The following is a 223,211-nucleotide window of genomic DNA, read 5'->3' as shown; positions in this document are numbered from 1 at the left end:
CGAGGTGAGCCGCTCGGCGATGTGGCACAGCGGCAGGTAGGACAGCACCTCGTCGTCCGGGCCGCCGCCGAGCGCGTCGATGAACGTGCGCCCGGCCGCGACCAGGTTGGCGTGCGAGATCATCGCGCCCTTGGGCGGTCCGGTGGTGCCGGAGGTGTAGACGAGGATCGCGGTGGCGTCCGGGTCGAGCCGCGACACCGCGTCCTGGTAGTCGCGCAAGGCGTTGTCCCGCGGGCGTTCCAGCTGCTCGAACGTCATCAGGTCGGGCAGCGCCTCCACGCGCACCCCGCGCGGGTCCATCACCACCAGGCTCCGCAGGTCGGGCAGCCTGCCGCGCACCGCGAGCGCCTTGTCCAGCTGCTCCTCGTCCTCGGCGATCAGCACCTTCGCGCCGGAGTGCGACAGCAGATATTCGACCTCGGCCTCCGGCGAGGTCGGGTAGACGCCCATGCTGATCGCACCGATGCCCTGCACGGCCAGGTCGGCGACCACCCACTCCGGCCGGTTCTCGGCGTGGATCGCCACCCGATCGCCCGGCTCCACACCGAGTTCCCGCAGGCCGGCGGCCACATTGGCGACCCGTTCGGCGTAGGCGGACCAGGTCCACTCGCGCCAGCGGCCGCGGTGCTTCTCCCGCATCGCGGTGCGGTCGCCCAGCGTCCGGGCGTGTTCGAGCAGGCGCGCGGGCAGGGTCCGCACGTCCGGGGGAGCGGCCAGTGCCGTGCTCATCGCGCACCGCCCAGGTAGGCCTCGATCACAGCGGGGTGGTTCTGGATCTCCGACGGCTTGCCGGTGGCGATCGCGACGCCGAAGTCCAGCGCGAGCACCCGGTCGGCGAGGTCCATGACCAGGCGCATGTCGTGCTCGACGAGGATCATCGCCAGGCCCAGCTCGCGCCGGACCTCGACCAGGTAACGCGCGGTGTCCTCGGTCTCCTCCAGGTTCATGCCGGCGACCGGCTCGTCCAGCAGCAGCAGCGACGGCTCCATCGCCAGCGCCCGGCCCAGTTCGGCGCGTTTCGCGACGCCGTAGGGGAGCAGCCCGGCCGGCATCCGGCGGTACGGCTCGAGTTCGAGCAGTTCGACGATCTCCTCGACGGCCGCGCGGTGCCGGACCTCCTCGCGCTTCGCGCGGCCCCACCAGAGCATCCCGGTGCCGAAACCGGTGCGCATCAGGTGGTGGCGGCCGAGCATCAGGTTCTCGATGAGCGTGAGGTGCTCGAACAGGCCGAGGTTCTGGAACGTGCGGGCCACGCCCATCGCGGCGATCGCGGCGGGCGCGCGGCCGACCAGCCGTTCGCCGTCGAGCGTGATGGTGCCCTCCTGCGGGCGGTAGACGCCGTTGAGGCAGTTGAAGATCGAGGTCTTTCCCGCGCCGTTCGGGCCGATCACGGCGAACAGCTCGCCGCGGCCGACCTCGAAGCTGACGCCGTCCAGTGCCGTGACCCCGCCGAAGCGCAGGGTCAGGTCGCGGACTTCGAGGATCGGGCGATCGGTGCCGGCTTCGTCCTCCCGGGCGGGTGCGGGGTCGCTGGTGGTCACGCGCTCCATCGCTTCTTCCTCCGGTAGCTCTTGACTTCGGCGAAGCTGCGCCGCTCCTCGTGCTGGGCGGCGCCGAGGTAGAACTCGCGGATGTCCTCGTCGGCGAGGAGGTCGGCGGCGGGGCCGTCCTTGACGACCTTCCCGGTCTCGACGACGTAGCCGGACCCGGCGATCGACAGCGCCATCACGGCGTTCTGCTCGACCAGCAGGACGCTGGTGCCCTGGCCGTTGATCTCGACGATGATGTCCCGCACCTGCTCGACGAGCTTGGGCGCGAGACCGAGCGACGGCTCGTCGAGCAGCAGGAGCTTCGGCGACGCCATGAGCGCGCGGCCGATCGCGAGCATCTGCTGCTCGCCGCCGGAGAGGTAACCGGCGATCGAGCGGCGGCGGTCCTTCAGGACCGGGAACAGGTCCATCACCCTGGCGTAGGACTCGCGGACCTCGGTGCGGGAGCGGCGGGTGTAGGCGCCGGTGCGCAGGTTCTCGTCGACCGTGATCTCGGCGAAGATCCGCCTGCCCTCCATCACCTGCGCGATGCCCTTGCGCACCACGTCGGCGGGGTCGGCGCCGGTGATGTCCTCGTCGCGGAAGCGGACCGTGCCCTTGGTGATCTTGCCGCGGTGTGGCATGAGGAGGCCGGTGATCGCCCGCAGCAGGGTCGTCTTGCCCGCTCCGTTCGCGCCCAGCAGGGTGACGATCGCGCCGTCGGGGACCTCCAGGCTGAGTCCCCGGAGGACCAGCACCACGTCGTCGTACACCACTTCGAGGTTGTTCACCGCCAGCACGGGTGGTGACAAGGCGTGCCCTCCGTTCCTCGTCGAACCGGGCTTTTTGTCCCCAATGTGGGTGATTGAGATCACATTGAATACGGAAGGTGGCTAGCGGTCACGGGTGGCGGCCAATGCGGAGCCGAACTGTGACCTGGCGACGGCTGGCAGAATGGCCCGGGTGGAGCAGACGACCGTGCGTGAAACCGTGCAGCGCCTCTGGGACAGCGAGGTGCTGCCGAGCCTGTCCGGCCTGGTGGAGATCCCCGCCCTGTCGCAGGCCTTCGACCCCGACTGGGCCGCCAACGGGCACCTCGACGCCGCCGTGCGGCACGTGCAGAACTGGATCGCCGGGCGCGGCCTGCCCGGCGCGACGCTCGACGTGGTGCGGCTCGACGGCCGCAGCCCGGTGCTGCTGGTCGACGTCCCGGCGACGCCCGGCGCGGAGGACCGCGGCACCGTCCTGCTCTACGGCCACCTCGACAAGCAGCCCCCGGTCGGCGGCTGGGCGGAGGGGCTCGGCCCGTGGACCCCGGTGGTCCGCGACGGCAGGCTGTACGGCCGCGGCTCGGCCGACGACGGGTACGCCGGCTACGCGGCGACGGCGGCGCTGGAGGCCGTGCACGCGGCCGGCGGCGCCCACGCGCGATCGGTGATCCTGCTGGAGACCGGCGAGGAGTCGGGCAGCCCCGACCTGCCGCGGTACCTGGAGCACCTGTCCGAGCGGCTGGGGCGCGTGAGTTTCGTGGTGTGCCTGGACTCCGGCGGCAACGACTACGAGCGGCTGTGGCTGACGACGAGCCTGCGCGGGATGACCCAGGTGCACGTCACGGTGCGGGTGCTCCAGGCGGCGGCGCACTCGGGGCTGGCCAGCGGCGTGGTGCCGAGCTCGTTCCGCGTGCTGCGGCAGCTGCTGGACCGCATCGAGGACGCCGAGACGGGCGAGATCAAGCTGGCGGAGCTGAACGTCGACATCCCGTCGAACCGCCGCGACGAGGCGGCCGCGACGGTCGCGGTGGCCCCCGGCGCGATCAGCGGTTCGTTCCCGCTGATGCCGGGGATGCGCCCGGTGTCGGACGACGAGCTGGAGCTGCTGCTGAACCAGTCGTGGCGGCCCACGCTGTCGGTGATCGGCGCCGAGGGCTTCCCGGAGCCGGCGAACGCGGGCAACGTCCTGCGCGACCACACGACGCTGGCGCTGAGCTTCCGCCTCCCGCCGACGGCCGACGCGGCGGCGGCGCTGAACGCGGTGGAGAAGGCGCTGACCACGGACGTGCCCTACGGCGCGGTGGTCGAACTGTCCGGAATGGAGGCCGCGAACGGCTGGAACGCGCCCGACCCGTCGCCGTGGCTGGCTTCGGCGCTGGAGCGGGTGAGCGACGAGGTCTTCGGGGCCCCGTGGCGCAGCGTCGGGCTCGGCGGGTCGATCCCGTTCATGGGCCTGCTCGGCGAGAAGTACCCGGAGGCCCAGTTCCTGGTCACGGGCGCGCTGGGCCCCGACTCGAACGCCCACGTCCCCGACGAGTGGCTGCACCTGGCACAGGCGAAGCGGCTCACCGAGGCGGTGGCGCACATGCTGGACGCCCACGCCCGGGGCTGAGCCCGCGGCGCCCTTTTCATTTCCCCCACGGAAATCCCTCCGCGCGTGGTTCGAGTGGCCTTGATGACAGATCACCAAGACGTGACCCCGCCGATGCTGCACATACTCCTTTCGGATGGCAGGATGCGAGAACTCATCGGTACGACCTACTAAGAGTGACTAGGAGTAGCTCCGTGGCACGTGCAACACACTTCAAGGCGCTTGCCCTGCTGCCCGCGTTCGCCCTGGCCGGGCTGACCATGGCGTGCGGCGCTGGTGGCAACGGCTCCGGAGGCACCTCCCAGCCGGCAGGCGGGCCCGCGGCGTCGCAGTCCGCGGAGATCCCCGCGGTCACCAAGGACCCGGCCCTCGCCGCGATGGTCCCGCAGGCCATCGCCGCCGACGGCAAGATCGTCGTCGGCCAGGACCAGAGCTACGCGCCCAACGAGTTCGTCGACGAGCAGGGCAAGGTGGTCGGTTTCGACGTCGACCTCGGCAATGCGATCGCGCAGAAGCTGGGGCTGACGACGGAGTACCAGAACGCCGCGTTCTCCGGCATCCTGGCGGGTCTCGGCGCGGGCCAGTACGAGCTGGCCATGTCGTCGTTCACCATCAACTCCGAGCGGCTGCAGACCGTCGACATGGTCTCCTACTACAGCGCCGGCACCTCGCTGGCCGTGCCGAAGGGCAACCCGGACAAGATCTCCCTGGACGACCTGTGCGGCAAGAACATCGCCGTCCAGCAGGGCACCGTCCAGGTCGACGACCTGGCCGCCCGCTCGCAGCAGTGCACCTCGTCCGGCAAGCCGGCGATCAACGTGCAGCAGTTCCAGCAGCAGACCGACGTCAACCTGCAGGTCCAGACCAAGCGCAGCCAGGCGATGCTCGCCGACTCCCCGGTCGTCGACTACGCGGTGAAGCAGACCGGCGGCGCCGTCGAAACCGTCGGCCAGCCCTATGACGCCGCGCCCTACGGCATCGCGATCAAGAAGGACCAGGGCAGCTACGCGCAGGCGATCCAGGGCGCCGTGCAGGCCCTCATCGACGACGGCACCTACGCCAAGATCCTCGCCAAGTGGGGCCTGAACACGAGCGGTGCGCTCACGAAGGCGGAGCTGAACCCGCAGAGCTGATGACCGAGACACGTCAAGTCACGACCCAGCCCGAGGACATCCGCGCGGTCCCGGTGCGGCACTACGGCCGGTGGATCGCCGGCGTGGTCATCCTGTTCCTGGCGGCCATCGTCGTCCGCAGCGTGGTCACCAACGCGAACATGCAGTGGGACGTCGTCGGCGACTACCTGTTCGACGACCGGATCCTGCGCGGCCTGCAGAACACGCTGATCCTCACCGTCATCTCGATGGTGATCGGCGTGGTCGGCGGTGTCGTCCTCGCGGTGATGCGGTTGTCGCCGAACCCGCTCGCGGCGGGCGCGGCGGCGACCTACATCTGGTTGTTCCGCGGCACCCCGCTGATCACGCAGCTGGTGTTCTGGAACTTCCTCGCGTTGTTCTACCCGCGGCTCGGGCTCGGGGTCCCGTTCGGGCCCGAGTTCGTCAGCTGGGACACCAACTCGCTGATCTCGCCGTTCACCGCCGCCCTCCTGGGCCTCGGGCTCAACGAAGCCGCCTACATGGCCGAGATCGTCCGCGGCGGCATCCTGTCGGTCGACGCCGGTCAGCTGGAGGCGGCGAGCGCGCTCGGCATGTCGCGGGCCAAGACCCTTCGGCGGATCGTCCTGCCGCAGGCGATGCGGGTGATCATCCCGCCGACTGGCAACGAGACCATCGCGATGCTCAAGACGACGTCGCTGGTGGTGACGATCGGGTACTTCGAGCTGATGACGTCCGCGCAGCAGATCTACGCGCAGAACTACCGGATCGCCCCGCTGCTGATCGTCGCCGCGCTGTGGTACCTGTTCATGACCTCGATCCTGACGCTGGTGCAGATGCAGATCGAGCGCCGGTTCTCCCGCGGCTCCTCGCGGCAGGTGGTGGAACGGACCACGTGGGCGAGTCGGCTGCTCGGGTTCCGCTTCGGCAACCGCGGTGACGGGGGAGGTGCGGCCCGGTGACCCCGGTCGTGCAGGCGCAGGGCATCCACAAGCGGTTCGGCAGGCTCGAGGTGCTCAAGGGCATCGACTTCGAGGTGCAGGAGCGGGAGGTCGCCTGCCTCATCGGCCCGTCGGGGTCGGGCAAGTCGACCTTGCTGAGGTGCATCAACCACCTGGAGAAGATCAACGCCGGGCGGCTCTACGTGGACGGCGAACTCGTCGGCTACCGGCAGCGCGGCGAGAAGCTGTACGAGCTGCGCGACAACGAGATCGCCCAGCAGCGCCGCAACATCGGCATGGTGTTCCAGCGCTTCAACCTGTTCCCGCACATGACGGCGCTGGAGAACGTCATGGAAGCGCCGGTGCAGGTGCGGCGGGAGAGCAGGCAGGCGGCGCGCGAGTGGGCTCGTGAGCTGCTCGACCGGGTGGGCCTCGCGGACAAGGAGAGGTCCTACCCCGCGCAGCTCTCCGGCGGTCAGCAGCAGCGGGTCGCGATCGCGCGGGCGCTCGCGATGCAGCCCAGGCTGATGCTGTTCGACGAGCCGACGTCGGCGCTGGACCCGGAGCTGGTCGGCGACGTCCTGGGCGTGATGCGGCAGCTCGCCCGGGACGGCATGACGATGGTCGTCGTCACGCACGAGATGCAGTTCGCCCGTGAAGTGGCCGACAAGGTCCTGTTCATGGACGGCGGCGTCGTGGTCGAGCAGGGGCCGCCGTCCCAGGTGATCGGCGCCCCGCAGCAGGAGCGGACCCGGTCGTTCCTGGCCCGTGTCCTGAAGTCGGCCGAGGAGCAGTAGCGCGGACACCCCCTCGTCCGCGACGATCGTCCCAGCCAGACGGGCGATCGTCGCGGGGAGGGGCGCGCATGCCGGTGATGTACTTCGCGCACAGCTACCGGGAGCGGGACGCGCGCGTCGTGGACTACTTCGGCCGGCTGATGCGGAGCGAGGGCCTCGTGCCCAGCCTGGACCCGCCGTCGGACTCGGTGAATGGCGCGAAGTTGCAGCGCCACCTCAACGCCAGCGACGGGATGATCGCCGTGCTGAGCCGTCGCGAGGACGGCACCTCGCCGCACATCCTGTTCGAGCTCGGGCTGGCCGTGCGAGCCCGGTTCCCGGTGCTCGTCTTCATCGAGGACACGCTGCCGAACGACGTGGTGTCACCGCACGTGCCGCAGCAGCGGTTCTCCTACCGGTCGTTCCTGCGGCAGGCCCCCGCGCACCGGCAGGCTCTGCGGTTCCTCAAGGCCTACCTTGCCACCACCCCGCCCGGCGGTTACGTGCCACTCGGGCGCCGCCGCTCCTGCCTCGTGGTGCGCTCCGCGCCTGACGCGCTGGTCGATGCGACCGCGAGCTGGATCGAGCAGCAGGCCGACTACGAGGTGGGCGTGCTGGACCAGCGGACCGGCGCGGTGCCCTGGGCACCCTTTGACGAGATCCGCGCCGCATCGGTACTGGTGACGTTCGCGTCCGGCGACCAGTCGCGGGGCTACCTGAGCGGCTTCGCGGTGGGAGCCGGCGTGCCGACGATCGAACTGACCGTCGATCCCGGCGTGCGCCGCGACCGGACGGTTCCCGACGAGTATCAACCGCGGCCGGTCGGCGGTCCGGACCAGTTGCCGGGCGTGCTCGCGACCGAATTCGAGCTGTTCGAACAGGACTTCCTGGAGTTGACTGACCAGGACGCGGTCGACCGCTACACCTCGTTCCTGGTCGACCTCCGGGGTGACTACGACTCGGCGACCCGCGAGGCTGCCATGGAGGTGGTGATGGGCGACAAGTACGAGGTGTCGGGCCAGGCGGGCGCCGTCGGCCGGAACGCGCGTGCGAAGAACATGACCTTCCAGCAGCTGTGGCAGGGCGAAGGGGCGCGGCTGGACCTGCCGCGCCTGGCGAGCGAGCTCGAGATCCTCCGCCTGGAGCTGAAGCGCCAGGCGACGACCCGTGAGCACGACGCGGCGGTCGCCGAGGTGGGCGCCGCGGCGGAGGCTGCCGAGCGCGGTGATGGTCCGGAAACCCTCAGCCGCCTGCAGCGGGCGGGCAAGTGGGCCCTCGGCGCGGCCACCGCGATCGGTACCGGAGTTGCTGCCGCGGCCATCAAAGTGGCGATAGGCTTCTAGCGCATCGGCCCGGGAACCCACGGTCCCGCCCGACCGTCGGAGCCCTGTGGGCAGGCGGGTGAAGGAGGGGGATTCACGGATGCCGGTAGGCCAGCCGGGTCAGGCGGAGCGGGAGTTGCCTGCCCTGGATCCCTTCCGCGGGGTGCCGGACCGGCGTTACCACCTCGCCGCGGAGGAGTTGCTCAGACCACTGCTGGAACCGGGCAGCGGCGGCCTGCTGCGCTGGCGCAAGCAGGCCAGCAACGCCCCGATCGTCGCCGTGGAAAACGCTTACATCACCGGGCGGCTCGACCTGCGCGGGGCGGACCTGGACTGCCTGTTCCGCTTCGAGAACTGCCGCTTCGAGCACCCGCCGGACGTGCGCGAGGCCAAGATCCTCGGGTTGGTCTTCCGGCGCTGCTGGCTGCCCGGGCTCAAGGCCCGCAACCTGCGCAGCCGCAACGACGTCCGCCTCATCCGCTGCGTCGTGCAGGTCCTGCCGGGCAGCGACGACGGCGAGACCGCGGTGCAACGCGGCGACACCCGCGAACGCGGGGTGCCGGACGCCGCGATCAACCTGACCGACGCCGTCGTCGAAGGCTCGGTCGTCCTCACCCGCACGGCGGTCGACTACCCGCAGGGCCGCGCGATCCAGGCCGACCGGCTGATCATCGCCGGCGCGCTGCTGGCCTACCGCATGCAGTCCGAGGGCGAGGTCCGGCTCCCCGGCATGCGCACTGGCGGCAACGTGAATTTCTCCGGCGCCAAGCTGCGCAACCCGGACGGCTTCGCGCTCGACGGGAACGGCGCGCACATCGGCGGCAGCCTGCTGTGCGAGGTCGACAACTACGGCGCGGCCAGCACGCGGCAGCCGTTCTCCGCGCACGGTGTGCTGCACCTGCCGAGCATGCGCGTCAACGGCGACATCGTGCTGCGCGCCGCCGAGTTGCAGAGCGAGCAGCAGGGCCGGATCGTCGTCGAGGCGTGGAAGTCGAGCGACCCGTACGTCGACCCGTGGCCGGCGCTGGTCGGCGACCGGTGGCAGGTGGACGGCAACGTCGAGCTGTCCGACGGCTTGTCCGCGGTCGGCACCCTGCGCATGATCAACGCGAAGATCGGCGGCACCCTGCGCCTGGCCCGCGCGCGCATCACGGTGCCGCGTGGTTCGGTCGAGCCGTACTACGACCGCGCGCTGCACCTGGACGGCTCGCAGATCAGCAGCGATCTGGAGGCGACCGGCCTGGAGATCCCGTCCGGGCAGCTGCGCATGGCCGATGTGACGGTCCGCGGGAACCTGCTCGCCGGGCGGGTGCGCCTGCGGCACGCGGAGCGCGACGTCCTGTCCGCCCGCCGGATGACGGTGGCGGGCAACTTCCACCTGCACGAGGCGACCATCGAGGGCACGCTGCGGCTGCAGGGCGTCGAGGTCGGCGGCAGCGTCTACCTGTACGGCACCGACGTCACCAAGCCGGCGGTGCGCAACCGCACCAGTTTCTCGGTGGACCTGCGCACGGTGAAGGTGGGCCGCGACATCACGCTCACCAGCGCCGGTGAGCAGCCGTTCCACGCCGAGGGCGGCGTCAACATGGACGGCGCCACCGCCGGCCGCCGCATCGACTTCACCGGCGCGGTGCTGGGCTCGTACAACAAGCACGCGATCGCGCTGGACGCGAGCGACGTGGGGGCGGACGAGTTCCTGCTCAACCTTGCCGAGCCCGCCACCGGCAGCATCGTGCTGCGGCACGCGCACTGCCAGACGCTGGAGGACAACGACAACTTCTGGCAGGCCGAGGGCGGCATCGAGCTGGAGGACTTCCGCTACGACGTGCTGAAGCGCCCGATCGACATGAAGGACGACGCCGCCGTGCGGGACCGCATCGAGCGGCTGCGCACCGCGATGGCCGGCTACCGGCCGGGCCCGTACGACCAGCTCGCCGCGATGCTGCGCAACAGCGGCAACGAGGAGCACGCGTCGACGGTGCTGTTCAAGAAGCAGCAGTACCGCTACGAGGCGCTCGCGCAGGGCTACCGGGTGCTCGGCCCTGGTGTGCGGTTGTGGAGCTGGTTGCAGCGGTGGATGGTCGGTTACGGCTACCGCCCGGTGCGGGCGCTGGCGTGGCTGATCGCGCTGCTGGCGGCGGGCAGCATCTACTTCGGCGCGGGCACCGACTCGTGTGTGAACGACCCGGTGCGGTACATGGTGAGCGGTCCGCGGTGCGCGGTCGACCAGCAGGAGACGGGCCTGGAGTGGAACCCGGTGCTGTACACGCTGGACCTGCTGGTGCCGATCGTCGATTTCGGCAACAAGGGCCGCTGGTACATGCACGACCTGGACAAGTGGGTGTCGAACGGCTTCACCGCGATGGGCTGGGTCCTGGCCACCACGGTCGCCGCCGGAGCCGGCCGAATGATCCGCCGAGAGACCTGACAGCCACACAATCGGGTGAAATCCGACACGCGAGAACAGACCATCCGGCACCGGGAGGGGTCCAGGGGGGCGAAGCCCCCTGGCGGGGGGATGGGTCATCTCCCGACGCGATGAGGAGCAGCCGAGGGGAGGCAAAACCCGCAGCTCACCATGGCCGCGAAGCGCACAATGGCGACAATCGCACGGTTCCGGCACCGGGAGGGGGGTCCAGGGGGGCGAAGCCCTCCCTGACTGGAGGCGGGGGGATGGGTATCTCCCGACGCGATGAGGAGCAGCCGAGGGGAGGCAAAACCCGCAGCTCACCATGGCCGCGAAGCGCACAATGGCGACAATCGCACGGTTCCGGCACCGGGAGGGGGGTCCAGGGGGGCGAAGCCCTCCCTGACTGGAGGCGGGGGGATGGGTATCTCCCGACGCGATGAGGAGCAGCCGAGGGGAGGCAAAACCCGCAGCTCACCATGGCCGCGAAGCGCACAATGGCGACAATCGCACGGTTCCGGCACCGGGAGGGGGGTCCAGGGGGGCGAAGCCCTCCCTGACTGGAGGCGGGGGGATGGGTATCTCCCGACGCGATGAGGAGCAGCCGAGGGGAGGCAAAACCCGCAGCTCACCATGGCCGCGAAGCGCACAATGGCGACAATCGCACGGTTCCGGCACCGGGAGGGGGGTCCAGGGGGGCGAAGCCCTCCCTGGCGGGGGTTTGGGGGTCGACCCCCAATGCAATGGCGAGTAGCCCCGGCGAAGCGCAAAGCGCGAGCAGGGGTCGCCCAGCTACGAGCGGACGACGGGATTCGAACCCGCGACCCTCACCTTGGCAAGGTGATGCGCTACCAGCTGCGCTACGTCCGCGTGCCCCGGTTCACCGGTGCGATGCACAGTCTATACGGGTGCGATTCGCCGGGTTGACGGGGTGGCCATTTTGGGGTGATCTTGGGTGGCTGCGAGGTGTGCGTCGCCCTGTCGGAGGGAACTCGGTCACTCCGGGAGTACAAGGGGTGACGGCGAGCGTTTCGCTCCGTATGGTGTCTCCATTCAACCGAACGGGTTAGTCCCGCGGGGGAGGAGGTGGCTGGCCGCATGACGGACGACGCGGCGGTGCCGGAACAGCGCTTGGCATCGGAGGACGAGCAGGCTCTGTTGAGCAGGCTCCGTTCCGGTGAGGATGCCGCGTTCCGCGAGTTGTTCGAGCTGCACGCTTCCGCCGTCCGCAGGCTGGCCCGTAGCCTGGCCGCCGATTCGTCCGAGGCGGAGGACATCACCGCCGAGACGTTCTTCCGCGTGTTGCAGGCGTTGCGCCGCGGGAACGGCCCGAAGGAGCACATCCGCGCGTACTTGCTGACGGTGGCGCGCCGGGTGTCGTGGGAGTGGCACGGCGCGCGCCGTGATGTGCCGGTCAGCGACGACGAGCTGACCCACCGCGCGGGGGCGGGCGCCGACGCGCATGCCCGGACCGCTGAACACAGCTTGATCACCACGGCGTTCACCAGTTTGCCGGAGCGCTGGCGGACTGTGTTGTGGCAGACCGAGGTCGAGGGTGAGCAGCCCGCCGTGGTGGCGCCGCACTTCGGGTTGAGCGCGAACGCGACGGCGGCGCTGGCGCGGCGGGCCCGGCAGGGTCTGCGTGCCGCGTACCTGCAGGCGCACCTGGCGATGAACCGGATTTCCGACGTCAGTTGCCGCGGGGTGATCGAGAAGCTCGGCGGCTACACCGCGGGCAGCGTCACCGGTGCGGAGGCGCGGCGGATCCGCGGTCACCTGCTGGGGTGCGCGTCCTGCCGGGCGATGCACTCGGAGCTGCGGGACGTCTGCTCGTCGCTGCGGGCGCACGCTGGTGTGGTGGCGCTGCTGGTGCCGGCCACCGCCGTTGCCGCGGGCACGGCCGCGGGTGGCGGCGCGACGTCGGGCGTGCTGACCACGTTGAAGACCATGCTGGTGTCGAAGCTGAAGATCGGGGTGGCGCTGGCGTCGACCACGGCCGCGGGTGTGGTCGGGTTCGCGGTGGGCCCGGCGATGGTCGACGACTCGCAGCCGATCGGCCTGCCCGAGCAGGGTGGGGTCGAGTTGCGGATCGCCGAGCCGGAGTCGCGGCTGAGCCCGCCGCCGCAGGTGCTGATCGCGCCCGACGAGGTGACGCTGCCGTACCCCGGCGCGCCGCTGCCGAGCACGGTCGTGGCGAAGTCGCAGCCGCCCGCGAAGTCGATCGAGCAGGCCGAGCCACCCGCCCGGCAGCAGCCGCACACGGACGGTCCGAGTGACGTCGGCGGGCGGTCGGACCAGGTCGAACCGACGCAGTCGTCGTCCCGCGGCAGTGCGCGCGACGACCTGCCGACGACGGACGCGACGCCCTTGTCGAGCGAGGACTCGCCGACGCGGGACAAGCCGGGCAAGGGCTGGGGCCGGGACAAGGACAAGCCGACGCAGGCCGAGTCGCACGGGCCGCCGTCCTGGTCCGCGCCGTGGTGGCTGTGGCGGGACCGGGACCACGGGCACTCCGGCCAGGGGTCATCCGAGTAGTCGATCTCTGTCCGCGTCTCGCGCGGCGGGCCGCGACCACGCTACGGTTGGACAAGCGAACGACCGTAGCGGGAGGCAGCGAAAGATGAACCGCGTGGTGCGGGGAGGCGACGGCCGCGAGTGGGTCGTCCGGGCGCAGATGGAATGGCGCCGCCCGGCAACCGCCGAGGACTTCGAGCGGGACATCTCCGGCAGCTACACCTCGGGCATCGCGATGCTCGCCGTGTGCGTGCTGCTGGCCGTCATCCTCGTCGCCTGGCTGCCCGACACGGTCGTGGTGCCGCCGTGGGTGATCTACGGCCTGCTGCTGATCGTGGTGTTCTTCCCGCTGCGGTGGGTGCTGAACCGGCCGTGGACGGTCGTCGCGGAGACCGACGGCGGCGTCACCGGCGAGCCGCCGCCGGAGCGCTGGGTCGGGATCATCTCCGGCATGTTCCGCGTGCGCAGCGAGCTGACCAGGCTCGCGAAGACCATCCAGCGGGAGGCGGGCCCGGACTTCGAGGGCCCGCTGCGGCCGATGGAGTAGCGATGCCGGAGCTGCCGGAGGTCGAAGCGCTGGCGTACCACCTGCGTGAGCACGCGGTGGGGCGGCTGGTCAGCCGCGTCGACGTGGCGTCGCTGGCCGTGCTGAAGACGTTCGACCCGCCCTACACCGACCTGCACGGGCGTGAGGTGACGGGCGCGGGCCGGTTCGGCAAGCACCTCGACCTCGACTGCGACGGCCTGCACCTGGTGGTGCACCTGGCGCGTGCCGGCTGGCTGCGCTGGGCGGACAACCTCTCGCCCGCGCCGCCGAAGCCGGGCAAGGGGCCGATCGCGCTGCGGGTCCACTTCGGAGACCGCGGCTTCGACCTGACCGAGGCGGGCACGAAGAAGGGCCTGGCGGTGTGGGTGGTGCGGGACCCGCAGGAGGTGCCCAGCATCGCCCGGCTCGGCCCGGACGCCCTGTCGCTGCACCGGGATTCGCTGGGCGAGCTGCTGGCGGGCCGGACCGAGCGGCTCAAGTGGGCGCTGACGGACCAGTCGCTGATCGCCGGCATCGGCAACGCGTACTCGGACGAGATCCTGCACGCCGCGCGGCTGTCCCCGTTCGCGACCGCGGGCAAGCTGTCCGACGACGCGCTGGACCGGCTCGCCGAGGCGGTGCACGAAATCCTGACGAGCGCGGTGGAGCGCTCGGTGGGCCAGGACGCGGCCCGCCTCAAGGGCGAGAAGCGGTCCGGCCTCCGGGTACACGCGCGGACCGGCCTGCCCTGCCCGGTGTGCGGGGACACGGTGCGTGAGGTTTCCTTCGCCGACAAGTCCTTCCAGTACTGCCCGACCTGCCAGACGGGCGGCAAGCCGCTCGCGGACCGTCGCCTGTCGCGCCTGCTGAAGTAGCCTCTCACCCCGCAGGGTGGCGAAGTCAGCACAGAAAGTGTGCTGAAGAGCTTGCACCCGGCGTCACGAGCGCAGAGCATTGACGCCGTGTCCGGTCTGCCGATCTCGCAAATCATCCCGTGGAGCGTGGCGGGTGTGCTGCTGATCGTCCTGATCGTCGTGCTGGCGCGGACCCGCAAGCCGAGCAGCTCGATCGAGGACGCGGTGCTCGAGGCCGTCTACCACATGTCCCGCGCGACACCGGATCTCCGCGAGGGTTTCGACCAGGCCAGCGCCGACCGGATCACCTCGCAGCTGCTCGAACTGCTCAAGTGCGTCGCCGTCGGCATCACCGACAACGAGGGCACGCTGGTGTCCTGGGACGGCGAGGCCAACGACCACTACCTCGACCTGAGCAGCGCCGTGATGATGTCCATCCGCAAGGCGCGCCGGGAGGTCGTCTCGCACGACGACGTCCCGTGCGACCACCGCGGCACCTGCAAGATGAAGACCGCGGTGATCGTGCCGCTGCTGGTGGAGGACGAGGTCGAGGCCGCGCTCATCGTGGTGGGCCGCAGCTCCGGCAAACGCCTGATCCAGATGGCGGACGCGGTCGCGCAGTTCGTCACCACCCAGTTCGAGCTGGCCCGCTTCGAGGAGTCCAAGCACCAGTTGCAGCAGGCCGAGATCAAGGCGCTGCGCGCGCAGATCTCGCCGCACTTCATCTACAACGCGCTCAACACGATCTCCGCGCTCATCCGCACCGATCCGGAGGAGGCGCGCGAGCTGCTGCAGGAGTTCGCCGACTTCACGCGCTACTCGTTCCGCACCTCCGGCATGTTCACCACGCTCGCCGACGAGCTGCGCAACATCGACCGCTACCTGACGATCGAGCGGGCCCGCTTCGGCGGCCGTCTCGAGGTGCGGCTGAAGATCGCGCCCGAGGTGCTGTCGGTCGTGGTGCCGTTCCTGATCATCCAGCCGCTCGTGGAGAACGCGGTGCAGCACGGTCTGGCGAACAAGCCGACCGGCGGCATGGTCACCGTCACCGCGTCCGACTACGGCACCGAGGCGCTGATCAGCGTCGAGGACGACGGCATCGGCATGGACCCGGCGCGGCTGGCCGACCTGCGCAACTCGCACCGCACCGGCGCGCACGTCGGGCTGGGCAACATCAACGCGCGCATGCGGCAGCTGTTCGGCGACGAGTACGCGCTGATGGTCGAGACCGCCCCGGGCGCCGGGATGAAGGTGACGCTGCGGGTGCCGAAGTTCGCGCCGGGCGTGCGCACCGACCTGCCGGACTACGCGGAGGCGCCGCCGGAGCCGGCCCGCAACGGCCGTCTGCACAAACCGGACGGAGTCCGTAACCTGGCGCCATGACCAGCGTGACGGACAGGCTGAGCAGCAGGATTTCGCGCATCGGCGACCGGGGCGACCGCAAGGACGTGGTGGCCGTCGTCAAGCTGCACGGGGTGATCACGCCGACGCCCTCGCCGCTCGCGCGCGGCACCATCAACCTCGCGGCCGTCGAGTCCGCGCTGACCCGCGCGTTCGACCACGACCGGCTCAAGGCGGTCGCGTTGCTGATCAACTCGCCGGGCGGCGCGCCGACCCAGTCCGGACTGGTCGCGGAGCGGATCCGGCAGCTCGCCGCGAAGAAGCCGGGCGTGCCGGTGATCGCGTTCTGCGAGGACGTCGCGGCGTCCGGCGGTTACTGGCTGGCGTGCGCGGCGGACGAGATCTACGCGCACCGCACGTCGATGGTCGGTTCCATCGGCGTGATCAGCGGCGGGTTCGGGTTCACCGGTCTGCTGGAGCGCTTCGGCATCGAGCGGCGCGTGCACACCGCGGGTGAGAACAAGAAGCGGCTCGACCCGTTCGCCCCGGAGAAGCCGGAGGACGTCGAGTGGCTGAAGAAGATGCACGCACAGTTGCACGAGATGTTCGTGGAGTGGGTGAAGGAACGCCGCGGCGACCGGCTCGCCGACACCGAGGAGCTGTTCACCGGCGACGTCTGGCTCGGCGCGAAGGCCGTCGAGCTGGGCCTGGTCGACGGGATCGGGAACCTGCGGGAGGTCGTCGAGCAGCGCTGGCCGGACGCCGAAATCACGATCGCCGAGCCGAAGAAGCCGCTGCTCGCCCGCCTGGGGATCGGCGCGCCGGCAGCCGCCCAGGCGCTCCTGGACGCGGTCGCACAGCGAGTTGCTTGGTCACGCTACGGGATTTGAAAGCGCTCGCCCGCAAGCGGTATGGACATCGCATCGTGCAGTAGGCAGGATGCGAGTCACTGTGAGTGCGCAACAAGACACCAGAAGACTGCTCGTCCTTGCCGTCGATGACGAGCCCCACGGGTTGAACCTGCTGGTCGACACGCTGCGGGGCAACCCGCACATCGGTCGCGTGTTCACCGCGGTCGACGCCTCCGAGGCGCTGCGCGTGCTGGCGTCGGAGGACCCGGAGGTGCGTGAGCGCAAGGAGCGGGGCCTGCCGCCGATCGACGCGGTGTTCGCCGACCTCCAGATGCCCGGCCTGTCCGGCATGGAGATGGCGCGCGTGTTCTCCGCGATGAGCCCCGCGCCGGTGCTGGTGTTCGTCACCGGTCACGCGCACGAGGCCGTCAACGCGTTCGACCTCGGCGCGGTGGACTACCTGCTCAAGCCGTGCAACCAGCACCGGCTGGACCGGGCGGTCGAGCGGGTGCTGGAGAAGCTGAAGACGGTGGCCCCGCCGGGGCCGGGTGCGGCCGCGCCCGCCGCGCCGGACGACGACGAGGTGATCCCGGTCGAGCTCGCCGGGACGACGAAGCTCGTGCCGCGCTCGTCGGTGCGCTGGGTCGAGGCGCAGGGCGACTACGCCCGCCTGTTCACCAAGGACGGCAACAGCCACCTGGTCCGCATCCCGCTGACCCAGCTCGAGGAGCGCTGGGAGAAGGCCGGGTTCGTGCGGATCCACCGGTCGTTCCTGGTCGCGTTGAACCTGATCACCGAGCTGCGCATGGGGCAGGGCGGCTACCAGGTCGTGATCGGCAACGAGGAGAAGCTGCTCCCGGTCTCCCGGCGGCACACCCGTGAGCTCAAGGACCGACTCACGGGTGGTCGATGACCGAGGACTTCTACCGTCGCGCCGACGGGGTGCGGGAACCGGACCCGACGCTGGGCAAGAACTACCAGCCCGCGTCGGTGGAGCCGGTGCCGCCCGCGCCGCCGCCCGAGGCGCCACCGGAGCCGGCGAAACCGCCGAAGCGGCAGCGGGTGGTGCTGGCCGACCCGCGCTCCCGCAAGACGACGCCGACGCTGCGCGCGCGCCTGGAGCTGGAGCAGCAGACCAGCTGGGGCGAGCTGCTGATCCGCGATCTGGTCAAGCACCAGCTGCGCACGGCGCTCGGGTTGAGCGCGCTGGTGCTGGTGCTGCTCGGGGCGCTGCCGCTGGCCTTCTACCTGTGGCCGGGGTTCGCCGCGCTGCGCGTGGTCGGCGTGCCGCTGGCATGGTTGCTGCTGGGGCTGTTGCCGTTCCCGTTGCTGCTGCTCGCGGGCCTGGCCTACAACCGGCTGGCCGAGCGGCACGAGCGGGACTTCGTGGACATGATCGAGTCGTGACCGGCCGGCGGAGCCGGAGCCGGGGCAGGGGACAATCCGGATCGTGCAGCTGAACCCGTGGGCGCTGAGCGGCATCGCGACCGTCGCCGTGCTGACCTTCTACCTGGGTCACCGCTCGTCCCGGTTCGCCAACAGCACGCACGACTTCCTGGTCGCGCGCCGCACCGTGCGGTCGCGGCGCAACGCCGCCGCCATCTCCGGTGAGTACCTGTCCGCCGCGTCGTTCCTCGGCATCGCCGGGATCATCCTGAAGGACGGCGCCGACGGGTTGTGGTTCCCGATCGGCTTCACCGCCGGCTACCTGGCGCTGATGCTGTTCGTCGCCGCGCCGCTGCGCCGCTCGGGCGCCTACACGCTGCCCGACTTCCTGGAGGCGCGGCTGGGGTCGGTCGTGCTGCGCCGGTGCGGCACGTTCTTCGTGGTGTTCATCGGGATCCTCTACATGGTCCCGCAGCTGCAGGGCGCCGGGCTGGCGCTGACGACGGTGCTGAACGTGCCGGGCTGGGTCGGCGCGGTGACGGTGACCGTGCTGGTCGGCGTGAACGTGATTGCGGGCGGCATGCGCGCGATCACCGTGGTGCAGGCGTTCCAGTACTGGCTGAAGCTGTTCGCGATCGCGCTGCCCGCGTTCGTGCTGTGCGCGGTGTTCCTGGCTGGCGGCAAGCCGGGGCCTGCCGGTTCGCTGGGGTCGCCGGCGCCGCCGGTGTTCGCGGAGCAGACCACTGTGGACATCCGCACCGACGTGGCCTTCGAGGTCGGCACGCTGACGCAGGTCCGGATCGAGCACCCCGGCGACGCGGCCCCGCACGAGGAGATCTGGGTGCAGGGCTCGACGCAGGAGCTGCCCCAGGGCACCCGCGTGTGGTTCACGGCAGGCACCCCCGTCCCGACGGTGAGCGACGCGGCGGTCACCAACGCCGACTGGCTGCACCCGGGCTCGGAAGGGCTGCGGGACCTGCTGCAGACGTATTCGCTGATCTTCGCGACGTTCCTCGGCACGATGGGCCTGCCGCACGTGCTGGTCCGCTTCTACACCAACCCGGACGGACGGGCGGCGCGCCGCACGACGGTGCACGTCCTGTTGCTGCTCGGCCTGTTCTACCTGTTCCCGACGATCCTCGGGGCGCTGTCCCGGATGTACGTGCCGGAGCTGCTGGTGACCGGCCAGACGGACGCGGCCGTGCTGCGGCTGCCGTCGGCGATGGTGCCGGGCGTGGCCGGGCAGGTGCTGGGGGCGGTCGTGCTGGCCGGCGCGTTCGCGGCGTTCCTGTCCACGTCGTCGGGGCTGCTGGTGAGCCTGGCGGGGGTGGTGTCCACGGACCTGTCGAAGGGCCGGGTGCTGGACTTCCGCATCGCCGCCGGTGTGGTCGGGCTGGTGCCGCTGGCGCTGGCGCTGCTCCTGCGGCCGAACGACCTGTCGCTGAGCGTCGGGATGTCGTTCGCGCTGGCCGCGTCGACGTTCTCGCCGTTGCTCCTGCTCGGCGTGTGGTGGCGCGGGCTGACCTGGCCGGGCGCCATGGCGGGCATGATCATCGGCGGCGGGCTGGTGCTCGGCGCGCTGGCGGTGGACCTGGTCAGCCGGTTCACCGGGGGCTGGGCGCCGTGGTTCGCCGACCAGCCCGCGTTGATCACGGTGCCGGTCGCGTTCGCGGTGACGATCCTGGTGAGCCTGGCGACGCCGAACGGCAAGCCGGCCGACGTCAACGGGGTCATGCTGCGCCTGCACGCTCCGGACCGGCTCGGGTTCATGCGGGACCGCGCGGTGGCGCGGTTCGGGCAGGCCGAAGAGCGTACCCGGATGGGACGCGGCCGACACCGTAAGTGACCACGGGTCTAACCCGGGCGACTTTCACTCCATCGGCGGTTCCGTTTACCGCGGGTTGACTTTTTGGCGAAACTTGCCTGTTTGGGGATTCAGGATTTGGACATTCCTACGTCAAACCGGCGTAAGATCGTCAACTCTCCGTAAGATCATTCACTCAAAAGGATTAACAACAAGCCTCACGTTTCGCGGCAAGATCTACCCGCATCACACGCCGGAAGAGGTTGAGACCATGCAAAGGGAGGTTGTCCCGTGAGCACCAGCGACCAGGACCTCGTCGACGAGACGGGTCCGGGCGACAACTGGCAGAAGGTGCAGGCGAGCCCAGAGTTCGCCGAGCTCCGCAAGAGGTTGCGGACCTTCGTCTTCCCGATGACCGTCCTCTTCCTCGTCTGGTACCTCGTCTACGTCCTGCTCGCCGACTACGCCCACGGCTTCATGTCGACGAAGCTGATCGGCAACTTCAACGTCGGCCTGCTCATCGGCCTGCTGCAGTTCGTGTCGACGTTCCTCATCACCGGGATCTACGTGCGGTACGCGAATCGCAAGCTGGACCCGATCGCCGACAGGATCCGCGGTGAGATCGAAGGAGACGCGCAGTGAGGAACCTGGCGCAGGGCGTCGAGGGCAGCAACCCGACGCTGAACATCATCATCTTCGCGATCTTCGTCGCGATCACCCTGGTGATCGTGTTCCGCGCGAGCCGCAACACGAAGACCGCCTCCGACTACTACGCGGCGGGCCGCTCGTTCACCGGTCCGCAGAACGGCATCGCGATCTCGGGTGACTACCTGTCCGCGGCGTCGTTCCTCGGCATCGCGGGCGCGATCGCGATCAACGGCTACGACGGGTTCCTCTACTCCATCGGGTTCCTCGTCGCGTGGCTGGTCGCGCTGCTCCTGGTCGCCGAGCTGCTGCGCAACACCGGCAAGTTCACGCTCGGCGACGTGGTCGCGTTCCGGATGCGGCAGCGGCCCGTCCGCGCCGCGGCCGCGGTCTCGACCCTCGCGGTGTCGTTCTTCTACCTGCTCGCGCAGATGGCAGGCGCAGGCGGCCTGGTCAACCTGCTGCTCGGCATCAAAGGCGACTGGGGTCAGAACGCGGTCATCGCGATCGTCGGCGTGCTGATGATCGTGTACGTGCTCATCGGCGGCATGAAGGGCACCACCTGGGTTCAGATCATCAAGGCGGTCCTGCTGATCCTGGGCGCGCTGGCGATGACCGTGTGGGTGCTGGCCAAGTTCGGGTTCAACTTCTCGAACCTGCTGCAGGCCGCGGTCGATCGCGGCGGTGCGAACGGCGAGGCGCTGCTCAACCCGGGCAAGCAGTACGGCAAGACCAGCACGAGCAAGCTGGACTTCCTGTCCCTGGCCATCGCGCTGGTCCTGGGCACCGCTGGTCTGCCCCACGTCCTGATGCGCTTCTACACGGTGCCCACCGCGAAGGACGCCCGGAAGTCGGTCGTCTGGGCGATCGTGCTGATCGGCATCTTCTACCTGTTCACCCTGGTGCTGGGCTACGGCGCCGGTGCGCTGGTGGGGCCGCAGGCGATCAACTCGGCGCCGGGCACGACGAACTCGGCGGCGCCGCTGCTGGCGCTCGAACTGGGCGGTCCGATCCTGCTCGGGTTCATCTCGGCGGTGGCCTTCGCGACCATCCTGGCGGTGGTGGCCGGCCTGACGATCACCGCGTCGGCGTCGTTCGCGCACGACGTCTACGCCAACGTGATCAAGAAGGGCCAGGTGGACAGCAAGCAGGCCGAGGTGCGCGTCGCCCGGATCACCGCGCTGGTGATCGGCGCGCTCGCGATCGTCGGCGGCATCCTCGCGAAGAACCAGAACGTGGCCTTCCTGGTCGCGCTGGCCTTCGCCGTGGCGGCCTCGGCGAACCTGCCGACCCTGCTGTACTCGCTGTTCTGGAAGCGGTTCAACACCCAGGGCGCGCTGTGGAGCATGTACGGCGGCCTGATCGTCTGCATCGTGCTGATCGTCTTCTCGCCCGCGGTGTCCGGCGGGCCGAAGCCGATGATCAAGGGTGTGGACTTCCACTGGTTCCCGCTGGAGAACCCGGGCCTGGTGTCCATCCCGGTGTCGTTCCTGCTGGGCTTCCTCGGCGCGGTCCTGTCGAAGGAGCGCAACGAGAAGAAGTACGCCGAGATGGAGGTCCGCGCGCTGACCGGCGCACACGCCGAGAAGGCCACCGCGCACTGACCCGGCGAACGGCGAACAGGGCCACCTCCGGTGACGGGGGTGGCCCTGTTCGGGCTCACGTGCAGTTGATGGGGGCGCGTGCCAGTATGTGAACGTGCAACCAGGTGACATTCCGACCGCGTCCGTCTCCGAACTGCCCGCGGACGGGCTGGTGTTGCTGGACGTGCGCGAACAGGACGAGTGGGACGCCGGCCATGCCCCCGGCGCGGTCCACATCCCGCTCGGCGAGCTGCCCGCGCGCACCGACGAGCTGGCCCAGCTGCCCGACGACCAGCCGCTCTACGTGGTGTGCCGCACCGGCGGCCGCTCCGCGCGGGCCGCGGCGTGGCTCAACGCGAGCGGCTGGGACGCGATCAACGTGGCAGGCGGCATGAAGTCCTGGGAGACCGAGGGCCGCCCGGTCGTCGGCGAGCACGACGGCCCGCCCGAGGTCCTGTAGGCCCGATGCACCCGACCCCGAGGCCCTACCGCCCCCGGCCGCGTGTCAGCTGGGTGGCGAACCCTCCACCGGGTGCGATCCGTCCCCGGCCGGCGCGCCCGGCCGAGCGCTACGACGGCCCGCCGTCGTACCACGTGCCGCCGCGCTGGGGTTTCCCGCACCTGGCGTGGCGGGTGCCGACGGCGGTGCCCGGCACCCCGTCCGGATATCCGAGCCCGGTCGAACGCGTGCGAGTGCTGCACCGCAACGCGGTCACGATCCTGTGGTTCCTCGCCGGGCTGGCGGCGGTCGCGGCGGGTGCCGAGTTCTGGCGTTACGCGCTGCTGGTGATGAGCCGGTCGACCGCACTGCACGCGTCGACCGTGGCGTTCTCCGACGCGCTGGAGATCATCGCGTCGCTGCTGACCGTGGTGTTTGGGCTGATCGCCGTCGCCGCGACGCTGTGGTGGCTGCTGGTCGCCCGCAGCGCCGCCGCGGAGGCCGCCGGGCAGGAGCCGGCCCGCTCGACGGGCGAGGTCGTGGCCGGGGTGCTGGTGCCGGGGGTGAACCTGGTGATGGCGGGCTCCATCCTCGCCGAACTGGAGCACCTGGTGCTGGGCCGCGAGCCGGACCGCCGCCCCCGCCCGTCGCGGCTGGTGCTGGCCTGGTGGGCGGCCTGGGTGGTAAACGAGGTGCTGATGGTGCTGGTCATCGGGTGGCGCTTCAAGGACGGCGTGCAGGCGATGGCGGACGGCGTGCTGCTGACCGGGTTGCTGAACACCTCGGCCGCGGTGCTGGCCGGGCTGACCGCGGTGCTGGTGTACCGCCTGACGACGCTGCTGGCGCCGGTCCGCACCGACCGGCTGCGCCCGCTCCAGGTGCGATCCGTGAAGGGCGCCCCGCCGCCGGAGCTGCGCACCGCCCGGCCCGCCGGCGCGGCCCGCTGAGCTGCTGCCGTTTCGCGGGACGCGTGCCGCCCCTGGCCCGGTGCAGGCAGGGGCTGCCAGTGGCCAGCGCAGGGCGCGCACTGGCGCGGCTCGTTGAGCTGCCGCCGTACGGCTGCCGGTTGGCAGGACGTCTGCCGCAGCTGGGCCGTCGGCCGCCCTCGGCGCGGCCCGCTAGACCGTCACCGGCAGGTTCTTCAGTCCCCGGATCACGAACTCCGGCCGCCGCTCCGGTTCGGCTGCCAGGCGCAGGCCCGGGAGCCGCTTGGTGAGCGCCGACAGCGCCGCCGCGATTTCGATCCGCGCGAGCGGCGCCCCGATGCAGTAGTGGATCCCCGCGCCGAAGCCCAGGTGCGTGCCGTCGCCGCGGCCGACGTCCAGCGTGTCCGGCTCGGCGAACACCTCCGGGTCGCGCGCGGCCGCGCCGAGCAGCGCGGCGATCTTCTCGCCCTTCGCCACGCGGAAGCCCGCGATCTCCACGTCCTCGGTCGCGGTGCGCTCGAACAGCTGCAGCGGCGAGTCGAAGCGGATCAGCTCCTCCACCGCGGTCGGCATCAGGCTCGGGTCGTCGACGAGACGCTGCCACTGGTCCGGGTGCCGCAGCAGCGCCCAGACCCCGTTGCCGATCACGTTGACCGTGGCCTCGTGGCCGGCCATCAGCAGCAGTACCGCGGTGGCCACCACCTCGTCCTCGGTGAGCTCGGCCCTCAACAGATCGGTGATCAGGTCCTCGCCCGGCTCCCGGCGGCGCCGCTCGGCCAGCTCGCGCAGGAACTCGACGAACTCGGTCGCCGCGCGCTCGGCCGCCACCCGGCCCTCCTCCGGCAGCCCGTACTCGTACATCTTCACGATCGCGTTCGACCACGGCACCAGCCGCGGCCGGTCGGCCTCCGGCACGTCCAGCAGCTCGGAGATCACCGCGACCGGCAGCGGCTGCGCGAGCGCGTCCAGCAGATCGCCCGACCCCGCCTCGGCGATGCCCGCCACCAGGTCGTCCGCCAGCCGCATCACCGTCGGCCGCAACCGCTCGACGTGCCCGCGCCCGAACGCCGACGAGATCGACCGGCGCAGCCGCGTGTGCACCGGCGGCTCGTTCTCCAGCAGCGAGTTGCGGTGCAGCAGGTTGAACGACACGAACTGCTCGGCCGGGCTCGCGTCGGTCCAGATCCGGCCCAGCCCGCGGTGCCGCAGCACCGCCGACGCCGCCGCGTGGGAGACCGCGATCGCCAGGCCCAGCCCGTCGTGCCGGTGCACCGGCGCCTGCGCGCGCAGGCGGGCGAACTCCGGGTACGGGTCGGCGAGGAAGGCGGGGTCACGGGGATCGAACACGACCCGAGCCTAATCCCCCGATCCGGCGGGCCGTGCCCGGTTCGGTAGCGTCTGCGGCCTGTAATCCGAGGAGGCGAGATGGGCAAGGGCGCGCGCAAGCGGGGTCCGAAGAAGGACAAGGCACCGAAGGTCCGCGAAGTGTTCGTGGGGCAGCCGTTCGAGGGGCTGGCCGCGGAGCCGGAGCTGATCGCGCTGCGCGAGTTCGTGCCGTCGGCCACCGCGCCGCTGTCCCTTGTGGACGCGGGCGAGCGGAAGATCACGCTGGCCACGGTGCTGCCGATGGCCGCGGCCGCGTTCGTGCGTACCGACGGCGAGGTGTTCGTCGGGCTCCAGGTGCAGACCCGCTCCAGCGACGTGAGCCGCGACCTGGGACGCGCGATCCGCTGGGCGCTGACGGCCGAGCCGGGCGACGTGCTGCCGGTGCCGGACACCACGAGCCCGCCCGCCGACGGCGAGCGCCTGCAGGACCTCCTGGTGGCCGACGCCGAGCTGGACGTCACCCTGCACCCGAACTTCGACTGGTGGCTGCCCGAGGACACCGACCCCAGCGGCGAGGTCAAGGTCTCGCTGGAGCGGGCCAACGAGGCGATCATGCCGACCGAGCGGCTGGGCACCGGCTCGTACTGGGTGCTTGCGGGCGAGAAGGCGCACCTGCGCTGGGTCCGGCCGGAGCCGGAGGGGCGCCTGATGCAAGCGCTTGCGCGCCTGTCCGCGGCGGGTGAGCTGTCGCTCGGCGAGGGCTCCCGCTACGCCGGGTCGTTCCGCGCACACGGCCTGCTGGTGCCGGTGTGGGACCTGGACCCGGAGGCGCACGCCCGCGAGTGGGCCGAGCCGGCCGAGCAACTGGGCGCCCGCCTGGAGGAGGCCCTGAAGTCCGTCGACGCCGAGCCGCTGACCGCCGCCGAGCGCCGTGCCCGCGACGGCCTGGTCGGCAGGCAGCTGACGCTCCGCTAGTGATCCTGCACCTCTGCGCGGCCGCGGAGTGGACGGGCGCGGACTACCGCGCCCCGTCCCTGGACACCGTCGGCTTCATCCACTGCTCCGACCCGGGCACGGTGGCGATCCCGGCGAACGCGCTCTACCGCGGCCGCACGGACCTGGTGCTGCTGGAGATCGACCCGGCGCGGCTGGACGTCCCGCTGCGCTGGGAGGCCGGCGACCCTCCGCATCCGGACGGCATCCTCTTCCCGCACGTCTACGGCCCGATCCGCGCCGAAGCCGTGGTGGCGGTGCACCCCTTCCCGCCGAACGCGGACGGCGTCTTCGAGCTGCCCGCGCGCCTCGCGCAACGAGACCCCCGCTGAGGCGTCCACCTCAGAGCGCGCCGGACAACCTGAGGGGGCCGTCATGCGTGGACTCGGCGAAGGGGTAAGACACACGGCCGAGGGAGGCGATACGGTGACCTCGGCCGCGTCGGCCATCGCCTGGGGAGGCGGCCGCGCGGCGGGGAGGGGGTCAGCGGTGAGCGACGAGCTGGCGGACTTCGGAGAGTTCGTCCAGGCGAGCCTGCCCGGGCTGCTCCGATACGGCCACGCGCTCACCGGCAACCCGCACGACGCAGCCGACCTGGTGCAGACCGTGCTGGAGAAGATCGGCTCCCGCTGGACCCACGTGCAACGCAAGACGGCCGACCCGCTGGCCTACGTCCGCCGTGCGATGGCGAACGCGCACATCAGCCGCTGGCGGCGGCTGAAGCGGGAGAGCCTGGTCGCCGACCTGCCCGAGCAGCGCACCGCCGAACCGGTGGACCCGTTCGAGCACGAGCCGCTGTGGCAGGCCCTGCGCGAACTGCCGCCGCGACAGCGCGCGGTCATCGTGCTCCGCTACTACGAGGGCCTGTCCGAGGCCGAGATCGCCGCCTCGCTCGGCGTCAGCGCCGGCACGGTGAAGAGCCAGGCCAGCAAGGCGATCGCGACGCTGCGGACCAAGATCGGTTCGATCTCCGGAGGGAGGGACGACTGGTGAACCCCGACGACGAGCTCGGCGACGAGCTGCGGCGGTTGTTCGACGACGACCGGCTGGCGATCAGGCCCGCGCCGGGCGCCGAGAGCGCCATCGTCCGCGGCGCCCGCCGTCGGCGTCGCCGCCGCACCGCCGTCGCCGCCTCCGGGGGTGTCCTCACCGCAGCCCTGCTCATCACCGCCGGTCTCGTCGCCACGCGTCAGGACCCCGGCGTCCACCAGGCCGCCCAGCCCACGACGGCCGCCCCGACGACGACCTCCGAGGCGCCCGGGCCGGTCGTGGTGCCACCGTCGTTCCCCGAACTGCCCACCCAGTCGTCGGCGCCGTCGTCGACCACCACGGTCCTGCCCGCGCCCCCGCCTGCCGGCACGTCCACGCGTTCGCCGTCGAGCAGCAGCCGCACGACCGTGCGCCCGGAGCCCGCGGCCGTGGTCCTCGGCCCCACCGGCTACGGGCCGCTGCGGCTGGGGATGAGCTTCGACGAGGCCAAGGCGACCGGGCTGCTCGCCGACGCGGGCACCGCGCCCGCCGAATGCACCACCTACCGGCTCACCGAAGGCACGGCGAACGTCGCGTCGGTGACGATTTCGCCGACCGGGGGAGTGGTGGTCTTCACCGCGACCGGCGCGCGCACGCCGGAAAAAGTCGGCGCCGGTTCCACGGTGGCCGAACTGAGGACTGCCTATCCTGATTTGACGGCCGGCGGGGGGAATTACAGCGCTGCCGCCGGATCGGGCGCCAACTACACGTTCTACGTCGATTCCGCGGAAACCGTCGTGCGGTGGGAACTGGTCGCCCCGCCGGGCTGCTGACTCGAAAAGAGCCCGGGCCGCGGCCCGGGCTCTCGTGCGCTCCGCGGTATGGCGGTCCTACAGGGCGCCACCGGCGACCGGCGGCATGTCCGCGTTGCCGTCGTCGCCGACGGACTCGCGGGCCAGCCAGTTCTCCACCTCGAACATGTTGCCGTTGGCGCGCTTGACCACGTTGACCAGTGTGGACATCTTCGACACCTCCTCGACCTGCTCCTTGAGGAACCACTGGAGGAACTGCTCGCCCTGGTAGTCGTCCTCGGCGCGGGCGGCCTTCATCAGGGTGCGGAAGTCGGCCGTGACCTCCTTCTCCTGCTCCAGCGCGAGCTCGACCAGCTCGAGCGGCTCCGCGAAGTCGTTGCGGACCTCGCCGGTCGGCGGGATGTCCACGTGGTGGTCGGTGTCGATCAGGTACTGCACGATCGCCAGCGCGTGGTTCCGCTCCTCCACCGCCTGGCGGTAGAAGTGCTTGGCCAGCTGGGGCAGGTCCGCGTTGTCGAACCAGACCGCCAGCGCCACGTACTGCTGGGAAGCGTGGAACTCGTTCTGCACCTGCTGCTGCAGGAGCTCGTAGAACTTGGAGCGCGGTTCTTTCTTCAGCATCGCCATGACTCAAGAATAGGCCATTTTGCTGATCGTTAACCCCGTGGGCCTGGTGATTCCGATTTCGTTTGGGTAGGCTTACCGAGATTAGGAAGTGCTTATTTAGGGCGTACTTATTCAGCTTAGCCTTTCCTAATTACCCGATCGGGTCACGAACAATGGGGCAGGACATGCAGCGTGGCCCGCCCCGGCCCGATCCCAGCTCGGAACCGGCGATGGCGAGCACCTCGATGCCGGCGTCCGCCAGCCGCGCGTTGGTCTCCACGTTGCGCTCGTAGCCGACCACCACGCCGGGCGCGAGCGCCAGCGTGTTGTTGCCGTCGTCCCACTGCTCGCGTTCCGCGGTCACCGGGTCGAGACCGGTGTCGATCACCCGCAGCTTCTCGATGCCCATCGCCTCCGCCGCCGCGTGCAGGAACGGCTCCGGGCCGTCCACGCGCAGCGAGCCGTCGCCGTCCGGGCGCAGCGTGAAGGCCACCAGCTCGTCGCGCGCCAGCGGGTACATCACCACGGCGTCCGGCGCGACCATCGTGCAGACGGTGTCCAGGTGCATGGTGGCCCTGGCCTGCGCGATCGGCACCGCGAGCACGGTGTGGGCGATGTCGTCGGCGAACAGCGAGCGCGCCAGCGACTCCGCGCCGGCGGCCGTGGTGCGTTCCCCGATGCCGACGGCCAGCACGCCGGGCGCGAGCAGCAGCACGTCGCCACCCTCGACGGGCGCCGAATGGGCGCCGTACGCGCGCGAGGCGTGGGAGAACCGCGGGTGGTAGGCGTAGATGAGGTCGAGCAGCGCGGTCTCGCGGCGGCGGGCGGGCATGGCCAGCGACGAGATCGCCACCCGGTCGCCGATCCACACCGACGAATCGCGGGTGAACAGCAGGTTCGGCAGCGGGTCGACCGCGAAGTCGTGCGGGTGGTGGATCTTGCGGACCAGCGACGCGCCCTCGGCGGCGGGCAGCTCCTCGAACGTCAGGCCGGCCATCAGCACCTCGGCCAGCGTCGCTGCGTCCACACCGGACAGGTGCGAGCGCAGCGCGTCCCCCAGGTCCTCGCCGAGGCGCCGGTCGTCGACCGCGGCGTGCACCCCGGCCGCGTGCGCCCGAGGGTCGGTCAGCGCCTCGCGCAGCACCTCGGCCAGCAGGAGCACCTCGACGCCGCGGCCGCGGAGCACCTCGGCGAACGCGTCGTGCTCCTCCTGGGCGCGGCCGACCCACGGGATCGAGTCGAACAGCAGCTTGTCGTTGTTGCGCGGGGTGAGCCTCGTGAGCTCGTTGCCCGGCCGGTGGAGCAGGACGGCGCGCAGCGGCCCGACCTCGCTGTCCACCCTGGGGGTTTTGGTGGTCACGCGCTGAGCGTAGTGCTCAGGGCAGCCAGCTGACGTGTCCGCGGAGCAGCGAGTACCCGACGAACGAGACCACGTCGAGCAGGGTGTGCGCGACGATCAGCGGCACCAGCCGGTTGGTCCGCTGCCACACCCGGCCGAACACCAGGCCCATCACCAGGTTGCCGACGAACCCGCCGAAGCCCTGGTAGAGGTGGTAGGACCCGCGCAGCACGGCGGCGGCGAACAACGCGGTGTTCTCGCGCCAGGCCAGCTGCCGCAGCCGGGTCAGCAAGTAGCCGACCACCAGCACTTCCTCGGCGAAGGCGTTGCCGAACGCGGACAGCGTCAGCGCGATCGGGCGCCACCACGTGTCGTCCAGCCGGGACGGGACGACGGCGAGGTTGAAGCCGAGCTTCCAGCCGACGAAGTACAGCACCAGCCCCGGGATGCCGATCAACGCGGCCAGCCCGGCGCCCCACAGAACGTCCCGGCCGGGCCGGGTGCGGTCCAGGCCCACCTCGGCCAGCTTCATCCCGCCGCGCCACAGCAGGTACGCGCCGAGGGCGCCCCAGCCGACGAGCTGCACCGCGGACAGCAGCTGGGCGAGCAGGTCCAGCAGGTCGGCCGCGCGCTGCGGGACGTTGAGCGCGACGCTCTGGTCGGACAGCGGTTCGGGCTGCAGGAGCGAGTCGATCAGCGACAGCAGGCTGCGCGCGCCGGACAGGCCGAGCGTGATCGAGAAGACGACGACCAGCTCGATCTTCAGCCGCCGCGCGGTCCCGGCGTCCACCGGTTCGGGCATCGCGGGACGTTCGGGGCGGAGCCAGGAGCTGAGCACGTCCGCACGCTACCGTCTGCAGACATGGCCAAGATTGCGACCGCTGACCGCGTCGACCGTGCCGAACTGCTGGAGTTCCTCCGCCCCCGGCACCGCGCGATCCTGATGACCACCCGTGCCGACGGCACCCCACAGCTGTCGCCGGTCACCGCGGGCATCGACCCCGAGGGCCGGTTCGTCGTGGCGACCTACCCGCAGCGCGCGAAGACGCGCAACGCCCGCCGCAACCCGGCGGTTTCGGCGTGCGTGATCTCGGACGAGTGGAACGGGCCGTGGGTGCAGTTCGACGGCCAGGCCGAGGTGCTGGACGTGCCCGACGCGGTCGAGCCGCTGGTCGAGTACTTCCGGTCGATCTCGGGCGAGCACCCGGACTGGGACGAGTACCGCGAGGCGATGGTCAGGCAGAACAAGAGCCTGATCCGCGTGACGATCGAGCGGTGGGGACCGATCGCCACCGGCGGTTTCCCGCCGGAGCTCGGCTAGGGCTGCACGCGCAGCTGGTTCTTCGCCAGGAACGGGCAGCCCACCAGGCGTCGCAGCTCGGTGCTCAGCTGGGCCGGGCTGTGCACCGGCTTGGCGAAGGCCAGGCGCACGTCGTGGTCGCCGTCGCCGGACTCGACGCGCAGCCGCAGCCCGAACTGGTCCAGGCCGAGCGGGCGGATCCGGCCGCCGCGCAGCTCCTCGGGGATGTGCCGGGCGAGCTGGCCGACGACGTCGGCGTGGTCGGTCTCGAGGTGCCGCAGCCAGCCGGATTCGTAGCCGGTGAACGGGTCCGGCGCGGCGGCGTTGAACACGTGCGGCCGCAGCGAGTGGGTGCCCTCGGCGTCGGCGAGGACGAGCGAGGCCGGCGTGAGGCGCAGCAGACTCAGGCCGTGACCGAGGTCCAGCAGGCGCGGATCGGGCCGCGTCTCGGCGATCGACAGCGCCCTGGCGCGGGCCGACTCCGGGCTGAGGTGCCGCAGCCAGCCGGTGATCCAGAGCAGCCCGCGGATGGGTTCCCGCAGGTCGACGGGCGCGTGGTCGGCGAGTTCGAACACGACGGCCAGCTCGCCGCGGTCCGCCTCGCGGGTGCGGGTCAGCAGCGGGTGGTCGTCGGGCAGCAGGACGCTGACGCTGCCGCTCGGGTGGACGTGGTGCAGTTCGGGCACCACGCGGTCGTTGCCGGTCGGGTCGCCCGCGGTCGGCAGGAGCGCGCCGGGGCCGTTCCGCACGGCGATGGTCTTCGCGCGCTCGGCGGGGCTGGGTGCGGGCGGACGTCGGATCTCGGTCACTGGCCACCTCCTACTTAGGTGAGCCTAACCTGAGTGACGGAGGAAGGGAAGTGGATCAGTAACGTTCCCCGTTGCCATTCCGACTGGCGGACCGTGGAATTCACCCGGCAGCGTGTCTACGAGCCGCACCTCGGCGAACCGGCGGCGACCGATCCGCTCGAGGTCGAGATCGTCGAGAAGACGCGTGGTCGCCTGATCACGTCGAGCGTGCTTTACGCCCTCCCGGTCGCACTGGCGGTCCTGTTCCGGCTCACCGGTCCCGCGGTCTGGACGGTGACCGCGGTGTTCACCGTGCTGGCGGCGTTGTCGGTGTGGACGCTGGCCTGCCGGATCCGGCCGCTGGGCCGGCTGCTCCGGATGCCTGCCGCCGTCCTCACGCCGGGGCCGGGGCAGCTGCTGATGTCGGACCGGACGGTGAGCATCGCGTTGCCCGGGCCACAGCCGCGCTGGGTCGTCGTGCGGATGCCCCGCTCGAAGCGGCTCCTGCTGGCGCGCGAGCGCCGCGTGTTCATGTTCGGGCCGGACGCGCGCGGCCGGCTCGTGTTGCGGGTGCCGGGCAGCATCATCGGGCAGTTCGGCCGCGTGCGGACCGCACCCGCGCCCGGATCCCGGGAGCCCGGCGAGGTCGCACCGGACGCGGTGGTGATCGCGTTCGTCCGTGAACTCCGGCTACGGGCGGCGCTCGTGTCCACGGCCTTCCTGGTCGCCGGAGCGTTCGTGTGGGTGCTCGCCGAAGCGGGCGCGGAGGCGTTCGGCTTCCCGCGCCCGAACGGCGTGACGGCCGTGTTCTGCGTGGCTTACGCCTTGCTCGGTGTCGCCCGGCCACTGCAGGTCCGGAGCATCGCCCGGGCGGTGGGCACCCAGCCGTGGACCGAACTCGGCGTCACCCTGGACACGCCGGTCGAACCACACGCCTCGGGCACCGGGAACGCGATGGGGCGGGTGACCCTGCCCGGCGGGCGGGTCGCGCGGGTTCGGTTCGGGCGACAGCCGCTCGACCTGCTGGTCAACGTGCGCGAGACGCAGCGGCTGTGGGTGCTGGGCGTGCCGGAGCGGGGCCGCAAGCTCGTGGCCGGGGTGCCAGGTCACCCGGTGCTCGGGCACGTCCGGCTGGACTGAGGTAACGCCGGTGGCCGCTTGATCGACTCGGAGGTGTGGAACCCACCCAGGAGCGCGTGCTCGTCCACGAGCCGCACCACGGCGAACCGGCCGCGACGGACTCGCTCGAACTCGAGATCGTCTCCAAGCAGCGCAACCGCCTGATCAACTCGATGGTCGTCTCCGTGGTCGGGGGCGGTCTGGTGGCGGCGCTGGACCCCGGCCCGTCTTCGGCCGGCTTCGCGGCGGTCCTCGCCGCCGTCACCGTCCTCCAGTTGTGGCTGCTGTTCTTCCGGGTGCTGCCGTGCCGGAAGCTGCTCGCCTACCCGGCGGTCCTGCTCACCCCGGGCCCGGGGCAGTTGCTGGTGTCCGGCTCGAAGGTCAGCGTCGCGCTGCCCGGGCCCGAGCCGCGCTGGCTGGTCGTTCGGTTGCCCGCCTCGAAGCGGATCCTGCTGGCCGGGTTGCGGCGCCTCTACTTCATCGGCCCCGACCCGCGCGGCCGCGTGCTGGTCGGGCTGCCCGGCGGGATGAACGGCCGGTTCGGACGGATCCGGACGGCGCCCGAGCCGGGTTCGGTGGAATCGGCCGAGCAGCCGCGGCCGCTGGTGGCGGCCCTGCGGGACCCGGTGGTGACCACCTTCCTGCGCGAGGTCCGGCTGCGGTCGTGGGGGATGGCCGGGTTCTTCGTGCTGCTCGCCGCCGGGATCTGGGCCGTGGGCAACCTCGTCTTCGACCTGCCCGCGACCGGCACGTTCACGACGATCCTCGCCGTCGTCTACGCCGCGACCGGGCTGCTCATGCCGGTCCGCGTCGCCACCCTGTCCTCGGCCGTGCGGGAGCAGCCCTGGCAGGAATTGCACGCCACGCTCGACACCGCGATCACGCCGGGCGCCTCGGGCGCGGTCGGCAAGGCGGCGGGCCGCGTGTTGCTCCCCGACGGTGAGGCCGTGGTCCGGTTCCAGCGGGTGCCGCTCGACCTGCTGGTCAACGTGCGCGACACGCAGCGCCTGTGGGTGCTCGGTGCGCCGGAACGCGGCCGTCGCGTGGTGGCCGGGCTGCCCGGGTATCCCGTTCTCGCGTTGGTGAACCTCCGGTGAACTGTCCGGGGGGCGTACGCGTTTGTCCGGTTCCCGTACGCTACTAGCGTGTCCCATGTGTCAAGCGCTGTGGAACTCACGCCCCCCGGCCCCCGCGGAATTCCGCCCCTCTTCGCGCGGCTCGTAGACGACTCGGCGCTCTTCCCGCCCGGAACGGCCACCATGCCGGACGCGCTGCGGAACTACCTGGCCGGCCGCGAGGGCGACCACGCGGGCCTGCTCGGTGTGTTCCTGTGCCAGGCGTCCCGCCTGCCCGAGCTGATCACCGAGCTGATCAAGATCAAGCCGAAGCAGCCGCTGCCGCTGTCGCTGATCATCGACACCGGTCTCGGCGGCGTGCCGAAGGCGATCTCGATCGTCGAGTCCCGCAGCGAGCTGCTGTCGCTGCGCATGGTCGAGATGCCGGCGCCCTCGGACGTCGACGAGGTGTGGCTGGAGCGCGTCTCCGAGTTCGTGCCCGAGGACGTGATCCGCGTGGTCGAGCCGCGGCGGGGGGTGGGCTGGCTGGACGGCGTGCGGCGCGTGATCGAGCACGGCAGCTGGCCCAAGATCCGCTGCGGCGGCCAGTCCAGTGAGAACTTCCCCAGCGTCGACGAGGTCGCCGACTTCCTCGCCGTCCTGTCCGGCTCGCCCGGCGCCTCCTTCAAGGCCACCAACAGCCTGCACCGTGCGGTCCGGCACGACGACCCGGACAACGGCATCGCCCACCACGGTTTCCTGAACCTGCTCGTCGCGGTGGCCCGCAGCCTGTCCGGTGGGGACGTCCGCGAGGCGCTCGCCTCCACCGACGGCGAGGCGCTCGCCGCGGAGGCGAGGTCGCTGTCCGAGCCGGCCGCGAAGGCGGTGCGCGCGCTGTTCGCGTCCTACGCCTGCGACAGCTTCGAGGCTCCGGTCGCCGACCTCGAGGCGCTCGGCCTGCTGTAGTGACCGCCGAAGGCTCGCTGACCCTCGACCGCGGCCTGGCGTTGCTGCAGGCCGTGGCCGACGCCGACGGCGACGCGGCGACGATTTCGGAGCTGGCGACCGCGATCGGCGCCAGCCGCGCCGCGGTCTACCGGCTGCTGGTGCCGCTGTCCGCGCGCGGCCTGGTGTGGCGCGATGGCAGCAAGGTCCGGCTGGGCATCGGCGTGCTGCGGCTGGCCGGGCAGGTCGTCCCGCAGCTGCGCGAGGCGGCCCGGCCGGCCCTGCGCGAGCTGGCGGAGAAGGCAGGCGCGACCGCCTACCTGTCGATCGCCGAGGGTGATCTGGTCGAGCCGGTCGTCACGGTCGAGCCCTCGTGGACGGACTTCCACGTGTCCTACCGGGTCGGCGCGCGCCACCCGATCGGTGTCGGCGCAGCCGGGAAAGCGCTGACCCTGCGTCGCGGCAGCCGCGGCTGGGCGGCGGTCACCGGCGAACCGCAGCGCGGGACCTCGGGGGTCGCCGCGCCGGTGCGGGGCGTGCCGGGCCTGCGCGCGGCGGTCGGGGTGATCGCGCTGGGGCCGCTCAACGCGGACACCGTGGGCCCCCAGGTGGTCGCGGCCGCCGCCGCGGTCGCCGAGGTCCTGCGCGGGGACTAACGGGCGCGGCGGTACTCGGCGGCCGCTGCCTCGTACTTCCGGTGCTCGGCCGCGTGGTCCGGCGCGTCGTCCGGGTCGGCCGAGGTGACGAACTCCTGGAGCGCCAGGTTCGCGCCCACCGCCAGTTCACCGGCCCGCGCGAGCATTCCCTTCTCGTAGCGGTTGATCGCGGCGTCCAGCGTGGGCTCGTCAGCGATCGCGTGCGCCAGTTCCGCGCCGTCGAGCAGGGCCAGGTTCGCGCCGAACCCGCCGAACGGGGCCATCACGTGCGCCGCGTCGCCGAGCAGGGTCACGCCCGCGGTGTGCGGCCAGGTCAGCGGCGCCGGCAGGACGTGGATCGGCCGCTCGACGACGGCGTCCCAGTCGGTCAGCGCAGGCCGGAAGACGTCGGCCCAGTGGGCGAACTCGTCGAGCAGGAAGCGCTTCACTGCCTTGGGATCGTGCACCGCGATGCGGTCGCCGCGCACCACCAGGTAGCCGCGGATGAGGCCGTTGCTGTTGCGCTGCAGGATGATGCCGTGTCCGTCGCCGTCGTTGGCGAACATCTGCCCGGCGCCGGTCAGCGCGGCGACCCCGGGGTGGCGGGTGTCGACGTCGTCGAAGCGGACGTCGAGGAAGCTGACGCCGGTGTATCTCGCGGTGGCGTCGGTGACCAGCGGCCGGACCCGGGACCAGGCGCCGTCCGCGCCGATCACCAGGTCGGTTTCGGTGGCCGGGCCGTCGGCGAACTCCAGCCGGTGCCTGCCGCCGCCGAGCGGGACGGCGCGGACCAGCTTGTGTCCCCAGTGGACGGTGCCGGGTTCGACACTCGACGCCAGCAGCGCACGCAACTGGCCGCGGTCGATCTCCGGGGCCGCGAGGTCGTCGTCGGCGGGCACGAAGGCATTGAGGACCGTGCCGTGGTGGTCGAGCCGGCTCCCGGCCTGTGACTCGGGACGGGACAGCGCCAGGAACTCGTCCAGCAACCCGGCGTCCGACATGGCGATCTGCCCGGTGTCGGCGTGCAGGTCGAGGCTGCCGCCCGCGTCCCGGGCGTCCACGGCGGCGTCGGCGTCGTACACGGTGACCTCGATGTCGTGGCGCTGGAGGACGCGGGCGCAGAGCAGGCCGCCGGGGCCGGCTCCGATGATCGTGATTCGTGCGGTCATGGTTACTTCTCCTATCTACTGAACGGGCGGTCGGTCAGTTGATAGGCTAGCTGAACGGGCGGTCGGTCAGCAAGTAAACTGGGCACATGGCCACGAGGGAGGACCGGCGCAGCGGCGCCGAGACGCGAGCCGAGATCCTGCGCGTCGCGCTGCGGTTGTTCATCGAGAAGGGGTACGAGGGCACCTCGACCAGGGACATCAGCACCGCGCTCGGCATCACGAAGTCGGCGCTCTACTACCACTTCCCGAGCAAGGAGGCGATCGTCACGAGCCTCCTGACCGAGCGCCGGAAGGAGCTCGCCGAGCTGGTCGAGTGGATCCGCGCGCAGCCGGCGTCACCTGATCTGCTGCGCCGGGCCGCGCTGCGCTGGATCGACGGCACGACGTCCGAGCGGCTCGACGGCATGCGGCTGATGCACGCCAACGGCCCCGTGCTGCGGAAGTTGCTCGACGACGGCGCCGACGTGCGATCGGAGTTCGAGCAGGTCGTCGACCTGCTCGTGCCTGGCGACGCCACCCCGGCCGACCGGCTGCTGGTGCGGATGGCCTTCGACACCGTGGGCGCCGCGCTGCTGGCCGCCCAGCGGACGGACGCGAGCCCCGAAGACGTGCTGGCGGCGGCCCGCCGGGCGACGATCGCGTTGACGGGCTAGGCGAACGCCTGCACGAGCGCCAGCAGCGCGAACACCGCGAACGCGAACCCGGCGATGCGCTGCAGCAGCTTCGGCTTGAGGCGGCCCCGCACCTTGTGCCCGATGAACACCGCGACCGCGGCCACCGTGATCAGCGCGAGCAGCGAGCCGGCGCCGACCATCAGCGGGTGCCCGTAGCGGGCACTCAACCCGGCAGTCGCCAGCTGGGACGCGTCGCCCCATTCGGCGGCGAACAGCACGCCGAACGAGGTGGCCGCCGAGCGCAGGAACGTCACCGGCTTCACGCCCTGCCGGGCCGCGTCCTCGCCGCTCTCGTCGGCCGTCGAGAAGCCTTCGCGCAGCAGCAGGACGGCCCCGAGCCCGAACAACGCGGCGACGACCGCCGCGACCAGGCTCTCCGGCAGCAGCGTCAGCGCGCGGCCGAAGAGCACCGCGATCGTGGATTGGACGGCGAACGCCACGGAAACCCCGACGAGGACCGGCCACGCGCGGAAGCGGGTGGTCAGCACGAGGGTGGCGATCATCGTCTTGTCCGGCAGCTCCACGGCCAGGACAAGGACGTACGCGCTGAGCAGTGCCAGCAGTGCGGTACTCACGGTGATTTCCACTCCCCTTTCACTGCAACGATAAAGGGGAGCGCCGGCAATTACCAGCAGATCGGTTTCGCGAATTGCCGGTTTTCGGTTCGCCAGAATTATTTCTGGCTCGGACGCAGATTTTTCTTCGCCGCGCCGAAACCTGCCTTGAGCTGGGCAGAACCGGTCCGCTCCAGCCACTGGGCGAAGGTCATCAGCGCTGGTTGGAGCGCTCGTAACGCGGCGATGTCGACGGGCGGCTCGGGGTTGTTGTTGAGGTATTCGTAACCCTGGGCGAAGCGTGGATTCACGCGACGCAACTCGTCGATCGGGAGCTGTTCGTAGGGCACTGTGACCCCGATCGCCGCGCTGATGGCGGCGGCCACCTCGCCCGGGGTCAGCGCGTCCCCGGCGAGGGTCAGCGTGCGGCCGTCGAGCCGCCCCGCGAACCCGTCCGCGGCGAACGCGGCGATGTCGTCCAGTGCGATCAGCTGCTGCCGGACGTGCGGCGCGAGCGCGGTCCGCAGAGCGCCGTCCCGCAGGCCGAACAGCGGGTTCAGGTAGTTCTCCATGAACGACGACGGCCGCAGGATCGTGTACGGCATCCCGCTCGCCGCCAGGTACTGCTCGACCTCCCACTTCGCCGCCTGGAACACGTCGGCCGCGAGGGCCGAGCTGTAGACCAGGCGCCCTACGCCGGCCCGCCGCGCGACGTCGACGAGCAGTTTCCCGGCGCGGACCTCGTCCTGTCCGGGCGCCAGCGGTCCGGGGTGCACGCTGAACACGCCGTAGGCGCCCGCCGCCGCGGCGGTCACCGAACTCTCGTCTTCCAGGTCGCCGCGCACCACCTCGGCGCCCGCGGCCGCCAGGTCCCGGGCCCGTGCCGGGTCGCGGGTGAGCGCCCGCACCCGCCAGCCGTCGGCCAGCAGCCGCCGCGCGACCGCCCCGCCCTGCTGTCCGGTGGCTCCGGTGACCAGTACCAGCTCGTTCATGACTTCCTCCCAGAAGCGGGGCGCACGCCCCGGTTAATGCGGAAGATACGGAACGATCGCCCCGCTTGTCAAAGCCGTGTCGGTGACCGGGACCTAGGTCCCGGCAAGATCAGGACCCCGGGACCTGATGTCGGGCGGGGGAACAGAGCAGTCTGAATGACGTGGACGTGCTCCAGCTGGCGCGGTGGCAGTTCGGGATCACCACCGTCTACCACTTCCTCATGGTCCCGCTCACCATCGGACTGTCGGTCCTCGTCGCGGGGATGCAGACCGCGTGGGTCCGCACCGGTGAGCAGCGCTACTACAAGATGACCAAGTTCTGGGGGAAGCTCCTGCTGGTCAACTTCGCCATGGGCGTGGTGACCGGCATCGTCCAGGAGTTCCAGTTCGGGATGAACTGGAACGCCTACTCCCGCTTCGTCGGTGACGTGTTCGGGGCGCCACTGGCGATGGAGGGCCTGGTCGCCTTCTTCGTCGAGTCGACGTTCCTCGGCCTGTGGATCTTCGGCTGGGACCGGCTGCCGAAGAAGGTGCACCTGGCTTGCGCCTGGGCGTTCTCGCTGGCCACGATCGCCTCCGCGTACTTCATCCTCGCCGCGAACTCGTGGATGCAGCACCCGGTCGGCGCCGAGATCGTCGACGGCAAGCCGACGCTCAACTCGATCTGGGCGGTGCTCACCAACAACACCGCGCTCGCCGCGATCCCGCACACCATCGCCGGCGCGTTCTCGGTCGCCGCCGCGTTCCTCGTCGGCATCGCCGCATGGCACCTGTGGCGCAAGCGCAAGACCGACGACGAGCACCGCGCGGTGTGGCGGTCGTCGATCCGCCTGGGCGGCTGGACCGGCATCGTCGCATTCGCCGTGCTCGCCATCACCGGCGACGTCCAGGGCAAGCTGATGTTCGAGCAGCAGCCGATGAAGATGGCCTCGGCCGAGGCGCTCTGCCACACCGAGCAGCCCGCCAGCTTCTCGATCATCGCGGTCGGCGACGTCACGTCGGAGAACTGCGAGGACGTCAAGACGTTCAACGTGCCGGCGCTGCTGTCCTTCCTGGCGCACAGCGACTTCACCACCGAGGTCAAGGGCGTCGAGGACCTCGTCACCGAGTACCAGGCGCGTTACGGCACGAACTACCCGGACGACCCGCAGCTCGGCGAGCTGGCCGGCAAGCCGATCGACTACGTGCCGAACCTCCCGGTGACCTACTGGGGCTTCCGGATCATGATCGGCTTCGGTGCGATCTCGGCGGGCACCGGACTGCTGGCGCTCTGGCTGACGCGCAAGAACAAGATCCCGGACACCAAGTGGTTCCCGCGCCTGGCGTTGCTGAGCATCGCGACGCCGTTCATCGCGAACAGCGCGGGCTGGATCTTCACCGAGATGGGGCGGCAGCCGTTCGTCGTGGTGCCCAACCCGTCCGGTGTGGACGGTGTGTGGATGTTCACCGCGCAAGCGGTGTCGCGGATCTCCACCGGTGAGGTGTGGACCTCGCTGATCGCACTGACCACCTTGTACGCCGTGCTCGGCGTGGTCGAGGTGTTCCTGATCCGCAAGTACGTCCGCGGCGGCATCGAGGGTGTGATCCCGCCCAAGACCGATCACGACCAGGAGGGCAAGGATGAGCTTGCCTTCGCCTACTAGGGAACGGCCATGACCCTGGAAACCATCTGGTTCTGCATCATCGTGCTCTTCTGGCTGGGATACCTGTTCCTGGAGGGCTTCGACTTCGGCGTCGGCATGCTGCTGCCGATCCTCGGCCGCGACAACACCGAGCGGCGGGTCATGATCAACACGATCGGCCCGGTGTGGGACGGCAACGAGGTCTGGCTGATCGTCGCGGCAGGCGCGATGTTCGCCGCCTTCCCCGGCTGGTACGCGTCGTTGTTCTCGGCCACCTACCTGCCGTTGCTGCTGGTGCTGCTCGCGCTCATCGGCCGCGGGGTCGCGTTCGAGTACCGCGGCAAGGTCGACTCGGAGCGCTGGCGGCGCAACTGGGACCGCGTCATCATGATCGGCTCGTGGGTCCCGCCGCTGGGCGTCGGGCTGCTGCTGACCACCACGGTCCTCGGGCTGCCGCTCGACGAGCACGGCAACCGGATCGGCGGCGCGTTCGAGGCGGTGCGCTGGGACACGCTGCTCGGCGCGCTCGCCGTCGTCGGGTTCGCGCTGGTGCACGGCGCGGCGTTCCTGGCCCTGAAGACCGCGGGGGACCTGCGGGAACGGGCGCGGCTGTTCGCCATCCGCGCGCTGCCGGTCGCGTTGCTGCCGCTGTTCGCCCTGCTGGCGGTCGTCCAGTGGCGCGAGGGTGCACTGTGGACACTCGTGGCGCTCGCCGTCGCGGTGGTGGCCGCGGTGGTGGCCTGGCGCAAGCTGGTGGCGGACCGGGACGGGCAGGCCTTCGCCGCACTCGGCGTCACGATCGCCGCGGCCGTGGTCACCCTGTTCGGCGCGCTCTACCCGGACGTGCTGCCCTCGACGCTCGACCCGGCGAACTCGCTGACCGTCGCGGAAACCGCGTCCAGCCCGTACACCCTCGAGGTGATCACCTGGGTCGGCGCGTTCGGCGCCCCGGCCGTGCTGGTCTACCAGGGCTGGACGTACTGGGTGTTCCGCAAGCGGATCAGCGCCGCCCACATCCCGCCGGTGCACACCCCATGAGCTTTCCCGGACGCTCCGTCCTTCCCGCACCGGTGTCCACAACGGACACCACGCGTCCGGGAAAGGGTCCGCTCGGCGCGCTGCCCCTGTTGTCCGCGGCCGCGCGCCGGGCGCTCGCCCTCTCCGGTCTGCTCGCGCTCGGCAACGCCGCGGCGCTGGTCGCGCAGGCCTTCCTGCTCGCCTCGGTCTGCGCGGCGGTGGTCGCCGGGCACGGCGCCGGCACCGGTCAGCTGGTCGCTCTCGGCGGGGTGGTCGTAGCCCGTGCGCTGGTCGCGTGGGCGCTGCGGGTGGTCGCCGCGCGGGCCGCGGCCGGGGCCAAGGAAGAACTGCGGGCGAAGGTCGTCGACCACGCGCTGCGGCTCGGTCCGGAGTGGATCGCGCGGCGCGGGCCGGGCGAGTTGACCGCGCTGACCACCAAGGGCCTGGACGCGCTCGACGCCTACTTCACCGACTACCTGCCCGCGCTGGTCACCGCCGCGGTGGTGCCGCTCGGCGCGGGCGCGGCCGTGTTGTGCGCCGACTGGCCGTCCGCGGTGATCATCGCGCTGACCGTGCCGTTGTTGCCGCTGTTCGCGATCCTCGTCGGCAAGTACACCGCGGACCGCTCGGCCGCCGCGAGCGACGCGCTGCAGCGCATGTCCGGCCACCTGCTGGAACTCGTGCGCGCGCTGCCGGTGCTGGCCGCGTTCCGCCGCGCGGAGGCGCAGGCCGAGGCGGCGCGGCGGGTGTCCGAGAAGCACCGGCAGGCGACCCTGAAGACGTTGAAGGTCGCGTTTTCCTCGGCGTTCGTGCTGGAACTGGCCGCGACGCTGTCGGTCGCGCTGGTCGCCGTCGTCATCGGCGTGCGGCTGGTGGGCGGCGACCTGTCGCTCGCGATCGGGCTCGGCGTGCTGATCCTCGCGCCGGAGTGCTACCAGCCGCTGCGCGCGGTGGGCGCGGCCTTCCATGCCAGCGAGGACGGGGTCGAGGCGGTCCGCCGCGTCACCGACGTGCTCGCCGAACCGGTCGCGCCGGAGGGCACCGCGATCCCCGGTCGCGGGGAGGTGCGGGTCGAGGGGCTGCGGGTGGCGCGTCGCGGCGGTTTCGCGCCGGACGGCGAGACGTTCACACTGCGGCCGGGCACGCTGACCCGGCTCGATTCGCCGAGCGGCGCCGGCAAGTCGACCACGCTCGCCGTCCTGCTGGGCTTCGTGCGGCCGTCCGCCGGGACGGTGCTGGTCGACGGCCTGCCGCTGAGCGAGGTCGACATGTCGGCCTTCCGCCGGGACATCGCGTGGGTGCCGCAGAACCCAGCGTTCACCGGTGGCACCGTGCGGGCCGAGCTGGACCTGGCGGTCGCGGAGCCGCCGGACCCGGTCGAGGTCGACGCGCTGCTCATCGAACTCAACCTCGCCGGCCTGGCGGACGCTCCGGTGCACGAGCTGTCCACCGGGCAGCGGCAACGCGTCGCGGTCGCGCGGGCGCTGCTGCGGGTCCGGCACGGGGCCTGGCTGCTGCTGCTCGACGAGCCCACCGCGCACCAGGACGCCGCCAACGCCGCCCTGGTCAACGCCGCCATCGCGTCGACACTGCCGCTGGGCACCGCGGTCCTCCTCGCCGCGCACCACCGGGACAACCACGTCGCGGTCGTCCACGCGGTGACGCCCGCGCCGCACACCACGGCCGCCGTCGAGGCGCGCACGCGGACGCTGCGGGGGGTGGTGAGCCGGCGGTTCCTCGGCGGCGCCGCGGTCGGCGCCCTCGCGCTGCTGGCCGGTGTGGCGCTGACCGCGACCTCGGGCTGGCTCATCGCCAAGGCCTCGTTCCAGCCGCCGATCCTGACGCTGACCGTCGCCGTCGTCGGGGTGCGTGCCTTCGGGCTCGGCCGCGCGGCACTGCGGTACCTGGAACGGCTGATCACGCACGACGCCGCGTTCCGCATCGCCGGGCAGCTGCGGGTCCGGCTGTGGCGCGGGCTGGTCCGGCTCGGGCCCGCCCGCGCGCTCGGCCTGAGGTTCGGCGAGGGGCAGCGGCGGCTGGTCGCCGACGTCGACACGGTCCGCGACCTGCTGCCGCGCGTGGTCACGCCGCCGCTGGTCGCGGTGCTGGTGCTGGCCGGGGCGATCGCCGTGCAGACGGTCCTGCTGCCGGTCGCCGGACTCGTGCTCGCCGTCGCGGTGCTGGTCGGCGCGCTCGCCGCGCCCGCGCTCGCGTTGCGGCTGGAGCGCCGGGCGACCACCGCGCTCGCCGAGGGGCGCCGGACGGTAAGCGCCCGGGTGCTCGGCTTGTTCGAGTCGGCGGCCGAGCTGATCGCGTCCGGCGCGCACCGGCGGCGCCGCGCCGAGCTGGCGGAGGCCGATGACCGGCTGGTGCACCAGGCGCGGCGCCAGGCCTTCGGGGCGGGCGCGGCCGACGCGCTGATCACCCTGGTCACCGGCGCGGCCGCGGTCGCCGGCGTCGGGCTGGCCGCGGGTTCCGGCATCGACCCGGTGCTCGCGCCCGTCCTGGCCCTGGTGCCGCTGGCGCTGGCGGAGGTCCTCGCGACGCTGCCGCCGGTGGCCCAGCACTGGGACGCGCTGCGCACCTCGATGGCCCGGATCGCGGACGTGGAACGCGCGCGGCCGGAGCCGCCCGTGCCCACCGGGCCGATCGCCTTCGAGCACGCCGACATCGGCTGGACCACACCGGTGCTGCGGGACGTCGACCTGCGCATCCCGGCCGGCACGCACGTGGCAGTCGTCGGCCCGTCCGGCGCGGGCAAGTCGACGCTGCTCGCCGCGCTGCTCGGGTTCCTGCCCGCCCAGCGCGGGCGGCTCACCACCGCCGCCGAGGTCGCCTGGGCGCCGCAGGAACCGCAGCTGGTCTCCACCACCGTCGCGGAGAACCTGCGGCTGGCGGATCCGCACGCCGACGACGCCCAACTCCGCGAAGCCCTGCGCCTGGCCTGCCTGGACCTGCCGCTGGACACCGTGCTCGGCGGCGCGGGCAGCGGCCTGTCCGGCGGGCAGGCGCAGCGGCTCGCGGTCGCGCGGGCGCTGGTCGCGGCGCCGCGCGCGGACCTCGTCCTGCTCGACGAGCCGACCGCGCACCTCGACGAGCCGACCGCGCGCCGCCTGCGGGCCAACCTGCGTACGGCACTGGCCGGCCGCACGGTCGTGCATGTGACCCACCACCCCGAGGAGGCGGCCGAGGCCGACCTCGTCGTCGAGGTGGGTGACGGGCGCGTCATCGTGCGGGAGCCGGTCCTGGAAGGCGGCTACGCTTGACCCTGCTCATGGAACCCACCCTCGCCGCCCGCGCGTTGTCCGCGGCCACGGAGATCACCACCGCCGCCCTGTCCGGCGGCGACCCCGACGCGGTCCTCGATTCGGTGGTGCGCAAGGCCGCCGAGCTCGCCGGGGCCGACCTGTGCCTGGTGATGGTCCGCGCGGACGACGGCAAGGTGTCCGTCGAAGCCGCCCACGGCAGCCACCACGAGGACCCGCGCGGCGTCGTGCTGCCCGCCGAATCCGCGGCCGGGCAGGTCGCCCGCGGTGGTGTCACGGTGGTGGCCGACGACATGACCACCGACCCGCGCACGGCCCCGTACGTGCCGTCCGAGCTGCGCCGCTTCGGCCCGTTCGCGGCCGCGCCGTTCGGCTCCGGCGGCCGGGTGCTGGGCGCGCTGGCGGTGTACCGCGAGCGGTCCGGGCGGCCGTTCGACGAGGCGACGGTCGAGGTGCTGACCGCGTTCGCCGCGCAGGTCGGCGTCGTGCTGGCGCTGGCCGAGGCCGCCAACGACCGGCACCGGATCACGCTCTACCAGGAGCGCGAGCGCATCGCCCGCGAGCTGCACGACGTGATCGTGCAGCGGTTGTACGCGGCGGGCATGCAGCTGGACCGGGTGCGCCGCCGCATGCGCAAGCGGTTCGCCTCGACCGACGCGACCCGGCTCGGCGAGGCGATCGACCAGCTCGACCAGACCATCGAGGAGATCCGGCACACCGTGCGCGAGCTGCGGTCACCGGAGCCGGAGACAGCGGAGAAACCCGCGGCCACCGACCTGGCCGAGTCGGCGCGCGCCGAGGTGCGGATCGCGGGGGAGCTGCTCGGGTTCCCGCCCACGCTGGAGTTGTCCGGCGAGCTGGCCGACATCCCGGCCGAGCGGGCCGACCACATCCGCGCGGCGCTGCGCGAGGCGCTGTCCAATGTGGTCCGGCACTCCGGGGCCAGCGAGACCAGGGTGACGCTGGTGCGCGACAACGACGGGGTGAAGCTGCGGGTCCGCGACAACGGCGCCGGCGTGCCGCAGGACGTGCAGACCCGCGGCCTGCGCCACCTGGAGGAACGCGCCAAGCGCGCGGGCGGGAAGTTCTACCTCAACTCCTCGCCGAGCCTGGGCACGCTGGTGGCGTTCGAGCTGCCGCTGGACAAGCGCGCCAGCTGATCGCGGGACGCCGCCGCCACGTCGGCCGCGACGCCCAGCTCGCCCAGCATCTCCGCGGCGGCGGCCATTTCGGCGGTGCGGCGCTTGGCGTGCTTGACGCTGCCGGTCACCAGACGCTCCACAGTGGACTCGTCGGCGCGGGTCAGCTCCCCGACGATCACGCCGCGCAGCCAGTCCTGGACCCCCGCCGCGCGCGCGGCTTCCAGCGCCTCGACAACCGCGGCGGACATGCCCTTGAAGAACACGCTCCGCAGCAGCTTCCGTTCCGCGGCCACGCCGGCTTCGCCGGGCAGCACCTCGACCGTCGCGCCCAGCGCGCCGAGCAGCTTCGACACCGCGTCGGCGGCCGGACCGCTCGCGAGCATCGGCACCCGCAGTCCCCGGCCCGGGACCGGCGCCATGATCGCGACGTCGGCGAAGCCGACCGCGGCTTCGGCGGCGATCGCAGCGAGCTCGCGCTTCTTGCCGGGCGATGCGGTGTTGAGGTCCGCCCAGACGCCGCTGACCTTCGGCAGACCGGCCCGCAGCGCGTCCACCGCGGCGGCCGAGCTGTTCACGCTGAGCACCAGGTCCGCGCCCTCGGCCGCCGCGGCCTCGGAGTCGAACGCGGACGGCACCACCGGGTCGTAGCCGCGCACGACGGCGCCGGCCGCACGCAGGTCGCGGGCGAATTCGCTGCCCGCTTCCCCGAGCCCGAGAATGGCGACGACGGGTGGCTTACCGGACATTGCGGACTCCTCCTCGACACCGACTACCATCCGAGTAGACGATGTGCTCGACAAAATTGTCAACAAAGCGTGTGGGGAGCGGGCGTGGGAGAGCGGGCCGAGATCGAGAAGCCGGTGGTGGACGCCATCCGGGAGGCGATCATCCGCGGTGAGTTCGTGCCGAACCAGCGGCTGGTCGAGTCCGACCTGTCCGCCCAGTTCGCCGCGAGCCGCGCCAACGTCCGCATCGCGCTGCTCGAACTCGCCAACGAGGGCCTGGTCGAGCGGGTGCAGAACCGCGGCGCGCGGGTCCGGGCGGTGTCGCTGGAGGAGGCCATCGAGATCTCCGAGGTGCGCATGGTCGTGGAGAGCCTGTGCGCGGAGAAGGCCGCCGAGCGCATCACCGACGAGGAGATCGGCGAACTGAAGGCCCTCGGCAAGGCGATGCGCAAGGCCGTCGCGTCCGGTGACGTCATGGGGTACTCGGGGCTGAACCAGGAGCTGCACCGCCGGGTGCGGGAGATCTCCGGCCAGCACACGGCGGGCCAGGTGCTCGAGCGGCTGCGTGCGCAGAGCGTGCGGCACCAGTTCCGGCTGGCCATGCGCCCCGGCCGTCCGTCGGTGTCGCTGCCCGAGCACCTGGCGATCATCGACGCCATCTGCGCCCACGACCCGGCCGCGGCCGCCGCGGCGATCCGGCAGCACCTGAGCAGCGTGATCGAGGCGCTGCGGGAAGCCGAACAGGCCTGAGCCTCAGCCCACGCCTTCGACGGTCTCCAGCATCACCTTCAGCAGCCGGGCCAGTTCCTCCTGCTGCTCCGGCTCCAGGTTCGCCAGCGCGGCCTTCTCGCCTTCGAGGTGCGCGGGCAGCAGCTCGTCGATCAGCGCCACGCCCCGCTCGGTCAGCCGGACCTGCACCACCCGCCGGTCGCGTTCGCTCGCCGTCCGCGACACCAGGCCGAGCCGCTCCAGGCGGTCGAGCCGCTTGGTGATCGCGGCGCCGGAGGACAGCATCTCGCGGCTGATCTGGCCGGGGTTGAGCACCTCGTTGCGCCGCAGCGCGCACAGCACGTCGAACTCGGCGCGGTTCAGGTCGTTGGCCAGCAGGAGGTCGTCGGTCGCGCGGCGGATCAGCGACGCGAGCCGCAGCACCCGGCCGACGACCGCCATCCCGGTCGTGTCGAGGCCGGGGTGCACGTCCATCCACTGGCGCCGCACTCTGTCGACGAGATCACTCACCGCTGAGCTCCTTCGTACACGAATCGTTCGGTAGTATTTTACTCGTGAATGATTTCGGCCGCCATGACCTGCTCCGCGCGCTTTCGCCGCGCGGCTGGTGGCACCTGCGCCCGGTCGACCGGGCACTGGTGTCCGCGTTACGGGCCATGACCGGGGCGAACATAGTCCTGGTCGCGGTTGTGATCGCAGGGCACACCGAGCTGGCGCCCGCCGCCGCGTTCGGCGGGATGACCGCGGTGCACGCCCGGTTCGAGCCGTACCCGGTGAGGGCCCGGCTGCTCGCCGTGATCGGCGCAGGCCTGACGCTCGCGGTCGGCCTCGGCGGGATGGCGTCGGCCGCCGGGTGGGGTCCGCTGCCGATCGCGATCCTGGTCGCGGCGGTCGCCGCGGTGGCGAAACTGGTCACGGACGGTATCCGGTCGGGGCCGCCCGGCGGGCTCATGTTCGTCTTCGCCGCGGGCACCACGTCGGCGTTCCCGGTCAGCTGGCCGGGCGTCGCCGCGCAGGTCGGCGCCGCGGCCGCGGGGGCGCTCGTCGCGTGGGTCGTCGCGTTGTCCGGGTGGCTGTTCTTCGACCACGACGGCGACCGGACCACGTCGTGGCGCGCGGGGTTGCGGGCCGCGGTGGACCGGTCGTCGCACGAGTGGCCGCGTGCGGTGAAGGTGTTCGCCGCGGTGCTGGCGGCCGGGCTGCTCGCGCACGCGCTCGGGCTCGGGCACCCGTACTGGGCGACGGTCGCGGCGGCCGCGGTGCTGCAGGCCACCCACCTGCAGCACACGATGCACCGGTTCGTGCAGCGCGTCACGGGCACGGTCGCCGGCGTCCTGGTGGCCGCGCTGCTGCTGACGCTGGACCTGCCGCAGCCGGTGAAGCTCGCGGTGATCGTCGTCGCGCTGCTCGGCGCCGAGCTGACCGTCATCCGCAACTACGCGCTCGCGATGGTGTTCGTGACGCCGCTGGTGCTGCTGCTCGGCTCGATGTCGGCGCCGGTCGACACGGTCGCCGTCACCGCGGACCGGCTGGTGGACACGGTGCTCGGCGCGGCGATCGGACTGGTCGCCGCGCTGGTCCGGCCCGGTCGCGGCTACCAGCTGGCCTGAACTACTTGGCGCGCCGCGCCACCCACGCCACGGCCTGGGTGCGGCGCTGCATGCCCAGCTTCGACAGCACCGACGTGACGTGGTTCTTCACGGTCTTCTCCGCGAGGAACAGGCGCTCGGCGATCTCCCGGTTGGACAGCCCCTCGCCGATCAGTTCCAGCACCGTGCGTTCCCGGTCGGTGAGGCTCGCCAGCTCGTCCTCGGCGGGGTGGCGCAACTTGTCCAGGACGCGGGCCGTGGTGACCGGGTCGAGCAGCGACCGGCCGGCGGCGACCTCGCGCACCGCGTTGACGACGTCCTGCCCGCGGACCTGTTTCAGCAGGTAGCCGGAGGCGCCCGCCATGATCGCGCCGACCATCGCCTCCTCGTCGTCGAACGCGGTGAGGACAAGGCAGTACGGCGGGTTCGGCCGCGCCCGCAGCTCCCGGCACAGCGCGACGCCGTCGCCGTCCCCGAGCCGCACGTCGACGACGGCGACGTCCGGCTCGACGTGCATCGCGACGGCGAGGGCCTCGTCCGCGCTCCCCGCCTCGGCGACCACCTCGATGTCCGGCTCGTCGCTCAGCATTTCGCGCAGGCCGCGCCGCACGACCTCGTGATCGTCGACGAGCAGCACCTCGATGGCCATGACACCGAGCCTAGTCAGCGGGAGAGTTCTTCGACCGCCTTCGTGATGCGCCGCTGCCGGGTGGCGTCGGTCTTCGCGTCGGCGACCGAGAGCGTGTACCGGCGCTGCTGGCTGTAGGAGAGCTTGTCGAAGGCCGCCCGCACCCCGGCGGCTTCGAGCGCCTCGGCCAGGTCCGCGGGCACCTCCGCGACGCGGGGTTCGGTGTCCACGACGAGCTCGACCTCGACCTCGTCGCCCGCGGTCAGTCCCGCGCCCGCCCGGACCTCGGCGCTGACCGGCAGCATCGCGCGGCCCTCCATGGTGCCGACGCTGGTCCGGTACTCGTAGCCGTTGAGCCGGGCCCGGACCTTCGGCCGTCTGCCCGCGTCCAGGCCGTCCAGCACGTCGGGCGGGACCTCGATCCCGGTCGCGGTCTTCTTGCTCTGCTCGAGCGTCGCGCGGAACTTCACGCCGCCGCCTCCCAGATCCGCCGGGACGCGGCTATCGGGTCGCTGGTCACCGAGACCGGCACGTCCCAGATTCGGGTGATCCGGTGGTCCTTGTCGTACTCCGGCCAGCCCGGGTCGCCGGTCGTGGCGAAGGAGATCCACGCCTTGCGGATCTCCTTGGACAGCGTTTCGGCCTCGGGTGGGGCCGGGTTGCCCAGCAGCATCTCCGCCAGCGGGCCGGTGTAGTTGCCGAAGGTGAGCGGCACGTCGAGCGCGTGGCAGGACCGCAGGATCCCGCCGAACGCGGGTGAGCGCCAGGTCAGCTCGTAGCACCAGCTGCGGCCGGGGTGGTTCTGCGCGGACCACAGCGACGGCAGGCGGAAGGTGCGGTCGGACAGGATGAGGACGTGCAGGTCGGCGTCGGTGATGCCGGGGTGGGCGGCCCGGTACTCGGCGACGGCGCCCGCGGGCAGGCCGACGGCGTCGGCGGTCGCGGCCGGGTCGGCGCCGGAGAGGTCCTGGCCCGCGACGAAGAGGGTGAACTCGTCGTGGTTGAAGCCGGCGACCAGGTCGACCTCGGCGCGCAGGTTGTGCCAGGGCAGGCCGGTGAGCAGGTCGCCGTCGACGACCGGCCCGAACGGCGTGATCTCGCCGGGCGCCATCTGCACGGCGTGGACGGCCTCGGACGGCACCTGCGCGAAGCCGTCGAGCGTGGCCGGGACGCCGAGGGCCGCCGCGATGCGCTCGGTGGTGCGCCGCACGCGGTTCTCGGAGAGGAACCCGTGCGCGATGCTCTGCCCGATGGCGCGGCGGAACAGGCCGCGCCCGGCGTCGGAGGCGGTCAGCGCCGCGACCGACGTGCCACCGGCGGATTCGCCGAAGATCGTCACGTTGTCCGGGTCGCCACCGAAGCCGGCGATGTTCTCCTGCACCCAGCGCAGGGCCGCGAGCTGGTCCAGGAAGGCCCGGTTGGCGGGCGCCCCGGGCAGCCAGCCGAACCCCTCCAGCCCGACGCGGTAGTTGAAGGTCACGACGACGACCCCGGCGCGGGCCAGGTTGGCGCCGTCGTACTCGGGCTGCCGCGCGGTGCCGACCAGGTAGGCGCCGCCGTAGATCCAGACCATGACGGGCAGACCGCTGCCGCCGGCGTCCGGGGTCCACACGTTGACGCTCAGGGAGTCGTCCCCTTCGTCCGGCCGCCAAGCCGAGGGCATGCCGGGAAAGAGCGACCCCTGCGGCGGCGAGGCCGAAAAGCGGACCGCATCACGCGTCCCGTCCCACGACTCCGGCTCCGTAGGCGCCTGAAACCTCGCGGCACCGGTCAACGGCCCGGCGAACGGAATGCCCTTGAAGGAGCTGACCACCCCGTCAGCCACGCCACGAACGGCACCGGAACGCGTCTGCACGATGGGATCCACCGGTCGTGGATATCACACGTTCTGCGATCAAGTCACTCGCAAGCGACGCCGTCCTTGTTCCGGTCGAGGGCCGCGCGGTAGCCCGGCTCCCCGACGTAGATGGGCGCGGCACCCGCCGCACGAGCGGCGTCGCAGTTCGCGTAGTAGACGCTCGACGTGTCCGGTTCCTCGGTTGGCTTCTGCGTGCTGGGCTTCGGCGCCGCGGGTTTCGGCGTGCTCGCGGGAGCGGGCGGAACGGTGACCGGCGGCGGCGCGACCGGCGGCATGGTGGGGCTGCCGTTGCAGGGCGGTCCCCACAGTCCCGCCTTCGCGGCGCTGGCCGCGCTTTCCGCGGACCGCAGGACGTTCGCGTAGGAGTCGGTGACCGCGTCCGCGACGAAACGCGCGTAACCACCCTGCAGGGCGGCGACCGCGTAGTCCGTGCCATCGGCGAGCAGGACGTGTGCCAGCGTCCTCCCGGTCTCCTCGGTGACCGATTGCAGACTCACTTCCTTGCCGACCAGAAATGCGGTGGCCCAGCTCGCGGTCTCCGTTCCGTAACAATCCGCGGCCGGCTGGATTCCGGGGACGTAAACGGTTTTCGAGATGCCCGCGGTATCGCTTACCACGATGCTCGATCCGGTAACCCGGGTGACACGGAGAACGGGGTCCACGGGCGGGCTGCTGCTGGTGGTGGCAGCCGTCGTGGTGGTCGGCGCGGGCTGCGCGACCGGTTTCTCCGTGGGCTTGCCGAACACCGCGCCGAGCACGAAGAGCACCGCGAACACGGCGAGGACGATCTTGATCCAGGTGGGCACTCGCCGTTTCGGCGTGGCGGGAACATCGGGCACGGCTCTTTTCTCGCTGCGCGTCCCGAATGCGTTACAGAACCGCAGATGATCACGATTGTGTTTCGCCAGGAACGTTTTCGCGCCCGGCGCGATGGACTACGCGTCAATCCTCGACCAGGGAAGCCGGAATGCTCATCGACATCGTCCCCATGTCCGGTTCCGGCCGTTTTCCGGCCGTCGGCACCGAGTTCACCGCGATCGACTTCGAGACCACCGGCCTGCAGCCTGGCCGGATCATCGAGGTCGCGGCCGTGCGCGTGCGCGCCGACGGCACGGTGCTCGGCGAGTTCTCGACCCTGGTCGATCCCGGGCCGGGAGTCGACCCGGGGCCTGCGCGGGTCCACGGCATCACGCGGGCGGAGCTGGATTCCGCCCCCGCGCTCGGCCAGATCGCGGGGCACTTGCTCGACCTGTGCCAGGGCAGCGTGCTCGTCGGCCACAACCTGGCGTTCGAGCAGGGTTTCCTGACGGCGGAGCTGGAGCGGATCGGGCTGCGACTGCCCACGATGCCCGGGGTGTGCACGCTGGCCGCCGCGCGCACCGCCCTCCGGTTGCCGAACTACCGGCTGGCCACCGTGGCGGAAGCGCTCGGCCTCGGCGGGTTCGCCGCGCACCAGGCGGCTCCCGACGCGCGGGCCTGTGCGCAGGTCCTCGCGGCACTGGTGAGCACGCACGGACTGGCCTTCGAGCGCCGGTTCGACCTGCCGAGGTTGCCGCGCCTGTCGATCAGCGGACGCGTGGTGAGCCGTCCCGAGCCCGCTCGCGCGACCGCCGGGACGTGGCTCTCCGGCCTGGTCGACCGGATCGAGGCGGTGGACACGCCGTACGCGGGCCTGCTCGCCGACGCGCTCGCCGACCACTACCTGTCCGACGCCGAAGCCGCCGACCTGGCCGCGCTGGCCACGACGGCCGGCATGTCCTCGTCGGACGTGCGCCGGGCGCATCTGGACTTCGTCGCCGCGATGCGGGCGGTGGCCGAGTCCGACGGCATCGTCACCGACGACGAGGAACGCGAGCTGCGGCACGTGGCTGAGGCGCTGGGCGTGCCGGAGGCGCTGCGGGACCTCCGCCGGGCGTCGTCCGCGGACCGGACGCGGGTGCTCGTCCTCGGGAGCACCGCTGCCGCGGACGCGCTACGCGCCGCAGTGCTGGCGGCTCGGATCCCGCTCGCCAAGAACCTCACCGCGTCGGTGACGCACCTCGCTGTCGCGGACGACGTGCCCGCCGCCGAGCCGCGGCTGGCGCGGGCGCGGGAACTCGGCGCCGCCGTGCTCGACGTCCCGGCCGCGTGGCAGTCGCTGGGCCTGGTCCCGCCGCAGCCGCGGATGGCGCCGGCACCGCCCGCCGTCGCGCCCCCGCCGCCGGTCGCTGTTCCGCCGCAGCCCACCGTCACCGTTTCGCCGCAGCCGACCGTCACCGTTCCGCCGCAGCCGACGACGGTGCTGCCTCCGGCGCGCGTGCCCGCTCCGCCACGACCGGCCGCCACGCTCCCGCCGGTTCCGCGGGACCGGCAGTGGATCGCCTGGATCACGATGGGCACGGGCCTCGTCCTGATGTTCCTGGCGGTGATCGCCCTGTTCGCCGGCGCCGGCCTGGCCGCGGGCGTCCCACTCGGCGCGATCGGCGTCGGTCTCCTGCTCGGTGGCTGGACCGTGGGCGACCCCAAGAGCCGTTACCCGGCCATCTCCTCGAGGAAGGCCTGAGTCTCCGGATCCGTCGAGTACACGCAGGTCCCCCGCATTCCGCGGGTCAGCAGCACCTTGTACGTGTTCCGCACGAGCCGCCCGAACTCCAGGTCGTCGGCCTTCTTCGCGGCCGGGTCGTGGGAGTGCTCGCGGCGGGCGATCCATCGTCCGTCGCGGCGGACGAGGTCCGGGCCGAAGATCACGCCGGACCAGTCGTACTCGAAGCCCTGCGCGGTGTAGATGCAGCCGACCTGCCCGAAGCCGCGCTCGTCGGAGGCCCAGTAGTACGACTCGGGGGCGTCCGGGACCCGCTGGCCGGGTTTGGCGTTCCACGGGCGGCGCCACCCCCCGATCACGACGTCCTCCACGAGCCGCCTGCCATCCGGCGTGGACTCCGGGTCGCTCCACCGCCAGCAGTAGCCCGCCGACAGCCGGCCGGTGCCGCCGTGGCTGTCCATCCGCTGCCGCAACCAGGCGTCCAGTCCGGCGGGCGTGGCGGCGCTGGCCACCACGAAGTCGTCGCCCAGCCTGCTCCACGGCACGGGCGGCAACCGGTCGAGGCCGAGCAGCCGGGCCACCCACATGTCGAACGCGTCGGACCCGCCGCACCGGAACTGGCCGGACAGGCGCACCACCTCCAGGCGGCAGCCCCGCGACTCGGCCGCGGCGGTGATCTCCGCGAGCGATCCCATCTCGCCCGGCCGCACGGTCTGGTTCTCGTCGAGCAGGAACACCGGCACCGACGCCACGTTGATCAGCTCGTCGATCTGCCGCCCGGCCCTCTCCCGCAGGCGCCGCGGCGTGTAGCGCTTCACGCTGGTCTCGCGGACGCGGTGCGCCTCGTCGCAGATCAGCACATCCAGCTCGCGCGCTTCGGACTCCATGTAGTCGTTGAAGTACTTGAACAGGGTCTGCACGCGCCGGTTCCGCCGTCCCGCGATCCTGCGCATCGTGTTGGTGAACGCGCTGGACCCCGTCGCGTGGTGCACCCGGCGGCCGCGGCGGGCGAGTTCGCCGAGCAGGCTCAGCGCGATCACGCTCTTGCCCGAGCCGGGACCGCCGAGCACGACCACGACCGTCCGCGTCGCCGCCGCCTTGGCGCGCTCGACCGCCTGCATCACCACCTCGACCGCGACCTGCTGCTCGTCGAGGAGCACGAACTGCTCCCGCTCCTGGATCTCCCGCGCGGCGAGGTCCAGCAGCGGCTTGGTCGGCGCGTGCTCGAAGCCGAGGAACTCGTCGGCCGAGCGCCGTGCCGCGTCCCGGTCGGCGGCGGGGTCGAGCAGCGACCGCAGGCGATCGGCGAGCTTCGCCTTGTCGTCCATGGTGAACAGCGCGCCGAACTGGCTGGGCTGGTACTGGCGCAGGGTGGAAACGCCCGCTGCGTCCGCGTTGTGCAGGTACGCGATGCCGTGCACGGCGTTCGGCCGGTCGGCCAGCGCCGGGGTCGAGTCGACCAGGTATTCGCAGTACCGCCGGACCTGCTCGACCGGGTGCAGCACCGGATCGCGGCGCGAGGCGATCCGCACCAGGTCGGCCGCCAGGAGTTCGGCCTTCGACCATTGCTTCAGCTCGACCAGGACGTAGCTGGCCTCGCCGGTGCGCGGGTGCACGCCGCAGAGCAGCGCGTCGACGCGCTTCGGGCTGTGCGGCAGCTTGTGCTCCAGCAGCACCTCGACCGCACCGAGCCCGGCGTCGACGAGATCGGCCAGGAACGGTCCGAGGCTGCGCGCCCAGGAGTCGATCTCGCTCTGGCCGGGACGGTGCCCCCACTGGTGTCTGGCCTGCTCCGTCAACGTTCCGGACAACTGACCGGCTTTCGCCTCCGCGAGAAGGTGATCGGCGCTGTGCCGAACAAGAGCCACTTCGTCTTCCCCCACTGGGCACGCGTGATCCACGTGCGGGTGGGGGCAGCGACGAAGTGGCTACTTCGGTGCCCGTCGGGCCGCGGGTGCCAGGTTAGTCGAAACGATCAACCGGGAAGCGCGACTCGTTGTGGTTCACCTTTGCTTCGGCGGCTTCCAGGAGGTCCACGCCGAGCACGTCGGCCAGCCGGGCGAGGTAGATGGTCACGTCGGCCAGTTCGTCGAGCACCGCGGCGCGCGTGGCCGGGTCGTCGAGCACCGAGGCGGACTCCGCGGGCGTCAGCCACTGGAACAGCGCCGTCAGCTCGCCCACCTCCCCGGACAGGGCCATCACCAGGTTCTTCGGCGTATGGAACCGTTGCCATTCCCGGGCGGCGGCGAACTCGGCCAGCCGCCGTTGCAGATCGTCGAGCGTCACAGGGCGCAGTATCCGGTGCCGCACGACCCGATCGGGTTGCGGTATCACTGTGGGTATGTCGCCGATCCCCGAGCTCCAGCAACGCCAGATCGATCGCTGGTGTGAGCGGCGGGTTCCGGCTGGTCAGCGCGGCGAGTACAGCGTGATGTCCCGCTGGCGCGGGCGCATCGTGACCCTCGTCGAGCGGCGCGCCGAATGGGCCAGCGGCGGTGCCGCCGAACGGCCGTTCGCGCAGCTCCGCTACGGCCTGGACGAGATGTGGTCGCTCTACTACCTCGCCGACGCGGGACGCTGGCGCCCGTACCCGCGCAGTGTCCCGGAGATCTCGCCCGTCCCCCTCCTGGACGACCTCGATCGTGGCGCGGAGACCGGCTACTTCTTCCAGTGGCTCAGCCCCTGCTGACGCTCACGCAGCGTCAGAGAAGACGACGCTGTTGGGTGACGGTCTCCTTCCATCGGGTGCGGCAGGATTGTCCGCATGACCTCGGCCCCGGATCTGCGTGCCTACCTGCGCACTCTCGACGCGGAGACGCTGGCCGAACTCCTCCTCGAACAGGCGGACCGTGACCCGCGGTTACGACACGAGCTGGAGTTGCGCGCCGTCGCGCACGGCACCGTCGGTCCGGTTCTCGACACTCTGCAACGACTCCTCGACGCCGGCACCCAGGCCGACCTGACCCCGCTGGCCCGCCGCATGGCCGACACCGAGGCCACCGGCGCCGAGCTGCGCCGCGCGATCGGCCTCTACGCCCGCGCCTGCGCCGTCCACCCACCCAACCCGCGCGAGCTCGCCGACTGGATCCTGGAAACACAGCTCGACCGGCCCGGCTGGCCAGAGATCAACCTCGCCGACTTCGCCGCCGCGCTCGGCGACGAAGGGCTCGCGCACCTGAAGGCCGCGCTCGGCGAGGCCCCGGAGAACGACGCCACCCGCCGCCTGACCGAGCAGCTCGCCGAGGTCACCGGCGACGTCGACACCCTCCTCGCGATCCTGTCCGCCAAGCCGCCCACCCCGGCGACCACCCTGCGCATCGTCCGCCTGCTGCGCTCCGCAGGCCGCCACGGCGAGGCCATCGCCCACGCCGCCCGCACCGTGGTGCACCCGCGCGAGGGTGTGCTCGCCCTGCGTCGCGCGGAGTTCCGCCGCCACCCCTCGCCGGACACCTACCGCGCGCTGCGCGCCGCCGCCGAGGAGCTCGGCCGCTGGCCCGAGGAACGCGAGCAGGCGCTCGCCCGCCTCGCCGAACACGACCCGGCTCAGGCGATCCCCGTCTACCGCCTGCACGTCGACGAGCTGATCCAGCTCAAGGACCCCGGCGGCTACCGCGAGGCGGCCCAGCGGCTGCGTGAGCTGCGGGCCCTGCACAAACGCGCGGACCGGGTGCCGGAGTTCGGCGAGTACCTGGCCGGCCTGGTCGAGACGCACAAGCGCAAGACCCGCCTGCTCGTCGAGGTCCGCAACGCGCGCATCGCCCTGCCCAGAGTGGTCCCCGGCCGCGGAGCTGCCACCATGGGCGCATGAGCCCGGTCAGCCGGAAGCGAAAGCCCGCGAAGAAGAAGTCCGGCGTCTCCGACGAGCGACGGCAGCTGCTCAAGACCGTGCTCGCCGACGCGGAGGACGCGCTGGCCGAGCGCGACCCGGTCGAGGTCGAGCTGATGGCCTCGACGATCCTCGGCGACCTCTGGCACCCCTCCGACGAAGGCCGCGACGTCGTGTTGCCGCTGATCGACGACGCCGCCCGCCGTCCGAGCCCGGCCGCCCGCGCGCTGCTGCGGATGCTGCAGCACCTGGCCCTCACCGAGGAGCAGCGCGGCAGGGCCGAAGCGGCGGCGGACGCGTTCTCCGCGATGCCCGAACCGCCCTGGGACCTGGGCGACCTCACCGTCACCGGGTGCTGGCAGCAGGCCGACGTGTACGGCGACGGGGCCACCCTGCTGCTGTGCGCCGACCGGGCCGGCCACGCGCACGGGCTCGTCGCCGAGGTCGAGCTCAGCGGCGGCGGCCTCGGCGACGTCTACCTCACCGACCACGTGGACGACCTGGTGGACAGCATGCGCGCGGGCGAGGAGGCCAGCGAGGTCCTGGTGACCGAGCAGATCCCCCTGGCGAGGGCGCGCCGCATCCTGGAGGACGCGGTCGCGGTCAACGACAGCGCCGCGGCCCTGCTGCCGGACGTGATCGCCGAGGACCCGCTCACCCCGCTGCGCGGGCTGGTCGCTGCCCGGCTGCGCGCCATGCCGCCCGCCGAGCCGCCCGCGGAGCCGCCGACGTTCACCGAGGAGGAGCGGGAGGAGCTGGTGCGCGCCTTCCTCGCCGAGGCCGACGGCGTCCGCGACGACCGCTGGTTCACCGACTGCGTCCGGTTCGTCGTGGACTACGGCTGCGACGACGACTTCGGCCGCCCGCTGCGGGTGGGCCCCGGCAAGTTCGACCTCCTCCTCGAGGACGTCCTCAACGCCGAGGGATTCCCCGAGGAGTTCCTGGCGACCCTGCCAGAGGTCCTGCCGCCGTGGGGCCGCTGGGCGGGCGAGCGCTCCGGGCTGCGGCCGGCCGCGATCGACCGGCTGCTGGAGGAGCTGGACGAGATCACCGAGGAGTTCCGCGACCTGCTCGCCGAGGAAGACGCGGATTTCGATCATGAAACAGGCGGTGCCGCGCCGATCGCGCTGCGACGCGAGTAGGCCAGGATGTGCGGGGTGACGGATCTCCGCGCCTACCTGTCCTCCCTCGACTCCGAGACGCTGGCCGGACTGCTCCACGAACAGGCCGAACGCGATCCGGACCTGCGGCGGTCGCTCGAACTGCGGGCCGCGGCGACCGAGCCGCAGGCGGAGGTCGCGAAGATCGGCCCGGTGCTGGACACCGTGCAGCGGCTGCTCGACTCCGGCACCCGCGCCGACGTCGCCCCGCTGGCCCGGCGCACCGTCGAGCGCATCTGCCGCGACGAGGGCGACGGCGCCGAACTGCGGCGCGCCCTCGGCCTCTACGCGCGGGCCTGCGCGGCCCGGCCGCCGGACCCCGTCGAGCTGGCGGACTGGCTCGCCGGCATCGCTTTCGACGGGCGGACCGAGATCGACCTGGCCCAGTTCGCCGTCCCGCTCGGCGAGACCGGGCTGGCCCAGCTGCGGTCCCACGTCGACCGGGCAGGCCGCGACCGGGCGAAACGGCCGGTCGCCGAGCGGCTGCACGAGCAGCTGGTGGAGATCTCCGGCGACGTGGACGGCCTGGTCGCGATCCTGTCCAGGCAGCTGCCGAGCATGGAGGCGAGCCTGCGGATCGTGCGGGTGCTGCGCGCCGCCGGCCGCACGAGCGAGGCGATCACCTACGCGGCGCGGGCGCTCAAGCAGGACCCCGCAGCCACCGAACTCGCCGACGACGTGCTGGGCCTGCGGCGCGCGGAGTTCGACCGCGAGCCGACCGTCGCCAACGCGGACGCGCTGATCGAGGCACTGGTCGGGGCAGGCCGCGAGGACGAGGCGGCGGAGCTGCTGGAGGTCCACCGGCGCCACGTGGAGGAGCTGATCGGCGGCCGGACCGTCGAGCAGTACCGCGAGGCCGCCCGCGCCCTGCGCCGGCTGCGCACGCTGTACCGCACGGTCGGCCGCCCGGCGGACTTCGCGCCCTACCTGGCCGAACTGGTCGGCAGGCACAAGCGGAAGGCCCGGTTGATCACCGAGATCCGGAACGCCCGGATCGCGCTGCCCAAGGAGTGAAACGCCGATCCCGCGCGTCGGCCCGGCCGCGGCTGGTGCGAACATGAGCGCATGACCGAGGTGCCGCAGCCGGAGACCGCCTTCGACGAGGTTCTGAACGCCTTCGCCGAACTGGGGAACGACGCCGATCCGACCCGCGTCGAGCTGGTCACCTCGGAGATCCTCGGCGAGTGGTGGGAGGCCGACGACGACCTCGCGGCAGGCCTGATCGACCTCGCCGCGAGCGCCGCCGAGCCGGAGCGCCTGGTGGCGCCGCTCGCCGCGCTGCGGGTGCTGGCCACGGACGAGGACCAGCGCGAGGCCGCGGGCCTGGCGCTGGAGAAGTTCGGGCTGCCCGAGCCGGCCTGGGCCGCGAAGCTGAACCAGGTCACGCCCGGCGCCTGCTGGCGCGCCACCGACGTCTACGGCGACGAGAGCTCGGTGCTGGTGTCGTTCGGCGACCACGGGCTGGTCGTGTCGATCAACTACGGCAGCTTCGGCGGGTGGGTCACCGACGCCGCGATCGTCGAGTCGCCGCAGGACGTGCTGGCCGAGCTGCGGACGGTCGGCGAGTCCGCGGAGATCAGCCCGGAGCAGGCCCACGAGGTGATCGCGGACGCGTTCGCGGGCACCGAGTGGCAGGCCGAGCCCGAGGTGGGCGAGGACTTCGTCCGGTTCCGCGCGCTCGCGCTCGCCCGGCTGCGCACGTTGCCGGAGCCGGCGGAGGTCGCGGAGCCGGAGCCGCTGTCGGTCGAGGAGCAGGCCGAGGTCATCGACTCGTTCTTCGCCGCGGCCGGGAACGAGGTCGGCGACACCGAGGACGCCCGCGTGGTCGCGCTGCGGCTGATCGAGTTCGGCCTGGAGCACGACGCACGGCGCCCGCTGCGGGTCGGCCCAGCCAAGCTGGAGTCCTTTGTGGACTTTGTGGACGACGGGCAGATCGAGCTGACCGAGGAGCAGGACGCGGCGATGGCCGCGCTGCTGCCGGTGTGGGCGCGCGTGTTCGGCGAGCGCCAGGGCCTGCCGGAGGACGCGCTGACCGCGCTGGTCGAGGCGGTCGAGGACCGGCTGGACGACCGCGAGCCGGAGGAGGAGTCCGCATTGGACGCCTACCTGGCAGGCTCGGAGGACCTGACCCCGGAGGACGTGCAGGACCTGCTGGAACGCCGCCAGTTCGCGCTGCCGTCGCTGACGGTCGAGACCGAGGACGACGAGGTCGAGCTCGACCCGTCCGACCCCGAGCAGCGCCGGATGCTGGTGCTGAGCGAGTTCGCGGCCGAGTTCGAGGACGACGACGAGTCGGAGCTGCGGGCGGTGGCGCTGACGACGGTGGTCGACCAGCTGTGGGACGGCGAGCCCGCCGAGACCTGGATCGCCGCCCAGCGCCTCAGCGAGTCCGGCCTGGAGCGCGACGAGGTGCTGGCCGAGCTGACGGCGGTCCTGGAGGAGCACCTCACCCAGGACGAGGACGGCGAGCTGGAGTTCGACCTCGACGACTACGTCGCCGCCCTCGACCAGCTGGACCCGGGCGCGGAGGACGAGTGAGGCAGCCGCGGTGACCCGGACCGTCGCGATCACCGGCGCCACCGACGGCCTCGGCCGGGCACTCGCGGTGCGACTCGCCGCCGAAGACGTCCGTCTCGTCCTGCACGGTCGTGATCCCGGCAAGCTCGACCGGATCGCCGCGGATGTGCGCGCCGCCGGGGCCGCCGCGCCGGTCACGGTGACCGCCGACCTGTCCGAACTCGCCCAGGTGGCAAGGCTGGCCGGCACGATCGCGGACGAAGCCGGCCGGCTCGACGTGCTCGTCAACAACGCCGGCATCGGGTCCGGCGAGCCGGACGGCCGCGAGCGCCGCACCAGCCGGGACGGCCACGAGCTGCGCTTCGCGGTGAACTACCTGGCGACCTTCGTGCTCACCGAGAACCTGATCCCGCTCCTGCGAGCCTCGGCGACCGCGGACCACGCCGCCCGCGTCGTCCACGTCGCGTCACTGGGCCAGCACCCGCTCGACTTCGACGATCTCATGCTCGAGCGGGACTATTCGGGTACGCGGGCGTACGGGCAGAGCAAGCTCGCGCAGATCATGCACTGCCTCGACCTCGCCGGGCGGTTCGCGCCTGCCGACCTGACCGCGACCTGCCTGCACCCGGGCACCTACATGCCGACCAAGATCGTCCTGTCCGAGATCGGCTTCAGCTCCGACACCCTGGACACCGGGGTGGCGGCCACCCGCAGGCTCGCGGTCGGTCCGGAGGTCGAGGGCGTGACTGGCCAGTTCTTCGACCGGGTCCGGCCGGCCCGGGCGAACGACCAGGCCTACGACGCAGCGGCGAGGGCGACGCTGCGCGCCCGCAGCCTCGCTCTCGCGGGCGCGCACCTCACCGGCTAGGGGACCGCGGTCGGGCTCTCCACGGCCACGGGGTCGAGCGGGCGCTTGCGGCGGCGGTCGGCGAGAGCGTCTTCGAAATCGAGGACGAACGCACCGAAGGCCATCACCAGCAGCACCGTGATACCGAGCACGGCGCCGATCCACGTGATGATGATCGCGAACATCGGCGTGCCTCCTCCCTGGTCAGGGCGCATTTCCTGCACTCCAGGGTGAGCTTTGCGAAGTGCCGGCGGTATCGGCCAACCGGTTACCGCTCGGTCACCGGGGTCAGCCATTCGGCCGAGGCCGCGCCTACAGTTTGCGCAGGCGGACGCGGTTGATGCTGTGGTCCGGGTCCTTCCGGAGCACCAGCGTCGCGCGCGGGCGGGTCGGCAGGATGTTCTCCACCAGGTTCGGCTCGTTGATCGTGCGCCACAGGTGCCGCGCCTCGGCGCGGGCCTCCACGTCGTCCAGCGTCGCGAAGTGGTGGAAGTGCGAGGCCGGGTCCGCGAACGCCGTGCTGCGCAGCTTCAGGAACCGCTCCACGTACCAGCGCTCGATGTCCTCGATGTGCGCGTCCACGTAGATGGAGAAGTCGAACAGGTCCGACACCGTCAGGCTCGGGCCGGGCTGCAGTACGTTCAGGCCCTCGATGATGAGGATGTCCGGCCGGTTCACGACCTGCTCCTCGCCGGGCAGGATGTCGTAGGCGAGGTGCGAGTACACCGGCGCGCTGACCGACTCGGCGCCGGACTTGACGTCGGAGACGAACCGCAGCAGCGCGCGGCGGTCGTAGCTCTCCGGGAAGCCCTTGCGGTGCATGATGCCGCGGCGGACCAGCTCGGCCTTCGGGTAGAGGAAGCCGTCGGTGGTCACCAGGTCGACGCGCGGGTGGTCGGGCCAGCGGGCGAGCAGGGTGCGCAGGATCCGCGCGGTGGTCGACTTGCCGACCGCGACGCTGCCCGCGATGCCGATCACGAACGGCACCTTCGTGCCGCGGCAGTCCTCGCCGAGGAAGGTCGTGGTGGCTTCGTAGAGGCGTTGACGCGCCGCGACCTGCAGGTTGATCATCCGCGACAGCGGCAGGTAGACCTCGGCGACCTCGGTCAGATCGATCTGCTCCCCGAGCCCCCGCAGACCGCGCAGCTCCTCGGCAGTCAGCGGCAACGGGGTGCTGCGACGCAGCTCCCGCCACTGCTCCCGGTGGAGCTCGACGTACGGGCTGAGCTCACGTACCCGTGGCATTCCCACACTCCTTGCCCGTCGGTGGGCTGGGCTGGCGTCGACATCTCCGGTAACGCAGGTTCAACGGTAGGTCTTACGGCGCGTAAATGCGCTGTGACCTTCTACACGCACCCCGGAAACCGTCGCTGACCAGCGCGGGAGTGCTAGCTGCGCCGGAAGACCTCGTCCCAGGCCGCCGCCACCTGGCGCGCGCAGGTCTCCGGGCTGACCCCGCCGACACCGGTGCCGAGACCGGGCATCGCGATGGTGCCGACGACCGCGCGCACCGCCACGCCCTGCTCCAGCACGCCGTCGCGCCACTGCAGGAACACCGCCCGCGCCGCCAGGTACGGGTGGACCGTGTCGGCGGGCAGGCGCTCGCCGGGTTCACGCATCGTCGGCGCGCTGATCAGCCACGCGGGGGCGGGCTCGCCGGTCGGGACCACGACCGCGCTGCCCACCGGCAGCTCGCCGCCGTGGTAGGCGAGGATCGTGCTGCGGACGTTCTGCTCGACGTTCGGGAAGGCGCGCGCGTACACGGCGTCGATCCCGCCGCGCATCCAGCCGAACGAGTTCGCCGGGCTCACCACGGCGTCGGCGACCACGTCCAGCACCGAACCCCGGTGCACGAGCACCGATCCGGTCATCGTGTCCACAACGGAGCGCCACGCGCTGGCGAGTGGTTCGTCGACGGCACACAGCACCAGGACGGGAGTCGAGGGTGCGACCTGGTCCTCCGTTCGGTTGCCGGTGGGTTGGGTGCCCGATTCGGCAGTCACCCCTACACCATGCCAAAAAACACGATCCCGCGTAACCACGCGGCGCACTCGAATGCCTGAACAAACCAGGACGCGGCGCGGTGCGTAGCCTGTCCGCGTGTCACGGATCGCATATTTCGGGCCGGTCGGGACGTTCACCGAGCAGGCGGCGCGCACCTTCACGGCGGCGGGGGACGAACTCGTCGCCGCCGAGACGATTCCCAAGGCGCTGGACGCCGTTCGGCGCGGCGAAGCGGACGCGGCATGCGTGCCGGTCGAAAACTCCGTCGAGGGCGCGGTTCCCGCGACGCTGGACAGCCTCGCCGTCGGCGAGCCGTTGATCGGTGTTGCGGAAGCCTTGCTACCAGTGCACTTCAGCGTTCTCACGCGAGACGACGTCGGCGAAATCCGTACTGTGGCGAGCCATCCGCACGCGCTCGCGCAGGTCCGGAAGTGGCTGGAGGACAACCTGCCCGGCGCCCGCGCGGTGGCAGCCGGCTCGACCGCGGCGGCCGCGGTCGCCGTGCAGGCAGGGGAGTTCGACGCCGCCGTGACCGCGCCGGTCGCCGTCGAGCACTACCCGCTCAAGGTGCTGGCGACGGAGGTCGCCGACGTCCGCGACGCCCGCACCCGGTTCCTGCTGATGCGGCGGCCCCCGGTGGCGTTGCCGGAGCCGACCGGCGCGGACCGCACCTCCATCGTCGCCGCGGCCGCCAACCGCACCGGCGCGCTCGCCGAACTGCTCACCGAGCTCGCGACCCGTGGCATCAACCTGACCCGCCTGGACGCCCGCCCGAACAAGCAGAACTTCGGCGAGTACCGGTTCTTCATCGACTTCGAGGGACACGTCGCCGAGCCGCGCATCGCCGACGCGCTCGCCGCGCTGCGCCGCCGCTGCCGGGATGTCCGGTTCCTCGGTTCGTTCGCCAGGGCCGACGGGGTGACGGCGACCATCGAACCGGCCGCCCGCAACGAAGACTTCACCGACGCCGCGGACTGGGTCGCCGCGGTGCAGAGAGGGGAGCAGGCGTGAAGCTGTACCTGGTCCGGCACGGGCAGACCGCGGCGAACGTCGCGAAGAAGCTGGACACCGCGCTGCCCGGGCCGCCGCTCACCGAGCTGGGCCACGAGCAGGCGCGGCAGCTGGCCGAGAAGCTCGCGACCGAGCCGGTGGAGGCGGTCTACGCCTCGCACGCGACCCGTGCGCAGCAGACGGCCGCCCCGCTCGCCCAGGCGCTGGGCATGACGGTGGAGCGGGTCGAGGGTGTGCACGAGATCGTCGTCGGGGACCTGGAGGGCCGCCACGACCGGGAGGCGATCGAGCACTACCTGACGGTGCTCAGCCACTGGACGCGCGGCGAGCTGCACGTCGCGATGCCCGGCGGGGAGACCGGCGAGCAGGCCAGGGCGCGGTTCACCGGTGCGATCGCCGGTCTCGCCGAGCGCCACGACCTCACCCGATCGGACGGTGTCGTTGTGCTGGTCTCGCACGGCGGGCTGATCCGCATCGGCGCGGAGTGGCTGGCCCCGAATGTGCGGCCCGAGCTGGCCGATCAGGGCCTGATCCCGAACACCGGCATCGTCGAGCTGGAGATCGCCGCGGATGGTGGCTGGCAGTGCCTGAACTGGGCCGGTTTGCCCATGTAGGCGACTTGTCGGGCGGTGACACAGCGTGTCTTGTTGTAGTTTCACCGCATGTCGCGATGGGTCGTCGGAAAATCGCGTGACACCACGCAACCCGGCGTGTGGACCGCACGTCTCCCGGGTAGTGCTCCGATCGGCACAGGGAGGGGAAAGATCGTGGTTCGAGGACATTTCCCGCGCATCGGGCTGGGTGTGGCGACGGCGGCAGTGGCGGCCGTCCTGGCCGGTTGCGGGACCGCGGGCACGGAGAACGCCCAGCCGCAGTCGGGGGCGCCGACGACGCCAGGGGCCACCTCCAGCAGCCCGTCCACGTCCCAGTCGACAACCGAACCGGACGCGGCGACCAGCACGAAGGCCGGCGAGACGCTGTGCAAGTCCGGCGACCTCAAGCTGACCCTCGGCCGCGGCGACGCCGGTGCGGGCACCGTCTACCGGCCGCTGATCTTCACCAACGTGAGTGACCGTCCGTGTGTGATCCAGGGCTTCCCGGGCGTCTCGTACGTCGCCGGGGAGGACGGCCACCAGGTGGGCCCGGCGGCGGTCCGGCAGGGCGAGAAGGGCGGCGCGTTCACGCTGAACAACGGCGACACCGCCTACGCCGAGGTCGGGTTCGTCAACGTGCAGAACTACGACACCGTGACCTGCCAGCCGCAGCCGGTGCGCGGCCTGCGGGTCTACCCGCCGCAGGAGACGGCGTCGATGTTCGTCGAGCTGCCCACGACGGGCTGCGCGAGCGAGAAGATCCCCGGTGACCAGCTCACCGTCAAGACGATCGAAAAGGGCAACGGCGAGTAGCTAGACGGTGCCGCAGATTTCGCGCGCCTGGGCGAGGTGCCGCCGACCGTTGGGATCGGCGAAGTTGAGGCTCAGCGCCATCCGCCGCACGCCGTCGATGTGGTCGGCCAGGTCGTCGTAGGTCGAACTGACCTCGGCGGCCGCCGCCGCGAGCGCGTCCGCCGCCATGATGTGCTGCAGCACGCCGGGTTCGAGCGTGCCGCGGCCGACGCGGCCCTCGGGCAACGGCTCGGCCCTGGCCAGCGCGGCGCACGCGGCCTTCGCGTCCGCGGTCGGGCCGCTCACCGCGGTGGTCGACGCCCACAGCACGCCGATCATCCCCGCACCCACCGCGAAGCCGGCGACACCCGCCAGCACCAGCCGGCGCCGCGCCGCCACCGGCTCCTCGGACTCACTGATCCGCATAGGACATTCCAGCACCGACCGGACGCCCGCACCATACGCTGATCGGCCCCCATCCGGGGGTGGCACGCGCGGGCCCCGGCGACGACCATCGGGTCCATGACACCGACGTCCCCCTACGACCGGCCGGACGCCTGCGTCGCCCGGCTGCTGTGCGACGACCACCCGGACGGCGACGTGGCCTTCACCGTCGTCGAACCGGACCTGACCAGCCGTGACCTGACCTTCGGCGAGCTGCGGGACGCCTCAGCGCGCTTCGCCACCGCACTGGCGGAACTGGGGGTCGGACGCGGCGACCGGGTCGCGACGCTGATGACGAAGTCGGCCGAGTTCGTCGTCGCCGTACTGGGGATCTGGCGGCTCGGCGCGGTGCAGGTGCCGCTGTTCACCGCCTTCGCGCCGCCCGCGATCGAAACCCGGGTCGGCGGCGTCAAGGTGGTCGTCGCGGACCCGTCGCAGCGCGCCAAACTCGACGAGGTCCCCGGCGAGCGGCGCGTGATCGTCACCGGTGCGGCGAGCGGGGACGACATCGCGTTCGCCGACCTGCTGCGCGCGGAACCGCAGCCGGAGCCGGTCGCCGTCGGCGGTGACGGCACGATCGTCGAGCTGTTCACGTCCGGCACGACCGGCGCGCCGAAGGGCGTGCCGATCCCGGCGCGGGCGATCGCCGCGTTCCGGATGTACCAGGAGTTCGGCCTGGACCACCGGCCCGACGACGTGTTCTGGAACGCCGCCGACCCGGGCTGGGCCTACGGCCTGTACTACGCCGTGATCGGCCCGCTCGCGCTCGGGCAGCGCAGCCTGCTGCTGCACGCCGGGTTCTCCCCGGAGCTGACCTACTCGGTGCTGGACCGGTTCGGCGTCACCAACTTCACGGCGGGGCCGACGGTCTACCGCGCGCTGCGCAACGCCGATGTGCCCGTGCCGGACGGGTTGCGGCTGCGGCACTGCTCGTCCGCGGGCGAGCCGCTGAACCCGGACGTCATCGAGTGGGCGGAGAAGGCGTTCGGCGTGCCGATCCTGGACCACTACGGGCAGACCGAGCTGGGCATGGTGATCGCGAACGGCTGGCACCCGGACGTCCGCGGCGAGCTGCGGCCGGGGTCGATGGGACGCGCGCTGCCCGGCTGGCGCGCCGAGGTGCTGCGCCCCGACGCCGACGAGGTCGCGCCGCCCGGTGAGCAGGGCCGGGTGGCCGTCGACCTGGAGCACAGTCCGCTGATGTGGTTCACCGGCTACCGCGACGCGCCGGATCGCACGGCGGAGCGGTTCTCCGCCGACGGCCGCTGGTACCTGACCGGTGACGTGGCCACGAAGTCCGCGGACGGCTACTTCACGTTCGCCTCGCGCGACGACGACGTCATCCTGATGGCCGGGTACCGGATCGGCCCGTTCGAGGTGGAAAGCGTGCTGCTGCAGCACGACGCCGTCGCGGAGGCGGCCGTGGTCGGCCTGCCGGACGAGCTGCGTGGCGAGGTGCTGGCCGCGTTCGTCGTGCTCCGCCAGGGCGCCGAGCCGGGCGAGGAGCTGGTGGCGGAGCTGCAGCAGCTGGTGAAGACGAAGTTCGCGGCGCACGCCTACCCGCGCCAGGTGCACTTCGTGTCCGAGCTGCCAAAGACCCCGAGCGGCAAGTTGCAGCGGTTCCTGCTCAGGAAGAGCTGACCGGCTCGCGGTCCATCGAGAACCGCCACAGCAGCAGCGCGGCGAGCGCGGCCAGCGCGATCTGGGCGCCGCCGGACACCGCGAAGGTGGCGCTCGCGCTGCCGAGCACCTCCGTCAGCGCGCCGCCGACCAGCGCGCCGAGCGGGATCGCGCCCCACACGACCGTCCGCCACACCCCGAGCACGCGGCCGAGCAGCTCGCTCGGCACCAGGGCGTGGCGGGCGGTCGCCAGCACCACGTTCACCGCGACGACGGCCGCCGCGAACAGGCCGAACAGGGCGGCGGAGGCGACCGGCTGGTGGACGAAGCCCATCGCGCCGAACCCGACGCCACCGGCGAAGATCCCGGCCACCAGCACCGGCCGCCGCCCGGCGAGCCGCACCAGCCGCGGCGCGACCGCGGCGCCGGCCAGCCCGCCGATGCCGCCGACGAACGTGAACAGCCCGAACGCGGCCTCGCTCAGCCCGAGGTCCTCCAGCGCGTACAGCACCAGCTGGGCCTGGGCCATCTCGCTGGCGAAGCTGATCAGCCCGGCGATCACCACCAGGCGGCACAGCAGCGGGTGGTGGACCAGCCACTTCAGCCCGTCGACCAGATCGGTGCGCAACCGGGTCGGCCCGGCTCGGGTTTTCGGCCGGAAACTGCCCGTCAGCCCGAGGAGCAACGCGGCGGCGACGGCGAACCCGGCCGAGTTCAGCAGGAACGGGAACGCGGCGAACAACGCGAACGTGAGGCTGCCGACCGGCCCGCCCAGGAAGGTCTGGCCGAGGATCTCGGCGGCCTGGAACTTGCTGTTCGCGCTCTCCAGCTGATCCGGCCTGGCCAGCGCGGGGATCATCGCGTTGCCCGCGCTCTCCGCCACCGTCTCGGCCGCGCCCAGCAGCAGCGCGGCGACGTAGACGAGCCAGATCGACAACGTGCCGGTGTACACGAGCAGGGCGGTCAGGCCGACGACCACTGCCCGCATCGCGTTGGCCAGCAGCACGGCGCGCTTGCGGTCCACCCGGTCCGCCAGCGTCCCCGCGAACACGCCGAGCAGCAGCCACGGCAGGAACTGGGTCGCGGACAGGGCGCCGATCTGCACCGGGTCCCGGGTGAGGGTCGTGGCCAGCAGCGGAAAGGCGACCTTGCCGATCCCGTCGGCGAGGTTGCCCACCCCGTTGGCCGCCAGCAGCCAGCTCAGCCGCCGGTCCGGCATGCGTCCTTCATGATCACCCTCGGTAGCGTGCTGGTTCCCCAGTGCTTTGAATGCTGCCATGTGAGGGGTTCGGGAAGCGAGTTGATGAACCCGAAATGGGGGTTGGTTTTGGGTTTGGGTTCAAAGAAAAAGAAGTGCCTCGCCGGCGGGCAAGCTCTGGGGAGGAGGGGGCCGGGTCGTGGGGGTGGTTGCGTTTGTAGTGCCGTTGCGTTGGGTGCGGGTGGGCCTGGGCTCGCGTCCGCCCCGTGGCCAGGCAGCAGGGAAGCTCGTTGGCAGCCAGGCGACGGGGAGGACGCGAGCGAGGCCCACCCTGGTGGGTCACCTCTAAAGAAGGGTCAGCCCCAGCCGAGTTCGTGCAGGCGGCTGTCGTCGATGCCGAAGTGGTGTGCGATTTCGTGCACCACCGTGATCAGCACCTCCTCCACCACCTGCTCCTCCGAATCGCACATGGCCAGGATCGGGGTGCGGTAGATCGAGATCCGGTCGGGCAGCACGCCGCCGTAGTCGCTCGTTCGTTCGGTCAGCGCGACGCCGTGGTAGAGGCCGAGGATGTCCGGCGCCTCGTCGTTGTGGTCCTCCACCAGCACGACCACGTTGTCCATCGCGCCGGCCAGTTCCTCCGGCACCTCGTCCAGCGCGTCGGCCACCAGTTCCTCGAACCGGGCCTTCGACATCTCCACGGGCACCGGCCACTACCTGCCCGGGGTCGTGGGCGGAGCCGGCGTCCCGGCCTTGCGGATGCTGCCCGTCACCGGGGCGAGGCCGCTGTTGTCCGGCAGCTTGGCGCCGACCTTGCAGTTCACCAGCGTCGAACCGGCGTCCCAGCTTTCCTGCTCCCGGATGTCCCACGTCAGGATCAGCTTCTGCGCCGCCAGGTCGACCTCGCCCGCGTAGTCCTGGACCGCCCGGTTGCACTCGGTGTCCAGCCAGATCTTCTGGTCGTTCTGCGACGGGTAGCCGTCCGGGAACTTCGTCTTCAGGTCCAGCGTGGCGACGATCTCGTAGGAGTGCGGCTGCGCGCAGTCGATCGGGTTGCCGACCGTCTTGTCGGCCAGCGCCAGGCACGTGCCCGGCTCCCACACCGCCGACTGCGACTGGCCCGCCGCGTTGCCGATGATCGGCTCCAGCTTGCCGCCGGGCGCGGCCCACTGCAGCACGCACCGCATGTCGCGGTCGCCGTCGGCCCACTCGTCGTTTCCGGGGCGCAGCGCGCTCACCGTGAACCGGCCGAACGGGTCGAGCTGCTCGTTCAGGTACGTCTCCACCCCGGCCGTGCAGCGTTCCAACGCGATGTCCCGCCACTGGTCGACCGTCGGCGCGGGCGCGTTCGGCGGGTACTTGTCGCCGATGTTGACCACGCCGGTCACCTCGTACAGGTGCGGCTGGGTGCACGGCACGACGTGGATGTCCGACACGTCCGGCATGGTCCAGGTGACACAACTGCCGGGCGGCGCGGTGAACGCGGCCTTCGCCTCGGGGGACTCCTCCACCTTGCCGCCGCCGCTGACGGCGCCTCCCCACGAGAACGTGACGCTCAGCGACAACGCCAGGATGGCGCCCAAAAACACACCCGCCATCACCAGGCGAGTACGCAGCGTGGTCTTCTCCACTCCATCTCCGAGCATCGCGTCCCATAATGCCTGCGTCAGCGGGACGGGACACCCCGCGGGTGGTTAGGGTGAGCGCGATGACAGACGACGGTGCGCCGGGCGGCCAGCAGCCCCCGGGAGAACAGCCCCCGCGCGGCTCGATGCGGTTCCAGGACCCGTCGACGGCCAAACGACGGGAGCCCACGCTGGCCGAGCAGCGCGCTCGGCGGCAGGCGCTGGAAGACCAGGCCCGCCAGGAGGCCGCCGCGGAGCAGGCACGCGCCCAGGCGGAGCAGAAGGCCGCCACCCGGCGGAAGGTGCTGATCGGCAGCGGGGTCACGGTCGGCCTCGTCGCCGTCGTGGCGACCTGGTACCTCGCGGGCACCGGGGAGACGGTCAACGCGGTCTGCACCGACGGCAACGGCACCGTCCAGCCGGACGAGTACTGCGACGACAACTACGCCACCAGCCACGGCGGGTACTACAACTCGGCCACCGGGTTCTGGTTCATCCCCATCGGTGGCGGCCAGTACAGCCAGTACCGCTACAACTACGGCGGCACCGGCACGGTCGGCCAGCCCGTGTCCGGCGGCACCTACACCAAGCCGTCCGGCAACACCACGGTCAAGACCCAGTCGGGCAAGACCGTGCAGCGCGGCGGCTTCGGCATCAGCGGCAAGTCCAGCGGCGGCGACGGGAAGAGCGGGGGATCCTAGGGTGCGGAGGGGGACCGCCCAGCCGCGGCGGGACTGGCAGCGCATCGTCGAAGAGCAGGGCCTCGTGTTCGGCACGCCCGCCCGCTACGGATCGGGTCAGGAGCGGCCGTACTGGGACGAGTCGGTGCACTACGTCCTGGAGATGGACGAGGTGCTCAGCCTCGAAGCCGACGTCGAGCTGCTGCATTCGATGTGCCTGGAGGCCGTCGACAACGTCGTGCTGACCGAGCGTTACCGCGAGTTCGGCATCCCGGAGTGGGTGTGGCCGCACATCGCCGAGTCGTGGAAGCGCCGCGACCCGCACGTCTACGGCCGCTTCGACCTGCGCTACGACGGCAACGGCCCGGCGAAGCTGCTGGAGTACAACGCCGACACGCCGACGTCGCTGCTGGAGGCGTCGGTGCTGCAGTGGCACTGGAAGACCGAGGTCTTCCCGGACGACGACCAGTGGAACTCGGTGCACGAACGGCTCGTCGAGCGCTGGCAGGAGATCCGCGGCCAGCTGCCCAGCAACGAGCTGTACTTCACCTGGTCCAGCGCCGACCCGACGGGCGAGGACCACATCACCACCTCCTACCTGCAGGAGACCGCGGCCGAGGCCGGCCTGGACACCGTCGGGCTGGCGATCGAGGAGATCGGCTGGGACCCGGTGCTCAAGCGGTTCGTCGACCTCGAAGAGGCGCCGATGAACACCGTGGTCAAGCTGTACCCGTGGGAGTGGGTGGTCGAGGAGGAGTTCGGCCGCTACGCCGCCGAATCGCTGCCGCGCACCCTGTGGATCGAGCCGCTGTGGAAGATGCTGCTCTCCAACAAGACGCTGCTGGCGATCCTGTGGGAGAACTACCCGGGCCACCCGAACCTGCTGCCCGCGTTCGTCGACCAGCCCGGCGTCCTCACCGAGTACGTGCGCAAGCCGAAACTGGGCCGCGAGGGCGCCAACGTGCAGATCGTCGCGCCCGGCTACGAGACCGAGACCGGCGGCGTCTACGGCGCCGAGGGGTACGTCTACCAGGCGTTCGACCCGCTGCCCGAGTTCGACGGGTTCCGCCCGGCGCTGGGCGCGTGGATCGTCGGCGACTCGTCAGCCGGCCTGGGCATCCGGGAGACGGCGGGCCTCGTCACCGACGACGGCGCCGCGTTCGTCCCACACCGCATCCCGCAATCGTGATAAACCACCCGCGATCATCCACACCACCTAACTGGGAGAATCCGTGACCTACACCCTCGCGCTGGCCGAGACGTTCGGTTCCGACCTCGTGCGCGGGATCGGTGCGATCCTGCTGTACGGCGTCATCGGTCTGCTGCTGATGTTGGTCGGGTTCTACGCGATCGACTGGACCACCCCCGGCAAGCTGTCCGACCTGGTGCGCCGCGGCCTGCCGAACGCGGTGATCGTCACGGCCTCTGGGATGCTGTCGATGGCGTTCATCGTGGTCGTCGCGATCTTCAACTCGGCCAGCGACCTCACCGAGGGCCTGATCACCTCGCTGGTCTACGGCCTGCTCGGGATCATCGTGCAGGTGCTGGCGGTGCGCCTGCTGGAGTGGTCGACCCGGATCGACGTGAAGGGCACCATCCAGAGCGAGGTGTTCGCACCCGCGAGCATCGTGGTCGCGGCCGCGCACCTGGCGCTGGGTCTCGTCGTCGCGGTCTCGATCAGCTGACGCGAAGCCCCTAGGGTGGGTGTGTGCGCCTGCTGAGGACTCCCGAAGACCGGTTCACCGACCTCCCCGACTTCGACTACCCGCCGCTCTACTGCGACCTGGAGAGCGAGCACGACGGCATCGTCCGGATCTCCTACGTGGAGGCAGGCCCGTTCGACGGTCCCGTCGTGCTGCTCCTGCACGGCGAGCCGAGCTGGTCCTTCCTCTACCGCAAGGTGCTGCCGGTCCTGGCCGACGCCGGGATCAGAGCGATCGCGCCCGACCTGATCGGCTTCGGCCGCTCCGACAAGCCCGTCGACGTCGCCGACCACACCTACGCGCGGCACGTCGAGTGGATCCGCTCGTTCGCGTTCGACGCGCTCGACCTGCGTGACGTCACGCTGGTCGGGCAGGACTGGGGCGGCCTGATCGGGCTGCGCGTCGTCGCCGAGAACCCGGACCGGTTCGCGCGCGTGGTGGCGGCCAACACCGTCCTGCCGACCGGTGACCAGTCCATGCCGGACGAGTGGCTCGCGTTCCGCGCCGCCGTGCAGAAGGCGCCGGTGCTCGACATCGGACGGTTCGTGCAGTCCGGCTGTCGCACCAAGCTCACCGAAGAAGAGCGCGCCGCCTACGACGCCCCGTTCCCCAACGAGATGTACAAGGCAGGCCCGCGCGCCATGCCCGGGCTGGTCCCGACCACTCCGGACGATCCGGCGAGCGAGGCGAACCGCCGCGCCTGGGCCGTGCTGTCCGAACTGGACATCCCGTTCCTCTGCGCCTTCGGCGACAGCGACCCGATCACCGGCCCGGCGGCCCCCGTCCTGCAGCGCGCCATGAAGGGCGCGGCAGGCCAGGACCACCGGACCCTGGAGAACGCGGGCCACTTCCTGCAGGAGGACCAGGGCGAGGAGCTGGGCCGCATCATCGCCCGGTTCGTCACCGGCTGACAGCCGCGGACGCCACGGTGGCGCCACCACCGTGGCGTCCCCGCGTCAGCGGTTGCGGCGCTGCTTGGTGTCGTCCTCCATCTCGACGCGCTCCTTGCGCACCTGGCCGGACACGGTCTCCTCGTCGCGCACGGTTTCCTTCGCCAGCCGCACCTTTTCGACCGGCACGGTCTCCTTCTCGACCTTCGGGCGCTCCTCGTGCAGGGTGATTTCCTGCTCCTCGTCGGAGATCCGCGCGTTGCCCCGCTCGCCGTCGGTGATCGGCTCGCGCTCCAGCCGCACCTCTTCGTGCGTCACCGGCACCTTGACCTGCTGCTCCTCGGTGACGGTGTACTTGCGCAGCTTCACCCGGCCGGTCTCGACGCGCTCGGTGCCGACGTTCAGCCGTTCCTCCGAGCGGGTCATCGACTCGCCGGTGGTGCCGCGCTTGCCGGGCTGCGGCGTGGTGCGGCCGCCCCGGTTCTCCTGGCTGGCCCGCGGCGCCGGCATGTCGTAGAACCGGTACAGCTCGGCGGATTCCTGTTCGGACAGGTGCCGGTCGCCGTCGGTCTGCGGCGCCTCGGACACCTTCTCCTTGGTCACCTGCACGTGCAGGCCGTCACGGTCCATCGTGGCGCCCTTGAGCGGCACGAAACTCTCCTTGTGCCCGAACATGCCGGTGCGGACCGTGACCCACTCCGGCTGCTGCGTGTCGTCGGCGACGTAGACCGTGCCGACCTTCCCGATCTTGCGGCCGTGGGTGTCCACCACCGCGTTCTCCATGAGCTCCTCGGGACGCATGGTGCCAGTCATTGCTCACTCCTTCCCCGTTTCCGTTCCGCCATGGGTGTAGACGGATCGGTGGGGGTGCGAAACTGACACCATCGGGGATCACTCACGTGAGCGTCCCCCAGCCGCGGGGAAGGTTGTCCAAGTTGGACAGGCGACCGGTTAGGAGGTCGTCCCGTCGGGGTTGATGACCGCGAACCCGGTGTAGGGCACCAGCGCCTCGGGGATCCGGATCGAGCCATCGGCCTGCTGGTTGTTCTCCAGCACCGCCACCAGCGTCCGCCCGATCGGCAGGCCGGACGCGTTCAGCGTGGCGATCTGCGCCCGCTTGCCGTCCTTGCCCTTGCCGCGGATGTTCGCCCGGCGCGCCTGGAACGTGCCGGTGTCCGACGCGCTGGAGATCTCCCGGTAGGTGCCCTGGCTGGGCAGCCACACCTCGACGTCGAAGGTGATCTGCGCGGAGAACCCGGTGTCGCCCGCCGCGAGCTTGATGACCCGGTACGGCAGCCCGAGCTTGCGCAGCGGCGCCTCGGCGTGCGACAGGATCTCGTCCAGCGCCTCGCGCGAGCGCTCCTCCTCGACGAACTGCACCAGCTCGACCTTGGAGAACTCGTGCTGCCGGATCAGGCCGCGGGTGTCCTTGCCGTACGAGCCGGCTTCCGAGCGGAAGCACGGTGTGTGCGCGGTGTAGCGCAGTGGCAGGTCCTCCAGCTGCAGGATCTCGCCCGCGTGCAGGTTGACCAGCGGCACCTCGGCGGTCGGGATGAGGAACAGCTCCCGGTCCGCCACCCCGGTGCGGAACAGGTCCTCCTCGAACTTCGGCAGCTGGCCGGTGCCGGTCATGGTCTGCCGGGTGACCAGCGCGGGCAGGCTGAACTCGGTGTAGCCGTGCTCGCCCGTGTGCACGTCGAGGAAGAACTGCGCCAGCGCGCGCTGCAGCCGCGACCCGGCGCCCTTGAACACCGCGAACCGCGGGCCGGACAGCTTGGTCGCGCGGCCCAGGTCGAGGATCCCGGCGCGCTCGCCGAGGTCGACGTGGTCGAGCGGCGCGAAGTCGAACTCCGGCGGCGTGCCGACGCGGCGCACCTCCTCGGCGAACTCTTCGGTGGCGCCGTCCGGGATCTCGTCGAGCGGGATGTTCGGGATGCCGAGCAGGAACTCGTGCAGCTCCGCCTCGACCTCCCGCTGCTCCTCCTCGAGCCGGGTGATCCGGTTCTTCAGCTCGCGGGCCCGCTCGCGCAGCTCGGTGACGTCCTCACCGCGCTTGGCGGCGGCGCCGACCTCGGCCGCGGCCTTCTTCGACTCGGCCCGCGCCTGGTCGCCCTCGCTGATGACGGAGGACCGCCTGCTCACCAGCTTGCTCAGGTGGTCGGTGTCGAGCACGTACCCGCGACGGCGCAGCTTGGCGGCCGCGTCCACCTCGGGGTCGAGCAGCTGGCGGGGGTCGTGCATCAGTACTCCTGGTGCGAGCCGGTACGGATGCGCTCCAGCGTAACGAGCCCGACCAGCGGGTTTCGCGCTACCCGGTCGCCAGCCCGAACTCCCGCCGCGCGGGCGCGCCCAGGTCCCAGTCGAGTGGCACGCCGGCGGCGCGCAGGGCCGACCACATGGTCACCTGGTTGGCGGTGAGCACCGGGATGCCCAGGCGCCGCCGCAGCGGCTCGATCACGTCGTAGGTGGGGACGTTCGTGCAGCTCACGAACAACGCGTCGGCGCCGGTGGTGTCCAGCTCGGCGACCGCGGCCAGCACGTGCGCGTAGGTCATCTTCCAGATGTCGCCGAGCATGCCGAGCCCGACGCTCGCGGTCGTGGTGATGCCGTACTCGGCGAGGAACGACACCAGCCGGTCGGTGACCGCGTCCACATACGGCGTGACCACCGCGACCCGGCGCACGCCGAGCGACTCCAGCGCGCTGACCATCGCGCCGGAGGTGGTGACCGCGCGTGGCGCCCCGGCATCGAGCATCGCCGCGACCAGGGCGGCCTCGCCCGCCGCGCCGCCGATGAAGCTGCCGGACGTGCACGAGTAGGCGACCACCTCGGGTTCGGGGACGAGCAGGTCGCGGGTGGCGCGGCGGACGCCGTGCGGGTCGGCCAGCGCCTCGGCGAGCTGCACGGTGACCGGCTCGGGCAGGTAGGGCAGGCGCGTCGTGTGCAGGCACGCGTGGTCCGGCACCCAGCGCCACAGCTCCCGGTCGAGGGCGAAGTCGAACGGCGCGACCACACCGATCCCGGTCTGGACCGGCAGGGTGATCTCGAACGGATCAGCTGTCATCGCGGCGTCTCCCTCTCCCGGCAGCGCCAGCCAGGCTAGGTTCGGCGTGGGACAACCGATCACGCCGCGAGTTACCGAGCGGTTAAACCTGGTCCGGGGAGGCATTCAGTGAGGTGGCGGATCGCCGTGGTGGTGGCAGCGGCCGGCCTGGTCAGCGCGTGCACGACCACGGTCAGCGGGACACCGCAGCCCGCGCCGGGGCGGATCACGGTGGCGCCGGTCAGCTCGACCGACCCGTGCACGCTGCTCACCACCGACGAGGCCGCCGAGCTGGGGCTCGGCCCGGGGACGCCGAAGCCGGCCCAGCCCTCCTACCGGGTGCCGCCGGGCTGCGAATGGCGCTCACTCGACCCGGACGCCAGCCTCGACGACTCGCTGCAGGCCTACTACGGCACCGACCAGACGATGGAGGAGTACTTCGCCGCGCAGCCGCTCGGGGAGAAGCAGATCGGCGGCATCACGTGGCAGCACTACAGCTCGATCATGGGCGACTGGCTGTGCAACCTGGCCGTCAAGCTCGGTGAGATGGAGTTCGTGGTGCTCAGCGGGCAGAACCTGCTGGACCCGAGCAAGTCGTGCGTGGTGGCCGAACGCGCGGCGCCGATCGTGGCCGCGCACCTGCCGCAGCGTTAGGGCGAGCAGGGGTCGAGGGTCTGGACCTCGGCGCCGGGGAACAGCTGCTCCAGATCGGGTGCCACCTGCTCGGGCGCGGTGTCCGGCCGGGTCATCAGGACCACGGCCGCGGGCAGGGCCTCCGGCCGGGACCTGTTCAGCAGGTCCGGCTGGTCGGCGAAGAGCCGCTTGAACTCCGCCCAGGCCTCCAGCCGGGTCTGGGTGTGGACGCTCGCGAACCGGGCGTCACCGCGCAGCCGGTCCGCCGCCGCGGACATCGCCGGGTCCGGGTCGGCGCCGTTGAAGTAGACGGTGATCTGGTGTTCGCACTTGTCGCGCGCTTCCGCGGCCTGCCGGTCCGCGGGCGAGTCGCCCGCCCACAGGAGCGCGCCGCCCCCGAGGCCGGCGCCGACGACGAGCACGAGCGAGAGGACGAACACCCACACGGGGATGCTTCTGGTCCGCCGCGGTACGGCCGCGGCGACGGGTCTGTCGGTCACCTGATCATCCTGGCAGCCCGGCGTCAGCCGACCTGGTCGGCCACGTGCTTGGCGATCTCCAGCGCGCTCGTCGCCGCGGGGGAGGGGGCGTTCAGCACGTGCACCTGGTGCGGCGCGGTCTCGATGAGGAAGTCGTCCACCAGCGAGCCGTCCGGGCGCAGCGCCTGGGCCCGCACGCCGGAGCCGTGGCGGACGATGTCGTCCGGGCCGACCGCGGGCACCAGCCGCGCCAGGCTGGCCGCGAACCGGCGCTTCGACAGCGACCGCCGCACCTCCTCCAGCCCGGTCGGGTAGGCCCACTTCCGCGCGAGCCGCCACGAGCCGGGGAAGCGGGCGACGTCGGCGAGGTCCGCGGGCGACACGTCGCGCCAGCGGTAGCCCTCCCGCCGCAGCGCGAGCACCGCGTTCGGCCCGGCGTGGACGCTGCCGTCGAGCATCCGGGTCAGGTGCACGCCGAGGAACGGCAGCGCGGGGTCGGGCACCGGGTAGATGAGCCCGCGCACCAGGTGCCGCCGCTCCGGCCGGAGCTCGTAGTACTCGCCGCGGAACGGGACGATCCGCGCGCTCGGCCGCAGCCCGGCGAGCTCGGCGATCCGGTCGGACTGCAGGCCGGCGCAGTTGACCAGCGCGTCGGCCCGCAGCACCTCGTCGCCGGTGGCGATCTCCACGCCGCCCGACCGACCTGGCCGGATGCCGCGCGCCGCGGTGCTCAGCCGCAGGTCGGCGCCGTGCTCGGTGAGCAGCCGGACCAGCGCGGTGCAGACGCGGGGGAAGTCGATGACGCCCGTCGACTCGACCCGCAGCGCCCGCACGCACGACACCTCGGGCTCGTACTCGCGGGCCTCCGCGGCGCTGATCAGCTTCGCCGGGACGCCGTTCGCCTCGGCCCGCTGCGCGAGCACACCCAGCGCGGGCAGTTCGGCCTCGCTGGTCGCGACGACGAGCTTGCCGCACACCTCGACGGGCACCCCGTGCTCGCGTGCGAAGTCCACAATGGACCGGTTGCCCGCGACGGACATCCGCGCCTTCGCCGATCCCGGCTTGTAGTACAGCCCGGCGTGCACGACGTTGGAGTTGTGGCCGGTCTGGTGCGCCGCCCACCGGTCCTCCTTCTCCAGCACGGTCACCGCCGACCCGCGCCGGGTCAGCTCCCACGCGGTCGCGAGCCCGATGATTCCGCCACCGATGACGACAACCCGGTTCACCACGCCGACAGCGTATACGCCGGCGACCGGGGTGCTGGGCCACTCGGGTGACGGGAGTCAGGCCATGGCGGCCAGGTGCTGCCGGAAGTCGAAGCCCGGGGTGGTCAGCACCTCGCGGTCCAGCGACCCGCCCGCGGTGAAAAGCTTGCGCGCCGCCATGTGGTCGGGTGTCCGGTTCACCGACTCGACGCACACGAGCCGCCCCGCGCGGAAGCAGAACACCGAGAACGAGCCCGCTTCCGGGTCGCCGTGCACGACCGCCTCGTCGTGGTCCGTGCCGAGTCCCGCGATCTGCAGTCGCGCGTCGAACTGGTTGCTCCAGAACCACGGCACCGACGCGTACGGCTCCGCGGCGCCGGTCAGCCGCGCGGCCAGGCAGCGGGCGTGGTCCACCGCGTTCTGCACCGACTCCAGCCGCAGCGGGCCGCCCGCGTGCCGGCTCGGGTAGACCGCGCAGTCGCCGACCGCGGAGACGCGCGGGTCCGATGTGGACATCTGCTCGTCGACCACGATGCCGTTGTCCACCGCCAGTCCGGCGTCGGCGGCCAGCTCCGTGTTGGGTACCACGCCGATGCCGACGACCACCAGGTCGGCGGGCAGCACCGAGCCGTCCGCCAGCTCGACCCCGGTCACCTCGTGGCCGCCGTGCAGGGCGACCACCGACGCACCGAACAGCACCCGCGTGCCCCGCCGCTCGTGCAGCTCCCGGTAGTGCGCCGACACCGCGGGCGACACGGCCCGGCGCATCAGCCGGTCCGACGCCTCCAGCACGGTGACCGACAGCCCGAGCTCGGCCACCGACGCGGCGAACTCGAGGCCGATGAACCCGCCCCCGATCACCACCACGTTCCGCGCCCCGCCGATCCGCTCGCGCAGCGCGTCGGCGTCCGCGCGGGTGCGCAGGCCCAGCACGCCGTCGAGTTTCGCGCCCGGCACCGGCAGTTCGCGGTTGCGGGTCCCGGTGGCGAGCACGAGGTGCCCGTACTCCAGTTCACGCTCGTCGGCGAGTGCGACGCGGCGGCGGTCCCGGTCGATCCCGACCGCCCGCCCGCACACCAGCTCGATGCCGTGCTTGTCGTAGAACGCCTGCGGTCGCAGCGCGAGACGCTCGCCCGGCAGGGCGCCCGAGAGGTAGGCCTTCGACAACGGCGGGCGCTGGTAGGGCACGCCCGGCTCGTCCCCGACGAGCACCACCCGGCCCGGGTGCCCCTTCTCGCGGAGCGACGCGGCGACCTGGAAACCCGCCTGCCCCGCGCCCACGATCACGACGTCGGTCACTGTTCCTCCGGCACGGTCACGGTCAGGCTGTCGAGTTCCTCGGTGACCTCGATCTGGCAGGACAGCCTGCTGTTCTCGGCGCGGGGGCACGCGGTGTTGTCGAGCATCGCGTCCTCGTCCGCCTGCGGCAGCGGCAGCTTCTCGATCTGACCGGGGTCGACGTACACGTGGCAGGTCGCGCAGATGGCGTTCCCGCCGCACTCGGCGACGATCCCGCCGACCCCCGCTTCGATCGCGGCCTCCATGACCGACATGCCTGCCGGCACGTCGAACGACTCGGCCGAGCCGTCCTGCTGAACATAAGTGATCTTGGGCATGACGCTGCTCCCACCTCTCCTCTCCGGCGGCGTGTTGCCCGCAGAACGCTAACAGCCGGGTATTTCGGAAATGTTAGTTCCGAGCCCGGTTCGCGCGAGGCCTGCTGTGCGGAAGATTTCTTCGACGGAGGAGTGGCCGGCGAGTTGGGATGATATTGCCTCAGCCGACTCCCGGCAATCGGGTACGGAAAAAGAGGTTCCGACCGAAACCGGCTGTGACCTGCGGAAACCCGGCAAGTGAAGTGGCCGGAATTTGCCTTTCGGGTAGCATTCGACATCCGGTTGGAGCGGTTTGTGACGTGCCGTTAACAGTGGTGCCACATGCGCGACACGAGCGGCGGCAGTATTGGGCCACGCCGCGACTTTCGCCGTCGCGGTGACAACCGAAAGGATCCGCATTGCGCGCACCGCATTTGCGTCGCACTGTCACTGCCACCGCGGTCGGCATCGCGGCGATGTTCCTGCTGTCACCGGCCGCGTGGGCGCACGTCTCGGTCTCGCCGGACACCGCCGAACCCGGCGAGCGGGCCACCGTCGCCTTCCGCGTGCCCAACGAACGCGACGACGCCACCACCGTCCGTCTCGAGGTCCGCTTCCCCGAGGACAAGCCCCTGGCCTCGGTCACCCCGCAGACCGTGCCGGGCTGGAGCGTGTCCGTCACCACGACCGAACTACCGCAACCGGTCGCGACCGAGCACGGCACCATCAGCGAAGCGGTCACCGCGATCGTCTGGGAGGGCGGGCAGATCCCCGTCGGCACCTACCAGGACTTCCCGGTCAGCATCGCCTCGCCGCCCGCGGGAACGCTGGTCATGAAGACCCTGCAGACCTACTCCGACGGGCAGGTCGTGCGGTGGATCGACGTGCCGCAGGCTGGGCAGGCGGAGCCGGAGCACCCGGCGCCGGCGCTGTCCGTGGCGCCACCGCCCGCGCCGGAGTCCACTTCGGACACCACCGCGCGGGTGCTCGGCGGGGCGGGCCTGGCCGCCGGACTGGTCGCGCTCGGCTGGGCCGCCGTGCGCCGCAAGCCCGCGCCGGTCCCCGCGGTCGGTGAGCGTGAAAAGGCCCGGCTGTAGGGGCCGCGGCATGAGCAGGGACGGGAGCACGCCCCGGTGGGCGGCGCGCCTGGTCGTCGTGCTCGGCGCGCTCGTGGCCGCGGCGCTCGGCGGGGCGGGCCAGGCGTCCGCGCACGCGGTGCTGATCGGCACCACGCCGGGCGGTTTCGAGGTGCTGGAGTCCGCGCCACGGGAAGTGACGTTGCAGTTCAACGAGCCGGTCGAGGCGGCCGAGGTGACCGTGATCGGCCCGGGTGGCGGGGCCGTGGGCGGGGTGTCCGCGCCGGCGCACCCGCCGGGGAAGGCGGACGTCGTGGCCGTGACGCTGCCGTCCGGCCTGGCCGAGGGCACCTACACGGTCAGCTACCGGGTGGTGTCCGCCGACGCCCACCCGGTGCCGGGCGCCTTCGCGTTCAGCATCGGCTCGGTCACCGGCGGCGTGGCGGCGAACGCGGGCGAGCAGACCGCGGACGGCGTGGTGTCGGCGCTGTACGCGGTGGCGCGGTGGCTCGGCTACGCCGGGGTGGCCCTGTTGCTGGGCACCGCGTTCTTCGTCGCCGCGTGCTGGCCGGGCGGCGAGGCGATGCCCGCGGTGCGGCGGATGCTGTGGACCGGGTGGGGCACGCTGCTGGGCGCGACGGTGCTGGCGTTCGTGTCCTACGGGCCGTACTCGGCCGCCGGGACGGCCGCCGATCTGCTCGATCCGCAGGACCTGGGCGCGACACTGGGCAGCCGCATGGGGCTGCTGCTGGTCGTGCGCGCCGCGTTGCTGGGACTGATCGCCGTGGTGCTCGTCCACGTGTTCCGGCGGACGTCGTTCGCCGAGTACCAGGCCCGCGACCACCGGCGGCGGGCCGCGCTGGTGCTGACCGCCGGTGGCGCACTCGCGATCACCTGGAGCCTGACCAACCACAGCGTCACCGGCGCTCAGGTCGCGCTGTCGCTGCCGGTCGACGCGATCCACCTGGTGGCGATGGCGGTGTGGCTCGGCGGCCTGCCCGTCCTGCTCGGTGTGCTGCTGCGCTCGGGTGACGTGTTCGGCATGCGGATCGCGATCCCGCGGTTCTCCCGCACCGCGCTGGTCTGCGTCGCCGTGCTGGTGGTGACCGGCACCTACCAGGCGTGGCGCGAGGTGGGCAGCCTGACGGCGCTGTTCGCCACCAGCTACGGCGCGGTGCTGCTGGCGAAGGTCGGGCTCGTGGTGGTGCTCGTGCTCCTGGGTGCGCTGGCCCGGCAGTGGGTCCGCAGGCACTACACCCACGCGCCGGTGGTGTCCAAGAAACGCAAGGCCTACCGCGGTCCGGAGGAGCGCGAGGTCAGCCGGTTCCGGCGGATGATCGCGACCGAGGCGGTGCTGGCCGCCGTGGTGCTCGGGGTGACGGCGTTCCTGGTGAGCGCCGAACCGGCCACCGCCGAGCTGGCCCGGGAGCGGGCGGAGGCGGAGATCCCGGCGCGGACCGGACCGGTGAACGTCGTCCTGCCCTTCGACGCCGGCGGTGGACCGGCGGGCGCCGGGCAGCTGGCGGCGCTGGTGACCCCGGGAGCGGTGGGGCGCAACGAGATCCACCTCGCGGTGCTGGACGCGCAGCGCCGGCCGAAGCAGGTGGCCGAGCTGACCGCGTCGCTCAGCCTGCCGTCGAAGTCGGTCGGCCCGCTGCCGGTCGCGTTGCAGTTCATCGGCGGCGACCACGCCATCGCGGTGAACGTGCCGGTCACCATGCCCGGGATGTGGGAGCTGGCCGTCACCGTGCGAACGTCCGAAGTGGACCAGGCTGTCGTGCGGATCCCGGTGGGGGCGCGCTGATGACCACGGACGCGCGGAGGTTGTCGGCACCGGAACTGGAACGGCTGCGCCGCCGCGCGGTGGCCGCCGTGACGGCCGGCCTGTCGCAGGGCCGGGTCGCGACGATGCTCGGGGTCAGCCGCAAGACGGTGGGCGTCTGGGTCCGGGCATACCAGGCGACCGGCGAGCAGGCGTTCCCGCCGCAGCGCCGGGGCCGCCGGGTGGGCGAGTGCCTTGCCCTGTCCGGCGAGCAGCAGGACCGGATCGTCGCGGTGGTCGCCGCCGGTCTGCCCGACGCGGCCGGCCTGCCGCACCTGCTGTGGACGCGCCGTGCGGTGACCGAACTGGTCGAGCGCGAGTTCGGCATCCGGATCAGCCCGGCGACGGCGGACCGCTACCTGACCCGCTGGGGGCTGACCGGACCGCGGGAGTACGTGGGCGACGGCCTGGTGGTGCGCTGGACCGCGCCGCGTGGGCTGCACGCGCTGGTCGCGGTGACGCACCGCGGGCTGGTGTTCTTCCGCGCCGGGCGGCTGCCGTTCGACGTGGCGCAACTGGTGGATTTCCGCAACCGGCTGCGGATGCAGCTCGCCCGTGAAGTCACCGCGGTGGTCACGGAATGGCCTGCGGCGCAACAACACCTGCTCGAGAGGTGGTGCTCGGCGGACCGGAACGTGATCGCCGGGCTGTCCATCGGCTGAACCGCTCGAACCCGAGCCCCCGTGGCACTCGCGCCGCGGGGGCTCGTTCGTGTGCCCGCGATTCCTTGTTTCGGAACGGTGAACATGTCCGGTGCGCGAAAAATCTTCGAGGTGATTTCCGTGGATTCGGCCGCTCGACCGGGTGATGGCCGGGGCAAAATCGTTCCGGGAGGCGAGGGAAAACGGCTGTTCAGCGTCGCGCTGTGGATCCGGAAACATTTGCGAAAAGGGCGCGCGCGGGCGTTTTCGGGCTGCTGGTCAGGACCGGTTCCGCCATGCCACGATGGTCCCGCGATCAAGGTTTCCACATTGGACGGCGAAATTCCTGAGAGAAGGCCAAGAATGCGATTCCGACGTCATCTCGCGGCAGGCGCGCTGACGGTGGGCTGCCTCGGTGGCATGACCGTGGGCGCCGCCGAGGCGGGTGCCGAGGAACCGGTCGCCGCCCCCGGCTGCACGGCGCTGGCGCCGGACGCCCCCGTTCTGATCCCCGGCGACGACATCACCGACGGGCTCGGGTCCATCCCGCTCCTCGGGCCGGTCCTGCAGCCGGTCACCGAGACCGTGACCACGGTGGTGGATTCGGCGTGCGGCCTCCTCGTGCCGCCGGTCCAGCCGGAAGCGCCGGTCCCGGGGGAGCAGCAGCCACCCGCCTCGCCGTCCACCACGCCGCCGTCCTCCTCGCCGAGCGCGAACAGTGCCGGGACGCCGTCCGGCGGTCGCCTGACGGCCCAGGAGAGCAGCGGTGGCGGTGCCACCGCGCGCTTCGGGTTCGCCGACCCCCTGCCGTTCGGGCCCGCGCTCAACTTCGGCGCACCGGGCGCGCCACCGCAGGCCGTGGCCGCCGGGAAAACCGATGTGGTGAGCACGCAGCGGCCGACGGGCACGGCGGAAGCGTTGCCGGTGACCCGGGACGAATTGTCCCAGCCGGTTCTGCTGGCGACTCTCGCCCTCACGCTGGTGAGCGCGCAATTGGTACGCACCTGGGTTCGGCGGATGCGCGGGGAAGTATTCAACGTGGCAACCGGCCCGGCAAATACCTGAACCACGCCTGCTCTGGTTTTCCGTCCGAACGGGTTCGGACGGCTGTGGAGAGAAAGGAAGCACATGCCCGAAAACGCTCCCCCGGGAGCCGGGAAGAGGCGGTCCCGCCGCCTCAAAACGGTGATCCCGTTGGCGGCAGTCGCGCTGGGCGCGACGACGGTGGCCGCGGTGCCGGCCGCCGCGCTGCCAGTGGGTGTCGGCCCCGTGCCGATCACCTTCACGTTGAACGACAGCAACGGCAACTGGTTCGACTCGGGCCTGGAGCTGTTCGGCGGCAAGTCGCTGGCTGTGGCGGAGCTGCCGCGCCTCGGCACCTCCGCGCTGGACGGCAACATCATCCCGAGCCTGCCGGACGGCACGCTCGGCCTGCCGAACCTGCCGCTGGGCCAGCTCGACACGGCCCAGTCCAACGGGCTGCTGAACCTGGACCTGGTCGATTCGCTGACCGGCCTGGCCTCCAGCGACCCGGCGAAGGCGATGCCGTCCCTCGGGCAGCTCGGCGGCCTGACCGACCTGCTGAACCTGGACAGCACGCTGTCCGCGGTGAAGAACATCGCCGCCACCGAGCCGCGCGCGGCGACGTCGGCGGCGAAGGCCGAGGGCCTGCTCAGCCAGTTCCAGGCCGAGGTCGCGAGCCTGCCCGCGGACCAGCCGATCAGCCTGGACAGCCTCCCGGTCGGCCTCGACCTGCAGAAGGCACTGGACGACCTGGCGACGTTCGCGGTGAAGGGCCCGGCCATCACGGCCAACTTCACCATCGGCAGCCCGAAGAACCAGTCGCTGCACGACATCACGTCGCTGATCTGGCCGGAGGGGGCGCCCTTCTTCGAGCAGATGGGCGCGTTCGCCGGCTCGGACTCCACGCAGCTGACCGAGCCCGGTCTGTACGCGTGGACCTGCACGATCCACCCGTACATGCTGGGTGCGACCGTGGTCGACGACCCGCTCACGATCGGCCTGGACTTCGGCAAGAAGCTGAAGGTCAACTCGCGTGACCTGACGGTTCCGTCCAACGCGGACGTCATCCAGCAGCTGGTGCGCATCTTCTTCACCGCGACGGTGCCGGACAACTGGCAGACCTACAGCACCACCGAGTCGTCGCAGTGGAACCCGGTGTTCCCGCCCGCGCCGATCCTGCAGTACGACGCCCAGGGCAACCCGGTGCTCGTGCCGATCCTGGACGCCTACTACGACAAGAAGTTCGGGTACCCCAAGACCCTGGACAAGCTGACCCCGCCGCAGACCCCTGGCGTGGGTGAGGTCTGGATCGACACCCAGATGGAGGAGTACGCGGGCAAGGACTACGTCGGCGCCGCCACGAAGGTGAACGTGGAGAACTGGACGGTCGACCGCAAGATCTCCGGTTCGAGCATCAACATGAACAACCCGCACAACATGTGGACGGACAAGAACTACAAGTACCTGTACCAGACCGAGTGGTTCGACGACGAGCTCTCCGTCTTCGACCGGTCCACGGGTCAGCACGTCCGCACGATCGAAGTCGGTCCGGACCCGTCACACGTCATGACCCGCACCGACACCGACCAGGTCCAGGTCGCCATCAACGGTGGCACGGACGTCGTCGAGCTCTCGCCGGGTGCGGAGAAGATCGAACGCCGCATCCCCGTGGGTCCACCGGGTGACTTCCCGCAGCACCCGCACGCGTTCTGGCTCAGCTCGGACGGCAAGACCACGGTCACGCCGAACGTGAACCCGTACGACGCGTCCGTTGTGGACAACGAGACGGGCACGTGGCGGAAGGAGCCGACCGGCGAACTGCCGATCGCCTCCAGCATGATGTCCGACCAGTCGAAGTTCTACATGGCCGACTTCCTCGGCGGGAGCATCTCGTGCGTCTCCCTCGCCGAAGACGCCTGCGTCAAGGACGGCAAGAAGGTCCACAACGCGAGCATCGACCTGTGGGACAACTACAACCCGGTCACCGGGCGGAACGGCACCAAGCCGTGGGGTGGTCTCACCATCCAGCTCCCGGTGAGCCCGGACGACAAGGGCATGCTGGCCGCCAACACCTTCAGCGCCACCGTCTCGGTCATCGACCCGAAGACCGACAAGGTGGTCAAGGAGCTGCCCTGCAACGCGGGCTGCCACGGCATCAACTTCGGTGCCAAGAAGGGTGGCGGGTACTACGCCTACGTGTCGAACAAGTTCTCGAACGCCGCTCAGGTCATCGACATCGACCCGAACATGGACGGGAACATCGCCGACGCCGCCGTCGTCGGTCAGCTGGTGCTGGCCCCGACCGCGGACACCAAGTCGGACGGCACGCTGACCGGACAGCCCGGCATGGGTGGTCAGGGCGTGCTGCCCATCCCGCTGGTCTACAACGGCTGGTCGCAGCAGGTTCCCGCAGGCTGGCGGGAGAAGCTGACCCCCGAGCAGCTGAACCCGATCGGCTGAGCTGGTTCCGCAGCAGCTCAGCCTGATCGATCCACCCACCCCGTGAGGGAAACCGTGGTCCGGAGCGGCCCGCCCGCTCCGGACCACGGCCGTTCAGGAGACCGCCATGCCCGCATCCCCCAGGTCCTTCGCGCGTGCCGCGGCCGCGCTGCTCCTCGCCTCGTGCGCGCTGCTCGGCCTGGCCGCCCCGGCCGCCGCGCAGGTGTCGATCGTGCCCGGCTCCGTCAAGGGCGGCAGCACCGAGACCTTCGCCTTCCGCCTCGCCAACCAGCGCACCGACACCCAGAGCAACCGGCTCGAAATCGTGTTCCCGCAGAGTCCCCCGATCGCCTTCGCCGAGGTCAAGCCCGCCCGCGGCTGGACCGCCAAGATCAACCCGCGCCCGCTCGACCCGCCGCAGCAGTCCGGCGACCGCCTGATCAGCCAGGTCGTCGGCTCGATCGTGCTGGAGGGCGGCGAGGTCGGCCCCGGCCAGTTCGAGCAGTTCCTCGTCACCCTCGGCCCGCTGCCCGAGCAGGGCGACCTGGTGCTCGACACCGTCCAGGGCTACACCAGCGGCGCCACCGACCGGTTCTCCGCCGCGGCCGGAAACGCGCCGGTGATCGTCGTCAGCCCCAACGCCGCCCAGGGCGCCCCGCCGCCCGCGGTGATCGAAGCGAACCGGGCCGACCAGGCCGTCGCGGCCGCCGAGCAGCAGGCCGAAGAGCAGGCGAACAGCGGCGGCATCACCCCGTTCGCCTTTCTGTGGGGCGTGCTCGGGCTCGCGTTCCTGGTGGTGGCCCTGGTCGGGCTCCGAACCCACCTGCTGCACCGCCGCGCGCCGGATCCCGAGCCGACGCCCGAGCCGGAGAAGGTGAGCAACGGATGACGACGCTGGAGAGACCGCCTGCCGTCACCCGGAACCGCCGCGCGGCACGGCTGCTCCCGTTCCTGCTGCTCATCGCCGCCTGCTGGACCTCGTTGCTGACGTTGTCCTCGCCGGTGTCGCCGGAGCCGCCCGTGCTGGTGTCGTCGGCGCCCGGCAACGGCCAGGTCACCCGGCCCGACGACATCGTCCTGACCTTCGACCGGCCGGTGCCCGCCGGCCTCTCGACGATCCGGATGACCGACCCGTACAAGCGTCCGGTCGACCCGGGTCGTCCGGTGCACGCCGACGGCCGGGACAACACGCTCTCCGTGCCGGTGCCGAAGCAGAAGTACGCGGGCACGTACACGATCGCCTGGAGCGTGCCGGTGACCGGGCAGGACGCGGCCACCGGGACGTTCACCTTCGACCTCGCCTCACGCAGCCCCGTGCAGGCCCCGCCCGCGCTGGACGCCCGGCCCGGTGTGGTGGTGACGGTCGCGTATGTAGTCGCGCAGTTCCTCGCGTTCGCCGCGCTCGCCTTGCTCGCGGGGTTGGTGTTGTTCGTTGCCGTGCTGTGGCCCGCGGGTGCCGAGTCCACTGTGGTCCGTCGCATGGCGGCCTGGGCGTGGGGTGGAGTGCTCGGCGGGACCGTCCTGTCGCTGCTGACTTTCGGGCCGTACGCGGCGAAGCTGCCGCTGACCGGCATCCTCGACGGCCGCCTCGTCTCCGGGGTGCTGGAGTCCGCGACCGGTCACGTCTACCTCGCGCGGCTGCTCGTCGTCGCGGTGGCCGGCATCGGGATCGCGCAGTTCCTGACCATGGCGCCGGCGGAGTCGGCGCGAGAGCGGCGGCTGCGTGGCGGCACGGTGCTCGCCTGCACCGCCGCGGTCGTGGCGACGTGGAGCTTCACCGGGCCCGGCTCGGTCGTGGCCGGCGTCGTGCACCTCACCGCGCTGGCCGTGCTCGCCGGGGTGCTGGTGGTGCTGCGCCGGTTCCCCGGTGCGGCGGGGCGGCCGAAGGCGCTGGTCGTGGTGTGCGCCGGGCTGCTCGCGGTGACCGCGGGCGCGCAGGTGTGGCAGCACCTCGGGAGCCTCGCGGGCTGGCTGTGGGCCGGGTTCGCGGTGCTCGTGCTGCTGCTGGGCCTGCTCGCACTGGCCGGACGGCTGTCGCTGGTGCAGACCGGGCTCGCGGTCACGCTCGTCGGCGTGAGCACGGCGTTGTCCGTGGTGCCGGCCGGTCCCGCGCCCGCGCCGCAGGCCCCGCTGGTGCGGCTCGCGTTGTCCACCGGCGCGCTCGACCTCGCGGTCGTCCCGGCGCGGGTGGGGGACAACCAGGTCCACGTCACGGTCCTCGACGCGAAGCCGGGCACGGCGATCACCGCCGAACTCGCCCCGCCGTCCGGCGCGCCGGTCCCGGTGCCGTTCGCGGCCGCCGAGACGGGGCACCTGGTCGGTTCGGTGGCCGTGCCGTCGGCCGGGCCGTGGGAGCTGGCCCTCACCGCGCGGACGCCGGACGGGCAGCAGGAAGTCATCTACGGCGTCATCGAGGTCCGATGAGCACGACGACCGAGACCCGCCCGCCGGGCAAGCGGAAGAAGCAGCCCGCGCGCGGGATGACCGGCCTGCGGGTGATCGCCCGCCGGATCCACTTCATGGCGGGCATCGTCGTCTCGCCGTTCCTCGTGGTGCTGAGCCTGACCGGGCTGGTGTACGTGTTCAGCCCGCAGATCCACGACAACCTGTACCACTCGCAGCTGTACGTCAACGAGGTCGGCGCGACGCCGAAACCGGTGTCGGAACAGGTCCGCGCGGCGATGACCGCGCACCCGGAAGCCGCGCTGCGGCAGGTGATCACGTCACCGGCGCCGGACCGCACCACGCGGGTGGTGCTGTCCGTGCCCGGGCTGCCCGGCGGCGACGACGGGCAGGCGCGCACCGTGTTCGTCGACCCGTACACCGGTTACATCAACGGGGAGCTGACGACGGCAGGCAACCGGATGCCGGCCAACACGTGGTTGCGGGACCTGCACAGCAACCTGCACCTCGGGGAGCCGGGGCGGTGGTACGCGGAACTGTGCGCGAGCTGGCTGCCGGTGATCGTCCTCGGTGGACTGGTGCTGTGGCTCGCGCAGTCGCGGCGGCGCAGGCGCACCCGTGACCTGTTCGTCCCGCCCCGCAAGGCGAAGGGCGGCTGGCTGCGGCTGCGCGGGCTGCACGGTCCGCTCGGGTTGTGGCTGTCGGCGGGCCTGGTGGTGATCGCGGTCAGCGGACTGCTCATCTCGCAGTTCACCGGCGGCCGCGACAGCCAGGAGAACGACCCGATGCGCCTGCGCGCGCCCACGCTGGCGGCCGCGCCGGTGGTCGTGCCGGAGGGCGTCGAACCGATCGGCGTCGACCGGGTGCTGGAGATCGCCAAGTCCCAGGGGCTGCACGGGGAGCTGCTGGTGACGGCGCCGGCGCGGGCGGGTGCGGTCTACACCGTGATGGAGCGCGCGGCCGGGATCCCCCTGCAGCGCGACAACATCAGCATCGACCCGTTCACCGGCGAGGTGACCGAGCACATCGGCTGGGACGACTACTCGTTCCTGGCGAAGCTGACGTCGGTCGCGGCGGAGTTCCACACCGGGACGCTGTTCGGGCTGGCCAACCAGATCGTGCTGACGGTGCTGGTGACCGGCCTGCTGGTCCTCATCGGACTCGGCTACCGGATGTGGTGGGTGCGCAGCCCGTACCGGGGGAAGTGGAAGGCCCTGCCGACGGCGGCCTGGAAGCAGCTGTCGCTGCCGATGGCGGCGCTGGGGTTCCTCACGATCGTCGCGCTCACCTGGGTGCTCCCGGTGTTCGGGGCGAGCCTGCTGGTGTTCCTGGCGGTGGACGCGGGGATTTCCGCGCTGCAGCGCCGGAAGAAGCCGGTGCCGCGGGCCACGTAGCGGCTATGGTGGTCCGATGAGTTCGGTCAGGCAGGTTCAGATCACCTTCGACTGTGCGGAACCCGAGCGCGTCGCCCGGTTCTGGTGCGAGGTGCTCGGGTACGTCGTGCCACCGCCGCCGGAGGGGTTCGGCTCGTGGGCGGACTACGACCGCTCGCTGCCGCCGGAGCAGCGGGGAGCGGCGTTCGCCTGCGTCGACCCGACGGGCGCCGGGCCGCGGCTGTTCTTCCAGCGGGTGCCGGAAGGCAAGGTCGTCAAGAACCGGGTGCACCTCGACGTCCGGGCCGGCACCGGTCTCGCCGGCGCAGAGCGGCTCGCCACGCTCCAGGCCGAGCGCGCACGGCTGGAAGCCCTCGGGGCGACGTGCGTGCAGGTGCTGGAGGCGGACGAGTTCAACGAGTCCTGCATCGTCATGCAAGACATCGAAGGCAACGAATTCTGCCTGGACTAGGACATTCTCGGGCGCGGCTTGCGCGGCGGTGCGGGTAACGGAGCCGGTTGCTCGGGTGGTGAGGCGGCTCCGCCGCTTGGAAAACAGAACTAGCCGCCGCGGCGGTGGTGCGTCCCGGGCGTGTGACCGTACTCGCGGCGGAAGACGTCGATGAACGCGCTCGCCGAGGACCAGCCGCAGCGGTGGGCCACCGTCGTCACCGGGACGTCCTCGGCCAGCAGCCGGAGCGCGTGGTAGAGCCGCAGCTGCGTCCGCCACGCGGTGAAGGACATCCCCAGCTCGGCGGCGAACAGGCGGCTCAGGGTACGTTCGCTCGCCCCGGTCGCGGCGCCCAGCTGCGCCAGCGTGCGCGGGTCGGCGCAGTCGGCCTGCAGCAGTTCGCACACCGCCACCAGCCGCGGGTCCGACGGCGCCGGCAGCTGCACCGGCTCCCGCGGCGCCGCCCGCAGCTGGTCCACCAGCACCGCCCGCAACCGGCGCTGCTCCGGCGAACTCCCGCCGGGGGCGGCGGTCGCGGCCAGGATCAGCTCACGCAGCAGCGGGCTCACGGCGAGGACGGCCGGCTCCTCCAGCCCGAGCGGGTTCGGAGCCGCGGGCAGGCCGAGCAGGTGCAGGTCGGTCCGGCCGTGCGCGAGGTGGGCGTGCACGCAGCCGGCGGGCACCCAAATCGCCCTGGTGCCGGGTGCGAACCAGGTCCCCGCGTCCGTGGTGACCGCGAGGACACCGGAACCGGCGTAGACCACCTGGTGCTCGTCGTGGCGGTGCGCGTCGATGCGCTCGCCCGCGGCCAGGACCTGGGTCCTGGTCGGCGCGTGCGGCAGGTGGCGGGTTTTCGACATCATCTGGCAGATTAACGGAAGCGTGCCAGCGTCCGCCACGGCGACGATGGGCCGGTGCGAACGATCCCCCTGCTCGCGGTCGGACACGCGTGCGTCGACGTCTACCAGGGCGCGGTGGCCGCGCTCGTGCCGTTCTTCGTCGCCGAGCGGGCCTACACCTACGCCGCCGTGTCCGGCGTCGTGCTGGCCGCGTCCCTGTTGTCCTCGGTGGTGCAACCGCTGTTCGGCGCACTCGCCGATCGGTGGTCCATGCCGTGGCTGCTCCCGGTCAGCGCGCTCACCAGCGGGCTCGGCGTCGCGTTCGCCGGCGTCGGCTCGTACGCGCTGACCGTGGCGGCCGTCGCGGTCTCCGGGATCGGCGTCGCCGCCTACCACCCCGAAGCCGCCCGCGTGGCCCGGCTCGCGAGCCGTGGCAGCCACACCGCGATGGGCTGGTTCTCGCTCGGCGGCAACGTCGGTTTCGCGACCGCGCCACTGCTCGTCGCGGCCGTCGTCGCGACCGGCGGGCTCGCGTTCTCGCCGTTGCTGGCGCTGCCCGCCGCCGTGGGCGCGCTGCTGTGCGCGATGGCGCTCCGCCGGATCTCCGGCACCGCCGCGCCCACGCGGGAGGGCGCCGGCCGGAACGACTGGGCCTCCTTCGCGAAGCTGTCCGGCGCGATCGTCTGCCGCTCAATCGTCTTCATCGGACTGAGCACGTTCGTCTCGCTGTACGCGCAGCAGCGCACCGGCGGCGGGAGCCTCGCGGGCATAGTCGCGTTGTTCGTGCTCTACGTCGGCGGCGCGGTGGGCACGGTGGCGGGCGGGCAGCTGGCCGCCCGGTTCGGCCGGATCCCCGTCGTGCGGTGGTCCTACGCGCTCACCACGCTGTCCGTGGCCGGGGTGGTGTTCGTGCCCGGCCCGCTGCTCTACCTGTTCGTCGCGGGCACGTCCGCCGGCCTGTACGTGCCGTTCTCGCTGCACGTCACGCTCGGCCAGGACTACCTGCCGAGCCGGGTGGGCACCGCGAGCGGCATCACGCTCGGGCTGACGGTCAGCATCGGCGGGCTCGCGAGCCCGGTCCTCGGCGCGCTGGCGGACGCCACCTCGCTGCGGACCGCGCTCGCGCCGCTGATCGCGCTGCCCGCGCTCGGCCTGCTCCTGCTGTCCACAGTGGACGAGCCGGTCAGAGGCTGAAGCGCACGGAGATGCGCCCGGAGTGCCGCCGCGGCCAGGCCTGCAGCATCTCGTAGTGCTGCAGCGGCCACCGGCACACCACGACGTTCAGCGGCCGCCCGAGCTGGCGCATCAGCCGGTGCAGGAAGTCCTCCGCGTGCGGGGTGTCGAACGGGCCAAGCCCGGCCCGGAAGTGCACCACCCCCCGGTTGGACATCGCGATCAGCACGTTGACGTCGCCGAAGTAGTTGCGGAACCCGGACATCAGGTTCTGCCGCGACACCGCGCGGCGGTCGGCGGGCGCGTGCGGCCGCGTCCACGCCACCCACAGCACCTCCGCCTCCGGGATCCACTCCTCGGCGGTCGCCGGGACGCCGCGCGGCCTGGGCACCGTCGCGGTGACGCGGCTGCGCATCATCTCCTGCAGGTACGGCTCGTCGATCAGGCCCCACCGCACCAGGTAGTGCCCGACGGTCGCCGGGCTCAGCAGGATCCGGAACTCGCGGTTGACGAGTTCCACCACGGCGGGGCGGCTCCACAGCCGGTGCCGGAGACCGTACTGGTCGGGCGTCCCGCTGATGATCGTCTTGATGGTCCACGCCTGTTGCGCCGGCGAGAGCGCGAGCTGCTCACCGGGGCGGCGGCCGCGGGTCTTGGGGCGGAAGGCGTCCTCGCCCTCGCGCCGGTAGGCGAGCACCCAGGCGCCGACGGTCTTGCGGGACACGCCGAACAGGCGCGCCACCTCCGACCGGGACACCCCGGCCTCGACGGCGGCCACCGCACGGCGGCGCAGGGCCTCCAGCGCGTCGGGGGACAGGCTGCGGGCGTCACGTGTCGTCATGGTGTGCCCCTGCGGGTGGCCACGGGCACCACGTGCGCGGCAAATGCGGTGCGCGCATCGTCTCCCTTTCTGCAATTCGATGCCCGGGATGGCGGAAGGATCACGGGCACAACGGACATTACGACGCCGGGTGTGTCGGCCGGATGGCCTCATCGTTAAGTGCCGATCACAAGAGGTGCCGGAAATTTTTCCGGGAAAGTGATGGCCTTGCGCGGGTGAGGCATATGGGTGCCACCCGGTCGTCCCGCGCCCAGCGGCGGTCGCGAGTGGACTGGTAGGTATTTGCCTCACCAGGGCCGGAGGTGCGGCGGGCCGGCCCGGTTCGGGTCCGTGTGCCCGTTCGGTCCCCGCCGTGGGGAACGGGCCCGCAGCCTGCGCGAATGCGTCCGGCGGAAATGTTTCCCGGACGTGAACGCGTATTTCCGGAAATGCTTCCCGGGCCGATCGGCGAGGCTGGTCAGCCTGCCGACGCGCGTGCCAGGATGACGCTCCCCAGGTTTCCACATCCGTCCGGATCGAACCTGAGAAGCGTCCAAGAAAGCGAGCACGATGAGGGACACGGCCACGCGGATCGCCCGGCGGACGTGGTGGCTGCCGTGGCTGATCGGCGCCGCCGTCGTCCCCGTTGGCGCGGCCACCGCGTTGCAGGCGCTGAGCACCGGTCAGCCGCTCAGCCGCACGTCCTTCGAGCTGCCGCGCAGCGCGCACCGGGTCGTCTACGAGGTCACCGGTTCCGGTTCCGCGCCGGAGATCCGGTACGTCACCGACGGCGTCAACCGCACCGAGACGCTGCGCGACGTGCCCCTGCCGTGGCGGCTGGAGCTGGACCTCGAAGTCGGCCCCGCGCTCGGCGTGGCCCAGGTGACGGCGGCCAGCCCGGTCGGCTGCTCCGTTTCTGTGGACGGCGTCGTCGTGCACACCGCGGACGCCCCGGACGGCTGGACCTCCGTCTCCTGTTCCTCGGTGATCCGGCCGTGAGGGCCCGTGCCGCGATCGTGGCCGGCGCGCTGGCGTTCGGTCTGCTGGCCGCACCCGCCGCGCGGGCCGAGGCGCGGGTTCTGGACAGCTGCGTCGCCACCGTCACCGAAGGCGACGAGCTCGCGCTGAGCCCGCTCGCGGTGCTCGACCCGGTGGTGTCCGTGCTGACTCCGCTGGACCCGTTGAACGTCCTGGTGCCCGCGTTCGAGACGGCCTGGCGCGCGACCCCGCCGATCGTGCTGCCCGCGGCCGGCCCGGCCGGGATCGCCGGGGATGTCATCGCCGACGCCGTGCTCGCGCGGCTCACCGGCATCTCGGTGGTCGGCCCGGTGCTCGACGCGCTCGTCGGCCCGGTGCACGGCCTGCTGGCCGGAACCTGCCGCATCACCGCGGTGCCGGCCGAAGCGCCGCGCGTCGACCCGCCGCCTGCGCCGCCACCGCCATCACCGCCCCCACCGCCCACGCTCGCCCCGCCGGAGTTCTCGCTGCCCGCGGGCGGCCCGGCCGGGGGAGGGGCGCCGCCCGGGCCGTCGCCGTACCAGGGCGACGGCCCGGCCGGCCCGCCCGCCGCGGCCCCCGCGCCCGGGTTGCACTACGACGTGCAGAGCACCGTCCCACAGGCGCAGTTCGACACGGTGGCGCTGGGACGATCCCGCGCGGGAACGACGGCCGCGGCGCCGCCCGCGGACGACCCGCGGCCGTGGGAGAGCCCGGCGATCCTCGCCGCGCTGCTCATCGCGCTCGTGGGAATCCAGCTCGGCCGGACCTGGATTTTGCGCCGAACGGACGAATAGACTCCTCCCGGTGCGGGAGGCGAAGGGGATCCAGCGGGCGTTCCGCCCGCCCGCTGGATCCCAGGGGCCCTGTCCGCATTACAGGGCAAACCCCATGCTAATCCGTGGTACCCAAGAATTGCCTGAGAAAACCCCGCGCCGTGCCGTCGCCGTCCACATCGGACAGCGGAGGTCAGGCGCCGAGCGCCTCGCGCACCTCGCGCACGACGGTGTCCACGTCCGCCTCGGAGAGCGCGGGGTGCACCGGCAGCGACAGGACCTCCTCGGTGACCTTCAACGCGACCGGGAAGTCCCGCCGGGACACCGCCGGGATCTGCGGGTGCTCGCGGAAGCGGTCGTGGTCGAACACCAGCTTCGGGTGGTGCACCTCGGTTTCGACCCCGCGCTGGGCCAGTTCGGCGACCAGTTCGTCGCGGGCGAGCATCGCGTGCGGGCCGATCAGCACGCTGTACCGGTGCCACGCGTGCTCGCGACCGGGCAGCTCGGCGGGCACCGTGAGCCCGGGCGTGCCGGCCAGGCCGACGGACAGCTGCCGCGCGTTGCGCCGCCGCGCCGCGAGCAGCTCGTCCAGCCGGTCCAGCTGCGGGACGCCGACGGCGGCGTGCAGCTCGGACATGCGGTGGTCGCGCAGCAGGCGCAGGCGATCGGCCAGCGCGGCGTCGTCAGTGGTGACCACCCCGCCCTCGCCGGTGGTCACGATCTTGTTGGCGGACAACGAAAAGCAGCCGACGCCGAACGACCCGGCCGCCCGCCCGGCGAAGGTCGCGCCGAGCGCCTGGGCCGCGTCCTCCACCAGGTGCAGCCCGTGTTCCTCGGCCAGCGGGGCGAGCTTGCCCAGGTCGGCGGCCTGGCCGTGGGGGTGGACCGGGAGGATCACGCGGGTCTCCGGCGTGATTTCGGCCGCGACCGCGTCCGGGTCGACCGCGAAGTCGTCGCGGGTGATGTCGGCGAAGCGGACGGTCGCGCCGGTCCGGAGGATCGCGGCGAGTGTCGCGGCGGAGGTGAACGGCGACGTGATCACCTCGTCGCCGGGGCCCAGCCCGAGGGCCTCCAGCGCGGCGGCGACGGCGGCGGTCCCGCTGCTCACGGCGACCGCGTGGGCGGTGCCGGCGGCGCGGGCGAAGGCGTCCTCGAAGCGGGCGACCACCGGGCCCTGCGTGAGCGTTCCCGACCGCAGCACCTCCACCACGAGGGATTCGGCATCGCGGACGTCGACCGCGGTGACGGGGATCATCGGCTCGGCGTTTCCTTTACTGTGTTCGGCTCAGGCGTCCGTAAGACTGTACGAATGGATCCCGCGTGGTAAACCGCATCCACCCGACTGGTGCAGGTCCGGCCCGACCGGAAGGCGTGCTCCGGTGACCCTGCTGGCTCCCGGCGCCCGGATCGTCGACGCCGAAACCGGCGCCGTCCTCGACGGCCCGGCGCTGATCACCGAGGTCGAACGGCGGGCCGACGAGCTCGCGGCCCTGCCGGACGGCGTGCTGTTCGCCCGCACCGGCGTCGACCTGAGCGGGGTGCTCACCTACGTCGCGGCGGTGCAGGCCGGGCGCGCGGTGGCGCTGTTCGACCCGGCGCTCGACGTCCCGGTGCTCGCCCGCCTGATCGAGCGGTTCCGCCCGTCGGCAGTGCTCGACGCGCCCGCCGCCGAGCCGCCGGCCGGGTACCGGGCCGCCGGGGGGAAGTGGCTGCGCCTGGACCCGGACGGGGTGCGTCCGCACGGTGACCTCGCCGTGTTGCTGCCGACCAGCGGCTCGACCGGCAACCCGAAGCTGGTGCGGTTGTCCCGCAAGGCGATCCTGACCAACGCGCACGCGATCGCCGACGTGCTGGGTATCGACGAGCGCGAGGTCGCGCCGACCACGCTGCCGCTGCACTACGCGTACGGCCTGTCGGTGCTCAACTCGCACCTGGTCAGCGGCGCGACGGTGGTGGTCGAGCGGGAGGGCATCCTCGGCCGCGGGTTCTGGGACACGGTGGCCGCGCACGAGTGCACGTCGGTCGCCGGGGTGCCCTACCACTACGAGATGTTGCGGCGGTTGCGGTTCGACCCGGCCGCGAACCCGGGCGTGCACACGCTCACCCAGGCCGGCGGCCGGATGCGACCGGAGCTGATCGCCGAGTTCGACACGTTGATGCGGTCGGCGGGCGGGCGGATGTTCGTGATGTACGGCCAGACCGAGGCGGCGCCGCGGATGGCGATCATGCCGTCGGAGCGGCTGGCGGAGAAGATCGGCTCGGTGGGGCCCGCGCTGCCCGGCGGGCAGTTCGCGATCCGCCGCCCGGACGGCGGCGACACCACGCACCCCAAGATCACCGGCGAGATCGTCTACCGCGGGCCGAACGTGATGATGGGCTACGCCTCGAGCGCGGAGGAGCTGGCGCTGGGCGACGAATGCGGCGGCGTGCTGCCCACCGGCGACCTCGGGTACCTCGACGAGGAGGGTTTCCTGTTCGTCACCGGGCGGCTCAAGCGGATCGGCAAGGTCTTCGGCAACCGGATCAGCCTGGACGACCTGGAGGCCGCGACGCGCGCGACGGGCCTGGGGATCGACATCGTGGCCGCCGTCGCGGCCGACGACAAGGTGGTGCTCTTCGCGGAGGGCGCCGAGGCCGACACCTGCAAGGCGGCGTCACACGCGCTCTCCGACCGGCTGCACCTGCACGCATCGGGCTTCGACGTCCGCCCGATCGACACGATCCCGCTGCTGGCCAGCGGCAAGATCGACTACCAGGCGCTGGAAGACCAGGTCTGATCGGGCGCGGGGCGGGCAGCCGACCCTCGACCTGCGCCCGCTTGCCCCGCCTCCCGCCGCCTGGCCCCGCTGCTGCGGGGGCTCGCCTGCCTCAACTACCCCGGGCCTGCGCCGATGCGGCTTCGGCCGGCCTGGCCCGATCCGCGTGCGCGGGCCGTGCCCTGCACCGGCACGGCATCGGCCGAGCAGGCGCTCGCCTCGCGAGCGGGCCCCGCACCCCCTTCCACCACCGCGGCCGCCCACGCCCACCCCACCCAGCACCCCCCGAAATGTCTCAGCGACGAAACAATCCGGCCCCGGGAGCGATACCTACGGCAAGGGTGGAGCGGCGTCACGGAGGGTGAGAGGTGCCTGGTGCCCTGGTCGCCGCGTGGCTGGCGCTGGCGGGGGTGGTGATCGCGGCGTGGCCGCGCGTCCCGACGCAGCGTGCGAGCCGGGGCTGGATCCTGTTCCTCGTTCTCGTGTTCGCCCTGGTCCTGCAGCTCGTCGTGGCCACGGTGCCGGACGACGCGTTCGTCACGTTCCGCTACGCCCGCAACATGGCCGAGGGCTACGGCGCCGTCTACACGATCGGCGAGCGCACCCAGGGCCTGCCGAACTTCCTGTGGCTGGTGCTGGTCACGCTGCCGCGGGCGTTGTTCGGTGCGGACGTCGTCGCCGGCGCGGTCGTGCTGGGCGTCGCGTGCGCGCTCGGCTGTGTCGTCGTGGCGTACCTGCTGGCGAAGCGGTTCACGAACAACGCCGGGATCGTCGCGGCGCTGCTCACCGCGGGCGCCAGCCTGCTCGCCGCGCACGGGCTGGCCGGCACCGAGACACCGCTGTTCGTTCTGCTCGTGCTGGCCGGGTGCCTGGCCCTGGTCACCGGCCACCCGGTGGTCGCCGGCGTGCTCGCCGCGCTGGCCGTGATGACCCGCTCCGACGGCGTGGTGTTCGCGCTGCTCGGCGAGGTCTGGCTGCTGACGGCGGCGGTGCGGCGCCGGTCGAGCTGGTGGGGTCCCGCCGGCTACCTGCTGGGCGCGCTGGTGTTCCTCGTGCCGTGGTGGGCCTGGGAGGCGACCTACTACGGGCACCCCCGGAGCGGCTGGCCCGCGTCGTCCCACCTGCCGTACGGCTTCCTGCTGTGCGCACTGGCCGCGGTGGGCGTGGCCGTGGCGTCCGGCAGAACGAGCAACCGCCCGTCGCCGCGGCCCCGGCGGCGGCTGGCCGAGCGGCGCGTCGTGCCCGTGGTCGCGCTCGTGCTGTGCGCGGTCAGCGTGCCGGCCGCGTTCGCCGCGCAGCAGGTCGTGCACGTCGACCGCCAGCGGATGGCGCAGACCACGGAGATCGGTCACTGGCTGCGTGACCGCCTGCCGTCCGGCTCGAACATCGACACCTTCGGCAACGCCGCGCTGGCCTACCGCGCCGGCCCGCGGATGATGATCACGGGCGTCACCGGGCCCGCTTCCGAGGACGAGTACGCGCCGGTCGCGCTCTTCGGCCTGCCGGTGCTCGCCGCGCCGCTGGCCTGGTACTCACCGGCGCAGGACTGCGGGATCGCGGAGAAGTACGCGCAGCGCTACGAGGTCGCCACCTTCCAGCGCGCCGGGCTGGGCTGGCTGACGCTGTACCTGCGCGCCGACAGCGAGTCCCGCCTGCTGTCCCAGCTCTCCGCCGACCAACGGCTGACGTACGTGCCCTGCCCCTAGAACCAGCGCTCGAGGACCTGCGCGACGCCGTCCTCGCTGTTCGGGCTCGTCACCTCGTCCGCGATCGCCAGCACGTCGGGGTGCGCGTTCGCCATCGCCACGCCGTGCCCGGCCCACTTGAGCATCTCCAGGTCGTTGGGCATGTCGCCGAACGCGATGATTCGCTCGACCGGCACGCCGAACCGCTCGGCCACCTCGGCGAGCCCGGTCGCCTTCGTGATGCCGTGCGCCGCGATCTCGATCAGCCCGCCGCTCGCGGAGAACGTGATGTCCACGGACTCGTCGAGCACCGCGCGCGCCGCCCGCGCCATCTCGTCCGACGTCATGTCCGGGTGGCTGACCAGCAGTTTCACCGCGGGCCGTCCGACGATCTCGGCCCGGGACACCGGCACGCCCTCGCCGTCGCCCCACGGGTTGTGGTAGCCGTGCTCGACCACCAGGTGCTCGACGTCGGGGTCGAGCGCGCGGCGGCCGACCCGTTCGGCGGCGAACCCGGCGCCCGGCAGCGCCTTCGTCAGCTCGTGCACGGCGTCGTTGAGCATCATCGGCTCCAGCGCGCCGTGCACCCCGACCACCTCGTCCGCGCCGATGTCGTACAGCACGGCGCCGTTCGCGCACACCGCGTAACCGGTCAGGCCCCCGGCCTGCGCGACGGACGGGATCCAGCGCGGCGGGCGGCCGGTGGCGAGCACGACCGGGATCCCCGCGTCGGTGGCCCGACGCAGCACGGCGGCGGTGCGGGGGGACATCCGTTCCATGGGGTCGAGCAGGGTGCCGTCCACATCCGACGCGATCAGCAGGGGTTTCTCCACACCCCCATTGTCCCTTGGGGTGCGGGCCGACGGATTGTCGGTGCTGACCGATAGCGTGGGCCGGTGCGCGTTGGCATCGTGATTCTTCCCGAGGACAGGTGGTGGGCGGCCGAGCCGAAGTGGCGGGCTGCCGAGGAGTACGGCTTCGACCACGCCTGGACCTACGACCACCTGGGCTGGCGCTCGCTGGTCGACGGCCCGTGGTTCGCCGCGGTGCCCACGCTGACCGCCGCGGCCATGGTGACCACCACCATCCGGCTCGGCACGTTCGTCGCCTCGCCCAACTTCCGCCACCCGGTGCCGTTCACGCGCGAGCTGATCACCCTCGACGATGTGGCCGACGGCCGCCTCATCCTGGGTGTCGGCGCGGGCGGCCTCGGTTACGACGCCGGCGTGCTGGGCGGCGAGGAGCTCACCCCGCGCCGGCGGTCGGACCGGTTCGCCGAGTTCGTCGAGGCGCTCGACGGGCTGCTCATCACCGACGGGTTCGACTACGAGGGCACGTATTACACAGCCCGCGGCGCGCGCAATCTGCCCGGTTGCGTGCAGCGGCCGCGAATTCCGTTCTTGATCGCCGCCAACGGGCCGCGCGCGATGAAAGTTGCCGCAACTTATGGTGGCGGCTGGGTGACCACCGGACCGCGGGCCGAATCGCTCGACGAGTGGTGGCAGGGCGTCGCCGAGCTGTCCCGGCGCTTCGACCAGGTGCTGGCCGAGAACGGCCGGGCGGGCGAAGAGGTCCACCGGTACCTCAGCCTCGACTCCTCCCCGGTGTTTTCCCTGGTCAGCGCCCAGGCGTTCACCGACGCGGCCGGCCGCGCCGCGGACCTCGGCTTCACCGACGTGGTCGTGCACTGGCCGCGATCGTCCGGCCCGTACGCCGGCCGGGAGGCCGTGCTCGAAGAAGTGGTGGCCGACGTGCTCCCGGGCCTGCGCGAAGCGCAATAGTGAATGTGGGTGCGATTGCCCTCAGTAGCGTCGGTACCCTCGCTTCCCGTGAGCGAGCACACGAGCAACACTGACGTCACCGACGCCGAATTCGCCGGGTACGACCTGGTCGTCGTCGGCTCCGGCTTCTTCGGGCTGACGGTCGCCGAGCGCGCGGCCAGCCAGCTCGGCAAGCGCGTGCTCGTGCTGGAACGGCGTTCCCACCTGGGGGGCAACGCCTACTCCGAGGCCGAGCCGGAGACCGGCATCGAGGTGCACCGCTACGGCGCGCACCTCTTCCACACGTCGAACAAGCGGGTCTGGGACTACGTCAACCAGTTCACCGAGTTCACGAACTACCAGCACCGCGTGTTCGGCAAGTACAAGGGGCAGGTCTACCCGCTGCCGATGAACCTGGCGCTGATCAACCAGTTCTTCGGCAAGTCGCACACGCCGGACGAGGCCCGCGCGCTGATCGCCGAGCAGGCCAGCGAGATCAACACCGCGGACGCGCAGAACTTCGAAGAGAAGGCCATCTCGCTCATCGGCCGCCCGCTGTACGAGGCGTTCTTCCGCGGCTACACCGCCAAGCAGTGGCAGACCGACCCGAAGGAGCTGCCGGCGGGCAACATCACCCGCCTGCCGGTGCGCTACACCTTCGACAACCGGTACTTCAACGACACCTACGAGGGCCTGCCGGTCGACGGCTACACGGCCTGGCTGGAGCGGATGGCCGACCACGAGCTCATCGAGGTCCGCCTGAACACCGACTACTTCGACGTCCGCGACCGCATCCCGGCCGGCACGCCGACCGTTTACACCGGCCCGCTGGACCTCTACTTCGGCTACTCCGAGGGCCGCCTGGGCTGGCGCACGCTCGACTTCGAGCAGGAAGTCGTCCCGACCGGCGACTACCAGGGCACGTCCGTCATGAACTACAACGACGAGGACGTCCCGTTCACCCGGATCCACGAGTTCCGCCACTTCCACCCGGAGCGGGACTACCCGAAGGACAAGACGGTCATCGTCCGCGAGTACTCGCGTTTCGCGAACGACGACGACGAGCCGTACTACCCGATCAACACCCCGGACGACCGGGCGAAGCTGGAGCGGTACCGGGAGCTGGCGAAGGCCGAGGCGCGCGAGCGCAACGTGCTCTTCGGCGGCCGCCTCGGCACCTACAAGTACCTGGACATGCACATGGCCATCGGTTCGGCGCTGTCGGTCTTCGACAACAAGATCGCCCCGCACCTGACCGAGGGCGCCCCCCTGGACGGGAGCATCGATGCTTGAGAAGAAGCCGGAGCGCGCCGCCGAGATCGAGGTGCTCTCCAAGGTCCAGGGCGCCCTGAAGCGCCCGGCCACCGTGAAGGCCGCCCGCGGCCTGTCCCACTTCGGTGAGCACGCGATCGGGTGGTTCGCCGCCGGTCTCGTCGGCGCCGCGGTGGACCGCAAGCGCCGCAAGGACTGGCTGGTCGCGGCCGCGGGCGTGGTCGGCGCGCACGGCGCGTCGATCGCCGTGAAACGGGTGGTCCGGCGGCCCCGCCCGCAGGACCCGAGCGTCGAGGTCCTGGTCGGCACGCCGAGCCGGCTGAGCTTCCCGTCCTCGCACGCCACGTCCACTACGGCGGCGGCGGTGCTCTACTCGGGATTGACCGGGCGTAACCTGGTTCCCGCGCTCGTCCCGCCGATGTTGGCGTCCCGGCTCGTGTTGGGGGTGCACTACCCGACCGATGTGCTCGCCGGCGCCGCGCTCGGCGGTGTGGTCGGAGGTCTGCTGCGCAGGAAAATCCGCAAAAAGGGGTAGGGAACCACCCGTGACCAAATCAGTGAACAACGCCGCGGAAGCCGAGATCGTGGACGAAACCAGCGAAACGGCCGAGGCGAAGACCGCGCAGTCGGCGGAGACGGCGGAGTCGGCCGAGACGGCGACCGAACCGGCTCCGGCGGCCAAGCGCGGCCCGGTGGGCATGGTCCTCGGCGTCGCCAAGACCGCGCGGCCGAAGCAGTGGGCGAAGAACGTCCTGGTCTTCGTCGCGCCGTTCACCGCGGCCCAGATCACCAACGGTTCGGTGCTGCTGGACGCGGTCATCGCGTTCGTGGCGTTCAGCCTGGTCGCGTCGTCGGTGTACCTGATCAACGACGCGGTCGACGTGGAGGCCGACAAGGCGCACCCGACCAAGCGGAACCGGCCGATCGCGGCCGGGATCGTGCCGGTGCCGGTCGCGTACGCGGCCGCGGTGCTGTTCTTCGGCGTCGGCCTGGGGCTGTCGTTCCTGGCGAGCCCGGAACTGGCCATCGTTCTGGGGGTCTACGAGGCGGTCCAGCTGGGCTACTGCTTCGGCCTCAAGCACCAGCCGGTGATCGACCTGGCGATCGTCGGGTCCGGCTTCCTGATGCGCTCGATCGCGGGTGGTGTCGCCGCCGGCATCGCGCTGTCGCAGTGGTTCCTGCTGGTCACGGCGTTCGGTTCGCTGTTCATGGTGGCGGGCAAGCGCTACGCCGAGATCATGCTCTTCGAGCGCACCGGGGCGAAGATCCGCTCGTCGCTGAAGAAGTACTCGGCCAGCTACCTGCGCTTCGTGTGGGCGACCGCGGCGGCGATCCTGATCATGTCGTACTCGCTGTGGGCGTTCGAGCTGCGTGAGGGCGCCGACCAGTCGGTGTGGCCGGTCATCTCGATGGTGCCGTTCGTGATCGCCGTGCTGCGCTACGCGGTCGACGTGGACGGCGGCACCGCGGGCGCGCCCGACGAGATCGTGCTCAAGGACCGGATCCTGCAGGTCCTCGGCGTGCTGTGGGTCGCCACCCTCGGGATCACCTTCTACCTGTGACGACCACCTTGGCCCGGCCCGGCGGCGGCACGTCGACCGAACCCGCTCCGCGCCCCGCGCTGACCCGCCTCGGACCCGGCCGGACGCTGGCCGAGCTCGTGCTGGGCACGGTCGCGGCGGTCGTGTTCAGCCTGGTCCTGCAGTTCGGCTCGAACAAGCTGGGCGTCGACCCGGGCACGTACGTGCCGGACGCGCTGGTCAACCTGGCCGTCGCGGTGATCGTCGTCGGGTTGTTCGGGTCGCTGGCCTACAGCGGCGCGGCCCGCTGGCCGCTGTGGGTGCGCCTCGGCGGCAGCTGGGCGGCGCTGACCGCGCTGTCCACCCTGCTGCTGGCGATCCCGCTGCAGGGCACCCGGTTCTTCCTCGGCGGCTCCAGCGTGGACAACACGTTCCGCCTGCAATACCTGGAGCGCCTGACCGAGACGGCCGGGCTGGCCGACGTGAACTACCACGGGCTGGCCGCCTACTACCCGGGCGGCTGGTTCTGGCTGGGCGGCCGGTTCGCGAACCTGCTGGGCCTGGAGGGCTGGGCCGCCTACAAGCCGTATTCGATCACCTGGGCCGCGGTGTCCGGGGTGGTCGCGTTCGTGTTGTGGAGCCTGGTCGTGCGGCGCCGGATGGCGCTGCTGGCCTCGGTCGCCACGGTGCTGGCCGGGTTCGTCGCCCTCGCGCCCGAGGAGCCGTACGCGTGGCCGACCACCGCCTGGCTGCCGCCGGTCATGCTGCTGGCCTGGCACGCGCTGCGCTCGCGTGAGCGGGTGCCGGCCTGGACGCTGCTGCTGATCGGCGTCTACCTGGGCTTCTCCGCGGTCACCTACACGCTGCACGTCGCGTACGGCGTGGCCGCCGTGGTGGTGCTGGCGCTGGTCGCGCTCGCGCTGGACGTCCGCGCCGGGCAGCAGCCGTGGCCCGTGGTGCGGCGGTTGCTGTTGCGCCTGGTGGTCATCGGCGTGGTCACCGCGGTGCTGGCCCTGATCACGTGGGGCCCGTTCATCCTGGCCGGCGGGCTGGGCAAGCCCAACGTCGCCGCGCACTTCCTGCCCGAGATCAGCGCCTACTTCCCGATGCCGTTCACCTCGGCGAACGCGTTCGGCGTGCTGTGCCTGGCCGGGCTCGTGTGGCTGGTGCTGCGCGCCCGACGCGACCCGGTCGCGCTGGTGATGCTGGTGCTGGCCGCGCTGGTGTACGCCTGGTTCGCCTTGTCGAACCTCGCGCTGCTGGTCCGCACCACGCTGCTGTCGTTCCGGTTCATCGTGACCGTCGACGTGGTGCTCGCGGTCGCCGGCGTGTTCGCGCTCGTCGAGCTGGTGCGGGTGCTGCCGCGGCTGATCGGCCGGGTCCGCCCGGTGCGGACGGTCGCGTTCGCGCTGGCCGTGCTCGGCGCGGTGTCGGTGTCCCAGACGATCGTGGGCACGACCATGAAGGATTCGGTGGACACCGCCGAGTCCGACTACTACCCGGACGGCTGGACCGCGAGCTTCGGGCACGACCCGGAGCAGGACGGATACTGGACACCGCAGCTGATCAGCACGATCGCCGAGCTGACCGGGCGGCCGCCGACCGGCAACATCGTGTTCTCGGCGCACGACCGGCTGTTGTCGTTCGAGCCGTACTGGGGTTTCCAGCAGACCACGCCGCACTACGCGAACCCGCTGGCCGGCTATACGCAGCGCAACGACGAGATCCGGTCCTGGGCGACCGCCCGGGACTCGGCCGACCTCCTCGCGCGGCTGCGGTCGAACCCGCACGAGGCGCCCAACGTCTTCGTGCTGCGGCGCGCCGACGACGGGAAACTGCTGGCGCCGGTCGTGTCCGACACGTTCCCGCGTGCCGTGCCGATCCGGGTCGACGAGGTCGGATTCGCGCCGGAACTGTTCTCGGCACCGGAGTTCGAGCGGCGCGACGTCGGTCCGTTCACGGTGATCGTGGACTCGTCGGCACCACCGATTAGCTGAATGTGTGAGTTTCTCGTAAACTGCTTCGCACAACACTCGTTGATCGGAAACGCAGAGGGGGCACCGGCGTGACCTACCCCCTGTACCGCACCGGCACGATCGCCGTCGTGGACGGCGTCGCGCACCGGGTTTCGTATGCGGTGGGCGACAACTACGTGCACTTCCCGCAGGTGCGGGACGCGCGGCCGGCGCCGTTCCCGCGCCAGGAACTCGCCGGCCCGGTTCCGGTGGAGATGTGTGAACGCGTTTTCTCGGTGCAGGTCTACGCCACCTACCGGGACCACCGCGTGATGGTCGACGCGGCGTACGACAACGGCACCGCACGCGTGCTGGAAGCCGAATGGGACCACGAGTGGGCCACCATCAACGGTTTCGTCCAGGAGAACTCCTACGAGTACTACAAGACCGTCGACATGCGGGATCTGCGTGACTACGCGGAACGGCAGAACGACCTGTTGTTCACGCGGTGGCGGGCGGCGCGGTTCGCGCGGCCGGTCGAGGGCATCACGCCGCACGGCGGCTGGCCCAACGGCCAGGCCGCGGTGGTCAGCGGCCGCCCGCGGTCCGGTGTGCTGGAGACCGAAGGCGGCCGGGTCGCCGAGGTGAGCACGCGCGCGGAGTACCTCGGTTCGTCGTGCGAGGTAGCGGGGATCACTTTGGACGGTTCGGTCGGGGTGCACTACCTGGGCAGCGATTTCGAGCGCGCCGAGGCCGACGGGTTCCGTCCGGATGCGGACGGCCGCTGGTCCAAGACGGTGCACATCTTCGATCTGGCGCGCTACCACGAGGTCCACCGGGACCTGCTGTTCGACCAGTGGCGTGAGTCGAGGGATAGCCTGGCCCGATGAGGCAACCACGGAACCAGGCCCGGGCGTGTGCGTGAAGTGACACAGGTTCTGGACGTTTCAGACGAGGTCGACCGCACCGCTCGCCGGCCGCGCCGCGCGCTGCCCGGAGATCCGGCGTTCTGGCTCACCGGGACGCTGGCCGCACTGGTCGGCGTGGTGTTCGTGGCCAGTGGCATGGCGTGGAACCAGGGCAAGCTGATCGCGCCGCTCGACGACGTCTACATCCACCTGCAGTACGGGCGGCAGCTGGGACTGGGGCACTTCTTCCAGTTCAACACCGGTGACGAGATCAGCGCCGGGGCGAGCAGCCTATTGTACGCCCTGGTGCTGGGTGCGGCGTACCTGGTGGGGTTCCACGGCACGTTCTTCCTGGTCTTCGCGATGGGGTTCGGCATCCTGTGCTTCGCGCTGGCGACCGGGCTGGTCACGGTGCTGGGCACGAAACTGGTGTCGCGTTCGGTCGGTGTGTGGTCGGGTGTCCTGGTCGCGTTGAGCGGGCCGCTGGCGTGGGGTTCGGCCAGTGGCATGGAGGTCGGCCTGGTCATGCTGCTGGTGGTCGCGACGCTGCTGGCGTTCGTGACCGAGCAGCCGTGGGCGCGGTTCCGGTGGACGCCGGTCCTGGGCGGTCTGCTGGCGCTGGTGCGGACCGAGGGCCTGATCCTGGCGGTGACGCTCGCGTTCGCGGCGTTGTGGACGGTGTGGGCGCACCGGCACATGACCCGTCCGCGGCGGACGGTGCTGCGAGCACTGTGGACACTGCTGCCGATCGCGGTCGGCGTGGCCCAGTTGCTGTTCTACAAGATCGCGACGGGAACGGCGTCGGCGAACGGCATCCAGTCGAAGTCGTTCCTGCACGATCGGCCGGTGTTCTGGCTGAGCGAGTTCGCGGACCGCACGATGGCGAACGCGCGGGCGTTCGTGAGCATCTTCCTGGGTTTCGACGGGCAGGACTACGCGTTCCCGGGCGCGTTGCTGGTGTTCGCGGCGGGGATGGTCTACGTGTTCCTGACGCGGCCGACGTGGCGGCCGATGCTGTACGCGCTGGCGGCCGGGTTGCTGCTGATCCTGGTTTCGGTGTCCACTTTGAACACCGCGCTGGTGCACGAGCTGCGGTACGTGCAGCCGTTCATGCCGGTGTTCATCCTGTTCGTGGTGATCGGCGTGTACGGGCTGAGCCGGATCGCGGCGCGGGAGCGGGCGCGGCGGATCTCGTTGCACGGCGCTCTGGTGGTGGTGCTGGTGTTGTCGCTGGCGACGCTGCCGAGCTGGTCGGTGCGGTTCGGCCGGGCGACGGCGGCCATTCGCGACACGGACGTGTCGGTGGCGCAGTGGGTGCGGGGGAACCTGCCGCCGGGTTCGGTGGTGGCGGTGAAGGACGTCGGCGCGGTCGCGTACTTCGGCGGGCACCGGGTGCTGGACCTGATCGGCTTGGGCACCAACGGTTTCGCGGCGCCGGCGAACAACGGCACGGGTTCGTTGTACGAGGCGCTGAAGCACCTGCCCGCGGCGGAGCGGCCGGGGTACTTCGCGGTGTACGACCCGTGGCCGGGGCCGTCGATGGAGCCGCTGAAGGACGTCGGGGTGTTGCGGACGCCGTCGGAGATGAGTTTCGAGGTGCAGGCGCAGCCGGATCTGGGTGGGCGGATGATCGTCCCGTTCCGGTGGCTGAACGTGTACGAGGCCGACTGGTCGCTGGCGGGGAGCGGTGACGAGCAGGCGGTGCCTGGTGAGTTGCGGGACTACGTGAACGTGGGTGACCTGCGCAGCGAGGGGGAGCACGGGTACGAGCCGGTGCTGGCCCAGGTGGGTACGCAGCCGTGGACGTCGCTGGGCCGGGTGGGCGACGTGATCGACAGCGCGCGCCCCATCGTCGGCGGGGAGAAGTTCATGGCGCACAACCTGGTGCCCGGCCGCCCCCTGACGCTGACGTCCCGCACGGCGATGCACGGAACGGTCTTCGACATGCGGGTGCTGGTCAACGGCGTGGAGGCAGGCGTGTGGACGCGCGATTCCCAGCAGGGGACGTGGTCGACGTACAGCTTCACGGTGCCGGCCGAGCTCGTCACGGCGCCATCGGTGGAGGTCGAGATCCAGCAGCCGCGCCCGCTGCTGAACCCGTACCCGGACTACACCTCGTACGGCTACTGGCTGAGCCAGTAGGCCACGCTGCCCGGCTGTCAGAGCGCGTGGCGCCGCCACCGGCGCGTGACCGGCCTCTGCTGCGCTCCGGCCGCTCTGGCGCCGCCTCCGCCCTGCTGTGCGCGGCTCTGGTGCCGCAACGGCCGCGTGACTGGCCGAGCCGCGCCCGGGTCCTCTGCTGTGCGCGAACTTGGTTGCCGGACAAGATCGGCGGCTGGTGTGCTGGACGCATGAGTGACGAGAAGCCCGCACTGGTCCTGCACCTGGCCACCGGCGGCGAGCCGCTGATGTTCGCGCTGCCGCCGGAGGACGTCGAGGAGCTGGAAAAGGAGCTGCACCTGCTGCTCGAGCACGGCTCGGTGCAGACGGTGAAGACCAAGGAGGGAGCGAAGGTGAGCGTGAACTTCAGCCGGGTGGCCGTCGCGTACATCGACGACCTGCAGCGGAAGAACAAGGTCTTCGGCCTGCGCTGAGCCGCCCACGCGCCGCGGCAGGTGCGCTCAGCCGCGGCTGCATGGTTGGCCAGTTGGCGGTGCCACGTGGGTGCCAGCCGCACCTGCACGAGCGGGCCAGCGGCAGCGGTACGAGTGGCCCAGCGGCGGTGGCACGAGGGGTTTAGCGGCGGCGGCACGAGCGCGTCAGCCGCGGCCGCACGAGGCGGCTGCTCGCGCCAGCATGGTTGGGCCAGCGGCGGTGCCACGAAGGGACCCCACGTGCACCCACGAGGGGCCCGGCGGTGGCCGCGCGAGAGGTTCAGTCGTGTCGGCACGAGTGGCCCACTGGTGGTGCTTCAGGAGGGCCGTTCGCGCTGGCACGAGTGAGGCTGTGGTGGCCGCGCCAGGAGGGGCCGGTCGTCCCGGCGTGAGCGGGCCAGCGGCGGCCCAGCGGCGCGCCCCCGCCGTCGATGGCGGTGGCATGAGTGGGCCAGTCACGTCGGCGTGAACGGCTCAGCGAAGGCGCTGCGAGAGGGCCCGCGGCGCTCGACGAGAGGCCCGGCCGCGCCCCAGGCGAGGCCCAACCCGCCCCAGGCGAGGCCCTACCCCGCGACCGCCCATGAGAGGCCCAGCCGCGCGCCACGAGAAGCCGAGCCGCGCGCCAGGAGAGGCCTAGCCACGCGCCAGGAGAGGCCCAGCCGCGCGCCACGAGAGGCCCAACCGCGCCCCCGAGAAGCCCAGCCGCGCCACGAGAGGCCGAGCCATGAGAGGGCCAGCCACGCGCCGCGAGAAGCTCAGCCGCGCGCCGCGAGAAGCCGAGCCGCGCGCCGCGAGAAGCCCAGCCACGTGCCACGAGAAGCCCAGCCACACCCCACGAGAAGCCCAACCACACCCCACGAGAAGCCCAGCCGCGCCGCGAGGAGCCAAACCGGGCCGACGAGAACCCCGCCCCACCACCAACCCCACCCACGAACACCCCAAGAAAACAAAACCGGCCCTGCCGCAAAGCAGCAGGGCCGGCCAAACCGAAAAGAACCTCAGAGCCGGTACAACCGCTTCCAGTTCTCGCGGCTCGTGAGCTGCGGCAGGGCTCGCTTGTACTGCGCCTGCACCGCGTGCCCCTCCTTGCGCAGCCGGTTCAGGGTCTTCATCGCGCGCTTGCCCAGTTCGAACATGCGTTCCCGGTCGTACTTGCGCACCCGCACGCCCTCCTGGGACGCGTCGGTCACCACGGCCGTGTCGAAGAGCGCCACGTGCCACCAGTGGGCCTCGTCGTTCGGCACGGCGCCCAGCGCGAAGCGGGACCGGCCGCGCAGCCGGTCGAAGACCCGCTTCACCAGGATCAGCCGCTGCAGCGCGGGGCGCGGCGCGGCGTTGATGATCCCGATGTCGTTGGACGCGATGCCGGGCACCTCGGTGGCGTCGTGACGCTTCGTCTCCGGGTACTGGGCCCGGATGGCTCGAATTTCCTGCATCGCGGCGACACCGCCGTCCTCCAGGATCGACGGGCCCTCCAGGAAGTCCTCGACCGCCTTGATCAGCGTGTGCGTCAACCCGTACTGCATCCCGAGCAGGTACCGGACCACCTGGGCCATCAGCGTCCGGCACACCACGTTCAGGTTGAAGTCACTGTGCAGCGCCGCGGTGATGATCGAGTTGCGCAGGTTGAAGTACCGGTGCCACTCGTCCCAGTCCTTCCAGTGGAAGTCGGCGTGCCAGACACCCGCGCCGGGCAGCGTGACCGTCGGGAAGCCGTGCGCCCGCGCCCGGTAGCTGTACTCGGCGTCGTCCCACTGGAAGAAGAACGGCATCGGGTACCCGATGGCCTTGACCACCTCGTACGGGATCAGGCACGACCACCAGCCGTTGTAGCCGGCGTCGAGCCGCTTCTCCTGGCGGTTCGGCTCGCCGGTCTCCTCGTCGACGCCCAGCAGGTCGGCCGTGTGCAGGCTGTGCTCGACCGGCACCCCCGGCTCCAGCTTCTCCAGCCGCGCGTACTCGGCACCCACGTGCAGCTGGTGCGGGTGCAGCAGGTTCAGCATCTGCCCGCCGACGATGACCGGGTTCGCGGCCATGTTCGAAAACGCCGTCATCCGCACGACCAGGTCCGGCTCGAGCAGCACGTCGTCGTCCATGAACAGCACGTTCGCGTGCTCGGTCTCGGTGTGCCCGGCCACCTCGTACAGGCCGCGGGTGAACCCGCCCGCACCACCCAGGTTCGGCTGGGTGATGTACTTCAGCTTGTCGCCGAGGTCGGCCGCGACCTGCGCGAACCCCTCGCGCGAGTCGACCCGGTCGGTGCCCTGGTCGGCGACGTAGATGGCGTCCAGGGTGTCCAGCGACTGGAGGTCACCGGCCAGCGCCTGCAGGTTCTTCAGGCAGTCGTCGGCGCGGTTCATCGTGCAGATGGTCACCGCGGTCGGCCGGATCTTCTCCGGCGGCTCGACGGTCCACCGCACCCGCTCCACGGTCAGCCGCTGCCCGGCCTGGGTCTCCAGGTCCAGCCACAGCGCGCCGCCGTCGTAGAACTTGTCGATCTTGACGTCGAACGCCACGGCCGCCCCGTCGGCGCCTTCGACCTCGCGCGCCTCGATCGTGCGCGGCTCGCCCTCGACGTCGGACGCGCGCACCGCGAGCTGGCCTGCCCCGCTCACGACCGCCTCGACCCGGACCTGGCGTACCTTCGTCCAGCGCTGCCAGTAGCTGGCCGGGAACCGGCCGAAGTAGGTGTTACCGGACACACGCGCCGACGGCTCCAGCGTCACGCCGTCGCGGCCGCGGTTCACGACACCCTCGAGCACCTCGGAGTAGAGGTCCTTCGAAACGATGGGCGACGGCCCGGCGTACAGCCCGCGCTGCGCGGTCAGGCGGCCGTGGGGAACGTGTTCGGCGAACGTGGTCTGGTCCTCTTTCGCCTGGGCTCCGTTGGTCTTCGCCTTCGCGGGGGCAGGCTGTCCCGCGGCAGTCTTGCCGGCCATCAGTTCTCAGTCCTCCAGGGGAATCCGACTAGCGCCAGCCAAGTTACACGGGTCACCTGTGAAGGAATCACGAGCCGGACTCCGGCGAAACATCGGTCACACCTTGTTCGCGGAAGACAACCCACTTGAGCATCACGAAGTTGATCGCGGTCGCGGTGCCCTGCGAGATCACCCACGCGACGGTCGGCTTGAACGCGAACTCGCCGAGCACGTGCAACATCAGCGCGTTCACGCCGACGGCCACGAAAAAAGTGACGCCGTACAGCAGGACGAAGCCGCCGATCTGCCCCTTGCCGTCTTTGCGGCCACCGGAGAACGTGAACTTCCGGTTAAGGAAAAAGGCGGTCGTGGTGCCGACGATGAAACTGATCGCGCGCGCCACCGTGTCCCACGGAGCGTAATCAAGTCCGATCGCTCGTAGCACCGTGTAGGTACCGAGATCGAGCAACGCGCAAAATCCGCCGATCAGCGCGAATCGCACCAACTGGCCGAGCAGGCCCGGGCTCGCCTTCGCCGTCACTGCCTGCTCCTGCGGTTCCGTAGACACCACTGCACTACCTCGCCAGCGTGCGATTTCCAGGACCGGAAAAGTGTAGAAGCGCCTCGGTCAAAGCCGCCCCCCGGGGATGGTTACCCTGGTCCGGGTGAACACGACACCGCATACCGAGCGGCGGACACTCACCGGGTGGGGTCGCACCGCCCCGACCGTCGCAGACGTGCTGACCACGCCGGACGTGGAGACGATCGCCCGCGCGGTGGCGCAGGCCGGCGAGCGCGGCGTGATCGCCCGCGGGCTCGGCCGCTCCTACGGGGACCCGGCGCAGAACGCCGGTGGTCTCGTCATCGACATGACCGCCCTGAACACGATCCACTCGATCAACCCGGACACCGGAGAGGTCGACCTGGACGCCGGGGTGAGCCTCGACCAGCTGATGAAGGCCGCGCTGCCGTACGGTCTGTGGGTCCCGGTGCTGCCCGGAACGCGCCAGGTGACCATCGGTGGCGCGATCGCCAACGACATCCACGGCAAGAACCACCACAGCGCGGGCAGCTTCGGCAACCACGTGCTGTCGATGGACCTGGTGACCGCGGACGGACAGATTCGCACGCTGACCCCGGAGGGCCCCGAGTCGGAGCTGTTCTGGGCGACGGTCGCGGGCATCGGCCTGACCGGCATCATCGTGCGCGCGAAGATCCGCATGAAGAAGACCGAGAGCGCCTACTTCATCGTGGACGCGGACCGCACGTCGAGCCTGGACGAGACCCTGGAGCTGTTCAGCAACGGGTCCGACCTGAACTACGACTACTCGATGTCGGTGCCGGACCTCATCAACTCCGACAGCCGCCTCGGCCGGGCCACGTTCTCCCGCGGCTCGCTGGCCAAGCTGGACCAGCTGCCGCCGAAGCTGCAGGCTGATCCGCTCAAGTTCGACGCGCCGCAGCTGATGACGCTGCCCGACGTGTTCCCCAACGGCCTCGGCAACAAGCTGACGTTCGGGATGCTGAACAACATCTGGCAGCGCACGGTGCCGAAGAAGGGCGCGCGCGGCAAGATCCAGAACCTGACGCAGTTCTACCACCCGCTGGACATGCTCAGCGAGTGGAACCGTGCCTACGGTTCCAAGGGTTTCCTGCAGTACCAGTTCTCCGTGCCGTTCGGCCGGGAGGACGCGCTGAAGGACCTGTGCCGCAAGATCGCGACGTCGGGCCACTACTCGTTCCTGAACGTGTTCAAGCGGATGGGCGAGGGCAACCGCGCGCCGCTGTCCTGGCCGTCGCCGGGCTGGATGCTGTCGGTGGACTTCCCGATCAAGGACGGCCTCGGCCGCTTCTGCACCGAACTCGACGAAGACGTCCTGGCCGCCGGTGGGCGGCTGTACACCGCGAAGGACTCGCGCACCACGCCGGAGACCTTCGCGAAGATGTACCCCCGGCTGGAGGAGTGGCGCAAGATCCGCCAGTCGGTCGACCCCGAGGGCGTGTTCGCGTCCGACATGAGCCGGAGGCTTGAACTGTGATCGACGCTGTTGGCAACCCCCAGTCGCTGCTGCTGCTCGGCGGCACCTCGGACATCGCGCTGGCCATCGCGCAGAAGTACCTCGCCGACGCGCCCGAGCTGCGCGTCGTGCTGGCGGCGCGGGCGTCCGAGCGCCGCAAGCTCGCCGCGGAGAAACTGCGCGCGGCAGGCGCCTCGGTGTCCGAAGTGGACTTCGACGCGAAGGACACCGCATCGCACCCCGCGGTGCTGGACCAGGCGTTCGCGCAGGGTGACATCGACGTGGCCGTGGTGGCGTTCGGCCTGCTCGGCGACAACGAGGAGGCGTGGCAGAACCACGCCACCGCGGTCGAGCTGGCCACGGTGAACTACACCGCGGCGGTGTCGGTCGGCGTGGCGCTGGCGGACAAGCTCAAGAAGCAGGGCCACGGTTCGGTGATCGCGCTGTCCTCTGTGGCCGGTGAGCGGGTGCGGCGCTCGAACTTCGTGTACGGCTCGACCAAGGCCGGCTTCGACGGGTTCTACCTGGGCCTGGGCGAGGCGCTGGCGCCGTCCGGCGTCAAGGTGACGGTCGTGCGGCCGGGCCAGGTCAAGACGAAGATGACCGAGGGCCTGGGCAAGGCGCCGCTGGAGCAGACGGCCGAGCAGGTCGCCGAGATCGCCGTCGACGCGGCGCGCAAGGGCAAGGACCTGGTGTGGGCGCCCGGCGCGTTCCGCGCGGTCATGTCGGTGCTGCGGCACGTGCCGCGGCCGATCTTCCGCAAGCTGCCGATCTGATCGGTTCCACGCGAAAGGCCCCGGGCACGAGAGGTGTCCGGGGCCTTTTTCACGTTCAGCAAGCCGCTTCAGTCCAGCGGCTCCAGTAACAAGAGCGGGATCCGGCGGTCGGTCTTCCGCTGCCACTCGAGGTACGTCGGCCAGACCGCGACGCCGTACTCCCACCACTCGCGCCGCTCCTCGCCGTCGAGCTCGCGGGCGACGTAGGTCTTCTTGACCGGGCCGTCCTGCAGCTCCACCACCGGATGCGCACGGATGTTGCTGACCCAGCCCGGATTCGCGCGGCCGCCGCCGTTGGACGCCACCGCGAGGTACTTCCCGTCCTTCTCGATCCGCATGATCGGCGACTTGCGGATCTTGCCGGTCTTGGCGCCGACGGTCGTGAGCACGATGATCGGGCCGCCGCCGGGCTCGTTCAGGTTGGCTTCGCCGTTGGACGCCTCGAACCTCTCCACCGCTTCGCGGACCCAGTCAGTGGGGCTCGGTGCGTACTCTCCCCCGGAGGGATCACTCATGTCCACCACAAGGCGGTCGGCGGCCGTGCTATTCCTGCCACCGACGATCAGTAGCGGAAGAAGCGTTCCCGCTGCCCCTGCCGCACCAGCTTGAGCCACTGCACGAACGCGCCCGGGTCCCGCTTCACGCCCACGAAGTACAGGCCGAACCGCAGGATCTCCAGCGCGCCGATCTTGCGCATCCCCGGCTGGGACAGCAGGTAGCCGCGGTTGCGGTAGGTGTAGTAGCGCTTGACCTCGTTCTCCGGGTCCTGCGCGTGGAACCGTCCGCCGAGCATCGGTTTGAACTCGTCCGAGCCGTCCGGGTGCAGGTAGGACACGCGCAGCGAGGTGCCGAACGGCAGTCCGGAACGGACCAGCCGCCGGTGCACCTCGACCTCGTCGCCGCGCACGAACAGCCGCAGGTCCGGCACGCCGACCACGTCCAGGGTGGACGACCGGAACAACGCGCCGTTGAACAGCGACGCGATGCCGGGCAGGAAGTCGGTGCCCAGCTCCGCCGAGGACCGCTTCCAGGTCAGGCCCCGGCGCAGCGGGAACGCCAGCTTGTCCGGCGCGTTGATGTTGGTGACCATCGGCGAGATCTCGGCCAGACCGCGCTTCTCGGCCTCCTCCAGCAACACCGCCAGCACCGTCTCGTCGGCCGGGCGGCCGTCGTCGTCGGCCAGCCACACCCACTCCGCGCCCAGCGCGAGCGCGTGCAGGATCCCGAGCGCGAACCCGCCCGCGCCGCCCAGGTTGTGGTGCGACGGCAGGTACGTGTACCGCCCGGGGAACGACTCCACGACGTCGCGCGCCGGCTGGTCCGGACCGTTGTCCACGACCACCAGGTGGTCCACCGGCCGGGTCTGCGCGGCGATGATCTTCAGCGAATCCGCGAGCAGCTCACGGCGGTGCCGCGTGACGACCACCGCCGCCACACCGCCCGGTCGCATCGGAGCCTGCTCCGGACCGCTCATGTCACTCCCCGCCCTGTACCGCCGGCGCGGCGTCGATCCGCTGCGCGGCTTCCGCGCTGATGTTCTCGAACGGGTCCCGGCCCTTGTACGCGGTGAGCACCTCGCGCAGGCCGCCCCGCATCTTCATCCGGCCCTCGTCCATCCAGATGGCCGTCGTGCACAGCTCCAAGAGTAGGTCGTCGGCGTGCGAGGCGAAGACCAACATGCCGGAGCGGTTCACCAGATCCACCAGCCGGTCCCGCGCCTTGTTGAGGAACGCCGCGTCGACCGCGCCGATGCCCTCGTCGAGGATCAGGATCTCCGGGTCGATCGTGGTGACCACGCCCAGCGCGAGCCGCACGCGCATACCGGTCGAGTAGGTGCGCAGCGGCATCTGCAGGTAGTCGCCGAGCTCGGTGAACTCCGCGATGTCGTCGACCCGCTTCTCCATCTGCTTGCGCGTCATGCCGAGGAACAGGCCGCGGATCATGATGTTCTCGTAGCCGGAGATCTCCGGGTCCATGCCGACGCCGAGGTCGAACACCGGCGCGACCTTGCCCTGCACGCGGGCCAGGCCGCGGGTGGGCTCGTAGATGCCGGACAGCAGCCGCAGCAGGGTCGACTTGCCCGCCCCGTTGTGGCCGACCAGCCCGACCCGGTCACCTTCGCGCAGCGACAGGGTGATGTCCTGCAGCGCCTCGATGATCGGCACCTTGGACTCGGTGCCGATCTTGCCGCCGACCTTGCCGAGGACCTTCTTCTTCAGCGACCGCGTCTTGGCGTCGAAGATCGGGAAGTCGACGTACGCGTTCTGCACATCAATGCTGACCATGGTCTGTTCTCACACCCAGTAGGAGACGCGGGCCCGGTAGTTGCGCATGGCGACGAGCGCGAGCAGCCAGCCCACGACCGTGATGCCACCCACGGCGACCCAGCTCCAGATGCTGACGGCCTGCCCGATCAGCGGCGCGCGCAGGATCTGGACGAAGTGGTAGATGGGGTTCAGGTGGATGATCGGCTCCGCCCAGCTGGCGGCACCACCGCGCTGACCGGACTTGAGCTGGTCGATCGGCCAGACGATCGGGGTCAGGTAGAACAGCAGCTGGATCAGCGAGTTGATCACCTGCGGGATGTCCCGGTACCGCGTCGAGATGATGCCCAGCAGCAGCGTCACCCAGACGCCGTTGAACGCGAGCAGCAGAAACGCCGGGATCGCGGAGAGCGTGTACCAGCCAAGTCCGGGGTGGCAGATGTTGTCCGGCGTGCACATCCCGCTCTGCGACAGCGCGTAGTCGTCGTTCAGGCTGCCGAAGAAGACGCCGACCACGACCACGATGACGATCAGGTTGTGCGCGAACATCAGCGTCTGCCGCCACACCGTGCGCAGCGCGTAGACGGTCAACGGCGCGCGGATCTGCTTGATCAGACCCTCGTTCGCGATGAACGTCTCCATGCCCTCGGTGAGGCAGCCGCTGATGAAGGCCCAGACGATGAACCCCGCGCTGATGTACGGCAGGAACGTCTGGATGTGCATGTTGAACAGCTGCGAGTACAGCAGCCCCAGGCCGAGCGCGATCACGCCCTGGCTGATGGTGATCCAGAACGGGCCGATCACCGACCGGCGGTAGCGCTGCTTGATGTCCTGCCAGCCGAGGTGGCTCCACAGTTCGCGCTGGCGGAGTCCTTCCTTGATGTCGCCGAACGCGCGCCCGAAGGTGCGACTGTCCGACAAGGGCGGAAGCTCAGCCGCGCGGGCGAGATCTTCGCTGGTCTGGTCGACCGTGCTGGTGGCTTGCACGGGACCTAGCGTAGCGAGCGGGACACGCGCACTCCGGGCAGGGCGGAGACGCCCGATTTGGCTGATCGTCGGGCGAAATCACGCTGTGCCACCGTGCATGACGGGAGCGTGCGCGGATCGGCGCGTACGCTCACGCCCGTGATCCGGTCGCTCGGCGCCGCGGACCGCGTTGACCAGGCGGGGTGCGCACCGGAACGGCCGGGGTGGGGAAGGGCGGCTGAATGACCACTGTCGAGGCGCCGCGGCGCCGCACTCCGATCCGCGGCTGGGTGTGGGCGGCGGTCGCGGCGTTGCCGGTCGCGTTGACGGCGGCGTGGATCGGGCTCGGCCACGACGTCCGGTACGTCCTGGGCGGCCTGGACGTCAGCCCGTTCGGCGCCACCGGCACGTTCGTGCACCGGCCGCTGGCCTACCGTTGGCTGGCCGAGGGGCTGAGCGTCTTCGACGTCGGCTCGGTCGGCGTCGGCGAGGGGCTGGTCCGGCTGGTCGCCCTGGCCCTCACGGCGGGTGCGGCGTGGTGGTTGCGCGCCGGGCTGCGCCGGCGGCTGCCGACCGGGGAGGCGTCGGCGGTGGCCGCGGCCGTCGGGCTGGCCCTGGCGCTGGCCCCGAACTGGGACTTCCTGCAGCCCGAGTGGGTCGCGGCCGTGCTGGGGACCGCCGCGATCGGGGCCGCGCTGCGGACGTCGGGCCTGCTTGCCGGGCTGCTGTTGGCGCTGGGGGTGCTGGTCGGGTACACCACCCTGCCCACCGCGTTGATCGCGCTCGGCGTGATCGCCGTGCTGGACCGGCGGAGCGCGGCGCTCGCCGGGATCACCGCCGCGGTGTCCGGGCTCGCGCTGTTCGGGCTGAGCCTGCTCGCGCCGCGGGAGTGGCGGTGGCTGCGGGAGGCGTGGCTGCTCAACGACGGGATGGCCCGCGACCTCGGTTCGATCGTGCGGTTGGTGGCCAACGAGGCCATGCTCGTGCCGCTGGTCGCGGTGCTGCCGGCGAGCCTGGTGGTGCTGGTGCGCGTGTCCCGGCGGCGCTGGGCCTGGCCGGTGCTGACGGTGCTCGCGCTGGCGCTCGTGCTGGGTGCGGCCGTGGTGCAGGGGCAGTGGTTCCAGTTCCACCTGGCCGCCTGGGTCCCGCTGGCCGCGGGGGTGTGGGCGCTCGCCGTGGCGCGCTGGACGCTCGTGCACGGGCGCCCGCCGTGGGCGCTGGTCGGGGCGACGGTCGTGGTGTTGTTCGCCGCCCGGGTGTGCCTGGGCGCGTCCTACGCGTGGCGCTCCGGGCACGGCGCGCTCGCCTACGGGCTGCTCGCCGGCCTGGTCGTCGCGGCCACGCTGGCCTGCGCGTTCGAACCCGGCCGCGGCGGACGGCAGGTGCTGTCGGTGCCGGTGCTGGTCGGGGTGCTCGCTCTGACGGTGCCCATCCTGCCGACCACGCCGTACTCGTTCGACGGCGTCCACGCCGACTACACCAACGCCGGCCGCGTCGACATCGAGCACAAGTTCACCGAGGAGATGCTGGCCGTCCGCGACCGCATCGGCGCGGACACTCCGGTGGTCTACCTGGCGTTCGGCGACATCGCCTACTTCACGGGCAACCCGACGCCGTGCCGCTACCCGTCGCCGGCCTACCTGCGGCGGGGCATGGACGTGCCGTCGGTGCGGGACACGGCCAGCTATGCGGAGAACCTCGCGTGCCTGTCCGACCCGTCCGTCCGGTACGTCGTCGTCCAGCCGCTCTGGATCGACGCGGCCGGCCTGGTCGAGGGCCGGTTCGACTGCTCGCGGGCGATCAGGAACGACGACGTGGTGGTCTGCCCGCGCGCCGAACGGTGATCCGCGCGCGGGCGCTCCGCTACAGGTACTGACCGGTCCCGCTGATCCCCGGCGCCTGGCCCTCCTGGCCGCCGCGCCCGGCAGGCAGCCCGCGGCGCATCTGCTCCAGCTGCACCCGCGCCGCCATCTGCTGCGCGAACAGCGCCGTCTGGATGCCGTGGAACAGGCCCTCCAGCCACCCGACCAGCTGGGCCTGCGCGATCCGCAGCTCGGCGTCGGACGGCGTGGTGCCGTCAGTGAACGGCTTCACCAGCCGCTCCAGCTCGCTCTGCAGCTCCGGCGCGAGCGCCTGCTCCAGCTCCTTGATCGAGGTCTGGTGGATCTCACGCAGCCGGTCGCGGCTCGCGTCGTCCAGCGGCGCGGCCCGCACCTCCTCCAGCAGCTGCTTGATCATGGTGCCGATCCGCATGACCTTCGCCGGCTCTTCGACGAGGTCACCGACCGACTCCTGGTGCTCGTCGTCCTCCCGCGGGATCCGGGCCGTGCCCACCGGCGAACCGTCCGGGCCCACCACGACCACGCGGTGGGGCTGCTCGTCGGGCGAGGGCGACTCGGAAAACTTCGGCTCCGTCATTGCTCCATCCTGGCTGGTTCGTCGACGCGCTGGGTTCGAGCCTAGCGTTCGCGGCAGCCCGCGGTCGGCGACAGCCCAACCCCGGACGCACTGCGAAACTACTCGTCCGTACGGTGTTGTCCATGGCGTTCGACGTCGCTCGAATTCGTGGGTTGTTCCCCGCGCTGGGTGACGGCTGGATCCACTTCGACGGCCCTGCCGGAATGCTGGTACCCGAACAGGTGGCCTCGGCCGTGTCGACGGCGATGCGTGCCCCGGTCTCCGGCCCGGGCGGCGCGTTCCCGGCGTCCCAGCGCGCGGAGAGCATCGTGACCGCGGCCAGGCGGGCGGTGGCCGATCTCGTCGGTGCCGATCCGGCCGGTGTCGTGCTCGGTTCGAGCGCGGCGGTGCTGTTGCGCCGGCTCGTGGACGCCCTGTCCGAGCGCTGGACGCTGGGCGACGAGGTGGTGGTCTCGCGCCTGGACGAGCAGACCAACATCGCGCCGTGGACGCACGGCGCGAAACGCGTCGGCGCGGTCGTGCGCTGGGCCGAGATCGACATCGAGAACTGCGAGCTGCCGGCCTGGCAGTACGAGAACCTGGTCAACGCCCGCACGAAGGCGGTGGCCGTCACCGCCGCGTCGGGCGCGGTCGGCACCCGGCCCGACGTGCCCACGATCGCCGAGTTCGCCAAGCGCGTCGGCGCGCTGGTGGTCGTCGACGCCACCGCGGCGGCGCCGTTCCTGCCGCTCGACATGAACGCGCTCGGCGCGGACGTGCTCGTGGTGTCCGCGCAGGCCTGGGGCGGCCCGGCTGTCGGCGCCCTCGTCTTCCGCGACCCCGACCTGCTGGAACGGCTCCCGTCCGCGTCGCTCGACCCCGGCGCCCGCGGCCCCGCCCGGCTGGAGCTCGGCCCGCACGCGTACCCGCTGCTCGCCGGGCTCGTCGCGTCGATCGACTACCTCGCCGGCCTGGACGACGCGGCCACCGGCTCCCGCCGCGAGCGGCTGGTGACCTCCCTCGGCTCGGCGAAGTCGTACCACGCGGGGCTGCTCGCCCAGCTCAGCACCGAGCTGCGTGCGCTGCGGCACGTCATGGTCATCGGCGACGCGATGCGCCGCATCCCGGCGCTGGCGTTCACCGTCACGGGCAAGAAGGCGCCGGAGGTCGCGGACTACCTGGCCTCGCAGGGTCTGTGCGCGTTCGCCGACCTCGGCACCAGCGGCGTGTTCGCCGCGCTCGGCGTCGGAGAGGTGGGCGGCGCGGTGCGGATAGCGCTCGCCCACTACTCCAACGTCTTCGAGGTCAACCAGCTGGTACGGGTGCTGGAAGAACTGCGTTAGCCGCGGACCGAGAGCAACACCTTGCCGAACACGCCGCCCTCCTCCAGGGCCTGGTGCGCCTTGCCCGCCTCGGACATCGGCACGACCTGACCGATCACCGGCCGGACCGCGCCCTCCGCGACCAGCGGCCACAGCCGTTCCCGCACGTCCGCGACGATCCGGGCCTTGTCGTCGACCGGCCGCGCCCGCAGGGTGGTCCCGGCGACGCTGGCGCGCTTGGTCATCAGCTTGCCGATGTTCAGCTCGCCCTTGACGCCGCCCTGCATCCCGATGATCACCAGGCGGCCGTTCGTCTTCAGCGCGCTGACGTTGCGGTCCAGGTACTTCGCGCCCATGTTGTCGAGGATGACGTCGGCGCCGCCGGTCTCGTCGCGGAGGACCTCGACGAAGTCCTGCTCCTTGTAGTTGATCGCGATGTCGGCGCCGAGCTGGCGGCAGCGGTCCAGCCGGTCGGCCGAGCCCGCGGTGACCGCGACCGTCGCGCCGAGCGCCTTGCCGACCTGGATCGCGTGCGTGCCGATACCGCCGGCGCCGCCGTGCACAAGCAGCACCTCGCCCTCGGCCAGGTTCGCGTGCATCACCACGTTCGACCACACGGTGCAGGCCACCTCGGGCAGGCCGGCGCTGGTGATGAGATCGACCTCGCCGGGCACCGGCAGCAGCTGACCGGCCGGCACGACGACGCGTTCGGCGTAACCGCCGCCGGCCAGCAGCGCGCACACCTCGTCGCCGACCTGCCAGCCCTCGACGCCCTCGCCGAGCTCGGCGACCGTGCCCGAGCACTCGAGCCCGAGGATGTCGCTCGCCCCGGGCGGCGGCGGGTAGTTGCCCTGGCGCTGCAGCAGATCGGCCCGGTTCACCGCGCTCGCCGCGACGTCGAGCAGGACCTCGCCGGGGCCCGGCCGCGGGTCGGGAACCTCGACCCACTCCAGGTTGTCCGGGCCGCCGGGTTCACGGAGCTTGATCGCATGCATGTGCCCGACCCTATTGCCGGGGTACACCGAATGCACGATTGACCTCCACGCGAATCGGGACAAAAGTGACTGCCCATGTCACTTCGGCCAAAGAGATCCTTTGCCGCCCTGGTGCTGACCGCCGCGCTCGCGACGGCCGTCACCCCGGCCGCGATCGCAGCCCCCGCCCAGTTACCCGACCAGCTCGTCAAGAAGACCGATGTGGGCGCCATCAACCGGCACCTGATCGCGTTGCAGCGCATCGCCGACCGCAACGACGGCAACCGTGCCGCCGGCACCGATGGGCACGCCGCCTCCGCCGAGTACATCGCGGGCAAGCTCGAAGCCGCCGGGTATTCGGTGACGCGGCAGGAGTTCCCGTTCATCTTCACCGAGACGATCGAGGAGAAGCTGACGGTCGGCGGCGCCGACGTGCCGATCACCGTCATGACGTACACGGCGTGCACCCCGGAGGGCGGGATCACCGCTCCGCTGGCCGTGGTGCCGGTCGACGCCACGCCCGGTTGCGAGGTCACGGACTACACCGGAGTGGCCGGCCGGATCGTCCTGGTGTCGCGCGGCGGGTGCCCGTTCGCGCAGAAGCAGGCGGCCGCCGCGGACGCGGGAGCGGTCGCGGCGATCATCTACAACAACGAGGCCGGCCCGCTCAACGGCACCCTGGGCGACCCGGCGGCCGCGCGGATCCCGACGGGCGGCATCTCGCAGGCCGACGGGCAAGCGCTTTCCGGCCAGAACGGCGCCACCGTCACGCTGGACCTGCGTGAGTTCCAGGAGCCGCGCACGTCCTACAACGTCATCGCCGAAACGAAGACCGGCCGCAAGGACAACGTCGTGATGGCCGGCGCGCACCTGGACAGCGTGCCGGAGGGCCCGGGCATCAACGACAACGGCACCGGTTCGGCGGCGCTGCTGGAGATCGCGTTGCAGCTCGGCGGAAAGCCGAAGGTGGAGAACGCGGTGCGGTTCGCGTGGTGGAGCGCCGAGGAGTTCGGCCTGGTCGGCTCCACGCACTACGTCGATTCGCTGAGTTTCGAGCAGCAGCTGGACATCGCGCTGTACCTGAACTTCGACATGATCGGCTCGCCGAACGCGGCGTACTTCGCTTACGACGGCGACGATTCCGACGGGGAGGGCGCGGGCCCCGGCCCGTACGGCTCGGCGCAGATCGAGGCCGAGCTGACCGGGTACCTGAACGCGCGTGGTGTGCCGACGGAGGGCACGGACTTCGACGGCCGCTCGGACTACGGCGAGTTCATCGCGGTGGGCATCCCCGCGGGCGGGCTGTTCACGGGCGCGGAGGACGCGAAAACCCCCGAGCAGGCCGCGAAGTGGGGCGGCCAGGCCGGCGTCGCGTTCGACCCCTGCTACCACCAGGCGTGCGACAACCTCGGCAACGTCGACCGGGTGGCGCTGGACCGCAACGCGGACGCGATCGCCTGGACGCTGGGCACGTTCGCGCTGAGCACGGAGTCGGTCAACGGGGTCGCGCCCGGTAAGGCGGCGGTGAAGCCGCACCGCGCTCCCGCCGGTGAGGCGAGGGCGCTGGCCGCGGCTTGACCAGTGCGCTCCGCCCGGCGGTCCGCCGGGCGGAGCCCTCGTCCGGGCGCGTCAGCCCAGGTTGTTGGTCCCGAAGGTGTCGCACCGGGCGGGGTCCCCGGTCTGGAACCCGGTGGTGAACCACCGTTCCCGCTGGGCGGACGTGCCGTGGGTGAACTGGGACTCGTCGACCTGCCCGCCGCCGAGGTTGGACTGGATGTAGTCGTCGCCGATGCGGGACGCGGTGTCCAGCGCGCGGTCGATGTCGTCCTGGGTCACCTCGCTGATCAGCGGCCGCCCGGTCGACGACGGCGTGGTCGTCGCGTGGTTGGCCCACACGCCGGCGTAGCAGTCGGCCTGCAGTTCGAGCCGCACGGAACCCGAGGTCGGCCCCGACTCGTTGCCGACGCGCCGGGACGTGCCGAGCAGGTTCTGCACGTGGTGGCCGTACTCGTGCGCGAGCACGTAGGCCTCGGCGAACGTGCCGCCCTCCGCACCGAAGCGGGTGCGCAGCTCCTGGTAGAAGGACAGGTCGATGTAGACCTCGGAGTCGGCGGGGCAGTAGAACGGGCCGACGTCGGAGGTGGCGCTGCCGCAGCCGGTGCGCACGCCGCCGCTGAAGAAGTTCGTCTGCGCGGTGCGGTAGGTGCGGCCGGAGCGGGCGAACTGGTCGCTCCAATAGTCCTGGATGGAGTTGACGATGGCGACGATCGCGCAGTCGTGGTTGGAGTTGGCGTCCGCGCCGGTGCGGCACTCCTGCGCCAGGGAGCCGTTGCTGACCTGCTGACCGGCGCCGAGTTCGCCGAGGCTGCCCGCGCCGTTCGGGCTGACCCCGCCGATCTGGGAGAGCACGAAGTAGATGATCACGCCGACGATGCCGAGCCCGCCGCCGCCGAGCGCCACCCGGCTCCCGATGCCCCCACCGCCGCCGCGGAGGTCGTCGACCTCGGACGTGTCCAGCCCGGCGCCTTCGTCAAACCTCACCGCGTACTCCCTCACAAAAGCCTGGGTGCGGACTCCGCGAGTCCGCACCCAGGATTACCGAGGTTGTCAATTGTAATCAGCGGCTGACCACGTCGCGGGCCGGCGAGGAACTCTGCTGTGCGGACACGGAGACCGCACTGAAGCAGGCTCGAGTTCGCCGATGTGCGCAAGCGATGGTCGAGGCGCATCGAGATGGAAACCCGTGCTGCTCACAGTCACAGCCGGACTGGGTTCACCGCATCCCGGCTGTGGGTCCACAGCTGCATCCGGTAGTCAACCGCGAGGAACTTCTCGTCATTGAACCACCTGACCCTCTCCCGGCGGACGGCCCGACGGGCCACACCCGGGTAGTGCGTCCCCGGTCCGGTGACCGATCCACCGTTGTCTCCAAGCATGCGCCTGTGCGCGCGAATCCTCAACCGGCGCGCCGTCCCTCGTTGGTTGGTAATCGCGGTTCCCGGCTACTGTTCCGGGCATGGCTGAAGTCCGCTGGCTGAGCGAGCCGGAGATGTCGGCGTGGCGCGCGTACATCGTCGCCACGCTGCGGCTCCGCCAGCGGCTGCACCGGGAGCTGGCCGCCGCGCACGACGTGTCCCTGACGGACTACGAGGTGCTGGTGTGCCTGGAGATGGCGCCGGAGCGGCGGATGCGGATGTCCGAGCTGGCGACCAGGATGGGGTCCACGAAGAGCCGGCTGTCGCACCAGATAGCCCGCATGGAGGCCGCGGGCCTGGCGCGCCGGGCGCCGGACCCGGAAGACAAGCGGGGCGTGGTGGCGGAACTGACCCCCGGCGGCGAGGCGCTGCTGAAGGAGGCGGCGCCCACGCACGTGGAGGGCGTGCGGGCCCACCTGATCGATTTGCTGACCCCGGAGGAGCAGTCGGTGCTCGCCAGGGTCTTCTCCCGGGTCGACGAACACCTCGAAGGCCTGGGCGGCTGAGCCGCTACCCTGAGCCCAAGGGAAGCGTGGCAGAGCGGCCGAATGCACTCGCCTTGAAAGCGAGCGTCGGGCAACCGACCGGGGGTTCAAATCCCTCCGCTTCCGCGCCTGTGACCAGGGCATATGCCGCACCGGGCATCTTCGGCCGGTATCGCGGCATACGCCCTGGTCTCATTTCTGGTCTCATTTGAGGTTAGGCAGCGCCGTCCTCGCGCTGGTCGCGAGCCTCGCCCTGCTCCCACAGGTGGCCGCCGACTTGCTCCGCGATCGATCGTCGAACCGAGTCGGTGACGTGCTGGTAGCGCTGGGCCATGCTGGCGCTTGACCAGCCCATGACGCCCATCGTCGCGCGGTCGTTGATGCCGAGCTCCAGGAGGACCGTTGCCGCCGTGTGCCGGGCATCGTGCAACCGGGCGTCCCGGACGTTCGCGTCGGCGAGCAGGCGCTTCCAGTGGAAGCCATCTGTGCGCGCGTTGATCTGCCTGCCCAGCGGATCGGCGAAAATCCAGCCCTCGTCATGCCACAACTCGTCTGCCTTCTGGCGCTCGATCTCCTGTTCGCGCTTGTGGGCTTCAAGTTCCGCCACCAGTGGTGCAGGCAGGCCGATAGTCCGTTTCCCGGCCTTGGACTTCGTGTCCTTGGTCTCTGGGCGCGTGTTGATCCGTTTCGGGCAATGACCCGCGTGCTTCCGGCCGCAGTGCGGATCACAACCGTGCTTGTACTTCGGCCGCAACCGCGAGCGTCGCACACGAAGTGTCTGCTCCCCAAAGTTCAGGTCTTCCCACTTCAGCCCAAGCGCCTCCCCTTGCCGCAATCCGAGTGACACTGCGATGATCCACCGTGTCGAATTCCGGCCCTTACGGGCCGCCTCGAACAGGGCGCGGATCTCCTCCTTCTTCAGCGGTTCGATTTCCTCATCATCAGGCGTTGGCGGTTTTGCCACGGCGGCCGGGTTCTTGCTGATGTAGTCGCGCGCCTTCGCGTCGTTGAGGGCCGCACGAATGGTGCGGTGCACCTGGTGGGCTGTGCCAGCCCTAGCGCCGTTATCCATCATCCTGCGGTAGAGCGCTTCGAGGTGGTCCGGCAGCAGGCGCTTCGGCCCGTTGAGCTTGTGTGCTCCGATGCCTGGAATGAGGTGCTTAGTGACCGCGTAATAGTACGCATCCCATCCGTTCTCCGTCGTGGTCATCTTGGCGATGTTGTAGAGCCAGTGATTCAGCCACGTCTCTACGGTCCAGTTCTCCCCGGCCTTATGAAGTGTTCCCTTATCGCGCTTCCGCTCGATCTCGCGTACTTTGGCGACAACCTTTTTGCGGTCTTTGCTGCTAGTGTGCCGACGATCAGGTTTTCCGTTGTCTTTGACGCCGACAGTCACGCGGCCGTGCCAACGCTTGTCCGACTCGCTCCAGTAGATTGACGACTCGCCGTTGGCATTGCGGGTTTCCTTCTTGCGAGGCATTCGTCTCCTAGGCGGCGTCCATGTGAGGGTTTTGAATGCGGTTCGCGTACTCGTCGACGGCTTCTCGCGGAACGCGCCGCAGGCGGTGAATCTGCACGGTTCGGATTTCGCCGTCCTTGATGAGCTGGTACATGAGCGTGCGCCCGACGCCGAGGTACTCGGCGGCTTCCTCGACGGTCAGCAACCGGCGCTCCGGGGCCGGGCGCACGGGAGCTGGCGGCTGCGCTTCCCGGTCGGCGAGCGTCTCGGCAAGCTTCGCCAGGTTGGCGGCGAGCTGGGCGATTTCGGCGGCGGTAGCCATGCGTTCGAGACCTTTCGGCGAGGTGCTTGCAGGGGTGGTCAGGCGTCGTCGCCGACGACTTTGAGGGGGGTCGCCGTCCCAGCCGTACCAGCCTCGTTTTTGCTGGTCAGGGGCGGTACGGCTTTCTTGCTGGTACGGCTTGAGCCGTACCACTCGTCAAGCCGTACCGGGTCTGAGCTGGGATTATGAGGCTGGTACGGCTGGGACGGCTCACCCCCTGCCGAGGTGTCGAGATCGGGTGCGTAGCGGCTCCAGGCGTCGGCGAAGTCGGCGCGCTGGTAGCCCTTGGCCTGTCCGCTGCCGGGGAAGCGGATGGTGGCCGATCGGATGCCGTACTCCTTGAGCAGCGTCCCGAGCTTCATGGCGGTGAGCCCGGTCGGCCCGAACTCTCGCCACGGGGACTCCTCCAGACCGCGCAGCCGGTGCAGCAGCTCGGCGGTGGGCAACGCGAGGTCGTCGGCGAAGGCGGTGCGGCAGTCGATGAGCAGCCGCAGCCGGTCGGAGATTTCCCCGGTCTCGTTGTGCTCGCGGGTCATCTCCACGGCGGCGGCGCGGGCGCGTTCGGGCCAGTCGCCCCCGGCGTGGTCGGCCACCGCCACCAGCGGCTCCCACGTGTCGGCAGCCCGGTCCTCCACCGGCATCGCCGGTTCGGCTCGCTCGAGGATGGCCATGTCGCCGCGCAGCCACTCGGTGAGCTGCTGCGCCAGCGCGCGGAGCGGTTCCCGGTCGCGCCGGGCGCGGTAGGGGAAGGTCTTCTCCCCGGAGGCGCGGCGGCGCATGTGCACGACCACGGCGCGGTCCTCGATGGTGTCGGGCATCGCCCCGATCCCCGCCAGCGCGGCCATCGCGAAGGTCGGGATGGTGACGACCTTGGAGGTGGCAGCGTCGTACCGGAGTGCTGGCCGGCCGCGCTGGTGTCCGGCGTTGAGCAGCCCGCGCAGGTCCTCGTTGTCCCCGGCCTTCGGGCCGAAGATGGTGTCGGCCTCGTCCACCAGCAGCACCGGCGGGTCGGGGGTGATCGACCGGTACACGGCGGCCGGGCTGGCGTTCACGGTGATCAGCGGGTCATGGCAGGTGGCCTCCACGATGTCGAGCAGCCTCGACTTCCCGCACCGCCGTTCCGGTGCCCGGATCACCAGCCGCGGGGCGTGCGCCCAGGCGGGTTGGACGTGGGTGGCGGCGATCCAGAGCACCACGGCGTCGGTGGCTTGGTCGGAGGGCATGACCACGTACCGGGTCAGCGCGTCGCGCAGCCTGTCGAGCAGGGCTGCTCCGTGGTTCGTGGTCATCAGGCGGCCACCTCCAGGTGGGTTGGGTTGGCCGTCGTGGCGGCCTGGTAGCGCGTCCACAGTTCGTCGACGGCGGCGGTGTCGTCGGCCAGCTCGCGCAGCACTTCGGTGGGTGAGCCGGACACGGCCTGCTCGATGCGGCGGGCGTGCGCCAGCAGTGCGCGCCGCCACGCGGTCTCCAGCAGCACGGCCTTGAGGTGGTCGGCCAGCTCGGGCGGTGGGGCGTCGCGGAAGGCGTCGGTCAGCCAGCCGGACAGCCACTCGCGGCGCTTCTCGCCCGGGGCCTGCCCTGTGGCGATGGCGTGGGTGTAGAGGGTGACCGGGGCCGGGGTGTGCTCGGCGGCCACGACCTCGATGGCGAGTTGGAGGACGTGGGCGGCCATGCCGCCGGTGAAGTCGGCGGCGCGCATCCCGGCCAGCAGCCGCCGTGCCGGGCGGGCGGGGAGCTGCATCAGGCAGCCGAGGAACTGGCGCTCCGGGTCGGTCAGGGCGTCGGTCGCGGTGGCGGTAGGCATGGACAACCTTTCGCGAGTACGGACGGGCTTGGGGGCTGCCGGGCCGCCCGGAGGCGAGTCGGACGGGCGGCCCGGCAGGGTCGGTGCGCTACTTGCGCTTGCGGGCCGCGTGGATGGCCTCGCACTCCGGGCACGCGGGCTTGATGAACCAGGGCGATTTCGCGTCACCGCGCGGGATGGTGAGCCCGCAGAGGGTCTTCACGTCGCCGGTCCACCAGGACTTGGTTCCGCGGTGCACGAGGGGCTTGCTGCTTGCCATCGAGGTATGTCCTTTCGCGACGGTGGGCCTACTTGTTGGCGCAGATCGAGCACATGACCTGATCGGCCGGAATCCGGGCTCCGCAGTCGGAGCAGGTGGCGACGAACCGGGCGATCATGCGAGCGAGGCGGGTGGTCAACGGTCCTCCGAATGTGACTGTGAGTGACGTTCTGAGGGCGTGACGGGTCACCGCGGGCACCTCCCGAGGGGCTGGTTTCGAGTTAGCGGGACAGTTAGGACGGGCGCGGCGAGTTAGATTTCTAACTCCGACCGCTGGAGCGGCTAACTGGGCCTTGAACTGGGCAAAGTTAGGGAGTTAGCGAGTTAGCGGCGAGTCCGAGCGGGCTGGAATGGGCCCGGATTCGGGGGTGGTGGAGGGTTCGGGCCGGGCTAACTCACTCGTCGAGGTCGGCAGTGGCGCGACGCGCGAGGATTTCACGGACGGTGACGGGATCGACGTAGTGTTTGTTGCCGGTGGAGGCGACCTTGACGCCGAGCTTCTTCACCGCGGCGACAAAGCGGGGCACGGTGTAGTCCCGGTAGGGCTTCCAACCGGGGGCCAGGCTGCGCAGCGCGCCGAGCACGTCTCCCGCGGGCAGGCGCTCGTCGTCAAGCACGGTGTCCAGGTCGGCGAGCAGGTCACGGTCGTTCTCGATCTGCGGCATGGGCCGGTCACCCGCCACCGGGGTGCCGGGCGCGAGCTGGGCCATGGCGCGTTCGATGATCTCGGTGGCCTGGTCCCACCCGTTGTCGTCATCGACCTTGATGAAGAACGTGCGCACGATCTCGAACAGCTCTTCGGAGGCACCGGTGGCGACCATGGTTCCGCGATCGACGTTGAACCGCAGGTCGGTGGCCCGGATTCCGGCCGCGAACGAACCGTCACCGAGGAAGCCGTCGTTGGAGCGCCAGGTCTTGACCGCGAAGCAGCCGTTGAACCCGACGTTTTCCACCAGCTGCGAGGGGATCGCGTCGGCGCGGGAGGACTGGGTGTCGTACGCCGTGCTCACCCCGGTCTTGCGGCCCCGCTTGACCACGTTGATGGCCAGCTCGGCGGCCTCTTTGCCCAGCTCGGAGTGCCCGAACAGTTCATGACACTCGGAGAACCCGACGAACAGCGGCCGCAGATCGGAGTGCTGCTCGGCCAGGGCGCGGGTCAGCTTCTTCGCGCCGAGCTCGGCCAACCGGCCCTCGCGACGGCCCACCTCGTCGTAGAGGTCACGCAGGTGCGCCACGGCCGCCTCGACATGCTCCGGGGTCGCGCCCTTCTGGTAGAGCGACAGACGCGGCGCGTAGGCGTCGAAATCGCCGTTGTTGGCAAAGACGTGCATCCGGATCTCGGCGAGCGGGTCCAGCGCGATCCCGGCCACGGCGACCCGCACCGCGTTGGACTTGCCCTGCCCGGGCTGGCCGCCGAACACCGCGTTCGAGCCGACCACGGGCATCGGCACCACGTCACCGCGCTGGGTGATCCCGATCGGCACCCCGGCGAACACGTCGGCAGTGCCCTCGTGCAGCAGCGGGTAGTCCGGGGTGGGCTTGTCCATCACGCCGGAGTCGGCGACGTAGAGGTTGACGTACCCGGCCTTGCCGCCCTTCTCCTTGCCGTAGTCGCTGGCCCACACCTCCACGGCGTTGCGGTTGAGGTTCTTGGCCAGCACGTCGCGCTTGTCGGCGACCATCTCCGGGGTCACGCCCATGGGCAGGTCGAAGATGGCGCGGTAGCCCCGGAACGCGCCCTGGCCCTCGCGGGTCGGGGTGAGGTCAAACCGCGGCTGCCACCCCTCCTTCTTGAACGCCTCGTTCAGCTTCGGGATCGACAGGTGCCGCAACGCGGTGACGATCCCATCGGCGGTGATCTGCGGGTTAACCTCGGCGGTCTTCGCCGCCCGCAGCCACGACGGTGCGGCGTCGGCGTGCCGGCCAACTGCCCACAGCGCGATCCCGGCCGCCCACGGCAGCGCGAGCAGGAACGGCAGCCACGCAACGGTCACCGCGTAGGCAATCCACTTGACCAGCGTGAACAGCGCCGTGATCGGCCCGAGCACGTCCCCGAGGTCCTTGTTGGCGATGGCCAGCACGATCCCCAGCGCCAGTAGCGCACCCATCAGGGAGAACGCGCCGATCACCACGGCCTTGACCAGCTTGGCGGGGGCTTCCAGCCAGTCCATCCGGCGGCGGTGCCGCCGCTCCCGGGCCTGCTCGGCGCGGGCCTCCCAGTCGGCGAGCTGGTCCCAGTCACCCCGCGCTTCCGCCAGGCGCTGCATCCGCTCGTAGCGAGAGTTGGTCTTGGCCTCCCACACCCGCTTGGCCACAATTCCGGCCCCGCCGAGCACGTAGGACCCATGGCGCAGCAGCGCCTGCCCGGTCGACTTCGTGACCTCGTGGGTGGCGACGGTCTTGACGACTCGCCCGGCGGTGGCCAGGTCGCGGCGGTAGCCCTTGTAGCGCTCGATGGCCTGCCCGCGCTGGGTGAATAGCCGCTGGTACTCCTCCTCGGAGATCAGCTCGCCTTCGACCACCTCCGTGTCGGAGGGGGTCGGGGTGGTGTCGGCGCGGTGGGTGGGCAGGTAGTGCACCCGCGCCAACTCCTCCTGCTCGTGCTGCTGGGTCACTTGCGTCCTCCCTTGGTGTGTTCGTCGCGGAGCTGGCGTGCGCGGGCGATCCCGATGCGCAGGGTTTTGCGGATCGACTCGGCGGAGGTCGGGTTGACCTTCCCGGCCTCGATCGCGGCGGCCAGCTCGGCGCGGAGCTGCTCGATCGAGCGGCCCGGTTTGCGGTCGATCACCGGGCGTTTCGGGGTCGACTCATGCAGGTCAGGGCCGTGGTCGAGGGTCGCCACCGCCCCGCCCTCGATCGAGTCGCCGCGGTCCTGGTCGTCCTCGGTCGAGGCCACCGGGCCGGTCGCCATGGCGGTGCCGGTGGTGGCGAGCAGGTCGGCCAGCTCGCGGTCCCAGTCGGTCGAGGCGGCCACCGGCAGGCCGGGCACGGTCGCGGGCCGCAGGCCGCCCCGGGTGAGGGTGTAGCGGCCGGGGGCGTAGAGCAGCCGGGCCGACCCGTCCGCGTCGATCTCGGCCACCGCGCGCTTGACGGCGGCCTTGCGGATGCGGGCGACCTTGCGGGCCGCGGCCCGCTCGATCCGCGCTTCCCGCCGCTGCTGCCCGGACTTGGGGGCAGTGGCGAGGGTGAGCTGGTGGGCGACCACCCCGGCGATCGAGGCGGTGCCCATCACCACGCCGTGGTCCCAGGCGGTGGTCAGGCCGTGGGTGAAGTTGATGCCGAACGCCACCGCGCCGAACACCAGCACCCCGGCCACCAGACCCCACACCGAGCGGTCCGGGTGGCGACGGCGCTCGATCACCACCGCGATCGCGAACGCCCACATCCCCAGCTCGGTGATGCCCGGCAGCAGCGCGCCCAGGTCGGAGTCGAACACCTCGGTGCCGTAGCGGGCCATCGCCGGGGCCGCCAGCACGAACGACAGCAGCGCAATGGGGTAGATCAGCAGCTCAACCACGTGTCGGCCAAGCCACACGCGCAGTCCCCGCCAGGCGGCGGCCCGTCGCTCGCGGCGGGCGGTGGCGGCCTGCTGCGCGGCCTCCCGGCGGGCCTGCTCGTCCTCACGCTTGATCCGCGCGGCCGCCTGCCGCTCCGCGATCCGCACCTGCGCGGCCGCGGCAGCGTCCTCGCGGCGGATCATCGCCTCTGTGCGCTTGTTCTCGCGCCGTTCCTCGTACCAGCTCACTGCCACATCCCCCTTTCCAGCTCTGCGGTCAGGCCGCTGGCCGACACCAGCGGCAGCACGCCCCGCACTCGGGCTAGACGCGCCTGGTTCGTCGTCCGCGCCCAGGCTCGGGCCTCGATCAGGTCCGGCCAGTTCCCAGCCGCGACGGTCTCTCCACTCGGGACGGTCACCACAACCGTCCAGGCTCCGGCCACGTCGGCGATGCGCCTGGTCCTCACTCCGACACCTCCCCGTCCCGCGGGGACTTCGGTTCAGCGGCACGGGTCCGGGCGGCGCGCTGCTGGCGACGCAACCGCAGCTCGTGCGCAGCCCAGCCCAGCGCGGTCAGCACGGACACGGCGTAGAAGCCGTCCCACACCGCCACTCCCAAGCCGAGCGGCACGACCACACCGGACAGCTCGCCGACGTGCCAGCCAAGCCACGACACGGCCTGCGTGGTGCGAGTCGGGTTGGTCGCATGCTGGTAGATCGCGAGGTCGGCAGCGCGGCGCGCCTCAACCTGCGCCTCAGTCGCGGACTGTCCAGTGTGGCCGGTGGTGAACTTGTGCTCAGGCGTGGACATTGATGGCCTCCTCCCGAGTGACGGTGGGGTGGTGGAAGAACTGGTTGACCGGACCGGCCGGGGGCTTGCTCGCGTGCCGGGCCACGAACCCGTCCAGGCGGCGCATGGAGATCTCCAGGACCTTCGCGATCAGCACCAGCGGAATCCGGATCAGGTGCAGCAGCAGGAACACCAGCACCGCGCCGGTGAACACCAGCAGCGCGAATGTCCCGAACCGGCGCAGAACCTCGAACATCGACATGCCGCTCACCTGCCCAGTCCGGAGAACAGCACGGTCACCGCGTGCACGACGCTGTCCAGCGCGTGCCGGGCCTGGTAGGGGTGCTGCACGACCCACACCACGACGGCGACCAGGACGGCGAGCCAGAGCAGCTTGCGCAGGGTGTTCTTCTTGGGCAGCACGTTGGTCTTGCTCATGCCGGAACCTCCGTGTCGGCGTCGGTCAGGGAGAACAGGTCGGTTTGGCCGGCGGGCTGCCACGCCCCGTCCCGCCACACCGCGTCAGCGGCGATGCCTTCCTCGGCGCGGATCACCGGCTCGGTCTTGGCCAGCCACTTCCGCTTGGCCGCGTCGGTGGCCTCCCGCCACCGCGTGCCGGTGGTGGCCTCGTAGCGGCGGATGGCCAGGGTCTTGAGCTGGGCCGGGGTGGTGCCGACCGCGATGCGGGCGCTCACGCGGCCTCCTCCAGCTCGACGGCCCGCAGCCGCTCCAGCGACGCGGCCTCGGTGCGGTGCCACTGCGCCCGCGGGGCGTCGTGGTCCTGCTCCAGGCGCGCCCACAGCCGCGCGCGGCGGCGGTGGCTGTCGGCCAGCACCTCCAGGGCGTGCGCCACCCGGGCGGCGGCAGCCGCCGAGACCAGCCGGTTGAGGGCGAACGGGTCGTAGGTGACCAGCTCCTCCCCCTCGACCACGTGCAGGTCCGGGGCCGCACCACACAGCTCACACGGCACATCGGCTTCGGTGCGCGGCTGGTCGCAGGCCAGGCAGCGGAACACGAGTTCGGCGCTCACCGGCCCTCACCCCCGGTGGCGCTGATGACCCACTCCACGAAGCAACGAGACGCGACCGGGTTCTCCGGTCCAAGGTGGGCACGGAGGTAGTGGGTGATCTGCGCGAGCGACTGGCCCTCGCGGTGGCGGCGAGCGATGATCTCCACCGGCACGCTCACCAGCTGGACACGGAAGCCCGTGCGCTGCGCGGCCTGGTGCAGGACGGTCTGTGACACCATTGGTGCGCTCCCTGTCTGGTTTCGTGGCTGGCTGTGGAGTCCCGGCGCGGCGGCGTTCTTGGCGGTTCGTGCCGCGCCGGGGTCATTCAGGGTTCGGGGCATCAGGCGGCCACCTCGTCGCCAAGCGGCAGCGTCCGCACCGCAGCGGTCTTGCCCGTGCTGCTCGGGACCGCGCCGAGGACTGTCGAGCGCAGCGCCTCACGCGCGGCCCGGCGAGTCGCCCGACGCGCGCGCACCTGGTCCGTTAGCTCGCGCGACACCCGGTACGCCTCGACCTGCTCGGCGGCGGCCCACTCGCGCTCCGCCTCCTCGATCAGCGCGTCGATCTCAGCGACCTCCGCCGCCACTGCCTCATCCCGCGCCACAGCGGAAATGTCCTCATCGACCAGCGGAAACAGTGCATCGAGCGCTTCCGGGCTGGTGATCCTTGCGAACTTCATCGGTCTCCCGTTCGTTGGGCTTGTGTTCCTGTGTTCCAGCGAACCATAACACTGGAACACTGCGGTACGCTAGCGGCAAGACGGAAGGCGGTCAAGATGTCCATCAACGACGCGACGGGCGTGTCGCCCTCGTTGCAGGTGGCGGCAGACCTTCGGCGAAAGATCGCCCAAGGTGAGCTGACGGTTGGCGACAAGCTGCCGACGGCCCGGGAGCTGGCCGACCAGTACGGCGTGGCCTTGACGACGGCCGTGCGTGCAACGGACGAGCTGCACCGGGACGGGCTGATCGAGAAGCGGCGGAACAAGGGTTCGTTCGTCGCTCAGGCTCCGCAGGTGGTCGAGCTGGCGTCGGACCGGTACCAGCGCGGACCCGCCCGGCAAGCGTCGGTCAGCAACGATCCGTTTGATCGCGTTGATGCGGAGACCTGGACAGAGGTGGCGACGCCTCGAATCGCGAAACGCCTGGGAATCGAACCCGGTCAGGAAGTCAGCGTGGTTCGATACATCTGGCATATCCAGGGGCAGCCGGTCCAGTGGAGCATGCAATGGGAGCCGCTGACGTTGATTAGGGGGACGGCAATCGAGAAGCCCGCTGACGGCACAAAAGGAAGCCCATCCGTAGCTGAACGGTTTCGGTCGATCGGGATTCAAGTGGACCGCATTACCGAGAAGTCGTGGCCTCGGATGCCGAGTATCGAAGACAGCAAGATTCTCAGGATGGGGCCGGGGGTTCCCGTTGTTGAGATTGAGCGGACGCACTGGGCTGACGCCCTTGCAGTGGAAACGGCGGACATCGTGATTCGCGGAGACCGCCTGGTCATGACAACGGTTCACAATCTTTGAATCTGGGGGACTAACTAAATGCCGACCATCAGCGTGATCACGCCGGTCCATGCTCCGAGTGTGCAGCATTTGAAGGACGCTTATGCCTCACTCGTTTCGCAGGAAATGCCGTCCGGCTGGACTTGGGAATGGATCGTTCAGGAGGATGGGCAGAACGGCATCCTGAAAGGGGCTCTGCCGAACGATCCACACATCAGCGTGGGCCAGAATCGAAACGGCGGCCCGGGAGTCACAAGAAGCTTGGCGCTCTCGCGGGCTTCAGGAGAACTCATCAAGTCGTTCGACGCCGATGACATCTTGACCCCTGGCGCGCTGAAACGAGACATCGCGGCTTTTGCTGATCCGGCGATCTCGTGGACCGTCTCGTCCGCGCTCGATCTCCTGCCTGACGGCTCAACGGTCTCGTACGACACAGACCCACCTGAGGGTCTAATTCGACGTGGCGAATTGGTCAAATACTGGCTGGAGAACGACTTTCGTTCGCCCGTAATGTCCGCGACCATCTGTATTCGACGCGAGGTTCTCTACGCCCTCGGAGGCTGGATGGCCCTTCCGGCCTCCGAAGACACGGCCCTCATGTTGTGCGCGAACGCGACGGTGAACGGGTATTTCATTTCGACACCCGGCCTGCATTATCGGAAATGGCCCGGCCAGGTGACACAGGACGCCGCTCACAGCGAGCAAGTCGAGCGGGAAGCACGCACGCAGTTGATCCGGGACCGAGTCCTCGCACTCCTGAAGATGGACACAGGGGTCCCCGTCGTCGACGGGCTGCCGTAGGTCCGGACTGGCACGCAAAACGGCGCCTACCGTCGCAGGTAGGCGCCGTTTTGCTGCGTACTGCTGAGCGAACCTCCACACTGTGGGGATGACATCGACGCCCATACCTGAGGCTCGGACGGCTCGCACACCGAGCAGCACGTCGTACTCCGTCGCGACGGAGCGCGAGGCGTGGTGCGAGCTGACAGACATCCTCGATGGCCTGCCCGCCGAGACCAGGACACGGCTCATCGCCGCGCTGGCGTCGAGGTACCGAGAGGATCGCCAGAGCTAGGGCGAGCCGTGGCGCTACTTGCCGACCAGCGCGAGCGCGCCGCGCTGGTCTCATTCGTGGTCTCATTTCTGGTCTCATTCGCCTAGGTTCTGGCAGGTCCGGCAAGGTTCGCCAACTTGCAAACTTGCAGGTCATCAGCCCGGTGGACCTCGGCGGTGATCGTTGAGCACACCTTGAAAGCGAGCGTCGGGCAACCGACCGGGGGTTCAAATCCCTCCGCTTCCGCGCCTGTGACCAGGGCGTTCGCCGCGGCGGGCATCTTCACCGGTGCCGCGGCATGCGCCCTGGTCGCATTTCGAGCGAGCGACCGTGATCGACGTATGGTCGGGTCGTGACGACCCGGTATGTGCTGGACGGCGCCCAGATCCGGACGCTGGAGGACTTCTGGCAGGCGATCATGGATGCCTTCGATGGAGAAGGGCGCCAGTACTTCGGGCGGAACCTCGATGCCTTCGCCGACTGTCTCAGCGGCGGACCCGGGTGTCCGGACGCTGACGACTTCGTCGTCGAGTGGCGTGACCACGCCATCTCCCGCGACTTGCTGGGATACGCGGAGACAGTGCGCCAGCTGGAGCAGCGGTTGGCTCGGTGCCACCCGACGAACCGGCCGGTGGTTCGTGCTGATCTGGAGGCTGCCCGCGCGGGTCGTGGTCCCACCGTGTTCGACTGGCTGGTGCAGATCTTCGAGGAACGCGCCCCCGGAGTACTGCTGCTTCGGTAGACCGGGATCCAGCGATCCCGCAGCCGTTGGGGATCAGCCCTCCGCCTCCTGCGCCGGGCGCCACAGCACCGCGACTCCGTGCCCGGGCAGCAGCCAGGATTCGATGTCGAGCGTGGTCCGGGTGGTCGCAGGCAGCCATTCCGCCACCGACGAACCCGACCGGAAGGTGAACGGCACCGTCCGAAACTGCCACTTGGCCAGGCCGTCGACGTTCAGCGCGCCGGCATCCACTCGCACCTGCTCCACGTAGCACGGAAACGGTGGCTGCCAATAGCAGTAGCCGTCGTTGATGTGCTGCGGCCCGGCCACCTTCAGCTCGAGCCGTTCGATCGACCGCACCTGCCGACCCGCCGGCTGGCTGAGATCGCACTCGAACACCCGCACCTTCGTGGACGGCAGGTCCAGCCGACGTCGCAGGTCCGGCCTCAGGTACTGCGCCAGGAGGCGGGCCGGAACCTCCCGGAACTCCGGGTGCCGGGCTTGCGAAGTGTGGCGGTTCCCGTCCAGGTCCCGGTAGTCGAACGAGAGGCGGACCGAGGCGATCGTGCGGTCCGAGGCGTCGTCGAAACCGCCCCGCTCGGAGAAGAACCACAGTTCGAACAGCGGCAGGTCGATCCCGGCGACGATGGAATCCCTGATTCCGGCGTCGGAGGTCATGACGAGCATGAACCTGCTGGTCGTCAGCGGCCGACGGAATCGGTACGCGCAGGTGTACCGGAGCTCGTACAACTCGTGGTTCAACGCGCTCAGTTCGAGGTCGACCTCGGTGTGTGTGCTGACCGTGAGATGTCTGCCGAGCAGACCGGTCACGACGTCGTGGTTGGCGTCGTTGCGGCCGTAGATCGACGAGAGCAGCACGTCGAGCAGCTGTTTCGGCGACATCGAGTCCACGATGCCGGGCCCGGACAGCCGCCGGAGGTCGTCCGACAACCGCCTGCGCAGCCCGCGCCGATAGCCGACGAGGACGACCGCGCCCAGCCCGAGCAGCGTCCACACCACTGTCAGAACACCGTGCGCGACGATCTGCCAGGCGGAGGTCGGCTCCCACAGCAGGACCGCGACCAGGGCGGCGACCGCTGCGGCGGCCATCCCGGAGGCCAGCTGCCCACGCGTCACGGCAGCTCCCACTGGCCGCCGGGGCGCCACAGCAACGCCACGCCGTGCCCGAGCAGCAACCAGGAGCGGACCTCGATGGTCGTCAGCTCGTCAGCCTTGAGCCACTTCTCGGACACGTTGTCCGACCGGAACATGAAGGGCGCGACGCGGAACGCCCAGGTGCCGGTGCGATCGATGTCCAGGTCGGCGGCGTCGATCCGGATGCGGTCCACGTAGCACGGGTAGGGGGCGTGCCAGTAGCAGTAGCCGTCGCCGATCTGCTGGAGCGTGGTGGACCGCAGAGTGAGGCGTTCGATCGACTGGACCTCGTGCTCGTCCTCGGCGAGGTCGCTCAGATCGCACTCGAAGATCCGCAGGGCGCCCAGGTAGTCGCGCGTGCTCTGGCGCCGCAGCGCGCCCATGTCCTCGCGGAAGAACGACAGGTAGTCGGCCCACCGGTCGTACTTGACCTCGCGGAGCCGGAGCTTGTCCGACGACGCCAGGTGGTGGGTGCCCCGGTCGTCGAGATACTCGATGCCGAGCCGGACCGAGGGCAGCATGTCCTCCACCGAGTTCTGGAAGATGTCTTCGTCCGGGATGAACCACAGCTCGAACAGCGGCAGCTGGCAGCCCGAGCTGATCGAGTCCCGCAGCAGCGTGCTGCACGTGGCGAAGATGACGAAGCGGTCCACCGCCACGTTCTTCTTGAAGCTGTACGTCGTGGTGACCGTCAGGTGGTACTGCTCGTGGTCCACCGCGCGCAGCTCGAGGTCGACTTCGGTGTGCGTGCTGACCGCGAGGTCGGTGCCCATCGGTCGCCTGCCCTCGCCGCCGAGGACACCAACCAGTACATCGCGATTGGCTTCGTTCTCGCCGTAGACCGAGGTCAGGAAGGCGTTCATGACCTGCTGCGGGAGCAGTGCCTCGACGATGCGCGGGCCCGCGAGCCGGACGATCTCGGACAGCAGGCGGTGGTGGACGAAGGCCTCGTAGGCGACGATCGCCAGACCGGTGACGAGGAACCCCGGCGAGGCGGCGAGGAGGAACCGGTGTGCCGCGGCCGCCCAGCTCCCGGAGGACGGCCAGACGAGGCCGGCGAGCAGGAGCACGAGGCCGACCGCGGTCAGCAGGAAGCCGAACCGGCTGGGGCGGCGGCCGGTCACGGGAGGTGGAGGGCCGTCCCCGCCCCGGCCCGCGTCCCCAGTCGTCACTGCCTCTCCGCCCGATCGAAGCACCATGATCGGCGGACGGCGGACCGGGGCGATAGGCCCGATCGGATTAAATCCGGCGCTGGCTTACCGGTTCTGCTGCCAGCTCGGCTCGTCCTCCAGTGCGTAGTTCGTCAAGCCGGCGCGCTCCTCGACCGGCATTCCGGTTTGCGTGGCCAGGTCGTTGTAGAGGCCGAGCAGGTGCGTGGTCATGGCCGCTCGCGCGCCGGCCTCGTCCCGCCGTTTGAGGAACCAGGACACCTGGTTGTGGTCGTTCGCCGAGCGGACGTGCACTTCGGCGCTGCTGTAGCTGTTGCGCCGGTAGGACCGGAGCTGCGGCACGAGGGAGCGGTACAGCTGGTCGAGCAGTTCGTTGTGGCTGGCCCGCACGACGGCCGCGTGGAAGTCCTCGTCGGTCCGCAGCAGCTCGTCCTTGTCGTTGACCGAGGCGGCCTGGTGCAGCTTGGCCAGCTTGGCGATGTCGTCGAGTTCGCCCTGGCTGGCCCGCAGCGCGGCGAGACTGGCGGCGGTGGTCTCCAGCGCGATCCGGACCTCCAGGAGGTCGGAGTCGCTCACGCGGCGGTCGAACAGCAGCGGCTCGTCCCGTTCGGCCACGTCGGTGGAGCGCACGTACCAGCCGCGTCCGCGCATGACCTCGACGACGCCCTGGAGTTGCAGGCGCTGCAGGGCGGTGCGCAGGGAACTGCGCGCGACGGCCATCTTCTGCGCCAGCTCGGGTTCGGTGGGGAGCCGGTCACCGGCACGGAAGGTGCCGTTGGTGATGAGCGCCCTGATCTTGTCCTCGATCAGTTCTGGCAGGGGCTTGCGGGCGTTCGGTGAGAGAGCCCAGCTCTCGTCATCCATCGTCAACCTCTCACCTAGCTCAACGGGGGTCCCCGAGCATTCGTCGACCGTAACAAGAACTGATGACAGACGCAAGTTGTCTGTCAACAAGCTGTCACTTGACAGACAACATACAACGCCGGGATCCTGGGGTTGCCCGAAGCGGGAGCCGGATCCGTCGGGAGCCGGCGACCGGGGCGGACACGAGTGGAGGTGTTGGCAGTGGGCTCGCAGAACCTTCTGATTGTCATCTTCTTGGTAGTCATGGCGATCACCATGATCGGCTGGCGGACGGTGCTCGTGATGACCGTGACGGCGGGTTTCGTCCTCGCGGTTTTCGGTCTCGCTCAGGTGGTTTCTTTCCTGGGGACCGGGGTCTGATCGGAACTCAGACCCCGCATGTGGCGTCTGTTGTCTGACAAGACGACCCGTTGCGAGTGCGCCCGGGCGTGGTTGTACTCTCGCGCGGTCCAGAGGCTGGTCCTCCTTCTAGTGGAAGCCGCGCGCACGGATGTATTCCAGATCTGCTTGGCCGGACGCCACGGCCGTTCACGCGGCACTGGCGCCCGCCCATGCGGTGCTCGAGGAGCGCCGGGCGTTGTACCGGCTTGGTGTCGAACTGCTGCTCCCGGGATACGCCCCGGTGCCCACGGAGCAACTCGACAGTCCACTGTTCCGCTTCCAGGTCGGCGAAGCGCTGGCGGGGCGGCGTCCGATCGCACCCGACCCCGCCGACGACCTCGAATCCGTCGTGACCGAACTACGGGCGGGGCCTGCCACGGTGAAACTGGCCACCGCGGATCGCGCCGACGCCGTCCTCGGGGAGGCCCTGCGCGTCATCCACGCGCAGAGCCTCTCCGGCGGTCGTCCGCCGCGCGTGCTGACCGGGGACGATGAGGTCCTTGCCGTCGTCAGGGCGGGACTGGACAAGGTTCGCGAGGTGAGTCCGGCCCTCGCCGACGACCTCCTGGCGCACGTCGATCTCCTCGTGGTCCTCGACCCGGCCACGTCCGGCGGGTTGATTTCGGCGTCGTCCCGGCTCTTCCCGGGGCTGGTCCTCATCGACCGGCCCGCCTCGGCCCACGAGGTCGCCGAGGCCCTCATCCACGAGGGCGCGCACCAGAAGTTCTTCGACCTGGCCGTCACGCGGAACTTCCTCGGCGCGGACGCGGCCGAGGAGCGCACCTTCCGGCCGTCCTGGTCGGCGGCGGTGTGGCCGGTGGAGCAGGCCGTCGCCGCCTTCCACGCCTACGCGTGCCTGGCGCAATTCGCCGAAGACGTCCGGGCAAGCGGCGAGGAAACCGAATTCGGCTCGAATTCGCTACTTCGCCACGCCCGCGCGCGGGCAACCGAAATAGGCCACTGGTTGCGCGGTGCGGAGGAAACGCTGGAATTCGACGCCAGGTGGCTGCTGCACACCCTGTTGTGTGATGAGGACGAACCGGCCACGGTCCAACCCGTCACCCGTCCGGTGTCGCCTGGCTACTACACGCTGGACCCGCTGCTGCGGATCGCCCGGATGGAGACCACCGGCAGAGTGCTCGCCGGCAGGCCCGGCGACCCACCGGAACTGCATTGGCTCGACGGGGATGCGGCAGACCTGGTCGTGCGGCTTAGCCGTGCGCCCTCCGGGTTATCCCTCGCGGAAATCGAATCCGGCTTGCGGCCGGTGCTCGCCGCCTTGTGTGAAGCGACCGTCGTTCGTGCGGCCGGGGCGGGGGGAGTACCGTCCTCTTCGGACGGATCAACACATCGGAAAGGAAACTGATGTCAGTGCTGTGGGATCCCCGCCGGGAACAGGAGAACCGGCGCGGAGAATCGGCGGCGAACCGCCCGGACGTGGTTGGTTCTCCGGTGAATCCCGTGATCGGCCGCCAGCCTTACGGCCAGCCGATCGCTCGTGTGGACTTCTTCCGCCGCATGCCGCAGGGCGGCACCGCCTACCTCAAGCCCGCCGACTCCAACGACGACTGAACCGGCCGGGCTCGTCAACCAGGCGAGCCCACAGCCTCGTGACGAACGGCCTCAGATCGTCCCGTTCGCCATCGCTTCGCAGCTGCGCAACACGACTGCCGCGGCGCGACGCTCCCCGGCGCTCAGCTCCGGGTTCTCCGCCTGGTCCCGCCACCGGCGCACCGCGGGCAACACCTGGTCCGGCCCGAGCCGCGCGGCTCGTGAAGTTCCGCCGGCGCCGAGCAATCTCAGGGCCTCGGCTTTCAGCTCCGCCGAAAAAGACGTCCGTCCGGTTTGCAGCGCGGCCACCAGCCGCAGCTCCCGGAAATCGTGGGCGCCCGCCAGCAACCGCTCGAGTTCGGCGGCCAGCCCGGCCGCGGCGGGGCGCGGTTCCATGCGCAGCACCACTTCCAGCCCGATCAACGCCGACCGCGCCTTGAGCACGTCCCGCCGCGCGACGAAGTACCCGTCGATCGCATCGCGCAGGTCGGCCAGGCCGCTGCGTGGCACGAGCTGACCGGCCAGCGCGGGCAACGTGTCCGCGCCGCGGCGGATCAACGTCATCGCCAGCCGCACGCCGAAGATCCCGAACCGCGCGAGCAGTGCGGCGCGGTCGGACGCGGCCACCGGCGCCGGGAACTCCGCCGCCGCGAACCGGTCCGCCGACAGCAGCCGCGGCTCCAGCTCCTCCCGCGGCACGGCGGCGAGCGCGCGCAGCAGCGCGAACTCCGGCTCGGTCAGGGTGCGCGCCGCCAGCGCGGGCAAGCCGGCCACCGGCACGACGTCCTGGCACAGCCCGGCGACCTCCGGCGCGACCCGGTACCGGCGCGCGACCTGCCGGGCCGAGATGACGGCGTCCACCCGGCCGCCGCCGAGTTCGTCCGCCCGCGACAACACGATCAGCGCGTTGACCGCCGCCGCCCGCGCGACCGGGTGGTCCTGCAGCGTGTGCAGGAAGGACAGGTCGGCTCCGGACGGGCGCCGCACGAGGTAGAGGACCGCGTCGGCGTCCATGCAGATCCCCTCGATCGTGCTGGGCGCCGCGCCGCCGTCGATCGCCGGCGTGTCCATCAGCATCAGCTCGTCCTGCGACCGCCCCGGCGAGGTGCGGAACCAGGTCATCTCGCCCTGCGGCTGCTCGCCGGCCAGCGCGGCGAGCAGCGTCGACCGGCCCGATCCACGCGGCCCCACCACTGCCAGCCGCAGCGGGTCGTCGAACCGGGTGAGCTGGCGTTGCAGCCAGCTCGTCGCCCGCGGGCTGTCCTGGTAGACGTCGAGGGCCTCCTGCAGGACCGCGTGCGTCCTCGCGGCCAGGCTCACGCGGTGATCCCCCGCTGGGCGGGCAGCTGCGCCGGGGTGGCCAGGGCCTGGGCGCGGCGGCGCAGCACGTTCAGCTCCTCCATCATCCGGCGGATCTCGTTCGCCCGGACCGTGCGGCGGGTCGTGTCGTCGTCGATGGCCTGCTTGAACGTCTTCGCGGTCGCGGTGATCTCGCCGCGCAGCTCGTCGGCGACGCCGTTCAGCCGGTCGCGCAGCGCGCGGTGGATCTGCCGCGCGGTGTCCTTGCTGTGCTTGCCGTAGCGCAGGAAGAAGTCGTCGACGTACCGGTGCGCGGCGGTCTTCGCGGCGTGCTGGCGCCGCTTGAGCCGGTTGCCGCGCTCCTCGAAGACGCTCTTCGCGCCGAAGGCGGCACCAGCGCCGAGCGAGATCGGGTTGATCAGCGGCAGGCCCGCGATGGTGGTCGCGAGGCCGAACATCAGCAGACCGCTGTAGGACCCGCGCATCCCGACGAACAGCTTCTGCCCCACGCCGAACCGCTCGACCCGCGGCATCCGCAGGTCGCCGATCGCGTCACCGGGCACCTCGCGCGGCAGCGAGTCGGGCAGCGCGTCCTCGCGGTGCGGCGCGACCTGCCGCGCGATCTTGCGGGCGATCCACTCGAACCGGTCGAGCAGCCACTCCGAGTTGGTCTCCGCGACCGTGGTCAGGTTCTCCCGCAGCCACTCCTCGAACTCGGGCCACGTCTTCGCCGGGTCGGCGGTTTCGAAGTACTCGTCGACCTCGACCAGGATCTTGCGCGTCCGGTCGCGCAGGTCGAACTCGACGTCCGAGATCAGGTCGGACACCTCGTCGGACAGCAGCGTCTGCCAGCGGTTCGCGTCCCGCTGCAGCTTCTCCAGGCGCCGCCCGGCGGCGTGCCACCGCGCGACCGCGTCGCCGTTGTCCGGCTGCTGCGTCGCGGCGAACTCCTCGGTCAGCTCGTTCTGCAGCGCCTCGACGGTGGTCGTGCTGAGGGCGGCGACCGAGCGCCGGGCCAGCAGGTCCGCCTGGCCGGGCAGGTCCTGGTGCAGGCACTTGACCAGCTCGCCGAACCCGGACTCGGCGTTCAGGGCCTGGTCGCCCGTGCGGGCCGCGGCCAGCCGCAGCGCCGCGGAAACCGGGATCAGCGACGCCATCAGCCCGCGCTGGTCCAGCCGGTTGCGGTTGCGCTGCGCGACCGTCCGCCACCCGGGCACCAGGTCGATCTTGGTGAGCACCACGAGCACCGTCGGGCACAGCCGGACGACCTGCTCGAGCAGCTGGATCTCCGACGCCGACAGCTCGCTCGTCGCGTCGGTGGCCATCAGCACGGCGTCCGCCGAATCGACGGTCTCCATCGCCGCCCGCGGCGGCGTGTCGACCAGCGCCAGCCCGCCGGCCAGCAGCGCGCGGGGCAGGCCCACCTCGGCCCGGACGACCGGTGGACCGCTCACTGCGACCGCTTCCCGATTGGCCTGGCCGGTCACCGACTCCACCGGCACCGGCTGCCGCGCCGGGCCCTCGATGGCCCGCGGGCCGGCCGTGACGACGGCCGCCGTCGGCTTCTCGGCGTGCGTCACGACGGCCGGGACCGTGGTCGTGGCATCCTCGCCGACCGCGCACACCGGCGCGTTGACCAGCGCGTTCACCAGCTGGCTCTTGCCCTGGCCGGTCTCGCCGATCACGACGACCCGCAGCTTCTCGTCGAGCAGCTGGGCTCTGCGTCTGCGGATGCGATCGGCCAGGTCCGGGCGCCGTTGGGTGGCGCAGACGTGGGCGGTGTCGTCCAGTACGTCGAGCCAGGGTGGTGCGAGCACGCGGAGGAGTGTGCCGTGTCGTGACCAAAACGTGAAGCGGCGGGGTCCGTTCTGAGACGAACCCCGCCGCTTCATCGGTGAGTGGTAGCCGCGCCGTTGCGGCTACCGGTCAGTGCCCCAGGGGCAGGTCGCCGTGCAGGTTGTCGAGGTCGGCGGCCTCGGGCAGCGGCGCGTGGTTGAGCGGGCCGAGCGTGTCGACCAGCGGGCTGTCGGTCACGGAGACGACCTCCTTGACCGGGTCCGTGGTCAGCGCGTGCTCGACCTGGCCGGTGACGTCCGGCAGCGGGTTCGCGACCGGCAGGTGCGGCAGGCCCTGCGGCAGCTCGGCGCCGAAGTGGACCGGCAGGTCGCCGGGCGCCTCGGCCGGGATCTCGGCCGGGACGGCGGCGGGCAGCACGGTCGGCACGCCGGGGGCGGCGGGCAGGTCGGAGGCGAGGTCCGCGGCCTGGTGGCCACCGTCGGAGATCGCGGTGCCCGCCTGGGCGCCCGCGTTGGCGACCAGGTCACCGGTCTGCGCGCCACCCAGCGTCAGGTACTCGCCGAGGGTGGCCGAGTTCTGCGCGACACCGCCGCCGACCAGGTCACCGCCGATCGAGATGTAGTCGGCGATCGTGCCGGCGGCGGGCTCGGCGCGGCCGAGGACGTCCGAGTCGAGCGAACCGGCCAGGTCGCCAGCCTCGTCGAAGCTCGGCACGTCGGCGGGCAGGTCGGCGGGGGTGCCGTCCACGCCGAGGGTGTAGGTGCCCAGGGCCGAGTCGGTGCGGGCGCCCGCGAGGACGGCGTCCTCACCAGCGGTCAGGCCGCCCTGCAGCTCACCCTCGTTGTTCTCGACGGCGAGGCCGCCGGTGAAGCCCTCGGTGCTGCCGGCGGCGCTGCCGATGAAGGCGCCCGCCGGGGTGCCCGCGGTGCCGGCGACACCGGCGCCTTCCTGGGCGGCGGCGGCCGCGGCGGCGCCCTCGGCCAGCTCGCCCTCGTAGGACACGGTGGTGGCGTAGCCGTCCTCGGAGCCCGCGCTGGCGGTGTCCACGCGGCCGACGGCCGGGATGTCCAGGTCGGGAGCGGTGAACGGCTTGTCGCCCAGCGACGGGGCGGCCACCGGCAGCGAGCCCAGCGTGTCGAGGTCGACGGGCAGGTCGCCCGTCTCCGGCAGCTCGGTCAGGCCGACGGCCTCGCCGAGGGCGGCGACGTCCTCGGTGCCCACCGGCAGGGAACCGGCGTCGAGGGGCAGCGCGCTGGTGTCGAGGGGCAGGCCGCTCCCGTCGACCGGCAGGGCGGTCAGCTCGCTCGGCACGTCGGCGCGCTCGGCGCCCACGGTCGGCAGGGAGGGCAGCTCACCCAGGGCGGGCAGCTGGACCGGGAGCCCGGGCAGCGAGCCCTGCAGGCCCTCGACCTCGGGCAGCCCGACCGGCAGCTCGCCCAGCTCGGGGGCCGCGCCGGTGAGCGCCTCGGTCGGCAGGTCGTTGCGGGCGTCCAGCGGGAGGCCGTCGACGGCGGGCGGCTGGAGCGGCAGGTCGCTCAGCTCGGGCAGCTCGACCGGGATGTCACCCAGCTCGGGCAGCTCGACCGGCAGCGCGTCGGTGGGCAGGCTGTCCGTGGGCAGCGCGTCCAGCGGCAGCTGGTCCACCGGCAGCGCGTTGACCGGCAGGTCCTGGCGGGCCGGGACGTCGAGCGGCAGGTCGCCCAGCGGCAGGTCACCCAGAGCGGGCAGCTCCACCGGCAGGTCGCCGAGCTCGGGCAGCACCTGGGCGGTCGGGCCACCCAGCAGCTCCTCGCCGAGCGGCAGCGCGGAGGTGTCGACCGGCAGGGCCGGGGCGTCGATGGGCAGGTCGGCGCGGGCCGGGACGTCCAGGGGCAGCTCGGGGGCCTCGACCGGCAGCGCGTCGGCCGCGTCCGCGACGGCCTGCAGCTGGGCGATGGCGCCCTGCAGGTCGGTCACGTCGGCGTCCAGCGGCAGCGCGGACAGGGCGTCGGCCAGCGGCGCGGGCGCGTAGTCGGCGACCAGCGGGGCGACTTCCTGGATGTCCTGCGGCGTGACGTCGCTCAAGCCGGCGGCGGCGAGCGCGCTGGTCGGGTCGGCGGCGAACGCCGACCGGGCAGCCTCGTCGTTCAGCAGGGTGAGCACGAACTCGTGCAGGTTCTGGGCGGGGAGAGACAAGGAATATCTCCGCGGATCTCGGGGGGTGAAAACGGACAAGGCGTCCAGGGTGCACCGCAGGACGCCTTGGCTGAAGCTAGTGACCGTTCCGTTACCGCGGCATCGGGGATCGGTCCGCAACCTTCGGCGAGGCCATCGGGGCAACCGGTTAGGGGATTAGGGGATGTGACCCCAACGGGCGACTTTGGTACGAAGGGGCGACCCCGTGAGTGAGGATTCAACCCCTATGCGTCACGTTCTCGGCATCGACATCGGCAGCACCGGCATCGCCGCTGCCGTGTGCCGTGACGTGGGCGAACGCTGGTCGGAGCCGGTGGTCGTGCCCGCCGTCGAGTCGGTCGTGCACGTCGCCCCGGACGCGACGGTGTCAGTCGGCGCGGAGGCGGTTCGGCGCTCGGTCGTGGAACCCGACCGGGTGGCGCGTGGTTTCTTGCGCCGGGTCGGCGACGACGTTCCGTTCCTCCTTGGTGACGAGCTGTACACGGCCGAGGCGCTCACGGCCGCCGTCGCGGGGTGGGTCGTCGACCAGGTCGCCGCCGACGAGGGCGAGCCTGCCGAGCGCATCGCGATCACGCACCCGCCGTCCTGGGGTACCTACCGGCGCAAGCTGCTGCTGGATGCGCTGGCCGCGGCCGGGTTGCCGCCCGCGATGCTGTTGCCGACGCCGGTCGCCGCCGCGGAGGGGCACCTCGCGCGTGAGCGGATCGACCCGCAGACGCTCGTCGGGGTGTGCCGGATCGGCGGCGAGCACGCCGACCTCGCCGTGCTGCGCCGCGGAGCCACGACGTTCGAGCTGGTCACGCACGCCGAACCGGCCGAGCCGACGGCCGGGAAGACGCTCGACGACCTGCTGTTCGAGCACGTCCGCGAGCGCTGCGGCGACGTCGCGCCGTCGGCGTTGCGGCTGGTGTGCGCGGAGGCGAAGGAGCGGCTGTCGGCGCTGCCCGAGACCGAGATCGGGCCGGTACGGGTGACGCGCGCGGAGTTCGACCGGCTGGTGCGGCCGAACCTGCTCGCGACGCTCGAACCGCTGCGCCGGTACGAACGGCTGAGCGTCGTGCTGCTGGTCGGCGGCACGGCGGCGGTCCCGCTGCTCACCGAGCTGGTCGCCGGGCTGACCGGCGGCCGGGTGGTCGCCGAGCCCGAGCCGGCGTCCGCGGTCGCGCGCGGGGCGGCGCTGGTCGCGCGGCTCGTGGAAGGCGCGGCGGTCGAGTCGACCGCGCTCGTGCCCAAGGTGACCGGCTTCCCCGACCTGGAACCCGAAGACGTGTACGACGACGAACCCGTTCCGCCGCGGCCGCCCGTCGTACTGACCCCGCTCGAACCGCCCCGTCGCCGGTTCGCGCCCTCCCGCCGCGGCGGCTCCCGAAGCGAGGACGACGAGTGATCCTGCTGGACGAACCCACCGAGCGGGTCTGCGCGGCGATCAAATCCGGTCAGCTCGCGCCGGTCCGCCTCGCGATCGTGGCCCCTGGCGGCTACGGCAAAACCGCCGTGCTCGACCACCTCGCCGGCGCCCCCGGCGTGCGGCTGGTCGACGACGCCCACCTGCTCACCGACGCCGAACTGTCCGAAGTGGCCCGTCAGCTCGACGACGAGTCGGCCGGTCTCGTCATCGCGGCGCGCCCGCATCCGCGGCCGTCCGCGCTGAACCAGGTGCTCGGCCGTCTGACCGGGCAGCTCGTGCTGCGTCCGTTCGACCGGCTGCGGACGGAGACGTTCCTGGCCAGGGCCGGGCGGCCGATGGCGGTCGACACGGTGCTGGCGCAGACCGGTGGCGTGCCGGGGTTCGTGCGCCTGCTGGCCGGTGGCGACGGTGAGCTGGTCGCGGCGTTCCGGCACGAGCTGGACCAGGCCGGTGAGGATTCGCTGTGCTACCTGCTCGCGGTCGAGGCCGGGGCCGATCCGGACCTGCTCGCCGCGTTGAAGCTGCCCGCGTCGACGGTCGAAGCGGTGCGCGCGACCGGGTACCTCGGGCCGGACGGCCGGTTGCTGCCGGTCGCCGCGCGCGCCCTGCGTGAACTGGTGCCCGCGGACCGGCGGATCGCATTGCGGCTGCGGCTGATCCGGCGGCAGCTCGACCGCAGCGGGCCGGTGCTGAGCCTGGTCCGGCCGCTGATCGGGACGGGCGTGACCGGGGCGGACGTCGCGACGGCGTTCGAGGTGGCCGCGGGCGAGGCGGCAGGCGATCCGGCGTTGGCCGCGCGGTTGTACGAGGCGGCCGTGCGTGCCGGGCGGCCGACGGCGGCGGTGGGCACGCGCTGGGCTGAGGCGGTCGCGCGGACCGGTGACTTCGACACGGCCCTGCAGCTGGCCGACCAGGTGATCGCCGCGGACGACGCGGTGGACCGGGCCGAGGGGGCGCAGGTCGCGGGCGCGGCGCTGGCGCACCGGGGCCAGCTGGCGCGCAGCGCGGAGCTGTTCCAGTGGTCCGACACGGCTGCGGCGCGCTGCTTCGCGGTGATCGGCCTGACCGGGTCCGGGCGGCTGGCGGAGGCGGAGAAGCTGCTCGGCAAGTCCGCTGTGGACGGTCCGCCGACGCTGCTCGCGGGTGCGGTGTCCTCGGCGGCTCGTGGTGTCCTGGAGTCGGTGACGGACCAGCCGACGGTGGCACTGTCCACTTTGATCCGTTCGGCGGAGATGCTGGAGCCGGTGTCGGACCGGGTGCTGCTGCCGGACAGCCCGGCGGCGCTGGGCGCGCTGGTGGCGTTGCACTCGGGTGAGGCGGCGATCGCGGAGCCGTTGCTGGAGCGGGCGGTGTCGTCGGGGGTGCTGGTGCCGCGGCACCGGTTGCTGCTGGCGTGGATCGCGATGCTGCGTGGCGACGAGGAGGGCGCGACCGCGCAGTTGCGGTCGGCGGGGGAGCAGTTGTCGCCGCGGGACTGGTTGTTCGCGGTCGGGTTGCGGGTCGGGCTGGCGCGCCGGTCGAGCGATCTGGCCGGGTTGCGGCGGATCTGGATCGAGGCGCGCGAGGCGGTGGTCCGCCACCCGGTGGACCTGTTCACGTTCCTGCCGTTCGGGGAGTTCGAGGTGGCGGCGGCGCGGCTGGGGGAGCGGGACCGGCTGGCGCCGCACCTGCGGCAGGCGCGGGAGTTGCTGGCCGGGCTGGGGAATCCGCCGTTGTGGGCGAGCGCGTTGCATTGGAGCGGCCTGCACGCGGCGGTAATCGCGGAGCAGCCGGAGGAGGCGGCCGCGCACGCCGCGGCGTTGTCGGAGGCGGCGTCGGCGGGCCCGTACTTCGCGACGATCGCCCGCGCGGCGCAGTGCTGGCTGGAGGTGCTGGGCGGCGAGGTCGACGCCGTGGCGGTCGAGACGGCGGCGCGGGACCTGCACGGGGTCGGCCTGTGCTGGGACGGCGCGCGGCTGGCCGGGCAGGCGGCGATCCGGACGTCGGACCGGAAGGCGATGGTGACGCTGCTGGACTGTGCCCGTGTGCTCCAGGGCCGGCCGGGCCGGGAGGCGGTGGAGCACACGGGCGGGGTGCGGCTGAGCGAGCGGGAGCGGCAGGTCGCGGAGCTCGTGGTCGCCGGGCTGACGTACAAGCAGATCGGTGATCGCCTGTTCATCTCGGCGAAGACGGTCGAGCACCACATGGCACGGATGCGCCAGCGCCTGGGCGCAGGCAGCCGCGGCGAGCTGCTGGCCGAGCTGCGGGAGATCGTGCAGGTGGCGTCCTAGCGGACGACCTGCACGGTGTCCCCGCTCGCCAGCGTGCTGAAGAATTTTTGCGAGGCGCCGGTCGACAGGTGGATGCAGCCGTGCGAGTACTTGGACAGGCTGCCCTGGTGGAAGGCGATGCCGGGCTGGAAGAAGACCGAGTTCGGCATGGGGGCGTCGAACTCGCGGCTGTGGTAGTCCCTGACCTTCCCCGAGACGCGGAAGGTGCCGACGGGGGTCGGGTTGCCGGCCGAGCCGGGCATGATCTGGACCGGGCCGTAGACGACTTCGCCGTCGCTGAGGAGCCACGCCTTCTTCGCCGAGAGGTCCACGCAAGCGTCGACGGTGGCCGAGCAGGGCACGCCCGCCGGGGCGGCCTTCGCCTTGGTCGTCGTGCTGGTGGTCTTCTTCGAGGTGGAGGTCTTCGAGCTGGTCGACGGCGCAGGCGTGGAGCTGCTGGTGGCCGGCGAGGGCGCAGCCGAGGTGGTGATCGCGGGCGGCGCGCTCGTGGTGGGGGCAGCGGTGGTCGCGGCAACCTGCTGCACGTCCGCGGCCTGCTCGGCGGCGTTCCCACAGGCCGTAAGCACCAGCGCGGCGGCCACAGCCGCCGCGGCCAGCACCATCTTCTTGACGCTCACTCGATCCCCCAGCTTTTCGGTTTGGTGTCTACAAGCGGATAGACGTGATCGGCGGGGTGGTGGTTGAGCGCCGCAGGTCACGATCTTGTTGCACCAGGTTTGGACGCTGAAGTTCACACGGATGAGTGGGGACTGCGCTTCTCTGGATGCCCCGGCGGGGCCTGTGCCTCCCCGGCTGGGCGTGTGCCTCCCCGGCTGGGCGTGTGCCTCCCCGGCTGGGCGTGTGCGTCCCGGCTGGGCGTGTGCTTCCCCGACTGCGCGTGCCTCCCCGGCTGGGCGTGTGCTTCCCCGACTGCGCGTGCCTCCCGGCTGCGCGTGTGCCTCCCCGACTGGCGTCCAGCGTTCGCGCGTCGCCCTCAGGCCTCGCGCCCAGCACTCCCCACCCCGCTCCGCCCTCCCGGCCCCCTCCGGCCCTCCCGCCCCGTCACGCTTCGCCCCGCCCCGCCCGCTCCGTTCCGCCCCGGCCCGCCCCGGCCCGCCCCGCTCCGTTCCGCCCCGCTCCGGCCCGCTCCGCTCCGTTCCACTCCACTCCGGCCCGCTCCGTTCCGTTCCGTTCCGCTCCGCTCCGTTCCGCTCCGTTCCGGTCCGTTCCGCCCCGACCCGTCACGCTCCGCCCCGGCCGACGTCTCGTGTCCGGCGCCTCGCGCCCGGCGCAGCGGTCCTCATTGCTTGGTGCCCAGCTCACGGGTCTCGCACCCGGTGCCCGGCTCGTGCCTCATGCCTGGTGCCCGGCTCGTGCCTCGCGCGCTGTCGCCTCGAGTCTCGCTCCCCCTGGCTCCTGGCTCCTCGGGGCTTGCTCTGGTGCGCGGCGCCTTGGCCCTCGCGCCCGGTGCCCGCTCCTCGGGTGTCGCGTCTGGTGCCAGCGCCTCCTGCCCCGCGTCTGGTGTCCGCGCCTGGTGGCCGGCGCCTCGCGTCTGGCGCCTGGCTCCTCGGGCCTTGCACCTGGCGCGCGGCGCCTCGGTCCTCACGCCCCGCCTCACGCTCGGCGTCTCGTGCCCGCGCCCGGCGTCCCGCGCCCGGTGCCTCGTGCCCACGCCCGGTACCTCGTGCCCACGCCTCGCGTCTGCGTCCAACGCCTCGCGCACGCCACCTCCCGCCTGGCGCCCGTGCCCCGGGGCCAAGGCCCCGTGCCCACGCCCAGCCCTCCGTGCAGCGTCCCGGCCTATTGGTGCGTCACCGGCTCGAGTCTCAACCCGCGGAAGCACCGACACCCCCAGCCTCCCGCTCGGGCACGATGGCCCCATGCGCTACGTCATCATCGGAGCGGGCGCGGTCGGCTCGACCGTCGCCGCTCAGCTGCAACTCGCCGGGCTGCCGGTCGTGCTCATCGCGCGCGGCGAGCACGGCGCCAAGATCCGCGAGCAGGGGCTCCGGTACTTCCGGCCCACCGGCGAGCAGCTCGTGCGGGTACCCGTCGCCGGGAACGCCGAGGAGGTCGAACTTACCTCGTCGGACGTCCTCGTCGTGGCCACCAAGACCCAGGACACCGAGGCGGTCCTCCAGGAGTGGTCGTGGCGCCCGGCCGGCTCCGGCCTGGCCGCCGACCTGCCGGTTGTGATGCTGCAGAACGGCCTCGAGAACGAGCGCGCGGCGCTGCGCCGTTTCGCCACCGTGTTCGGCGCGTCGCTGTGGATGCCGGCGTCCTACATCGACCCGGGCGAGGTCAGCGCACAGGGCGCCGAACTCCCGGGCATCCTCTGGCTGGGACAGTTCCCGTCCGGTGACGACCCGCGCCTCAGCCCGATCGCGTCTGACCTGCGCACAGCCGGCTTCGGCGTCCAGCTCGTGCCGGACCTGCTGCGCTGGAAGGCGGGCAAGCTCCTCGCCAACCTGGGCAACGCCGTCGACGCGCTCTTCGGGCACGACGAACGCACGGCGTCGTTGAACCGGGAACTGCGAGCCGAGGGACGTCGAGTGCTAGCCGCGGCAGGGATCGAACCGGTCGATCTACGCGAAGCGTCCGAAATAGACACCTCGGCCGCGAACCCGGCCGAGATCCCTGGACGTCCGCGCGCCGGCAGCTCGACCCGCCAGAGCCTTGCCCGAGGCGCCGGATCCGTCGAAGGCGATTACCTCAACGGTGAGATCGTCCTGCTCGGACGGTTGCACGGCGTTCCGACGCCGTTCAACGCCGCGGTGCAGCGCCGCCTCGCGCTGGCCGCCTCCCGTGGCGAGGCGCCAGGTTCGGCCGACCCGTCGCAACTCGACCTGCCCCGGCCGCCGGTCCTGATCAGCGCCGACGAACTCCAGCGGCAGCTCGACTCGTCCGCCCCACCCGTCCTGCTGGACGTGCGCTGGGCACTGGGCGACCCGAACGGGCACCGCCACTACCTCGACGGTCATCTGCCGGGCGCGGTGTACGTGGACCTCGACACCGAACTGGCCGCACCGCCGTCCCCCGCCGAGGGACGTCACCCCCTCCCGGACCTCGACGCTCTCCAGGCCGCCGCCCGCCGCTGGGGTATCCGCGAGGGCTCGTCCGTCGTCGCCTACGACAACGGCGGAAATCTGGCCGCCGCTCGCGCCTGGTGGCTGCTCCGCTGGGCGGGGGTTGCGGACGTCCGGCTCCTCGACGGCGGACTTGCCGCGTGGGGCGACAGGCCTCTGGAAACCGGTTTCGGCCGGAACCCCGAGCCGGGCGACGTCGTCCTCAAGCCCGGTCACCTGCCGGTCCTCAGCATCGACGAGGCAGCCGCGCTGCCCGGCAAGGGCACGCTGTTCGACGCTCGGGCCGGTGAGCGATACCGGGGCGAGCAGGAGCCGATCGACCCGCGCGCCGGCCACGTCCCCGGTGCCATCAGTGCGCCGACCGGCGAGAACCTCACTGCCGAGGGCCGGTTCCACTCGCCCGAGCAGCTCGCCGCCCGCTTCCGCGAGCTGGGCGCAGCCGAAGGCCCGGTCGGGGTGTACTGCGGCTCCGGTGTGACGGCAGCTCACGAGATCGCGGCTCTCGCCATCGCCGGCATCGACGCCGCCCTGTATCCCGGTTCGTGGTCGCAGTGGTCGAACCAGCCCGACCGCCCCGCGGCGACCGGCCCGAACCCGTAGCGAAGCGATCACGTGCTGCCCGGGTCGGTCGCCTCACGTACGGAGTCCAGCCCGGGCAGCGCGTACCCGGCCATGTCCACGGTCACTTGTCATCACACGTTCGCGCACCTTCCTTCCTGGTAGTTGTAGACGTATGCGCTTGCGGCCGAGCACCTCGCACTGGGGAGCCTTCTCAGCCGGACTCGACGAAAACGGGCGCCTCCAGGTCGCCGCGCACCCCGAAGACCCGGCGCCGTCACCCTTACTCGGCAACCTGCCGAGCGCTTTGACGGACCCCAACCGGATCGCTGCGCCCGCGATCCGACGAGGGTGGCTGGAGCGCGGGCCGGGTCCGGATCCGAAACGCGGTCACGAGGACTTCGTCGAGGTCAGCTGGGACGAGGCCCTCGATCTGCTCTCGGCCGAGCTCCGACGGGTCCGCGCCGACCACGGGAACGAGGCGATCTACGGCGGCTCCTACGGCTGGGCGAGCGCCGGCCGCTTTCACCACGCCCAGAGCCAGCTGCACCGGTTCCTCAACGTCTTCGGTGGTTTCACCTCCTCTCGCAACACCTACAGCAACGGCACCAGCTCGGTGGTGCTGCCACACATCGTCGGCACCGCCAACGATGTCCTGCGCAATGGTTCGAGCTGGCCGACGATCGTGGCGAACACCGAACTCCTCGTGGCGTTCGGCGGAGTCCCCGAGAAGAACGTCTTCGTCACTCCCGGCGGAGTCACCCGGCACCACACCCCCGGGTTCCTCGCCCAGCTCGCCGACCGGGACGTCGAGGTCGCCCTGATCAGCCCACTCCGCGCTGATCTCCCGCAACGGCTGGCCGCGCGGTGGTACCCCATCCGCCCTGCGACGGACACCGCGCTTATGCTCGCGCTCTCGCACACCCTCGCCGCAGAAGGCTTGCACGACCGCCACTTCCTCGACCGCTATTGCACTGGTTACGACGCGTTCGAGCGCTACCTCTTCGGTGCCGACGACGGAACCGTCAAGGACGCCGCCTGGGCCAGTGCCCTGACCGGCATCTCGGCCGCGGACATCGTCGACCTCGCCCGACGCATGGCCGCCCACCGCACCTTCATCACTGTCACCTGGAGCCTCCAGCGCATCGAACACGGTGAGCAACCCGTGTGGGCAGCCATCGCCCTCGCCGCCATGCTCGGTCAGATCGGGCTACCCGGGGGCGGCTTCGGCCACGGGTATGGCTCCATGGGAGACAGCGGCGACATCGGCCCGAACTTCCAGGTGCCCTACCTGTCCCAGGGGATCAACCCGGTCAAGCAGTTCATCCCGGTGGCCCGGATCGCGGACATGCTCCTCAATCCCGGCACCCGCTACCAGTACGACGGCACCGAACGCACCTATCCAGACATCCATCTCGTGTACTGGGCCGGTGGCAACCCCTTCCACCACCACCAGGACCTGAACCGCCTGCGCGAAGCGTTCGCCCGGCCCGACACCGTCGTCGTGCACGAACCCTTTTGGACCGCCACCGCGCGGCACGCCGACATCGTTCTGCCCACCACTACAGCACTGGAGCGTGAAGACTTCGGCTCCGGCCGCCGTGACACCCACCTCGTCGCGATGCACCGGATCGCCGAACCCCGGGGACAGGCCAGGGACGACTACGCGATCCTCGCCGGACTGGCTGCCCGGTTGGGGATCGAGGAACAGTTCACCGAGGGCCGCACGGCGCGCGAGTGGCTCGAGCACCTCTACGGCACCTGGCGAGAGCGCCTGGCCGGCAAGGGAATCTTCGTTCCCTCGTTCGAGGAATTCTGGGAGGAGGGCGGCCTCCGGTTGCCGAACACGGAGACCGACCGGACGCTCTGGGCCGAATTCCGGGCCGACCCCGTAGCCAACCGGCTCGCAACCCCGAGCGGCCGGATCGAGATCGTCTCCGAGACAGTGGCTTCGTTCGGCTACGACGACTGCCCTGGTCATCCGGCCTGGCTGGAGCCGATGGAGTGGGCCGGCGGCGAGCGTGCGGCTCGTTTCCCGTTGGTCCTCATCGCGAATCAGCCCCACACCCGGCTGCACGGCCAGCTCGACGGCGGTGCGGTCAGCCAGGCGGCGAAGGTTGCGGGCCGCGAGGCCGTGCGCCTGCATCCCGACGACGCGGGCCCGCGCGGGATCAACGACGGAGACGTCGTCCGGATATTCAACGACCGGGGCGCTTGTCTGGCTGGAGCCGTGCTCTGCACAGATCTTCGCCCTGGCGTGGCACAGCTGCCGACCGGCGCGTGGTTCGATCCGGCGGGATCCCTGTGTGTGCACGGCAACCCCAACGTGCTCACCGCCGATGTCCCGTCGTCACAACTGTCCCAAGGGTGCACGGGGCAGCACGTGCTGGTCGAAATCGAGCGTTTCGCGGGTGAACCACCTGGCGTTGTCGTGAACCGGCCACCGGTCATCTCGCGCGGACGCGAGATGTAGGTGGAGATGGCGCGCAGGGTGTATCGCATAGGAGCTCCTCGTCAGCGGTTTTGCTTGCACCGCAGCAGATCCGGTGGTTCTCGCGGGCTGCGGTGTCTTCGACGGTACACCAAAATTGAATTCAGTCGCTAACCCAATCGATCGAATCTCTCCGGCGATCTCCCCAATATCTGTCTTTTGGTAGATGGTGCTCGCGAACCAGTTCGTGCATTCTCCTATCACCGCCACTTCCGAGCGAGGAGAAACAGACATGAGCACCACGACCGGCGCCGGCCGAAGGATCAAGGCAGAACTGGGTTGGCCTGTCCCAGTTCTCGGTGCGGTGTGCGCGGTGCTCGTGGCGATGCCCCTCGGCACCGTGCTCACCACCGCGTCTTCGCTGGTGGTTCTTCTTGCGGCGCTGGGCATCGCGATGCAACGCACCCGCAGGCACGCGGTCATTGCCGCTGCGTCCGGGGTTGCAGCCGTGAGCTCTCTGATAGCGACGTTCTGCGGCGGCGAAGCGGCGGGTCGGAGCCTTGCCTCGTGGCTACTGGTGGAGACCGGTTTCCTGCTGTGCGTTCTCGTGCAGGCAGTCCGACATGCAAGAGGGCGAGGTGCGCCGTTCTCCGTCGGCTTGCTCATGAGTGCAGTAGTTCTGGCGCCACTGCGGCTCACGGCGGGTTCGCGTGCGTCTCCGTCGACCGGTTCGGCAAGCGAGTGGTGCTTCGGCTGGGCGTTGTTGGCAGCATGCGCCGTAGCGGTTGGTCTGTACCTGCGTTCTCTCGACGAGAAGCGCGAGGAGTCCGTTCACGCGGCTCGCCGAGAGCAACGCGTGCAACTGGCGAGCGACTTGCACGACTGGCTTGGGCACGAGGTGACCGGGCTGGTGCTGGAGGCGCAGGCTGCGCGGCTTCCCAGCCGTGCCCCGGGGGACGCGCACCGTGCGCTGGAGCGCATCGAAGAGGCCGGCGTCCGCGTGCTCGACTCGATCGACAAGGCGTTGTGTTGGCTCCGGCACGGCGATGGTGCGCCCGGGATGGTCGACGTCGAGCGGACTCCATGGGCCTCGGACCTTCCAGCTCTCGTGCAACGGTTCGAGGCGCTCGGGCAGACGCGAGTGCGGCTGGAGTTGGATGACCAAGCGGAGGACGTGCGTCCCGAGATCGCGGGAACCATCCATCGCGTGGTGCTGGAAGCTCTCACGAACGTCCGACGGCATGCCCCGGAGGCGCGTCAAGTGTCGGTAGCGGTGCGCCGCGACGGTGCACACCTGGTCGTCCGGGTCGCCAACGACGGCGTGCGAAGGCAGGGGCTGCTCAAGCGGGCTCGGGCCGGCGGGTCGGGTCTGCGCGGCTTGGCAGAACGAGTGGCCACGCTGGGCGGGACCGCGTGGGCGGGTCCGGTGGGTCAGGCGGGCTGGGCGGTTCACGTGGTGTTGCCGGTGGTCTCGTGACGGCGATCCGGATTCTCGTCGCGGACGATCAGGAGGTGGTTCGCCGGAGTTTGCGGCAGATCTTCGAGGCTGAGGATGATCTCGAGGTGATCGGCGAGGTGGCCGATGGTGATTCAGCCGTGCAACGGGCTCGCGAGTTGAAGCCGGACGTCGTGCTGGTCGACGTCCGGATGCCGGGACGCGATGGGTTGTCGGTGACCCGGGAGCTTGCTGGACCGGAGGTGGCGGATCCACTGCGGGTCATCGTGATCACGACGTTCGAGCTCGACGAGTACGCGCGGGTCGCGCTCCAGAACGGCGCTTGTGGGTTCCTGTTGAAGAGGTCCGGGCCTGGTTTGCTGGTCGAAGGTGTCCGCGCTGCCGTGTCGGGCGACATGCTGATCAGTCCGCAGATGACCATGCGCCTCTTCCAGCAGATGGGCCTGCCCGCAGTCCATGATCACCGGCCGGCGGCGTTGACCGAACGGGAATGGGAGATAGCGCGTCTCGTCGCGGAGGCGAAGACGAACCTGGAGATCGGCCAGGTTCTGGGAATCACGGCAGGCACGGTGAAAACGCACTTGAGGAGCGTCCAGCGGAAGCTGGGCCTGCGTAATCGGGTCGCGATCGCTGCCTGGGCGTGGGAAACCAGCGTTGAGGGGAGGTGAGGAGTCAGAAGGTAACAAGAGGTCCAGCGAGCGGGAGGGCAGTGACTACGGACCGCAGGATTGTGCACTTGATCATCACCCGATGGAGTTATCTTTCTCCATGATCAGGGAAAGTGAGAGTCTCTCGGCATCGATGAACTCATCGCGCTGGTAGCTTTTCCCGAGCCGCAGCTGGTTCTGTGGGTGGTCGAGTGACGCCCGGCGAGCGGCGACGTACCGGGGACAGTCCACGCCGTGCCGATGGAGGGTGTTGATGGCGCGCACGATCCTGCGTGACAGGTCGGATGACCTCGTGTGGAGCGTGCAACTGGCGGACCGTACGGGAATCGTTGCCGCGAGCGCACCCAAGCCCGTCGACACGTGCGAAGACGACGAGCCCACGGTTACCGACTTCCCGCCTGTGTCTGGCGAGCTCGCGCCCACCCCGGTGGTGGTTGGTTTGCCCGGTGCCATGGAGAAGCGGCGGCTGCTCCGCCGGGTGCGTCGCAACCTGCTGGTCGCGGCTGCGGCGGTCGTCCTTTTGGGTGTGGGCTGGGTGGCGGGTGGCACCTTCGGTTCCGGCAACGATGCGGGGACGGCACCTGCGGTGGCTGCCGGGGTGGTGCCGAACGCCGGTCTTGCCCAGCCGGTGCAACCGGCTCCGAGCACGACTTCCGCTCCTCAGGCGCCGGTGACCACCCCGCCGACAGCGGCTCCGCCGACGGCCAAGGCCTCTGCGCCGGTGCAGAAGAAGCCGACCGCAACCAAGAAGACGACCGTCGACCGCGGTGAGGCGCGTACTGGTCCGGTCGAGGAGACCAGGGATCAGGACAAGCCGCTCGGCCAGGCGATCGACGAGCAGATCAAGCAGCTGTTCGAGGTCTGGACGTGGAACCAGATCGACCCGCGCGGTGACTTCGACGAGGAGCAGGACCGGTCGACGCGGTCCTTCGGGCCGCTCGGTCGCTGAGCCCTCTCGCTCGCCGTCGGTCGAGGAACCGTCTGCGCACGCCGCCGGCGGGGTGGCGGTTGGTCCTTGGTGCTGATGGGACGGGCGGGTGTGCCCGTGCTGGGATCGGCTGCGCAGGGTCGATGCCGGGTGTCCGCCGCGGTTGGGCTGGTGGAGAAGTCGGGTCGGCCGGATCGGCGACGGGCCGGGGCAGAGCGCGGCTCGGACTGGGCCGGGCGGGCAGGCTCGATGCCGTGATGCCGTGATGCCGTGATGCCGTGATGCCGTGACGGCGATGCGGCGATGCGGCTATGGCGTGATGGCGTGATGCGGCGATGGCGTGGTCGTGATGGCGTGTTGGCGCCCTGCCCTGATGGCGCGATGCCGAAGCGCCGCGATGCCGCGCTGGCGTCTTGCGGTGGCGCGGTGGCGCGACGTGTGGTGACACGATGTCGTGATGCCGGCATCAACTGCCGAGCCGCCGACGCTGGTCGACGAAGAGATGGCCCGCCGGTTCGACACCTCCGCCGGTGCCGTGGTGGGCGGCATGCCGCCGTGCCGCCGTGCCGTCGTGAGGTGGCGCGGTAGCGGGCAGCGACGTGGCGCGGTGGCGGGGCAGCGACGTGGCGCGGTGGCGGGGCAGCGACGTGGCGCGGTGGCGGGGCAGCGACGTGGCGCGGCGGCGGGGCTGCCGCGATGTCGGTGTGGGGACGCGCCGACATGCCGAGATGCCGAGATGCCGAGACCTCGAGTTGCCGATGCGCGGGGCGTGCCCGGTGTCGAGTTGCTGGCTGTCGAGTCGTGGTGCCAACGGGGCAACTTGACCGTGGGGACCAGCCGGGCGCCGGGGTGGTGTGGGCCTAGTCAGCCTGGCTCCTGGAGGCAGCCGGGGGGTGACCCCGGCGCCGCGAGGGGTTGCGGTGCCAGGGTCAGACGTTTGTGATCTCGTCGATGAAGGCGTCCACGTCGAAGCAGTCGCTCTCCGTGCCCAGGGGGACGAGTTCCGTAGCGGCGTCCAGGAAGCGTTCGACGTCCTCGCGCTCGATTTCGACCAGTGCGTAGCCGTCGGGGGACTCGATCTCCAGGATGAGGATGCCCTCGTCGGTCGACAGGTCGGGCCGGACTCGCACGTCGCCGATGCCGGAGGGCTCCCGCAGGCCCGTGACGAGCAGCTCCCGGGCGAAGGTCCACTCCACCCAACGGCCACGCTCCGTCCGGAACGCGATGTTCACGGCGAACGGCTCGCTCGCGACGTACGACAGTCGAGACAGGACTGGAGCACTGGAGCCGTTGAGTGACACGAACTGGCTCTGGGTGACGGTATCGGTGTTCACGTGCCACCTCTCGCGGTCTTGTTCGCGCTCCCGGCGCGAACGGGTCGGACAGCGATGAGATGTAAGCGGAGCCCGAAAATGATGCGTCGCGGACGAGTTTCACGCGATCGGTTGCAAAATCTTCGAACCTGTAACACGCCGGAGCGTCGCGATCAGCCGCCGTTCAGGGGAACGGACAGGCCCACCTTGACGCGGTCCATCGCGACACTCGTCGTGAAGTGACGCACCTCGCCGTTGTCGAAGAACATCCGGCGGGTGAACGCCTCGAACTCGCCCATGTCCCGGCACTGCACGACCAGGATGAAGTCCGCCGAACCCGTAACGTAGTAGCACTGTTGCACAGCGGAATCAGCCAGCACCTGCTTCCGGAACGCCTCCAGCACCTCCAGCCGCTCGCGCTCCATCTCCACCATCACGATGAACGTCATGTGGACCCCGACCGATGGCGGGTCGATGACCGCGACCTCCCGCGAGATCACGCCGGCGTGCCGCAACCGCTTGATGCGGCGCTGCACCGCGGCAGCCGACAGACCCACCTCGGCGCCGATCGTCTCCGCGATCGTTCGCGAGTCGTCCTGCAGGCGTCGCAAAATCTCGTAGTCGAGTTTGTCCAGGTCAGCGGCGGGCACAACCGCATCGTAACCAAAACCGGGTCTGCGACGCGGCTCACGCAACGGCGGCGAAGCGGATGTCGCAGGCATCTTCGCCGACAGCGAAACGCACCAGCCGCGCCCCTGCGCTCTCCAGCGCATCCCGGTCCTTTTTGGAGACACGCCCGTACGGCTCGACCTCCAGCGTCGCCCCGGCCCGCGAGCGCACGATCCGCCAGCTGCCGCGCACCAGCCCGTCGACCAGGACCGTCCCGGGGAACACCCCGTTGGGCACCCCGAACACCCGCTTGCGCGCGTCGTCCGGCAGCACACGAGTCCGGTCGGCGTGCGACAACAGCAGGTTGTCGAACTCGGCGATGAACCGCGGCGGCGCGGGCGTGGCCGGGTCCGGACGCGGCGCTTCGGGCAGGTCGAACACCTCGCGTCCCTGCTCGGTCCGGAACACACGCAGCCGCGGGCGCAGCCGGTCCACCACCTCGCCGAGCCGCGTCAGGCCACTCCACGCCTGCACGTCCGCGACACTCGCCGGCCCGAACGCCGCCAGGTAGCGCAGCACGAGATCGTCCAGCGAGGCGTTCCGCTCCAGCGGACGCCCGAGCCAGTCCTCCGCCGTCGCGAGAGTCGTCCGCCCGCTGCGGCCCCACACCGCGCGCGGCGGGACCTGCACGAGCGGGAGCAGGCCGCGGGCGGCGTGCGCGAGCGCCGACGCCGGCGTGTCCGGCCACACCCGCGCGAGCTGTTCCCCCAGCGCGGCCGGGGTGCGCGGCTCCTCCGCGAGCAACGCGCGCGCCTGCTCCGCGACCGCGCACAGGTCAACCGGGGCAAGCGATTTCTTGTAGGCGGCGTTGGTGCGCATGTCGCGGTCGAACAGCGGCTGCAGGAGCGGGCGCAGCCAGAGGCAGTCGTCCGCCGCCACCAGGTGCACGGTGCCGCGCATCAACGCGATCCGCACCACCTGCCGGTCGAGCAGGAGCTGCCCGAGCTGCTCCGGCCGGAAACCGTGCAGGCGCGACCACAACCCGTAGTACGGCGGGAACGGCGCCTGCGCCTGAAGTCCGCACAGGTGCCGGACGGCTTCCAGCGGTGTGAGCTTCGTCCTGCGCAACAGCAGCTGACGGGCGAGCAGAGCCCGGTTCAGGGCGCGCTGCCCCAGCGTGTCCGGCATGGCCGAACCCTAGAACTTACCGGTGACAGTTCCGGTCCGCGTAGTCCTTTCGTGGCCGCGTTTTGTGACCTGGAACACAACTCACCGGTCTACCCAGGGGTAGCCCCTACAAGTGAATCCATGCATGACGGACACCACGCGGTCCTTGCCGGGCTGGGAGCCTGGCTGCCGCCGCGGGTGGTGGACAACGACGACCTCGCCCGGCACCTGAACACCTCCGACGACTGGATCCGCGCGCGCACCGGCATCGGTGAGCGCCGCATCGCCGACCCCGATGTGTCCACTGTAGACATGGCGATCGCCGCGGGGCGCAACGCCTTGCGCAGCGCCGGGTCGGACGCGATCGACGCGGTGGTGCTCGCGACGGCGACGCCCGACTACCTCTGCCCGGCCAGCGCGCCGCAGGTGGCCTCGGGGCTCGGGCTCAGCGGGGTCGCCGCCTTCGACGTCAACGCCGTCTGCAGCGGCTTCATCTACGCACTGGCCACGGCCGCGGGCATGATCGCGGGCGGCGTCGCCGGCCGCGTGCTCGTCGTCGGCGCGGACGCGTTCAGCCGCTACTGCGATCCCGCCGACCGCACCACCGTCCCGATCTTCGGTGACGGCGCGGGCGCAGTCGTGCTGCGTGCCGGGACCGCCGACGAGCCGGGCGCGCTCGGGCCGTTCGACCTGCACAGCGAGGGTGAGAACGCGGGCCTGCTGATCGTCCCGGCCGGTGGCGCGAAGCAGCGCCAGTCGGCCGACCCGCACGACCACTACCTGACCATGCAGGGCACGGCCGTGTTCCGTCATGCCTGCGCGCGGATGGCCGAATCGGCCCGTGCCGTGCTGGAGCGGTCCGGGCTCGGGGTCGGCGACGTGGACCGGTTCGTCGGCCACCAGGCGAACATCCGAATCCTGCAGGCCACCGCCAAACAGCTGGGCATGCCGAACGACCGCGTGGTGGCGAACATCGAGCGCGTCGGCAACACCAGCGCCGCCTCGATCCCGCTCGCGCTGGCCGACGCCTGCGACGACGGTGAGCTCCAGCCCGGCCACCGGGTGCTGCTGACCGCGTTCGGCGCCGGCCTGACGTGGGGTTCGACGCTGCTGACCTGGCCCGACGTGAAGCCGGGCGGCGAGGCCTAGTTCGTCCAGGTCTTCGTTGGGGTGTCCCGCCCGCGGAGCTGGACCGTCTCGTGCCGGGTCCACCGGGCCTGCTCGCCGGATGCGGCCTGGGACCAGAGGGTGTCGCTGGCGAGGATGCGGCCGGGCACGTGCTTCGCGTGCTCGGTCAGCCGCGCCGCTTCGTTCACCGCGTCGCCGATGACCGTGTACTCGAGCCGGCTGCGGCTGCCGAGTTGCCCCGCGAACACCGGTCCCCACGCGACGCCGATGCCCAGGTCCAGCTCGCCCTCCTCGCGAACCGCGTCCCGGATGGCGCGCGCCGCTGACATGGCCGCGGTCGCCGGATCGGCCAGCCGCGTGGGCGCGCCGAAGACGCACAACGCGGCGTCACCCTGGAACTTGTTCACCAGCCCGCCGCGGGCGTCGACGGCCGACACCACGCTGTCGAACAACCGGTTCAGCTTGCGCACGATCTCCTCGGGCGGCAGCCGGTAGGCCAGGGCGGTCGAGTCCACGACGTCGACGAACAACGCGGCGACCTCCCGCACGTCACCGCTCAGCGACACCCCGTGTTCCAGGGCGTGCCGGGCGACGTCGATGCCCACGTGCCTGCCGAACAGGTCCCGCAGCCGGTCCTGTTCCCGCAGTCCGGCGACCATGCTGTTGACCGACACCTGGAGCGAGCCGATCTCGCTGGCGTCGTCCACGCGCACCGACACGTCCTTGCGGCCGCGGGTGACGAGGCCGACCGCCATCCGCAACCGGCGCAGCGGCGCGGCGACCGCCCGCGCGAGGAGCGCCGTGCCGATCGCGCCGCTGACGAGCCCGACGATCGACAGCATGATCAGGCTGGAGGTCTCGTCGGCCCTGCCGATGTTCGGTGGCGCGGCGACGATCAGCACGCCGAGCAGCGGGACCCCACTCGCTACGGCCCAGGTGATCGCGAGCCGGGACAGGACGCTGACCGACACCGCGTTGCGCGGTGGGCTCACCTCGAGCGCCAGGATCAGGATCGGCCGCGCGACCCACTCCGCGGCCAGGTACATCAGGCCGACGGTGAGCAGCCCACCGAGCCCGACGGCGAGGGTGACGCCGAGGGTGTCGAGCGCGGAGCCGAGGATGCTGGTGAGGGTGCCGAGGATGATCGTCCCGCCGAGCCAGAGGGTGCCGCTGACCAGCGCGAGGTCGCGGGGCAGGCGGAGCGCGCGGCGAGCTTCCGGCGGCGTCGGGCGGCGGCCCTGGGCGAACCAGACGGCGGTGCGACGGTGCAGGATCGCCGTCCACACCGAGCCGACGAGCACCGAGAGCAGGACGTACGCGCCGGCGCAGGTGAGCAGGACCCAGTTGCGGTCGCCCATGTCGGCGGGGATGCCCTGGAGGAACAGCAGCAGCCAGACGGCCGCCGCGCCGCACACACTCGACCCGACGCCGAGGACGACGAACCCCAGCCCGGTGCGCAGCACCACGCGGAACTTCGCGAGCTGGGCGAACTTCGGCACGGAGTGATCGTATTGCCAGCGGCGGGGGAAAGGCGCGTTGTTGTGGCGAGTGGATCGGCGGGCGGGCCTGGCGGTTCGGTGGAAATGGGCCGGCGGTGAGGCTCGGACCGCCGGCGAGAAGGTGGGGAGTGGCGGTCGGGCTCGGTTCGGTCGGCGCCGGGGCGTTCGCGACGGGAGCGTGAGTGCGTTCGGGACGGTGGCGGCGCTGCCGATGCGTTCGGCGGTGGACCCGTCCTGCTCCGGGTCAGGAAGCGCGTTTGCGTGAACGGGCCGGCCGCGCGTCGCGGATGGCTTTTTCCAGGTCGGCGCGGTTGAGCTTCGAGCGGCCCTTGATGTCGAGTTCCCGGGCCATCTTGTCCAGCTCCGACTTGCTCAGCTCGGACAGGTCCGGCTCCGCCGCCTTCCGGGACTTCTTCGGGGCAGCCGAACCGTCCTTCCCGCCGGAGCCCTTGTGCCGCTCGACGCTGCGGGACAGCGCTTCGAACAGGTCGACCACCTTCGTCGGCTCGGCGGGCTCGTCCTCGACCGTCACCGTGCGGCCGGCCTTCTTGTCGTCGATCAGCTTCAGGACGCGCTCGTTGTACTGGTCGTGGTAGTCGTCCGGGCGCCAGTCGTCGGCCATGGAGTCCACCAGCGCGACCGCCATCTCCAGTTCACGGCCCCGCGGCTCCGCCTTCTCCGGCAGCTTCTTCAGCTCCTTCGCCGGGTTCCGCACGTCCTCGGCGAACAGCAGCGTGTCCAGCACCAGCACACCGTCGCCGGCGCGGACCGCGGCGATGTGCTCCTTGCCGCGCATCACGAAGCGCGCGATGCCGGCCTTGTTGGTGTCCGCCATGGCCTGCCTGAGCAGCCCGTACGCGCGCCCGAACTCCTCCTTCGTCGGTGCCAGCCAGTAGCTCTTCTGGAAGTACAGCGGGTCGATCTCGCCGAGGTCGACGAACGACTCGATGTCGATGGACCGGGACCGGCCGGGCGCGATCTGGTCCAGTTCCTCCTGCTCGACCAGCACGTAGTCGCCGTCGCCGAGGTCGTAGCCCTTCACGATGTCCTCGTAGGCCACCTCCTCGCCGGTCCGCTCGTTCACGCGCTTGTACCGGATCCGGTCCGACGTGCCGCGCTCGAACTGCCGGAAGTGCACGGTGTGGTCCTCGGTCGCGGAGTACAGCTCGACCGGCACCGTCACCAGGCCGAAGTTGATCGCACCGCTCCAGATCGCTCGCGCCATCACGCCTCCCGGACCACTTCGGTAGCCGATTTGTCGACACGTACGCCGGTGAACCGAGGATGCCGCAGCTTGCCGTCGCCGGTCCACTCCGAAAACCGCACCTGCACGACCACTTCCGGCTCGACCCAGCGCGGCCCGCGCTCGGGGACCGGCTCGTCGAACGGCGACCGGCGGCGCTCCAGCCCGGTCAGCGTGCCGGTCAGCTCACGCAGCGTGGCCTCGCTGTAGCCGGCGCCGACCTTGCCCGCGTACCGCAACCGGCCGCGGTCGTAGTAGCCGACCAGCAACGCGCCGAACCCGGTCCGCGCCCCGCCCGGCGCGCTGAACCCGCCGACGACGAACTCCTGTTCCTTGACGCACTTGAACTTCAGCCAGTCGGTCGTCCGCCCGGACCGGTACGGCGCGTCCGCCCGCTTGGCGATCACGCCCTCCCAGCCGCGCGCGCACGCGTGGGCGAAGTACTCCTCGCCGGAGGTGTTGCGGTGCGTGGCGTACCGCAACACCCCACCCCAGTCGAAAGCCTTGCGCAGCAACTGCTTCCGCTGCCGCAGCGGCAACCCGGTCGTGTCGTGGCCGTCGAAGGCCAGCAGGTCGAACAGGTACAGGTACACCGCGACGCCGGTGGCCTCGATGCGCCGCCGGTCGGTCAGGTGGATGCGTTGCTGCAGCCGGGCGAAGCTGGTCTGGTTGCCGTCGAAGGCGACGATCTCGCCGTCGGCGACGAACGAGGAGGCACCCGATCCGGCGAGCGCCTCCCCGAGTTCCGGGTATCCGGCGCTGATGTCGTTGTGGTTGCGCGACCACAGCACGGGCGTGCCGCCGTCGCGCGAGCAGATGGCGCGAACCCCGTCGAGCTTGCGCTCGAACAGCCAGTTCTCCCTGGAAAACGGCTGCTGGGTCAGCGTCGCCAGCATCGGCGCGCGCCACCCGGGATCAGCCATGATCGCCGGTTACCCTGCGAAGCGCTCGCAAAACCGCTGGTCACAGCTCTCCGTCCTGCTCGGTGAGCCCGTCGCGCAGTCGCTGCAGGGTGCGGGCGAGCAGCCGCGACACGTGCATCTGGGAAACCCCGATCCGCTCCGCGATCTGGGTCTGCGTCATGTTGTGCACGAACCGCAGGCCGAGGATCTTGCGCTCGCGCTCGGGCAGCTCCTGGATCAGCGGCAGCAGCGCCTCGTGGTTCTCGACGCCCTCCAGGCCGGCGTCCTCCTCACCCAGCGTGTCGCCGAGCGCGAGGTTCTCGGTGTCACCGGACAGCACCTCGTCCAGCGACATCGAGTGGTAGGCGTTGCCCGCTTCCAGGCCCTCGTATACCTCGTCCTGGCTCACGCCGAGGTGGCTCGCGATCTCGCTCGGCGTCGGCGCGCGGCCCAGCCGCTGCGCGAGCTCGGTGCTCGCGCTGGAGATCGACAGGTGCAGCTCCTTGAGCCGGCGCGGCACCCGCACCAGCCAGCCGGTGTCCCGGAAGTGGCGGCGCACCTCACCCATCACCGTCGGCACGGCGAAGGACAGGAAGTCCGAGCCGCGGCTGGCGTCGAACCGGTCCACCGCGTTGATCAACCCGACGGTGGCGACCTGGACCAGGTCCTCCTTCGCCACCCCGCGCCCGGAGAACCGCTGCGCGATGTGCTCGGCCAGGGGCAGGTGCCCCGTCACGAGCTCGTCGCGCAGGGCGGCGCGGCGGGGGTCATCGGCCGGCAGGCTCGCCAGCTCGTCGAACAGCGGGGCCAGGTGGCCGTATTCGTTCGACGATGTGGGTTGTGTCGGCTCGGTCCGGGAACCGGTCACGCGCCTGCCCCTGGGACGTCCACGACGACACGTCGCTTGGCGAGTTCGATGTCCACCTGGTGGCCCTGGCCGTTCGACTTCACGTGCGCGTCGACGGAATCCGTGAGCGTGCTCAGGACCCGCCAGCCGAACGACTTGGTGCTCGGCGCGCTGTCGTTGTCCGACAACACCGTGCCCTGGAACCGCAGTTCGTCGTCCTCGACGACGAACCGGCAGCGCATGGTGGAGCCCGGCAGTGCCCGGGTGATCAGCGTCGAGCACGCTTCGTCCACTGCCAGCCGCAGGTCGGCGATCGAGTCCAGGTCGAAGTCGGCGCGGGTGGCGAGCGTCGCCACCACCGACCGGACGATCGGCAGGTGTGCCAGGTCGGCACCGAGCCAGAGTTCGATCTCGTTCTGCGCGCGCAAGGACGGTGGCTCCCAGTCCGTCACGTTCACCTCACCGTCGTTCGAGTGTTGCTTCGGAACCATCATGCCTCGAACGAGGGAAGTTCGCTCGGTACGGTTACCGTCCGGAAGCATTCCGTAGCTGCAGTTATGGCCGTTCTCCTCACCGATGGCGCAAGATCGCGCCGAACCCCTCGACGAGCTCCTCGTCGACGTGCACCAGGTCCGCGTCCACGGCGATCGCCGCGGCGGGGACCGCCTCGTCGGCCCGGCACCGGTGGATCTCCGTGGCGCCGTAGGCCTTGAGTTCCTCCTCACCCAGCGCGATCTGCGCCGGGCTCGGACCCGTGCACACCATGTCCTCGCCCGGATCGCCGACGAGCAGAGTCTCCACATTGGCCTCGCGCAGCGCGGCCGTCACCGCCTCGAGTCCTTGCACCGCAAGGCCGTCCGGCTGGTTCAGCGCGCCGCGGAACTGCTGGACGACATCGTTCAGGCGGCTTTGCCGGACCGCTTCGGCCAGCTCGTCGGCGACGTCGGAGTGCGTGGCCTCGCGCGCGATCGACTTCGCGGCCTCGGGCAGTTCGTCGATCACGGCCTTGCGGCCTTGCACCTCGCCTGCCACCACGATCAGCTGCGCGTGCGCCTGCTCGGCCAGGCGGGCGACCACGCCCGCGATGTCGGCGACGTTGTGGCGCTTGACCTCCTCGGTGCGGTGCTGCATGCGGTGGTGCGCCTCACCGCCGCCGCGGGTGTGGTGCACCGGGTGGTCCTGGCCGCTGACCTCCTCCGCGGCCATCTCGTCGCCGTGCTCGTCGAAGGCCTTGACGGTCGCGCTCACCTGGTCGACCTCGGCGACCACGTGCGGCAGCGCCAGCTCGCCGTACCGCGCCAGCGGCAGCAGGTAGGGCAGGTCGGACACCCGGGCGATGGTGCTCGCGGGCGGGCTCGGCAGGTGCTCGTCGACCAGGACCCGTTCGCCTGCGGCCAGCAGCGCGCGGCCGCTGCGGCCGGTGGCGCGCGGGCCGTCCAGGATCGCGCTCTCCAGCGCGCTCACCGCACCGTCCGGGGCGTGCTGCGCGGTCAGCGCGTCCTTCAGCTCGCGCCACTTGAGCTCGAGCTGTTTCTCGGCGTCCTCCGTGTCGTGCGAGTCCTCGAAGTAGACGGACGTGAACGGACCGGTCGCGGTCACCAGCGGGCGCAAGGTCGTCGTGTCCATGCCCGCTTCTTACCCGTCGGTTCGCGCCGTGAAACGCCACGGTTTGATGGGGCCATGGAGTGGTGGGAGGCGTTGGTCGTGTTCCTGGCCGGGGTGTGGGCGGGCACGATCAACACGGTCGTCGGGTCCGGCACGCTCGTCACGTTCCCGGTGCTGGTCGCGCTCGGTTACTCGCCGGTGACCGCGACGACGTCGAACGCGATCGGGCTCGCGCCGGGCACGATCAGCGGCGCGATCGGCTACCGGCACGAGCTGACCGGCCAGGGCAGGCGGGTCGCGCGATACGCGGTGCCGTCGGCGCTCGGTGCGGTGTGCGGCACGGTGCTGCTGCTTTCGCTGCCGCCCAACGCGTTCGAGACGGTCGTGCCGGTGCTGGTCGGGCTCGCCGTGGTGCTGGTGATCATCCAGCCGCGGGTGTCCCTGTGGGTGGCGCGCCGCCGCGAGGCCGGGAAGGGCGGCTCGCGTGGCGGGCTCGTGTTGTTCCTGATCTTCCTGGTCGGCATTTACGGCGGGTACTTCACCGCGGCACAGGGCGTCATGCTGATGGCGTTCATGGGGATGCTGCTCACCGACCCGCTGCAGCGGCTGAACGGGATCAAGAACGTCCTCGCCGCCGTGGTCAACGTGGTCGCCGGGATCGTCTACGCGTTCATCGCCCCGGTCAGCTGGCCGGTGGTGGCGCTGCTCGCCGTCGGGTCCACCCTCGGCGGGCAGCTCGGCGCCAAGATCGGGCGCCGGCTGCCCGCGCCGGTGCTGCGCGGCGTGATCGTCGTGGTCGGCATCGCCGCGATCGTGCAGCTGGTGGTCAACGGCTGAAGCCGCGCGCCGCCTGCAGGAAGGCCTCGTTCTCCTCGCGCGTGCTGATCGTGATGCGCACGCCGTCGCCCGCGAAGGCCCGCACGACCACCTTGTTCGCCAGCGCGTGCTCGGCGAACTCGAGCGCGCGTTCGCCCAGCGGCAGCCACACGAAGTTGGCGTGCGTCTCGGGCACCTCGTAGCCGAGGGCGAGCAGTTCGTCGGCGACGCGCTGCCGCTCGGTGACGATCGCCGCGCACCGCTCGCGCATCTCGTCCTCGGCGTCGAGCGAGGCCAGCGCGGCGATCTGCGCCAGCGAGTTCACGCTGAACGGGATGTAGACCTTGCGCACCACCTCGGCCAGCTCGGCCGGGCCGACCAGGTAGCCGACGCGCAGCCCGGCCAGGCCGTAGGCCTTGGAGAAGGTCCGCAGCACCACCACGTTGTCACGGGTGCGCGCGAACTCCATCCCGTCCGGCACGTCCGGGTCGGTGACGAACTCGCGGTAGGCCTCGTCCAGCGCGACGACCACGTGCGGCGGCACCTGGTCGAGGAAGCGCACCAGCTCCTCGTGGCGGTTCGCGGTGCCCGTCGGGTTGTTCGGGTTGCAGACGAAGATCAGCTTCGTCCGCGGCGTGATGGCGGCGAGCATCGCGTCCAGGTCGTGCGTGTGCGTGGCGTCCAGCGGCACCTTCACCGACGTCGCGCCCGCGATCTGGGTGACGATCGGGTACGCCTCGAACGAGCGCCACGCGAACAGGACCTCGTCCCCGGGCGCGCACAGGGCCTGCGTGAGCTGCTGGCACAGCGCGACCGAGCCACAGCCGACCGCGACGCGCTCCACCGGGAAGTCGTACTTGCGCGCCAGGCGGTTCGCCAGCGCCGTCACACCCATGTCCGGGTAGCGGTGGACGTCCGCGGCGGCGTCGGCGATCGCGGCGCGCACGCTCGGCAGCGGGCCGCCCGGGACCTCGTTGCTGGCGAGCTTGATCGCACCCGGCACGGTCCGCCCTGCGACGTAGGCGGGCAGCGAGCCGAGATCGGGACGGGTACGCACGGACATGGCGGGCACTCCTTCGGTCGAACGCGCTGCTGCCACGTTATCCCGAACACTTGATCGCGATCGGTGTTGACTCCCGTTCACCCGGGGATGGTTGAGTAGTGCGATGACGCAGACGCACACCTCGCACTACGAGCGGACCGACGGCCGGGCGATCGAGCTGACGTTCGCCGAACCCGAGAACGTCGTCCGCGGTGGGCTCGTGGTGCTGCACGAGGTCGGCGGGATCACCGACGGGGTGCGGTTGCTGATCTCGAGCCTGGCCGCGGAGGGCTGGCTGGCCGCCGCACCGCACATCGAGGACACGCCGACGCCGGACAGCGTCCTGGCCGCCACCGACATCGCGCTGGCCTGGCTGGTCGAGCGCGGCGTGCAGGCCGATTTGCTGGGTGTCGTCGGCTTCGACCTGGGCGGCACGGCCGCGCTGCTGGTCGCCGCCAACCGGAAGCTGGGCGCGGCGGTCAGCGTCGGCGGGCACCGCGTCGCCGAGAAGCCGGGGCTGGTCGACATCGCGCGAGAGCTGGTCAGCCCGTGGCTCGGCCTGTACGGCGACGCCGGTGACGAGCTGGGCGCCGCCGAGGTCGAGAAGCTGCGCGAGGCCGCCGCCGAGGCGCGCGTGGCCACGAATGTGGTCCGCTACCCGGGCGCCAACCACCGGTTCGATGCCGACCCACAGGCCGCCGTCGAGGCCTGGCAGCGGACGTTGAGCTGGTTCGACGCCCACTTGCGTTAGGTGTGTTGCGAAGCGGCGGAGCCGCTTGTGGTGAGCGCCAACTGGCACCGCCGCGGGTTCTGAGGTGGTTCCTGGCGAGGACAGCGCCGACGTGGTGAATTGGCATTCATGAGGAGGCGATCCCACAGCCAGGGGCCGCCTCAGGTTCTGCTACCCGCACCGCTGTACAGGCTGATCGCGGCAAATTTCTAATACGCTCCCGGGGTGACCACCGATGTTGCTGACACCCCGGAAGTGTTGTGGCGGCCGGACCCGGAGCGGGTCGCCGCGAGCAGGATCCAGGCGTTCCGCGACTGGCTGCGCGCGGAGCGCGACGTGTCCCTCGACGACTACGACGAGTTGTGGCGGTTCTCCGTCGACCGGCCCGCGGACTTCTGGGGCGCGGCGGCGGAGTTCCTCGGCGTCCGCTGGCACGCCGAGCCGAGCGCGGTCCTCGGCGACGCGCGCATGCCGGGCGCGCAGTGGTTCCCCGGCGGCACCCTCAACTACACCGAGCACGCCCTGACCGGCGCAGACGACGACCTCGCGGTGATCTTCCGTCGCGAGGACGGGCTGTCCGCCCGCCTCACCTACCGCGAGCTGCGCGAACAGGTGGCCGCGGCGCGGGCTGCGCTGGTCGAGCTCGGCGTCGGCCGCGGTGACCGCGTGGTCGCGCTCGCGCCGAACTGCCCGCAGACGCTCGTCGCGTTCCTGGCCACCGCGAGCCTCGGCGCGATCTGGTCGTCCTGCTCGCCGGACTTCGGCGTCCGCGCGATCAGCGACCGGTTCACCCAGATCGAGCCGAAGGTCCTGGTCGCGATCAACGGATACGTCTACAACGGACGGTCCTTCGACGTCCGGCCGACGGTCGAGGAGCTGCGCACGCGGATCCCGTCGCTGACGGCCACCGTGCTGGTGGACTACGCCGGCGGCGGCACGGTCGACGGCGCGCTCGCCTGGGACGAGCTGCTCGACCGGCACGCCGGCGCCGAGATGGGGTACGAGCCGGTGCCGTTCGACCACCCGCTGTGGGTGCTGTACTCGTCCGGCACCACCGGGCTGCCGAAGGGCATCGTGCAGGGGCACGGCGGGATCGTGCTGGAGCACCTCAAGGCGACGGTGCTGCAGATGGACCTCGGGCCGGGCGAGAAGTTCTTCTGGTTCACCACCACCGGCTGGATGATGTGGAACTTCCTGATCGGCGGGCTGCTGGCGCGCTCGACGATCGTGATGTTCGACGGCAGCCCGGGGCATCCCGATCTGAACACGCTGTGGCGGCTGGCGGCCGAGGAGCGGATCACCTATTTCGGCACGTCCGCGCCGTTCGTGCAGAGCTGTCTCAAGGCAAAGATCCGCCCGGCCGCGTCGTTCGACCTGTCGGCGTTGCGGGCACTCGGATCGACCGGCGCGCCGCTGTCCGACGACGGCTTCCGCTGGATCGCCGACGAGGTCGGCCGGTCGGTGCAGATCTGCTCGGTGTCCGGCGGCACCGATCTGTGCGCCGCGTTCGTCGCGGCCGCGCCGGACGTGCCGGTGTGGCTGGGTGAGCTGTCCTGCCGGGCGCTCGGAGCCGCGGTGACGGCGTTCGACGAGGACGGGCGCGAGGTGGTCGACGAGGTCGGCGAGCTCGTGGTGACCAAGCCGATGCCGTCGATGCCGGTGTTCTTCTGGAACGACGAGGACGGGTCGCGACTGCGTGAGGCCTACTTCGACATGTATCCGGGCGTGTGGCGGCACGGCGACTGGATCCGGATCACGCCCCGCGGGTCGGCGGTGATCTACGGCCGCAGCGACTCGACGCTCAACCGCGGTGGCGTGCGGATGGGCACCGCCGAGTTCTACCGCATCGTCGAGGGCTTCGACGAGATCGCCGACTCGCTCGTCATCGACACCACGCGGGCCGGGAATACCGATGGTGAGCTGCTGTGTTTCGTCGTGATGGCGCCCGGGGCGGATCTTGCCGCGGTGGAGCCGGAGCTGCGCGCCCAGCTGCGGCGCGGCCTCTCGCCGCGACACGTACCCGATCGGTTCATCGAGGTGGCGGAGGTGCCCCGGACGCTGAACGGTAAGAAGTGCGAGGTGCCGGTCAAGAAGATCCTGACCGGGGTGGCGCCGGAACGGGCGGTCAGCCGGGACGCGCTCGCCAACCCGGGGGCGCTCGAACCGTTCGTCGACATGGCCAGGGGGAGTTAGGGGGCAGGGTGTCCGGGAGGGCGTTGGCCGGGGAGCGGCCGGCCGTCTGGCGCGTCACGGGCGCGGCGTCGGTCGCGGCGATCACCTGGGTGACCAGGCTGGTCGGACTGCTGGCGGTGATCTCGGTCGTCCTGCCTGCCGGGCGGCGCGGCATGCGCGGGCACGTCGCGGTGTGGCTCGGGCTGCCCCAGGATGCGACGACGGCCGCGGCCGCCGTCGTGCTGGCCGTCGGGGTGCTGCTGATCATGCTCGCGTCCGGGCTGAAGCGGCGCAAGCGCCGGGCCTGGCAGCTCGCGCTCGCCGCCAGCGTCGTGCTGGCGGTGTCGCACCTCGGGATGCAGCACGTGTTCGGCGCCGGGATGGTTGCGGTCGCGCTGGCCGTGACGCTGGTGCTGAACCGGCGGCACTTCGTCGCGTTGCCCGACCCGGTGACCGGGAAGTGGGTCGCCGTGCGGGTGTTCCTGCAGCTCCTGGTGGCCGGGTTCGTGATCAACGTCGCGCTGCTGTCGGTGGCGCCGTCCCGGTTCATGGCGCCGTTGTCGTTCCCGGACCGGATGGCCGAGGCGGCGCTGGCGCTGTTCGGCGTCAGCGGCCCGGCCGAGTTCCACGTCGAGTGGATGGACGACCTGACCGCGACGGTCGGGTTGCTGTTCGGGCTGGGCGCGGTGCTGCTCGCCGCGTACTTCCTGCTGCGCTCGGCTGAGCCGGCGCCGCACCTGAGCGAGGACGAGAAGGCCCGGCTGAAGGCGCTGCTGGACAAGCACGGCGCCCGCGACTCGCTCGGGTACTTCGCGCTGCGCGACGACAAGTTCGTGGTGTTCTCCAAGACCGGTAAGGCGGCCGTGACGTACCGGGTGATCGCCGGCGCGGCGATCGCGTCGGCCGATCCGCTTGGCGACAACGAGGCCTGGCCGGGCGCGATCGAGGAGTTCCTGGCGGTCTGCCGCCGGCACGGCTGGGTCCCGGCGGCAATGGGGTGCTCGGAGCTGGGCGCGACCGCGTGGGCCCGGTACGACCTGGACGTGCTGGAGATCGGCGACGAGGCGGTCGTCGATGCGGCCACGTTCACGCTCGAGGGCCGCGTGATGCGCGGGGTGCGCCAGGCGGTGGCGAAGACGAAGCGGGCCGGGTATGCGGTGCGCGTGCGGCGGTCGGAGGAGCTGGCCGAGGGCGAACTGGCCGAGCTGGAGGCGCTGGCGGCGAAGTGGCGGGGGAGCGACACCGAGCGCGGGTTCTCGATGGCGCTGGGCCGGATGGGCGATCCCGGGTCGGTGCTGGTGACCGCCGAGCAGGACGGTGTGGTGCGGGGGCTGCTGCAGTTCGTGCCGTGGGGCGGCGACGGGCTGTCGCTGGACGTGATGCGCCGTGATCGGACCGCGGACAACGGCATCAACGAGCTGATGATCTCGGAGCTGCTGCTGGCCGCGAAGGATTACGGTGTGAGGTACGTCTCGCTGAACTTCGCCGCGTTCCGGAAGCTGTTGGAGCAGGGCAGGCGGATCGGGGCGGGTCCCGTGGCCCGCGCCTCGGCGAAGGTACTGGGATGGATGTCACACTGGGTGCAGATCGAGACGCTGTACCGGTTCAACGCCAAGTTCCAGCCGGCGTGGGTGCCGAGGTACCTGGTGTACCCGGGCGTGCGCGAACTGCCACGGGTCGGGGTGGCCGTCTTCGAGGCCGAAGGCTTGGCCGGACGTTCCCCCAGGTTGCGGCGGTTGTTGCGGAGATGAGGGGGTCCTTTGCCGACGCTCTGAGGGGCTGTGTACGCTATCTCAGCAGTGGTCGTGATCCGGGAGGCTTCGCCTAGTCTGGTCTATGGCGCCGCACTGCTAATGCGGTTGGGGGTAACCCCCCCTCCCGGGTTCAAATCCCGGAGCCTCCGCAAGGCACTCGGACCCCGAGTGCTAGAGTGAAAACTGAACAAGCGCCCGTAGCTCAACGGATAGAGCATCTGACTACGGATCAGAAGGTTAGGGGTTCGAATCCCTTCGGGCGCGCGTCTGGTTGAGACAGCAAGACCAAGAAACCCCCTGGTGACAGGGGGTTTCTTGCTGTTCCGGGTAGATCAAGGTGGAAGGCGTCTCAGGCCGGGTTGCCAAGTTATCGCCAACTTTGCCTCACGACGCCGGTTTGTCGACGATCACGACGTTGAGAGCATTCGCGCTCGCCCGGGTGGTTTGCCCGCGGCCCATGTAGTTGTTCAGGGTCATGGACGGGTGCGAGTGCCCCAAGACGTCTGCGATCTGCCGGGCGGTGAGGCCGGCTTCATCGAGGAGGGTCCCGACCGTCTTGCGGAACGTGTGGAAAGTGACCCACTCGTACCCCGCCCGCTCTCGGAAGGGCACCCAGTAGCGGTTGGTCAGGTTCGAGGCGTTGATGTAGCCGCCCTGGCTGTTCGGGAAGATCGGCTTGTCGGGGTCGACCACCCCGACCTTGGCCTGTCGCTCCTTCAGCATCTCCACGCACCAGGCCGGTAGCGGGATCGTGCGGTTCGAAGTCTCCGACTTTCCGCGGTTCCGAATGGTGCCTTTGCCGCGGACCTGGACGATGTTGCCCGTCATCGTCAGGCTCTCCGCCTCAGGATCGAAGTCCGACCAGTGCGCCCCCAGCGCCTCGCCTCGCCGTTCACCCGTAGCGATGAAGAATCGCACCAGGTCCGGCAGATCTCGGGTCCGAGCCTCCTCATCCGAGTCCAGCTTGGCGAGGAAGTCGATGACTTGATCGGCCGTCAGTGCTTTGGCCTTCTGCTTCTTGTTCTTCGCCCTGCGCTCGGTCAGGGGAGCGATCTCCCGGGCTGGGTTCCGCTCGATCGCGCCGGCCTGCACGGCGAAGGTCATCACGTTGCTGATCACCGCCTTGGTGTGCTTCGCGAGGCTCAGGCTGTGGGCTTTGAGCTTGGCCTGGCACAGCGCGTTGACCACGGGCGTCTTGACCTCGAACAGCCGGAGGTTGCCCAGGCGCGGCAGCACGTGATTGCGCAGGTGATCACTGTATGTGTCCACGGATGTGAGGGAGTAGATCCCGTTTTCAGCATCCGTCCGGTACTCGGCGAGCCACTGTTCCGCTGCCTCCGAGAACCGGCTGTGTCCGGTCAGTCCAGCCCCCGGAGCGTGCGACACGAAGTCCTTCATCGCATCGCGGACTGCTTGCTTGGCCTTCTCCTTCGTGCCGGCGCGACGTCGGACGTCCGAGTAGGTGCCGTCCTCGTGGCGGTAGCGGCAGCGAGCTTCCCACGACTTGCCCACCTGCTTGACCTTGATTTCCCCGTGGCTGCCCGGGGATAGCGGGAGACGGCCCATCACGCGGCTCCCTGCTGCTCGATCCAGGCGTCCACGTCCTCCTGCCGGTAGCGGACGTACTTGCCCATGCGGATGCCGTCCGGGCCGTAGCCCTTGCTGCGCCACTGGTAGAGGGTGCCTTTGGGGATGCCGAGGTAGTCGGACAAGTCCTCGATGGACAGGAGTTTGCGGGTCATGGCTGGTCCTCCTTTTTGGTCGCACGGTTGGTTCGTTTGCGCTGGTAGATGGCTTCGGCGAGTTCGCGTTCGGCGTCGTCGGCGTGGCCGTTGCCGGTGTAGTTCCAGTGGTTGATCACGACCACGGAGCCGGGTTCGACGCCGAGGGCTTGTAGGGCGGCGTGGTGCTGGAAGGTGCGGCGGTCGCCGCGGAGCTGGGTGAAGGTGAGCGAGTAGCGCTGGCTTTTGGTGAGGAAGTGGCCGCGGAAGCCGAGCATGTGTGCCCAGCGGCGCAGGAAGGCCAAGTCCTCGTTGCCGCCGAGCTGCCAGGCCGCGCGGATCATGCGCTTGTGGTGCGGGTGCACGTTGAGGTGCTCGATGTGGCGTTCGGAGTGCACCCGCCGGTCGGGGGTTTCGCTGGTGGAGGTGCCCTTGGTGGCGTACTTAGCGATGTAGCCGGCCAGCGCCTGATCGCTGAAGTTGCCGTGCCCGTCCTCGACCTCACCGGGCCGGCGGATCACCCGGACGTCGAGTTGCTGGCCCCAGGTGAAGGTGTGCTCTTCGGTCCGGCCGTCGAGGTCGAGGGTCTTGGTGACCTGCGCGGTCTGCGCCGCAGCGCGGACGGCGTGGTCGAGCAGGTCGGTGTCGGCCCACTCGGGTGCCGGGTCGTGCGGTCCGTCCGGGCCGTCGAGGCGGATCACGGCGTGGAAGTGCACGAGCCCGCGGCGCTGGTACTCGGCGACCTTGGCGTAGGACAGGCGAGCATGCCGGGGGAAGTCCTTGACCCGGATGCCGGCCGCGGTGGCGAGTTCGCGGCGCAGGCGGATGGTGAAGCGGTGCCACAGTTCCCCGGCGTGGCCCTGCCAGAGCACCGCGCCGCGGTAGTCGTAGGCGTCGGGGTCGATCGCGGTGCCCAGGCGGGGGTCGTCGGGGTGGTGGAAGGTGCCGCACGAGCACGGCCGCGGCTTGCCGTGCCGGGTTGTCGGCCGAGTGTGCACCGCGCCGAAGCTGGGAGCAGTCAGGGTGACAAACAGGCGCGGCTTGTCGGCCACCTCAGCCGGGATCGACTTGCCTCCGGCGACTCCGGCGCGGATGAGCTGGAAGGCGTCCCCGGCGTAGCGGTCGGAGCAGGCCGGGCAGACCGAGGCGCGGCGGTTGCCGCAGGGGGCGTAGATCGTGCCCGAGTGCCGGTCCAGGACAGCACCCGTGGTGCGGTCGATGAGTTTGCGGTAGCCGGAGAGGTGGACGGGTTTGAGGCATCCACCGGTGGCCTCGACCCGTGCCCGCCAGCGCCGGTAGTCCGGGGCAGTGAGCCGCTGCTGGATGCGGGCGGCGAGGTCAACGTTGAGGGATGCATGGGGCATGGACAGCCTCCAGAGGTCGTGCAGACGTGAGGAAGGGCGAGCCAGCGGCGACGGGGTGCCGGTGGCCCGCCCTTCGTGGTGCGTGGCGCGGTTAGCGCCGAGCCGGTCGGGTAGTGATCTTGTGGCTTTCGGGGGCCAAACAGCGTGCCCCCGGAAGCCCCCGGTCAGGTGGTGACGGGGTGGTGGTTGACGCGGGTGTTCAGCTCGTCGAGCAGGGCGGTGAGCATCGCGTCGGGCAGCCTCACCGCGGTGGACAGCTCGTCGGCGGTGACGGGGCGTCCCGCGGCGTGGGCGGTCTCGGTGGTGCGAGTGACGGTGTCGCGGACTCCGGCCGGCAGTTTCGCCAGCGTTGATCCCCGCACCGGTGCAGGTGTCGAGGACGGAACCGCTTCCGCGGGTTCGGCTGGTGCGGGTATCGGCGGGGGTTCAGGCGCGGTGTCGGCGGGTGCGCGGCGCATGAGGAGCTTCACCACCACGAGGAAGCCCAGAGCGGGCATCGCGGCGAGCAGCCAGCCGCCAGGGGTCGGTTCGGCCAGGGCGACCTGGGCGGTCATCTGAATCCCGAACCCGGCCACCAGGACGACCATCGGGAAGGTGAGGAACCGGGTGTTGCCGCGTTGGTGGTCACGGCGGACCTCGAACCCGGCCACGATCGCGATGCCCTCGATGACCACGGCGTCCGCCCAGGCGAGCCAGCCAGTTTGTCCGTGATGGACGGCCCAATCGTGGGTGTGGGTGAACCCGGCGGCCGCGCCGATCCCGCCCAGCACCACGGTGACCAGCACCCGCACCACCTCCACCAGCCGAGTGCCGGTCACCTTGAGGACGTCCACCTTGGACACGGCCTTCTCCTTTCGTCAGTAGGGTTTGAGCGCGGACCAGCGGGAGAGCAGGTTCCGTCCCTGCCGGGTAAGCCGCAGCGGGGACACCGGACGCCGGACAACACCGTGCAAGCAGGAGACCGTGTCGCGGGCGGGACAACGTTCGACGTAGCGGCCCTGCATGAGCGCGTGCACGGTGTCTTCGTCAGTGGCGATGCGCACCCGGTCGGTGTCCTCGAACAGCACGACCCGGTCGGAGTCGTCCAGCAGCCCGTACCGGCCGTCCTGCACCTCCGCCAGCACGTCCTGTGCCAACGCCGGGCTGATGACCGCCTTCGAGCGCTTACGCGGCCGCGGTGGCGGACACTGCCGGGAGGGAGCAGGCGTGCCAGCAGCGGGAGCGCTGAACAGCCCGAACTCGTCCGCCATCACGGCCTCCGGTCCGGTCGGCCGGTGAGCCATTCGTTGACCTCGTGCCGGTAGCCGGTGCCGTGTGCCCGCCACTCCCGGTACAGCCCGACCGTGATCACGGCCCAGGTCACGAGCGTGGCGGCGGCAGCGAGGGCGAAGCCCCAGAAGCTGTGGATCACCGCCCGCTCGATCAGCAGGGCGAGGAAGGCGAGGCCGGTCATTTTGGTCCAGGACCACACGAACCGCAGGGTCAGCATCAGGCCACCACCCGCAGCTCAGCACCGCGCCATCCGGCCCGCACGAACTCGACCAGCTCGTCCAGCTCGCGGTCGTCGACGTAGGCAGCGCGCACGCGCATGGGGACGCGGGAGCGCTGCCGGATGACGTAGCCGATCCCCGACGTTTCCGGGGCGTTCGGGATCTCATCAGCCAGCGCACCGCGAAGGCGGGCGTTCTCGCCGAGCACCATGTCCACGTGAGCCGCGGAGGTGACCCGCAGGCACACGCGGGTGGTGAACAGATCCCGCACCGGCACGGTGTCCTTGGTGGGTTCCTGCACCAGTCCGACCATCGAGTGCCCGGTTGCGCGGCCCTGAGAGCCAACAAGGGCGAGCTGCCGTTTCAGGCCGCGGGCCGCGGAGGCGTCGCCGTAGGCGAGCAGTGCGCCCATCTCGTCGAGGATCAGCACGTTCAGTGGCGTGACCGAGGAGGGGGTGATCTTGCGCTTGCCCTGGTCGGCCAGGCAGCGTTGGGTGGCCTGCATGTCGGCCACGTACTCCTCGACCAGCTCCGCGCAGTCGCCCTCCTCGCAGGCGTAGCGGTACGCGATGCCGGCGAGCTTGGCGAACTCCATTTGCTTGGGATCGCAGATCCACAACCGCACGGCGCCGTCCCGGATCAACGGTGCCAGCCCGCGGAGCAGAGCGTTGACCACCGAGTTCTTTCCCGCACCAGTCGCGCCCGCAACGAACAGGTGCTGCCCCACCGCGGACAACCGCCAGTCGCCGCCGTACTCGGTCTCGCCGACGTAGAGGTTGGTTAGCTCGATCGCGTCGGAGTCGTAGACCATCTCCGGGGCCTCGATGACCTCGGTGAACGGCTCGGACCGCTCGACGACCAGGGCGATCACCCGGGGCTTGACCCGCTCGATGGCGATCCGCTCGACCTTGAGGGCTTCGGTCAGCTCGGGGAGCTTGGCCTCGAACTGCCGGAGATGCTGCCCGGGGTGGAGCTTGACGTAGAGGGTGTCGACGCTCGGGGAGTAGGAGCGGATGCGCAGCAGGCGGGGGACGTGCAGTTCGCCGGTTTTGCGGTTGGTGGTGAACAGGTCGCAGGCGATCAGGGCGTTGCGCCAGCGCGGCCCCAGGTAGGTGATCCAGCGGCGACGCCACGCCCGGATCCGTGGAGCGGCGAACCGGTCGAAGGTGTCCGGATGCGCTCGGTACCAGGCACCCAGGCTCGCTGCGGTGCCGCCGAGGATGCCGCCGGTGGTGGTCCAGCCCAGTTCGAGCCCGGCGGTGGTGACGGCAGCGGGAGCGAGGATGCTGCCGGGGTGTCGGCTGAGCCAGGCGGCGACCTTGACCTCTGCGCCCTTGGTGCGCTTGGAGAATTCCGAAGCCATGGTGTTCCTTCCGAGAAACGAAAGGACCGGCCCGCCACCCGTTGCAAGGTGGTCAGGCCGGTCCTGAGGCGGTTGCTGTTCGGTCAGTCCTTGATTGCGGAGCGGGAGTCGGAGAGCGAGACGGTCAGCTTGGCGACGGCTTTGGCCATGCGGTCGTGGTGGCCCTTGAAGCCCTCCCGCCGCACCGGAATGCCCTTGATCGCCTGCCGGAGCTGCCGCATCGCGGCGTCCACCGCATCCAGCGCCCGGTCCACCTGATGCCCTGCCATTGCTCAGACCCTCCAATCGCGCGAGACCAGCTCGGTCTCGTACTTCTTGGCCACCGTCCGCAGACGCTCCAGCTCGTCGGTGGCTTGAGTGCGGTAGCCCTTGAGTTCGTCCTGGGTAGCGACGGTCCAACCGGACCCAGCGTGCTTGTCGTCGACCTTCTCGATCAGGCCGGTCAGGCCCTCCAGTGCTTCCAGCACCAGGTCCATCGCGACCACGAAGTTGCCGTAGCGTTCCCGAGCGCGCCGGTTGATCGCATCGATTTGCATCAGTTCCCCTTTCCTGCCACATACTCCGCTGCCGAGGTCAGGTCAGCCACGAGGAATCGCACCGCGTTGCCTACCGTCACCCGCGTTTCCTGGTCCGGCCGACTAGCCGCGAACTTTTCGTACGCTGCGGTCGCCGCTCTGATGATGTCCTGAATCTCGCTCACCAACTTGTTTCCCTCCTAGGTCTGTTACCCCTGCCAGTCCTGCTGGCGGTCTACGCCGATTTCCCGTTCCCAGTTCGCCGCGAGTTTCCACATCGGATTTTTCGGTGGCGGGTCGATTACGTAGATCTCGACCAGCAGCATCGCCGTAATTGCCGCGTTCCGATCGAACGTCCGTCCCGGGAGCCAGGTGACCAGCCAGCCGTCCGGCCCGTTGACCGCGTGATGCTCGGTCACCGTGCTCGCGATCCGGTCCGAATCGACCTTCAGGCTCATGACATTCCTCCCCTCAGGCATTCCGCTTTGGTCCGTGGGGGTTGAAGGTGGACAGTCCGTCCGGGCGCTCGTCGTCGCCGTGCCGGTAATCACCGTCAATCCAGTCCCGATTGCACATATGCGGCACCCCAATCTGTTCTGTGGTAGAACCCCAAGACCCCCGGAAACAATGCCGGGAGCCAAGGCGCGCCACCACAAAAGGCGCGAATTTAGGCATGGATCGGCCCACTGTGCAATTCTCAAACAGCAGATAAGTGCCCTTGCCCGACTCGAACGGGCGGCTAACCAGGAATAGGAAGGGCTACCGGGACACGCGGTTGGATCAGCCAGCGGGCTTGAGGCCCATGGCAGCGAATGCCATGCCCGAAACCGTCTCGCCGCGGTCGTTGCGGAAGGAGTACGGCGACACCCGGGCGTCGATCAGCTCGACCAACTGGCCCTCCTCGAACCCCTCGCCGGGGTCGGTCTCCAGGGTTACCCGGATCTCCTCGCCCTTCGCGCCATCCGACTTCGCGAACAAGGACACCGTGTAGCGAGTCACCCCATCCACGGTGACGACCTCCTCGCGGCCGTCCTTGTCCTTCCGCGTCTTCATCGTCGGAGCCTCGGCGATCCGGAGCCGGTAGCCGCCGAGGTTGACGGGGATGTTCCTCATCTATCCACTCCTGTCTTGTGACGTTATATGTCGTACTAGAACCAAGGTAGCACAGTGCTAGGACAGTGCTATGGTCTGTTCGGGTGAACTAGCGCGTTATATGGCGTCTCGGTACAGTTGGTTCATGAAGCAGCCGCAGCAGGTGACAGGGCACCCCTACCAGGCAGTGGCTGCCTCTATCGCGGCCAAGATCGATGCTGGCGAGTTGAAACCGGGCGAGAAGCTTCCCTCAGTACGCGCACTCGCTCGCGATCGCGGCGTGTCGCCGATGACGGCTCAGAAGGCCCTGACTCAGCTCGCCGAGGATGGCTACGCCGAAGTCACTGCCGGCCTCGGCTACTTCGTGACCCAGCCCGGCGAGTCGCACGACGATCCCCTCGCTGCCATCCACCGGCAGATCGACGCTCTGAACGCGACTGTCGCCGACCTGGCTCAGCGTCTTGAGCGGCTGGAAGAGCAGTCCGACTGAGGCTCGCTCGGCGCTCCCCGGCTTCCAGTCGCACGACCCGCTGACGCACCTCGTTGAGTTCAGCAGTCAGCGCCCGGAGGCGACCGGCGATCCGCCGGAGTTGAGCTTCGGATAACCCGTGGGGCGCGCCGGATGCACCCCGCTGCTCTCGCGGTACCGCCATATCGGCTGCATCTCCCGTCTGACCCGGTTCTGTCCAACCCGTGTTGTTCATGGCTCAAATGAAACCCGCGGCGGCCGGGAGCACGGCAGTGAGCACAGGGGGAGCACGGGAGCAAATGGGGGAGCACTTGAGCGCATAGAGATGCGCAAGGGCGCGTCCAGGCGCAACTCTTTGTGCTTCACTGGTCGCAGGGAGGTGACGATGGCGGCAGGAAAGAAGGAGCCAAACAGGCGTTTAGCAGCGGTGATGCAGGAAGCGGGCATGAGCAACAAGGGGCTCGCCCGCCGCATCGTCGAGGCGACAGCCGCCTGGAAGGAGCCACTGCGCGCCGACCACAACGACGTCCGCAAGTGGCTTGACGGCATGGTGCCGAGGGACCCCAAGCCTCGCGTCATCGCGCAGGTGCTGTCGGCGAAACTCGGCCGGCCTGTCAGCCTGGAGGACATCGGGCTGGGGGAGGCGGACGCGCCCGAGGACGACGCCCTTGTCACCGAGGGGTTGGCGTACCAAGCCGAACCAGGCCAAGCCGTCAACCTCCTGCACCAGCTCACCGACGCCGATCTCGGCGACCGTCGGCGAGTCGTCAACGCGACGTGGCGCGAGGACGTCGCTCCGCAGATCATCACCGGGTACATGTTCTCTGCACCCGTCGTACTCACGCCCGAGGATGACGGACCCCTGAGGGGCGCCACGGCCGCCGAGCGCATCCGCCGGACGACGGCGCACCTGATGGACATGGACTTCCAGTTCGGCGGCGGCCACACCCGGCGCATGCTCATCCAGTTCTTCCGCGATCAGGTCGTGCCGCTCCTGCGCAAGCACCACCCGGAGCCCGTTCGACGCGAGATCTTCAGCGCCGCAGCAGAGGTCGCACAGTTGCTCGGCTGGAGCGCCTACGACGCCGGTCGGCACGGGGTGGCCATGCGGTACTTCACCCAGGGACTCAAGCTCGCGCGCGAGGCCGACGACCACATGCTTGGTGCGCGGATGCTGTCGAGTCTGTCCCACCAGGCGAACTACCTCGGTCGGTTCAACGATGCTGTCAGCTTCGCCAGAGCGGCCCAGGCCGCGACGCTTGGCCGAGCGACAAGCACGGTCTCCTCGATGTTCTTGGCAATGGAGGCGCGAGCGCTCGCGAGTCTTGGCGACAAACGTGGGACGGCTGCCGCACTGCATCGTGCCGAGCAAGCCTTCGAGACCCGAGATCCGTCCGTCGAACCAGAATGGATGAACTATTTCGACGCGCTGGAGCTGGCCGGGGAGGCGTCCCACTGCTTCAAGGACCTTGGCGATGGCAACAGGACGAAACTCTTCACTGCTCAGGCCATCGACCCGGTCCTCACACCGCCGCGGACTCGTGCGTTCATCCAGATGGTTTCCGCGGCAGGCTCACTGGCCAACGGGGAACCGCACGAGGCCGTAGCGCTTGCGACTGAGGCGGTCGAGCTGGCAGACGGCCTGCAGTCCATGCGGTACTTGCGTTACCTCACTGACTTCTGCAAGGCGCTCCACGAGCTCAAGGCCGACCGGGAGCTGTCGCAGAACTTCACCAGCCTGTTGCGGTCGCGGTACCCGAAGCTTGCCATCCCGCCGGTCGCGGCGTGACCGGGTTCAGAACGGCCGCCAGCGAGCGTTCGCCTCACCAGTGCGGATAGTGCGCATGCGCGTGTCGAACTCCGCCTTGATCTCCGGCGAGTGGTCGACGTTCTGCATGATCCACGTCGTCATCTTGATCTCGTGGGTCGCTCGGAGCGTTGGGAAGCCTTCCCAGTTCCGGATGTCGTAGCCGTAGGAACGGGCGAAGTCGTTGTACTGCTTGTCCGTCCACCACCCAGCGGTGACGTACTCAGTCGCGGTCATCGAGAGATCCCACTCCGGCTGCCCCCAAGAGAAGTTCTCGAAGTCGATGAGCAGCGGCCCGGAATCGGTGATCATCAGGTTCTTGATATGAGCGTCGCCGTGGATTGCGCACTCGTCCAGCGGGAAGCTCAGCCGCGAAACCTCGTTTTCCAGCTCCTCACACCGCTCCAGCAGCAACTGTTTGTCGTCGTCCGAGACGGGTGAGGACGCCACTCGCGGCCGGATCCGAGCGAGGATGTCTGTGCGTGGCAGCGTGAACGTCGTAGGAGACGGCAGCCGGTGAAGTTCCCGAAGCTCACGGCCAAGAAGCGCGACGTCGTCCGGCATCGCGACCTCGCCGGGGATGAACTCCCAGAACGTGACCGGGTGGCCCCCTGCCGCGCGCGGTTGATCGGCCGGCCTCGACAGTCGACCTGAGGCGAACCCCTGGTCGGCGAGCCAGCGTGCTACCGCGACCTCCTTTTCAACGTTCGGCCAGTAGTCCATGGTCCGCGCGATCCGCACCACGATGGGGGCTGAGGCGAGCTTGTAGAGGGCGTTCTCGCCCAGTCGCATCAGCGTTGCGCCCTTGGGGTCCAGGCCTGCGTCACGACAAGCACTGTCGAGCACAGCGCGAGTGGAATCGGCGGTGAACGCTGGCGCGGTGTCCGTCATCAAGCCTCCCGTCGTGTGATCCGGGTCCAGGTTACGGGCGGAGAGCGAGAAGAGTTGACCGAGCCGTGGACGGTTCCGAAGATCGCCCGACCCCAGCCACGTAGGTCCCCTTGCATGGCACCGTGATCACCAGCCCCTTGGAACGGAGCAGCTCGGTAGCGTGGCGAGCTGTGCCCAACGAGACGCCGTACTCCTGTGCGAGCCGGCGTTCCGCAGGCAGCCGCGTGTCCGGCGGCAGGTCCCCGCGCTTGATGCGTCGGGCGAGGTGGTCGGCCATCTTCTCGTAGAGCATGCCCGGCTTGTCTGGCTCCAGCTCCTCATAGAAGGTCATAGGTCCCCCGTGGATCTCGTCTCCGTCAATCCGCGACCGAGAACGACCGGTCGCGACTGGATCGAGAGTAGCGCGCCCTAGGTACCTATAGGAACCCACAGGTACCGCTATGAGGATGCGGGCTCTTGCTGGTGCATAGCGTTACGGCATGTCATGGGGAGACCGTTCCGGCCGGATCGACCACCACGGGCCGGAGTACGTCTGGGCGCAGATCGCGAACGACATCCGCCATGACATCGAAAGCGGCGCTCTACCAGCTGGTGCGAAGCTTCCCGGAGGACCGGAGCTGGCCGAGATCTACGGCGTCGCGAAGGCGACCGCTGCCAGGGCGATCAAGGCACTACGGGACGAGGGCCTGGTGACCGTGGTCTTCGGTCGCGGCACTTTCGTCACTCATCCGGGGTAAGGCTGATCAAAGCTTAGACGGGGGCCCCTGCTTTCGCGACCTCCCTCAGTAACGATCAACAATGCTGCGCCGACCGAGCAACATGGAGTACATCCTGGGTTACGGCGGTGTTCGGGACGGAAAACCGGCGAGAGGCGGGTTCAAGACGCTGAAGCACGTGAATACGCTGCCGGTCGGGCCTGCACATGCTGTCGACCCGATCACTGATTTCGCTGTGTGTGACGCAGAGATCACGTACATCCCACCGGAGAGGCCGGCGTTTGGCGGTCAGCTCAATCAGTGCCGAGACTGCCTCGCCTGGTTGAGCGCGGCGGGACGCAACACGTCAACCTAGATTCGCTCGGGCGCGCTCCGCCGGACATCGCATGCCGTTTGCTGGCCGACCAAGTTCCTAGCCGAGCGTAACTGCCGTGTTCAGAGTTTCCTTACTTGTTCAAGGCGGCCCCTGCGGGGCCGCTGATCCGGCCCTCATCCTGTCGAACCGCCAGACGCGGGCGTGCGGCTGGCGCCGGTCCCGCGTGGCGGTTCGACGGAGGCCGGGCGGCCCCACAGCCGCCGCAAGAGGAAGAACAATGATGCCCTCGCCGGGCAGGCAGGCTCCGGGATGACCGGGGACCGTAGGCCGGGTTGCGCTGGCAGGGTGGGCGCTTGGTGGTCATCCCGTCGCCTGATCTGACGACTATCACGCCGTGCCGGGGCCGCAAGGTTGGCGAGTTCGGCCGGCGGTTGCGCACGGAGGTTGCGGCCCCGGCACGGCGTGATCGAGACGCCATCAGGCGACGGGATGACCACCAAGCTCATACTGTTGGAAACTTCCGCACCTGCGCGCCATCTACTATCCGGGTTGGTTTTTGTGTCACGGTCGAATCTGGCATGATCCCCTTGTGAACGACGATTTCGTATGGACTCCTCCCGGTGCAGGTGCAGCCGAGCTTGAATCCTTCCTTGCTCTTCGCAAAGGCCTGCCTTCGCACGCTAACGAGTCGATACATAGTTGGCTGGTGGGAAAAAAGGGCGAGCGTGACTACATATATTGGGACTTCATGCTGGAATTCCAACAAGCCGCCCGGGTAGATCTTGGCCTCCAGGCCGTGAAGCTTGTCTCGGTTCAACAAGCATTCCAGGTGTTCCGGAAACTGAACGAGGCCCATCGCACATGGCTGGTAGATTTCGAGCTTTCCAAGATAGCCGCAAGTAATCCTGGACATAAAAGTCCTAGCCGTGTTCGAGACTTGGAGAAGATACTTCGTGACTCCGGTTCGAGTTGGACGGTCAAGGCAATTCACGGGCGATATCGACTGGTTGAGGCGCTACCTGGAGCTGTCTACGACGTTGTAGATTCGGCTCTGTCTTCGGCTGGAAAGGCCAGCGAACTACTTCGTTCCGCCTGGGAGTTCGCTTTCGGGGTCAAGGCCAGTCCTAGTCATGCCTATTACGATGCGGTACGTTCGGTTGAGGTGCTCTCGTGTCCTCTCGTGTCGCCAAACGATGGAAACGCAACCCTAGGAAAAGATATAAACGTACTGCGCAATAAGCCGGAAGACTGGCAGTTCGTGATGAGGGGGTCGCGGGGTGGCTCTTCGGTGGAGAAGGTACTCGGGATGATGCAACTACTGTGGCACAGTCAAACGGACCGGCATGGGCGAGCAGACTATGAGGACGTAACGCTTGAAGAAGCGCAAGCGGCGGTGTTCCTCGCATCAACGCTTGTAGCGTGGCTTTCTAAAGGCATGTTGAGCCGAGTGGCTGGCTCGGTGTGATCTTATTCGTTTCACCTACTGTGCGTCGCTTTATCTCCGCGTACGATTACTCGCTCTTCGAGGGCGAGCCGTCGCGTGCCTGGCCGCTCGTACGACGGATGCCGTATGCCGCCTTGGGGCGTGACAACCGGAGGCAACGGCCGGAGAGCAGGTCAGAGGACCGGACTAATAAGGTCAACTGGCCCGCCGTCGGGCTGGCGAGCAAATCGGCTCACTTGGCTTTCGTGGTGATCGAGGAGGTGTCACGGTCGTTCAAGTTATTCCCCGCTCGATTCACTGTGCGGAGCTACCTATTGTCGGTTAACCAAGGTCAAGCGGGTTGACGGCGGTTGATGATCCTGAGGACCTCCATGCAGGCGAAGAGCCTATTTATTGGTTTTCCGGTCACTTCCCGAAGAATTCCATGATCAACGAGACTATTTATCGCGTTGTTAGCCGCCTGGAAAGTCTTCCCTGTCAGTCGTCGGGCTGTTGGTACGTCGATCACTGGATAACCTATGAGGTTTTCGACGATTTGCAGGGCCGATCCCCGGACGTTTTCGCTGCGTAGTTTAGTGATTGTTCGTTCTCGGAAATTGAGCAGATCGGAAATGACCTGGACGCCTTCGTTTGCTTGCTCCAGTACTGCAGTTGAAAAAAACTCGACCCAGGGATCGAATTTGCCAGTCTTGCTAACCTCTAGTAGGCCATCGATGTATGCGTCCCGGCGAGCCTCAAGCCATGGTGAGAGGTTCAGTGCTGGCATCTTCAGGACGCCGTCTTCCAATAATTGCAGCACTGAGATGAGGCGGCCGAGGCGCCCGTTACCGTCGTTGAATGGATGTAGCGTCTCAAATTGGTAATGAGCAAGCGCCATGCGGACCACGATTGGAATATCATTTCTTTCGTTTAGCCACTTTTCCCAGTCGGAAAATCCTTCTTCGAGGCGATCTCCGGGTGGGCAGGGAACGAAGCGAGCTGATGATATGTTGCGGCCTCTAGATCCAATGTAAACTTGCCTCTTGCGAAGATCTCCGGCTTCGTAGGTATCTCCGGGTGTTCCGCGAACGATTACTTTCTGCAATTGACCCGCGACACCGCGGCTTATTGGTCGCGTTTTTAGTAGTTCAGTCGCGAGGTCAACTGCTCGTACGAAGTTCTGAATCTCTCGTTGAGGGGCCGACATCTGCTTCTCCTCGAGAAAATCAGACTCCAAAACTTCGTCGAACGCGGCATATGTCCCCTCGAGCGCCGACGTGCTCACCGCCTCTCGTCGAATGATTGGACGCAGAAGCAGGCCAGGGTTAGGGAGTTGCGCCATGGCCTGGTCTAGGCGGGCTACAGCCATAGCTGCTTGCGTCGACACGTTGAGGGCGGCGAGGCCAAGGCTGGGCTCATCTGGGAGTGGTGCTGGCGCGAAGGCCCAGTAGGTGGCCGGCTGCCCGTCCAGTTCCGAGGCCGGCACGTCGATGTGAACCAGATCCCCGATGGGAGACCGCCCGAGTGAGTCCAAGTCCATGGCTCAAGTCTAGACGAAGTTACTTCAACTGGACGCGTGGAGATGCAAGTTTAGCCGAGAAAACTTTAGCCTTACAGGTGGGGGTTAAACCTAGGATGCACCACCTTCCAGCGTCTCAAGTCTGGCGCTTGAAACTTGAGTCTGTCGCGGCGAGGTTCAAGTCTAGTAGACCCGGAAGTAGATAGATTGAAGTTTAGACTTCCAAACTTTAACCTACAGGCTTGTAGTTCAAGTGGTGTGTCGTCCTCGCGCCACCGGCCGCCAGGTGGACACGGACAGGGGCCGGTACGCCGGAGGCTGCACCCATAGGTGGGCCTGGTTGCCAACTTACTGCCAACTATCGTCGTCACCCGATGGCAAGAGACCGTTGGCTACGACAGGGGCTGAGGCCATCTTCTTGCAGCTAAGAGAGTGTGTCGAGGATCAACGGCAAGTGTCGGAGAGTGCGGAACCTGCATCAGAAGGTTAGGGGTTCGAATCCCTTCGGGCGCGCGTCTGGTTGAGACAGCAAGACCAGAGAACCCGCCGGAGACGGCGGGTTTTCTGCATTTCGGGGTCGTGTGCCCGCCGATGATCAACACCCCACCTTTCCCACACTTTATGAGGCGCTTCCTCGGCGATCACCCGCTTGTGGCCGAGCTGGTCCGCGATCTCCCGGACGGTCAGCACCGCGTCGTCGAGGAGGTCGTGGTCTTGCGGAAGTTGTGGCTCGTCACTCCATGGCCGGTGACCTCCTCCTGGCGTGCCCGAAGGGCAGCGGTCCCGGCCGGCACCGATCAAGGGCGCTTCGCGGCCTCCGGCAACCCTTGAAGTGCCTAATCATCGGAAGCCACAACCAGTGTGAGCAGCACCGCGGTCCGGTTGATCACTACGAACTCATGGAAGTCGCTGCTGCCAACGCTGCCGCGTCACAGTCCTCTGTGCACTCCCCGGAAAACCCGCGGCGCGTCAGCGGGACTGGAGCGCGTCCAGCGCCACGGCTTGCGCGAGCACCAGCCGGCGGTCCAGCGCCGGGTCGGTGACGCGCACCAGGTAGTGGTCCCGGAACCGGGTCTTCTTCTCGAAGCTGCCCACCAGTTGGCCGTCGCGGGCGAAGTCGAAGTGGTACTTCCACGGGAACGGGACGTCGCCGACCCACGGAAGGAAATCCCAGACGCGGCGGAACAGCGCCAGGGCCATGCTGCGCTCGCTGATCTCCACCGGCGGCAGGCCCGGCTGCTCCAGTCGCCACGTCGACCGCAGCAGCGACTTGCCGAACTGCTTGCCGAACACGCCGATCGGCTGCCCCTCGCCGGTCGTCACGTCGTAGGCGCTCGCCAGGTCGATCACCTTGCGGGCGCGGAACGCGGCGAGCACGTGCTGCTTGCTCTCGTCCGCGTAGAGGGTGACCTGCTCGCGGAAGGTCATCCGCTTCTGCTCGACGAACGCGACCAGCGCGCCGGGCCCGCCGTTGCCGTCGTCGGTGAAGACCTCGTAGCGGTTCACCATCATGGTGACCCGCTGGTGGACGTGGAACTGGTCGTGCTGCTGCAGGTTCACGGATCTCCCCAGGGGCGGCTGTCTTCGCGGCGTGCCTCGGCCGGGGCCACTCTAGGCGGTCCGCGGGTGAAAATCACCGGGCTTACCAGCGGGAGCGCGGGCGGGTTGGCTTCGGGGCACGCCAACCGGAGGTGAGCCGCGCCGCATGTCGAAGAATCTGGTCGTCCTGGGAGCCGGGGGGCTGGCACGTCAGATCGTGGGGGTGGTGGAGGACCTCGAGGACATCAACCTCCTCGGCCTTACCGGCGACCCCGACGAGCACAGCCGGGAGAACGACACCCCGGTCCTCGGCGGTGACGACGTGCTCAAGGGCTTGGACACCGACTACGTCCTCGGCGTCAGCAACGTCCTGGTGCGGCGCAAACTCGACGAGTTCGCGACCGAACTCGGCAAGGAACCCGGCATCGTCCTCCACCCGAGCACACGGGTGGAGAAGCGCGTCGCGATCGGGCCGGGTGGTGTTTTCATGCCCGGTGTCAACCTTCAGGAAGGCGCCTCGGTCGGGCGGCACGTCCTGGCGAACGTGAACGTCCTGATCGGCCACGAGGCCGTGGTCGGTCCCCAGGTCACCGCGAGTCCGCACGCCGTGATCGGAGCCCGCAGCCGCATCGGGGCCGGAACCACCATCGGCATCGGGGGGATCGTCCTGCCCGACGTGACGGTCGGCGAAGACGTCGTGATCGGAGCCGGCGCGGTCGTCACCAAGGACGTCCCGCCGCAGACCACCGTCGTGGGCGTACCCGCCCGGGCCCTGCGGCCGAGGTGAGCGTCAGCTGGGCTGAGGTGCGTGCCGCCGCCGCACGTCCATCGCGCCGTCCGTCGACGCGCGCAGGGGGGCCTTCTGCAGCTTGCCCGTCGCGGTCTTCGGTAGTTCCGTCATCAGCTTGACGAAGCCGGGCACCATGTGTTTCGGCATGCGCTCGCGGCAGAACTCGGTCAGGGCGGACGCGTCGACCTCCGCTCCCGGGTCCGGCACGACGCAGATCATCACCTCGTCCTCGCCGCCGGCGTCGTCGGTCTTCACGCCGACCGCGGCACACTCCGCGACCCCCGGGTAGTGCAACACGGCCTGCTCCACCTCGTACGACGAGATGTTCTCGCCGCGACGGCGGATGCAGTCCTTGATCCGGTCGACGAAGTGCAGCCGCGACTGCTCGTCCAGGAAACCGGTGTCCCCGGTGTGGAACCACAGGTCCCGCCAGGCGTCGACGGTCTTCTCCGGCATCTTGAAGTACCCGGCCATGAACGCGCCCGGAATCCGCGGCCGCACGACGATCTCGCCGACCGTGCCGGCCGGGAGCAGCTGCCCCGTCTCCGCATCGACGATGGCCAGCTCGAACGCGTCCAGCGCCGTCCCGGAGTTCCGGCCCGACGTCGAGTACGCCACCATGTTGCACTCGGTCATGCCGAACCCGTGCAGCACCTCGACGCCGAAGCGCCGCTCGAACTCCGGAGCGCCCTCGTCGGAGACCGGGATCGACAGCACCGCCCGCAGCCCGTGGTCCAGATCGCCGTCCGAAGGCGGCTGGTGCAGCACGAAATCGGCCATCACGCCGAGCAGGTGGGTGATCGTCGCGCCGGTGCGGCGCACGTCCGGCAGCCACCCCGACGCGCTGAACCGCCTCGCCAGGTAGAACTGGGCACCGGCGAACAGCACAGCGCCGACCTGCATGAACAGGCCGTTCGCGTGGAAGAGCGGCAGGGCGACGTACTCCTTGTCCGCCGCGGTCATCCGCAGGTGCGTCGCGATCCCGGCGCCGAATAGCACGCAGTGCGCGTGCGGCAGGAGCACGCCCTTCGCCGGCCCGGTCGTGCCGGACGTGTAGAGGATCGTGGAGATGTCCGACGGCGCCAGCTCGGCGGGTTCGGGGACCGGGGCGTGCGCCACGACCTCGTCCCACTGCGGTTCGCCGAAGATCACGACTTCGCGGACCGACGCGGGCAGTCCCGCGTCCCGCGCCGTTTCCAGCAGGTCGGCCTGGACGAACACCACGGCGGGCTCCGAGTTGGCGAGCTGGTGGCCGAGGAACTGCCCCTTCAGCTCCGGGTTGAGCGGCACGAAGATGGCGCCGATCAGGTTGGCGCCGAAGAGCACCGCGAGGATCTCGGGCCGGTTCCCGGTGACGCACACGACGCGATCGCCCTTGCCGCAGCCCGCCGCGGAGAGCCAGCCGGCGACCGCGGCTGCCCGGTCCCACACGTCCCGGTAGCTCCAGGTCGTGCCGTCGAAGGACTCCACGAACACCTGTGCCGGCTGCGCGGCGACGTGCTTGCGCAGCAGGCTCGGCAGGTCCGTCCGGACGGCGTCCACCAGTGGCGTGCGGGAGCTGGCCGAAGTCACGAGTCTCGTCCTCCTGGCGCGGGGCGTCGGTGACCGCGTTCCGGTAGACGATACCTCAGTTTCAATTCACTCGGTAGAGCCGAACTCCGCCTGTACCTGGGGCAGCACCTCGGTGCCCAGCAGTTCGATCGCCGTCATCACGTGCTTCTGCGGCACCCCCGACCAGTCCATCTGCATGGCGTACCGGTCGGCTCCCACGAGCTTCCCGACCGTGATCAGCCGGTCCGCGACCTCGTTCGGGCTGCCGGTGAACAGCGACGACGCCCCGGCGGTGTACGCGTCGTACTCGGCGCGGGTCGGGACCGCCCAGCCGCGGGCCCGCGCGCCGTACTTCATGGTTTCCAGCCAGTACGGGTAGAACGTGTCCTTGGCGTCCTGTGACCGGCGCGCCACCAGCCCGATCGCGCTCATCGTCACGTGCTGCGTCGCCGGGGCGTTGCCGGACACCTCGCTCGCCCGGCGGTACAGCTCCACCAGCGGCGCGAACCGCTCCGGGCGGCCCGCCGATGATCGCGTACACGACGGGCAGCCCGAGCGCGCCGGCGCGGATCGAGGAGTCCTGGTTGCCTCCCGTGCCGACCGAGATGCGCAGGTGCTCGCCGTACGGCCGCGGCAGCACCCGCGCACCCCGCAGCGGCGCGCGGAACTTGCCCGACCACGTCACCGGGTCCTCGCGGTCCAGCGCCAGCAACAGGTCGAGCTTCTCCTCGAACAGCGCGTCGTAGTCCTCCAGGTCCGCGCCGTACAGCGGGAACGACTCGATGAACGACCCGCGCCCCACCAGCAGCTCGGCCCGGCCGCCGCTGAGCTGGTCGAGCGTCGTGAACTGCTGGTAGAGCCGCACCGGGTCCTCGGTGCTCAGCACGGACACCGCGGTCGACAAGGTGATCTTCGAGGTCGCGCTCGCCGCGGCCGCCAGCACCGTGGCCGGGTTGGAGATCGCGTACGAGTCGAGGTGGTGCTCGCCGAGGCCGTAGAACCCCAAGCCGAGCTCGTCGGCCAGCTTCATCCGCTCCAGCGTGTTGGCCAGCGCCGCCGAGACGGACAGCTGTTCGCCGGTGACCGGGTCGGCCGGGCGGTCACCGAAGCTGTAGATGCCGAGTTCCATGACTCCCAAGCTAACCAGCGGAGGATGACACGTCAACCAAACCGGACGACGAGGCTCGACAGCCGCCAGGTCCCCGGATCCGGCATGCGCTCGACCTTGACCGGTTCGAACTCCCGGGCCAGCAGCGCGGTCAGCGCGACCTCCGTCTGCACCCGGGCCAGCGCGGCGCCGAGGCAGAAGTGCGGGCCGTGCCCGAAGCCGAGGTGCCCACCGCCGGGCCGGGTCACGTCGAAGCGGTCCGGATCCTCGAAGGCGCGTGGATCCCGGTTGGCCGCCGCGACCGCCGCGACGATCGCCTCGCCCTCGCGGATCAGCACGCCCTCCAGTTCCACGGCCTCGCGCGCGTAGCGCGGAATCGTCATCAACGTCGGCCCGCACCAGCGGATCAGCTCGTCCACCGCGCGCGGCATGAGTCCCGGGTCGGCGCGCAGCGCGGCGAGCTGGTCCGGGTGTTCCAGCAGTGCGGCCACCGCGTTCGCGATGAGGTTCGCCGGGGTCTGCCCCGCCAGCACCAGGTGCCACACGAGCGTGACCATCTCGGTGTCACTGAGCCGGTCCTCGGCCCGGATCAGGTCGGCGAGCACGTCGTCACCGGGCTCCTCCCGGCGGCGGGCGATGGCGGCCTGCGCGCCGGCCATGACGCCGCGGATCGCCGCCGCGAACGCCGGGCCGTGGCCGCCGGCCACCGCCATGCCGTACTCGCGCCAGCGCGGGCGGTCCTCGCCGGGAATGCCGACCAGTTCGCAGATCACGTCCATCGGCAGCGGACGGGCGAAGTCCCGCAGCAGGTCGGCCTCCGCGGGCAGGTCGTCGAGCAGCCGTCCGACGAGCGGATCGACGCGTGGCCGGAAGTCCAGCGCGCGGCGCGCGGAGAACGCGGGGGAGACCAGGCGCCGCAGCCGGGCGTGCTCCGCACCCTCCACTTCGGACATCGTGCGCATGTACGCGCGGCAGTGTTCGGGCACGTCCGGGCGCTGGTAGCTGTTCGCGGTCAGCTCGAAGCGCGGGTCGGACAGGACCGCTCGCGCGGTCTCGTGTCGGGTCGCGGCCCACACCGGGCCGAAGCCGGGCGCGCCGACGCGGGCGAGCGGCGACTGCTCCCGCGCCCGGCCGTAGGCGGTGAACGGATCGGTCAGCACTTCGGGGTCGGTCAGGGAGATCTCGGGGATCACTCGCACTCCAGATGTTCAGTCCAGATGTTCATATCATTTGAATGGGCAAGATATCTTGGTCTTCGTCCGGATGGCAACGAGGAGGCTTCGTGGCGCGGCTGACCAGGGCGGAGACGCAGGAGCGCAACCGCGCGAAAGTGCTGGTCGCGGCCCGCGAGGAGTTCGCAGAGCGGGGGTTCCGGGACGCCAAGGTGGACGTCATCGCCGAGCGGGCGGAGCTCACGCGCGGCGCGGTCTACTCGAACTTCCCCGGCAAGCGGGCCCTGTACTTCGCGGTCCTGGCCGACCTCGCGGCCCGAGCGGAGCCGTCCCCGCACAGCAGGCCGGGCGCCGACGCCCGGTCCACGGTCGGCTCGTTCGCCCGCGACTGGATCGTGCGGGACGCCGGCCTGGCCCGCGACCTGCCGTCCGAGGTGATGGCCGACGAGCGGGTGCGGCTGCCGTACGCGCAGCTCATGGAACTCGGCGCGCTGTTGCTCGCGCTGGCGGTGGAACGGCTCGACCCGCCGGAGTCCCCAACGGGCGCGCCGCCCGCGCGGTACGTGCGCCGGGCGCGCGCGGTGCTGACGTCGCTGCACGGTGCGCGGCAGCTCACCGTCGCGGCGCCCGGGTTCGTCGAGCCGTTCGACGTGATCAGCACGTGCGAACAGCTCGCCGAACTGCCGTTCAACGACTGGTGGGCGCCGCCGCAGGTGTCCCCGCAGCCGCGGCCGGCCGACGAGCCGTGGGCGCCCGGCGAGGCCGTCGACCTGGTGCGCGGCGAGCCGGTCCGGCTCCCGTCCGACGGCGTCGTCGCGATACTCGGCCTGCACCGGCTCGCCGTCGTCGAGGAAGCCGTCCGGGCGGGGGCGGACGTCACGCTCGTGGCGGTCACCGGGGAACCGGCCGAGCTGGGGCCGCTCGCACGCCTGGTGATCACCGAGGTCGCCGCGTGCCTCCGGCAGGCGTTCCCAGAGGCCGCGTGGCCCGGCCTGCGGGTCGTGTGCGACGAACGAGGTGAGCTGGCCGCGGCGGCCGGCGTGGCGGCGGTCAGCGACGCGACCGAGGTGGCGGTGCGTGTGGCCGGCGGCCGGATCGTCGCGCGCGCCGACGGGTTCGGCGCCTGCCACGCGGTGTCAGCGGGGAGACTTGCGCCCGCCGCCGCGGCCAACCACGATCGGTCCTCGTGACTACGGCGGAAACCTCGCTCCGGTACGGCCAGGCCGCCGGGCGCTGGGTCCTGTTCGCCACCGTCCTCGGGTCCGGTATCACGTTCCTCGACGCCACGGTCGTGAACATCGCGCTGCCCAAGATCGGCAGCGACCTCGAGGCGAGCACGGCTGGTCTCCAGTGGACGATCAACGGCTACACGCTCAGCCTCGCCGCCCTGATCCTGCTCGGCGGCTCCCTCGGCGACCGATTCGGGCGGCGGCGGATCTTCGTGCTCGGCGTCTCGTGGTTCGCGATCGCGTCGCTGCTCTGCGGGCTCGCGCCGGACATCTGGACGCTGGTCGCCGCCCGGGTGCTGCAGGGGGTCGGCGGCGCCCTGCTCACGCCAGGGTCGCTGGCGATCCTGGAGGCGTCGTTCCACCCCGACGACCGCGCGAAGGCGATCGGCGCGTGGTCCGGGCTCGGCGGGATCGCCGGTGCGCTCGGACCGTTCCTCGGCGGCTGGCTGGTCGAGGTGGCGAGCTGGCGCCTGGTGTTCCTGATCAACGTGCCGCTCGCGGCGGTCGTCGCGCTGGTCGCGCTCCGGCACGTCCCGGAGACCCGCAACCCGGAGGCCGCACGGCAGCTGGACTTCACCGGCGCGGCGATGGGCGCTCTCGGGCTGGCTGGGCTGAGCTACGGCTTCACGGCGTGGCCGTCGCTCGGCGCCGGCTCGCCGACCGTGCTGGCGGCGCTGGGCGTGGGAGTCGCCGGGATCGCGGCGTTCGTGCTGACCGAGCGACGGTCGCGGCACCCGATGCTGCCGCTCGGCGTGTTCGCGTCGCGGGCGTTCACCGCGGCGAACCTGGTGACCTTCGCGGTGTACGCCGCGCTGGGCGGCGTGTTCTTCCTGGTCGTGCTGAACCTGCAGGTCGTCGGCGGGTACTCGCCGGTCGCGGCGGGGTCGGCGATGCTGCCGGTGACCGCGCTGATGCTCGTGCTGTCGGCGCGCGCCGGGGCGCTGGGGCAGCGGACGGGGCCGCGCCTGCCGATGACCGTCGGGCCGATCGTGTGCGCGGTGGCGCTCGTGCTGCTGTCCCGGATCTCGGCGAGCCCGTCGTACCTGACGGAGGTGCTGCCCGCGGTCGTGGTGCTCGGGCTCGGCCTGTCGCTGACGGTCGCGCCGCTGACCGCGACCGCGCTCGGCGCGCTCGACGACCGGTACGCGGGGGTCGCCAGCGGCGCGAACAACGCGATCGCCCGCACCGCCGGGCTGCTCGCGGTCGCGGTGCTGCCGCTGGTCGCGGGTATCGGCGCGGGCAGCCTGACCGATCCCGCGGCGCTCGCGCCCGCCTACCGGACGGCGATGCTGGTGTGCGCCGGAATGCTCGTCGCGGGCGCGTTGATCGCGTTCGCGCTCGTGCCCGGCCGCCCGAAGCCGACGCCGGTCAGCCCGGTGAAGGTCCACTGCGCGGTGGCCGGCACCCCGCTGCACCCCGTGGAATGCCGCGAGCCCTCGGATCGTTGACGAATGTGCGAGGAAGGAGCGGGTATGAAGAGCAGGAATTCGCTCAGGTCGCTCAAGCGCCAGCCGGGCTCGATCGTGGTCCGGCGCCGGGGGCGCTCGTTCGTGATCAACAAGAACAACCCCCGGGTGAACGCCCGTCAGGGCTGAATTGTCCGGAAACAGGGTCCGTCCAGGGTCGACGGACCCTGTTCTTTTGTGCGATGTGCCGCCTATCGTGGCGATCGATGAACACGCGTGGAACTGCTGTCGTGGTCGGCGCTACCGGCGGGATCGGTGCGGAAGTCGCTGCTGCGCTGGGCGACCGGTACACGATCTGGCTCGCCGGACGGGACGAGACCGGGTTGAAGGAATTGGCCGGGACGTTGCCGGACGCGCATTGCTGGACGGTAGATCTGGCGGCCGATCCGGACATTTACGATAATTTCCCGGAATTGTCGTCGGTCGACGTGCTCGTGCATTGTGCGGGTGTTTTCCAACTGGGTTCGGTCGCGGAAACCGATCCCGCCGTGTGGCATGAGCTGTTCGCCGTGAACCTGTTCGGCGTCATCGGGATGACCCGGCTGCTGCTGCCCGCGCTGCGAGCCGCGCGGGGCCGGGTGATCCTGGTGAACTCGACGGCCGTCCTCGGCTCGCCCGCCAACCGGTCCGCCTACGCCGCCAGCAAGACGGCGTTGCGCGTGTTCGCCGAGGCGCTGCGCCGCGAGGAGCTCCGGAACGGGGTGCGCGTCACGAGCATCTACCCGGGACGGGTCGCGACGCCGATGCAGCAGACCGTCCGCCGGATGGAGGGCGGGCCGTACGAGCCCGAGCGGTACCTCGATCCGTCGTCGGTCGCGGACGCGGTGCGATCCGTGCTGGACGCGCCGCGGAACACGCATCCGACCGAGCTCGTGATCGAGCCCGAATGGCGTCCGTGACCTTGCGGTCGCGGCCCGCATCCGGTGGTATGGCGGCATGAACCAGACGGACGCTGTCGTCGTGATCGCGACCATCGAGGCCGCGGAAGGCAAGGAGGCCCAGGTCGAGGAGGCGCTGCGGACCGCGGTGCGGGCGGTGCACCCCGAGCCGGGTTGTGAACGCTACGCACTGCACCGCGACGCGAAGTCGCCGACGACGTTCGTGATGGTGGAGAAGTGGGCCTCCGGCCCCGCGCTCGGCGCCCACGGCAAGGGCGCGGCGCTCGCCGAACTGAACGCAGCGCTCGACGGGCTGCTCGCGAAGCCGTTGGACGTGCAGCTGCTGACCCCGCTCCCGGACGGGGACGGCAAGCTGGGCGCGCTGTGAACCTGCCGCTCGCCGGGATCACTGTCGTCAGCCTGGAGCAGGCCGTCGCGGCGCCGTTCGCGACGCGCCAGCTCGCCGATCTCGGCGCCCGGGTGATCAAGGTGGAGCGCCCCGGTGGCGGTGACTTCGCGCGGCGCTACGACACGACCGTGCACGGCCAGTCCAGCTACTTCGTCTGGCTCAACCGCTCCAAGGAGTCGCTGACCCTCAACCTCAAGGACCCCCGCGGCCGGGAGGTGCTGGCGAAGCTGCTCGCCGGCGCGGACGTGTTCGTGCAGAACCTCGCGCCCGGTGCGGCGGCCCGCCTGGAGCTGGATCCGGCGACGCTCGCGCAGCGGTACCCGTCGCTGATCCCGTGCACGATCAGCGGGTACGGCACCGACGGGCCGTGGGCGGAGCGGAAGGCCTACGACCTGCTCGTCCAGTGCCAGACCGGCCTGGTGTCGCTGACCGGGACACCGGAGGGCGCGGCGCGGGTGGGGGTGTCGGTCGCGGACATCGCCGGCGGCATGTACGCCTACTCGGGCATCCTGACGGCCCTGTTCACGCGGGCCACGACCGGCCGGGCGGAGCCGGTGGAGGTGTCGTTGTTCGACGCGCTGTCCGAGTGGATGGGACAACCGGCCTACTACACGCGCTACGGCGGCACGCAGCCGCCGCGGGTGGGCACCCAGCACGCGACGATCGCGCCCTACGGCGCCTACACCGCGGCCGACGGGAAGGACGTGCTGTTCTCGATCCAGAACGAGCCGGAGTGGGTCGCGTTGTGCTCGCGGTTCCTGCAGCGGCCCGAGCTGGTCGACGACCCGCGGTTCGCGACCGGCTCCGCGCGGGTGGCCAACCGGGACGAGCTGAACGAGATCGTGGCGGCGCGGTTCCGGGAGCTAGACAGCGACAAGATCATGGCCCTGCTGGACGACATCGGGGTGGCGAACGCCGGGGTGAACTCGGTGCACGAGTTCCTGGCGCACCCGGTGCTCGCTGAGCGCGACCGGTGGCGCACGGTGCCGATCCCCGGCGGGACGATGGAGGCGCTCCTCCCGCCGGTGATCATGGGCGGGTTCGAGCCGCGGATGGGGCCGGTTCCGGAGGTGGGCGCGCACACCGACGCGATCCTCCAGGAGCTCGGCCACGAGGCGGCGGCGGTGGAGCGGCTGCGTGCGGAGGGTGTGGTCTGACCCGCGGGGTCGGTTTTCGAGCCGCGGGGGCTGTTCTGTCCGCTGGGTGGCCCTGCCGCTGGGCGGCGATGCTGCTGAGCGGCTGCATGCGGAAGGTTGTGGTGCCCGGTGGGTTGCTTGTTACACGGCAACGCTGCCGCCCTCGGGCGGCTCTGCGGGAGTGGTGAGAGCCGCTGGTGGGTCGTTTGCTGGGGTGCCGGCGTTGGTCTGATCGCCGGGCGGGCGTAGGGGCCTGACCTTGCGCCGGCCTTTGCCACCGCTTGTCGTGGCGTGGCGGGGCGGGGTGCTGGGCCGGCGGAAGCAGCGCTCGCAGCGCGTCGGGAGGCTGGGGTGACCTGGATTGAGCCCCTCGTTCGTGGGGTACTCGCCGGTATGCGTCGCACCTTGCTCGGGATTTACCTGAACGACCACGTGGCCGTGGTGACCGCCGGGGTCGAGCTGGCCAGGCGTTTCGCGCGCGCCGAGGCCGACTGGGCAGGCAACGGCAAGCTCGACCGCCTCGCCGAGGAGATGGCCGAGGACCGCGACGCCCTCGTCGACATGATGCGCGCCCTCGGCGAACCCTCCCGCCCCACCGGCCACTGGGCCGGGTGGCTCCTGGAGAAGGCGGGCAGGCTCAAAGCCAACGGCCGCCTGCTGAACCGTTCGCCGCTCAGCCGCGTCGAAGAGCTGGAGGGGCTCGGGCTCGGCGTCGAGGGCAAGGTCGCGGCCTGGCGCACCCTGCGTGCCCGCGCCGCCGTCGACCCGCGCCTGGACGCCGACCGGCTCGACGAGCTGATCGCGAACGGGCGCAGTCAGGCGACGCGGCTCGAACGCCTGCGGGCACGCGCGGTGGCCGAGCTGTTCGGCGAGGAAACCGACCAGGCCGCTTGACGACACCGGTTCGGGCGCCAGGATCCACGAGTTCTCCCCTGTGGTTAACCCGTTTCGTCGCGTCGTGTGTTAGCCGCCTCCAATCAGTCCGCAATGGACAGTCGAGTTGTCCACAGATTCGTCCACCTGTGGATCGCTTTGTGGACAACCACTCAGGCAGGTGTGGCGTACCGCGCTTCGGCCTTGAACCGCGTTCGTGCGGCGATCCGGCGCGCGCCGCTCATGTTCATGCGCCACGTGGCCATCGCGACGCTGACCCGGAAATGGTTGGCCACCGAGTGATCCGACCAGCCCTTGAACGCGGCGACCCGCGCGGCGTCGGTGGGGACGAGGAGCTCGCCGGACAGTTCGGCCGCCTCCTCCTCGATGCCCGCGGCAGCCGAGCGGCAGCCGTTCTCGTCGGTCAGCGTCGGGCCGAACGGGTGTTCCAGGAGCACGTGCGCCATCTCGTGCGCGATCGTGGACCGCCGACGCCGCATGGGGTGCACGTGGTTCTCGATGATCACGGCGCCGCTCGGGTGGAGCGGGACCAGCGCGGCGGAGAACACGTGCGGGCGTTCTTCCGTCAGGTGCCGCACCGACTCCGCGGGCAGGAACGGGCTGCGCAGGTCGAACACCTCGATCCCGTACAGCTCGGCCAGCGCCCACGGGTCGAGCGGGGCGAAGACGTCGGTGCCCAGCTCGGCCCGCACCTCGAGGGCGAGTTCCCTGGCCTCCTTCTTGAAACCCCGGCGGAGGGTCATTTCGACTCCTTGTTCTTGGCGCGGATGTGTCGCATCGTCAGGCCGACCACGTCCAGCAGGTGCTGCTGGTCGGACTCGCTGAGTTCTTCCTCGGCCCGGAGCAGCGGCGCGAGCTGCGCTTCGAGCGAGGGCCGGCGGCGCCCCTCGGGCTGGCCCTCCGGCCACACCATGAACGTCTCGGCGGGCATCCCGAGCCACTGGACGAGCGCGATGAACCCGTCCAGGTCCGGCCGGTGACCGTTGCCCATCCGGCTGACCAGGGACGCACTCACCCCGGCCTCGGCCGCAAGCTGCCGCCACGACAAGCCGCGTGACTCGCGCTCCGCGTCGAGGGCCGCATAGAGCCTCCCCGTGTCCAGCCGTCCGCCCATGTGGCACACCTCCGCGTTCCGTTCCGTCGCAGTTTTGCCGAACCGTTGCGGAGGTGCAACGGTGATGTACTATAGGAACAGTGTTGCTCCAGTGCAACACCCGAGGAGGGAGAGGGATCATGTCGCGAACGGTGTACTGGGTCTCGCCGATGCTGGGCAGCTGGGACGTGAAGCGGGGCGAGGCCGTGCTGTCGCACCACGAGCGCAAGCGGGACGCGGTGCGCGCGGCCGCGAAGCTGGCGCGCGCCGACCGCCCGAGCGTGCTCAGGATCCAGCGGCGCGACGGGTCGATCGAGAGCAGACGGCTCTACGGCAACGATCCGCTGCCTGCTCCGGGTTGACTTCTCCCGCGGCCTGCCGCCGGGGGTGGGGTGGGTGGGCATGGGGTGGACGATAGGGGTGGGGTCTGACAATTCGGGGCGCTTCGTCGTGGCGCCTCAGGAGGCCCTCCGCTCGGTGTCCCCTGTGGACAGTGCGGTTTCCACCTCCGCGCACAGGATGTGGACCGCCACGAGGTGGGCTTCCTGCACGGTGGCCGCGGTGCCGGGCAGGCACAGCGCGTCCTCGACGACGTTCGCCAGCGGGTTCGGGCTCGGCCCGGTCAGCGCCCACACGTTCGCCCCCGCGCGGACGCCCTCCTCGGCGGCCCGTGTCAGGTTGCGGCTGCGGCCGTTCGCCGACAGCAGCAGGAGGATGTCGCGCGGCCGGGCGTGCGCCCGCACCTGTCGGGCGAAGATCTCGGCGTGGTCGTACTCGTACTCGTCGCCCACCGCGATGAGGCTGGAGGCGTCGGCGTGCAAGGCGATCGCGGAGAACGGCGGGCGGTCGTCGTGGTAGCGGCCCAGCAGGTCCGCGGTCAGTTGCCTGGCCTCGGCCGCGGACCCGCCGTTGCCCGCGGCGAGCAGCCGGCCGCCGTCGCTCAACCGCTCGGCGAGCACGCGGCCCCAGCGTGTGAGGCGCCCCGTCTGCCGACGGAGCGCGCTCAGCGTCTCGTCCAGGGTGTCCAGGTGTCCGCGCGCCACGTTCGGCAGTGTGGTGGTCGCGCTCATGTGGAGGAGGTTTGCCTGCTGTTCAACGTTTAAACTTCACCGCCGCCCACGCGGCGGCCAGCCCGGCGAGGAGGAAGAAGGCCGCGAGCCACGGCAGGAAAGCGCCGCGCACCACCTCGAGCGCGGCGGCGCCCAGCACCCCGGCCAGGGACACGGCGAGGTAGATCGCCGACGCGTTCAGCGACACGACCAGCGACGGCGTCGCAGGCGCGGCGGCGATCAGCTGGTGCTGTTGCGGCACCATCACCGACCACGAGGCCAGCCCGTAGGCGACGACGGCGACCAGCGCGCCGGCGAACGTCGAGGACGTCCACGGCATGAGCGCGAAGTCGAGCGTGCCCAGGGCCATCGCGGCGGTGATGACCCGCATCGGGCCGACGCGGTCGGTCCACCCGCCGGTCACCACGTTGCTGACCGTGCCGGCGACCCCGGCGGCGAACAGCAGGACGGTGAGGCGGACGCCGTCGCCCGCGGTCGCCTGTTCGACGATCACGCTGAGGTAGATCGTGACCAGGTAGATCCCGACGAACATGGCCACGGTGGCGGTCAGGATCAGCAGCACGGTCCGGTCCCGCAGCGGGGCCAGGCGCGCCCGCAGGGTGGTGGCAGGCGGGTTCGGCACCGGCGGCAGCCAGAGCGCGACGCCCGCGGCGGCGACCAGGCCGAGCGCGGCGACCAGCCACATCGTCTGGCGCCAGCTCGCGACCGAGCCGAGCAGCGTCCCGATCGGCACGCCCAGCGCGGTCGACGACACCAGGCCCAGCGTGACCAGCGACATCGCGCGGCCACGTCGTTCCGGTGGGGCCAGTGCGGCCGCGGCGGTGGAGGCGGTCGGCGTGATGGCGGCGGCGCCGGCCGCGGCGATCACCCGTGACGCCAGGGCGAGGCCGTAGTCCGGCGCGAGGGCGGTGATGGCGTTGCCCAGCACGAAGACGCCGAGCGCGGCCAGCAGGACGGTGCGCCGTGGCCAGTTCCCGGTCGCGGCGGCGAGCACCGGGGACAGCACGGCGTAGGCGATCGCGAAGACGGACACGAGCTGGCCGGCCTCGCCGACGCTGACGTCCAGCGAGCGGGCGAGTTCGGGCAGGACGCCGTTGACGACGAAGGCGTCCGTGCCGACCGCGAACGTCGCGATCGTCAGGACGCCGATCCGCGCGGGCAGGCGGTGGGTGGTGGTGACCATGGCTCCTCAAACGGTACTGATCGGTTCCGTCTGAACGGTACTGATCGGTTCCGTTTCTGGTCAAGATCCGATACTGTGGAGCCATGCCGACCCGAGCCCGTGAACGTCTCGTGCAGACCGCCGAGGACCTGTTCTACGCGGAGGGCATCCGCGCCGTGGGCGTCGAGCGGCTGCTGGAGGTGTCCGGCGTCGGCCGCGCGTCGTTCTACCGGCACTTCGCGAGCAAGGACGACCTGGTCGAGACGGTTCTGACCGAGCGCGACCAGCAGTGGCGGCAGGCGCTGGCAGAGGGCGTCGCGGCGCGCGGTGACCACCCGTTGGCGGTGTTCGACTTCCTCGCCGAGCGGTTCGCGCGGGCCGACTACCGGGGCTGCGCGTTCATCAACGCGATGGCCGAGGTGGGCGACGCGGACGCGGCCGTGTATCGGCTGGCGCGGGCCCACAAGGGGGCGGTGACGGAGTACCTGGCCGGGCTGCTGGAGAAGGCCGGGTACGCCTCGAGTGCGACGCTCGCGAAGCAGCTGATGCTGCTGATCGACGGGGCGCTGGTGACGGCGCTACGCGAGCGCAGCGCGGAGCCGGCCCTGAGGGCGAAGGCAGTGGCGGAGGCACTGCTCGGGTGAATTCTGGGGCGCTGCGTGGAGTTGGCTCGCCGGGTGTGGCTGTCTGACTTCGCGGGTCAGGACTTCACGAGGCGCGCGATGGCGTCGCTTGCTTCGCGGACCTTGACTTCCGCTTCGCGGCCTCCGGCGCGCGCCGCGTCGACTACGCAGCTCGACAGGTGCTCGTCGAGCAGTTCGAGCGAGAACGACTGCAGCGCCTTGGTCGCGGCGGAGACCTGCGTCAGGATGTCGATGCAGTACTTGTCCTCTTCGACCATCCGCTGCAGGCCGCGGATCTGGCCCTCGATCCGGCGCAGTCGCTTGAGGTAGGCGTCCTTGTCTCCGCTGTAGCTCGCCATGTCCGCCTCCGCTCTCGAAAAACTCCCGCCATCATACCCGCTCCCCGTATCCGCACCCTTGCGTCCGATCGGGCCGTCTGTTCATCTGATTACCTGAACAGGTGAGGGAGGTTATCCCGTGGGTGTTCGGCCCCCGCTCGGCAGGCGGGAACGGGTGTCGGTGGCGGGGATGGTCGGCGTCATCCTCGCCCTCAACGTCGTCGGCTGGGGGGTTCTGCTCCTGCTGGTCGTGCCGCAGCACTTCGAGATCGGCGCGTCCGGGGTGTTCGGCGTCGGCCTCGGGGTCACGGCCTTCACGCTCGGCATGCGGCACGCGTTCGACGCCGACCACATCGCGGCGATCGACAACACCACCCGCAAGCTTATCGCCGACGGGCAGCGTCCGCTCACCGTCGGTTTCTGGTTCTCCCTCGGGCATTCCACGATCGTGTTCGGGTTGTGCCTGCTGTTGTCACTCGGCGTGCGCGCGCTCGCCGGGGAGGTCGAGGACGACTCCTCCACACTGCACGACGTCACCGGCGTGATCGGCCTGTCGGTGTCCGGGACGTTCCTGTGCCTGCTCGGCGTGATCAACCTGGTCGTGCTGGTCGGCATCCTCCGTGTCGCCCGCGACATGCGCCGTGGGCAGTTCGACGAGGCCGAGCTCGAAGCGAAGCTCGCCGGCCGCGGCCTGCTCAACCGCGTCCTCGGCAAGGCCACCGCCGCCGTGCGCAAACCGTGGCACATCTACCCGGTAGGGGTACTGTTCGGCCTCGGGTTCGACACCGCGACCGAGGTCGGCCTGCTGGTACTGGCCGGCGGCGCGGCCGCGTTCGCGCTGCCCTGGTACGCCGTGCTCGTGCTGCCGATCCTGTTCGCGGCCGGCATGACCCTGTTCGACGCCGCCGACGGCTACTTCATGAATTACGCCTACGGCTGGGCCTTCGCCCGGCCGGTGCGCAAGATCTTCTACAACGTCGTCGTGACCGCCCTCTCCGTCGTGGTCGCCCTGGTCATCGGCGTGATCGAGCTGATCTCCGTGCTCGTCGACCAGGCCGGGATCACGAGCGGCCCGCTGGCCTGGATCGCCGGAACAAACCTCGACCACGCCGGGTTCTTGATCGTGGGTTTGTTCGTCCTGACCTGGGTAATCGCCTGGATGGTGTGGCGCTTCGGCCGCATCGAGGAACGCTGGGTTACGCCCGGTACGGGTAGGGGGTATAGTCCGGACCATGACTGAGACCGTCTACACCGTCACCGGGATGACCTGCCACCACTGCGTCGCCTCCGTCACCGAGGAGGTCACGAAGATCGAGGGCGTCCAGGACGTCAAGGTCGATCTGCCGACCGGTTCGGTCACCGTCGTGAGCGCCGCCGAGCTGAGCGATGACGCGATCCGCGCCGCCATCGACGAGGCCGGGTACGAGCTCGCGTCCCGGTGACACGATGACCGCCGCCCCCGAGCGCGCCGAGGTCGAACTGGCCATCGGCGGGATGACCTGCGCCTCGTGCGCGAACCGGATCGAGCGCAAGCTGAACAAGCTCGACGGGGTCACCGCCACGGTCAACTACGCCACCGAGAAGGCGAAGGTCAGCTTCCCGTCGGGCGTCGACCCGCAGAAGCTGGTCGACACGGTCGTGGCCGCCGGGTACTCGGCCACGCTGCCGCAACCGGCCGAGGACGAGGAAGACCACGTCACCGGCCTGCGGGACCGCGTGCTCGCGGCGGCGGTCCTGTCGCTGCCGGTGGTCGTGCTGGCGATGGTCCCGGCCTGGCAGGTCGACTACTGGCAGTGGATCTCCCTCGCGCTGGCGACGCCGGTCGTGTTCGGCGCCGGCCTGCCGTTCCACGTGGCGGCGTGGACGAACCTCAAGCACCGCGCCGCGACGATGGACACGCTCATCTCGGTCGGCACCCTCGCGGCGTACCTGTGGTCGGTGTACGCGCTGGTGTTCACCGAGGCCGGCGAGATCGGGCTGCGGCACCCGTTCGAGCTCACCATCGAGCGCAGCAGCGAAAGCCGCATCTACCTCGAGGTCGCCACGGCGGTGACCACGTTCATCCTGGCCGGGCGCTACTTCGAGGCCCGCGCCAAGCGCCGCGCCGGCGCCGCCCTGCGTGCGCTGCTCGAGCTGGGGGCCAAGGACGTCGTGGTGCTGCGGGACGGCGCCGAGGTGCGGATCCCGGCGTCGGAACTGGTGGTGGGGGACCGGTTCGTGGTCCGGCCGGGCGAGAAGATCGCCACCGACGGCGAGGTCGAAGAGGGCTCGTCGGCGGTCGACGTGAGCATGCTGACCGGCGAGTCCGTGCCGGTCGAGGTCAGTCGGGGCGATGCGGTCGTCGGCGCCACCGTCAACGCGGGCGGGCGGCTCGTCGTGCGCGCCACCCGTGTCGGCTCGGACACGCAGCTCGCGCAGATGGCGAAGCTCGTCGAGGAGGCGCAGACCGGGAAGGCGCAGGTCCAGCGCCTGGCCGACCGCGTGTCCGGGATCTTCGTGCCGATCGTGCTGGTGCTCGCGCTGGGCACCCTGGTCACCTGGCTCGCGCTCGGCGAGCCCACCACCTCGGCGTTCACCGCGGCGGTCGCGGTGCTGATCATCGCCTGCCCGTGCGCGCTCGGGCTGGCCACGCCGACCGCGCTGCTGGTCGGCACCGGCCGGGGCGCGCAGCTCGGGATCCTGATCAAGGGCCCGGAGGCGCTGGAGTCGACCCGCCGGATCGACACGGTCGTGCTGGACAAGACCGGCACGGTCACCACCGGCCGCATGTCGCTGGTCGACGTGCGGGTCGCCGACGGCCAGGACCGCGACGAGCTGCTGCGGATGGCCGGCTCGCTGGAGCACGCGTCCGAGCACCCCGTCGCCAAGGCCATCGCCGCGGCCGTGGACGAGCACGCGCCCGTCTCGGAGTTCCGCAACGTCGAGGGCCTCGGCGTGCAGGGCGTCGTCGACGGCCGCGCGGTCGTGGTCGGCCGCACCGCGCTGCTCGCCGACTGGGGCCTGCACCTGCCGGATGGCCTCGCGCAGGCGAAGACCGAGGCGGAGGAGCTGGGCCGCACGGTCGTCGCGGCGGGCTGGGACGGCCGGGTGCGCGGCCTGCTGGTGGTGGCCGACACCGTCAAGCCGACGTCCGCCGAAGCGGTGCGCAGGCTCACCGCGCTGGGGCTGCGGCCGGTCCTGCTCACCGGGGACAACGAAACCGTCGCCAAGGCAGTGGCCCGCGAGGTCGGCATCACCGAGGTGATCGCCGAGGTGCTGCCCGCCGACAAGGTCGACGCGGTGAAACGCCTGCAGGACAAGGGGAACCGGGTCGCGATGGTCGGCGACGGCGTCAACGACGCGGCCGCGCTCGCGCAGGCCGACCTGGGACTGGCGATGGGCACCGGCACCGACGTGGCGATCGAGGCCAGCGACCTGACCCTGGTGCGTGGCGACCTGCGCGCGGCGGTCGACGCGATCCGGCTCGCGCGCCGCACGCTGGGCACCATCAAGAGCAACCTGTTCTGGGCCTTCGCCTACAACGTGGCGGCGCTCCCGCTGGCCGCGCTCGGCCTGCTCAACCCGATGATCGCCGGCGCCGCGATGGCGCTGAGCTCGGTGTTCGTGGTGAGCAATTCGCTGCGGCTGCGCGCGTTCTCGTAGGGAAGTAACAACTTCGCGCCTCCCCGGGAGCCGACTACGGTGGCGATTTCGGACCTGGGGAGGCGTGATGCCCGACGCGATCGTGATCGGTGGCGGCCAGTCCGGCCTCGCCGCGGCCAACGCGCTGCGGGAGGCCGGGCTGAAGCCGGTGGTGCTGGAGGCGGGTGCGGAGCCGGTCGGGTCCTGGCCGCGCTACTACGACAGCCTCACGTTGTTCTCGCCCGCGGGCTACAGTTCCCTGCCGGGCAAGCGTTTTCCCGGCGATCCGCGGCACTATCCGGTGCGCGACGAGGTGGTCGCCTACCTGCGCGACTACGCCGCCGGACTGGACGTGGACATCCGCACCGGGCACCGCGTGGAATCCGTGCGCCGCAACGGGAGTTTCGTCGTGCGCGCCGGGGAGGAGTTCGAGGCGCCGGTCGTCGTGGCGGCCAGCGGGTGGTTCGGCAAGCCGCACACACCGGCGTTGCCCGGGCTGGATTCCTTCGCGGGCAAGGTGATCCACGCGGCGGACTACCGCGAGCCGACCGCGTTCGCCGGGCAGCGAATCGTCGTGGTCGGTGCGGGCAACTCGGGCGTGCAGATCGCCGCGGAGCTGGCCGAGGTGTCGTCGGTGACGCTCGCGACCCGCAAGCCGGTGCGGTACGCGCCGCAACGGCCGCTGGGCAAGGACCTGCAGTTCTGGTTCTCGGTCACCGGTGTCGCGTACTTGCCGCGCCGCATCAAGGGCGAGCCGCCGACCGTGCCGGTGATCGACACCGGCCACTACCGCGGGCTGATCCGCGCCGGGCGGCCGGACCGCCGTCCGATGTTCACCCGTCTCGACGGCAACCACGTCGTGTGGTCCGACGGCCGCCGCGAACCGGTCGACACGCTCCTGCTCGCCACCGGGTACCGGCCGGACATGCCCTACCTCGCCGGTCTCGGCGCGCTGGACGAGCACGGCATGCCGAAACACCGGCGCGGCGTGTCCACGGCGGTGCCCGGCCTCGGGTACGTCGGGCTGGAGTGGCAGAGCACGCTGGTGTCCGCGAGCCTGCGCGGCGTGGGCCGCGACGCGCGGTACGTGGTCCGGAAGCTGGCCCCCATGAGGTAGAAGGGACGGTGTGACCGATCGAACCGGGGCGCTGTCCGGCGTCGTCATCGCCGACTTCAGCCGGGTGCTCGCCGCGCCGTACGCGACCATGCTGCTCGCCGACCTCGGCGCCGAGGTGATCAAGGTCGAGCGCCCCGGAACCGGGGACGACACCCGCGCGTGGGGCCCGCCGCACGCCGACGGGGAGGCCGTCTACTTCCGGTCGGTCAACCGCAACAAGCGCTCGATCACGCTCGACCTCGCCGATCCGGACGACCTGGTCGCGGCGAAGGCGCTGGCGGACCGCGCCGACGTGGTGGTCGAGAACTTCCGCCCGGGAACGATGGCCCGCTACGGCCTTGGCTACGAGGACCTCGCCGTGGACAACCCCGGCCTGGTCTACTGCTCGATCTCCGGTTTCGGCAGCGGCGCGGGCGCGGCGCTGCCCGGCTACGACCTGCTGCTGCAGGCTGTCGGCGGGCTGATGAGCGTCACCGGTCCCGCGCCGGGTGAGCCGACGAAGGTGGGCGTCGCGCTCGTGGACGTCCTGACCGGGCTGCACGCGGCCGTCGGCATCCTGTCCGCGCTGCGCCACCGCGACGCGACCGGCGAGGGGCAGCTGATCGAGGTCAGCCTGCTCGGCTCGCTGCTGTCCAGCATGGTCAACCAGAGCGCGAACCACGTGATGGCCGGCGTCGTGCCGGGCATCCTCGGCAACCGGCACCCGTCCGTCGCGCCGTACGAGGTGTTCCAGGCCGCCGACCGGCCGCTCGTGATCGCCGTCGGCAACGACCGCCAGTTCGCCGCCCTCACCCAGGCGCTCGGCCTGCCGGAACTGGCCGTGGACGAGCGCTTCACCACCAACGCGCAGCGGGTCGCGCACGTCGCCGAGCTGGCCGAACTTCTTGGCGAACGCCTGCGGACCCGGCCCGCCGACGAGTGGTTCGAGCTGCTCACGCCCCTTGGCGTGCCGTGCGGGCCGGTCAACGACCTCGCCGAGGCGTTCCAGCTCGCCGACCGGCTCGGGCTCGCGCCGCGCGTGCCGCTGGGCGGGCTGGACGTGGTGCGCAACCCGATCGGCCTGACGAAGACGCCGCCGGCCTACCGCCAGCCGCCGCCGAAGCTCGGCGAGCACAGCGATGAGATCCGCACCTGGCTGAAGGACACCGACTAGCGGTTCGGCAGCAACTCCTGGGCCTTGGTCTTCAGGCCCTCGACGAGGACGTGCCACGCGTCGCGATCGCCCTTGAGCATCGCCTCGGTCGTGCTCTTGATCTGCTCGAACGTCGCGTGCGGCGGGATCGGCGGTACCTCCGGGTCGCAGCGCACGTCCAGCAGCGCGGGCCGGTCCGCGGACAGCACCCGGTCCCACGCCGGGCCCAGCTGGTCCGGCGAATCCACCGCGACCGCCTCGAAGCCGAGCGACCGGGCGAACTCGGCGTAGGAGAACTCCGGCAGCGACTGCGACTCCTCGAACTTCGGCGCGCCGCCCATCGCCCGCAGCTCCCACGTGACCTGGTTGAGGTCGTTGTTGTGGAACACGCACACCACGAGCCGCGGGTCGGCCCACAGGTGGTGGTAGCGCTGGATCGTGAGCAGCTCGGCCATGCCGTTCATCTGCATCGCACCGTCGCCTTCGAGCGCGATCACCGGCCGGTCCGGGCAGGCGAACTTCGCGCCGATCGCGTACGGCACGCCCGGCCCCATCGTCGCCAGCGTGCCGGACAGCGTGCCGCGCATCCGGCCGCGCATGCGCAGGTTCCGCGCGTACCAGTTGGTCGACGAGCCGGAGTCGGCGGTGACGATCGCGTTCTCCGGGATCCGCTGCGACAGCTCGTGCACGACCCGCATCGGGTTGACCGGGTCCGCCTCGACCATCGCCTGCTGTTCGACGGTCTCCCACCAGGACGCGACGTTCTTCTCGATCTTCTCCCGCCAGGCGCGGTCCGCCTTGCGCCGCACCATCGGCAGCAGCGCCCGCAGCGTGCCCTTCGCCTCGCCGACCAGGTTCACCTCGGTCGGGTAGCGCATGCCGATCATGCTGCCGTCGATGTCGATCTGGATCGCGCGCGCCTTGCCGTACTCGGGCAGGAACTGGCTGTACGGGAAGTTGGAGCCGACGATCAGCAACGTGTCGCAGTCCTGCATCATCTCGTAGCTCGGCCGCGTGCCGAGCAGCCCGATCGAGCCGGTCACGTACGGCAGGTCGTCCGGCAGGACGTCCTTGCCCAGCAACGCCTTCGCGACGCCGGCGCCGGTCAGCTCGGCGATCTCGCGGACCTCGGCGGCGGCGTTGCGCGCGCCCTGCCCGATCAGGATCGCGACCTTCTCGCCTTCGTTGAGGATGTCCGCCGCGCGCCCCAGCTCGTCCTCGGGCGGGATGACCACCGGGTGCGGGAAGCCGGGCGGGCTGGACGGCACGTGCTTGAACGCGTGCTTCGGCGGCGAGTACGGCTCTTCCTGCAGGTCGTTCGGGATGATCACGGCCGTCGGCGCGCGCTTGGCCAGCGCGGTCCGGATGGCCCGGTCGAGCGCGTTCGGCAGCTGCTCGGCAACGTTGACCTCGACGAGGTACTCGCTGGCCACGTCCTTGAACAGCGGCTGCAGGTCCACTTCCTGCTGGTAGGACCCGCCCATCGCGCTGCGCGCGGTCTGCCCGACGATCGCGACCACCGGCACGTGGTCGAGCTTGGCGTCGTACAACCCGTTGAGGAGGTGGATGGCTCCCGGCCCCGAGGTCGCCATGCACACCCCGACGTGCCCGCTGAACTTGGCGTACCCCACCGCCTCGAACGCGGCCATCTCCTCGTGACGGGCCTGGACGAAGCGAGGTTCGTTGTCCGCCTTGCCGAACGCGGCGACGATGCCGTTGATCCCGTCGCCGGGGTAGGCGAAAACCTGCTCGACGCCCCACTCCCGCAGACGCTTCAGCAGGTGGTCACCGACCGTTTCCGACATGGAAGACTCCTCACGCTCCTCGGCTCAGTCCCACCAGTGACTTACCCGGACCGCCGCGGCCCGACACCTCGGGCACGGCGGTGCTGATCGCCTGCAGCGGCAGACCGTCGTAGACCTGCAGGGTTTGCAGGTGGTGCAGCATGATCCCCTCGCGCAACGCCCACGGGCACACGTCGACCTTGCGGATGTCGAGCGTGTCCATCGTCGCCTTGGCGACGATCGCGCCGGCCAGGATCTGCCGCGCGCGCGGCGCGGACACCCCGCGCAGGCGGGCCCGTTCGGACGTCTTCATCTCGGCCAGCCGGGGGATCCACGCGTTGAGCGCGTCGACGGTGAGGGTGCGCCGCACGAACGGGCCGCGCCGCTGCGGTGGCGCCCCGGCCAGCCGGGCGAGCTGCTTGAACGTCTTCGACGTGGCGACGGCGCGGGCGGGCACGCCCTCCCATCTGAGCCGGTCCGCGACCTCGCGCAGCATGTCCCGCACGTGCCGCCGCATGGCCTTGACCTGCTTGACCGACGGCGGGTCGTCCGGCAGGAACATCCGCGTCAGCCTGCCCGCGCCGAGCGGCAGGGACAGCGTGAGCTGCGGTTCGGCGTCGCGGCCGAGCGCGATCTCCAGCGAGCCGCCGCCGATGTCGAGCAGCAGCAGGCGGCCGGCGGACCAGCCGTACCAGCGGTGCGCGGCGGCGTAGGTCAGCCGGGCCTCGTCCTCGCCGGTGAGGAACTGCGGCCGCACGCCGGTGCGCTCCTCGATCCGGTTGATGATCTCGTCCCGGTTGGTCGCGTCCCGGATCGCTGAGGTCGCGAACAGGAACAGCTGCTCGACGCGGTGCAGGCGGGCCGCGGTGAGGGCGGACTCGACCGCGTCCACCGCCCGGCAGACGCCCTCCTCCGCGATCGCGCCGTGCTCGTCGATCTGCTCGGCGAGGCGTGTGGGCTCTTTCACAGCCAGTGCCGGCAATGGCGGTGCGCCCGGGTGGGCATCCACGATCTGGAGCTGCGCGGAGTTCGATCCGATGTCCAGCACGCCAAGTCGCATAAGGGCCTAGGTACCCCGTTTAGCCCTGCGCCACACGGATACCTCCGATCTCATGGAGACGTTCAATTACACCGCGACCGCCGACCTGCCCGCCGACGAAGCGTTCGCGTTCATCTCCGACGCACCCAACCTGCCCCGGTTCCTGCCGCAGGACCTGGCCGAAGGCTGGTTACGCGCGGACGCGGCGAGCAGACAACTGGCGTGGGGCACGGAGAGCGGCGGTGACGACTGCGGGGAGTTGCGGGTGATCGAGCGCGGTCCCGCACAGTGCGAGATCGCGATGACCGTGCACACCCGGCGCACCGATTCCGCGCAGGTGCGTTCGGAGATGGAGCAGGCCGTCGCCGCGCTGACCCACAAGGCGAGCGCCGACGCGGACGAGCAGCGTGAGGACCAGCAGGCGGGCTGGGTCTGAGCCCGGGCGCAGTGCTCTAATCGGGCACATGCGCGAACACGTGATCGTGTCGTCCACCACCGACAGCGAGTCCACGGCCCGGGAGCTGGCGGCGCAGGCCGTCGAGGCGCGGCTGGGCGCGTGCGCCCAGATCGTCGGACCCATCCTGAGCGTCTACCGGTGGGACGGCGAGGTGCACGCCGATCCCGAGTGGCGGGTGGAGATCAAGACCGCGGCGGACCGGGTGGCGCCGCTGGTCGAGCTGATCAAGGAGCAGCACAACTACGAGGTTCCGGAGATCATCGCGACGCCCATCGAGGGCGGCAGCGCGGAGTACCTCGAGTGGCTGGTCAAGGAGACCAGGGCCGGTTGATCGTTGACGGCCCGGCGCCGTAAACGTAAATTTCTTTCACATGTCGCGCCTGGTCCGGATCGCGCTCGTCGTCCTGTTCTGTGTTGCGATGGTCCCCGTGACACCGGCCTCCGCCGAGAACAAGTTCTACTGGGGAGTCGCCACCGCGGGCTTCCAGTCCGAGGGCAGCGCCCCGGACAGCAACTGGTCGCGGTACGTGGCCAAGGGCGGTGTCGACCCGTACGCCAACGCGACCGACTTCCGCCACCGCTACGCCGAGGACATCCGGCTGGCGCAGGACCTCGGCGTCAACACGTTCCGGTTCAGCGTCGAATGGGCTCGCGTGCAGCCCGCGCCCGGCGTGTGGGACGAGGCCGAGCTGGCCTACTACGACGACGTGGTGCGGCACGTCCGCGCCGCCGGCATGACCCCGATGATCACGCTGAGCCACTGGGTGTACCCGGGGTGGGTGGCCGACCAGGGCGGGTTCACCAGCGCCAAGACCGTCGACGACTTCCTCGCCTTCACCACGCGCATCGCGGAGCGCTACGACGACGTGCTGTGGGTGACGTTCAACGAGCCGGTCGCGTTCCTCACCCAGGAGCTGCGGATCGGCGCCGTCAACCCGTTCCAGGTGCCCGCCTGGCAGGCCAACGTGGTGCAGGCCCACCGCCGTGCGTACGACGAGATCCACCGGCTCGACCCGGGCGCGAAGGTGACCAGCAACCAGGCCTTCTACGCCGGCTTCAACCCGCTGACCGACCTGGTCGTGATGGACCGGATCAAGGACAAGGTGGACTTCGTCGGGCTGGACTACTACTACGGCATCAGCCTGACCAACCTGACCGCGATCTACGCGGCGTTCGAGCAGTTCTGGAAGGTGAAGCCGCAGCCGGAGGGCATCTACTACGCGCTGCGCTACTACCACGAGCGCTACCCGGACCTGCCGCTCTACATCGTGGAGAACGGCCTGCCCACCGACAACGGGAACCCGCGCGAGGACGGCTACACCCGCGCCGCGTCGATCCAGGACACGCTGTTCTGGGTGCAGCGCGCGAAGGCCGACGGCATGGACGTCATCGGCTACAACCACTGGAGCATCACCGACAACTACGAGTGGGGCAGCTACCGGCCGCGCTTCGGACTGTACGAAGTGGACGCTCTCGGCGACCCCGAGCTGGCCCGCAGGCCGACCGACGGCGTCGCGGCGTACCGGGACGTGATCGCGCGCGGCGGGGTCGGGCCGTCGTACCGCCTG

Annotated in this window: 220 protein-coding genes, 4 tRNA genes and 1 pseudogene (2 of these 225 running past the window's edge); 120 read left to right on the top strand and 105 right to left on the bottom strand. The window is 70.7% G+C overall.

Annotated features, from left to right (window positions below):
• The 3 genes in view from AMYTH_RS0128270 to AMYTH_RS0128260 are tightly spaced (each overlapping or abutting the next) and all read right to left on the bottom strand, a layout consistent with a single transcriptional unit that may run on beyond the window.
• Window positions 1-729: the 5' end (the start) of an AMP-dependent synthetase/ligase gene (locus AMYTH_RS0128270; protein WP_027933080.1), read on the bottom strand. 1,083 nt of this gene lie to the left of the window's left edge; the window shows 729 of its 1,812 coding nt (coding positions 1-729); it begins with the start codon at window positions 727-729; the stop codon falls past the left edge of the window.
• Window positions 726-1,550: an ABC transporter ATP-binding protein gene (locus tag AMYTH_RS0128265; RefSeq protein WP_017986099.1), complete on the bottom strand. Its 825-nt coding sequence runs from the start codon at window positions 1,548-1,550 to the stop codon at window positions 726-728. Before AMYTH_RS0128265 ends, AMYTH_RS0128270 begins: the two co-directional genes overlap by 4 nt.
• Window positions 1,538-2,329, bottom strand: coding sequence for an ABC transporter ATP-binding protein (locus AMYTH_RS0128260; protein WP_027933079.1), 792 nt, complete (start codon window positions 2,327-2,329; stop codon window positions 1,538-1,540). The genes AMYTH_RS0128265 and AMYTH_RS0128260 overlap by 13 nt, the downstream gene beginning before the upstream one ends.
• Before the next feature lie 154 nt (window positions 2,330-2,483).
• Here AMYTH_RS0128260 and AMYTH_RS0128255 point away from each other — a divergent pair, with 154 nt between their 5' ends.
• The 6 genes from AMYTH_RS0128255 to AMYTH_RS0128225 all read left to right on the top strand — a co-directional run bounded on the left by AMYTH_RS0128255 (window position 2,484) and on the right by AMYTH_RS0128225 (window position 10,469).
• Complete coding sequence (locus AMYTH_RS0128255) at window positions 2,484-3,911, top strand: M20/M25/M40 family metallo-hydrolase (RefSeq protein WP_027933078.1); 1,428 nt, start codon at window positions 2,484-2,486, stop codon at window positions 3,909-3,911.
• A 173-nt stretch (window positions 3,912-4,084) separates the two neighbouring features.
• Window positions 4,085-5,023, top strand: coding sequence for an ABC transporter substrate-binding protein (locus AMYTH_RS0128245; protein ID WP_027933077.1), 939 nt, complete (start codon window positions 4,085-4,087; stop codon window positions 5,021-5,023).
• Entirely contained in the window at window positions 5,023-5,964 is a 942-nt protein-coding gene (locus AMYTH_RS0128240) for an amino acid ABC transporter permease (protein WP_027933076.1), read from the top strand. Before AMYTH_RS0128245 ends, AMYTH_RS0128240 begins: the two co-directional genes overlap by 1 nt.
• On the top strand, window positions 5,961-6,740 hold the full coding sequence (locus AMYTH_RS0128235; RefSeq protein ID WP_027933075.1) for an amino acid ABC transporter ATP-binding protein: 780 nt from the start codon (window positions 5,961-5,963) through the stop codon (window positions 6,738-6,740). Before AMYTH_RS0128240 ends, AMYTH_RS0128235 begins: the two co-directional genes overlap by 4 nt.
• A gap of 68 nt (window positions 6,741-6,808) precedes the next feature.
• Entirely contained in the window at window positions 6,809-8,062 is a 1,254-nt protein-coding gene (locus AMYTH_RS0128230) for a hypothetical protein (RefSeq protein WP_027933074.1), read from the top strand.
• A 79-nt stretch (window positions 8,063-8,141) separates the two neighbouring features.
• Window positions 8,142-10,469 (top strand): translocation/assembly module TamB domain-containing protein, encoded by a 2,328-nt coding sequence (locus tag AMYTH_RS0128225; RefSeq protein ID WP_228684992.1) that lies wholly within the window; start codon window positions 8,142-8,144, stop codon window positions 10,467-10,469.
• A gap of 776 nt (window positions 10,470-11,245) precedes the next feature.
• On the opposite strand, the gene AMYTH_RS0128220 is transcribed toward AMYTH_RS0128225, so the two are convergent.
• Window positions 11,246-11,318, bottom strand: a tRNA-Gly gene (locus tag AMYTH_RS0128220).
• A 228-nt stretch (window positions 11,319-11,546) separates the two neighbouring features.
• Here AMYTH_RS0128220 and AMYTH_RS0128215 point away from each other — a divergent pair.
• From AMYTH_RS0128215 to AMYTH_RS0128160, 12 genes are all read left to right on the top strand, one after another.
• A complete protein-coding gene (locus AMYTH_RS0128215) occupies window positions 11,547-12,983 on the top strand; it encodes a sigma-70 family RNA polymerase sigma factor (RefSeq protein ID WP_027933072.1) in 1,437 nt (478 codons plus the stop codon).
• A gap of 85 nt (window positions 12,984-13,068) precedes the next feature.
• Window positions 13,069-13,509 carry a hypothetical protein gene (locus tag AMYTH_RS0128210; RefSeq protein WP_017986108.1) on the top strand — a complete coding sequence of 147 codons (441 nt, stop codon included), beginning with the start codon at window positions 13,069-13,071 and terminating at the stop codon, window positions 13,507-13,509.
• 2 nt (window positions 13,510-13,511) lie between these two features.
• On the top strand, window positions 13,512-14,363 hold the full coding sequence (locus tag AMYTH_RS0128205; protein ID WP_027933071.1) for an Fpg/Nei family DNA glycosylase: 852 nt from the start codon (window positions 13,512-13,514) through the stop codon (window positions 14,361-14,363).
• 78 nt (window positions 14,364-14,441) lie between these two features.
• Window positions 14,442-15,725 carry a sensor histidine kinase gene (locus tag AMYTH_RS0128200; RefSeq protein ID WP_026153683.1) on the top strand — a complete coding sequence of 428 codons (1,284 nt, stop codon included), beginning with the start codon at window positions 14,442-14,444 and terminating at the stop codon, window positions 15,723-15,725.
• On the top strand, window positions 15,722-16,573 hold the full coding sequence (locus tag AMYTH_RS0128195) for a S49 family peptidase (RefSeq protein ID WP_027933070.1): 852 nt from the start codon (window positions 15,722-15,724) through the stop codon (window positions 16,571-16,573). The genes AMYTH_RS0128200 and AMYTH_RS0128195 overlap by 4 nt, the downstream gene beginning before the upstream one ends.
• Window positions 16,574-16,622: 49 nt before the next feature.
• Window positions 16,623-17,447 (top strand): LytR/AlgR family response regulator transcription factor, encoded by an 825-nt coding sequence (locus tag AMYTH_RS0128190; RefSeq protein ID WP_051079479.1) that lies wholly within the window; start codon window positions 16,623-16,625, stop codon window positions 17,445-17,447.
• Window positions 17,444-17,941 (top strand): hypothetical protein, encoded by a 498-nt coding sequence (locus AMYTH_RS0128185; protein WP_027933069.1) that lies wholly within the window; start codon window positions 17,444-17,446, stop codon window positions 17,939-17,941. Before AMYTH_RS0128190 ends, AMYTH_RS0128185 begins: the two co-directional genes overlap by 4 nt.
• A 43-nt stretch (window positions 17,942-17,984) precedes the next feature.
• Window positions 17,985-19,766 carry a sodium/solute symporter gene (locus tag AMYTH_RS0128180; protein ID WP_027933068.1) on the top strand — a complete coding sequence of 594 codons (1,782 nt, stop codon included), beginning with the start codon at window positions 17,985-17,987 and terminating at the stop codon, window positions 19,764-19,766.
• A gap of 249 nt (window positions 19,767-20,015) precedes the next feature.
• The gene (locus tag AMYTH_RS0128175) at window positions 20,016-20,366 is read left to right on the top strand and encodes a DUF485 domain-containing protein (protein WP_027933067.1); all 351 of its coding nucleotides are present in this window, start codon (window positions 20,016-20,018) and stop codon (window positions 20,364-20,366) included.
• A complete protein-coding gene (locus tag AMYTH_RS0128170) occupies window positions 20,363-21,973 on the top strand; it encodes a solute symporter family protein (protein WP_027933066.1) in 1,611 nt (536 codons plus the stop codon). Before AMYTH_RS0128175 ends, AMYTH_RS0128170 begins: the two co-directional genes overlap by 4 nt.
• A gap of 88 nt (window positions 21,974-22,061) precedes the next feature.
• Window positions 22,062-22,412 carry a rhodanese-like domain-containing protein gene (locus AMYTH_RS0128165; RefSeq protein WP_020416369.1) on the top strand — a complete coding sequence of 117 codons (351 nt, stop codon included), beginning with the start codon at window positions 22,062-22,064 and terminating at the stop codon, window positions 22,410-22,412.
• 53 nt (window positions 22,413-22,465) lie between these two features.
• On the top strand, window positions 22,466-23,338 hold the full coding sequence (locus AMYTH_RS0128160) for a DUF4328 domain-containing protein (RefSeq protein WP_027933064.1): 873 nt from the start codon (window positions 22,466-22,468) through the stop codon (window positions 23,336-23,338).
• A gap of 171 nt (window positions 23,339-23,509) precedes the next feature.
• Here AMYTH_RS0128160 and AMYTH_RS0128155 read toward each other — a convergent pair whose 3' ends face one another.
• Window positions 23,510-24,664 carry a cytochrome P450 gene (locus tag AMYTH_RS0128155; protein WP_027933063.1) on the bottom strand — a complete coding sequence of 385 codons (1,155 nt, stop codon included), beginning with the start codon at window positions 24,662-24,664 and terminating at the stop codon, window positions 23,510-23,512.
• 78 nt (window positions 24,665-24,742) lie between these two features.
• Between AMYTH_RS0128155 and AMYTH_RS0128150 the strand changes: the two genes are divergently transcribed.
• The 4 genes from AMYTH_RS0128150 (at window position 24,743) to AMYTH_RS0128135 (ending at window position 27,438) form a co-directional block, all read left to right on the top strand.
• Window positions 24,743-25,618, top strand: a complete 876-nt coding sequence (locus AMYTH_RS0128150) for a DUF5926 family protein (RefSeq protein WP_027933062.1) — start codon at window positions 24,743-24,745, stop codon at window positions 25,616-25,618.
• Complete coding sequence (locus AMYTH_RS0128145) at window positions 25,618-25,968, top strand: DUF952 domain-containing protein (protein WP_027933061.1); 351 nt, start codon at window positions 25,618-25,620, stop codon at window positions 25,966-25,968. The genes AMYTH_RS0128150 and AMYTH_RS0128145 overlap by 1 nt, the downstream gene beginning before the upstream one ends.
• A 157-nt stretch (window positions 25,969-26,125) precedes the next feature.
• A complete protein-coding gene (locus AMYTH_RS0128140) occupies window positions 26,126-26,629 on the top strand; it encodes a SigE family RNA polymerase sigma factor (RefSeq protein WP_027933060.1) in 504 nt (167 codons plus the stop codon).
• The gene (locus tag AMYTH_RS0128135) at window positions 26,626-27,438 is read left to right on the top strand and encodes a hypothetical protein (RefSeq protein ID WP_027933059.1); all 813 of its coding nucleotides are present in this window, start codon (window positions 26,626-26,628) and stop codon (window positions 27,436-27,438) included. Before AMYTH_RS0128140 ends, AMYTH_RS0128135 begins: the two co-directional genes overlap by 4 nt.
• A gap of 57 nt (window positions 27,439-27,495) precedes the next feature.
• On the opposite strand, the gene AMYTH_RS0128130 is transcribed toward AMYTH_RS0128135, so the two are convergent.
• From AMYTH_RS0128130 to AMYTH_RS0128120, 3 genes are all read right to left on the bottom strand, one after another.
• A complete protein-coding gene (locus AMYTH_RS0128130) occupies window positions 27,496-28,044 on the bottom strand; it encodes a ferritin (RefSeq protein WP_027933058.1) in 549 nt (182 codons plus the stop codon).
• 130 nt (window positions 28,045-28,174) lie between these two features.
• Window positions 28,175-29,362 (bottom strand): arginine deiminase, encoded by a 1,188-nt coding sequence (locus AMYTH_RS0128125; protein WP_027933057.1) that lies wholly within the window; start codon window positions 29,360-29,362, stop codon window positions 28,175-28,177.
• A 37-nt stretch (window positions 29,363-29,399) separates the two neighbouring features.
• Window positions 29,400-30,164: a CPBP family intramembrane glutamic endopeptidase gene (locus tag AMYTH_RS0128120; protein ID WP_037322736.1), complete on the bottom strand. Its 765-nt coding sequence runs from the start codon at window positions 30,162-30,164 to the stop codon at window positions 29,400-29,402.
• Between the two features lie 60 nt (window positions 30,165-30,224).
• On the opposite strand from AMYTH_RS0128120, the gene AMYTH_RS0128115 reads away from it, so the two are divergent.
• Complete coding sequence (locus AMYTH_RS0128115; protein WP_027933055.1) at window positions 30,225-30,683, top strand: PPOX class F420-dependent oxidoreductase; 459 nt, start codon at window positions 30,225-30,227, stop codon at window positions 30,681-30,683.
• Here the strand turns inward: AMYTH_RS0128115 and AMYTH_RS0128110 are convergent.
• A complete protein-coding gene (locus tag AMYTH_RS0128110) occupies window positions 30,680-31,471 on the bottom strand; it encodes a DUF2470 domain-containing protein (RefSeq protein WP_027933054.1) in 792 nt (263 codons plus the stop codon). The two genes, AMYTH_RS0128115 and AMYTH_RS0128110, sit on opposite strands and share 4 nt — an antisense overlap.
• Window positions 31,472-31,564: 93 nt before the next feature.
• Here AMYTH_RS0128110 and AMYTH_RS0128105 point away from each other — a divergent pair, with 93 nt between their 5' ends.
• From AMYTH_RS0128105 to AMYTH_RS0128090, 4 genes are all read left to right on the top strand, one after another.
• Entirely contained in the window at window positions 31,565-32,590 is a 1,026-nt protein-coding gene (locus tag AMYTH_RS0128105; RefSeq protein ID WP_027933053.1) for a hypothetical protein, read from the top strand.
• 35 nt (window positions 32,591-32,625) lie between these two features.
• Complete coding sequence (locus tag AMYTH_RS0128100; protein ID WP_027933052.1) at window positions 32,626-33,666, top strand: hypothetical protein; 1,041 nt, start codon at window positions 32,626-32,628, stop codon at window positions 33,664-33,666.
• Between the two features lie 69 nt (window positions 33,667-33,735).
• Window positions 33,736-34,590 carry a hypothetical protein gene (locus AMYTH_RS0128095; protein WP_267283924.1) on the top strand — a complete coding sequence of 285 codons (855 nt, stop codon included), beginning with the start codon at window positions 33,736-33,738 and terminating at the stop codon, window positions 34,588-34,590.
• Window positions 34,590-35,225, top strand: a complete 636-nt coding sequence (locus tag AMYTH_RS0128090) for a helix-turn-helix domain-containing protein (RefSeq protein WP_027933050.1) — start codon at window positions 34,590-34,592, stop codon at window positions 35,223-35,225. The genes AMYTH_RS0128095 and AMYTH_RS0128090 overlap by 1 nt, the downstream gene beginning before the upstream one ends.
• Here AMYTH_RS0128090 and AMYTH_RS0128085 read toward each other — a convergent pair.
• Complete coding sequence (locus AMYTH_RS0128085; protein WP_027933049.1) at window positions 35,222-36,373, bottom strand: FAD-dependent oxidoreductase; 1,152 nt, start codon at window positions 36,371-36,373, stop codon at window positions 35,222-35,224. The genes AMYTH_RS0128090 and AMYTH_RS0128085 overlap by 4 nt on opposite strands.
• Window positions 36,374-36,459: 86 nt before the next feature.
• Between AMYTH_RS0128085 and AMYTH_RS0128080 the strand changes: the two genes are divergently transcribed.
• On the top strand, window positions 36,460-37,026 hold the full coding sequence (locus AMYTH_RS0128080) for a TetR/AcrR family transcriptional regulator (RefSeq protein ID WP_017986134.1): 567 nt from the start codon (window positions 36,460-36,462) through the stop codon (window positions 37,024-37,026).
• Here AMYTH_RS0128080 and AMYTH_RS0128075 read toward each other — a convergent pair.
• The gene (locus AMYTH_RS0128075; RefSeq protein ID WP_027933048.1) at window positions 37,023-37,610 is read right to left on the bottom strand and encodes a TMEM165/GDT1 family protein; all 588 of its coding nucleotides are present in this window, start codon (window positions 37,608-37,610) and stop codon (window positions 37,023-37,025) included. The genes AMYTH_RS0128080 and AMYTH_RS0128075 overlap by 4 nt on opposite strands.
• Window positions 37,611-37,720: 110 nt before the next feature.
• Window positions 37,721-38,593, bottom strand: a complete 873-nt coding sequence (locus tag AMYTH_RS45850) for an NmrA/HSCARG family protein (protein ID WP_037322735.1) — start codon at window positions 38,591-38,593, stop codon at window positions 37,721-37,723.
• A 161-nt stretch (window positions 38,594-38,754) separates the two neighbouring features.
• On the opposite strand from AMYTH_RS45850, the gene AMYTH_RS0128065 reads away from it, so the two are divergent.
• Genes AMYTH_RS0128065 through AMYTH_RS0128050 form a run of 4 tightly spaced genes read left to right on the top strand, consistent with a single transcriptional unit; the run spans window position 38,755 to window position 45,658 of the window.
• Window positions 38,755-40,236, top strand: coding sequence for a cytochrome ubiquinol oxidase subunit I (locus tag AMYTH_RS0128065; protein ID WP_027933047.1), 1,482 nt, complete (start codon window positions 38,755-38,757; stop codon window positions 40,234-40,236).
• 9 nt (window positions 40,237-40,245) lie between these two features.
• Window positions 40,246-41,253 carry a cytochrome d ubiquinol oxidase subunit II gene (gene cydB / locus AMYTH_RS0128060; RefSeq protein ID WP_027933046.1) on the top strand — a complete coding sequence of 336 codons (1,008 nt, stop codon included), beginning with the start codon at window positions 40,246-40,248 and terminating at the stop codon, window positions 41,251-41,253.
• Window positions 41,250-44,498 carry a thiol reductant ABC exporter subunit CydD gene (gene cydD / locus AMYTH_RS0128055; protein WP_027933045.1) on the top strand — a complete coding sequence of 1,083 codons (3,249 nt, stop codon included), beginning with the start codon at window positions 41,250-41,252 and terminating at the stop codon, window positions 44,496-44,498. The genes cydB and cydD overlap by 4 nt, the downstream gene beginning before the upstream one ends.
• Window positions 44,499-44,506: 8 nt before the next feature.
• On the top strand, window positions 44,507-45,658 hold the full coding sequence (locus AMYTH_RS0128050) for a GAF domain-containing sensor histidine kinase (RefSeq protein WP_027933044.1): 1,152 nt from the start codon (window positions 44,507-44,509) through the stop codon (window positions 45,656-45,658).
• Here AMYTH_RS0128050 and AMYTH_RS45845 read toward each other — a convergent pair.
• On the bottom strand, window positions 45,586-46,386 hold the full coding sequence (locus AMYTH_RS45845; protein WP_037322732.1) for an NAD(P)-dependent oxidoreductase: 801 nt from the start codon (window positions 46,384-46,386) through the stop codon (window positions 45,586-45,588). The two genes, AMYTH_RS0128050 and AMYTH_RS45845, sit on opposite strands and share 73 nt — an antisense overlap.
• An 84-nt stretch (window positions 46,387-46,470) precedes the next feature.
• Between AMYTH_RS45845 and AMYTH_RS0128040 the strand changes: the two genes are divergently transcribed.
• Complete coding sequence (locus AMYTH_RS0128040) at window positions 46,471-47,115, top strand: GntR family transcriptional regulator (protein WP_027933043.1); 645 nt, start codon at window positions 46,471-46,473, stop codon at window positions 47,113-47,115.
• Between the two features lie 3 nt (window positions 47,116-47,118).
• On the opposite strand, the gene AMYTH_RS0128035 is transcribed toward AMYTH_RS0128040, so the two are convergent.
• The gene (locus AMYTH_RS0128035) at window positions 47,119-47,604 is read right to left on the bottom strand and encodes a MarR family winged helix-turn-helix transcriptional regulator (RefSeq protein WP_026153689.1); all 486 of its coding nucleotides are present in this window, start codon (window positions 47,602-47,604) and stop codon (window positions 47,119-47,121) included.
• Between the two features lie 44 nt (window positions 47,605-47,648).
• On the opposite strand from AMYTH_RS0128035, the gene AMYTH_RS0128030 reads away from it, so the two are divergent.
• Window positions 47,649-48,704, top strand: a complete 1,056-nt coding sequence (locus AMYTH_RS0128030; RefSeq protein ID WP_027933042.1) for an FUSC family protein — start codon at window positions 47,649-47,651, stop codon at window positions 48,702-48,704.
• 1 nt (window position 48,705) lies between these two features.
• On the opposite strand, the gene AMYTH_RS0128025 is transcribed toward AMYTH_RS0128030, so the two are convergent.
• From AMYTH_RS0128025 to AMYTH_RS0128010, 4 genes are read right to left on the bottom strand one after another with little or no spacing between them, the layout of a single operon-like run.
• Window positions 48,706-49,332, bottom strand: a complete 627-nt coding sequence (locus tag AMYTH_RS0128025) for a response regulator (RefSeq protein ID WP_017986145.1) — start codon at window positions 49,330-49,332, stop codon at window positions 48,706-48,708.
• Window positions 49,333-49,346: 14 nt separating this feature from the next.
• The gene (locus AMYTH_RS0128020; RefSeq protein ID WP_027933041.1) at window positions 49,347-49,781 is read right to left on the bottom strand and encodes a YdeI/OmpD-associated family protein; all 435 of its coding nucleotides are present in this window, start codon (window positions 49,779-49,781) and stop codon (window positions 49,347-49,349) included.
• A complete protein-coding gene (locus tag AMYTH_RS0128015) occupies window positions 49,778-51,178 on the bottom strand; it encodes a carboxylesterase/lipase family protein (protein WP_209440792.1) in 1,401 nt (466 codons plus the stop codon). Before AMYTH_RS0128015 ends, AMYTH_RS0128020 begins: the two co-directional genes overlap by 4 nt.
• A 32-nt stretch (window positions 51,179-51,210) precedes the next feature.
• Window positions 51,211-52,008, bottom strand: a complete 798-nt coding sequence (locus tag AMYTH_RS0128010) for a thermonuclease family protein (RefSeq protein WP_027933039.1) — start codon at window positions 52,006-52,008, stop codon at window positions 51,211-51,213.
• 128 nt (window positions 52,009-52,136) lie between these two features.
• Here AMYTH_RS0128010 and AMYTH_RS45840 point away from each other — a divergent pair, with 128 nt between their 5' ends.
• On the top strand, window positions 52,137-53,711 hold the full coding sequence (locus AMYTH_RS45840) for a 3'-5' exonuclease (protein WP_051362844.1): 1,575 nt from the start codon (window positions 52,137-52,139) through the stop codon (window positions 53,709-53,711).
• Here AMYTH_RS45840 and AMYTH_RS0128000 read toward each other — a convergent pair.
• Both AMYTH_RS0128000 and AMYTH_RS0127995 read right to left on the bottom strand, forming a co-directional pair.
• Window positions 53,681-55,558, bottom strand: coding sequence for a DNA/RNA helicase domain-containing protein (locus AMYTH_RS0128000; protein ID WP_027933038.1), 1,878 nt, complete (start codon window positions 55,556-55,558; stop codon window positions 53,681-53,683). The genes AMYTH_RS45840 and AMYTH_RS0128000 overlap by 31 nt on opposite strands.
• 94 nt (window positions 55,559-55,652) lie before the next feature.
• The gene (locus tag AMYTH_RS0127995; protein WP_027933037.1) at window positions 55,653-55,976 is read right to left on the bottom strand and encodes a nucleotide pyrophosphohydrolase; all 324 of its coding nucleotides are present in this window, start codon (window positions 55,974-55,976) and stop codon (window positions 55,653-55,655) included.
• 55 nt (window positions 55,977-56,031) lie between these two features.
• On the opposite strand from AMYTH_RS0127995, the gene AMYTH_RS0127990 reads away from it, so the two are divergent.
• The 6 genes from AMYTH_RS0127990 (at window position 56,032) to AMYTH_RS0127965 (ending at window position 62,061) form a co-directional block, all read left to right on the top strand.
• Window positions 56,032-56,379 (top strand): DUF3024 domain-containing protein, encoded by a 348-nt coding sequence (locus AMYTH_RS0127990; RefSeq protein ID WP_020416402.1) that lies wholly within the window; start codon window positions 56,032-56,034, stop codon window positions 56,377-56,379.
• A gap of 75 nt (window positions 56,380-56,454) precedes the next feature.
• Window positions 56,455-57,498, top strand: a complete 1,044-nt coding sequence (locus AMYTH_RS0127985) for a hypothetical protein (RefSeq protein WP_027933036.1) — start codon at window positions 56,455-56,457, stop codon at window positions 57,496-57,498.
• Complete coding sequence (locus tag AMYTH_RS0127980) at window positions 57,495-58,658, top strand: hypothetical protein (RefSeq protein ID WP_027933035.1); 1,164 nt, start codon at window positions 57,495-57,497, stop codon at window positions 58,656-58,658. Before AMYTH_RS0127985 ends, AMYTH_RS0127980 begins: the two co-directional genes overlap by 4 nt.
• Before the next feature lie 6 nt (window positions 58,659-58,664).
• Window positions 58,665-59,690 (top strand): hypothetical protein, encoded by a 1,026-nt coding sequence (locus AMYTH_RS0127975; protein WP_037322730.1) that lies wholly within the window; start codon window positions 58,665-58,667, stop codon window positions 59,688-59,690.
• Between the two features lie 51 nt (window positions 59,691-59,741).
• Window positions 59,742-61,214, top strand: coding sequence for a hypothetical protein (locus AMYTH_RS0127970; protein ID WP_027933033.1), 1,473 nt, complete (start codon window positions 59,742-59,744; stop codon window positions 61,212-61,214).
• A gap of 10 nt (window positions 61,215-61,224) precedes the next feature.
• Window positions 61,225-62,061 carry an SDR family NAD(P)-dependent oxidoreductase gene (locus AMYTH_RS0127965; protein WP_027933032.1) on the top strand — a complete coding sequence of 279 codons (837 nt, stop codon included), beginning with the start codon at window positions 61,225-61,227 and terminating at the stop codon, window positions 62,059-62,061.
• On the opposite strand, the gene AMYTH_RS49660 is transcribed toward AMYTH_RS0127965, so the two are convergent.
• The 3 genes from AMYTH_RS49660 to AMYTH_RS0127950 all read right to left on the bottom strand — a co-directional run bounded on the left by AMYTH_RS49660 (window position 62,058) and on the right by AMYTH_RS0127950 (window position 64,043).
• A complete protein-coding gene (locus AMYTH_RS49660; protein ID WP_167344619.1) occupies window positions 62,058-62,225 on the bottom strand; it encodes a hypothetical protein in 168 nt (55 codons plus the stop codon). The two genes, AMYTH_RS0127965 and AMYTH_RS49660, sit on opposite strands and share 4 nt — an antisense overlap.
• A 127-nt stretch (window positions 62,226-62,352) precedes the next feature.
• Complete coding sequence (coaA, locus tag AMYTH_RS0127955; RefSeq protein ID WP_017986156.1) at window positions 62,353-63,285, bottom strand: type I pantothenate kinase; 933 nt, start codon at window positions 63,283-63,285, stop codon at window positions 62,353-62,355.
• A 143-nt stretch (window positions 63,286-63,428) separates the two neighbouring features.
• Entirely contained in the window at window positions 63,429-64,043 is a 615-nt protein-coding gene (locus AMYTH_RS0127950) for a macro domain-containing protein (RefSeq protein WP_027933031.1), read from the bottom strand.
• Window positions 64,044-64,140: 97 nt separating this feature from the next.
• On the opposite strand from AMYTH_RS0127950, the gene pheA reads away from it, so the two are divergent.
• The 3 genes from pheA (at window position 64,141) to AMYTH_RS0127935 (ending at window position 66,461) form a co-directional block, all read left to right on the top strand.
• Window positions 64,141-65,055, top strand: coding sequence for a prephenate dehydratase (pheA, locus tag AMYTH_RS0127945; protein ID WP_027933030.1), 915 nt, complete (start codon window positions 64,141-64,143; stop codon window positions 65,053-65,055).
• Entirely contained in the window at window positions 65,052-65,669 is a 618-nt protein-coding gene (locus AMYTH_RS0127940) for a histidine phosphatase family protein (RefSeq protein WP_027933029.1), read from the top strand. Before pheA ends, AMYTH_RS0127940 begins: the two co-directional genes overlap by 4 nt.
• A 153-nt stretch (window positions 65,670-65,822) precedes the next feature.
• A complete protein-coding gene (locus AMYTH_RS0127935; RefSeq protein ID WP_037322728.1) occupies window positions 65,823-66,461 on the top strand; it encodes a DUF4232 domain-containing protein in 639 nt (212 codons plus the stop codon).
• On the opposite strand, the gene AMYTH_RS0127930 is transcribed toward AMYTH_RS0127935, so the two are convergent.
• On the bottom strand, window positions 66,462-66,866 hold the full coding sequence (locus AMYTH_RS0127930) for a hypothetical protein (RefSeq protein WP_017986161.1): 405 nt from the start codon (window positions 66,864-66,866) through the stop codon (window positions 66,462-66,464).
• Window positions 66,867-66,962: 96 nt separating this feature from the next.
• Here AMYTH_RS0127930 and AMYTH_RS0127925 point away from each other — a divergent pair, with 96 nt between their 5' ends.
• The gene (locus AMYTH_RS0127925) at window positions 66,963-68,525 is read left to right on the top strand and encodes an AMP-binding protein (RefSeq protein WP_027933027.1); all 1,563 of its coding nucleotides are present in this window, start codon (window positions 66,963-66,965) and stop codon (window positions 68,523-68,525) included.
• Here AMYTH_RS0127925 and AMYTH_RS0127920 read toward each other — a convergent pair.
• The 3 genes from AMYTH_RS0127920 to AMYTH_RS0127910 all read right to left on the bottom strand — a co-directional run bounded on the left by AMYTH_RS0127920 (window position 68,512) and on the right by AMYTH_RS0127910 (window position 71,348).
• A complete protein-coding gene (locus tag AMYTH_RS0127920) occupies window positions 68,512-69,723 on the bottom strand; it encodes an MFS transporter (protein ID WP_027933026.1) in 1,212 nt (403 codons plus the stop codon). The genes AMYTH_RS0127925 and AMYTH_RS0127920 overlap by 14 nt on opposite strands.
• 335 nt (window positions 69,724-70,058) lie before the next feature.
• Window positions 70,059-70,409: a metallopeptidase family protein gene (locus AMYTH_RS0127915; protein ID WP_020416417.1), complete on the bottom strand. Its 351-nt coding sequence runs from the start codon at window positions 70,407-70,409 to the stop codon at window positions 70,059-70,061.
• 6 nt (window positions 70,410-70,415) lie between these two features.
• Window positions 70,416-71,348 (bottom strand): septum formation family protein, encoded by a 933-nt coding sequence (locus tag AMYTH_RS0127910; protein ID WP_228684990.1) that lies wholly within the window; start codon window positions 71,346-71,348, stop codon window positions 70,416-70,418.
• 125 nt (window positions 71,349-71,473) lie between these two features.
• On the opposite strand from AMYTH_RS0127910, the gene AMYTH_RS0127905 reads away from it, so the two are divergent.
• Genes AMYTH_RS0127905 through AMYTH_RS0127890 form a run of 4 tightly spaced genes read left to right on the top strand, consistent with a single transcriptional unit; the run spans window position 71,474 to window position 74,621 of the window.
• Window positions 71,474-72,028, top strand: coding sequence for a hypothetical protein (locus AMYTH_RS0127905; protein WP_027933024.1), 555 nt, complete (start codon window positions 71,474-71,476; stop codon window positions 72,026-72,028).
• A 1-nt stretch (window position 72,029) separates the two neighbouring features.
• Window positions 72,030-73,196, top strand: coding sequence for a glutathionylspermidine synthase family protein (locus AMYTH_RS0127900; protein ID WP_017986167.1), 1,167 nt, complete (start codon window positions 72,030-72,032; stop codon window positions 73,194-73,196).
• Between the two features lie 43 nt (window positions 73,197-73,239).
• On the top strand, window positions 73,240-73,692 hold the full coding sequence (locus AMYTH_RS0127895; RefSeq protein WP_027933023.1) for a DUF350 domain-containing protein: 453 nt from the start codon (window positions 73,240-73,242) through the stop codon (window positions 73,690-73,692).
• 23 nt (window positions 73,693-73,715) lie between these two features.
• A complete protein-coding gene (locus AMYTH_RS0127890) occupies window positions 73,716-74,621 on the top strand; it encodes a haloalkane dehalogenase (RefSeq protein WP_027933022.1) in 906 nt (301 codons plus the stop codon).
• 45 nt (window positions 74,622-74,666) lie between these two features.
• Here the strand turns inward: AMYTH_RS0127890 and AMYTH_RS0127885 are convergent, their stop codons facing one another.
• The 3 genes from AMYTH_RS0127885 to AMYTH_RS45835 form a co-directional block, all read right to left on the bottom strand.
• The gene (locus tag AMYTH_RS0127885) at window positions 74,667-75,413 is read right to left on the bottom strand and encodes a DUF2382 domain-containing protein (RefSeq protein WP_027933021.1); all 747 of its coding nucleotides are present in this window, start codon (window positions 75,411-75,413) and stop codon (window positions 74,667-74,669) included.
• Window positions 75,414-75,551: 138 nt separating this feature from the next.
• On the bottom strand, window positions 75,552-76,841 hold the full coding sequence (serS, locus tag AMYTH_RS0127880) for a serine--tRNA ligase (RefSeq protein ID WP_027933020.1): 1,290 nt from the start codon (window positions 76,839-76,841) through the stop codon (window positions 75,552-75,554).
• A 67-nt stretch (window positions 76,842-76,908) separates the two neighbouring features.
• A complete protein-coding gene (locus AMYTH_RS45835; RefSeq protein WP_037322726.1) occupies window positions 76,909-77,664 on the bottom strand; it encodes a maleate cis-trans isomerase family protein in 756 nt (251 codons plus the stop codon).
• 108 nt (window positions 77,665-77,772) lie between these two features.
• On the opposite strand from AMYTH_RS45835, the gene AMYTH_RS0127870 reads away from it, so the two are divergent.
• On the top strand, window positions 77,773-78,297 hold the full coding sequence (locus AMYTH_RS0127870) for a DUF3558 family protein (protein ID WP_027933019.1): 525 nt from the start codon (window positions 77,773-77,775) through the stop codon (window positions 78,295-78,297).
• Here AMYTH_RS0127870 and AMYTH_RS0127865 read toward each other — a convergent pair.
• The 4 genes from AMYTH_RS0127865 to AMYTH_RS0127850 are packed head-to-tail and all read right to left on the bottom strand — an operon-like array spanning window position 78,294 to window position 81,576.
• Entirely contained in the window at window positions 78,294-78,776 is a 483-nt protein-coding gene (locus AMYTH_RS0127865) for a permease-like cell division protein FtsX (protein WP_027933018.1), read from the bottom strand. The two genes, AMYTH_RS0127870 and AMYTH_RS0127865, sit on opposite strands and share 4 nt — an antisense overlap.
• Before the next feature lie 23 nt (window positions 78,777-78,799).
• The gene (gene lhgO, locus AMYTH_RS0127860) at window positions 78,800-79,981 is read right to left on the bottom strand and encodes an L-2-hydroxyglutarate oxidase (RefSeq protein WP_037324088.1); all 1,182 of its coding nucleotides are present in this window, start codon (window positions 79,979-79,981) and stop codon (window positions 78,800-78,802) included.
• Between the two features lie 57 nt (window positions 79,982-80,038).
• Window positions 80,039-81,259, bottom strand: a complete 1,221-nt coding sequence (locus AMYTH_RS0127855; protein ID WP_027933016.1) for an NAD(P)/FAD-dependent oxidoreductase — start codon at window positions 81,257-81,259, stop codon at window positions 80,039-80,041.
• The gene (locus tag AMYTH_RS0127850) at window positions 81,256-81,576 is read right to left on the bottom strand and encodes a 2Fe-2S iron-sulfur cluster-binding protein (RefSeq protein ID WP_027933015.1); all 321 of its coding nucleotides are present in this window, start codon (window positions 81,574-81,576) and stop codon (window positions 81,256-81,258) included. The genes AMYTH_RS0127855 and AMYTH_RS0127850 overlap by 4 nt, the downstream gene beginning before the upstream one ends.
• A gap of 398 nt (window positions 81,577-81,974) precedes the next feature.
• Here AMYTH_RS0127850 and AMYTH_RS0127845 point away from each other — a divergent pair, with 398 nt between their 5' ends.
• The 9 genes from AMYTH_RS0127845 (at window position 81,975) to AMYTH_RS0127805 (ending at window position 92,804) form a co-directional block, all read left to right on the top strand.
• Entirely contained in the window at window positions 81,975-82,652 is a 678-nt protein-coding gene (locus tag AMYTH_RS0127845; protein ID WP_228684988.1) for a YcnI family copper-binding membrane protein, read from the top strand.
• Between the two features lie 10 nt (window positions 82,653-82,662).
• Window positions 82,663-84,435 (top strand): copper resistance CopC/CopD family protein, encoded by a 1,773-nt coding sequence (locus tag AMYTH_RS0127840; protein ID WP_027933013.1) that lies wholly within the window; start codon window positions 82,663-82,665, stop codon window positions 84,433-84,435.
• Entirely contained in the window at window positions 84,435-85,115 is a 681-nt protein-coding gene (locus tag AMYTH_RS0127835) for a helix-turn-helix domain-containing protein (RefSeq protein ID WP_027933012.1), read from the top strand. The genes AMYTH_RS0127840 and AMYTH_RS0127835 overlap by 1 nt, the downstream gene beginning before the upstream one ends.
• Window positions 85,116-85,193: 78 nt before the next feature.
• Window positions 85,194-86,159 (top strand): hypothetical protein, encoded by a 966-nt coding sequence (locus AMYTH_RS0127830; protein ID WP_167344618.1) that lies wholly within the window; start codon window positions 85,194-85,196, stop codon window positions 86,157-86,159.
• Window positions 86,160-86,279: 120 nt separating this feature from the next.
• A complete protein-coding gene (locus AMYTH_RS0127825) occupies window positions 86,280-88,577 on the top strand; it encodes a YncE family protein (RefSeq protein ID WP_027933010.1) in 2,298 nt (765 codons plus the stop codon).
• A gap of 106 nt (window positions 88,578-88,683) precedes the next feature.
• Complete coding sequence (locus tag AMYTH_RS0127820; RefSeq protein ID WP_027933009.1) at window positions 88,684-89,445, top strand: DUF1775 domain-containing protein; 762 nt, start codon at window positions 88,684-88,686, stop codon at window positions 89,443-89,445.
• Window positions 89,442-90,980: a copper resistance CopC family protein gene (locus tag AMYTH_RS0127815; RefSeq protein ID WP_027933008.1), complete on the top strand. Its 1,539-nt coding sequence runs from the start codon at window positions 89,442-89,444 to the stop codon at window positions 90,978-90,980. Before AMYTH_RS0127820 ends, AMYTH_RS0127815 begins: the two co-directional genes overlap by 4 nt.
• Window positions 90,977-92,353, top strand: a complete 1,377-nt coding sequence (locus tag AMYTH_RS0127810; protein ID WP_027933007.1) for a PepSY-associated TM helix domain-containing protein — start codon at window positions 90,977-90,979, stop codon at window positions 92,351-92,353. The genes AMYTH_RS0127815 and AMYTH_RS0127810 overlap by 4 nt, the downstream gene beginning before the upstream one ends.
• Before the next feature lie 16 nt (window positions 92,354-92,369).
• Window positions 92,370-92,804, top strand: coding sequence for a VOC family protein (locus AMYTH_RS0127805; RefSeq protein WP_027933006.1), 435 nt, complete (start codon window positions 92,370-92,372; stop codon window positions 92,802-92,804).
• An 89-nt stretch (window positions 92,805-92,893) separates the two neighbouring features.
• Here the strand turns inward: AMYTH_RS0127805 and AMYTH_RS0127800 are convergent, their stop codons facing one another.
• Window positions 92,894-93,643 (bottom strand): AraC family transcriptional regulator, encoded by a 750-nt coding sequence (locus AMYTH_RS0127800; protein ID WP_027933005.1) that lies wholly within the window; start codon window positions 93,641-93,643, stop codon window positions 92,894-92,896.
• A gap of 54 nt (window positions 93,644-93,697) precedes the next feature.
• Here AMYTH_RS0127800 and AMYTH_RS0127795 point away from each other — a divergent pair, with 54 nt between their 5' ends.
• Window positions 93,698-94,816 carry an MFS transporter gene (locus AMYTH_RS0127795; RefSeq protein WP_027933004.1) on the top strand — a complete coding sequence of 373 codons (1,119 nt, stop codon included), beginning with the start codon at window positions 93,698-93,700 and terminating at the stop codon, window positions 94,814-94,816.
• Here the strand turns inward: AMYTH_RS0127795 and AMYTH_RS45830 are convergent.
• A complete protein-coding gene (locus AMYTH_RS45830; protein WP_037322724.1) occupies window positions 94,806-95,636 on the bottom strand; it encodes a helix-turn-helix domain-containing protein in 831 nt (276 codons plus the stop codon). The genes AMYTH_RS0127795 and AMYTH_RS45830 overlap by 11 nt on opposite strands.
• A gap of 549 nt (window positions 95,637-96,185) precedes the next feature.
• On the opposite strand from AMYTH_RS45830, the gene AMYTH_RS0127785 reads away from it, so the two are divergent.
• Window positions 96,186-96,614 (top strand): MmpS family transport accessory protein, encoded by a 429-nt coding sequence (locus AMYTH_RS0127785; protein WP_027933003.1) that lies wholly within the window; start codon window positions 96,186-96,188, stop codon window positions 96,612-96,614.
• Window positions 96,611-97,408, top strand: a complete 798-nt coding sequence (locus AMYTH_RS0127780; protein WP_027933002.1) for a hypothetical protein — start codon at window positions 96,611-96,613, stop codon at window positions 97,406-97,408. Before AMYTH_RS0127785 ends, AMYTH_RS0127780 begins: the two co-directional genes overlap by 4 nt.
• Before the next feature lie 172 nt (window positions 97,409-97,580).
• Here the strand turns inward: AMYTH_RS0127780 and AMYTH_RS0127775 are convergent, their stop codons facing one another.
• A complete protein-coding gene (locus tag AMYTH_RS0127775) occupies window positions 97,581-98,642 on the bottom strand; it encodes a DegT/DnrJ/EryC1/StrS family aminotransferase (RefSeq protein WP_027933001.1) in 1,062 nt (353 codons plus the stop codon).
• A 124-nt stretch (window positions 98,643-98,766) separates the two neighbouring features.
• Here AMYTH_RS0127775 and AMYTH_RS0127770 point away from each other — a divergent pair, with 124 nt between their 5' ends.
• Window positions 98,767-100,164, top strand: a complete 1,398-nt coding sequence (locus AMYTH_RS0127770; protein ID WP_027933000.1) for an AMP-binding protein — start codon at window positions 98,767-98,769, stop codon at window positions 100,162-100,164.
• Between the two features lie 347 nt (window positions 100,165-100,511).
• The gene (locus AMYTH_RS0127765; RefSeq protein WP_027932999.1) at window positions 100,512-101,849 is read left to right on the top strand and encodes an ArnT family glycosyltransferase; all 1,338 of its coding nucleotides are present in this window, start codon (window positions 100,512-100,514) and stop codon (window positions 101,847-101,849) included.
• Here AMYTH_RS0127765 and AMYTH_RS0127760 read toward each other — a convergent pair.
• The gene (locus AMYTH_RS0127760; protein WP_017986193.1) at window positions 101,846-102,661 is read right to left on the bottom strand and encodes an HAD family hydrolase; all 816 of its coding nucleotides are present in this window, start codon (window positions 102,659-102,661) and stop codon (window positions 101,846-101,848) included. The genes AMYTH_RS0127765 and AMYTH_RS0127760 overlap by 4 nt on opposite strands.
• A 63-nt stretch (window positions 102,662-102,724) precedes the next feature.
• On the opposite strand from AMYTH_RS0127760, the gene AMYTH_RS0127755 reads away from it, so the two are divergent.
• From AMYTH_RS0127755 to AMYTH_RS0127720, 8 genes are all read left to right on the top strand, one after another.
• On the top strand, window positions 102,725-103,609 hold the full coding sequence (locus AMYTH_RS0127755; RefSeq protein WP_027932998.1) for an LLM class flavin-dependent oxidoreductase: 885 nt from the start codon (window positions 102,725-102,727) through the stop codon (window positions 103,607-103,609).
• A 48-nt stretch (window positions 103,610-103,657) separates the two neighbouring features.
• Window positions 103,658-104,881, top strand: coding sequence for a UDP-galactopyranose mutase (glf, locus tag AMYTH_RS0127750; RefSeq protein ID WP_020416449.1), 1,224 nt, complete (start codon window positions 103,658-103,660; stop codon window positions 104,879-104,881).
• Window positions 104,874-105,395 (top strand): phosphatase PAP2 family protein, encoded by a 522-nt coding sequence (locus AMYTH_RS0127745; RefSeq protein WP_017986196.1) that lies wholly within the window; start codon window positions 104,874-104,876, stop codon window positions 105,393-105,395. The genes glf and AMYTH_RS0127745 overlap by 8 nt, the downstream gene beginning before the upstream one ends.
• 49 nt (window positions 105,396-105,444) lie before the next feature.
• Window positions 105,445-106,422: a decaprenyl-phosphate phosphoribosyltransferase gene (locus tag AMYTH_RS0127740; protein ID WP_027932997.1), complete on the top strand. Its 978-nt coding sequence runs from the start codon at window positions 105,445-105,447 to the stop codon at window positions 106,420-106,422.
• A complete protein-coding gene (locus AMYTH_RS0127735; protein WP_027932996.1) occupies window positions 106,419-108,377 on the top strand; it encodes an arabinofuranosyltransferase in 1,959 nt (652 codons plus the stop codon). Before AMYTH_RS0127740 ends, AMYTH_RS0127735 begins: the two co-directional genes overlap by 4 nt.
• 68 nt (window positions 108,378-108,445) lie before the next feature.
• Complete coding sequence (locus tag AMYTH_RS0127730; protein ID WP_027932995.1) at window positions 108,446-109,225, top strand: hypothetical protein; 780 nt, start codon at window positions 108,446-108,448, stop codon at window positions 109,223-109,225.
• 36 nt (window positions 109,226-109,261) lie between these two features.
• Window positions 109,262-111,385 carry a hypothetical protein gene (locus AMYTH_RS0127725; protein WP_027932994.1) on the top strand — a complete coding sequence of 708 codons (2,124 nt, stop codon included), beginning with the start codon at window positions 109,262-109,264 and terminating at the stop codon, window positions 111,383-111,385.
• Between the two features lie 209 nt (window positions 111,386-111,594).
• A complete protein-coding gene (locus AMYTH_RS0127720; protein WP_027932993.1) occupies window positions 111,595-111,837 on the top strand; it encodes a hypothetical protein in 243 nt (80 codons plus the stop codon).
• Window positions 111,838-112,835: 998 nt separating this feature from the next.
• Here AMYTH_RS0127720 and AMYTH_RS0127715 read toward each other — a convergent pair.
• Entirely contained in the window at window positions 112,836-114,776 is a 1,941-nt protein-coding gene (locus AMYTH_RS0127715) for a glycosyltransferase (RefSeq protein ID WP_027932992.1), read from the bottom strand.
• A gap of 67 nt (window positions 114,777-114,843) precedes the next feature.
• Window positions 114,844-115,326 (bottom strand): GtrA family protein, encoded by a 483-nt coding sequence (locus AMYTH_RS0127710; RefSeq protein WP_026153696.1) that lies wholly within the window; start codon window positions 115,324-115,326, stop codon window positions 114,844-114,846.
• A gap of 76 nt (window positions 115,327-115,402) precedes the next feature.
• Between AMYTH_RS0127710 and AMYTH_RS0127705 the strand changes: the two genes are divergently transcribed.
• Together AMYTH_RS0127705 and AMYTH_RS0127700 are read left to right on the top strand one after the other, a co-directional pair.
• The gene (locus AMYTH_RS0127705; RefSeq protein WP_051079482.1) at window positions 115,403-116,794 is read left to right on the top strand and encodes an FAD-binding oxidoreductase; all 1,392 of its coding nucleotides are present in this window, start codon (window positions 115,403-115,405) and stop codon (window positions 116,792-116,794) included.
• Window positions 116,791-117,549, top strand: a complete 759-nt coding sequence (locus AMYTH_RS0127700) for a decaprenylphospho-beta-D-erythro-pentofuranosid-2-ulose 2-reductase (RefSeq protein WP_020416458.1) — start codon at window positions 116,791-116,793, stop codon at window positions 117,547-117,549. Before AMYTH_RS0127705 ends, AMYTH_RS0127700 begins: the two co-directional genes overlap by 4 nt.
• A 68-nt stretch (window positions 117,550-117,617) precedes the next feature.
• Here AMYTH_RS0127700 and AMYTH_RS0127695 read toward each other — a convergent pair whose 3' ends face one another.
• Genes AMYTH_RS0127695 through wzm form a run of 4 tightly spaced genes read right to left on the bottom strand, consistent with a single transcriptional unit; the run spans window position 117,618 to window position 120,800 of the window.
• Window positions 117,618-118,064: a nitroreductase family deazaflavin-dependent oxidoreductase gene (locus AMYTH_RS0127695; RefSeq protein ID WP_084022865.1), complete on the bottom strand. Its 447-nt coding sequence runs from the start codon at window positions 118,062-118,064 to the stop codon at window positions 117,618-117,620.
• A gap of 47 nt (window positions 118,065-118,111) precedes the next feature.
• The gene (gene glfT1 / locus AMYTH_RS0127690; protein ID WP_026153698.1) at window positions 118,112-119,023 is read right to left on the bottom strand and encodes a galactofuranosyltransferase GlfT1; all 912 of its coding nucleotides are present in this window, start codon (window positions 119,021-119,023) and stop codon (window positions 118,112-118,114) included.
• A gap of 1 nt (window position 119,024) precedes the next feature.
• On the bottom strand, window positions 119,025-119,834 hold the full coding sequence (gene wzt / locus AMYTH_RS0127685) for a galactan export ABC transporter ATP-binding subunit Wzt/RfbE (protein ID WP_017986208.1): 810 nt from the start codon (window positions 119,832-119,834) through the stop codon (window positions 119,025-119,027).
• A gap of 9 nt (window positions 119,835-119,843) precedes the next feature.
• Window positions 119,844-120,800 carry a galactan export ABC transporter permease subunit Wzm/RfbD gene (gene wzm / locus AMYTH_RS0127680; protein ID WP_017986209.1) on the bottom strand — a complete coding sequence of 319 codons (957 nt, stop codon included), beginning with the start codon at window positions 120,798-120,800 and terminating at the stop codon, window positions 119,844-119,846.
• A gap of 221 nt (window positions 120,801-121,021) precedes the next feature.
• Here wzm and AMYTH_RS0127675 point away from each other — a divergent pair, with 221 nt between their 5' ends.
• Window positions 121,022-122,623: a hypothetical protein gene (locus AMYTH_RS0127675; protein WP_027932990.1), complete on the top strand. Its 1,602-nt coding sequence runs from the start codon at window positions 121,022-121,024 to the stop codon at window positions 122,621-122,623.
• A gap of 19 nt (window positions 122,624-122,642) precedes the next feature.
• Here AMYTH_RS0127675 and AMYTH_RS0127670 read toward each other — a convergent pair whose 3' ends face one another.
• Window positions 122,643-123,197, bottom strand: coding sequence for a bacterial proteasome activator family protein (locus AMYTH_RS0127670; protein ID WP_020416463.1), 555 nt, complete (start codon window positions 123,195-123,197; stop codon window positions 122,643-122,645).
• Window positions 123,198-123,319: 122 nt separating this feature from the next.
• Between AMYTH_RS0127670 and AMYTH_RS0127665 the strand changes: the two genes are divergently transcribed.
• Window positions 123,320-124,519 (top strand): cysteine desulfurase-like protein, encoded by a 1,200-nt coding sequence (locus AMYTH_RS0127665; protein WP_027932989.1) that lies wholly within the window; start codon window positions 123,320-123,322, stop codon window positions 124,517-124,519.
• Here the strand turns inward: AMYTH_RS0127665 and AMYTH_RS0127660 are convergent.
• Window positions 124,516-125,493, bottom strand: a complete 978-nt coding sequence (locus AMYTH_RS0127660) for an NAD(P)H-quinone oxidoreductase (protein ID WP_027932988.1) — start codon at window positions 125,491-125,493, stop codon at window positions 124,516-124,518. The two genes, AMYTH_RS0127665 and AMYTH_RS0127660, sit on opposite strands and share 4 nt — an antisense overlap.
• Before the next feature lie 75 nt (window positions 125,494-125,568).
• Here AMYTH_RS0127660 and AMYTH_RS45825 point away from each other — a divergent pair, with 75 nt between their 5' ends.
• Window positions 125,569-127,050 carry a M28 family metallopeptidase gene (locus tag AMYTH_RS45825; RefSeq protein ID WP_051362843.1) on the top strand — a complete coding sequence of 494 codons (1,482 nt, stop codon included), beginning with the start codon at window positions 125,569-125,571 and terminating at the stop codon, window positions 127,048-127,050.
• Between the two features lie 51 nt (window positions 127,051-127,101).
• Here the strand turns inward: AMYTH_RS45825 and ypfJ are convergent, their stop codons facing one another.
• Entirely contained in the window at window positions 127,102-128,013 is a 912-nt protein-coding gene (gene ypfJ / locus AMYTH_RS0127650) for a KPN_02809 family neutral zinc metallopeptidase (protein WP_027932987.1), read from the bottom strand.
• A gap of 475 nt (window positions 128,014-128,488) precedes the next feature.
• On the opposite strand from ypfJ, the gene AMYTH_RS0127640 reads away from it, so the two are divergent.
• The gene (locus tag AMYTH_RS0127640) at window positions 128,489-128,953 is read left to right on the top strand and encodes a MarR family winged helix-turn-helix transcriptional regulator (RefSeq protein WP_027932986.1); all 465 of its coding nucleotides are present in this window, start codon (window positions 128,489-128,491) and stop codon (window positions 128,951-128,953) included.
• Window positions 128,954-128,973: 20 nt separating this feature from the next.
• A tRNA-Ser gene (locus AMYTH_RS0127635) sits at window positions 128,974-129,058 on the top strand.
• Between the two features lie 88 nt (window positions 129,059-129,146).
• Here AMYTH_RS0127635 and AMYTH_RS0127630 read toward each other — a convergent pair.
• The 15 genes from AMYTH_RS0127630 to AMYTH_RS45810 form a co-directional block, all read right to left on the bottom strand.
• Entirely contained in the window at window positions 129,147-130,412 is a 1,266-nt protein-coding gene (locus AMYTH_RS0127630; protein WP_027932985.1) for a tyrosine-type recombinase/integrase, read from the bottom strand.
• A gap of 7 nt (window positions 130,413-130,419) precedes the next feature.
• Window positions 130,420-130,713 (bottom strand): helix-turn-helix domain-containing protein, encoded by a 294-nt coding sequence (locus tag AMYTH_RS0127625; protein WP_027932984.1) that lies wholly within the window; start codon window positions 130,711-130,713, stop codon window positions 130,420-130,422.
• Window positions 130,714-130,751: 38 nt separating this feature from the next.
• On the bottom strand, window positions 130,752-132,002 hold the full coding sequence (locus AMYTH_RS0127620) for a DUF3631 domain-containing protein (protein ID WP_027932983.1): 1,251 nt from the start codon (window positions 132,000-132,002) through the stop codon (window positions 130,752-130,754).
• Complete coding sequence (locus tag AMYTH_RS45820; RefSeq protein ID WP_027932982.1) at window positions 132,002-132,517, bottom strand: hypothetical protein; 516 nt, start codon at window positions 132,515-132,517, stop codon at window positions 132,002-132,004. Before AMYTH_RS45820 ends, AMYTH_RS0127620 begins: the two co-directional genes overlap by 1 nt.
• A gap of 88 nt (window positions 132,518-132,605) precedes the next feature.
• Window positions 132,606-132,776: a hypothetical protein gene (locus tag AMYTH_RS49655; protein ID WP_167344617.1), complete on the bottom strand. Its 171-nt coding sequence runs from the start codon at window positions 132,774-132,776 to the stop codon at window positions 132,606-132,608.
• Between the two features lie 395 nt (window positions 132,777-133,171).
• A complete protein-coding gene (locus AMYTH_RS0127600; protein ID WP_027932981.1) occupies window positions 133,172-135,391 on the bottom strand; it encodes a hypothetical protein in 2,220 nt (739 codons plus the stop codon).
• Entirely contained in the window at window positions 135,388-136,521 is a 1,134-nt protein-coding gene (locus AMYTH_RS0127595; RefSeq protein WP_027932980.1) for a hypothetical protein, read from the bottom strand. The genes AMYTH_RS0127600 and AMYTH_RS0127595 overlap by 4 nt, the downstream gene beginning before the upstream one ends.
• Entirely contained in the window at window positions 136,518-136,739 is a 222-nt protein-coding gene (locus tag AMYTH_RS47220; RefSeq protein WP_027932979.1) for a hypothetical protein, read from the bottom strand. Before AMYTH_RS47220 ends, AMYTH_RS0127595 begins: the two co-directional genes overlap by 4 nt.
• Complete coding sequence (locus AMYTH_RS47215) at window positions 136,736-137,083, bottom strand: hypothetical protein (RefSeq protein WP_051362842.1); 348 nt, start codon at window positions 137,081-137,083, stop codon at window positions 136,736-136,738. The genes AMYTH_RS47220 and AMYTH_RS47215 overlap by 4 nt, the downstream gene beginning before the upstream one ends.
• Window positions 137,070-137,324: a hypothetical protein gene (locus tag AMYTH_RS0127580; RefSeq protein ID WP_027932978.1), complete on the bottom strand. Its 255-nt coding sequence runs from the start codon at window positions 137,322-137,324 to the stop codon at window positions 137,070-137,072. The genes AMYTH_RS47215 and AMYTH_RS0127580 overlap by 14 nt, the downstream gene beginning before the upstream one ends.
• A 5-nt stretch (window positions 137,325-137,329) precedes the next feature.
• A complete protein-coding gene (locus AMYTH_RS49650) occupies window positions 137,330-137,500 on the bottom strand; it encodes a hypothetical protein (protein ID WP_167344616.1) in 171 nt (56 codons plus the stop codon).
• The gene (locus tag AMYTH_RS0127570) at window positions 137,497-137,757 is read right to left on the bottom strand and encodes a hypothetical protein (protein ID WP_027932977.1); all 261 of its coding nucleotides are present in this window, start codon (window positions 137,755-137,757) and stop codon (window positions 137,497-137,499) included. Before AMYTH_RS0127570 ends, AMYTH_RS49650 begins: the two co-directional genes overlap by 4 nt.
• A complete protein-coding gene (locus AMYTH_RS0127565) occupies window positions 137,754-138,092 on the bottom strand; it encodes a hypothetical protein (protein WP_027932976.1) in 339 nt (112 codons plus the stop codon). Before AMYTH_RS0127565 ends, AMYTH_RS0127570 begins: the two co-directional genes overlap by 4 nt.
• Entirely contained in the window at window positions 138,089-138,310 is a 222-nt protein-coding gene (locus AMYTH_RS0127560; protein WP_027932975.1) for a hypothetical protein, read from the bottom strand. Before AMYTH_RS0127560 ends, AMYTH_RS0127565 begins: the two co-directional genes overlap by 4 nt.
• Window positions 138,311-138,411: 101 nt before the next feature.
• The gene (locus AMYTH_RS45810; RefSeq protein WP_051362841.1) at window positions 138,412-138,750 is read right to left on the bottom strand and encodes a hypothetical protein; all 339 of its coding nucleotides are present in this window, start codon (window positions 138,748-138,750) and stop codon (window positions 138,412-138,414) included.
• Window positions 138,751-138,846: 96 nt separating this feature from the next.
• Here AMYTH_RS45810 and AMYTH_RS0127550 point away from each other — a divergent pair, with 96 nt between their 5' ends.
• The 3 genes from AMYTH_RS0127550 (at window position 138,847) to AMYTH_RS0127535 (ending at window position 141,368) form a co-directional block, all read left to right on the top strand.
• Window positions 138,847-139,593 (top strand): GntR family transcriptional regulator, encoded by a 747-nt coding sequence (locus tag AMYTH_RS0127550; RefSeq protein ID WP_027932974.1) that lies wholly within the window; start codon window positions 138,847-138,849, stop codon window positions 139,591-139,593.
• Between the two features lie 18 nt (window positions 139,594-139,611).
• Window positions 139,612-140,373 carry a glycosyltransferase family 2 protein gene (locus tag AMYTH_RS45805; protein ID WP_037322719.1) on the top strand — a complete coding sequence of 254 codons (762 nt, stop codon included), beginning with the start codon at window positions 139,612-139,614 and terminating at the stop codon, window positions 140,371-140,373.
• A gap of 605 nt (window positions 140,374-140,978) precedes the next feature.
• Window positions 140,979-141,368: a barstar family protein gene (locus AMYTH_RS0127535; RefSeq protein ID WP_027932972.1), complete on the top strand. Its 390-nt coding sequence runs from the start codon at window positions 140,979-140,981 to the stop codon at window positions 141,366-141,368.
• A 33-nt stretch (window positions 141,369-141,401) separates the two neighbouring features.
• On the opposite strand, the gene AMYTH_RS0127530 is transcribed toward AMYTH_RS0127535, so the two are convergent.
• From AMYTH_RS0127530 to AMYTH_RS0127520, 3 genes are all read right to left on the bottom strand, one after another.
• Entirely contained in the window at window positions 141,402-142,484 is a 1,083-nt protein-coding gene (locus AMYTH_RS0127530; protein ID WP_051362840.1) for a hypothetical protein, read from the bottom strand.
• On the bottom strand, window positions 142,481-143,674 hold the full coding sequence (locus AMYTH_RS0127525; RefSeq protein WP_228684984.1) for a hypothetical protein: 1,194 nt from the start codon (window positions 143,672-143,674) through the stop codon (window positions 142,481-142,483). The genes AMYTH_RS0127530 and AMYTH_RS0127525 overlap by 4 nt, the downstream gene beginning before the upstream one ends.
• An 84-nt stretch (window positions 143,675-143,758) precedes the next feature.
• The gene (locus AMYTH_RS0127520; protein ID WP_027932969.1) at window positions 143,759-144,535 is read right to left on the bottom strand and encodes a FadR/GntR family transcriptional regulator; all 777 of its coding nucleotides are present in this window, start codon (window positions 144,533-144,535) and stop codon (window positions 143,759-143,761) included.
• A 201-nt stretch (window positions 144,536-144,736) separates the two neighbouring features.
• On the opposite strand from AMYTH_RS0127520, the gene AMYTH_RS49645 reads away from it, so the two are divergent.
• Window positions 144,737-144,895 carry a hypothetical protein gene (locus AMYTH_RS49645; RefSeq protein WP_167344615.1) on the top strand — a complete coding sequence of 53 codons (159 nt, stop codon included), beginning with the start codon at window positions 144,737-144,739 and terminating at the stop codon, window positions 144,893-144,895.
• Between the two features lie 400 nt (window positions 144,896-145,295).
• Complete coding sequence (locus tag AMYTH_RS0127510) at window positions 145,296-146,282, top strand: aKG-HExxH-type peptide beta-hydroxylase (RefSeq protein ID WP_228684982.1); 987 nt, start codon at window positions 145,296-145,298, stop codon at window positions 146,280-146,282.
• A gap of 257 nt (window positions 146,283-146,539) precedes the next feature.
• Here the strand turns inward: AMYTH_RS0127510 and AMYTH_RS0127500 are convergent, their stop codons facing one another.
• The 3 genes from AMYTH_RS0127500 to AMYTH_RS0127490 all read right to left on the bottom strand — a co-directional run bounded on the left by AMYTH_RS0127500 (window position 146,540) and on the right by AMYTH_RS0127490 (window position 151,738).
• Window positions 146,540-147,787 (bottom strand): P-loop NTPase family protein, encoded by a 1,248-nt coding sequence (locus AMYTH_RS0127500; protein ID WP_027932966.1) that lies wholly within the window; start codon window positions 147,785-147,787, stop codon window positions 146,540-146,542.
• Window positions 147,784-149,583: a dynamin family protein gene (locus AMYTH_RS0127495; protein ID WP_027932965.1), complete on the bottom strand. Its 1,800-nt coding sequence runs from the start codon at window positions 149,581-149,583 to the stop codon at window positions 147,784-147,786. Before AMYTH_RS0127495 ends, AMYTH_RS0127500 begins: the two co-directional genes overlap by 4 nt.
• Window positions 149,584-149,692: 109 nt before the next feature.
• Window positions 149,693-151,738 (bottom strand): IniB N-terminal domain-containing protein, encoded by a 2,046-nt coding sequence (locus tag AMYTH_RS0127490; protein ID WP_027932964.1) that lies wholly within the window; start codon window positions 151,736-151,738, stop codon window positions 149,693-149,695.
• A 226-nt stretch (window positions 151,739-151,964) separates the two neighbouring features.
• Between AMYTH_RS0127490 and AMYTH_RS0127485 the strand changes: the two genes are divergently transcribed.
• Both AMYTH_RS0127485 and AMYTH_RS0127480 read left to right on the top strand, forming a co-directional pair.
• Window positions 151,965-153,125: an Hsp70 family protein gene (locus AMYTH_RS0127485; RefSeq protein WP_027932963.1), complete on the top strand. Its 1,161-nt coding sequence runs from the start codon at window positions 151,965-151,967 to the stop codon at window positions 153,123-153,125.
• Window positions 153,122-155,416 carry a helix-turn-helix transcriptional regulator gene (locus AMYTH_RS0127480; protein WP_027932962.1) on the top strand — a complete coding sequence of 765 codons (2,295 nt, stop codon included), beginning with the start codon at window positions 153,122-153,124 and terminating at the stop codon, window positions 155,414-155,416. The genes AMYTH_RS0127485 and AMYTH_RS0127480 overlap by 4 nt, the downstream gene beginning before the upstream one ends.
• Here AMYTH_RS0127480 and AMYTH_RS49080 read toward each other — a convergent pair.
• Window positions 155,413-156,033: a L,D-transpeptidase gene (locus AMYTH_RS49080; protein WP_027932961.1), complete on the bottom strand. Its 621-nt coding sequence runs from the start codon at window positions 156,031-156,033 to the stop codon at window positions 155,413-155,415. The genes AMYTH_RS0127480 and AMYTH_RS49080 overlap by 4 nt on opposite strands.
• Before the next feature lie 1,242 nt (window positions 156,034-157,275).
• On the opposite strand from AMYTH_RS49080, the gene AMYTH_RS51085 reads away from it, so the two are divergent.
• The 5 genes from AMYTH_RS51085 to AMYTH_RS0127445 all read left to right on the top strand — a co-directional run bounded on the left by AMYTH_RS51085 (window position 157,276) and on the right by AMYTH_RS0127445 (window position 164,543).
• Window positions 157,276-159,081 (top strand): rhodanese-like domain-containing protein, encoded by a 1,806-nt coding sequence (locus AMYTH_RS51085; RefSeq protein ID WP_027932960.1) that lies wholly within the window; start codon window positions 157,276-157,278, stop codon window positions 159,079-159,081.
• Window positions 159,082-159,214: 133 nt separating this feature from the next.
• Window positions 159,215-161,512, top strand: coding sequence for a molybdopterin-dependent oxidoreductase (locus AMYTH_RS0127465; RefSeq protein WP_027932959.1), 2,298 nt, complete (start codon window positions 159,215-159,217; stop codon window positions 161,510-161,512).
• Between the two features lie 250 nt (window positions 161,513-161,762).
• Window positions 161,763-162,947 (top strand): sensor histidine kinase, encoded by a 1,185-nt coding sequence (locus AMYTH_RS0127460; protein ID WP_027932958.1) that lies wholly within the window; start codon window positions 161,763-161,765, stop codon window positions 162,945-162,947.
• A complete protein-coding gene (locus AMYTH_RS0127455) occupies window positions 162,944-163,594 on the top strand; it encodes a response regulator (RefSeq protein ID WP_027932957.1) in 651 nt (216 codons plus the stop codon). Before AMYTH_RS0127460 ends, AMYTH_RS0127455 begins: the two co-directional genes overlap by 4 nt.
• 253 nt (window positions 163,595-163,847) lie before the next feature.
• Window positions 163,848-164,543, top strand: a complete 696-nt coding sequence (locus AMYTH_RS0127445; RefSeq protein ID WP_157360675.1) for a hypothetical protein — start codon at window positions 163,848-163,850, stop codon at window positions 164,541-164,543.
• Between the two features lie 908 nt (window positions 164,544-165,451).
• On the opposite strand, the gene AMYTH_RS0127440 is transcribed toward AMYTH_RS0127445, so the two are convergent.
• The 3 genes from AMYTH_RS0127440 to AMYTH_RS0127430 form a co-directional block, all read right to left on the bottom strand.
• On the bottom strand, window positions 165,452-165,856 hold the full coding sequence (locus tag AMYTH_RS0127440; protein WP_017986234.1) for an SsgA family sporulation/cell division regulator: 405 nt from the start codon (window positions 165,854-165,856) through the stop codon (window positions 165,452-165,454).
• 152 nt (window positions 165,857-166,008) lie between these two features.
• Window positions 166,009-166,485 (bottom strand): Lrp/AsnC family transcriptional regulator, encoded by a 477-nt coding sequence (locus AMYTH_RS0127435; RefSeq protein WP_027932954.1) that lies wholly within the window; start codon window positions 166,483-166,485, stop codon window positions 166,009-166,011.
• A gap of 37 nt (window positions 166,486-166,522) precedes the next feature.
• Complete coding sequence (locus tag AMYTH_RS0127430; protein ID WP_027932953.1) at window positions 166,523-167,632, bottom strand: winged helix DNA-binding domain-containing protein; 1,110 nt, start codon at window positions 167,630-167,632, stop codon at window positions 166,523-166,525.
• A gap of 120 nt (window positions 167,633-167,752) precedes the next feature.
• On the opposite strand from AMYTH_RS0127430, the gene AMYTH_RS0127425 reads away from it, so the two are divergent.
• A complete protein-coding gene (locus AMYTH_RS0127425) occupies window positions 167,753-168,760 on the top strand; it encodes a beta-ketoacyl-ACP synthase III (protein WP_027932952.1) in 1,008 nt (335 codons plus the stop codon).
• Here AMYTH_RS0127425 and AMYTH_RS0127420 read toward each other — a convergent pair.
• The 6 genes from AMYTH_RS0127420 to AMYTH_RS0127395 all read right to left on the bottom strand — a co-directional run bounded on the left by AMYTH_RS0127420 (window position 168,757) and on the right by AMYTH_RS0127395 (window position 174,856).
• Entirely contained in the window at window positions 168,757-170,238 is a 1,482-nt protein-coding gene (locus AMYTH_RS0127420) for an adenylate/guanylate cyclase domain-containing protein (protein WP_027932951.1), read from the bottom strand. The two genes, AMYTH_RS0127425 and AMYTH_RS0127420, sit on opposite strands and share 4 nt — an antisense overlap.
• Window positions 170,239-170,482: 244 nt before the next feature.
• Entirely contained in the window at window positions 170,483-171,463 is a 981-nt protein-coding gene (gene ku, locus AMYTH_RS0127415) for a non-homologous end joining protein Ku (protein WP_027932950.1), read from the bottom strand.
• Window positions 171,463-172,404 (bottom strand): non-homologous end-joining DNA ligase, encoded by a 942-nt coding sequence (gene ligD, locus AMYTH_RS0127410; protein WP_027932949.1) that lies wholly within the window; start codon window positions 172,402-172,404, stop codon window positions 171,463-171,465. The genes ku and ligD overlap by 1 nt, the downstream gene beginning before the upstream one ends.
• A 40-nt stretch (window positions 172,405-172,444) precedes the next feature.
• Complete coding sequence (locus tag AMYTH_RS0127405) at window positions 172,445-173,251, bottom strand: SigB/SigF/SigG family RNA polymerase sigma factor (protein ID WP_027932948.1); 807 nt, start codon at window positions 173,249-173,251, stop codon at window positions 172,445-172,447.
• Complete coding sequence (locus AMYTH_RS0127400) at window positions 173,248-173,682, bottom strand: ATP-binding protein (RefSeq protein ID WP_026153703.1); 435 nt, start codon at window positions 173,680-173,682, stop codon at window positions 173,248-173,250. The genes AMYTH_RS0127405 and AMYTH_RS0127400 overlap by 4 nt, the downstream gene beginning before the upstream one ends.
• A gap of 118 nt (window positions 173,683-173,800) precedes the next feature.
• Complete coding sequence (locus tag AMYTH_RS0127395; RefSeq protein WP_027932947.1) at window positions 173,801-174,856, bottom strand: Rv2629 family ribosome hibernation factor; 1,056 nt, start codon at window positions 174,854-174,856, stop codon at window positions 173,801-173,803.
• Window positions 174,857-174,910: 54 nt separating this feature from the next.
• On the opposite strand from AMYTH_RS0127395, the gene AMYTH_RS0127390 reads away from it, so the two are divergent.
• Window positions 174,911-175,672: a sulfite exporter TauE/SafE family protein gene (locus AMYTH_RS0127390; protein ID WP_027932946.1), complete on the top strand. Its 762-nt coding sequence runs from the start codon at window positions 174,911-174,913 to the stop codon at window positions 175,670-175,672.
• Here the strand turns inward: AMYTH_RS0127390 and hisC are convergent.
• Window positions 175,662-176,714, bottom strand: a complete 1,053-nt coding sequence (gene hisC, locus AMYTH_RS0127385) for a histidinol-phosphate transaminase (protein ID WP_027932945.1) — start codon at window positions 176,712-176,714, stop codon at window positions 175,662-175,664. The genes AMYTH_RS0127390 and hisC overlap by 11 nt on opposite strands.
• Before the next feature lie 103 nt (window positions 176,715-176,817).
• Here hisC and AMYTH_RS0127380 point away from each other — a divergent pair, with 103 nt between their 5' ends.
• From AMYTH_RS0127380 to AMYTH_RS0127360, 5 genes are all read left to right on the top strand, one after another.
• The gene (locus tag AMYTH_RS0127380) at window positions 176,818-177,444 is read left to right on the top strand and encodes a dienelactone hydrolase family protein (RefSeq protein WP_027932944.1); all 627 of its coding nucleotides are present in this window, start codon (window positions 176,818-176,820) and stop codon (window positions 177,442-177,444) included.
• A gap of 204 nt (window positions 177,445-177,648) precedes the next feature.
• Complete coding sequence (locus AMYTH_RS0127375) at window positions 177,649-179,616, top strand: acetoacetate--CoA ligase (protein ID WP_228684981.1); 1,968 nt, start codon at window positions 177,649-177,651, stop codon at window positions 179,614-179,616.
• Between the two features lie 23 nt (window positions 179,617-179,639).
• Window positions 179,640-181,346: a phosphatidylglycerol lysyltransferase domain-containing protein gene (locus tag AMYTH_RS0127370; protein ID WP_027932942.1), complete on the top strand. Its 1,707-nt coding sequence runs from the start codon at window positions 179,640-179,642 to the stop codon at window positions 181,344-181,346.
• 62 nt (window positions 181,347-181,408) lie between these two features.
• A tRNA-Ser gene (locus tag AMYTH_RS0127365) sits at window positions 181,409-181,498 on the top strand.
• Between the two features lie 42 nt (window positions 181,499-181,540).
• Window positions 181,541-181,613, top strand: a tRNA-Arg gene (locus AMYTH_RS0127360).
• Between the two features lie 120 nt (window positions 181,614-181,733).
• Here the strand turns inward: AMYTH_RS0127360 and AMYTH_RS0127355 are convergent.
• The 12 genes from AMYTH_RS0127355 to AMYTH_RS0127305 all read right to left on the bottom strand — a co-directional run bounded on the left by AMYTH_RS0127355 (window position 181,734) and on the right by AMYTH_RS0127305 (window position 188,915).
• Window positions 181,734-182,915 (bottom strand): tyrosine-type recombinase/integrase, encoded by a 1,182-nt coding sequence (locus tag AMYTH_RS0127355; protein WP_037322716.1) that lies wholly within the window; start codon window positions 182,913-182,915, stop codon window positions 181,734-181,736.
• Window positions 182,915-183,091 carry a helix-turn-helix transcriptional regulator gene (locus AMYTH_RS0127350; protein ID WP_020416502.1) on the bottom strand — a complete coding sequence of 59 codons (177 nt, stop codon included), beginning with the start codon at window positions 183,089-183,091 and terminating at the stop codon, window positions 182,915-182,917. Before AMYTH_RS0127350 ends, AMYTH_RS0127355 begins: the two co-directional genes overlap by 1 nt.
• On the bottom strand, window positions 183,088-184,434 hold the full coding sequence (locus tag AMYTH_RS0127345; RefSeq protein ID WP_027932940.1) for a replication initiator: 1,347 nt from the start codon (window positions 184,432-184,434) through the stop codon (window positions 183,088-183,090). Before AMYTH_RS0127345 ends, AMYTH_RS0127350 begins: the two co-directional genes overlap by 4 nt.
• A 164-nt stretch (window positions 184,435-184,598) precedes the next feature.
• Window positions 184,599-185,276, bottom strand: coding sequence for a DUF2637 domain-containing protein (locus AMYTH_RS0127340; RefSeq protein WP_027932939.1), 678 nt, complete (start codon window positions 185,274-185,276; stop codon window positions 184,599-184,601).
• Window positions 185,277-185,291: 15 nt separating this feature from the next.
• Window positions 185,292-185,570: a hypothetical protein gene (locus AMYTH_RS49075; protein ID WP_209440791.1), complete on the bottom strand. Its 279-nt coding sequence runs from the start codon at window positions 185,568-185,570 to the stop codon at window positions 185,292-185,294.
• Between the two features lie 113 nt (window positions 185,571-185,683).
• Window positions 185,684-185,923 (bottom strand): hypothetical protein, encoded by a 240-nt coding sequence (locus AMYTH_RS0127330; RefSeq protein WP_027932937.1) that lies wholly within the window; start codon window positions 185,921-185,923, stop codon window positions 185,684-185,686.
• Window positions 185,923-187,287 carry an FtsK/SpoIIIE domain-containing protein gene (locus AMYTH_RS0127325; protein ID WP_027932936.1) on the bottom strand — a complete coding sequence of 455 codons (1,365 nt, stop codon included), beginning with the start codon at window positions 187,285-187,287 and terminating at the stop codon, window positions 185,923-185,925. Before AMYTH_RS0127325 ends, AMYTH_RS0127330 begins: the two co-directional genes overlap by 1 nt.
• Window positions 187,288-187,370: 83 nt before the next feature.
• A complete protein-coding gene (locus AMYTH_RS0127320; RefSeq protein WP_027932935.1) occupies window positions 187,371-187,556 on the bottom strand; it encodes a hypothetical protein in 186 nt (61 codons plus the stop codon).
• A gap of 3 nt (window positions 187,557-187,559) precedes the next feature.
• The gene (locus AMYTH_RS0127315; protein ID WP_027932934.1) at window positions 187,560-187,823 is read right to left on the bottom strand and encodes a hypothetical protein; all 264 of its coding nucleotides are present in this window, start codon (window positions 187,821-187,823) and stop codon (window positions 187,560-187,562) included.
• Window positions 187,823-187,987, bottom strand: a complete 165-nt coding sequence (locus tag AMYTH_RS49070) for a hypothetical protein (protein WP_157360673.1) — start codon at window positions 187,985-187,987, stop codon at window positions 187,823-187,825. Before AMYTH_RS49070 ends, AMYTH_RS0127315 begins: the two co-directional genes overlap by 1 nt.
• 24 nt (window positions 187,988-188,011) lie before the next feature.
• The gene (locus tag AMYTH_RS0127310) at window positions 188,012-188,260 is read right to left on the bottom strand and encodes a hypothetical protein (RefSeq protein ID WP_027932933.1); all 249 of its coding nucleotides are present in this window, start codon (window positions 188,258-188,260) and stop codon (window positions 188,012-188,014) included.
• Between the two features lie 322 nt (window positions 188,261-188,582).
• Window positions 188,583-188,915 (bottom strand): hypothetical protein, encoded by a 333-nt coding sequence (locus AMYTH_RS0127305; protein ID WP_027932932.1) that lies wholly within the window; start codon window positions 188,913-188,915, stop codon window positions 188,583-188,585.
• Window positions 188,916-189,039: 124 nt separating this feature from the next.
• Here AMYTH_RS0127305 and AMYTH_RS0127300 point away from each other — a divergent pair, with 124 nt between their 5' ends.
• The gene (locus AMYTH_RS0127300) at window positions 189,040-189,384 is read left to right on the top strand and encodes a GntR family transcriptional regulator (RefSeq protein ID WP_027932931.1); all 345 of its coding nucleotides are present in this window, start codon (window positions 189,040-189,042) and stop codon (window positions 189,382-189,384) included.
• A gap of 364 nt (window positions 189,385-189,748) precedes the next feature.
• The gene (locus AMYTH_RS0127295) at window positions 189,749-191,152 is read left to right on the top strand and encodes a hypothetical protein (protein ID WP_228684980.1); all 1,404 of its coding nucleotides are present in this window, start codon (window positions 189,749-189,751) and stop codon (window positions 191,150-191,152) included.
• A gap of 6 nt (window positions 191,153-191,158) precedes the next feature.
• Here AMYTH_RS0127295 and AMYTH_RS0127290 read toward each other — a convergent pair whose 3' ends face one another.
• On the bottom strand, window positions 191,159-192,061 hold the full coding sequence (locus AMYTH_RS0127290; RefSeq protein WP_027932929.1) for an aminoglycoside phosphotransferase family protein: 903 nt from the start codon (window positions 192,059-192,061) through the stop codon (window positions 191,159-191,161).
• Between the two features lie 31 nt (window positions 192,062-192,092).
• Complete coding sequence (locus tag AMYTH_RS45800) at window positions 192,093-192,338, bottom strand: winged helix-turn-helix domain-containing protein (RefSeq protein ID WP_323807258.1); 246 nt, start codon at window positions 192,336-192,338, stop codon at window positions 192,093-192,095.
• Between the two features lie 202 nt (window positions 192,339-192,540).
• On the opposite strand from AMYTH_RS45800, the gene AMYTH_RS0127280 reads away from it, so the two are divergent.
• Both AMYTH_RS0127280 and AMYTH_RS49065 read left to right on the top strand, forming a co-directional pair.
• Window positions 192,541-192,798, top strand: a complete 258-nt coding sequence (locus tag AMYTH_RS0127280) for a GntR family transcriptional regulator (RefSeq protein WP_020416515.1) — start codon at window positions 192,541-192,543, stop codon at window positions 192,796-192,798.
• Between the two features lie 884 nt (window positions 192,799-193,682).
• Window positions 193,683-194,558, top strand: a complete 876-nt coding sequence (locus AMYTH_RS49065) for a hypothetical protein (protein WP_157360672.1) — start codon at window positions 193,683-193,685, stop codon at window positions 194,556-194,558.
• 310 nt (window positions 194,559-194,868) lie between these two features.
• Here the strand turns inward: AMYTH_RS49065 and AMYTH_RS48130 are convergent, their stop codons facing one another.
• Both AMYTH_RS48130 and AMYTH_RS0127270 read right to left on the bottom strand, forming a co-directional pair.
• A complete protein-coding gene (locus AMYTH_RS48130) occupies window positions 194,869-196,056 on the bottom strand; it encodes a Fic family protein (RefSeq protein ID WP_209440790.1) in 1,188 nt (395 codons plus the stop codon).
• Window positions 196,057-197,004: 948 nt separating this feature from the next.
• Window positions 197,005-197,595, bottom strand: a complete 591-nt coding sequence (locus AMYTH_RS0127270) for an LURP-one-related/scramblase family protein (RefSeq protein WP_027932927.1) — start codon at window positions 197,593-197,595, stop codon at window positions 197,005-197,007.
• Between the two features lie 145 nt (window positions 197,596-197,740).
• On the opposite strand from AMYTH_RS0127270, the gene AMYTH_RS0127265 reads away from it, so the two are divergent.
• Window positions 197,741-198,361, top strand: coding sequence for a PglD-related sugar-binding protein (locus AMYTH_RS0127265; protein WP_027932926.1), 621 nt, complete (start codon window positions 197,741-197,743; stop codon window positions 198,359-198,361).
• 3 nt (window positions 198,362-198,364) lie between these two features.
• On the opposite strand, the gene AMYTH_RS45795 is transcribed toward AMYTH_RS0127265, so the two are convergent.
• The 3 genes and pseudogenes from AMYTH_RS45795 to AMYTH_RS0127250 form a co-directional block, all read right to left on the bottom strand.
• Window positions 198,365-199,936: an AMP-binding protein gene (locus AMYTH_RS45795; protein WP_051362836.1), complete on the bottom strand. Its 1,572-nt coding sequence runs from the start codon at window positions 199,934-199,936 to the stop codon at window positions 198,365-198,367.
• A 66-nt stretch (window positions 199,937-200,002) separates the two neighbouring features.
• Window positions 200,003-201,044: pseudogene (locus tag AMYTH_RS51080) on the bottom strand (LLM class flavin-dependent oxidoreductase).
• A gap of 32 nt (window positions 201,045-201,076) precedes the next feature.
• Window positions 201,077-202,216 (bottom strand): cytochrome P450, encoded by a 1,140-nt coding sequence (locus AMYTH_RS0127250; protein WP_027932925.1) that lies wholly within the window; start codon window positions 202,214-202,216, stop codon window positions 201,077-201,079.
• Between the two features lie 89 nt (window positions 202,217-202,305).
• On the opposite strand from AMYTH_RS0127250, the gene AMYTH_RS0127245 reads away from it, so the two are divergent.
• From AMYTH_RS0127245 to AMYTH_RS0127215, 7 genes are all read left to right on the top strand, one after another.
• A complete protein-coding gene (locus AMYTH_RS0127245) occupies window positions 202,306-203,385 on the top strand; it encodes a TetR/AcrR family transcriptional regulator (RefSeq protein ID WP_027932924.1) in 1,080 nt (359 codons plus the stop codon).
• Window positions 203,382-204,872 (top strand): MFS transporter, encoded by a 1,491-nt coding sequence (locus tag AMYTH_RS0127240; protein ID WP_027932923.1) that lies wholly within the window; start codon window positions 203,382-203,384, stop codon window positions 204,870-204,872. The genes AMYTH_RS0127245 and AMYTH_RS0127240 overlap by 4 nt, the downstream gene beginning before the upstream one ends.
• Window positions 204,873-204,896: 24 nt before the next feature.
• On the top strand, window positions 204,897-205,019 hold the full coding sequence (locus AMYTH_RS0127235) for a ribosomal protein bL36 (protein ID WP_020416524.1): 123 nt from the start codon (window positions 204,897-204,899) through the stop codon (window positions 205,017-205,019).
• A gap of 77 nt (window positions 205,020-205,096) precedes the next feature.
• The gene (locus AMYTH_RS0127230) at window positions 205,097-205,789 is read left to right on the top strand and encodes an SDR family oxidoreductase (protein ID WP_027932922.1); all 693 of its coding nucleotides are present in this window, start codon (window positions 205,097-205,099) and stop codon (window positions 205,787-205,789) included.
• Between the two features lie 37 nt (window positions 205,790-205,826).
• A complete protein-coding gene (locus AMYTH_RS0127225) occupies window positions 205,827-206,156 on the top strand; it encodes a putative quinol monooxygenase (protein WP_027932921.1) in 330 nt (109 codons plus the stop codon).
• Window positions 206,153-207,334, top strand: coding sequence for a CaiB/BaiF CoA transferase family protein (locus AMYTH_RS0127220; protein WP_027932920.1), 1,182 nt, complete (start codon window positions 206,153-206,155; stop codon window positions 207,332-207,334). Before AMYTH_RS0127225 ends, AMYTH_RS0127220 begins: the two co-directional genes overlap by 4 nt.
• Before the next feature lie 372 nt (window positions 207,335-207,706).
• Entirely contained in the window at window positions 207,707-208,207 is a 501-nt protein-coding gene (locus AMYTH_RS0127215) for a hypothetical protein (protein ID WP_027932919.1), read from the top strand.
• Window positions 208,208-208,359: 152 nt separating this feature from the next.
• Here the strand turns inward: AMYTH_RS0127215 and AMYTH_RS0127210 are convergent, their stop codons facing one another.
• On the bottom strand, window positions 208,360-208,950 hold the full coding sequence (locus AMYTH_RS0127210; protein WP_027932918.1) for an ImmA/IrrE family metallo-endopeptidase: 591 nt from the start codon (window positions 208,948-208,950) through the stop codon (window positions 208,360-208,362).
• The gene (locus AMYTH_RS0127205) at window positions 208,947-209,321 is read right to left on the bottom strand and encodes a helix-turn-helix domain-containing protein (RefSeq protein ID WP_027932917.1); all 375 of its coding nucleotides are present in this window, start codon (window positions 209,319-209,321) and stop codon (window positions 208,947-208,949) included. The genes AMYTH_RS0127210 and AMYTH_RS0127205 overlap by 4 nt, the downstream gene beginning before the upstream one ends.
• Window positions 209,322-209,440: 119 nt before the next feature.
• Here AMYTH_RS0127205 and AMYTH_RS0127200 point away from each other — a divergent pair, with 119 nt between their 5' ends.
• A complete protein-coding gene (locus AMYTH_RS0127200; protein WP_020416530.1) occupies window positions 209,441-209,662 on the top strand; it encodes a DUF2188 domain-containing protein in 222 nt (73 codons plus the stop codon).
• Between the two features lie 96 nt (window positions 209,663-209,758).
• Here the strand turns inward: AMYTH_RS0127200 and AMYTH_RS0127195 are convergent, their stop codons facing one another.
• Together AMYTH_RS0127195 and AMYTH_RS45785 are read right to left on the bottom strand one after the other, a co-directional pair.
• Window positions 209,759-210,370 (bottom strand): D-sedoheptulose-7-phosphate isomerase, encoded by a 612-nt coding sequence (locus tag AMYTH_RS0127195; protein WP_027932916.1) that lies wholly within the window; start codon window positions 210,368-210,370, stop codon window positions 209,759-209,761.
• Window positions 210,371-210,392: 22 nt separating this feature from the next.
• Window positions 210,393-211,553, bottom strand: coding sequence for an MFS transporter (locus AMYTH_RS45785; protein WP_051362835.1), 1,161 nt, complete (start codon window positions 211,551-211,553; stop codon window positions 210,393-210,395).
• Between the two features lie 83 nt (window positions 211,554-211,636).
• Between AMYTH_RS45785 and AMYTH_RS0127185 the strand changes: the two genes are divergently transcribed.
• Window positions 211,637-212,176, top strand: a complete 540-nt coding sequence (locus AMYTH_RS0127185; RefSeq protein ID WP_027932915.1) for a TetR/AcrR family transcriptional regulator — start codon at window positions 211,637-211,639, stop codon at window positions 212,174-212,176.
• 56 nt (window positions 212,177-212,232) lie between these two features.
• On the opposite strand, the gene AMYTH_RS0127180 is transcribed toward AMYTH_RS0127185, so the two are convergent.
• On the bottom strand, window positions 212,233-212,514 hold the full coding sequence (locus tag AMYTH_RS0127180; RefSeq protein ID WP_017986268.1) for a metal-sensitive transcriptional regulator: 282 nt from the start codon (window positions 212,512-212,514) through the stop codon (window positions 212,233-212,235).
• Between the two features lie 154 nt (window positions 212,515-212,668).
• On the opposite strand from AMYTH_RS0127180, the gene nicT reads away from it, so the two are divergent.
• The 5 genes from nicT (at window position 212,669) to AMYTH_RS0127155 (ending at window position 218,384) form a co-directional block, all read left to right on the top strand.
• Window positions 212,669-213,733 (top strand): Nickel transporter NicT, encoded by a 1,065-nt coding sequence (gene nicT / locus AMYTH_RS0127175; RefSeq protein WP_027932914.1) that lies wholly within the window; start codon window positions 212,669-212,671, stop codon window positions 213,731-213,733.
• Complete coding sequence (locus AMYTH_RS0127170; protein ID WP_027932913.1) at window positions 213,726-213,935, top strand: heavy-metal-associated domain-containing protein; 210 nt, start codon at window positions 213,726-213,728, stop codon at window positions 213,933-213,935. The genes nicT and AMYTH_RS0127170 overlap by 8 nt, the downstream gene beginning before the upstream one ends.
• Before the next feature lie 4 nt (window positions 213,936-213,939).
• Window positions 213,940-216,135, top strand: a complete 2,196-nt coding sequence (locus tag AMYTH_RS0127165; protein WP_027932912.1) for a heavy metal translocating P-type ATPase — start codon at window positions 213,940-213,942, stop codon at window positions 216,133-216,135.
• Between the two features lie 67 nt (window positions 216,136-216,202).
• Window positions 216,203-217,231, top strand: coding sequence for a flavin-containing monooxygenase (locus tag AMYTH_RS0127160; protein WP_027932911.1), 1,029 nt, complete (start codon window positions 216,203-216,205; stop codon window positions 217,229-217,231).
• Window positions 217,232-217,241: 10 nt separating this feature from the next.
• A complete protein-coding gene (locus AMYTH_RS0127155; RefSeq protein WP_027932910.1) occupies window positions 217,242-218,384 on the top strand; it encodes a CaiB/BaiF CoA transferase family protein in 1,143 nt (380 codons plus the stop codon).
• On the opposite strand, the gene AMYTH_RS0127150 is transcribed toward AMYTH_RS0127155, so the two are convergent.
• Together AMYTH_RS0127150 and AMYTH_RS0127145 are read right to left on the bottom strand one after the other, a co-directional pair.
• Window positions 218,381-220,168, bottom strand: coding sequence for a thiamine pyrophosphate-requiring protein (locus tag AMYTH_RS0127150; protein WP_027932909.1), 1,788 nt, complete (start codon window positions 220,166-220,168; stop codon window positions 218,381-218,383). The two genes, AMYTH_RS0127155 and AMYTH_RS0127150, sit on opposite strands and share 4 nt — an antisense overlap.
• Window positions 220,169-220,178: 10 nt before the next feature.
• On the bottom strand, window positions 220,179-221,114 hold the full coding sequence (locus AMYTH_RS0127145) for a Ppx/GppA phosphatase family protein (RefSeq protein WP_228684978.1): 936 nt from the start codon (window positions 221,112-221,114) through the stop codon (window positions 220,179-220,181).
• Between the two features lie 145 nt (window positions 221,115-221,259).
• On the opposite strand from AMYTH_RS0127145, the gene AMYTH_RS0127140 reads away from it, so the two are divergent.
• The 3 genes from AMYTH_RS0127140 to AMYTH_RS0127130 form a co-directional block, all read left to right on the top strand.
• Entirely contained in the window at window positions 221,260-221,622 is a 363-nt protein-coding gene (locus AMYTH_RS0127140) for a hypothetical protein (RefSeq protein WP_027932907.1), read from the top strand.
• Window positions 221,623-221,650: 28 nt separating this feature from the next.
• A complete protein-coding gene (gene cutA / locus AMYTH_RS0127135) occupies window positions 221,651-221,974 on the top strand; it encodes a divalent-cation tolerance protein CutA (RefSeq protein ID WP_027932906.1) in 324 nt (107 codons plus the stop codon).
• Between the two features lie 88 nt (window positions 221,975-222,062).
• On the top strand, window positions 222,063-223,211 hold the 5' portion of the coding sequence (locus AMYTH_RS0127130; protein ID WP_027932905.1) for a glycoside hydrolase family 1 protein. Its footprint extends 111 nt past the window's final position; 1,149 of the gene's 1,260 nt are visible here — the first part of the coding sequence; it begins with the start codon at window positions 222,063-222,065; its stop codon lies off the right edge, out of view.

Origin of the sequence: Amycolatopsis thermoflava N1165, assembly GCF_000473265.1 — a bacterium.
In the GTDB taxonomy this organism is placed as follows: domain Bacteria; phylum Actinomycetota; class Actinomycetes; order Mycobacteriales; family Pseudonocardiaceae; genus Amycolatopsis_E; species Amycolatopsis_E thermoflava.
The sequence above is the reverse complement of the archived record's forward strand: the minus strand, read 5'-3'. Positions and strand labels throughout refer to the sequence as shown.

Bases quoted from the DNA above. Each gene is read 5' to 3' on its own strand.
- AMYTH_RS0128265 (WP_017986099.1), bottom strand. From the start codon at position 1,550: ATGGAGCGCGTGACCACCAGCGACCCCGCACCCGCCCGGGAGGACGAA.
- AMYTH_RS0128255 (WP_027933078.1), top strand. From the start codon at position 2,484: ATGGCCCGGGTGGAGCAGACGACCGTGCGTGAAACCGTGCAGCGCCTC.
- AMYTH_RS0128240 (WP_027933076.1), top strand. From the start codon at position 5,023: ATGACCGAGACACGTCAAGTCACGACCCAGCCCGAGGACATCCGCGCG.
- AMYTH_RS0128230 (WP_027933074.1), top strand. From the start codon at position 6,809: ATGCCGGTGATGTACTTCGCGCACAGCTACCGGGAGCGGGACGCGCGC.
- AMYTH_RS0128225 (WP_228684992.1), top strand. From the start codon at position 8,142: ATGCCGGTAGGCCAGCCGGGTCAGGCGGAGCGGGAGTTGCCTGCCCTG.
- AMYTH_RS0128215 (WP_027933072.1), top strand. From the start codon at position 11,547: ATGACGGACGACGCGGCGGTGCCGGAACAGCGCTTGGCATCGGAGGAC.
- AMYTH_RS0128210 (WP_017986108.1), top strand. From the start codon at position 13,069: ATGAACCGCGTGGTGCGGGGAGGCGACGGCCGCGAGTGGGTCGTCCGG.
- AMYTH_RS0128205 (WP_027933071.1), top strand. From the start codon at position 13,512: ATGCCGGAGCTGCCGGAGGTCGAAGCGCTGGCGTACCACCTGCGTGAG.
- AMYTH_RS0128195 (WP_027933070.1), top strand. From the start codon at position 15,722: ATGACCAGCGTGACGGACAGGCTGAGCAGCAGGATTTCGCGCATCGGC.
- AMYTH_RS0128190 (WP_051079479.1), top strand. From the start codon at position 16,623: ATGCGAGTCACTGTGAGTGCGCAACAAGACACCAGAAGACTGCTCGTC.
- AMYTH_RS0128185 (WP_027933069.1), top strand. From the start codon at position 17,444: ATGACCGAGGACTTCTACCGTCGCGCCGACGGGGTGCGGGAACCGGAC.
- AMYTH_RS0128150 (WP_027933062.1), top strand. From the start codon at position 24,743: ATGGGCAAGGGCGCGCGCAAGCGGGGTCCGAAGAAGGACAAGGCACCG.
- AMYTH_RS0128130 (WP_027933058.1), bottom strand. From the start codon at position 28,044: ATGGCGATGCTGAAGAAAGAACCGCGCTCCAAGTTCTACGAGCTCCTG.
- AMYTH_RS0128120 (WP_037322736.1), bottom strand. From the start codon at position 30,164: ATGCCCGAACCGGTGGACGCCGGGACCGCGCGGCGGCTGAAGATCGAG.
- AMYTH_RS0128115 (WP_027933055.1), top strand. From the start codon at position 30,225: ATGGCCAAGATTGCGACCGCTGACCGCGTCGACCGTGCCGAACTGCTG.
- AMYTH_RS0128085 (WP_027933049.1), bottom strand. From the start codon at position 36,373: ATGACCGCACGAATCACGATCATCGGAGCCGGCCCCGGCGGCCTGCTC.
- AMYTH_RS0128080 (WP_017986134.1), top strand. From the start codon at position 36,460: ATGGCCACGAGGGAGGACCGGCGCAGCGGCGCCGAGACGCGAGCCGAG.
- AMYTH_RS45850 (WP_037322735.1), bottom strand. From the start codon at position 38,593: ATGAACGAGCTGGTACTGGTCACCGGAGCCACCGGACAGCAGGGCGGG.
- cydB (WP_027933046.1), top strand. From the start codon at position 40,246: ATGACCCTGGAAACCATCTGGTTCTGCATCATCGTGCTCTTCTGGCTG.
- cydD (WP_027933045.1), top strand. From the start codon at position 41,250: ATGAGCTTTCCCGGACGCTCCGTCCTTCCCGCACCGGTGTCCACAACG.
- AMYTH_RS0128050 (WP_027933044.1), top strand. From the start codon at position 44,507: ATGGAACCCACCCTCGCCGCCCGCGCGTTGTCCGCGGCCACGGAGATC.
- AMYTH_RS45845 (WP_037322732.1), bottom strand. From the start codon at position 46,386: ATGTCCGGTAAGCCACCCGTCGTCGCCATTCTCGGGCTCGGGGAAGCG.
- AMYTH_RS0128025 (WP_017986145.1), bottom strand. From the start codon at position 49,332: ATGGCCATCGAGGTGCTGCTCGTCGACGATCACGAGGTCGTGCGGCGC.
- AMYTH_RS45840 (WP_051362844.1), top strand. From the start codon at position 52,137: ATGCTCATCGACATCGTCCCCATGTCCGGTTCCGGCCGTTTTCCGGCC.
- AMYTH_RS0127990 (WP_020416402.1), top strand. From the start codon at position 56,032: ATGTCGCCGATCCCCGAGCTCCAGCAACGCCAGATCGATCGCTGGTGT.
- AMYTH_RS0127985 (WP_027933036.1), top strand. From the start codon at position 56,455: ATGACCTCGGCCCCGGATCTGCGTGCCTACCTGCGCACTCTCGACGCG.
- AMYTH_RS0127980 (WP_027933035.1), top strand. From the start codon at position 57,495: ATGAGCCCGGTCAGCCGGAAGCGAAAGCCCGCGAAGAAGAAGTCCGGC.
- AMYTH_RS0127975 (WP_037322730.1), top strand. From the start codon at position 58,665: ATGTGCGGGGTGACGGATCTCCGCGCCTACCTGTCCTCCCTCGACTCC.
- AMYTH_RS0127970 (WP_027933033.1), top strand. From the start codon at position 59,742: ATGACCGAGGTGCCGCAGCCGGAGACCGCCTTCGACGAGGTTCTGAAC.
- AMYTH_RS49660 (WP_167344619.1), bottom strand. From the start codon at position 62,225: ATGTTCGCGATCATCATCACGTGGATCGGCGCCGTGCTCGGTATCACG.
- coaA (WP_017986156.1), bottom strand. From the start codon at position 63,285: ATGCCACGGGTACGTGAGCTCAGCCCGTACGTCGAGCTCCACCGGGAG.
- AMYTH_RS0127930 (WP_017986161.1), bottom strand. From the start codon at position 66,866: ATGCGGATCAGTGAGTCCGAGGAGCCGGTGGCGGCGCGGCGCCGGCTG.
- AMYTH_RS0127925 (WP_027933027.1), top strand. From the start codon at position 66,963: ATGACACCGACGTCCCCCTACGACCGGCCGGACGCCTGCGTCGCCCGG.
- AMYTH_RS0127920 (WP_027933026.1), bottom strand. From the start codon at position 69,723: ATGCCGGACCGGCGGCTGAGCTGGCTGCTGGCGGCCAACGGGGTGGGC.
- AMYTH_RS0127910 (WP_228684990.1), bottom strand. From the start codon at position 71,348: ATGCTCGGAGATGGAGTGGAGAAGACCACGCTGCGTACTCGCCTGGTG.
- AMYTH_RS0127905 (WP_027933024.1), top strand. From the start codon at position 71,474: ATGCGGTTCCAGGACCCGTCGACGGCCAAACGACGGGAGCCCACGCTG.
- AMYTH_RS0127885 (WP_027933021.1), bottom strand. From the start codon at position 75,413: ATGACTGGCACCATGCGTCCCGAGGAGCTCATGGAGAACGCGGTGGTG.
- serS (WP_027933020.1), bottom strand. From the start codon at position 76,841: ATGCACGACCCCCGCCAGCTGCTCGACCCCGAGGTGGACGCGGCCGCC.
- AMYTH_RS45835 (WP_037322726.1), bottom strand. From the start codon at position 77,664: ATGACAGCTGATCCGTTCGAGATCACCCTGCCGGTCCAGACCGGGATC.
- AMYTH_RS0127850 (WP_027933015.1), bottom strand. From the start codon at position 81,576: ATGCCCAAGATCACTTATGTTCAGCAGGACGGCTCGGCCGAGTCGTTC.
- AMYTH_RS0127840 (WP_027933013.1), top strand. From the start codon at position 82,663: ATGAGCAGGGACGGGAGCACGCCCCGGTGGGCGGCGCGCCTGGTCGTC.
- AMYTH_RS0127835 (WP_027933012.1), top strand. From the start codon at position 84,435: ATGACCACGGACGCGCGGAGGTTGTCGGCACCGGAACTGGAACGGCTG.
- AMYTH_RS0127820 (WP_027933009.1), top strand. From the start codon at position 88,684: ATGCCCGCATCCCCCAGGTCCTTCGCGCGTGCCGCGGCCGCGCTGCTC.
- AMYTH_RS0127815 (WP_027933008.1), top strand. From the start codon at position 89,442: ATGACGACGCTGGAGAGACCGCCTGCCGTCACCCGGAACCGCCGCGCG.
- AMYTH_RS0127810 (WP_027933007.1), top strand. From the start codon at position 90,977: ATGAGCACGACGACCGAGACCCGCCCGCCGGGCAAGCGGAAGAAGCAG.
- AMYTH_RS0127805 (WP_027933006.1), top strand. From the start codon at position 92,370: ATGAGTTCGGTCAGGCAGGTTCAGATCACCTTCGACTGTGCGGAACCC.
- AMYTH_RS0127800 (WP_027933005.1), bottom strand. From the start codon at position 93,643: ATGTCGAAAACCCGCCACCTGCCGCACGCGCCGACCAGGACCCAGGTC.
- AMYTH_RS45830 (WP_037322724.1), bottom strand. From the start codon at position 95,636: ATGACGACACGTGACGCCCGCAGCCTGTCCCCCGACGCGCTGGAGGCC.
- AMYTH_RS0127785 (WP_027933003.1), top strand. From the start codon at position 96,186: ATGAGGGACACGGCCACGCGGATCGCCCGGCGGACGTGGTGGCTGCCG.
- AMYTH_RS0127775 (WP_027933001.1), bottom strand. From the start codon at position 98,642: ATGATCCCCGTCACCGCGGTCGACGTCCGCGATGCCGAATCCCTCGTG.
- AMYTH_RS0127745 (WP_017986196.1), top strand. From the start codon at position 104,874: ATGCTTGAGAAGAAGCCGGAGCGCGCCGCCGAGATCGAGGTGCTCTCC.
- AMYTH_RS0127720 (WP_027932993.1), top strand. From the start codon at position 111,595: ATGAGTGACGAGAAGCCCGCACTGGTCCTGCACCTGGCCACCGGCGGC.
- AMYTH_RS0127715 (WP_027932992.1), bottom strand. From the start codon at position 114,776: ATGGCCGGCAAGACTGCCGCGGGACAGCCTGCCCCCGCGAAGGCGAAG.
- AMYTH_RS0127705 (WP_051079482.1), top strand. From the start codon at position 115,403: ATGGTTACCCTGGTCCGGGTGAACACGACACCGCATACCGAGCGGCGG.
- AMYTH_RS0127695 (WP_084022865.1), bottom strand. From the start codon at position 118,064: ATGAGTGATCCCTCCGGGGGAGAGTACGCACCGAGCCCCACTGACTGG.
- glfT1 (WP_026153698.1), bottom strand. From the start codon at position 119,023: ATGAGCGGTCCGGAGCAGGCTCCGATGCGACCGGGCGGTGTGGCGGCG.
- wzt (WP_017986208.1), bottom strand. From the start codon at position 119,834: ATGGTCAGCATTGATGTGCAGAACGCGTACGTCGACTTCCCGATCTTC.
- AMYTH_RS0127675 (WP_027932990.1), top strand. From the start codon at position 121,022: ATGACCACTGTCGAGGCGCCGCGGCGCCGCACTCCGATCCGCGGCTGG.
- AMYTH_RS0127670 (WP_020416463.1), bottom strand. From the start codon at position 123,197: ATGACGGAGCCGAAGTTTTCCGAGTCGCCCTCGCCCGACGAGCAGCCC.
- AMYTH_RS0127665 (WP_027932989.1), top strand. From the start codon at position 123,320: ATGGCGTTCGACGTCGCTCGAATTCGTGGGTTGTTCCCCGCGCTGGGT.
- AMYTH_RS0127660 (WP_027932988.1), bottom strand. From the start codon at position 125,493: ATGCATGCGATCAAGCTCCGTGAACCCGGCGGCCCGGACAACCTGGAG.
- AMYTH_RS45825 (WP_051362843.1), top strand. From the start codon at position 125,569: ATGTCACTTCGGCCAAAGAGATCCTTTGCCGCCCTGGTGCTGACCGCC.
- AMYTH_RS0127640 (WP_027932986.1), top strand. From the start codon at position 128,489: ATGGCTGAAGTCCGCTGGCTGAGCGAGCCGGAGATGTCGGCGTGGCGC.
- AMYTH_RS0127630 (WP_027932985.1), bottom strand. From the start codon at position 130,412: ATGCCTCGCAAGAAGGAAACCCGCAATGCCAACGGCGAGTCGTCAATC.
- AMYTH_RS0127625 (WP_027932984.1), bottom strand. From the start codon at position 130,713: ATGGCTACCGCCGCCGAAATCGCCCAGCTCGCCGCCAACCTGGCGAAG.
- AMYTH_RS0127620 (WP_027932983.1), bottom strand. From the start codon at position 132,002: ATGACCACGAACCACGGAGCAGCCCTGCTCGACAGGCTGCGCGACGCG.
- AMYTH_RS45820 (WP_027932982.1), bottom strand. From the start codon at position 132,517: ATGCCTACCGCCACCGCGACCGACGCCCTGACCGACCCGGAGCGCCAG.
- AMYTH_RS49655 (WP_167344617.1), bottom strand. From the start codon at position 132,776: ATGGCAAGCAGCAAGCCCCTCGTGCACCGCGGAACCAAGTCCTGGTGG.
- AMYTH_RS47215 (WP_051362842.1), bottom strand. From the start codon at position 137,083: ATGTCCACGCCTGAGCACAAGTTCACCACCGGCCACACTGGACAGTCC.
- AMYTH_RS0127580 (WP_027932978.1), bottom strand. From the start codon at position 137,324: ATGTCGATGTTCGAGGTTCTGCGCCGGTTCGGGACATTCGCGCTGCTG.
- AMYTH_RS49650 (WP_167344616.1), bottom strand. From the start codon at position 137,500: ATGAGCAAGACCAACGTGCTGCCCAAGAAGAACACCCTGCGCAAGCTG.
- AMYTH_RS0127560 (WP_027932975.1), bottom strand. From the start codon at position 138,310: ATGGTGTCACAGACCGTCCTGCACCAGGCCGCGCAGCGCACGGGCTTC.
- AMYTH_RS45810 (WP_051362841.1), bottom strand. From the start codon at position 138,750: ATGAAGTTCGCAAGGATCACCAGCCCGGAAGCGCTCGATGCACTGTTT.
- AMYTH_RS0127550 (WP_027932974.1), top strand. From the start codon at position 138,847: ATGTCCATCAACGACGCGACGGGCGTGTCGCCCTCGTTGCAGGTGGCG.
- AMYTH_RS45805 (WP_037322719.1), top strand. From the start codon at position 139,612: ATGCCGACCATCAGCGTGATCACGCCGGTCCATGCTCCGAGTGTGCAG.
- AMYTH_RS0127520 (WP_027932969.1), bottom strand. From the start codon at position 144,535: ATGGATGACGAGAGCTGGGCTCTCTCACCGAACGCCCGCAAGCCCCTG.
- AMYTH_RS0127485 (WP_027932963.1), top strand. From the start codon at position 151,965: ATGCGTCACGTTCTCGGCATCGACATCGGCAGCACCGGCATCGCCGCT.
- AMYTH_RS51085 (WP_027932960.1), top strand. From the start codon at position 157,276: ATGCGCTACGTCATCATCGGAGCGGGCGCGGTCGGCTCGACCGTCGCC.
- AMYTH_RS0127465 (WP_027932959.1), top strand. From the start codon at position 159,215: ATGCGCTTGCGGCCGAGCACCTCGCACTGGGGAGCCTTCTCAGCCGGA.
- AMYTH_RS0127460 (WP_027932958.1), top strand. From the start codon at position 161,763: ATGAGCACCACGACCGGCGCCGGCCGAAGGATCAAGGCAGAACTGGGT.
- AMYTH_RS0127445 (WP_157360675.1), top strand. From the start codon at position 163,848: ATGGCGCGCACGATCCTGCGTGACAGGTCGGATGACCTCGTGTGGAGC.
- AMYTH_RS0127430 (WP_027932953.1), bottom strand. From the start codon at position 167,632: ATGCCGGACACGCTGGGGCAGCGCGCCCTGAACCGGGCTCTGCTCGCC.
- AMYTH_RS0127425 (WP_027932952.1), top strand. From the start codon at position 167,753: ATGCATGACGGACACCACGCGGTCCTTGCCGGGCTGGGAGCCTGGCTG.
- ku (WP_027932950.1), bottom strand. From the start codon at position 171,463: ATGGCGCGAGCGATCTGGAGCGGTGCGATCAACTTCGGCCTGGTGACG.
- ligD (WP_027932949.1), bottom strand. From the start codon at position 172,404: ATGGCTGATCCCGGGTGGCGCGCGCCGATGCTGGCGACGCTGACCCAG.
- AMYTH_RS0127395 (WP_027932947.1), bottom strand. From the start codon at position 174,856: ATGGACACGACGACCTTGCGCCCGCTGGTGACCGCGACCGGTCCGTTC.
- AMYTH_RS0127390 (WP_027932946.1), top strand. From the start codon at position 174,911: ATGGAGTGGTGGGAGGCGTTGGTCGTGTTCCTGGCCGGGGTGTGGGCG.
- hisC (WP_027932945.1), bottom strand. From the start codon at position 176,714: ATGTCCGTGCGTACCCGTCCCGATCTCGGCTCGCTGCCCGCCTACGTC.
- AMYTH_RS0127380 (WP_027932944.1), top strand. From the start codon at position 176,818: ATGACGCAGACGCACACCTCGCACTACGAGCGGACCGACGGCCGGGCG.
- AMYTH_RS0127355 (WP_037322716.1), bottom strand. From the start codon at position 182,915: ATGGGCCGTCTCCCGCTATCCCCGGGCAGCCACGGGGAAATCAAGGTC.
- AMYTH_RS0127350 (WP_020416502.1), bottom strand. From the start codon at position 183,091: ATGACCCGCAAACTCCTGTCCATCGAGGACTTGTCCGACTACCTCGGC.
- AMYTH_RS0127345 (WP_027932940.1), bottom strand. From the start codon at position 184,434: ATGCCCCATGCATCCCTCAACGTTGACCTCGCCGCCCGCATCCAGCAG.
- AMYTH_RS0127330 (WP_027932937.1), bottom strand. From the start codon at position 185,923: ATGCTGACCCTGCGGTTCGTGTGGTCCTGGACCAAAATGACCGGCCTC.
- AMYTH_RS0127325 (WP_027932936.1), bottom strand. From the start codon at position 187,287: ATGGCTTCGGAATTCTCCAAGCGCACCAAGGGCGCAGAGGTCAAGGTC.
- AMYTH_RS0127320 (WP_027932935.1), bottom strand. From the start codon at position 187,556: ATGGCAGGGCATCAGGTGGACCGGGCGCTGGATGCGGTGGACGCCGCG.
- AMYTH_RS0127315 (WP_027932934.1), bottom strand. From the start codon at position 187,823: ATGCAAATCGATGCGATCAACCGGCGCGCTCGGGAACGCTACGGCAAC.
- AMYTH_RS0127310 (WP_027932933.1), bottom strand. From the start codon at position 188,260: ATGAGCCTGAAGGTCGATTCGGACCGGATCGCGAGCACGGTGACCGAG.
- AMYTH_RS0127305 (WP_027932932.1), bottom strand. From the start codon at position 188,915: ATGAGGAACATCCCCGTCAACCTCGGCGGCTACCGGCTCCGGATCGCC.
- AMYTH_RS0127300 (WP_027932931.1), top strand. From the start codon at position 189,040: ATGAAGCAGCCGCAGCAGGTGACAGGGCACCCCTACCAGGCAGTGGCT.
- AMYTH_RS0127295 (WP_228684980.1), top strand. From the start codon at position 189,749: ATGGCGGCAGGAAAGAAGGAGCCAAACAGGCGTTTAGCAGCGGTGATG.
- AMYTH_RS0127290 (WP_027932929.1), bottom strand. From the start codon at position 192,061: ATGACGGACACCGCGCCAGCGTTCACCGCCGATTCCACTCGCGCTGTG.
- AMYTH_RS45800 (WP_323807258.1), bottom strand. From the start codon at position 192,338: ATGGCCGACCACCTCGCCCGACGCATCAAGCGCGGGGACCTGCCGCCG.
- AMYTH_RS0127280 (WP_020416515.1), top strand. From the start codon at position 192,541: ATGTCATGGGGAGACCGTTCCGGCCGGATCGACCACCACGGGCCGGAG.
- AMYTH_RS48130 (WP_209440790.1), bottom strand. From the start codon at position 196,056: ATGGACTTGGACTCACTCGGGCGGTCTCCCATCGGGGATCTGGTTCAC.
- AMYTH_RS0127265 (WP_027932926.1), top strand. From the start codon at position 197,741: ATGTCGAAGAATCTGGTCGTCCTGGGAGCCGGGGGGCTGGCACGTCAG.
- AMYTH_RS0127235 (WP_020416524.1), top strand. From the start codon at position 204,897: ATGAAGAGCAGGAATTCGCTCAGGTCGCTCAAGCGCCAGCCGGGCTCG.
- AMYTH_RS0127230 (WP_027932922.1), top strand. From the start codon at position 205,097: ATGAACACGCGTGGAACTGCTGTCGTGGTCGGCGCTACCGGCGGGATC.
- AMYTH_RS0127225 (WP_027932921.1), top strand. From the start codon at position 205,827: ATGAACCAGACGGACGCTGTCGTCGTGATCGCGACCATCGAGGCCGCG.
- AMYTH_RS0127215 (WP_027932919.1), top strand. From the start codon at position 207,707: ATGCGTCGCACCTTGCTCGGGATTTACCTGAACGACCACGTGGCCGTG.
- AMYTH_RS0127210 (WP_027932918.1), bottom strand. From the start codon at position 208,950: ATGACCCTCCGCCGGGGTTTCAAGAAGGAGGCCAGGGAACTCGCCCTC.
- AMYTH_RS0127205 (WP_027932917.1), bottom strand. From the start codon at position 209,321: ATGGGCGGACGGCTGGACACGGGGAGGCTCTATGCGGCCCTCGACGCG.
- AMYTH_RS0127200 (WP_020416530.1), top strand. From the start codon at position 209,441: ATGTCGCGAACGGTGTACTGGGTCTCGCCGATGCTGGGCAGCTGGGAC.
- AMYTH_RS0127195 (WP_027932916.1), bottom strand. From the start codon at position 210,370: ATGAGCGCGACCACCACACTGCCGAACGTGGCGCGCGGACACCTGGAC.
- AMYTH_RS45785 (WP_051362835.1), bottom strand. From the start codon at position 211,553: ATGGTCACCACCACCCACCGCCTGCCCGCGCGGATCGGCGTCCTGACG.
- AMYTH_RS0127185 (WP_027932915.1), top strand. From the start codon at position 211,637: ATGCCGACCCGAGCCCGTGAACGTCTCGTGCAGACCGCCGAGGACCTG.
- AMYTH_RS0127180 (WP_017986268.1), bottom strand. From the start codon at position 212,514: ATGGCGAGCTACAGCGGAGACAAGGACGCCTACCTCAAGCGACTGCGC.
- AMYTH_RS0127170 (WP_027932913.1), top strand. From the start codon at position 213,726: ATGACTGAGACCGTCTACACCGTCACCGGGATGACCTGCCACCACTGC.
- AMYTH_RS0127165 (WP_027932912.1), top strand. From the start codon at position 213,940: ATGACCGCCGCCCCCGAGCGCGCCGAGGTCGAACTGGCCATCGGCGGG.
- AMYTH_RS0127160 (WP_027932911.1), top strand. From the start codon at position 216,203: ATGCCCGACGCGATCGTGATCGGTGGCGGCCAGTCCGGCCTCGCCGCG.
- AMYTH_RS0127150 (WP_027932909.1), bottom strand. From the start codon at position 220,168: ATGTCGGAAACGGTCGGTGACCACCTGCTGAAGCGTCTGCGGGAGTGG.
- AMYTH_RS0127140 (WP_027932907.1), top strand. From the start codon at position 221,260: ATGGAGACGTTCAATTACACCGCGACCGCCGACCTGCCCGCCGACGAA.
- cutA (WP_027932906.1), top strand. From the start codon at position 221,651: ATGCGCGAACACGTGATCGTGTCGTCCACCACCGACAGCGAGTCCACG.